244 protein-coding genes, 2 tRNA genes and 2 pseudogenes (2 of these 248 only partly in view) are annotated in these 230,686 nt (G+C 30.9%); 187 read left to right on the top strand and 61 right to left on the bottom strand.

The window, feature by feature from the left end:
* The 4 genes from rph to HW275_RS01785 all read left to right on the top strand — a co-directional run.
* Nucleotides 1-67 carry the final stretch of a ribonuclease PH gene (gene rph / locus HW275_RS01800; RefSeq protein ID WP_178934633.1) on the top strand. Its footprint begins 629 nt before the window's first position, so only the last 67 of its 696 coding nucleotides appear in the window; its start codon lies beyond the left edge, outside the window; its stop codon occupies nt 65-67.
* 41 nt (nt 68-108) lie between these two features.
* On the top strand, nt 109-708 hold the full coding sequence (locus HW275_RS01795; protein WP_178934631.1) for a tetratricopeptide repeat protein: 600 nt from the start codon (nt 109-111) through the stop codon (nt 706-708).
* A gap of 198 nt (nt 709-906) precedes the next feature.
* Nucleotides 907-1,821, top strand: a complete 915-nt coding sequence (locus HW275_RS01790) for an S-adenosyl-l-methionine hydroxide adenosyltransferase family protein (RefSeq protein ID WP_178934629.1) — start codon at nt 907-909, stop codon at nt 1,819-1,821.
* A 179-nt stretch (nt 1,822-2,000) separates the two neighbouring features.
* A complete protein-coding gene (locus tag HW275_RS01785; protein ID WP_178934627.1) occupies nt 2,001-2,519 on the top strand; it encodes a glucose PTS transporter subunit IIA in 519 nt (172 codons plus the stop codon).
* A gap of 141 nt (nt 2,520-2,660) precedes the next feature.
* On the opposite strand, the gene HW275_RS01780 is transcribed toward HW275_RS01785, so the two are convergent.
* The 3 genes from HW275_RS01780 to HW275_RS01770 form a co-directional block, all read right to left on the bottom strand.
* Nucleotides 2,661-4,022, bottom strand: a complete 1,362-nt coding sequence (locus HW275_RS01780; RefSeq protein ID WP_218975073.1) for an MATE family efflux transporter — start codon at nt 4,020-4,022, stop codon at nt 2,661-2,663.
* A 314-nt stretch (nt 4,023-4,336) separates the two neighbouring features.
* Complete coding sequence (locus HW275_RS01775; RefSeq protein ID WP_178934625.1) at nt 4,337-4,657, bottom strand: hypothetical protein; 321 nt, start codon at nt 4,655-4,657, stop codon at nt 4,337-4,339.
* Nucleotides 4,658-4,722: 65 nt separating this feature from the next.
* Nucleotides 4,723-5,100 carry a hypothetical protein gene (locus tag HW275_RS01770; RefSeq protein WP_178934623.1) on the bottom strand — a complete coding sequence of 126 codons (378 nt, stop codon included), beginning with the start codon at nt 5,098-5,100 and terminating at the stop codon, nt 4,723-4,725.
* A gap of 381 nt (nt 5,101-5,481) precedes the next feature.
* Here HW275_RS01770 and HW275_RS01765 point away from each other — a divergent pair, with 381 nt between their 5' ends.
* The 5 genes from HW275_RS01765 to HW275_RS01745 all read left to right on the top strand — a co-directional run bounded on the left by HW275_RS01765 (nt 5,482) and on the right by HW275_RS01745 (nt 11,104).
* A complete protein-coding gene (locus HW275_RS01765; protein WP_304177621.1) occupies nt 5,482-6,570 on the top strand; it encodes an NAD(P)-dependent alcohol dehydrogenase in 1,089 nt (362 codons plus the stop codon).
* 38 nt (nt 6,571-6,608) lie between these two features.
* Complete coding sequence (locus HW275_RS01760) at nt 6,609-7,562, top strand: GTP-binding protein (RefSeq protein WP_178934621.1); 954 nt, start codon at nt 6,609-6,611, stop codon at nt 7,560-7,562.
* Nucleotides 7,563-7,823: 261 nt separating this feature from the next.
* On the top strand, nt 7,824-8,795 hold the full coding sequence (locus HW275_RS01755; protein ID WP_178934619.1) for a lipopolysaccharide assembly protein LapB: 972 nt from the start codon (nt 7,824-7,826) through the stop codon (nt 8,793-8,795).
* 424 nt (nt 8,796-9,219) lie between these two features.
* Nucleotides 9,220-10,593, top strand: a complete 1,374-nt coding sequence (locus tag HW275_RS01750) for an FAD-dependent oxidoreductase (protein WP_178934617.1) — start codon at nt 9,220-9,222, stop codon at nt 10,591-10,593.
* Nucleotide 10,594: 1 nt separating this feature from the next.
* Nucleotides 10,595-11,104: a hypothetical protein gene (locus HW275_RS01745; RefSeq protein WP_178934615.1), complete on the top strand. Its 510-nt coding sequence runs from the start codon at nt 10,595-10,597 to the stop codon at nt 11,102-11,104.
* Nucleotides 11,105-12,167: 1,063 nt separating this feature from the next.
* Here the strand turns inward: HW275_RS01745 and HW275_RS01740 are convergent.
* The gene (locus HW275_RS01740) at nt 12,168-13,004 is read right to left on the bottom strand and encodes a hypothetical protein (RefSeq protein ID WP_178934613.1); all 837 of its coding nucleotides are present in this window, start codon (nt 13,002-13,004) and stop codon (nt 12,168-12,170) included.
* Nucleotides 13,005-13,028: 24 nt separating this feature from the next.
* A complete protein-coding gene (locus HW275_RS01735) occupies nt 13,029-13,841 on the bottom strand; it encodes a hypothetical protein (protein WP_178934611.1) in 813 nt (270 codons plus the stop codon).
* Nucleotides 13,842-14,309: 468 nt separating this feature from the next.
* Between HW275_RS01735 and HW275_RS01730 the strand changes: the two genes are divergently transcribed.
* The 19 genes from HW275_RS01730 (at nt 14,310) to HW275_RS01640 (ending at nt 30,260) form a co-directional block, all read left to right on the top strand.
* Nucleotides 14,310-14,531 carry a DUF896 domain-containing protein gene (locus HW275_RS01730; RefSeq protein ID WP_026749191.1) on the top strand — a complete coding sequence of 74 codons (222 nt, stop codon included), beginning with the start codon at nt 14,310-14,312 and terminating at the stop codon, nt 14,529-14,531.
* A 215-nt stretch (nt 14,532-14,746) separates the two neighbouring features.
* Nucleotides 14,747-15,409 (top strand): HAD family hydrolase, encoded by a 663-nt coding sequence (locus HW275_RS01725; protein ID WP_178934609.1) that lies wholly within the window; start codon nt 14,747-14,749, stop codon nt 15,407-15,409.
* A 225-nt stretch (nt 15,410-15,634) separates the two neighbouring features.
* Nucleotides 15,635-16,657 (top strand): pseudouridylate synthase, encoded by a 1,023-nt coding sequence (locus tag HW275_RS01720; RefSeq protein WP_255459981.1) that lies wholly within the window; start codon nt 15,635-15,637, stop codon nt 16,655-16,657.
* Nucleotides 16,658-16,681: 24 nt separating this feature from the next.
* A complete protein-coding gene (locus tag HW275_RS01715) occupies nt 16,682-17,098 on the top strand; it encodes an HD domain-containing protein (RefSeq protein WP_178934607.1) in 417 nt (138 codons plus the stop codon).
* 33 nt (nt 17,099-17,131) lie between these two features.
* Nucleotides 17,132-18,073: an RluA family pseudouridine synthase gene (locus HW275_RS01710; RefSeq protein WP_255459980.1), complete on the top strand. Its 942-nt coding sequence runs from the start codon at nt 17,132-17,134 to the stop codon at nt 18,071-18,073.
* Between the two features lie 23 nt (nt 18,074-18,096).
* On the top strand, nt 18,097-18,741 hold the full coding sequence (locus HW275_RS01705; protein ID WP_178934606.1) for a ribonuclease HII: 645 nt from the start codon (nt 18,097-18,099) through the stop codon (nt 18,739-18,741).
* Between the two features lie 34 nt (nt 18,742-18,775).
* Nucleotides 18,776-19,018, top strand: coding sequence for a hypothetical protein (locus tag HW275_RS01700; protein WP_178934605.1), 243 nt, complete (start codon nt 18,776-18,778; stop codon nt 19,016-19,018).
* A gap of 70 nt (nt 19,019-19,088) precedes the next feature.
* Nucleotides 19,089-19,493: a hypothetical protein gene (locus HW275_RS01695; protein ID WP_178934604.1), complete on the top strand. Its 405-nt coding sequence runs from the start codon at nt 19,089-19,091 to the stop codon at nt 19,491-19,493.
* Between the two features lie 38 nt (nt 19,494-19,531).
* A complete protein-coding gene (locus HW275_RS01690; protein WP_178934603.1) occupies nt 19,532-20,119 on the top strand; it encodes a hypothetical protein in 588 nt (195 codons plus the stop codon).
* A gap of 81 nt (nt 20,120-20,200) precedes the next feature.
* Nucleotides 20,201-20,560: a YraN family protein gene (locus tag HW275_RS01685; RefSeq protein WP_255459979.1), complete on the top strand. Its 360-nt coding sequence runs from the start codon at nt 20,201-20,203 to the stop codon at nt 20,558-20,560.
* A gap of 9 nt (nt 20,561-20,569) precedes the next feature.
* Nucleotides 20,570-20,770: a zinc ribbon domain-containing protein gene (locus tag HW275_RS01680; RefSeq protein WP_178934602.1), complete on the top strand. Its 201-nt coding sequence runs from the start codon at nt 20,570-20,572 to the stop codon at nt 20,768-20,770.
* A complete protein-coding gene (locus HW275_RS01675; RefSeq protein ID WP_255459978.1) occupies nt 20,757-21,473 on the top strand; it encodes a ComF family protein in 717 nt (238 codons plus the stop codon). The genes HW275_RS01680 and HW275_RS01675 overlap by 14 nt, the downstream gene beginning before the upstream one ends.
* Nucleotides 21,470-24,049 carry an alpha-amylase family glycosyl hydrolase gene (locus tag HW275_RS01670; RefSeq protein WP_178934601.1) on the top strand — a complete coding sequence of 860 codons (2,580 nt, stop codon included), beginning with the start codon at nt 21,470-21,472 and terminating at the stop codon, nt 24,047-24,049. Before HW275_RS01675 ends, HW275_RS01670 begins: the two co-directional genes overlap by 4 nt.
* Before the next feature lie 66 nt (nt 24,050-24,115).
* Complete coding sequence (locus HW275_RS01665; RefSeq protein ID WP_178934600.1) at nt 24,116-25,195, top strand: thymidine kinase; 1,080 nt, start codon at nt 24,116-24,118, stop codon at nt 25,193-25,195.
* Between the two features lie 66 nt (nt 25,196-25,261).
* On the top strand, nt 25,262-25,990 hold the full coding sequence (locus HW275_RS01660; RefSeq protein WP_178934599.1) for a hypothetical protein: 729 nt from the start codon (nt 25,262-25,264) through the stop codon (nt 25,988-25,990).
* A 144-nt stretch (nt 25,991-26,134) separates the two neighbouring features.
* Entirely contained in the window at nt 26,135-26,656 is a 522-nt protein-coding gene (locus HW275_RS01655) for a hypothetical protein (RefSeq protein ID WP_178934597.1), read from the top strand.
* A gap of 22 nt (nt 26,657-26,678) precedes the next feature.
* Nucleotides 26,679-27,311: a hypothetical protein gene (locus HW275_RS01650; RefSeq protein ID WP_178934595.1), complete on the top strand. Its 633-nt coding sequence runs from the start codon at nt 26,679-26,681 to the stop codon at nt 27,309-27,311.
* A 23-nt stretch (nt 27,312-27,334) separates the two neighbouring features.
* On the top strand, nt 27,335-27,964 hold the full coding sequence (locus tag HW275_RS01645; RefSeq protein ID WP_178934593.1) for a hypothetical protein: 630 nt from the start codon (nt 27,335-27,337) through the stop codon (nt 27,962-27,964).
* Between the two features lie 85 nt (nt 27,965-28,049).
* Entirely contained in the window at nt 28,050-30,260 is a 2,211-nt protein-coding gene (locus tag HW275_RS01640; RefSeq protein ID WP_178934591.1) for an ATP-dependent helicase, read from the top strand.
* Between the two features lie 148 nt (nt 30,261-30,408).
* Here HW275_RS01640 and HW275_RS01635 read toward each other — a convergent pair whose 3' ends face one another.
* The 4 genes from HW275_RS01635 to HW275_RS01620 all read right to left on the bottom strand — a co-directional run bounded on the left by HW275_RS01635 (nt 30,409) and on the right by HW275_RS01620 (nt 33,466).
* The gene (locus HW275_RS01635; RefSeq protein WP_178934589.1) at nt 30,409-32,043 is read right to left on the bottom strand and encodes a hypothetical protein; all 1,635 of its coding nucleotides are present in this window, start codon (nt 32,041-32,043) and stop codon (nt 30,409-30,411) included.
* Nucleotides 32,044-32,078: 35 nt separating this feature from the next.
* A complete protein-coding gene (locus tag HW275_RS01630) occupies nt 32,079-32,534 on the bottom strand; it encodes a hypothetical protein (RefSeq protein WP_178934587.1) in 456 nt (151 codons plus the stop codon).
* 26 nt (nt 32,535-32,560) lie between these two features.
* Nucleotides 32,561-33,010, bottom strand: coding sequence for a lysozyme inhibitor LprI family protein (locus HW275_RS01625; protein ID WP_178934585.1), 450 nt, complete (start codon nt 33,008-33,010; stop codon nt 32,561-32,563).
* Nucleotides 33,011-33,193: 183 nt separating this feature from the next.
* Nucleotides 33,194-33,466, bottom strand: coding sequence for a hypothetical protein (locus HW275_RS01620; protein WP_178934583.1), 273 nt, complete (start codon nt 33,464-33,466; stop codon nt 33,194-33,196).
* Nucleotides 33,467-34,129: 663 nt separating this feature from the next.
* Between HW275_RS01620 and carA the strand changes: the two genes are divergently transcribed.
* The 19 genes from carA to purD all read left to right on the top strand — a co-directional run bounded on the left by carA (nt 34,130) and on the right by purD (nt 53,868).
* Nucleotides 34,130-35,227: a glutamine-hydrolyzing carbamoyl-phosphate synthase small subunit gene (gene carA / locus HW275_RS01615; RefSeq protein ID WP_178934581.1), complete on the top strand. Its 1,098-nt coding sequence runs from the start codon at nt 34,130-34,132 to the stop codon at nt 35,225-35,227.
* Between the two features lie 80 nt (nt 35,228-35,307).
* Nucleotides 35,308-38,493: a carbamoyl-phosphate synthase large subunit gene (gene carB / locus HW275_RS01610; RefSeq protein WP_178934579.1), complete on the top strand. Its 3,186-nt coding sequence runs from the start codon at nt 35,308-35,310 to the stop codon at nt 38,491-38,493.
* Nucleotides 38,494-38,634: 141 nt separating this feature from the next.
* Complete coding sequence (locus HW275_RS01605) at nt 38,635-39,624, top strand: YiiG family protein (protein WP_178934577.1); 990 nt, start codon at nt 38,635-38,637, stop codon at nt 39,622-39,624.
* Between the two features lie 12 nt (nt 39,625-39,636).
* Complete coding sequence (locus tag HW275_RS01600; protein WP_178934575.1) at nt 39,637-40,197, top strand: RNA 2'-phosphotransferase; 561 nt, start codon at nt 39,637-39,639, stop codon at nt 40,195-40,197.
* A gap of 95 nt (nt 40,198-40,292) precedes the next feature.
* Entirely contained in the window at nt 40,293-41,273 is a 981-nt protein-coding gene (locus HW275_RS01595) for a Gfo/Idh/MocA family protein (protein WP_178934573.1), read from the top strand.
* Nucleotides 41,274-41,449: 176 nt separating this feature from the next.
* Nucleotides 41,450-42,082: a hypothetical protein gene (locus HW275_RS01590; protein ID WP_178934571.1), complete on the top strand. Its 633-nt coding sequence runs from the start codon at nt 41,450-41,452 to the stop codon at nt 42,080-42,082.
* Nucleotides 42,083-42,094: 12 nt separating this feature from the next.
* Nucleotides 42,095-42,619 (top strand): hypothetical protein, encoded by a 525-nt coding sequence (locus HW275_RS01585; RefSeq protein ID WP_178934569.1) that lies wholly within the window; start codon nt 42,095-42,097, stop codon nt 42,617-42,619.
* Nucleotides 42,620-42,773: 154 nt separating this feature from the next.
* Nucleotides 42,774-43,523, top strand: coding sequence for a glycosyltransferase family 2 protein (locus HW275_RS01580; protein ID WP_178934567.1), 750 nt, complete (start codon nt 42,774-42,776; stop codon nt 43,521-43,523).
* A 203-nt stretch (nt 43,524-43,726) separates the two neighbouring features.
* Nucleotides 43,727-43,803: transfer RNA gene (locus HW275_RS01575), tRNA-Lys, on the top strand.
* A gap of 108 nt (nt 43,804-43,911) precedes the next feature.
* Nucleotides 43,912-44,919: a DKNYY domain-containing protein gene (locus HW275_RS01570; protein ID WP_178934566.1), complete on the top strand. Its 1,008-nt coding sequence runs from the start codon at nt 43,912-43,914 to the stop codon at nt 44,917-44,919.
* Between the two features lie 124 nt (nt 44,920-45,043).
* Nucleotides 45,044-46,219, top strand: a complete 1,176-nt coding sequence (locus HW275_RS01565; protein ID WP_178934564.1) for a YARHG domain-containing protein — start codon at nt 45,044-45,046, stop codon at nt 46,217-46,219.
* 72 nt (nt 46,220-46,291) lie between these two features.
* Complete coding sequence (locus HW275_RS01560; RefSeq protein ID WP_178934562.1) at nt 46,292-46,531, top strand: type II toxin-antitoxin system Phd/YefM family antitoxin; 240 nt, start codon at nt 46,292-46,294, stop codon at nt 46,529-46,531.
* A complete protein-coding gene (locus tag HW275_RS01555) occupies nt 46,525-46,800 on the top strand; it encodes a Txe/YoeB family addiction module toxin (RefSeq protein WP_006803701.1) in 276 nt (91 codons plus the stop codon). Before HW275_RS01560 ends, HW275_RS01555 begins: the two co-directional genes overlap by 7 nt.
* A 105-nt stretch (nt 46,801-46,905) precedes the next feature.
* The gene (locus tag HW275_RS01550; RefSeq protein WP_255459977.1) at nt 46,906-48,066 is read left to right on the top strand and encodes a lipopolysaccharide assembly protein LapB; all 1,161 of its coding nucleotides are present in this window, start codon (nt 46,906-46,908) and stop codon (nt 48,064-48,066) included.
* 23 nt (nt 48,067-48,089) lie between these two features.
* Entirely contained in the window at nt 48,090-49,226 is a 1,137-nt protein-coding gene (locus tag HW275_RS01545) for a M48 family metallopeptidase (protein WP_178934558.1), read from the top strand.
* Nucleotides 49,227-49,234: 8 nt separating this feature from the next.
* On the top strand, nt 49,235-50,353 hold the full coding sequence (locus HW275_RS01540) for a hypothetical protein (protein WP_178934555.1): 1,119 nt from the start codon (nt 49,235-49,237) through the stop codon (nt 50,351-50,353).
* 8 nt (nt 50,354-50,361) lie between these two features.
* Complete coding sequence (locus tag HW275_RS01535; protein WP_178934554.1) at nt 50,362-50,877, top strand: AAA family ATPase; 516 nt, start codon at nt 50,362-50,364, stop codon at nt 50,875-50,877.
* A 205-nt stretch (nt 50,878-51,082) separates the two neighbouring features.
* The gene (locus HW275_RS01530) at nt 51,083-52,411 is read left to right on the top strand and encodes a glycerate kinase (RefSeq protein ID WP_370464333.1); all 1,329 of its coding nucleotides are present in this window, start codon (nt 51,083-51,085) and stop codon (nt 52,409-52,411) included.
* Nucleotides 52,412-52,602: 191 nt separating this feature from the next.
* The gene (purD, locus tag HW275_RS01525; RefSeq protein WP_178934552.1) at nt 52,603-53,868 is read left to right on the top strand and encodes a phosphoribosylamine--glycine ligase; all 1,266 of its coding nucleotides are present in this window, start codon (nt 52,603-52,605) and stop codon (nt 53,866-53,868) included.
* A gap of 230 nt (nt 53,869-54,098) precedes the next feature.
* Here purD and HW275_RS01520 read toward each other — a convergent pair whose 3' ends face one another.
* The gene (locus tag HW275_RS01520; RefSeq protein ID WP_178934549.1) at nt 54,099-56,297 is read right to left on the bottom strand and encodes a heavy metal translocating P-type ATPase; all 2,199 of its coding nucleotides are present in this window, start codon (nt 56,295-56,297) and stop codon (nt 54,099-54,101) included.
* 474 nt (nt 56,298-56,771) lie between these two features.
* On the opposite strand from HW275_RS01520, the gene HW275_RS01515 reads away from it, so the two are divergent.
* From HW275_RS01515 to HW275_RS01470, 10 genes and pseudogenes are all read left to right on the top strand, one after another.
* A complete protein-coding gene (locus HW275_RS01515) occupies nt 56,772-57,944 on the top strand; it encodes a toxin-antitoxin system YwqK family antitoxin (protein ID WP_178934547.1) in 1,173 nt (390 codons plus the stop codon).
* A gap of 107 nt (nt 57,945-58,051) precedes the next feature.
* Nucleotides 58,052-59,203, top strand: coding sequence for a YARHG domain-containing protein (locus HW275_RS01510; protein WP_178934545.1), 1,152 nt, complete (start codon nt 58,052-58,054; stop codon nt 59,201-59,203).
* 42 nt (nt 59,204-59,245) lie between these two features.
* Nucleotides 59,246-61,408, top strand: a complete 2,163-nt coding sequence (locus HW275_RS01505) for a hypothetical protein (RefSeq protein WP_178934544.1) — start codon at nt 59,246-59,248, stop codon at nt 61,406-61,408.
* Between the two features lie 43 nt (nt 61,409-61,451).
* On the top strand, nt 61,452-61,868 hold the full coding sequence (locus HW275_RS01500; RefSeq protein WP_178934543.1) for a hypothetical protein: 417 nt from the start codon (nt 61,452-61,454) through the stop codon (nt 61,866-61,868).
* A 21-nt stretch (nt 61,869-61,889) separates the two neighbouring features.
* Nucleotides 61,890-62,612 carry a hypothetical protein gene (locus HW275_RS01495; RefSeq protein WP_178934542.1) on the top strand — a complete coding sequence of 241 codons (723 nt, stop codon included), beginning with the start codon at nt 61,890-61,892 and terminating at the stop codon, nt 62,610-62,612.
* 64 nt (nt 62,613-62,676) lie between these two features.
* Nucleotides 62,677-63,324, top strand: coding sequence for a hypothetical protein (locus tag HW275_RS01490; protein ID WP_178934541.1), 648 nt, complete (start codon nt 62,677-62,679; stop codon nt 63,322-63,324).
* Nucleotides 63,325-63,561: 237 nt separating this feature from the next.
* On the top strand, nt 63,562-63,921 hold the full coding sequence (locus tag HW275_RS01485; protein ID WP_178934540.1) for a type II toxin-antitoxin system RelE/ParE family toxin: 360 nt from the start codon (nt 63,562-63,564) through the stop codon (nt 63,919-63,921).
* Complete coding sequence (locus HW275_RS01480) at nt 63,914-64,189, top strand: helix-turn-helix domain-containing protein (protein WP_178934539.1); 276 nt, start codon at nt 63,914-63,916, stop codon at nt 64,187-64,189. The genes HW275_RS01485 and HW275_RS01480 overlap by 8 nt, the downstream gene beginning before the upstream one ends.
* Nucleotides 64,190-64,327: 138 nt before the next feature.
* The gene (locus HW275_RS01475) at nt 64,328-64,573 is read left to right on the top strand and encodes a hypothetical protein (protein WP_178934538.1); all 246 of its coding nucleotides are present in this window, start codon (nt 64,328-64,330) and stop codon (nt 64,571-64,573) included.
* Nucleotides 64,574-64,618: 45 nt separating this feature from the next.
* Nucleotides 64,619-66,368, top strand: a pseudogene (locus HW275_RS01470) (1-deoxy-D-xylulose-5-phosphate synthase).
* Nucleotides 66,369-66,442: 74 nt separating this feature from the next.
* Here HW275_RS01470 and HW275_RS01465 read toward each other — a convergent pair.
* Genes HW275_RS01465 through HW275_RS01455 form a run of 3 tightly spaced genes read right to left on the bottom strand, consistent with a single transcriptional unit; the run spans nt 66,443 to nt 69,312 of the window.
* The gene (locus HW275_RS01465; protein WP_146997005.1) at nt 66,443-66,769 is read right to left on the bottom strand and encodes a hypothetical protein; all 327 of its coding nucleotides are present in this window, start codon (nt 66,767-66,769) and stop codon (nt 66,443-66,445) included.
* A 22-nt stretch (nt 66,770-66,791) separates the two neighbouring features.
* A complete protein-coding gene (locus HW275_RS01460) occupies nt 66,792-67,991 on the bottom strand; it encodes a homoserine dehydrogenase (RefSeq protein WP_146997004.1) in 1,200 nt (399 codons plus the stop codon).
* A gap of 58 nt (nt 67,992-68,049) precedes the next feature.
* Nucleotides 68,050-69,312: an aspartate kinase gene (locus HW275_RS01455; protein ID WP_178934537.1), complete on the bottom strand. Its 1,263-nt coding sequence runs from the start codon at nt 69,310-69,312 to the stop codon at nt 68,050-68,052.
* A 319-nt stretch (nt 69,313-69,631) separates the two neighbouring features.
* Between HW275_RS01455 and HW275_RS01450 the strand changes: the two genes are divergently transcribed.
* From HW275_RS01450 to groL, 3 genes are all read left to right on the top strand, one after another.
* The gene (locus HW275_RS01450) at nt 69,632-70,255 is read left to right on the top strand and encodes a hypothetical protein (RefSeq protein WP_146997002.1); all 624 of its coding nucleotides are present in this window, start codon (nt 69,632-69,634) and stop codon (nt 70,253-70,255) included.
* A gap of 195 nt (nt 70,256-70,450) precedes the next feature.
* The gene (locus HW275_RS01445) at nt 70,451-70,714 is read left to right on the top strand and encodes a co-chaperone GroES (RefSeq protein WP_146997001.1); all 264 of its coding nucleotides are present in this window, start codon (nt 70,451-70,453) and stop codon (nt 70,712-70,714) included.
* 187 nt (nt 70,715-70,901) lie between these two features.
* Nucleotides 70,902-72,524, top strand: a complete 1,623-nt coding sequence (groL, locus tag HW275_RS01440; RefSeq protein WP_146997000.1) for a chaperonin GroEL — start codon at nt 70,902-70,904, stop codon at nt 72,522-72,524.
* Between the two features lie 121 nt (nt 72,525-72,645).
* On the opposite strand, the gene HW275_RS01435 is transcribed toward groL, so the two are convergent.
* The 4 genes from HW275_RS01435 to HW275_RS12505 form a co-directional block, all read right to left on the bottom strand.
* On the bottom strand, nt 72,646-73,938 hold the full coding sequence (locus HW275_RS01435; RefSeq protein WP_178934536.1) for a hydroxymethylglutaryl-CoA reductase, degradative: 1,293 nt from the start codon (nt 73,936-73,938) through the stop codon (nt 72,646-72,648).
* A 94-nt stretch (nt 73,939-74,032) separates the two neighbouring features.
* Nucleotides 74,033-74,623, bottom strand: a complete 591-nt coding sequence (locus HW275_RS01430) for a sugar O-acetyltransferase (protein WP_178934534.1) — start codon at nt 74,621-74,623, stop codon at nt 74,033-74,035.
* 25 nt (nt 74,624-74,648) lie between these two features.
* Complete coding sequence (locus HW275_RS12510) at nt 74,649-75,080, bottom strand: hydroxymethylglutaryl-CoA synthase (RefSeq protein WP_370464332.1); 432 nt, start codon at nt 75,078-75,080, stop codon at nt 74,649-74,651.
* Between the two features lie 29 nt (nt 75,081-75,109).
* Entirely contained in the window at nt 75,110-75,850 is a 741-nt protein-coding gene (locus HW275_RS12505; protein ID WP_304599208.1) for a hydroxymethylglutaryl-CoA synthase family protein, read from the bottom strand.
* A gap of 289 nt (nt 75,851-76,139) precedes the next feature.
* Between HW275_RS12505 and HW275_RS01420 the strand changes: the two genes are divergently transcribed.
* The 14 genes from HW275_RS01420 (at nt 76,140) to HW275_RS01355 (ending at nt 86,557) form a co-directional block, all read left to right on the top strand.
* Nucleotides 76,140-76,475: a hypothetical protein gene (locus tag HW275_RS01420; protein WP_178934532.1), complete on the top strand. Its 336-nt coding sequence runs from the start codon at nt 76,140-76,142 to the stop codon at nt 76,473-76,475.
* Between the two features lie 229 nt (nt 76,476-76,704).
* Nucleotides 76,705-77,619: a rod shape-determining protein MreC gene (mreC, locus tag HW275_RS01415; protein ID WP_178934530.1), complete on the top strand. Its 915-nt coding sequence runs from the start codon at nt 76,705-76,707 to the stop codon at nt 77,617-77,619.
* 79 nt (nt 77,620-77,698) lie between these two features.
* Nucleotides 77,699-78,238: a hypothetical protein gene (locus HW275_RS01410; RefSeq protein WP_178934529.1), complete on the top strand. Its 540-nt coding sequence runs from the start codon at nt 77,699-77,701 to the stop codon at nt 78,236-78,238.
* A gap of 59 nt (nt 78,239-78,297) precedes the next feature.
* Complete coding sequence (gene recO / locus HW275_RS01405) at nt 78,298-78,993, top strand: DNA repair protein RecO (protein ID WP_178934527.1); 696 nt, start codon at nt 78,298-78,300, stop codon at nt 78,991-78,993.
* A complete protein-coding gene (locus HW275_RS01400) occupies nt 78,983-79,453 on the top strand; it encodes a PTS sugar transporter subunit IIA (RefSeq protein WP_178934525.1) in 471 nt (156 codons plus the stop codon). Before recO ends, HW275_RS01400 begins: the two co-directional genes overlap by 11 nt.
* Before the next feature lie 177 nt (nt 79,454-79,630).
* A complete protein-coding gene (gene nrdR, locus HW275_RS01395) occupies nt 79,631-80,092 on the top strand; it encodes a transcriptional regulator NrdR (protein WP_178934523.1) in 462 nt (153 codons plus the stop codon).
* Between the two features lie 26 nt (nt 80,093-80,118).
* The gene (locus tag HW275_RS01390; protein WP_178934520.1) at nt 80,119-80,388 is read left to right on the top strand and encodes a septum formation initiator family protein; all 270 of its coding nucleotides are present in this window, start codon (nt 80,119-80,121) and stop codon (nt 80,386-80,388) included.
* A 30-nt stretch (nt 80,389-80,418) separates the two neighbouring features.
* The gene (locus tag HW275_RS01385) at nt 80,419-80,913 is read left to right on the top strand and encodes a hypothetical protein (RefSeq protein WP_178934518.1); all 495 of its coding nucleotides are present in this window, start codon (nt 80,419-80,421) and stop codon (nt 80,911-80,913) included.
* Nucleotides 80,914-81,013: 100 nt separating this feature from the next.
* Nucleotides 81,014-82,459, top strand: a complete 1,446-nt coding sequence (locus HW275_RS01380) for a serine protease (protein WP_178934517.1) — start codon at nt 81,014-81,016, stop codon at nt 82,457-82,459.
* A gap of 37 nt (nt 82,460-82,496) precedes the next feature.
* Nucleotides 82,497-83,660 carry an ABC transporter permease gene (locus HW275_RS01375; RefSeq protein WP_178934515.1) on the top strand — a complete coding sequence of 388 codons (1,164 nt, stop codon included), beginning with the start codon at nt 82,497-82,499 and terminating at the stop codon, nt 83,658-83,660.
* Nucleotides 83,653-84,351, top strand: coding sequence for an ABC transporter ATP-binding protein (locus HW275_RS01370; protein WP_178934513.1), 699 nt, complete (start codon nt 83,653-83,655; stop codon nt 84,349-84,351). Before HW275_RS01375 ends, HW275_RS01370 begins: the two co-directional genes overlap by 8 nt.
* Before the next feature lie 12 nt (nt 84,352-84,363).
* The gene (gene dinB, locus HW275_RS01365; protein ID WP_178934511.1) at nt 84,364-85,455 is read left to right on the top strand and encodes a DNA polymerase IV; all 1,092 of its coding nucleotides are present in this window, start codon (nt 84,364-84,366) and stop codon (nt 85,453-85,455) included.
* 51 nt (nt 85,456-85,506) lie between these two features.
* Nucleotides 85,507-85,914, top strand: a complete 408-nt coding sequence (gene cdd, locus HW275_RS01360; RefSeq protein WP_178934509.1) for a cytidine deaminase — start codon at nt 85,507-85,509, stop codon at nt 85,912-85,914.
* A 175-nt stretch (nt 85,915-86,089) separates the two neighbouring features.
* A complete protein-coding gene (locus HW275_RS01355; protein WP_178934507.1) occupies nt 86,090-86,557 on the top strand; it encodes an SH3 domain-containing protein in 468 nt (155 codons plus the stop codon).
* Between the two features lie 641 nt (nt 86,558-87,198).
* On the opposite strand, the gene HW275_RS01350 is transcribed toward HW275_RS01355, so the two are convergent.
* The gene (locus tag HW275_RS01350) at nt 87,199-88,818 is read right to left on the bottom strand and encodes an ABC-F family ATP-binding cassette domain-containing protein (RefSeq protein ID WP_178934505.1); all 1,620 of its coding nucleotides are present in this window, start codon (nt 88,816-88,818) and stop codon (nt 87,199-87,201) included.
* A 158-nt stretch (nt 88,819-88,976) separates the two neighbouring features.
* Here HW275_RS01350 and HW275_RS01345 point away from each other — a divergent pair, with 158 nt between their 5' ends.
* The 10 genes from HW275_RS01345 to HW275_RS01300 all read left to right on the top strand — a co-directional run bounded on the left by HW275_RS01345 (nt 88,977) and on the right by HW275_RS01300 (nt 96,861).
* The gene (locus HW275_RS01345; RefSeq protein WP_178934503.1) at nt 88,977-89,753 is read left to right on the top strand and encodes a histidinol-phosphatase; all 777 of its coding nucleotides are present in this window, start codon (nt 88,977-88,979) and stop codon (nt 89,751-89,753) included.
* A gap of 31 nt (nt 89,754-89,784) precedes the next feature.
* Nucleotides 89,785-90,273: a hypothetical protein gene (locus HW275_RS01340; protein ID WP_178934501.1), complete on the top strand. Its 489-nt coding sequence runs from the start codon at nt 89,785-89,787 to the stop codon at nt 90,271-90,273.
* A 49-nt stretch (nt 90,274-90,322) separates the two neighbouring features.
* On the top strand, nt 90,323-90,769 hold the full coding sequence (locus HW275_RS01335; protein ID WP_178934499.1) for a hypothetical protein: 447 nt from the start codon (nt 90,323-90,325) through the stop codon (nt 90,767-90,769).
* Between the two features lie 57 nt (nt 90,770-90,826).
* The gene (locus HW275_RS01330; protein WP_178934497.1) at nt 90,827-91,321 is read left to right on the top strand and encodes an NUDIX hydrolase; all 495 of its coding nucleotides are present in this window, start codon (nt 90,827-90,829) and stop codon (nt 91,319-91,321) included.
* A gap of 82 nt (nt 91,322-91,403) precedes the next feature.
* Nucleotides 91,404-91,832: a hypothetical protein gene (locus tag HW275_RS01325; protein ID WP_178934494.1), complete on the top strand. Its 429-nt coding sequence runs from the start codon at nt 91,404-91,406 to the stop codon at nt 91,830-91,832.
* 27 nt (nt 91,833-91,859) lie between these two features.
* Nucleotides 91,860-93,089 (top strand): DUF4272 domain-containing protein, encoded by a 1,230-nt coding sequence (locus HW275_RS01320; protein ID WP_178934492.1) that lies wholly within the window; start codon nt 91,860-91,862, stop codon nt 93,087-93,089.
* A 173-nt stretch (nt 93,090-93,262) separates the two neighbouring features.
* Nucleotides 93,263-94,225: a 6-phosphofructokinase gene (pfkA, locus tag HW275_RS01315; RefSeq protein ID WP_178934490.1), complete on the top strand. Its 963-nt coding sequence runs from the start codon at nt 93,263-93,265 to the stop codon at nt 94,223-94,225.
* A 126-nt stretch (nt 94,226-94,351) separates the two neighbouring features.
* Complete coding sequence (pykF, locus tag HW275_RS01310) at nt 94,352-95,779, top strand: pyruvate kinase PykF (protein WP_218975071.1); 1,428 nt, start codon at nt 94,352-94,354, stop codon at nt 95,777-95,779.
* A gap of 116 nt (nt 95,780-95,895) precedes the next feature.
* Nucleotides 95,896-96,492, top strand: coding sequence for a recombination mediator RecR (gene recR / locus HW275_RS01305; protein ID WP_178934489.1), 597 nt, complete (start codon nt 95,896-95,898; stop codon nt 96,490-96,492).
* Between the two features lie 159 nt (nt 96,493-96,651).
* On the top strand, nt 96,652-96,861 hold the full coding sequence (locus tag HW275_RS01300; protein ID WP_255459976.1) for a PD-(D/E)XK nuclease domain-containing protein: 210 nt from the start codon (nt 96,652-96,654) through the stop codon (nt 96,859-96,861).
* 111 nt (nt 96,862-96,972) lie between these two features.
* Here the strand turns inward: HW275_RS01300 and thrC are convergent, their stop codons facing one another.
* Nucleotides 96,973-98,466 (bottom strand): threonine synthase, encoded by a 1,494-nt coding sequence (gene thrC, locus HW275_RS01295; RefSeq protein WP_178934485.1) that lies wholly within the window; start codon nt 98,464-98,466, stop codon nt 96,973-96,975.
* 183 nt (nt 98,467-98,649) lie between these two features.
* Between thrC and HW275_RS01290 the strand changes: the two genes are divergently transcribed.
* The 4 genes from HW275_RS01290 (at nt 98,650) to HW275_RS01275 (ending at nt 103,073) form a co-directional block, all read left to right on the top strand.
* Nucleotides 98,650-100,026, top strand: a complete 1,377-nt coding sequence (locus tag HW275_RS01290; protein ID WP_178934483.1) for a hypothetical protein — start codon at nt 98,650-98,652, stop codon at nt 100,024-100,026.
* A 1,080-nt stretch (nt 100,027-101,106) separates the two neighbouring features.
* Complete coding sequence (locus HW275_RS01285; protein ID WP_178934481.1) at nt 101,107-101,793, top strand: DUF1003 domain-containing protein; 687 nt, start codon at nt 101,107-101,109, stop codon at nt 101,791-101,793.
* Nucleotides 101,794-101,842: 49 nt separating this feature from the next.
* Nucleotides 101,843-102,199 (top strand): hypothetical protein, encoded by a 357-nt coding sequence (locus HW275_RS01280; protein WP_178934479.1) that lies wholly within the window; start codon nt 101,843-101,845, stop codon nt 102,197-102,199.
* A gap of 34 nt (nt 102,200-102,233) precedes the next feature.
* Entirely contained in the window at nt 102,234-103,073 is an 840-nt protein-coding gene (locus HW275_RS01275) for a hypothetical protein (RefSeq protein WP_178934477.1), read from the top strand.
* A gap of 162 nt (nt 103,074-103,235) precedes the next feature.
* Here the strand turns inward: HW275_RS01275 and metH are convergent, their stop codons facing one another.
* The gene (metH, locus tag HW275_RS01270; RefSeq protein WP_178934475.1) at nt 103,236-106,745 is read right to left on the bottom strand and encodes a methionine synthase; all 3,510 of its coding nucleotides are present in this window, start codon (nt 106,743-106,745) and stop codon (nt 103,236-103,238) included.
* Nucleotides 106,746-107,129: 384 nt separating this feature from the next.
* Between metH and HW275_RS01265 the strand changes: the two genes are divergently transcribed.
* From HW275_RS01265 to lon, 24 genes are all read left to right on the top strand, one after another.
* On the top strand, nt 107,130-107,369 hold the full coding sequence (locus HW275_RS01265) for a thioredoxin domain-containing protein (RefSeq protein ID WP_146996976.1): 240 nt from the start codon (nt 107,130-107,132) through the stop codon (nt 107,367-107,369).
* A gap of 175 nt (nt 107,370-107,544) precedes the next feature.
* Nucleotides 107,545-107,916, top strand: coding sequence for a class Ib ribonucleoside-diphosphate reductase assembly flavoprotein NrdI (gene nrdI / locus HW275_RS01260; protein WP_178934473.1), 372 nt, complete (start codon nt 107,545-107,547; stop codon nt 107,914-107,916).
* A gap of 556 nt (nt 107,917-108,472) precedes the next feature.
* Nucleotides 108,473-110,572, top strand: a complete 2,100-nt coding sequence (gene nrdE, locus HW275_RS01255; RefSeq protein WP_178934471.1) for a class 1b ribonucleoside-diphosphate reductase subunit alpha — start codon at nt 108,473-108,475, stop codon at nt 110,570-110,572.
* Between the two features lie 34 nt (nt 110,573-110,606).
* The gene (locus HW275_RS01250; RefSeq protein ID WP_178934469.1) at nt 110,607-111,038 is read left to right on the top strand and encodes a PIN domain-containing protein; all 432 of its coding nucleotides are present in this window, start codon (nt 110,607-110,609) and stop codon (nt 111,036-111,038) included.
* Nucleotides 111,039-111,187: 149 nt separating this feature from the next.
* A complete protein-coding gene (locus tag HW275_RS01245; RefSeq protein ID WP_178934467.1) occupies nt 111,188-111,514 on the top strand; it encodes a hypothetical protein in 327 nt (108 codons plus the stop codon).
* Between the two features lie 67 nt (nt 111,515-111,581).
* The gene (locus HW275_RS01240; RefSeq protein ID WP_178934465.1) at nt 111,582-112,847 is read left to right on the top strand and encodes a hypothetical protein; all 1,266 of its coding nucleotides are present in this window, start codon (nt 111,582-111,584) and stop codon (nt 112,845-112,847) included.
* On the top strand, nt 112,847-113,263 hold the full coding sequence (locus HW275_RS01235; RefSeq protein WP_178934463.1) for a hypothetical protein: 417 nt from the start codon (nt 112,847-112,849) through the stop codon (nt 113,261-113,263). The genes HW275_RS01240 and HW275_RS01235 overlap by 1 nt, the downstream gene beginning before the upstream one ends.
* Nucleotides 113,264-113,288: 25 nt before the next feature.
* Entirely contained in the window at nt 113,289-114,146 is an 858-nt protein-coding gene (locus HW275_RS01230) for a Fic family protein (RefSeq protein WP_178934461.1), read from the top strand.
* Nucleotides 114,147-114,221: 75 nt separating this feature from the next.
* Entirely contained in the window at nt 114,222-114,647 is a 426-nt protein-coding gene (locus tag HW275_RS01225; RefSeq protein ID WP_178934459.1) for a type II toxin-antitoxin system RelB/DinJ family antitoxin, read from the top strand.
* 78 nt (nt 114,648-114,725) lie between these two features.
* Complete coding sequence (gene nrdF / locus HW275_RS01220; RefSeq protein WP_178934457.1) at nt 114,726-115,733, top strand: class 1b ribonucleoside-diphosphate reductase subunit beta; 1,008 nt, start codon at nt 114,726-114,728, stop codon at nt 115,731-115,733.
* A 212-nt stretch (nt 115,734-115,945) separates the two neighbouring features.
* Nucleotides 115,946-116,116, top strand: a complete 171-nt coding sequence (locus tag HW275_RS01215) for a hypothetical protein (RefSeq protein ID WP_178934455.1) — start codon at nt 115,946-115,948, stop codon at nt 116,114-116,116.
* A 120-nt stretch (nt 116,117-116,236) separates the two neighbouring features.
* Nucleotides 116,237-117,829 (top strand): phosphoglycerate dehydrogenase, encoded by a 1,593-nt coding sequence (gene serA / locus HW275_RS01210; protein ID WP_178934453.1) that lies wholly within the window; start codon nt 116,237-116,239, stop codon nt 117,827-117,829.
* 18 nt (nt 117,830-117,847) lie between these two features.
* Complete coding sequence (gene thrB / locus HW275_RS01205; protein WP_178934451.1) at nt 117,848-118,741, top strand: homoserine kinase; 894 nt, start codon at nt 117,848-117,850, stop codon at nt 118,739-118,741.
* A gap of 77 nt (nt 118,742-118,818) precedes the next feature.
* Nucleotides 118,819-120,819: a spherulation-specific family 4 protein gene (locus tag HW275_RS01200; RefSeq protein ID WP_178934449.1), complete on the top strand. Its 2,001-nt coding sequence runs from the start codon at nt 118,819-118,821 to the stop codon at nt 120,817-120,819.
* A gap of 279 nt (nt 120,820-121,098) precedes the next feature.
* Entirely contained in the window at nt 121,099-121,587 is a 489-nt protein-coding gene (gene rimP, locus HW275_RS01195; RefSeq protein ID WP_178934447.1) for a ribosome maturation factor RimP, read from the top strand.
* Entirely contained in the window at nt 121,587-122,780 is a 1,194-nt protein-coding gene (gene nusA, locus HW275_RS01190; RefSeq protein ID WP_178934445.1) for a transcription termination factor NusA, read from the top strand. The genes rimP and nusA overlap by 1 nt, the downstream gene beginning before the upstream one ends.
* 72 nt (nt 122,781-122,852) lie before the next feature.
* On the top strand, nt 122,853-123,422 hold the full coding sequence (locus HW275_RS01185) for a DUF448 domain-containing protein (RefSeq protein ID WP_178934443.1): 570 nt from the start codon (nt 122,853-122,855) through the stop codon (nt 123,420-123,422).
* A complete protein-coding gene (gene infB, locus HW275_RS01180) occupies nt 123,419-126,463 on the top strand; it encodes a translation initiation factor IF-2 (protein WP_178934440.1) in 3,045 nt (1,014 codons plus the stop codon). The genes HW275_RS01185 and infB overlap by 4 nt, the downstream gene beginning before the upstream one ends.
* 22 nt (nt 126,464-126,485) lie before the next feature.
* Nucleotides 126,486-126,875 carry a 30S ribosome-binding factor RbfA gene (gene rbfA / locus HW275_RS01175; RefSeq protein ID WP_178934438.1) on the top strand — a complete coding sequence of 130 codons (390 nt, stop codon included), beginning with the start codon at nt 126,486-126,488 and terminating at the stop codon, nt 126,873-126,875.
* Between the two features lie 71 nt (nt 126,876-126,946).
* Nucleotides 126,947-128,644, top strand: a complete 1,698-nt coding sequence (gene recJ, locus HW275_RS01170) for a single-stranded-DNA-specific exonuclease RecJ (RefSeq protein ID WP_178934436.1) — start codon at nt 126,947-126,949, stop codon at nt 128,642-128,644.
* Between the two features lie 57 nt (nt 128,645-128,701).
* The gene (gene tig, locus HW275_RS01165; protein WP_178934434.1) at nt 128,702-129,988 is read left to right on the top strand and encodes a trigger factor; all 1,287 of its coding nucleotides are present in this window, start codon (nt 128,702-128,704) and stop codon (nt 129,986-129,988) included.
* Nucleotides 129,989-130,297: 309 nt separating this feature from the next.
* A complete protein-coding gene (gene clpP / locus HW275_RS01160) occupies nt 130,298-130,873 on the top strand; it encodes an ATP-dependent Clp endopeptidase proteolytic subunit ClpP (RefSeq protein ID WP_178934431.1) in 576 nt (191 codons plus the stop codon).
* A gap of 390 nt (nt 130,874-131,263) precedes the next feature.
* Nucleotides 131,264-132,493 (top strand): ATP-dependent Clp protease ATP-binding subunit ClpX, encoded by a 1,230-nt coding sequence (clpX, locus tag HW275_RS01155; RefSeq protein WP_178934429.1) that lies wholly within the window; start codon nt 131,264-131,266, stop codon nt 132,491-132,493.
* A gap of 39 nt (nt 132,494-132,532) precedes the next feature.
* The gene (gene lon, locus HW275_RS01150; RefSeq protein ID WP_178934427.1) at nt 132,533-134,902 is read left to right on the top strand and encodes an endopeptidase La; all 2,370 of its coding nucleotides are present in this window, start codon (nt 132,533-132,535) and stop codon (nt 134,900-134,902) included.
* Nucleotides 134,903-135,133: 231 nt separating this feature from the next.
* On the opposite strand, the gene ligA is transcribed toward lon, so the two are convergent.
* On the bottom strand, nt 135,134-137,242 hold the full coding sequence (gene ligA / locus HW275_RS01145; protein ID WP_178934425.1) for an NAD-dependent DNA ligase LigA: 2,109 nt from the start codon (nt 137,240-137,242) through the stop codon (nt 135,134-135,136).
* A gap of 390 nt (nt 137,243-137,632) precedes the next feature.
* Between ligA and HW275_RS01140 the strand changes: the two genes are divergently transcribed.
* From HW275_RS01140 to HW275_RS01115, 6 genes and pseudogenes are all read left to right on the top strand, one after another.
* On the top strand, nt 137,633-138,052 hold the full coding sequence (locus HW275_RS01140; RefSeq protein WP_178936380.1) for a hypothetical protein: 420 nt from the start codon (nt 137,633-137,635) through the stop codon (nt 138,050-138,052).
* Nucleotides 138,053-138,210: 158 nt separating this feature from the next.
* Nucleotides 138,211-138,531 carry a hypothetical protein gene (locus HW275_RS01135; protein WP_178934422.1) on the top strand — a complete coding sequence of 107 codons (321 nt, stop codon included), beginning with the start codon at nt 138,211-138,213 and terminating at the stop codon, nt 138,529-138,531.
* A 236-nt stretch (nt 138,532-138,767) separates the two neighbouring features.
* Complete coding sequence (locus HW275_RS01130) at nt 138,768-139,304, top strand: hypothetical protein (protein WP_178934421.1); 537 nt, start codon at nt 138,768-138,770, stop codon at nt 139,302-139,304.
* Between the two features lie 22 nt (nt 139,305-139,326).
* Nucleotides 139,327-139,467 carry a hypothetical protein gene (locus tag HW275_RS01125; protein WP_172618338.1) on the top strand — a complete coding sequence of 47 codons (141 nt, stop codon included), beginning with the start codon at nt 139,327-139,329 and terminating at the stop codon, nt 139,465-139,467.
* Nucleotides 139,467-140,030 carry a HEAT repeat domain-containing protein gene (locus HW275_RS01120; RefSeq protein WP_178934419.1) on the top strand — a complete coding sequence of 188 codons (564 nt, stop codon included), beginning with the start codon at nt 139,467-139,469 and terminating at the stop codon, nt 140,028-140,030. Before HW275_RS01125 ends, HW275_RS01120 begins: the two co-directional genes overlap by 1 nt.
* Nucleotides 140,027-140,218, top strand: a pseudogene (locus HW275_RS01115) (DUF4291 family protein); the annotation flags it as partial. The gene HW275_RS01120 and the pseudogene HW275_RS01115, both read left to right, overlap by 4 nt.
* Before the next feature lie 123 nt (nt 140,219-140,341).
* On the opposite strand, the gene HW275_RS01110 reads toward HW275_RS01115, so the two are convergent.
* The 12 genes from HW275_RS01110 to HW275_RS01055 form a co-directional block, all read right to left on the bottom strand.
* Entirely contained in the window at nt 140,342-141,391 is a 1,050-nt protein-coding gene (locus tag HW275_RS01110) for a site-specific integrase (RefSeq protein WP_178934417.1), read from the bottom strand.
* A 5-nt stretch (nt 141,392-141,396) separates the two neighbouring features.
* Nucleotides 141,397-141,573, bottom strand: a complete 177-nt coding sequence (locus HW275_RS01105) for a transcriptional regulator (RefSeq protein ID WP_146964860.1) — start codon at nt 141,571-141,573, stop codon at nt 141,397-141,399.
* A complete protein-coding gene (locus HW275_RS01100; protein ID WP_178934415.1) occupies nt 141,573-141,764 on the bottom strand; it encodes a hypothetical protein in 192 nt (63 codons plus the stop codon). Before HW275_RS01100 ends, HW275_RS01105 begins: the two co-directional genes overlap by 1 nt.
* Nucleotides 141,761-142,162: a YopX family protein gene (locus tag HW275_RS01095; protein WP_178934413.1), complete on the bottom strand. Its 402-nt coding sequence runs from the start codon at nt 142,160-142,162 to the stop codon at nt 141,761-141,763. Before HW275_RS01095 ends, HW275_RS01100 begins: the two co-directional genes overlap by 4 nt.
* On the bottom strand, nt 142,155-142,649 hold the full coding sequence (locus tag HW275_RS01090; protein ID WP_178934411.1) for a hypothetical protein: 495 nt from the start codon (nt 142,647-142,649) through the stop codon (nt 142,155-142,157). Before HW275_RS01090 ends, HW275_RS01095 begins: the two co-directional genes overlap by 8 nt.
* A 50-nt stretch (nt 142,650-142,699) precedes the next feature.
* Nucleotides 142,700-143,581, bottom strand: a complete 882-nt coding sequence (locus HW275_RS01085) for a recombinase RecT (protein WP_218975070.1) — start codon at nt 143,579-143,581, stop codon at nt 142,700-142,702.
* A 1-nt stretch (nt 143,582) separates the two neighbouring features.
* The gene (locus tag HW275_RS01080) at nt 143,583-144,536 is read right to left on the bottom strand and encodes a hypothetical protein (RefSeq protein WP_178934409.1); all 954 of its coding nucleotides are present in this window, start codon (nt 144,534-144,536) and stop codon (nt 143,583-143,585) included.
* Nucleotides 144,537-144,776: 240 nt separating this feature from the next.
* Nucleotides 144,777-145,445 carry a YqaJ viral recombinase family protein gene (locus HW275_RS01075; RefSeq protein WP_178934407.1) on the bottom strand — a complete coding sequence of 223 codons (669 nt, stop codon included), beginning with the start codon at nt 145,443-145,445 and terminating at the stop codon, nt 144,777-144,779.
* Nucleotides 145,427-145,624 carry a hypothetical protein gene (locus HW275_RS01070; protein WP_178934405.1) on the bottom strand — a complete coding sequence of 66 codons (198 nt, stop codon included), beginning with the start codon at nt 145,622-145,624 and terminating at the stop codon, nt 145,427-145,429. The genes HW275_RS01075 and HW275_RS01070 overlap by 19 nt, the downstream gene beginning before the upstream one ends.
* The gene (locus HW275_RS01065; protein ID WP_006803854.1) at nt 145,560-145,697 is read right to left on the bottom strand and encodes a hypothetical protein; all 138 of its coding nucleotides are present in this window, start codon (nt 145,695-145,697) and stop codon (nt 145,560-145,562) included. The genes HW275_RS01070 and HW275_RS01065 overlap by 65 nt, the downstream gene beginning before the upstream one ends.
* A 243-nt stretch (nt 145,698-145,940) precedes the next feature.
* Entirely contained in the window at nt 145,941-146,189 is a 249-nt protein-coding gene (locus tag HW275_RS01060) for a hypothetical protein (protein WP_178934403.1), read from the bottom strand.
* A 293-nt stretch (nt 146,190-146,482) separates the two neighbouring features.
* Nucleotides 146,483-146,767: a hypothetical protein gene (locus HW275_RS01055; RefSeq protein WP_178934401.1), complete on the bottom strand. Its 285-nt coding sequence runs from the start codon at nt 146,765-146,767 to the stop codon at nt 146,483-146,485.
* A gap of 181 nt (nt 146,768-146,948) precedes the next feature.
* Here HW275_RS01055 and HW275_RS01050 point away from each other — a divergent pair, with 181 nt between their 5' ends.
* The 7 genes from HW275_RS01050 to HW275_RS01020 all read left to right on the top strand — a co-directional run bounded on the left by HW275_RS01050 (nt 146,949) and on the right by HW275_RS01020 (nt 151,518).
* Nucleotides 146,949-147,398 (top strand): RodZ family helix-turn-helix domain-containing protein, encoded by a 450-nt coding sequence (locus HW275_RS01050; protein WP_172617423.1) that lies wholly within the window; start codon nt 146,949-146,951, stop codon nt 147,396-147,398.
* 237 nt (nt 147,399-147,635) lie between these two features.
* A complete protein-coding gene (locus tag HW275_RS01045; RefSeq protein ID WP_147002885.1) occupies nt 147,636-148,394 on the top strand; it encodes a VRR-NUC domain-containing protein in 759 nt (252 codons plus the stop codon).
* A gap of 109 nt (nt 148,395-148,503) precedes the next feature.
* Nucleotides 148,504-148,701, top strand: coding sequence for a helix-turn-helix transcriptional regulator (locus tag HW275_RS01040; protein WP_178934399.1), 198 nt, complete (start codon nt 148,504-148,506; stop codon nt 148,699-148,701).
* 181 nt (nt 148,702-148,882) lie between these two features.
* Nucleotides 148,883-149,140: a hypothetical protein gene (locus HW275_RS01035; RefSeq protein ID WP_178934397.1), complete on the top strand. Its 258-nt coding sequence runs from the start codon at nt 148,883-148,885 to the stop codon at nt 149,138-149,140.
* A gap of 565 nt (nt 149,141-149,705) precedes the next feature.
* Complete coding sequence (locus tag HW275_RS01030) at nt 149,706-149,939, top strand: hypothetical protein (RefSeq protein WP_178934395.1); 234 nt, start codon at nt 149,706-149,708, stop codon at nt 149,937-149,939.
* Between the two features lie 129 nt (nt 149,940-150,068).
* Nucleotides 150,069-150,848, top strand: a complete 780-nt coding sequence (locus tag HW275_RS01025) for a helix-turn-helix domain-containing protein (protein WP_178934393.1) — start codon at nt 150,069-150,071, stop codon at nt 150,846-150,848.
* Nucleotides 150,784-151,518, top strand: coding sequence for an ATP-binding protein (locus HW275_RS01020; protein ID WP_178934391.1), 735 nt, complete (start codon nt 150,784-150,786; stop codon nt 151,516-151,518). The genes HW275_RS01025 and HW275_RS01020 overlap by 65 nt, the downstream gene beginning before the upstream one ends.
* A 61-nt stretch (nt 151,519-151,579) precedes the next feature.
* On the opposite strand, the gene HW275_RS01015 is transcribed toward HW275_RS01020, so the two are convergent.
* Nucleotides 151,580-151,894 (bottom strand): YjcQ family protein, encoded by a 315-nt coding sequence (locus HW275_RS01015; protein ID WP_178934389.1) that lies wholly within the window; start codon nt 151,892-151,894, stop codon nt 151,580-151,582.
* A gap of 85 nt (nt 151,895-151,979) precedes the next feature.
* Here HW275_RS01015 and HW275_RS01010 point away from each other — a divergent pair, with 85 nt between their 5' ends.
* The 33 genes from HW275_RS01010 to HW275_RS00850 all read left to right on the top strand — a co-directional run bounded on the left by HW275_RS01010 (nt 151,980) and on the right by HW275_RS00850 (nt 177,062).
* Nucleotides 151,980-153,044, top strand: a complete 1,065-nt coding sequence (locus tag HW275_RS01010; RefSeq protein WP_178934388.1) for a hypothetical protein — start codon at nt 151,980-151,982, stop codon at nt 153,042-153,044.
* Nucleotides 153,044-153,535: a Holliday junction resolvase RecU gene (locus HW275_RS01005; RefSeq protein WP_178934387.1), complete on the top strand. Its 492-nt coding sequence runs from the start codon at nt 153,044-153,046 to the stop codon at nt 153,533-153,535. The genes HW275_RS01010 and HW275_RS01005 overlap by 1 nt, the downstream gene beginning before the upstream one ends.
* Before the next feature lie 9 nt (nt 153,536-153,544).
* Entirely contained in the window at nt 153,545-153,847 is a 303-nt protein-coding gene (locus HW275_RS01000; protein WP_178934385.1) for a hypothetical protein, read from the top strand.
* Nucleotides 153,840-154,628, top strand: a complete 789-nt coding sequence (locus HW275_RS00995) for a putative HNHc nuclease (RefSeq protein WP_178934383.1) — start codon at nt 153,840-153,842, stop codon at nt 154,626-154,628. Before HW275_RS01000 ends, HW275_RS00995 begins: the two co-directional genes overlap by 8 nt.
* Nucleotides 154,625-154,855: a hypothetical protein gene (locus tag HW275_RS00990; RefSeq protein WP_178934381.1), complete on the top strand. Its 231-nt coding sequence runs from the start codon at nt 154,625-154,627 to the stop codon at nt 154,853-154,855. The genes HW275_RS00995 and HW275_RS00990 overlap by 4 nt, the downstream gene beginning before the upstream one ends.
* A gap of 49 nt (nt 154,856-154,904) precedes the next feature.
* Nucleotides 154,905-155,072, top strand: a complete 168-nt coding sequence (locus HW275_RS00985) for a hypothetical protein (protein ID WP_178934379.1) — start codon at nt 154,905-154,907, stop codon at nt 155,070-155,072.
* 127 nt (nt 155,073-155,199) lie between these two features.
* Nucleotides 155,200-155,430 (top strand): hypothetical protein, encoded by a 231-nt coding sequence (locus HW275_RS00980; protein ID WP_178934376.1) that lies wholly within the window; start codon nt 155,200-155,202, stop codon nt 155,428-155,430.
* A gap of 83 nt (nt 155,431-155,513) precedes the next feature.
* Nucleotides 155,514-156,455: a hypothetical protein gene (locus HW275_RS00975; protein WP_178934374.1), complete on the top strand. Its 942-nt coding sequence runs from the start codon at nt 155,514-155,516 to the stop codon at nt 156,453-156,455.
* 56 nt (nt 156,456-156,511) lie between these two features.
* Nucleotides 156,512-157,039: a DUF1492 domain-containing protein gene (locus HW275_RS00970; protein ID WP_178934373.1), complete on the top strand. Its 528-nt coding sequence runs from the start codon at nt 156,512-156,514 to the stop codon at nt 157,037-157,039.
* A 160-nt stretch (nt 157,040-157,199) separates the two neighbouring features.
* Nucleotides 157,200-157,601 (top strand): terminase small subunit, encoded by a 402-nt coding sequence (locus tag HW275_RS00965; RefSeq protein ID WP_178934372.1) that lies wholly within the window; start codon nt 157,200-157,202, stop codon nt 157,599-157,601.
* On the top strand, nt 157,594-159,045 hold the full coding sequence (gene terL, locus HW275_RS00960; protein WP_178934371.1) for a phage terminase large subunit: 1,452 nt from the start codon (nt 157,594-157,596) through the stop codon (nt 159,043-159,045). The genes HW275_RS00965 and terL overlap by 8 nt, the downstream gene beginning before the upstream one ends.
* A gap of 12 nt (nt 159,046-159,057) precedes the next feature.
* Entirely contained in the window at nt 159,058-162,021 is a 2,964-nt protein-coding gene (locus HW275_RS00955; RefSeq protein WP_178934370.1) for a DUF935 family protein, read from the top strand.
* Nucleotides 162,000-162,215: a hypothetical protein gene (locus HW275_RS00950; protein WP_178934369.1), complete on the top strand. Its 216-nt coding sequence runs from the start codon at nt 162,000-162,002 to the stop codon at nt 162,213-162,215. The genes HW275_RS00955 and HW275_RS00950 overlap by 22 nt, the downstream gene beginning before the upstream one ends.
* 58 nt (nt 162,216-162,273) lie before the next feature.
* Complete coding sequence (locus HW275_RS00945) at nt 162,274-162,753, top strand: phage virion morphogenesis protein (RefSeq protein ID WP_178934368.1); 480 nt, start codon at nt 162,274-162,276, stop codon at nt 162,751-162,753.
* A gap of 78 nt (nt 162,754-162,831) precedes the next feature.
* A complete protein-coding gene (locus tag HW275_RS00940; RefSeq protein ID WP_178934367.1) occupies nt 162,832-163,782 on the top strand; it encodes a hypothetical protein in 951 nt (316 codons plus the stop codon).
* Nucleotides 163,783-163,805: 23 nt separating this feature from the next.
* Nucleotides 163,806-164,180 (top strand): hypothetical protein, encoded by a 375-nt coding sequence (locus tag HW275_RS00935; RefSeq protein ID WP_178934366.1) that lies wholly within the window; start codon nt 163,806-163,808, stop codon nt 164,178-164,180.
* Nucleotides 164,181-164,193: 13 nt separating this feature from the next.
* On the top strand, nt 164,194-165,198 hold the full coding sequence (locus HW275_RS00930; RefSeq protein ID WP_178934364.1) for a major capsid protein: 1,005 nt from the start codon (nt 164,194-164,196) through the stop codon (nt 165,196-165,198).
* Nucleotides 165,199-165,210: 12 nt separating this feature from the next.
* On the top strand, nt 165,211-165,636 hold the full coding sequence (locus tag HW275_RS00925; RefSeq protein ID WP_178934362.1) for a hypothetical protein: 426 nt from the start codon (nt 165,211-165,213) through the stop codon (nt 165,634-165,636).
* Nucleotides 165,637-165,647: 11 nt separating this feature from the next.
* On the top strand, nt 165,648-166,106 hold the full coding sequence (locus HW275_RS00920; RefSeq protein WP_178934360.1) for a hypothetical protein: 459 nt from the start codon (nt 165,648-165,650) through the stop codon (nt 166,104-166,106).
* Nucleotides 166,107-166,157: 51 nt separating this feature from the next.
* Nucleotides 166,158-167,291, top strand: a complete 1,134-nt coding sequence (locus HW275_RS00915; protein WP_147002914.1) for a phage tail sheath C-terminal domain-containing protein — start codon at nt 166,158-166,160, stop codon at nt 167,289-167,291.
* A 17-nt stretch (nt 167,292-167,308) separates the two neighbouring features.
* Nucleotides 167,309-167,737, top strand: coding sequence for a phage tail tube protein (locus tag HW275_RS00910; RefSeq protein WP_147002915.1), 429 nt, complete (start codon nt 167,309-167,311; stop codon nt 167,735-167,737).
* A gap of 17 nt (nt 167,738-167,754) precedes the next feature.
* Complete coding sequence (locus tag HW275_RS00905; RefSeq protein WP_147002916.1) at nt 167,755-168,204, top strand: hypothetical protein; 450 nt, start codon at nt 167,755-167,757, stop codon at nt 168,202-168,204.
* Between the two features lie 44 nt (nt 168,205-168,248).
* The gene (locus HW275_RS00900; RefSeq protein WP_178934358.1) at nt 168,249-168,401 is read left to right on the top strand and encodes a hypothetical protein; all 153 of its coding nucleotides are present in this window, start codon (nt 168,249-168,251) and stop codon (nt 168,399-168,401) included.
* On the top strand, nt 168,391-171,120 hold the full coding sequence (locus HW275_RS00895) for a phage tail tape measure protein (RefSeq protein ID WP_178934356.1): 2,730 nt from the start codon (nt 168,391-168,393) through the stop codon (nt 171,118-171,120). Before HW275_RS00900 ends, HW275_RS00895 begins: the two co-directional genes overlap by 11 nt.
* Nucleotides 171,121-171,123: 3 nt before the next feature.
* Entirely contained in the window at nt 171,124-171,810 is a 687-nt protein-coding gene (locus tag HW275_RS00890) for a hypothetical protein (RefSeq protein WP_178934354.1), read from the top strand.
* 3 nt (nt 171,811-171,813) lie between these two features.
* Nucleotides 171,814-172,749 carry a hypothetical protein gene (locus HW275_RS00885; RefSeq protein WP_178934352.1) on the top strand — a complete coding sequence of 312 codons (936 nt, stop codon included), beginning with the start codon at nt 171,814-171,816 and terminating at the stop codon, nt 172,747-172,749.
* Nucleotides 172,749-173,129: a hypothetical protein gene (locus tag HW275_RS00880; RefSeq protein ID WP_178934351.1), complete on the top strand. Its 381-nt coding sequence runs from the start codon at nt 172,749-172,751 to the stop codon at nt 173,127-173,129. Before HW275_RS00885 ends, HW275_RS00880 begins: the two co-directional genes overlap by 1 nt.
* A gap of 2 nt (nt 173,130-173,131) precedes the next feature.
* Nucleotides 173,132-173,596 (top strand): DUF2577 family protein, encoded by a 465-nt coding sequence (locus tag HW275_RS00875; protein WP_178934350.1) that lies wholly within the window; start codon nt 173,132-173,134, stop codon nt 173,594-173,596.
* Between the two features lie 2 nt (nt 173,597-173,598).
* Nucleotides 173,599-174,078: a DUF2634 domain-containing protein gene (locus tag HW275_RS00870; RefSeq protein ID WP_178934349.1), complete on the top strand. Its 480-nt coding sequence runs from the start codon at nt 173,599-173,601 to the stop codon at nt 174,076-174,078.
* Between the two features lie 15 nt (nt 174,079-174,093).
* Complete coding sequence (locus tag HW275_RS00865) at nt 174,094-175,191, top strand: baseplate J/gp47 family protein (RefSeq protein WP_178934348.1); 1,098 nt, start codon at nt 174,094-174,096, stop codon at nt 175,189-175,191.
* A 9-nt stretch (nt 175,192-175,200) separates the two neighbouring features.
* Nucleotides 175,201-175,587 (top strand): hypothetical protein, encoded by a 387-nt coding sequence (locus HW275_RS00860; RefSeq protein WP_178934347.1) that lies wholly within the window; start codon nt 175,201-175,203, stop codon nt 175,585-175,587.
* Nucleotides 175,587-176,396 carry a hypothetical protein gene (locus HW275_RS00855; RefSeq protein WP_178934346.1) on the top strand — a complete coding sequence of 270 codons (810 nt, stop codon included), beginning with the start codon at nt 175,587-175,589 and terminating at the stop codon, nt 176,394-176,396. The genes HW275_RS00860 and HW275_RS00855 overlap by 1 nt, the downstream gene beginning before the upstream one ends.
* A gap of 15 nt (nt 176,397-176,411) precedes the next feature.
* Nucleotides 176,412-177,062 carry a hypothetical protein gene (locus HW275_RS00850; RefSeq protein ID WP_178934345.1) on the top strand — a complete coding sequence of 217 codons (651 nt, stop codon included), beginning with the start codon at nt 176,412-176,414 and terminating at the stop codon, nt 177,060-177,062.
* A 117-nt stretch (nt 177,063-177,179) separates the two neighbouring features.
* Here the strand turns inward: HW275_RS00850 and HW275_RS00845 are convergent, their stop codons facing one another.
* A complete protein-coding gene (locus HW275_RS00845) occupies nt 177,180-177,482 on the bottom strand; it encodes a hypothetical protein (protein WP_178934344.1) in 303 nt (100 codons plus the stop codon).
* A gap of 66 nt (nt 177,483-177,548) precedes the next feature.
* On the opposite strand from HW275_RS00845, the gene HW275_RS00840 reads away from it, so the two are divergent.
* The 13 genes from HW275_RS00840 to HW275_RS00780 all read left to right on the top strand — a co-directional run bounded on the left by HW275_RS00840 (nt 177,549) and on the right by HW275_RS00780 (nt 185,347).
* Nucleotides 177,549-178,484: a tyrosine-type recombinase/integrase gene (locus HW275_RS00840; RefSeq protein WP_178934343.1), complete on the top strand. Its 936-nt coding sequence runs from the start codon at nt 177,549-177,551 to the stop codon at nt 178,482-178,484.
* A gap of 44 nt (nt 178,485-178,528) precedes the next feature.
* Nucleotides 178,529-179,095 carry a hypothetical protein gene (locus HW275_RS00835; RefSeq protein ID WP_178934342.1) on the top strand — a complete coding sequence of 189 codons (567 nt, stop codon included), beginning with the start codon at nt 178,529-178,531 and terminating at the stop codon, nt 179,093-179,095.
* A complete protein-coding gene (locus tag HW275_RS12300) occupies nt 179,096-179,305 on the top strand; it encodes an MW1434 family type I TA system toxin (protein WP_178934341.1) in 210 nt (69 codons plus the stop codon).
* On the top strand, nt 179,306-179,842 hold the full coding sequence (locus HW275_RS00825; RefSeq protein ID WP_178934340.1) for a glycoside hydrolase family 108 protein: 537 nt from the start codon (nt 179,306-179,308) through the stop codon (nt 179,840-179,842).
* A 1-nt stretch (nt 179,843) separates the two neighbouring features.
* Nucleotides 179,844-180,425 (top strand): N-acetylmuramoyl-L-alanine amidase, encoded by a 582-nt coding sequence (locus tag HW275_RS00820; RefSeq protein WP_178934338.1) that lies wholly within the window; start codon nt 179,844-179,846, stop codon nt 180,423-180,425.
* A gap of 1 nt (nt 180,426) precedes the next feature.
* Complete coding sequence (locus HW275_RS00815; RefSeq protein ID WP_178934337.1) at nt 180,427-180,819, top strand: hypothetical protein; 393 nt, start codon at nt 180,427-180,429, stop codon at nt 180,817-180,819.
* Nucleotides 180,820-180,866: 47 nt separating this feature from the next.
* A complete protein-coding gene (locus HW275_RS00810; RefSeq protein WP_178934336.1) occupies nt 180,867-181,043 on the top strand; it encodes a hypothetical protein in 177 nt (58 codons plus the stop codon).
* An 18-nt stretch (nt 181,044-181,061) separates the two neighbouring features.
* Nucleotides 181,062-181,433: a hypothetical protein gene (locus HW275_RS00805; protein ID WP_178934335.1), complete on the top strand. Its 372-nt coding sequence runs from the start codon at nt 181,062-181,064 to the stop codon at nt 181,431-181,433.
* A complete protein-coding gene (locus HW275_RS00800) occupies nt 181,411-181,734 on the top strand; it encodes a hypothetical protein (RefSeq protein WP_178934334.1) in 324 nt (107 codons plus the stop codon). The genes HW275_RS00805 and HW275_RS00800 overlap by 23 nt, the downstream gene beginning before the upstream one ends.
* Nucleotides 181,735-181,902: 168 nt before the next feature.
* On the top strand, nt 181,903-182,352 hold the full coding sequence (locus HW275_RS00795) for a Panacea domain-containing protein (RefSeq protein ID WP_178934333.1): 450 nt from the start codon (nt 181,903-181,905) through the stop codon (nt 182,350-182,352).
* Nucleotides 182,352-182,936, top strand: coding sequence for a hypothetical protein (locus HW275_RS00790; protein ID WP_178934332.1), 585 nt, complete (start codon nt 182,352-182,354; stop codon nt 182,934-182,936). Before HW275_RS00795 ends, HW275_RS00790 begins: the two co-directional genes overlap by 1 nt.
* A 227-nt stretch (nt 182,937-183,163) precedes the next feature.
* The gene (locus HW275_RS00785; RefSeq protein ID WP_255459975.1) at nt 183,164-183,556 is read left to right on the top strand and encodes a DUF4291 family protein; all 393 of its coding nucleotides are present in this window, start codon (nt 183,164-183,166) and stop codon (nt 183,554-183,556) included.
* A 255-nt stretch (nt 183,557-183,811) separates the two neighbouring features.
* Nucleotides 183,812-185,347, top strand: coding sequence for a hypothetical protein (locus tag HW275_RS00780; protein WP_178934331.1), 1,536 nt, complete (start codon nt 183,812-183,814; stop codon nt 185,345-185,347).
* A gap of 87 nt (nt 185,348-185,434) precedes the next feature.
* On the opposite strand, the gene HW275_RS00775 is transcribed toward HW275_RS00780, so the two are convergent.
* The 3 genes from HW275_RS00775 to udk are packed head-to-tail and all read right to left on the bottom strand — an operon-like array spanning nt 185,435 to nt 188,263.
* Nucleotides 185,435-186,217, bottom strand: coding sequence for a potassium channel family protein (locus HW275_RS00775; protein WP_178934330.1), 783 nt, complete (start codon nt 186,215-186,217; stop codon nt 185,435-185,437).
* 11 nt (nt 186,218-186,228) lie between these two features.
* Complete coding sequence (locus HW275_RS00770; RefSeq protein ID WP_178936378.1) at nt 186,229-187,566, bottom strand: FAD-dependent oxidoreductase; 1,338 nt, start codon at nt 187,564-187,566, stop codon at nt 186,229-186,231.
* Nucleotides 187,567-187,621: 55 nt separating this feature from the next.
* Nucleotides 187,622-188,263, bottom strand: a complete 642-nt coding sequence (gene udk, locus HW275_RS00765; RefSeq protein ID WP_146998613.1) for a uridine kinase — start codon at nt 188,261-188,263, stop codon at nt 187,622-187,624.
* Nucleotides 188,264-188,485: 222 nt separating this feature from the next.
* On the opposite strand from udk, the gene HW275_RS00760 reads away from it, so the two are divergent.
* The 11 genes from HW275_RS00760 to HW275_RS00710 all read left to right on the top strand — a co-directional run bounded on the left by HW275_RS00760 (nt 188,486) and on the right by HW275_RS00710 (nt 200,623).
* Nucleotides 188,486-189,763: a hypothetical protein gene (locus HW275_RS00760; RefSeq protein WP_178934329.1), complete on the top strand. Its 1,278-nt coding sequence runs from the start codon at nt 188,486-188,488 to the stop codon at nt 189,761-189,763.
* Nucleotides 189,753-190,583: a hypothetical protein gene (locus tag HW275_RS00755; protein WP_178934328.1), complete on the top strand. Its 831-nt coding sequence runs from the start codon at nt 189,753-189,755 to the stop codon at nt 190,581-190,583. The genes HW275_RS00760 and HW275_RS00755 overlap by 11 nt, the downstream gene beginning before the upstream one ends.
* A gap of 22 nt (nt 190,584-190,605) precedes the next feature.
* The gene (locus tag HW275_RS00750) at nt 190,606-191,070 is read left to right on the top strand and encodes a hypothetical protein (protein ID WP_026746149.1); all 465 of its coding nucleotides are present in this window, start codon (nt 190,606-190,608) and stop codon (nt 191,068-191,070) included.
* Between the two features lie 116 nt (nt 191,071-191,186).
* Nucleotides 191,187-191,414, top strand: a complete 228-nt coding sequence (locus tag HW275_RS00745; RefSeq protein ID WP_026747429.1) for a hypothetical protein — start codon at nt 191,187-191,189, stop codon at nt 191,412-191,414.
* A complete protein-coding gene (locus tag HW275_RS00740) occupies nt 191,415-191,714 on the top strand; it encodes a type II toxin-antitoxin system RelE/ParE family toxin (RefSeq protein ID WP_036094846.1) in 300 nt (99 codons plus the stop codon).
* A 36-nt stretch (nt 191,715-191,750) separates the two neighbouring features.
* Nucleotides 191,751-192,521: an SDR family NAD(P)-dependent oxidoreductase gene (locus tag HW275_RS00735; RefSeq protein WP_178934326.1), complete on the top strand. Its 771-nt coding sequence runs from the start codon at nt 191,751-191,753 to the stop codon at nt 192,519-192,521.
* Nucleotides 192,522-192,657: 136 nt separating this feature from the next.
* Nucleotides 192,658-192,744 (top strand) — tRNA-Ser (locus tag HW275_RS00730).
* A 114-nt stretch (nt 192,745-192,858) separates the two neighbouring features.
* On the top strand, nt 192,859-193,167 hold the full coding sequence (rplU, locus tag HW275_RS00725) for a 50S ribosomal protein L21 (RefSeq protein WP_015769371.1): 309 nt from the start codon (nt 192,859-192,861) through the stop codon (nt 193,165-193,167).
* Nucleotides 193,168-193,219: 52 nt separating this feature from the next.
* On the top strand, nt 193,220-193,576 hold the full coding sequence (locus HW275_RS00720) for a ribosomal-processing cysteine protease Prp (protein ID WP_178934325.1): 357 nt from the start codon (nt 193,220-193,222) through the stop codon (nt 193,574-193,576).
* 56 nt (nt 193,577-193,632) lie between these two features.
* Nucleotides 193,633-193,926 carry a 50S ribosomal protein L27 gene (gene rpmA, locus HW275_RS00715; RefSeq protein WP_178934324.1) on the top strand — a complete coding sequence of 98 codons (294 nt, stop codon included), beginning with the start codon at nt 193,633-193,635 and terminating at the stop codon, nt 193,924-193,926.
* Nucleotides 193,927-194,263: 337 nt separating this feature from the next.
* A complete protein-coding gene (locus HW275_RS00710) occupies nt 194,264-200,623 on the top strand; it encodes an autotransporter-associated N-terminal domain-containing protein (RefSeq protein WP_178934323.1) in 6,360 nt (2,119 codons plus the stop codon).
* 300 nt (nt 200,624-200,923) lie between these two features.
* On the opposite strand, the gene HW275_RS00700 is transcribed toward HW275_RS00710, so the two are convergent.
* Complete coding sequence (locus tag HW275_RS00700; RefSeq protein ID WP_178936377.1) at nt 200,924-202,567, bottom strand: malolactic enzyme; 1,644 nt, start codon at nt 202,565-202,567, stop codon at nt 200,924-200,926.
* 211 nt (nt 202,568-202,778) lie between these two features.
* Here HW275_RS00700 and mnmA point away from each other — a divergent pair, with 211 nt between their 5' ends.
* The 4 genes from mnmA to HW275_RS00680 all read left to right on the top strand — a co-directional run bounded on the left by mnmA (nt 202,779) and on the right by HW275_RS00680 (nt 206,462).
* The gene (mnmA, locus tag HW275_RS00695; protein WP_178934322.1) at nt 202,779-203,870 is read left to right on the top strand and encodes a tRNA 2-thiouridine(34) synthase MnmA; all 1,092 of its coding nucleotides are present in this window, start codon (nt 202,779-202,781) and stop codon (nt 203,868-203,870) included.
* 113 nt (nt 203,871-203,983) lie between these two features.
* Nucleotides 203,984-204,430 (top strand): hypothetical protein, encoded by a 447-nt coding sequence (locus HW275_RS00690; RefSeq protein ID WP_178934321.1) that lies wholly within the window; start codon nt 203,984-203,986, stop codon nt 204,428-204,430.
* An 8-nt stretch (nt 204,431-204,438) separates the two neighbouring features.
* Nucleotides 204,439-205,383 carry an AEC family transporter gene (locus HW275_RS00685; protein ID WP_178934320.1) on the top strand — a complete coding sequence of 315 codons (945 nt, stop codon included), beginning with the start codon at nt 204,439-204,441 and terminating at the stop codon, nt 205,381-205,383.
* A gap of 89 nt (nt 205,384-205,472) precedes the next feature.
* Nucleotides 205,473-206,462, top strand: coding sequence for a DUF3829 domain-containing protein (locus tag HW275_RS00680; RefSeq protein WP_178934319.1), 990 nt, complete (start codon nt 205,473-205,475; stop codon nt 206,460-206,462).
* Between the two features lie 158 nt (nt 206,463-206,620).
* Here the strand turns inward: HW275_RS00680 and HW275_RS00675 are convergent, their stop codons facing one another.
* The 4 genes from HW275_RS00675 to HW275_RS00660 are packed head-to-tail and all read right to left on the bottom strand — an operon-like array spanning nt 206,621 to nt 209,592.
* Nucleotides 206,621-207,463, bottom strand: a complete 843-nt coding sequence (locus HW275_RS00675) for a metal ABC transporter permease (protein ID WP_178934318.1) — start codon at nt 207,461-207,463, stop codon at nt 206,621-206,623.
* Nucleotides 207,464-207,504: 41 nt separating this feature from the next.
* Nucleotides 207,505-208,203, bottom strand: a complete 699-nt coding sequence (locus HW275_RS00670; protein ID WP_178934317.1) for a metal ABC transporter ATP-binding protein — start codon at nt 208,201-208,203, stop codon at nt 207,505-207,507.
* A 54-nt stretch (nt 208,204-208,257) separates the two neighbouring features.
* Nucleotides 208,258-209,196: a metal ABC transporter substrate-binding protein gene (locus HW275_RS00665; protein ID WP_178934316.1), complete on the bottom strand. Its 939-nt coding sequence runs from the start codon at nt 209,194-209,196 to the stop codon at nt 208,258-208,260.
* 39 nt (nt 209,197-209,235) lie between these two features.
* Entirely contained in the window at nt 209,236-209,592 is a 357-nt protein-coding gene (locus HW275_RS00660; protein ID WP_178934315.1) for a Fur family transcriptional regulator, read from the bottom strand.
* 430 nt (nt 209,593-210,022) lie between these two features.
* Here HW275_RS00660 and HW275_RS00655 point away from each other — a divergent pair, with 430 nt between their 5' ends.
* Nucleotides 210,023-210,754, top strand: a complete 732-nt coding sequence (locus HW275_RS00655; RefSeq protein WP_178934314.1) for a YaaA family protein — start codon at nt 210,023-210,025, stop codon at nt 210,752-210,754.
* 54 nt (nt 210,755-210,808) lie between these two features.
* On the opposite strand, the gene HW275_RS00650 is transcribed toward HW275_RS00655, so the two are convergent.
* The 18 genes from HW275_RS00650 to HW275_RS00565 all read right to left on the bottom strand — a co-directional run.
* Nucleotides 210,809-211,465 (bottom strand): GyrI-like domain-containing protein, encoded by a 657-nt coding sequence (locus HW275_RS00650; protein WP_178934313.1) that lies wholly within the window; start codon nt 211,463-211,465, stop codon nt 210,809-210,811.
* A 19-nt stretch (nt 211,466-211,484) separates the two neighbouring features.
* On the bottom strand, nt 211,485-211,958 hold the full coding sequence (locus tag HW275_RS00645; RefSeq protein WP_178934311.1) for a GyrI-like domain-containing protein: 474 nt from the start codon (nt 211,956-211,958) through the stop codon (nt 211,485-211,487).
* A gap of 917 nt (nt 211,959-212,875) precedes the next feature.
* A complete protein-coding gene (locus tag HW275_RS00640; protein ID WP_178934310.1) occupies nt 212,876-213,547 on the bottom strand; it encodes a hypothetical protein in 672 nt (223 codons plus the stop codon).
* 80 nt (nt 213,548-213,627) lie between these two features.
* Nucleotides 213,628-214,521, bottom strand: a complete 894-nt coding sequence (locus HW275_RS00635; RefSeq protein ID WP_178934309.1) for a YafY family protein — start codon at nt 214,519-214,521, stop codon at nt 213,628-213,630.
* Between the two features lie 72 nt (nt 214,522-214,593).
* On the bottom strand, nt 214,594-216,012 hold the full coding sequence (locus tag HW275_RS00630; protein WP_178934308.1) for a PTS transporter subunit EIIC: 1,419 nt from the start codon (nt 216,010-216,012) through the stop codon (nt 214,594-214,596).
* 82 nt (nt 216,013-216,094) lie between these two features.
* Nucleotides 216,095-217,186, bottom strand: coding sequence for a DUF871 domain-containing protein (locus HW275_RS00625; protein WP_178934307.1), 1,092 nt, complete (start codon nt 217,184-217,186; stop codon nt 216,095-216,097).
* A gap of 22 nt (nt 217,187-217,208) precedes the next feature.
* Nucleotides 217,209-218,552 (bottom strand): PTS sugar transporter subunit IIC, encoded by a 1,344-nt coding sequence (locus HW275_RS00620; RefSeq protein ID WP_178934305.1) that lies wholly within the window; start codon nt 218,550-218,552, stop codon nt 217,209-217,211.
* 184 nt (nt 218,553-218,736) lie between these two features.
* Complete coding sequence (locus tag HW275_RS00615) at nt 218,737-219,045, bottom strand: PTS sugar transporter subunit IIB (protein WP_026749026.1); 309 nt, start codon at nt 219,043-219,045, stop codon at nt 218,737-218,739.
* A gap of 99 nt (nt 219,046-219,144) precedes the next feature.
* Nucleotides 219,145-219,474, bottom strand: coding sequence for a PTS lactose/cellobiose transporter subunit IIA (locus HW275_RS00610; RefSeq protein WP_178934304.1), 330 nt, complete (start codon nt 219,472-219,474; stop codon nt 219,145-219,147).
* A 6-nt stretch (nt 219,475-219,480) separates the two neighbouring features.
* On the bottom strand, nt 219,481-220,842 hold the full coding sequence (locus HW275_RS00605) for a 6-phospho-beta-glucosidase (protein WP_178934303.1): 1,362 nt from the start codon (nt 220,840-220,842) through the stop codon (nt 219,481-219,483).
* A 21-nt stretch (nt 220,843-220,863) separates the two neighbouring features.
* A complete protein-coding gene (gene murQ, locus HW275_RS00600) occupies nt 220,864-221,778 on the bottom strand; it encodes an N-acetylmuramic acid 6-phosphate etherase (RefSeq protein ID WP_178934302.1) in 915 nt (304 codons plus the stop codon).
* Nucleotides 221,779-222,140: 362 nt separating this feature from the next.
* Nucleotides 222,141-223,166 carry a UbiA family prenyltransferase gene (locus tag HW275_RS00595; protein WP_178934301.1) on the bottom strand — a complete coding sequence of 342 codons (1,026 nt, stop codon included), beginning with the start codon at nt 223,164-223,166 and terminating at the stop codon, nt 222,141-222,143.
* Nucleotides 223,167-223,195: 29 nt separating this feature from the next.
* Nucleotides 223,196-223,564, bottom strand: coding sequence for a hypothetical protein (locus tag HW275_RS00590; RefSeq protein ID WP_146996535.1), 369 nt, complete (start codon nt 223,562-223,564; stop codon nt 223,196-223,198).
* Nucleotides 223,565-223,582: 18 nt separating this feature from the next.
* Nucleotides 223,583-225,148: an AMP-binding protein gene (locus HW275_RS00585; RefSeq protein WP_178934299.1), complete on the bottom strand. Its 1,566-nt coding sequence runs from the start codon at nt 225,146-225,148 to the stop codon at nt 223,583-223,585.
* Between the two features lie 17 nt (nt 225,149-225,165).
* On the bottom strand, nt 225,166-226,194 hold the full coding sequence (locus HW275_RS00580; RefSeq protein WP_178934298.1) for a GNAT family N-acetyltransferase: 1,029 nt from the start codon (nt 226,192-226,194) through the stop codon (nt 225,166-225,168).
* Nucleotides 226,195-226,261: 67 nt separating this feature from the next.
* Nucleotides 226,262-227,593, bottom strand: coding sequence for a diacylglycerol/polyprenol kinase family protein (locus HW275_RS00575; RefSeq protein WP_178934297.1), 1,332 nt, complete (start codon nt 227,591-227,593; stop codon nt 226,262-226,264).
* On the bottom strand, nt 227,580-228,719 hold the full coding sequence (locus tag HW275_RS00570; protein WP_178934296.1) for a DUF3419 family protein: 1,140 nt from the start codon (nt 228,717-228,719) through the stop codon (nt 227,580-227,582). The genes HW275_RS00575 and HW275_RS00570 overlap by 14 nt, the downstream gene beginning before the upstream one ends.
* A 47-nt stretch (nt 228,720-228,766) precedes the next feature.
* Nucleotides 228,767-230,686, bottom strand: partial view of a PEP/pyruvate-binding domain-containing protein gene (locus HW275_RS00565; RefSeq protein ID WP_178934295.1) — the 3' portion only. It continues 798 nt past the right edge of the window; only the last 1,920 of its 2,718 coding nucleotides appear in the window; its start codon lies off the right edge, out of view; its stop codon occupies nt 228,767-228,769.

Genomic DNA, 230,686 nt, shown 5'->3' with positions numbered 1-230,686 from the left:
TCATGCGGAACTGTTAAAATTTATAGAGTTGTCAAAGAAAGCCTTTGATAAACTGTTTAGCTTATAAAAATATAAAAAATGTTTTAGGAAAGGATGGTGAAAAAATAGATGAAGAAAAACGGAATGGAAAAATTATTTGATGAGTATATGAAAAGGATACAGTCTGGGGATACGAAGGCCATGAATGAGATTGGACTTATTTTTCAGAATAATTATGAAAATGAAAATGCAAAAAAGTGGTTTTTGAAGGCTATTGAGGCAGGAGATTATGAGTTTGCAAATAATCTGGGCTATCTTTATGCCAGCCAGCATGATTTTGAGAATGCTGAAAAATATTATTTGATTGCAGTTGAAAATAAAGATTACGACGCTTTAAATAATCTGGCAATTTTGTATGAGCAGAACGGGAAAAATGAGGAAGCTGAGAAATATTACGTAAAGGCAATTGAAAAGAACTGTGAAGGTGCGAAGGAAAATCTCTTGACATTCTACAATTCAACTAACCAGACAGGAAAGGAAAGAGATATATATTTGCAAATGGCCTGGAAAGACGACATCAATGCAATGAACCATCTAGGAATGATTTTTGGAAATGAAGGGAATTTTAAGGAAGCTGAAAAATGGTTTTTGAAGGCTGCAGCGCTTGGAGATGAGCATGCAAAGAATAATTTAAAAGTGTTAAGAAATAACTTGAGAAAAACAAACTAAATTATTTTTTGTTAATGGACAAAAATTTTTAATTTTTGAATTTAGCTTTAAGGCAGTGTTGCTATGAAGCAGTCCTAGCTTAAAACGAGAGCAGAAGGCTAGGCTGTATTTAGTCAATCCGCTGTTTTTATATATTTTTACTCCAATTTTTAAATGGATTGACTATAATTATAAATTTATGGAAGGGAAGTTGATTTTATGAAAAAATTGAATAAATTATTGTTATTGGTATTGTTTTTATTTTCATTAAATATTGTGACTGCAGCGAATGTTAAAACTAATGGCGCAATAGTTCTTCAAACCGATTTTGGAGAAAAGGACGGGGCTGTATCGGCTATGCGTGGAGTGGCATTCGGCGTGGATAATAATATTAAAGTATTTGATTTGACACATGAAATTCCTGCTTACAGCATCTGGGATGCAGCTTACAGACTTTACCAGACAGCGGAATACTGGCCAAGCGGAACGGTTTTTGTATCAGTTGTGGATCCAGGAGTTGGAACAGATAGAAAATCAGTTGTTTTAAAAACTAAATCTGGACATTATTTTGTAACACCTGACAATGGGACATTGACATTGATTGCGGAAAGACTTGGCATTGATGAAATCAGGGAAATTGATGAAGCTGTGAATAGAAGAAAAAATTCAGAAAAAAGCTATACTTTTCATGGAAGAGATGTATATGTTTACACAGCGGCCAGACTTGCGACAGGAAAAATTACATTTGAGCAGGTAGGTAAGAAATTACCAAATAAAGTTGTGGAAATACCGTATCAAAAAGCAACAATAAACGGCAAAACAGTTTCTGGAAATATTCCAATGCTTGATGTGCAATATGGGAATGTGTGGACTAACATTAACAGGGATACAGTAAAATCACTTAATTTGAAAAAAGGTGACATTTTAACTGTTGAAATTTTTAACAATAATAAATCTGTTTATAAAAAAGATATCCCGTTTGTAAATAGCTTTGGAGATGTTGCGGATGGGAAACCGCTTGTATATTTTAACAGCCTTGATAATATTTCTTTTGCATTAAATATGGATAATTTTGCTGAAAAAAATAAAATTAGCTATGGCGGGGAATGGACTGTAAAAATTATAAAAAAATAAAATATTTTTAGTCAAGCAAGATAAAAAAGTTATGTTTAAATTAGAATATAATTTCAAATATTTTGTCAAAAGGCGAATTGAAGATTTTTTTCAAATTAAGGTTTGACTAATTTCATTATATGTGGTAACATAAAAATGAGATAATTAAATATAAAAATAAATAAATTGGAGGAATTAGAATGGGATTATTTGATTTATTCAAAAAAGGTAAAAAAGATGACGATGCTAAACAGGAATTTGATGGGAAAGTGATAGCACCTATTTCAGGAAACTTATTGCCTCTATCAGAAGTGCCTGATGAAGTTTTCGCTCAAAAAATGGTAGGAGATGGAGTTGCTATTGAACCAACTGCATCAGGTGTAATGTTGGCGCCAGCTTCTGGAAGAGTGGAAAAAATCTTTGATACTAACCATGCTTTCAGTATTGTAACACCTGCTGGAATCGAAATTTTTGTTCACTTCGGAATGGATACAGTTCAATTGGAAGGAAAAGGATTTGAAAGAATTGCTGAAGAAGGCGCAATAGTAAAAGTTGGAGATCCATTAATCAAATACGATTATGATTTCTTGAAGGCAAATGCAAAATCAATTATCACGCCAGTAATCATTTCAAACTATGAAGACTATGCTTCATTAAATCCAGTTGAATCAGGAACTGCAACAGCTGGAGAAACAGTTGTATTAAATGTTCAAAAATAATTTAATAGAATAAAATTTATTAAAAAAAATCTCTATTTAAGTAATAAAGTTTTTACTTTTTTAGAGATTTTTTATTTTTAAAATTTAATAAAAGTGCTTAAAAAAAATTTAGGCATTATAGATATTTTGTTTAAACATTTCTTATTTTCCCACTTTTATTCCCTTCTTCCAGTCAATGGATTTTACTAAAATAAAGAATATTATTCCTGCCAATGTATTTGAAAATAAATTTCCCCAGAATATCGAATAAAGTCCAAGGTATTTTTGTGTCAGTAAAATAAAGATGTATCTTAACAGCCAGATTCTTAAAATTGACATGACTAATGGTACTTTTGTTCTTCCAAGTGCTATAAAGACTCCTTGTGCTATCATAAAGACGCTAAACCCGATTACTGAGTATGTGTAAATATGAAGAGCCTTGTCAGCGATTTCTATTACTTTTGGAACTTTTGTGAAACTTAGTACAAGCGGCAATGAAATAGGTAAAATTAAGGCGATAGTTAAAATTGAAATAGTAACTCCAGTTATCCAGCCCACTTTAAACACATCCTTAGATTTCTTTATATTTCCAATTCCCATATTTATGCTAATCATCGAGGAAACAGTGGTTCCTATTGACGACGGCAGGATAAAACAGATTGCATTGATATTGGAGGCAATTCCCTGAGCATTTAAGGCAATGGCTCCGAATTTTTCCATTTCCTTGTTTATAAGAAAAAAACCAAGATACAAAAAGGCGTAATTTAACATTGATGGAAACCCGATTTTTAATAATCGTTTTATAATTGGCAGTTTTATTGTGTAACTTCGTAAATTAAGTTTTATATCTCCGCTTTTTAAAAATAAATCGTGAAACATCCAGACTGTAACAACTATGTAGGAAAAAAGTGATGCCATTACTGCACCAGTAATTCCCATTTTTAAAACATACAAGAAAATTGAATTAAAAATTATTTTTAAAATTAATAAAAGAAAAATTCTGATAAATGTAACTTCGGGACGTCCAATTGCATTTTTTGAAGAATTATAAATGGCTGCCAAAAATACAAAGGGCATTATGAGCGAATAAAGCGAAATATAAGTATAGACATTGTTACGGATTTCAGAAGTTGTATTATTTGAAATTAAAAAAGCTGTAAACATGCACACAGGAATTAATAAAAGTCCAATGAAAAAACTGAATACAAAAATTTGCAGCATTGTTTCCTTAACAGCCAACATACGCCCTTTCCCATACAACCGTCCAAGCATAACCAGCGTGGCCACTCCCAGCCCTTGTGACAATGCAATCATAATATTCAGTACAGGCTGGCTAAATGTAACAGAACTGGCAACTTCCACACTTGTCAGCCTGTTTAGGAATAAACTGTCTGAAAGCGGTATAAGAGCCTGTATAATCCCAACTAGCAGTGTCGGCACAGACAAAAAAAGTAAAGTGTTGATAACTTTCCCATGTAAAATCATCTGACGGCGTTCTTCATTTGATTGAGCTTTAAATAACATCTTAATTTTCCTCCCTTTAAAAAATATTGCATTTTTTCATTATAGCACTTTTTTGTGAAATTTAAAACACTTTTATAACTTTTATTTTTTCTGGTTTAGAAAAGCAAGGATTAAGAAGCATGAGAAATTAGTTAAAATTGAAAAAAATAAAATATTAAAAAGAAAAGTATTCAATAAAGAAAATGAAGAAAATTTCAAGGAAAAGGACGGAAGGCAGGCTGGAAAGATTGGAAAAGCAGTAGAAATCTGAGTAAAAAAATATAAGTTTTAATTTTGGACTTATAATTATTTTTTACACTGTCGTTATATAAAAACTATTTTTGGTATAGATTTTCACATTTCTCAAGGAGTTTTAAAAAATCCCTCACATCTTTCATTCTAATTTTATTAAAAATTTTTGAATTTAAAAATTTTAGCCATCTTCTAAAATGAAAGAATTTTTTTATTTCTTTTGCTGTAGATGTATTTTTTGAAAGTTTTTCATAATAATTTAGCAATATTTTCAAATCATAGTCAACTTTATATTTTTCCAAGGAGAGCAAAAATACAATTACATCCCTTATTTGCAGTTCTTTTATATATTTTTCCTCTATTTCCTCTTCAAAATCAATCATATAGACTTTGTTATCTTTCATAGTAAAATTTCTTAATTGAGAACCTCCTTTTGCAAATCCCTTAAGGTGCAGCTCAACCAGTGATTTTAGAGCTTTTTTACTAATGCATCTTCCTTCATTTTATCATTAGCTCTTTCTATAATTTCGACAAAAGTTTTTCCAGTGTTTTCCATTATATAGTAATTTTCTGTTTTGTAGACAACTTTTGGTACATTTATGCCTTCTTTTGCCATTTTTTCCAAAATTTCTGATTCAAACAAAACTAAATTTGTTTTTCTTGATGGAACTGTCGGATAAATTATTGGATTTTTTGTAATCATATAAAGCAATTTTTGCAGCCTATGTCCAGTGTGTAATTTTCTTTCGTTATCTTGTTTTAAATAATATTTATCATTTATTTTAAAAACTCTAGGTTTGTTTTTTAATTCTTCTTTTGTATAAATAAATTGTATATTTTCATACATTCCATATTTCGCCTTCTCTCATTTTTTATTTTTTTAAGAATCCTGGATTAAATCAATTTTACTATGTCAGTCTGCACAATTCAATTCTATTATTAATTTAATGAAAATTTTCACCATCCTTTTACAATGTTTTTTTATATTTTATATTATAACAGATTTAAAAAAAAAATACAAATTTATTTAATTAAGTGCGATTATACTACAGCTGTTTTTTTGCCAGTTAAAAATTTGCTTAAAATTATCTGCTCCTAGACTTCTTATTTTCCTATTTCTGTATTGTCTACAAAAATTTCAAGTAATGAAAATTTGCATTTTGAAAATTTATGAGTTATACTTATATTAATAAAAACTTATAGTATTGTTAATTTAGGAGGTTTTAAAATGGCAGAACAAATGAAAGCGTTTGTAATGAAAAGAATCGGAGAAGTTGGGTGGATTACAAAAGACAGACCTAAATGCGGGCCGACAGATGCAATTATAAAACCACTTGCGCTTGCACCTTGCACTTCAGACATACATACTGTTTATGAAGGTGGAGTTGGAGAAAGATTTGATATGGTATTGGGACACGAAGCTTGTGGAGAGATAGTTGAAGTTGGGGAATTAGTTAAGGATTTTAAAGTTGGAGATAGAATTTTGGTTGCGGCTATAACTCCAGACTGGAATTCGGTGGAAGCTCAGTCAGGGTATCCGATGCACTGTGGCGGAATGCTTGCTGGCTGGAAATTTTCAAATGTTAAGGATGGTGTTTTTGGAGAATATTTCCATGTTAATGATGCGGATGGGAATTTGGCTTTGATTCCTAAAGGAATGGATTATGGGACAGCATGCATGTTAAGCGATATGGTACCTACTGGATTTCATAGCGCTGAACTTGCAGATATTCAGTTCGGAGATGTTGTTGCAGTGTTTGGATTAGGGCCTGTGGGGCTTATGGGAGTTGCTGCTGCGGCATTGAAAGGAGCTGGAAGAATAATTGCCATTGACTCAAGAGAACAGGTTATACCAATTGCAAAAGCGTATGGAGCGACAGATATTGTTGACTTTAATGAAGCGCCTGTGGATGAGCAGGTTATGGCACTTACTGATGGAAAGGGTGTCGACAGGGTATTGATTGCAGGAGGAGATCAGAGAGTATTTGCTACTGCTATAAAGATTTTAAAACCAGGCGGACGGATTGGAAATGTAAATTATCTGGGAAGCGGAGAATTTATACAGATACCTAGAGTTGAATGGGGAACTGGAATGGCACACAAGCAAATTTTTGGAGGGCTTATGCCAGGTGGAAGATTAAGACTTGAAAAACTGGCAAGATTGATTGAATTTGGAAAATTAGATCCGAGCCTTTTAATTACTCACAGATTTGAAGGCTTTGAAAATGTAGAAAAAGCCTTGGAACTTATGAGAACAAAAGCTGATGGAGTAATAAAACCTGTAGTTTATATGACTTCCCAAAGAATAAACGAGTAAAAAAGGTAAACGAAGTAAAGGGAAAAAGGTGAAAAGAATTGAAAATACTTGTTATTTCAGGCTTTCTTGGAGCAGGGAAAACTACATTTATTAAAGAGATGGTTAAAAGCACAAAAAGGGAATATGTCATTTTTGAAAATGAATTTGGAGATGTGAACATTGATGGCGAAATATTGAGAAATAATAGCAAAGAAATGAACAAAAATATGGAAAATGGAATAAAAAGGGAAGATGTGGAATTGAATGTTTGGGAGCTCACAAGCGGATGTGCCTGCTGTAGCACCAAGGCAGATTTCATATCCTCGCTTCTTGTCATAGACAACACCTTAAATCCTGATTTTTTAATAGTAGAACCATCAGGAATCGCTATTTTGAGCAATATTTTGAATAATGTTTCAAATGCCAGTTATGAAAGGATAAAAATATTCCCGCCAATAACAATAGTAGATGCCAGAACATATTTCAAGTACAAGAACAAGTATGCTGAAATATTTATAGATCAAGTGAAAATGGCGCCACATATACAACTTTCAAAAGCCGAAAATATGACAGATGACGAGATAAATCTAATCTATGAGGATATAAAAGCAGTTAATCAAAATGCACATATTCACACGGCTGATTATCATAATCAAAGTACGGATTATTGGAACAGCCTTTTTAGCGGAGAGCTTTTGAAAACAGGAAATTCAGATTTAATAAATGTCAAAAATAAAATGCAGAATGTTACTTATAAAAATTCATACGCTGATAACCCTGCGATTCTTGTATCTTTTCTGGATAAGCTGATTTTAGGCTATTATGGAGATATAAATAGAGCAAAAGGCGTATTTAAAGCATTTAACTGCAATATGCACTTTGATGTGGCAGATACGAATTACAATATTGTGATTTTGGAAGATAATGCTGAGAATAATGCAGTTTTTATAGGGAATCAGATTGACAAGGAACTGTTAATAAAAGAGCTTGATGAAATGAGAAATTTAAAATAAAATTTTTCAATAATTTCTGTTAAGGAAATTAAGAAATGTAAGAAATAATAAATAAAGACTGGATTTTTTCAGTCTTTTTTGTATGGCGAAAGGCATAACCCTATAAAAAAATGACTTTGATTTTATAAATTTTTTGATTTCTGCTCTTTAAATGGGAAATAGTATAAAATGGAATATAAACAAAAATGAGGTATAATATTATTGTGTAAAATTAAAAATATAAATTTTGTTAATATTGGAAAAATATAGAAAGGGAAAGTTATGAAAAAAATAGTTTTAATTTTGATAAGTATATTATTTTTAGTGAGCTGTGCCAGAAATATTCCGTTGTCAGAGGAGGAAAAAGGAGCTTTAAAAAAGGCAAAAATAGAAATTGCTGAAATGAAGAAAAATCCCACAATGGCAGAAAAGGAAAGAATTTTGCAAAAGGGTAGAGAAGTTCAGAGAAAATATTTACGGATTGGGGTAGTGTATTTTAAAAGTGTGGAAAAGGATATTCCGATGGCAGATTATTATCTGGCAAGAAATTATAGTGCGAGAGGGGAAAATGAAGAGGCACTGAAATGGGCAAGAAAAGGCTCGGACAGAGGAGTGAAGGAAGCAAGTGCATTTGCAGGGCAGATATATGCTAATCGCATAGATGAGTTAAATGCGAGAAAGTATTATATAAGGGCAATGGATCAAGGAGATTATAGGGAAGACACCTTGTTTAGAGTGTGGGTATATGGAGAAAGGAAGGAAATTGATAGCGAAGTGGTGGAAGCGTTTAAAAGAAATTTAAATAAAAATATTGAGGTAAAAAATACTTTGGCTTTTTACTATCAAAGGTACAATTACTTTGATGAAGCTGAAAAATTGTATAAGGAGCTTGTTAATGAAAAATATCCGAATGCAGAAAGGCTTTTAGGGGAGCTTTATATGTCGAAAAAAGATTATGATAAGGCGGAAGAATGGCTGTTAAAGGAATCAGAAAAATTGTTTTCATATTCAGAAGACAATGTGAAATATATTGAAGAAAAAAGAGCAAGATTATTGCGTCTGTTATCAGAAGTTTACGAAATGAAAGGAGATTATGGCAAGGCTGAAAATAGCCTTTTAAAAGCAAAAAAACTTGCACATAAGGAACTTACATTAACGAGTTTAGCCAAATTGTATGAAAAGCAGGGGAAGTATAGTCAAGCTTTGAAAATAAATGAAGAATTAGAAGAATTGAAGAAAAATAAGAAAAAATAAATAAATTTTGATATAAAAATGGAAAAATGACAAACAGCAGCATTACATGAATTTTCACAATGATTTATAACAGATATAGATATAGTAGTAACTGGATATTTACAGATATGACATTAGGTACATTTATGTAGTCGCTCAAAGATACAAAAGAATACTGGATGTTTTTTGTGGAAATGATTTATAAACTTTAATAAGTGTGATATGATTGAATTTCCAGATGATTATACGGTAGAGTTTATGGAAAATGAGGAAACTTTGAATATTTTGGTTATAAGGGGGAGGATATTGAAAAAATTAATATAAATTTGTAAACACAAATATTGTTTTTTTGTAAAAAATGTGGTATTCTTACAATATAAAAATTAATTTTATAATGAATACAATTATGTAACTAAAATTGTAGGAAATAGAAAGGACGAAGAAAATGAAAAAATATGATGCAATAATAATTGGATTTGGAAAAGGTGGAAAAACTTTGGCAGGATTTTTAGCTGGGAAAGGTCAAAATGTGGCTTTGATTGAGAAATCGGACAAGATGTATGGAGGGACTTGTATAAATATTGGGTGTATTCCTACAAAAAAACTTGTTGACAGTACAAAAGTTCTTAAAAATAAAGGATTAAACGGTATTGAGGAAAAGGAGAAATTTTATACAGAAAGTATAAATAATAAAAATACATTAATTGGTGCGTTACGTGGAAAAAATTATGAAATGCTGGCTACAAAGGAAAATATTGATATTTACGATGGATTTGGAAGTTTTGCTTCAAAAAATGTAGTTAATATTGAAAGTAATGGAGAAAATGTTCAGATTGAAGGAGAAAAGATATTTATAAATACAGGTTCGACTACGATAATTCCTGGTATAAAAGGGCTTAAAGAAAGTAATTACGTTTATACAAGTACTTCAATTATGGAACTAAAGGAACTTCCTAAAAAATTGACTATTCTGGGGGCAGGGTACATTGGGCTGGAATTTGCTTCTATGTATGCTGATTTTGGGTCAGAAGTTACAGTAATTGATTTGGCACAAAGACTTATGCCTAGAGAAGATGAAGAAATTGCTGATAGAGCAAAAGCTATATTTGAGGCAAAAGGGGTTAAATTTTTACTAGAATCAAAAATTGAGGAAATTGTTGATAAAAATGGAAAAGGGTATGTGCAAATTTCACAAGGGGCAAGCAAGAGCGAAATTGAATCAGACGCAATTCTTGTTGCAATTGGAAGAAAACCTAATACAGAAGGTCTTAATCTAGAAGCGGCAGGAGTAAAAACTGACGAAAAAGGTGCGGTTGTAGTTGACGAAACATTGAAAACAACAGCTGATAACATTTGGGCAATGGGAGATGTGAAAGGCGGACTTCAATTCACATATATTTCTCTTGATGACTTTAGAATAATAAGAGATAACCTTTACAATGGAGGAAATAGGACAGTAAACGACAGAAATGTAATTCCATATAGCGTATTCATAAATCCACCTTTGTCAAGAGTTGGAATGACTGAAAGCGAAGCAATTACCAAAGGATATGAAGTAAAAACAGGAAGACTTGAAGCAATAGCAATTCCAAAGGCAAAAATAGAAGGTGTAACAGATGGACTGCTTAAAGCAGTTATAGATGCAAAAACAGATAAAATACTGGGATGTACTTTATTATGCAACACTTCCCACGAAATGATAAACATTGTTGCAGCGACTATGAAAGCTGAACAAAAATATACATTCCTAAAAGATATGATATTTACTCATCCGACAATGAGCGAGGCTTTGAATGATTTATTTGGGAGCGTGAAATAAATTGGAAGAATTGACTGTGCTTATATTTTTAGATTTATTGATGCTTTATAGCTTATTTAGATTTATTTTTTGTTTTATAAAAGTTTTTCAGAAAAAAGAAATTAAGAAGTTTTTATGGGGTGATTTAGTTTTTGGAATAGTGTATTTGCTTTTATGTATAAAAATTTTGGGCAAGGATTTTTTTTCACAAAACCAAGGTTTGCACGTAATAGTATGTATTTTGGTTGTTTTATTGTTTATGATAATGAAAAGAAAAAATAACAAGTTCTTGTCTTATGTTGCTTTTTCTTTAGTTTTTACTGATTTGTTAGGATTGATTTATCATGGAAATATGCAATTTTATGGAATTATAGTTTTACAAATACCGATTTTTATAATTGCAAATTTTGTAAAAGATGATAATAGATTAAATAGATATACATATTCAACATTAATAATGGCTAATTTACTCAATATATCTGCAATTTCACTTAAAACTTTTATGTTGTTGGAAAAGACAGGAAAAATTTGAATCAAGGAGAAGGTAAAATGGTATTAATTTTAATGACAGTTGTAATACTTTTTTACGAATTATTCAAAATTCTCTTTAATATTATAAGGGTTTTCTTTTTCAAAAAAAGGATAAAAAAGTTTATAATTATTTGTTATTTGCAATAATGGTGATTGACATAATAATCTTTTTAATTGCATTATTCAGTATATTTGGTTTGTATCCTGTTATGTTTTTTCTACCTGTTATATTGATTTGTATAGTGTTAATTCTAAGAAAAAAGAATAATAAATTGGATTATGGATATTTAATGTTGTCTTTAATTAATACTAAACCCCGTTTAGAAATAAGAATAAATTTTTATAATAAGGTTATTTGATAGCTAATTCATAATCATTTCAACTAAATTGTTTTTTATTATTTTTTAGATATTTTGATTAATAAATATTTTTTCATATTACTATGATTTTTCTTTTTTATTTTCGTAGGATTGCTCATTGCCGCAAATCCTACAACCTATGGCTAGTCTACGACATTTTTCTGCACTGACAAAAAACTCGCTATGCTCAAACAGTTTTGCCAGCACAGAAAAATGCTCCGACGGATTAGTTTATACTAGACTCTGTTTAAAAAGTGAAAATGATGTTTTAATTATTTGAAAATATTAGGTTTTTATTCTTTGCTAGAAAAGTTTGTAATAAATCCATTATTTAAATGGGGTTTAGTATAATATTGTAAATATTTTTATATCGTATGTTGTTTTGATTGCTTATATAGCTTCAGAATTTTAAAAAATAATAAGATAGAATAATAAATAAAAATAAAATTTTTTTGCAAATGAAAATCACGGTTATTAAGATTAACTGTGATTTTTTGTTATTAACTTTAGTCAGTTGAGTATGCAAGATGTACGAAATATAAAATTGCTCGCTATGTGAGTGTGGAAATGTTCCATTATAATAGAGTTATTCAATCTGCCATTAATGAAAGAAAGGTGTTTATATGACTATAGGAAAATGTGAAAATCTTTTATAAAAAAATAATCATTATTTTTAACAACAATGATTATTTCAATTATTTGTTTTTAATTAAAATACCCCATAAAATCATTTTTTAATTCTAAAATTTTTTTAGTTAGTTCAGGATAGAAATTTGTTCCATAAATTTCATCTTCCATAAATTTATTATATTTTTCAATTGGAATTTTACCATTCTTATCCTTGTTTTCTGCTATAAACTGCTTTAAGTTTTGATATAATTCATCCAAACTTTTACCTGTATATTCCGCACGCCAAACACTGTCATCAGCATTGTCATAATCTAATACATACATATGTGGAAAAGACAGTTCAGGAATTTTTATAATAATATATGTTGAAAAAATTTTTTTTGTGCTTTTATCTTTTTTGAATGTTATATCTTCTTCCAAAAATTTATCATCCAGTTTCATTTTTTGTATTGTATCATAAATTAATAACATTTTTTGTATTTTTGTTACAAGTTCTTTTCTAGAATCATTCAACACAATGTTTTTTTTACTTTCAAAAACAGGAATATTATTTTTAAAAGCAATATCTCTATATTCTGTCATATTAAAATTTGAAGTATTAATTTCAAATTTAACTAAAGTTGTCATATTTCTTTCAGAATAATTAAGATATTTTGGATCTAGAATGTATAAATTTCCATTACAACGTTCATTATAATCAAGTACACAGTATCCATGTCCATTATTTATTTTATAAATTTCCATTCCAGATTTTATTTTTTCACTAAGAAGGGGAAAATACTCATAATAAACTATCTTGTCTGCTTCAAATGAATTAGTAAAACCTGAACTTTGAAATATTATCATAAGACTAAGAAATAAACACCAACTTGATATTTTAAATTTTTTTTCCAAAATAATTTGACAATTCATAGTTGATCTCCTTTATTGTTTTCTTTATTCTAAAAAGAAATTATATCCCAGTTCATCATTTAATTTTAAAATTTCCCTATTTAACTCTGGATAAAAATTTGCATTATAAATTTCTTTTTCCATAAACTTATCATATTTTTCAATTGGAATTTTACCATTCTTATCCTTGTTTTCTGCTATAAACTGCTTTAAGTTTTGATATAATTCATCAAAATTTTTACCTTTGTATTCTAAATTCCAAATTGCTTTATTAACATTTTCATAATCAATAATATACATAGGTGTATAGTATGACAATTCAGGAGTTTTTATAATAATATAAGTCGAAAAATCTTTTTTTATGTGTATTGTTCCTGTCATTGAACTGGGTCCATCATCTACTTCGATTATTTCTTCATCCGTAGTTATATTTTTAATCATATCATGTATCATCAGCATTTTTCTTATTTTTTTTATACTTTCTTTTTGAGAATTTCCTAAAACAATATCTGATTCACTGTTAAAATGCAAATAATCATTATCAAAAGTAATGTTTCCATATTTTTTTGCCTTAAAATTTGATAAATCAATATCCAGTTTAATTGCACTTTGCATATTTTTTTCTGTGCCGTTAGCATACTTGGGATCTAAAACTTGTAGTAGACCGCTGCATTCTTTCATAAAATCTGAAGTTCCACAATATCCTTTTACTTTATGTATCTCCATTCCAAATTTTAATTTGTCCGTAAAACCTCGATAGTTATAATTGTAATACACTACTTTATTTAATTGCTTCGGTTCAGAAAATATCATTACTTGTAATATAAAAAAACATAAAATAATTTTTGTTGCTTTCATTTTGTTTTTCTCCCCTGCGATATATCATTTTTTATTAATAACATTAATATTTCTTATTATTTTAACATAATCTATATGTGAATGTAAATACTTATATTTTTATTAAATAAATAAATAAATAAATGTTGTAATCATAGTAAAGCGATAAAATTTAGTAAAATTTTATAATTAATATTGTAATCTGTGTATAAAACCAAAATTTTTTTCAAATAAAAATTTGTGAAATATATAAATTCTTTAGAAAAATATTTTCTTAAAAAATATTGATAAATTATAAGCGATACAGTATAATAATATTGTTATATACTTTTTGGATTATAAAATTTATAAATTGGAAAAAAAGATAAAAAATAATCTCAACACTAAGAGTTTAATATCAATAAATTTTATTTTATATCATATTTTAGATAAAAATTGAGATGGAAATTAGAAATGAAAGTAATATTTTTTAGAAAGGAAATTAGAAAAATGGAAGATATTATTAAAAAGATAAATGAATTTTCAAAGTTGGCACGTGAGAGGGAATTGACAGAGGAAGAAAAGAAAGAGCGTGAAAAATATAGAAAAATGTATATTGAAAAATTTAAGGAAAGTGTGAGGGGGCATTTGGACAGTATTAAAGTGGTTAGAGTGGATGATGAAGGAAATCCAATTGATGATGACGGAAATGTTATTGAGCCTGAAGCGTAAAAAAATTAAGAAATTAGGTGGATTAGAGAAAATTGCAAAAGTAGGAAGTTTCAGAAATTGAATAATAACAGAATTTATACAGTAAGAAATTAAAGTTTTGTCAAAATTTTAGAAGAAATAAGAAAAATTGAAAATAAAAATGCTATATTAATAGGATTTTGTAAACTTTTGTAAATAATTAACGGAAATAATGGGAAAGGAGTGAGTGGAAATTTATGAAATATGATTTAGTTATATTTGATTTGGATGGAACGCTTATGGATACGTCGAAATCTATTACAAAGACTGTAAATTCAGCGATGGAGGAACTTGGAAAAAAACAGTATTCTATTGGTGAATGTGTAAAATTTGTCGGTGGTGGAGTTTCAGGGCTTGCACGGAATATTTTGGGAAAAGAGAAATATGAGGATGTAACGAAAGAGGAAATGGAAAAAGTTATAAGAAAATATTATGATATTTACTTTGACTATGGTGTTGAACCTTATGAAGGAATACCTGAATTGCTTGATTTTTTGGAAAAGAATGGTGTGAAAAAAGGTATTGTAACAAACAAGGATCACAAAACAGCTTTGTCTGCTGTTGATAAAAAGTTATCCAAATGGAAATTTGATGGAATATTTGGTTCAAATGAAAAGGAATATCCAAATAAGCCAAATCCGTACAATGTTGATAAAATGGCACAAAACTTAAATATTTCAAAAGAAAAAATATTATTTGTTGGAGATATGCTGGTGGATGTAAATACTGCCAAAAATGCTGGAATTGATATTGTTTACTGCAAATGGGGATTTGGCGAAGTAAAAGGTGAGGATGGAATTGATGAAGATGTGAAGGTGTCTAGCGTTCGGGAAATTATTGAAAAAATAGAAGGTGAATAGAAAGTTTTTGAGAAAGTCGTTTTAGTATTTTTATATTAAAGCGATTTTTTTTAATATGTAAAATGCTATACATTTGTTAGAGAAAATGATAAAATGTAATCAAATCTTTTTTTAATCTGAACTAGTAAAAACTTAATAAATTTGGGGTTTGAGTAGGTTTTTGATTTGGATTTTAAAGTATTTTTACTGTACGTATAAAATAAAAAAATTGACGAAGGATGAAAAATGAAGAAAATTGATACGGAGAAGACAGAAATGGATAAATTGATAAGAGATTTTGAGAATACAAAATATTTCGGATATATGTTTTTTGTGAAATATGATGGGCAGAAATTTGAATCTTTTGATGAAAACCCAAATAAAAAAAGTGTGAAGGCGGAATTTAGAAAAATTCTGGAAAATAACAAAATTAGGATTTTTAAAGGTATTCAGCAGGCTGGAAGAACTGACGCAAATGTGAGTGCAAAGGAAAATATTCTTTATATAAATTCCAAAGAGATAATTGATTTTTCAAAATTAAAATTTTTGGAAACAGAAGGGCTAAAAATAAATAAAATAGTAAGAACATTGCCGTTTCTTGAATTTCCACAAATGATTGAAAAAAGATATTATATTTATGAATACCCGAAAAATCTTGTAAAAAACGACGAGAAGAGAATAACTCAAATTTGTGAAAAAGTGTCTGGGAAAAAGAATTTTTACGAATTTACTTCAGAAAAGGGGAAAAAATTAAAAAATCACACAAGAGAAATTTTTGTAAAATATGAAAATGATAAACTGTATTTTGTGGGAGATGGATTTTTACCACAGCAGGTGCGGATTATGAGCAATTTTATTTTAAATAATACAAAGTTTGATATTGAAAAGTTAAATGATGAGAATTTTGAAAACAGGAAATTGGGGATAAAAGATAAATCACTGGATGGGAAATATTTGACACTTGTGAAAGTTGACTTTTCAGAGGAATTGGAGAAAATCAGTTTTTTTGATGTAAAAAATATTGAAGAATTGATAAATTTGAAAAAGAATAATAATGAAAATTTGGAAATAGAAAATTCTGAAATCAAAATAGACGATTTGAATGAACAATTAAAAAGCCTTAGTAAAGTTAGAAAAATTGAAAAAAATAGTTATTTTACGGTATTTTTCGTTGAAAAGAAAGATAAAGGGGAATTTATCGGGAAAAGAGGAAAGAATATTAAAAAGTTAAAGAGGATTTTTGGGGATATAGTTGTGAAAGAAATGTAAAAAATTAAGGAAAAGGTTGGAAAAATGTATATTATTAGAAAAGCGATGGAGTATTTTAAACCAAAAATTAACAGGGCTTATATGAATGAGGCTTTGAAAAAATTGACAGAAAAAGAAAGGAAAATATTTTTGGAAATGTCTGATTATGATAAGTTTCATTCGCTTGAAGTTTATAAAAAAGTGAAAAAAACGGAACTAAAAAATAATGAGAAATATTTGAAATTGGCACTTCTACACGACTGCGGGAAGGGAAATGTGTCGATTGTAACAAGAGTTTTGCATAAATTGGGATTTAAAACACAGTTACGAAATCATGCACAGAAAAGTTTTGAAAAATTAGAAAAGATTGATAAGGAAGTAGCAATTTTGGCTAAGAATCATCATAATCGAGGGTATTCAGAGGAGATGAGTATTTTTCAGAAATGTGATGATGAGAGTTAAGAAAATATTTGAGATTAGGGAAAGAGTGATTTTATGGAAGATAAGTATAAAATGACATTGGAGGAAAATATTGTTGTTTTGAGTGAAGAGGCTGGGAGCAGGATTGATAAATTTTTGTCGGAAAGGCTGGAGTTGACACGGACACGTATTCAGCAGCTTATAAAAGATGAAAATATTTTGGTAAATGAAAAAAAGACAAAGCCTGCCTATAAAATTGAAGAAAATGATATAATAAAAGTTGTAATTCCAGAATTGGAAACTGTTGAAATCAAACCTGAAAACATTGATATTGAAATAATTTATGAAGATAATGATTTGGCAGTTATCAATAAAAAAGCTGGAATTGTCGTACATCCTGCAAACGGATATTATTCAGGAACGCTTGTAAATGCAATTTTGTATCACATCAAAGATTTGTCAGGAATAAACGGAGAAATTCGTCCTGGCATTGTGCATAGGCTAGATAAGGACACAAGCGGACTTTTAATAATCGCCAAAAATGACAAGGCACATCTAAAATTGTCACAAATGTTTCATGATAAAACTGTAAAAAAAACTTATCTTGCAATTTTAAAAGGAAAACTAAACCAGAAAAGCGGAAGAATTGTAACACAAATTGGGCGTGATAAAAACGATAGGAAGAAAATGACAGTAATAAATGACTTGAATTCAGGAAAAACTGCAATTACCAATTACGAAGTAATTTCACAGACGGAAAAATTTACGCTTGTTAAAGTTCATATTGAGACTGGAAGGACTCACCAAATTAGAGTTCACATGAAACATTTAGGTTATCCAATTCTAGGCGACAGTGTCTATGGTAGAACAGATACTGAAAAACGCCAAATGCTTCACGCTTATAAGCTTGAATTCCAACATCCGATTACAGAAGAAAATATGGAATTTATTGCAGAATTGCCAGAAGATTTTAAAAAGGCATTAAAAAAATGTGGTCTTGAATTTGAAATTTTATAAAATAACAAAAAGAGGAAAAATTTATGGATAAAGATAAATTAGAAAACAAAAAAAATGAATTAATGGAATTTGATGAAAAATATAATAAGATTGTTGTTGGGGTTGATGAAGCTGGAAGAGGGCCTTTGGCAGGGCCAGTTGTGGCTGGAGCTGTAATTGTGGTTCAGGATTTTCCAGAGTTGCAGGAAATTAATGACTCAAAGAAGTTGACTGAGAAAAAAAGGGAAAGATTGTTTGGGGCAATAGAAAAGAATTGTATCGTGGGAATTGGGATTGCTTCGGAAAAGGAAATTGATGAGATAAATATTTTGAATGCAACATTTCTTGCAATGAGACGTGCAATTAGCCAAGTGGCAAAAAAATCGGCTTTTGATATAGTTCTGGTTGATGGTAATCGTTTGATTAGAAAATATGAGGGTGAGCAGGAGTGTGTCGTGAAAGGGGACAGCAAGTCGTTATCCATTGCAGCAGCTTCGATTGTGGCGAAGGTTACAAGAGATAGAATACTTTGTGAGATTGCAAAGGAATTTCCCGAGTATGAGTTTGAGAAACATAAAGGGTATGGGACTAAGAAACATAGGGAGATTTTGGTTGAAAAAGGGGCTTGTAGGTATCATAGGAAGACGTTTTTGAAGAAAATATGGGGTGGAAGTGAGAAGAAAAAGTAGATTTTTATTTATCTAGTAAAATGAAGGGGGTAAAATGTTGGAAATTATGGAAGATGAAGGAGAAAGCTGGATTGAGGTAGTAGACGATAAATTATTAGGTTTTCTATATAATATTAGTAATGATGTTTTGAAATTTGTTTGGAAAGAAAAAGATATTGAAATATTGGAGAAATACTTTGATGAAAATCAGTCAAATTATCTTGATGAAATAAGAAATTTAGATGATGAAATTCTTTGGAAAAATCCAGAAAATTTTGAATTATATACTATAATTTAGTAAAGAATTAAAATTTCTTATCCTTAGCAAAGTTTCGATTTAGTATAAATAAGAAGGTGGAGAGTTTCATATGAAAAAATATTTAATAGAGAAGTTATGGATATTTGAATATGACTATGATATGGCAGTAGTAAAAGAACTAAAAAATAATGACAAAAAATTGAATGTTTCATTTGTAGAATTTGATGTAAAAAATTTTATTAAAGAAGGAGATATTGTCAAAGGAAAATTATTTATGCAATATGTATGCGAAAGTTTGAAAGTGGATAGTGAATTGAGAGCTGTACAGCCTTTTCCAAAATCGCCACATATAGAAGCTGTAGTAAGAGTGGTAAAACATATAAATTCAGATTCTTTACTGGTAGAATCAGCTATTTCAGATTCAGAAATTTTAGTTGAATTTGAAAATGATGTAGCTTATGAAAAAGATGATGTTATTTTTTTTGAAGGTGAACTTTCGTTTGAATTTTTATAAGAAAATATTTTGAATGAGAATTAAAAAGGAATTTAGGTATGAAAAAATGGGAAGCAATAGCATTTCAAGAATTTTCACAATGGTTTATATTAGATATTGATAATAAAGGAAACTGGATGTTTACTGATTTAACGATTGGGACATTTATGCAGCCATTGAAAGATACAAAGGAATATTGGATATTTTTTGTAGAAATGATTTATAAATTGCATAAATGTAATATGATAAGATTTGTGGATGGCGAGAATCCAATAAGATTATTGGTTGGGAATGATTTAGATAATCTAGAAGATTTTTGGTGTGATACAATAGAAGATTTTTGTAATTTGTTAGCCAGTAGATATAAATATAGAAAAAGTGATGTGGGGTATCAGCCTTGGATTTATCCTGTTGGAAAATATCAAGAAATTATTAGAAAATATGAAAGAGAAATGGATTATATTTCATTTGATATAGACGAGAGCGAAGCAGATAAGGAAATTAAAAATTTTAAAATAAATGAAAATTTTATAAATGAAATTGAAAAAATATTTGAAGCAAGTGAAGTAGAGTGGAAAGATAAGGAAAAATTTTTGGAAAAAAGTGAAACGGAAAAAGAAGAGAAATTTTCCAGTCTTGAAAAATAAGTAAAAAATTGGTATCATATAATATAAAATAAAAGAATAAATATAGATATTTATGATACAATATTAAAAAAGGGGGATGGGATGAGAAATAGGATGAATAAAAGGGAGATTGGGTTTAAGTATGAGAATGTGGCGAAGGAATATTTGATTTTGCAGGGGCTTACGTTTATTGAGAGTAATTTTTATACCAGGTTTGGGGAGATTGATTTGATTTTTTTTGAAAAGAAGAGCCAGACGCTGGTGTTTGTGGAGGTTAAGTATCGGAAGAATAATTTTTTTGGATCAGCGATTGAGATGGTGACTGAGGAGAAGCAGAATAGGATTCTTGCGAGTTCGCAGGTTTATCTTTTGAAAAAGAATTGGGATAAAAATGTGAGGTATGATATTATTGGGGTGAATAGGGGCTTTGGTAATATTGAGTGGTTAAAAAATGCGTTTTGAGGTGGTTGTATGAGAAATGATGAAAAGTGCTGTAAATGTGGGGCAGAAATATTTGAAATGAAGAAAGTGGCGATTCCAACTAAAGAGGTGGCTGGAACAAAGATTGCAATTGATACATTTTATTTAAAAATATGTGAAAATTGTGGATATACGGAAATGTACTCAACTAAAATAGTTCAAAAGGTTGAGGATCCGGTTGAAGGCTATTAAATTTTTTAAGGAAATAATATTTAACTTTAAAGGAATTTTATTTAGAAATCGGGATATAATTTCAGGGGTGGAATTAGTTGAGTACGGTATTGTATCGAAGGATACGAAAAATATTCTGAAAAGTCTGAAAAAATTGCGAAAATTAAATAATATTTATTACGTTTGGGACTATAATAAGGAATTTAAGAAGCTAATTTATTCTTATAAATATAATCATAGAAAAATTATGGCAAAATTGATTGCTGAATTGGTAAAGGATGAATTTTATTATGTTCTGAAAAGGGAAAAAATTGATGTTGTCGTGAGTGTGCCTGTCAGCAGGAAAAGGAAAAATGAAAGAGGATATAATCAGGTTGATGAAATTCTGAATTGCCTGAAAGTGAATTATGTTCAAATTGAGCGGGTGAAAAATACGAAAAAGATGGCTGAAATTTTGGACGAAGAGGAAAGGAACAGGAATATTGAGGGAGCTTTTAGGATTTCCCGGAATGTTGATTTAAGAAATAAAAAAATTTTGATACTTGATGATATTGTAACAACAGGGGCTACGCTTCGGGAAATAAAAAATAGTATTTTGGAGCAGTTTGAGGATAAGAATGGGAATAAAGATTTTGGAATAAATAAAAAAAGCAACAATATAAAAATAACTGTTTTTTGTCTGGCTGCGGCTAGGGAAATTAAGGTAAATAGAGGAGAAATATGAGTTTTAAATTAAAAATGAAAGTTTTACTGTTTTTGATAAGTTCGGTTGTTTCATTTTCTGCACAAAATGAGAATTTTCAAGCGGATATTAAAAATAATGATGTGAATAATCGTGAGAATTATTTGATTAGTGCAGCAAAGAAAAAAAACAAGAATAGACAGGAAAGCAATAAAAATTCTAGGAATGATGAAACAGAAGAAAATACACAAAGTGCAACGGAATCGTTGAAATATAGTCAAAGAAATGATGGAATTATTGACTTGAATTCTTTAGTTCATAAGGAGGATTCAGAATTCAGGGTACTTAATGGGACTAATGTAAAAATTATGCTGCGAACGAAAAATAATGATGTTTATTCTGCAGAAGTCGTTTATAACGGCGGGAAAAAAATGATGCGTGGAATCGGAAATTATGGTGGTAATGAAATTTTTATGGCTGAAATTCCGAGCAATGTGTCAAGTTATTATTTTGTGCTGACTGATGACAAGACGAAATATTATATGGGAAGAAATATTTCAAAAAACCTGAAGGATATAGAAAAATTTGAATATTCACGTTCTGCAAAGCTGACAACGATTCCAGAGTGGGCTAGAGGCTCTGTTGGATACCAAATTTACATTGATTCATTTAGAAATGGCGACGTGGATAATGATGCGATTTTTAATGAATTTGGGACAGATGACTTTTCAGAGCCTACTGGAGAAATCCGTTCAGGAACGTCAAAAAAAGACTTGGTACTGGCATATTGGGGTGGAAATGAAAAGCCGCAATTTTCATTAAATGAATGGAACAGCAACTATGAGGAAAAAAACGAATGGGAAGAAAATACATTAAATGACGTGCAGAACTATACACGTTACTATGGTGGAGATTTACAGGGAATAATTGATAAACTTGACTACATTAAAAACCTTGGTGTGGAATACATAATTTTATCATCGCCATTTTATTCGCTTTCAAACCATAAATACGATACGATTTACTTTAATCACGTGGATCCGTATTTTGGCTACATAGAGCAGACTGGAACATCAAAAGGGCTTGATATAAAGGCAAAAGTCCACAATAACAATGGGGACAAGGAATTAAACTTACTTATTTTTAATCCTGAAACAGACAGAAATTTGCTTGACGAGGATTTGTTAAATACAAAGACATGGATATGGACAGACTCTGATTTGCAACTTGCAAGTCTTGTAAAGCAGGCTCATCAAAAAGGGTTGAAAGTTGTGCTGGAAGTGGCACCTGATACTACATCCAACAGATTTTTCGCTATAAATAACAAAGAATTTTCTGACTGGTATCTAAAGGATACTGTGCTTGACTTAAAAAATCCGCAAGTTAGAAATTATATTGAAAATGCAATGAAAAAATGGATTTTAGGGCCTGATGAAACTTTTAAGAAAGATGTGTATGATGACGGAATTGACGGGATAAGATATGTTTATTACGACAACGAGAATAAGGAATATCTTGCACAGATTACGGAAAACTTGAAAAAATATAAACCTGACTTGCTGATTACAGGGGAAGTTTCAAACAGTATCACAAAAGATATTGAAGATGGGATTTATGACAGCGGGGCAGATTACAACATTGTCAATAATATTATAAAATATACTGTGAACACTAATCCAAATTACAGAATTGACGGTGTGGAATTTGCAACAAAACTGAATGAAATTTACAATAGATATTCAAGCAACCGTTTTAATATGACACAAGTGTTTATCGGTTCTCTTGATACGGATAGAATTTTTAGTGGAATGATAAATCCAAACAGGGTTTACGATAGAAATAACCAGTCGGATCAGGGATACTTGAATATTCGTCCTGATTTATACGATGGAACAGCTGTAAGCAAACTGAAAAGAGTTGTTGCAATGCAAATGATGCTGCCTGCAACACCAGTTATATATTATGGTGATGAAAAGGGAATGTGGGGAGCAGATTCTCCACGAAATAGAAAGCCTATGTTGTGGGAAGATTATGAACCATATGATCCTGAAACAGATAGCATAAGTAAATATAAAGACAGACTTAGAAGTTTTCCTAATGTTGTGGAAGTGAATGAGGTTCAAAAATGGATTTCATATCCTGTAAACAGCAACGCTGATATTGAAAATCACTACAAGGCGCTGCTAAAAATAAGAAAAGATCATAAAAACCTGTTTAGAAATGGAAAGTTAAGAATTTTAGAAGTTTACAGCGATTCTAAGACAAAGGGGCGTATAGATTCAGAAATATCAGCCTATTTAGCAGATCAGAACAGACGGGCAAAACTGTATCAAGGGCGTGATTTTACACCAGCAAGGCCAAATACAGACTTTATTTCCTATGAAATTTCAGACGGAAATGAATCAATGATAATTGTGGTAAATAATGGAGCAGATGAATATCCATTGTCATTGCAAGTACCAAAATTATTTGGATTTTACAGAAATCAGCTGAATTTAAAGGAAAATTATGCAATTTCTGATAAAAAAATTCAGATTAATGTAAAGCCTTATGAAGTCAAGGTTTTATATAGTAATGCAAAAAATATGTTTGATTCATTTAGACAAAATAAAAATTAAAAATAAATGGGGGCAAGTCCCCCTTTTAAAACGTAAATTATAAAATGATAGAAAAAGGAAGATAAAATGATACAAAATTCTAAAATAGGAACATTGGAAGTTGTTACTGGAAGCATGTTTTCAGGAAAAAGCGAGGAACTTATAAGAAGGCTTAGAAGGGCTGAGTATGCAAAGCAGAAGATAGTGGCATTTAAGCATGCCATTGATAACAGATATGGGGAAGAGGGAGTATTTTCGCATGGAAATGACAGTTTTAGAGCTTATCCCGTGAGTGATGTTTCTCAAATGGAAGAAATTATGGAAAAAAATGTTGATGCGGAAGTAATTGGCATTGATGAGGTGCAGTTTTTTGGGGAAAAAGTTGTTGAATTTTGCAAAAAATATGTGGAATATGGAAAAAGAGTTATTGTCGCAGGACTTGATATGAGCTTTAGGGCAGAGCCTTATGAGCCAGTGCCGGAACTGATGAGCATTGCCGATCAGGTGGATAAACTTCATGCGATTTGCATGGTTTGCGGAAAGCCTGCTTATGCGAGCCAGCGTCTTATCAATGGGGAGCCTGCGTATTATGACGATCCGCTAGTTATGGTTGGTGCAAATGAGAATTATGAGGCAAGATGCCGAAGGCATCACATTGTAAGGCATAGAACTGATAAAAAAGGAAAAATATATTTTATAGTCGGAACTGAAATTAACGTTGGCAAGAAATTTGCCCAAAAAATGTATGAAGAGCAGCTAGTTGACAAGAAAAAAATAGAAAGTATTGTTATAAAAGGGCAGATGAATGAAAATGAAAAAACTGATTTGAAAAAATTACGTGAAAAAATAAATACGGCATTAATCGAAAATGACTATATCTTTGTCAGAATTACTGGCGGGCTTTTGCTAAAACTGGAAGGAAGTTACAGCATTCTGGACTTTATGTGTGAATTTAGAAAAAATTCAGAAGTTATCATTGTTTCAAAAAATAAAAAAGGTGTACTTAATCAAATTTTATTAACAGTGGATTTACTAAAAAAATCAGACTTGAACTTAAAGGAAATTGTCTATAAGAATGGGAGTAGTCACGCTGGGGAAGAAAAGGAAGAAAATGGTGTTATTGAGAAAATATCGAAAATAACGGAAGTTAAATATCGGGAGTTGTAAGATTTGAATAATACTTAAAATTATGAATGTAAATTAATAGTAAAATTTGAAGGAAGGAATTTAAGAATGAAAAAATTATTGATTGTTGTTTTGCTTAGCTTTTGTGTAATTGCTTGCGGAAAGAAAAATCAGGAAATTAAAAATGGCAATAAAGAAAATTCTGTTCAAAATACTGAATTAAGAACTAAAACAATGGAAGATGAAATTAAAGAAATGGTAAATATTTGGAATGAAGCTTCAAGTAATGCAGATTTTGATACATTGGAAAAAATATTAGCAGATAGAATTGAATACTATCAGACAACAGTATCGAGAGATTATTATATTAAAGACCAAAAGAAATTTTTTGAAAAAAATCCAGTTTATGGGCAAGTATTAAAAGGTAATATTAAAGTAGAAAAAATCTCAAATAAACAAGTGAAAGCAGAATTTGTGAAAGAAGTTACAACAAAAAAAGGAATAAAAGATTACCCATCATATTTAGTATTTGAAAAAATTAACGGTGAATGGAAAATTATTTTAGAAAGTGATTTAGTTTCTGATGCAAATATAAGAAAACAAAAAATTGCTAAGACTAAAACAATAAGCAGTTCAGAAGAAGCATATCAGTTGGTGCGAAAATCTATCATTAAACATGATTTAGTTGATGTTAATTGTATAATGACCTTAGATAGCGGACGAGATGAGAATTACTATTATTTTGATATTCGCAGTGATAATGAAAAGTGTGGAGGAGATCCAGGTGTAGCACCACGATTATTCAGTTATCAAGTGAATAAAAAAACAAGTGAATAAAAAAACAGGTGAATTAAAAACAGATTCAATGGATTGGGCTGAAAAAATTGGGAAAGATCCTGGACTGATGGAATTTCATGCGATAGATTAAAATTTGAGAGAGAAATTAAGAATAATTTTAAAAATTTGAAGGAGAGATTTGGAATGAAAAAAATTATTTTGTTAGGAATTCTTATATTAACTTTTGTGGCACAGGCTAATAGTTCGTTTAATATTATTGATGATGATTATAATATGAAAGGTTATTGTTTAGGAATAGGGAAAGCGAAAGTGGATAAAGTTGATAAATATACTGGAACCACAACTTTTAGAGCTGCTTTATGTAGAGTGGATGATAAAGTTGTAAGGAATGTTACAGTTTTATTTGACTATATAGATGTGAATACTAATTATGATATTAGAAAAAAATTATTTTTCATTCCTGTTGTAAATCTTGCTCAAGCAAAATATAATTCAGATAACAATATATTAAGAATGCACATGCAAATGCGTGGAACAGCTTACAAAAATTTACCAGATGGATTTATTTTACCTATAACTTCAAAAAATATAAAAGATCATTTGCCTTATGCTAAAATTGTAGATGAAGATTTGGTAGAAGTTTATGGAAGCACTTTGGGAGTGCCAACAGTTTCTGAAGAGGAATTTTTAGATGAAGATTATTAAAATGAAGAATAGGGAGAATTTTATGAGAAAAATTATATTATTTTTAAATTTATTTTTAGTTTTTAATTTAGGTTTTTCTGATTTACAAAATACAATCAAGAATCATTATAGTAATAAAACTATAGAGTTAAGCGTAATTGAAAAAAGAAATAACGTTCCAGTAAAAGGAGGTTATATTGATGGAAAATGGTATGCTTGGTATGATGGAACTTTTTTAGGAAAAGAAGAAGTAATGAAAGAAAAATATCATAGGTTTAAAACTTTGGAGATAGATGTTATTGGAGTAGAAATGGAATATGGAAAAGATGAAATGTTAAAATCTGATAGAGTACTTAAAGATATTTATTTAAAAGTAACTGATTTTAAAGTAATTGATTTTAATGGAGCTATTTATACAAAAAATAATTATCCTAATGAAAAAAATGAAACTTTTATTCCTGCAATTATAACAGATGAATCAATTAATAGATTTTTAGTTGATAATCATAAAAATGTAAAATTTATTGGTACAGAGAGAAAAAATCCAAAAACTGGAAGAACAGAATTAGATACAATGCCAACAAAATTAGTTTTAAACAATAGTAATGGATTTAAAATTTGTGCAACTTCTAATGGAAAGAAATTATATTATTCTCTTTGGAAATGTGAAAATTAAAATAAATGTGCGAAAGGAAGGAAATGAAGAATTTAATTATATTTATATGTGTTCTACTTAGTTTTAATATTTTTGCAGAAAGATATGAAGGTGGATATGTTGATGGTAAATGGTTTCCATTTTATAGGAATAATTTAAGTGAAAGAATTTGTCTAGAACCAGATGATGGTGGCGATGAAAGAATAGGTTGCAGTGGTGGACTTCATGGATATATTTCTTTTGAGGGTGGTAATATAACAATAACTGGAATTGCTGAAATAAATGATACAATATTATTTAAAGTGTCAGATTTTAATATTATTGATGATGAAGGATATTCTTATAATCCTAGTAATTATCCTGCTGAGAAGAAGGATAAAGATGGAAAGTACTTTCCCATTTTTAAATCTGATAAAAAAACAATAACAGAAATTTTAAAAAAGAAAAATTTAAATTTTAAATATAATGGAAAAGATTGGGAAGAAGAATATTTTATTAATAATTATAGTGTAATACCAGTATCTGAATTTAAAAAAAATGAATACGATAATGAATCTTTTACTAAAAAGAAAATAAAATTTTTAGGTGTAGAAAAAACAAAATTAGACACAGGAAATATAGTAAATAGTTTTTATTCAACGGATAATAATTTTGATTTAGAAACTGATTATTAATATGAAAATTTTAAAATCAAAATATCATTTTTATTATTAAGTATTTATGAAAACTATAGAAATTATATAAGAAAAAAGGAGAAATATGAGCAGTATTTTAGATGAATTAAATGAAGAGCAGAGAAAAGCTGCAGAAAAAATAGAAGGGCCTGTATTGATACTGGCTGGAGCGGGAAGCGGTAAAACACGTACAGTTACTTATAGAATTGCACACATGGTAAAAGAGATAGGAATTTCGCCACTTAATATTCTGGCACTTACTTTTACGAATAAGGCGGCAAGAGAGATGAAGGAAAGGGCTGCGGCACTTATTGGACATGAGGCAAATAATCTTGTAGTTTCTACATTTCACTCGTTTTCGGTAAGATTGCTTAAAACTTATTCTGAAAGAATTGGATATGGGCGAAATTTTAATATTTATGATGTGGATGATCAGAAGTCAATTATTACAAAGATAAAAAAGGATATGGGAATTAAGGATAATGACAATGTTCAGCCAGGAAAACTTGCAAACAGAATCAGTAAATTGAAGGAACAGGGGATAGGAATAAAGGAGCTTGAACGTGAAATTGATATGAGGGTTCCTGCGAACAGGCTTTTCGGTGAGATTTATCAGAAGTATGATGAAGTCTTGAAGGCAAATAATGCGATGGATTTCTCGGATTTGCTTTTGAATGCGAGAAAATTGCTGGATGATGCTTTTGTGCTGGAAAGAATACAGGAAAGGTATAAGTATATTGTAGTGGACGAGTATCAGGATACCAATGATATTCAGTATGAAATGATTAATATGATTGCAGCAAAGTATCGAAACATCTGTGTCGTAGGAGATGAGGATCAGAGTATTTATGCATTTCGTGGGGCAAATATCAATAATATCTTGAACTTTGAGAGAGATTATAAGGAAGCATTTACGGTAAAATTGGAAAGAAATTACCGTTCTACAAAAAAAATACTGGATACAGCCAACGAGCTTATTAAAAATAATAAAAGTTCAAAAGGAAAAACACTTTGGACAGATGGCTCAGATGGGGAAAAAATCAAAATTTATAATGCAATGACAGTTTATGATGAAGCAGATTTTATTGTGACAGAGATGAAGAAAAAGAAAAGAGATGGTGCCGATTACAAGGATATGACGATTCTGTACAGGACAAATGCACAGTCAAGAGTTCTGGAAGAAAAACTGCTGTCTGCAAACATTCCATACAAGATTTACGGTGGGATGCAGTTCTTTCAACGTAAGGAAATAAAGGATATTTTGGCATATTTAAGTCTTTTAAACAATAAAAATGATAATCATAATTTTTATCGTATAATTAATGTTCCAAAACGTTCGGTGGGGGAAAAAACGCTGGAAAAAATACAGGAAGTTGCAAATGAAAAAAATATTTCGATGCTTGAGGCACTTCACTACATTGATGAAATTCCAGTAAGAGCAGCCACAAAATTGGCATTAAAGGAATTCTACAATTTAATGCAAAGCATTTATTCGAGCCTTGAGGAAATGTCAATTAAGGAAATATTTGATGAAATTCTTATAAGAACACGTTATATTGACTCGATTGAAGACAATAAGGAAGACAGAGTTAGAAATATTGAGGAATTGCTAAATAGTATTACCGAAATTGAAAAGCAGAATCCGAATATGTCGTTAAACGAATATCTTGATATGATTTCATTAAGTTCGGCGACTGACGAAATGGAAGATGATGAAAATTATGTAAAACTTATGACAATTCATAGCTCGAAAGGACTGGAATTTGATTATGTATTTCTTGCGGGAATGGAAGATGGGTTGTTTCCGTCGATTTCTTTTGACGCTCCTGAAGAAGAGCTGGAAGAAGAGCGTAGACTTTGCTATGTGGCGATAACCCGTGCTAAAAAAGAACTGTTTATTTCCTATTCTTCATCAAGAAAAATTTGGGGAAAAGATGACAATTTACGTCGTCCATCAAGATTTATCTACGAAATGAAGCAGGACAATCTAGAATATGTTGGTGGGAAGTATGGCAGTTTAAAAGGGAAATCTTCAACTTCAAGAAGTTTTGCACCGAAAATAGAAAATTTTAATCCATTTTCTAAAGATAAGTTGGGAACATTTGGTAAAAAATCAGGTAATTCCAAAGCTGCTTTAAATGTGAATTCCAAATATAAAGTTGGAGATGTGGTTAATCACAAGAAATTTGGACGTGGAAAAATAAAAAAAGTGGATACGAAAAGCATGATTGTGGAATTTATGGTTGGAGAAAAGAAAATAGCGTTAGTGCTGGCAGATAAAATTTTGAAAAAATAAAAAAATCTTATTACAGTAGTTTACTCAAACCCCATTAATATTTAATTTAACGGTTTAATATTAAAGGAGTTTGAGTTTGCTTTATAATAATCATTTTTTCATTATTTTTATTTTATAAAAGACCGCCTTGTATTTTTCTTTAATTCAGTTAACCTCCAAAAGCTGTAAAGTATATCGTCATAATAAGCATTATGAGAGCAAACCATGTTAAGAAACAGATTGGAGGTGAAAACAGAGCTGATAGCATAAATTTTAGAATCTCTTCTGGTTTAATTTTTATTTTTTCCCGGTAACGTTTCTTTTTCCCGTTTTCAGATATTGTATAAATCCATGGATAGTCATATAGCCATTGAAGTCCAAATCTTATAAAAATAATAGGTACAGTGGGTACAGTAATACAAAACCATATCACAGAGGAACTAATATCAAGCCGTGAAAAGTTAAAGCCGTTTATGAATAAAGCTATTATTACTGGAAAGAAAAGTGTAGCAATTGCCATTATTAGCATACTCGCTGTTCTTTTAGCTGAACGGAAAGTATAGGTTACAATCTGTTCTTTTCCATCCAATTTTTCTCTGAATACTGGTTTTTCTATCTTACGCTCAATAATATCTTCTCTAAGGATCAATTTTCCCCGTTCCCGTCTGTAAGTCTGATCACCAGTTGAAAATATATTTCTGTACTTTGTAATGCTAAAGCCGTTACTTGACCCGTCGTTAAGCATGGTAACAAATATAATCAGAAAAACTAATGCAACAGCAGATGTTAGAGTGAGGGCTTCTTTCTGAGTTATATTTCGTATGGACAAAAATGCAAAATAAATTGCAATACAGACTATGATGAGTACCGAAATACCTTTTATCCACCATGGAATAGAAATATACTTTGAATCTTTTTCAGCATAAACACTTATCTTGCCAGTTTGTCCGTTCACAGCGACATTAACATTTCCCTCTTTTATATAATATACTGGAAGAAGGACTGGAATTTTTACAACTGGATCTACTTGAGCGTGAATGTCAATAGCTTTTGTTCCCCAGATTTTCTCCATGCCTTTCCGGTAATTTTCTGCCGTTTCATTGTCAAGCCTCTTTTGAGCATATTCATCTTTAATATCAGAAATTTTTATGCGCTGTCCTGCAACGTAGGAAAAGTCGAATTCCTTAAGATTCTCCATATCAAAAGGTTCCATGCAGTCTAAAAGCAGGTTGTTTAATTGTGAGGAACAGTTGACAAATTCATCGTTTAAATAGCCGTCCGCTTTGTAGGATTCACCGCCCCCTGTTTTTTTTACTATGCAACGAACAGGCCCACGTACCATTTCATAAGGAAGGTAATAACCCTTCAATTTTGGTATTTTTTTTATGAGATGCTTTGCCTCAGGCTTGTGGCTGTTTTGCTTACACCATTTTTTCAGAAGTTCTATAGCCTCATTCTTTGTTACAGCAAAGGGTATGACATTTTGCGGCATCTTGCTGTCATATACATAGTCTTTTCTGACAAGGCTTCGTCCACAAAATGCACAATTGGACAGAGCTTCATTTTTCTCAAATACAAGTGTTGCTCCGCATCCGCTGCAAGACGCTGTTGACATTTTAAAATTTTTGGCAGATTTTTTTATCCTCTGACTTTGATTTTTCTGGAATTCAATCTTTTCTTTACGTGCATCCTCAATTTTTACTTTTTCACCACAATAGCCACACCGATAAATTTGATGAACAATGTCAAACTTTGCAGGCGCTCCGCAAGCTGGACAAAATATACTTAATATTTCCTTTCCCATAAATTAATCACTTCTTTCATAATTTGCTCCATTTCTTAAAAATATACATCATAATGATCTATTCCTTCACCATTATTCCCAGTTTCCAATCCCCAGTCTACTTCTACTATTTTCTGTTTTCCCTTATAAGTAATTACTAGCCTTGCCTGAGGCATTCCTTCTGGAACTGTTCCCATAAAGCTGTAAACTTTATTTTTTTCAGGTTTAATTGTAAAACCTGTCCTTGTTTTTATAGGATTCATGGAACTGATAAAATCTGAATATTCCACATATTCATGTTTTACAGCAACTCCGTTAACTTTTGCAACAAATTTTATTCTAGTAGGAGCATTATTGCCTGAAAGAAGGAGCGTTCCGTTTTCTAAAGATTTATAGCCTCTTGTCATTGGATTTGCATAAATGCTGAGTACCTTTGTTTTTCCAAAGCTGACGGCTGAGCATATTGTTAATAAAATTAATATAAGAATTTTTAAAAATAGATTTTTCTTCATTATAGTTCATCTCCTTATTTAATTTTTTAATTATTCAAGGCATCGTACATTTCTGCCAATTGAAGAGTTCTTTCTTCGGTAAGTTGTACGGCAGTGTTAATTGAAAACAGAACTCCCATGCTTCCGCCAGTAGGATTATTTGTATAGTAGCTTTTTTCTGTTTCTGCATCTCTGAATTTAATCCATGCACGTTGTGCATTTCTAAGTTTATTTTTAGTTTTGGAATCAGCAATTTTCATTATTTTTTGATAAACAATATTCAGTTCCCTATCCCATTCTTCTTCCATTTTCCTTAAGGCTTCTTTTTCTTGATAGTCATTTCCTTCATCTACATTCTCAAATACTTTATTCCGTATATTGTTCATACGATTTATAAGTGCAGTTTTATATTGTCCTGAAAAGGAAAAACTTGAAATTAAAAGGAAAATGGCTATTTTCCAAAGTTTAGTTGTTAAAAAGCCTTTTAATTTTTTCATTGCAGTCACCTCGTTTTTTATTTTATATGTTTATATATCAGTATTTCTCAAAAATTGGCAATTCTAAAATTTGAGAAAAACAATTATGTTTTTTAAATAAAAAGCAGGTTTTGAATCCCCGCTTTTTTGATAAAGTAATGTGAATATTTTGACATCTTAATATTTTTTTATTAAAAATTTTGATTAATACAAGTATTCATATCCTGTTAAATATAAACGGTTGTATCCAGTTCCATTGAAATAAACTCTGTACACATTACCGACATAAAGTCTGTTTCTTGTGTAGTTGCTTACACCAGTAAAGTTAAAATGTCTTCCAGATTCCAAACTTACACAGTTTACATATCCAACTCCGTTTCTCCAAACCCCTTTAGAAGTAATTTCGCATCTTTCAACGAATCTTGAAAATCCTAGCATACTGAATACCAAGAACATAGAAATAATAATTTTTTTCATAATAAATCAGCTCCTATATAATATTTTAAGATGTCAGTAATAATGAATTATAAAAAATAAACTAAAAATTTGATAATTTATAATAAAAATTTTTTATAAACAAATTTAATGTTAAGAATAAATATAGTAAATATAGTCTTAAAGTTAAATATAAAATTATAGTTTTCTGTTTGAGTATGATTTGTTAAGTTTTATTAGTTAAATTTGAATAGTTTTGAGTATCTTTTGAAATATTGCCAGTAAATTATAAGTGTAAGTATTACTTTTTAGTTTCTTTCCTTTTCAATATAATAGTACCATATAAACATTAAAGAAAAATGAGAGATTATAAATTTTTAATTTAATCTAATTTTTATTATAAATTATACCCTATGTTTTTTAAAAAATCAAATTTTTCTTTATAAAAAAATTAAAAATATTTAAAATTAATTATTTTCCCAAAAATTAAAAAAATAATCATCTGCTATTATTGATAAAACTTGGAAAATATAGTATAATTATGAGATTAGAGATGTTAGTAAATACATTCAGACTTTTATTAATAAATACATATCTAGGATTTGAATTAAAATAGTTTACTATATCGCAAATCAGACACGTTAATGACAATTGAACAAATTTTAAAACAAATAGTATCATTTAAAATTTAGGGAGGTAGTATTTATGTACGCATTGGATAAGCAGCTTGTTTTGGAAGATGGTAGTGTGTATAAAGGGTATGGATTTGGCGCAGATGTGGAAATGGCTGGGGAAGTCGTTTTTAATACTGCGATGACTGGGTATCAGGAAACTATTTCAGATCCGTCATATAATGGGCAGATTATTACATTTACTTATCCGTTAATTGGAAATTATGGGATAAATAGGGATGATTATGAAACTATCAATCCTAGCATCAAGGGAATTGTAACTCGTGAAATATGTAGAAAGCCTTCTAATTTTAGAAATGAATTTACATTGGATGAAGTTTTGAAGGACTTGAATATTCCAGGAATTTCTGGAATTGACACACGCAGCCTGACAAAGAAAATAAGAGAGCATGGAACGATTAAGGGAATTATCGTAAGTGCAGACAAAGATCCGCAAGAAATTGCAAAAAATTTAAAAATCAATTCGTTACCAACCAATCAAATCGAACAGGTATCGACAAAAAAAGCATTTCTTTCGTCTGGAAGAGGGATGAGAGTTGTTCTTCTTGATTTAGGAATGAAATCAGGAATTATGAGGGAACTTAACTCAAGGGACTGTGATATTGTCGTAATGCCGCATAATGCAACTGCTAAAGAAATTTTAAGACAAAAACCAGATGGAATAATGTTAAGCAATGGACCGGGAGATCCGACAGATGTTCCAGAAACAATTGCAACAATTAGGGAATTAATAGATAAAGTGCCAATTTTTGGAATTTGTATGGGACATCAGTTAATTTCACTTGCCTGCGGAGCAAAAACATATAAATTGCTATTCGGACATCGTGGGGCAAATCAGCCAGTAATGAACTTGCAGACTGGAAAAGTTGATATTACAGCACAAAATCACGGATATGCGGTGGATATTGACTCATTGAAGGATACAGAGCTGGAATTGACACATATTGCGGTAAATGACAGGACTTGTGAAGGTGTAAGACATAAAAAATATCCAGTATTTTCGGTACAGTATCATCCAGAGGCTTCTCCAGGGCCGCATGACCCAAATTATTTATTTGATATATTTATTGAAAATATGAAAAAGAATCGGAATTTTGAATACGTCAAATAAGAAGTATATAAAACTTAAATTATAAAATATTGAAATAAAAGTGTTGGCAAAATAAATTAATAACAAGGAGATGTAGGGAAATGCCTAAACGAAAAGATATAGAAACGGTTTTAGTGATTGGATCGGGGCCGATTATTATAGGACAGGCTGCTGAATTTGACTATGCGGGGACACAGGCGTGTTTATCATTGCGTGAAGAAGGGTACAAGGTTATCCTTGTAAATTCCAATCCTGCAACTATTATGACAGATAAGGAAATTGCGGATAAAGTATATATTGAGCCATTAACTGTTGAATTTGTGTCAAAAATTATAAGAAAAGAGCGTCCTGATGCCTTGCTTCCTACCCTTGGAGGACAAGTTGGGCTGAATCTGGCTGTGGAACTGCACAATGCGGGAGTGCTGGAAGAATGTGGAGTGGAACTGCTTGGAACTAAACTTGAATCTATTAAACAGGCAGAAGACAGGGAATTATTCAGAGATCTGATGAATGAACTTGGAGAGCCTGTTCCTGAATCGGATATTATTCATAATTTGGAAGAGGCACGTAGATTTGTGGAAAAAATTGGGTATCCTGTGATTGTGCGTCCTGCTTTTACAATGGGAGGAACTGGTGGAGGAATCTGCCATAATGATGAAGAACTGGAAGATATTGTTACAAATGGACTTAGATATTCACCAGTAACCCAATGTTTATTAGAAAAATCAATTTCAGGATATAAGGAAATTGAGTATGAAGTAATGCGTGACAGCAATGATACAGCGATTGTTGTCTGCAATATGGAAAATATTGATCCAGTTGGGATTCACACGGGAGATTCGATTGTAGTTGCACCTTCGCAAACATTGACAGACAGGGAATACCACATGTTGAGAGATGTTTCGCTAAAAATAATAAGGGCATTGAAAATAGAAGGTGGATGTAATGTTCAGCTGGCATTGGATCCGTATTCGTTCAATTATTATATTATTGAGGTAAATCCGAGGGTATCACGTTCATCGGCACTTGCTTCAAAGGCGACAGGTTATCCAATTGCAAAAATTGCTGCAAAAATTGCGGTTGGATTGACACTTGATGAAATTATAAATCCTGTTACAAAAAATTCGTATGCCTGCTTTGAGCCTGCACTAGACTATGTTGTCAGTAAAATACCGAGATTCCCATTTGATAAATTTGAAAAGGCGGATAGGCATTTGGGAACGCAAATGAAGGCGACTGGGGAAGTAATGGCTATTGGTAGAACTTACGAGGAAAGTTTGTTAAAGGCTATTCGTTCGCTTGAATATGGAGTTCATCACTTGGGACTTCCAAATGGGGATGAATTTACCTTGGAATATATTTTGAGAAGAATCCAGAAAGCTGGAGATGAAAGATTGTTCTTCATTGGAGAAGCGTTAAGACGTGGGGTTACTCCGCAGAAAATACATGATATTACAAAGATTGATATGTTTTTCCTTGACAAAATGAAAAATATTATTGATATTGAAGTGGAACTGAAGGCAAATGTAAATAATCCAGATGTGCTACTGTTTGCTAAAAGATACGGATTTTCAGATAAAGTTATTGCACACCGTTGGAATACGACAGAAGATGAAGTTTACAAACTTCGTGAAAAATGCAATATTAAGCCTGTGTTTAAGATGGTTGATACCTGTGCAGCTGAATTTAAGTCAGAAACGCCTTATTTTTACTCGACTTATGAGCAGGAAAATGAAAGTGTCATAGGAAATAAGAAAAAAATTGTTGTACTTGGTTCAGGGCCTATTAGAATTGGGCAAGGTGTTGAATTTGACTATGCTACAGTTCACGCTGTAAAGGCGATAAAAGAGTCTGGATATGAGGCAATTATCGTAAATAACAATCCAGAAACTGTTTCAACGGACTTTTCAATTTCGGATAAACTTTATTTTGAGCCGCTTACGGAAGAGGATGTTATGGCGATAATCGAGCTTGAACAGCCAGAAGGCGTTGTTGTTCAGTTTGGTGGACAGACGGCAATTAACTTGGCTGAAAAATTGGCAAGGCATGGTGTTAAAATATTGGGAACAGCACTTGAAGAAATTGATAATGCGGAAAACCGTGATAAGTTCGAGGCATTGCTGCATAAATTGAATATTCCTCAGCCACTTGGAAAAACTGCATTTGATACGGAAACTGCTGTAAAAAATGCGGCTGAAATCGGGTACCCTGTTCTAGTGCGTCCATCTTACGTATTAGGTGGAAGAGCAATGGAAATCGTATATCGTGAAGAGGAATTGCGTCAATATATGGAAAATGCGGTAAAAGTGTCGCCTGATCATCCTGTGCTTACTGACAGATATTTAGTTGGAAAGGAAATCGAGGTGGATGCAATTTGCGATGGGGAAACAGTTGTAATTCCAGGAATTATGGAACATATTGAAAGAGCAGGAGTCCACTCTGGAGATTCTATCGCAGTCTACCCTCCACAAAGTATTACAGATTCGCAAAAACGTACATTAATTGATTATACAGCAAGACTTGCAAAGGGGTTAAATATCATAGGGCTTTTGAATATTCAGTATGTAATTAGTGATGGGAAGGTTTATGTGCTGGAAGTAAATCCTAGAAGTTCAAGGACAGTTCCATTTTTAAGCAAAATTACAGGTGTTCCTATGGCAAATCTCGCTATGAAGGGAATTCTTGGAGAAACATTGAAAAGTAAGGGATACGAAACTGGATTAATTGAAGAAAGCAAACACGTGTATACAAAAGTTCCTGTATTCAGTTTCCAGAAATTAAAAGATGTGGATACAACATTAGGGCCTGAAATGAAGTCAACAGGTGAAGTTATGGGAAGTGACGAAAACCTTGAAAAATCACTTTACAAGGGACTAATTTCATCTGGAATTAAAGTCAAGGATCAGGGAAGTGTGCTGTTTACAATCAGTGGAGCCGCAAAAGAGGAAGCATATGGACTGGCTAAGAGATTCTCTGACTTGGGCTATCATATAATGGCTACGAAAGGCACAGCCAGATATTTTGAGGAAAAAGGGCTGCGTGTAGAAACAGTTGGAAAAATTGAAGAAGAAGGAAAATACGAGCATGATGTTCTAGGACTGATTTATAAAGGGCTTGTTGATATGGTAATAAATACAGCCGGTAAGAAAAAAACTGCAAGAAACGACGGATTTAAAATCAGACGTGCTGCAAGTGAGCAGGAAATAGCCTGTTTGACTTCACTTGATACAACGGACGCTTTACTGAAAGTTTTGGAATCCATTTCCTTTAATGTAAGTTCGATATAATTAATTATTGATTTTATTAAATAAAATAGAAAATAAATTTTAAAAATTACCAATTTCGTTAGTTTTATCTTGAGTGACAGAATTAGGGGAATTGGTAAAATTTTTAAGCAAAGTGAATAAGAAAAAAATTTTGGAGTAAAAATGAATTATAAAAAAATAATACTAATAGGATTTCTTTCGATTTTTTTGTTTTCCTGTAACGACACATTTAAGGAAATTGGAAGAAAACTTAGGATAAAAAAAGTAAAAAATGAAGAGATGGAAAAATACAACAGCTATATTGAAATTCATAATAATTTGACAAATATTGAAAATGAAATTTCAAAATATATTGATGTGGCTGGAGAAGGCAAGGAAATAAATGTTCAGGAAATGGGGACTTTGGAAAGCATTCCTGTTATTAAAATTGACAATGCTGTTATCCAAAAACTTGAAAAAAATATAAAATCAAAATTTAAGATGGAAAAACTGGATAATTCTTCCAAAAGATTATTGCCAATCTTAAAAGAATTAAAAGCGGTAACGGATTCTATGACAAATTACTATGGAAAAAAAGAACATTTGGCAGATGGCTTTGCAAAAGGGCAGCAATTACATACGAATTTTTTAAAAATTTACAAAAGATATAAAGAAAGTTCAGACGCTTTCAAAATGGAAGTGGCAAATAAATCGAAGGAAAGAATGCAGAAAATACTGGAAACATATAAAAATGAAGGCAGTCTAATAAAATATAACTTGACAATTCTGATAAACAGCTGTGAAGATTTTGTGGATAAAATGGACAATCAGAAAATTAGTATGACAACCTTTATAAAAGGTGATTTAGGAAAATTAAAAAAAGCGCAGCAAAATATTTTAACCGCCTCAGCTAACTTCCAAAAAGCAATTGCAAATGAGAAACAGCTAAAAAAAGAAAATTATACAAAAGAAAAACTGGAAATATTTAACAAACAGCTTGCAGAATTTGAAAAATCGGTTACAATATTTATTAGGGAAATTGAGAAAAGCAAGTTGATGAGCAAGAGCGAGATTGAGAAGAAGGTTTATACGGAGGATATGGCGGGAACTCCGAACGATGTGATTAAGAAGTATAATAAACTGGTAAATGACTATAATAATCTGATGAATTAAAAAAGAGGGAAAATGGCAAAAAATTTAACAAAATTAGGAAAATTTATAAGTCTGATTTTAAGACATAAACCTGAGATGATTGGAATTGAACTGGATAGGAATGGATGGGCTAATGTAGATGAGCTTATTAATGGAATAAATCTTTCTGGAGATGTTGAAGACGAAAAAAAGGAACGGATAAATTTTAAAATTCTGGAGGAGATTGTAAGGAATAACAGTAAAAAGAGATATGAATTTAATGAAGATTTGACGAAAATTAGGGCTTGTCAAGGGCATAGCATAGATGTTGATTTAGAATTAAAAGCTGTCAAACCTCCTAGAATTTTGTATCATGGGACAGCGGGTAGATTTTTGGAGCAGATAAAAAAAGAGGGGTTAAAAAAGAAAAGCAGGCAATTTGTACATTTGTCAGAGACGGAAGAAACGGCGTATGCTGTTGGTCAAAGACACGGGAAACCGTTTATAATAAAGGTTTTGGCTGAGAAGATGTATGAGGATGGGAAAGAATTTTTTATTTCAAAAAATGGCGTTTGGCTGACTGATGATATTGAAGTGAAGTATTTGGAGTTTTAAAATATTTATAGTATGTGTTATATGAATATTTAGAGGTAAATTTTTAAAATAAGTTATTATTATAAAACGTAAAAATAGGAAAGAAGGGATTGTTTATGAAATTGGGAATTATAGGTTCAGGAATGATCGTTCATGAATTTTTGCCTAGCCTTGTGAAACTGGAAGGACTGGAAATCGTGGGGATACAAGGGACAAAAAAGAGTATTGGAAAAGTTGAGGAAATTTGTGAAAAATATAGTATTCCAAAATTTACTGATGATTTTAACAAACTTTGTGAATTTGGAATTGACACTGTTTATATTGCTGTTCCGAATTTTTTACATTTTGAATATTGTAAAAAAGCATTGGAAAAAGGTCTGAATGTTATTGTTGAAAAGCCAATGACAACTAATTATAGACAAGCTAAAGAATTGTCGGATTTAGCAAAGGAAAAAAAACTGTTTTTATTTGAAGCGATAACGACACTTTATTTTGAAAATTATAAAAAAATAAAAGACTGGATTGGAAAAATTGGAGATGTGAAACTTGTTCAAAGCCAGTATAGTCAGTATTCCAGCAGATACGACGCTTTTAAGAGAGGGGAAATTCTGCCTGTATTTGATTCTGAAAAAGCTGGAGGAGCATTGATGGACTTGGGGCTGTATAATTTACATTATGTTTTAGGACTTTTTGGAAAGCCTGAAAATGTGAAGTATTATGCAAATATTGAAAGAAATATTGACACGAGCGGAGTTCTTATGATAGAATACAAAAATTTTAATGCTATGTGTGTATGTGCAAAAGATAGCGAAGGAGAAAGAATAGGCGTAATTCAAGGAAGTGAAGGAAAAATCGTAAGCGAAGAGGCTCCGGGACTTGTTGGAAAAGTCACATTAAAAATGTATGATGGAACAACAGAAAGTTTTGATGATGGATTTTCAAAAGACAGAGTTGTGCCTGAATTTAAAGCATTCATTGATGCAGTAAATGAAAATGATTTGGAATTTTGCTATAAACAGCTCGAAAAAAGCCTGCTGGTAAGTGAAGTGCAGACAAAAGCTAGACTTGGGGCGGGGATTAGGTTTCCGCAGGATTAATAAAAAGAGGGGGTCTTTAATGAGGAAATTCAAAAAATTACTGCTTCAAATCTAAAAAAATAATGGAGTAAACATGGATAGAAAAAAACATTTAGAAGAGATAATAGAATATGGGTTGATAGAAAAAGAAAAAAGAAAGGCAGTAATTGGTAAAAGTCAATTATAACGGTGAAAAAATGGAAAAATATAAAAAATTTTGGGAAGCTGTGGATATAGAATATACTGAAAAAGAAGGAAAGAGAAAAGAGAAAAGCAAATATTATACAAAAGAGTTACTGGAGAAATACGGAGTAAAAAAATATATTAATTTAGTATTAGACTATGAATTGATAGCATTTAATCCACTGCTTCATTGTAAAAATATTGACCCAGAAACGAATGAAGAAGGCGAGTCTTTATTTTCTGACTTAGATTTTTCAGATAATGTATATGAATATGGAAGAAAAAAATTAATATGGTACTCTGAAAAAATTCATAAGCAAAAATATGGAAAAAATGCCAAAAAGAAGGAAGTAAATTACGAAGTATTAGATTCGTATATTCCATTTATAGAGGCTAGTTCTTATGGCTCTTTTGTTTATATATCAAAAGAAACAAATAGAATAGTACAATTTTATTCGTATTCAGATTTATCAGATGAAAGTAAGGGAGTTTATTGGAAATGGGTAAAATTAGCAGAAAATTTTGATGAATTTATTGAGAAACTATATGTAGATCCAAAAGATAATGAAGAGATGTCTAAGGAAGAAAAAGAGAAGTTGACAAAATTTGTTGATGGATTGCTGGAACAATTGGATGAAGAAAGATAGGAGATGATAGAAATGGATAGACAAAAGTATTTGGAAGAAATACTTGAGATAGAAGATTGTGAAGTGAGAGAAGAGGAAAGTTACTATTATGACGATGAATTTATAGAAAGTTTGGGAATTGAAAAAGAAGAATATAGAGATATGGTTAAAAAATATTCTGAAATTTATTTTAAGGAAACTGTATATATACCCATTGATGATGAAAATATAAATGATAAATTTATTTCGTATTTATATTTTGATGATGAAACAATAGAGAGAGGAAAAAATATGCTTACAGAATTTGATGAAAAAGAATATGAAAAAAATCCTGATTTAAAAAGAACATATTTTTGGAGAAACAACTATGTGGCAATAGGTGCGGATGAAGATGAGTACATATTTATTTCTAAAGAAACAAAGGAGATTTTTATGTATTATTTTGCTGATGATATACATAAAATTTTTACTGAAGGAGGAAATAGGGAAAAATGGAAATGGATAAAATTAGGAGATAACTTTGATGAATTTTTTGATAAATTGTATTTAAAAAAATAATGGATATACTTTAAAAGTATGCTCGAACGTCTCTAATGCCTAATTAATCGGAATAAATTTTTTATTTTAATAGAATAGTTGCCTTTTAATTGGTTATTAAAGCGGTTTGAGGATAAAATTTCTTAAAATTTTAAAAATAAAATAAGGAGAGAAAATGGAAAAAGAAAAAGTTTCAATAATTGTACCAATGTATAATGCAGAAAAATTTATTGGAAAAACGATAGAATCAGTTCTTTCACAGACTTATGAAAATTGGGAAATGCTGATTATGAATGATGTTTCAACGGATAACAGTCTTGCAGTTGTAAGTGAATTTGCGAAAAAGGATGACAGAATAAAGGTTGTGAATACTAAAAAAAATATGGGCGTTGTAAAAGGGAGAAATTATTTGATTGATTTAGCAAGTGGAAAATACATTGCATTTTTGGATGCTGATGACTATTGGCACAGTGAAAAATTGGAAAAGCAAGTTCAATTTATGGAAGAAAAAAATGCGGGCATTAGCTGTACGGAATATACACGAGTTAGGGAAAATGGCGAAAAAATCAATGAAGTTGTGATAAAGTCAGAAATTTCTTATACAGATATGCTGAAAAATAACTATTTAGGCTGCCTTACAGTTATGTACGATGTGGAAAAAGTTGGGAAACGTTATTTTAAGGAGCTGGAGAAAAATGAGGATTATGTGCTTTGGCTGGAAATTGTGAAGGATGTGAAAACAATTTATGGACTCAAAGAAAATCTAGCATACTATCGTGTGCTTGATAATTCCCGTTCGAGCAATAAGGCTAAGACAGCAAAAGTTCGTTGGGAAATTTATCGAAAAGTTGAGAAATTATCGCTATTAAAATCAGTTTATTATTTTTTGCATTATGCAGTTAGGGCTGTGCTAAAAAGCAAGTAGAGGAAAATATTTGAAAAAAGTCTTTAAAAATAAGCAAAAACCTGATATTCTAATCATAGGGGAAACTGTGTTTAAATAGGATTGTGTGATTGTATTGAAATTGGTTTCCTCTTTTTTATTCTATTTTGTGAAATTAAATCCTTGACAAATAAATAAAATTATGATATTCTAATTATGTTGTTTGAAAAATTAACATATAATTTGGGACTGTAGCTCAACTGGTCAGAGCAACCGACTCTTAATCGGTAGGTTGTGGGTTCGATCCCCACCAGTCCCACCATCATCTTCTATAAAATATAATATTAATGAATAATAAGAGTGTATTTAGGCTCTTATTTTTTTTAGAAAAATTTTGAGAAAAAAGTTTTTTAGAAAAGGAGCTATATTTATGAAAAAATTTATTTTAAAAATGATAATGTTGTCAATGATGGTAATTATGGTGGCTTGCGGAAAGAATGGAGATAAAGATACAAAAATGGAAAATAAAAAGCAAAATGAAAGTGAAAGTATTGCTGAAAAGCCTAAAAATCAATATGTGGCAGATAAAAGGAAAGTGTATTATGATGGAAAAGTTGTAAAAGGAGCTAAGGCTGGTACGTTTGAATGGATTGAGGGGACTTGGTATGGGAAAGATGAGAATAATGTTTATTTTGAAGGTGAGAAAGTTGGAAAATTAGAAGGCAAACCGATTGAGAGAATAAATAATTATTTGGTAAAATCAGGGAATGCCCTTTATTATTTTTATTGGAAAATTGATAATTTGAAAAACAGTAAGATGGAAATAATTGCGAATAAGGAAGACGGAGTTGAATATTATATTAAAGATGGAAAAAATGTTTACTTTTTAGAAAGAAATATTAATTTTCCTGAATTTGACGGGAAATTAATTTTACTAAGGAATATTGATTATAGTACATTTGAAGTGGTTAATAAAAAATATTTTAGATATGTAAAAGACAAAACAGGAATTTATTATGTTGCAAATGGGAAGGCGGATGAATTGAAAGGACTGGATAAAAATAGTTTTAAAATTATTGATTTTGTCTTTTCTGCGGATAAGAATAGTGTGTATTATGGGGGAATTAAACTGGAAAACGTTTTATCTAATGGATTTGAAGTTGTGGGAAATGTTTATGATGTGAGTTATTACCTGAAAGACAGGAACAAAGTATATTTTTTGAATGAAGTGTCTGAATTAAGTGTTGTAGAAAAGGCAGATTCAAAGACTTTTGCATTGATAAACGATTTATATTCAAAGGATAAAAATAATATTTTTTGCAATGGAAAGATTTTGGAAGGTGCCGATGTCAAGAGTTTTAAAGTATTTTATGATTCAGATGCGGAAACAGCGAAGGATAGCAGACACGGGTATTATAACTGTTATTCTGTGAGATAGTCAAAAGAATGATGGATTTGAAAAAATATAATTTTTTCATAGAAAAATATTGGAAAAATATTAATATATAAGGTATAATTATAATGAAAAGTAAAAAATCCTTAAGGAAAAGCAGGTGAAAGCCATGAAAAAAACGGGAATATTTTTATTATTTTGTTTAATGTTTATTTTTGGCACAAATTTACTAGCAAATGATTATGAATTTGGATCAAAAGGTGGACATATTGTGCCGATGAACATGTCTAATATTGCAATAAAAAGTGAAAAACTTCACTTTAAGCTGGAAAAAGTAAAGAGAAAGTACGGAACAATGAATGAAATGATTGTAACTGTAAGATTTGTATTTGACAGCCCTGACGCAGGGGAAAAGTATATTGGGTTTATTACTCCTGAAGGCGGGAATGAGGAATGGGACAATGAGAATCATTTCAAAAATTTTAGAACGGTTGTAAATGGAAAAAATGTAAGCACAATTGCGTACAGATTAACTGATTTGATTCCAAAAGATGTAAAGCAGCTTGAAGAAGTTAAAAAATATTTTAAGGAATACAACGAGGAAAAGGCGAAACAGGAAGCTGAATATTATAAAAGAAGCTTTGTTTATTATTTTAAGGTAAATTTTAAAAAAGGTGAAAATGTAGTTGAACATAGTTATCAGTATGATGGAAGCGGCGGTGTTGGATATAGCGACTTTAATTACGTATGGACAACTATTTCAAAATGGAAAAATCAGAAAGTGGATGATTTTGAAGTAATTATTGAGCCTGGAAATGCCTTTATTGCAATACCTGAGACAAAAATGAAGAATGGAAAAGAGATAAACTGGAAATTAGTTGGAGAAGGGAATATCGATTACGGATACAAAAATTATTATAACAAGGATGGGCAGTACAAAGTTCTTTATGCAAAATTAAAAAATGGCTATTTATATTTCAAGACAAAGAATTTTAAACCTGAAAATGAATTTAACTTAGTAGAAATATCACATTTAAATGGAAATCATATCTTTCCTGAGAAAACGAAAAAAGGCTTTAAATTTAGAGATGACTTGACACAGGCGGCATACAATGCAGTATCCTTGACAGCAGCTGAATTAAAGCAACTTTCTAATGATGATTTGAAAATAATGAGAAACTATCCTTATGCAGTAGCAGGATATGATTTTTCTGATAAAAAATTAAAAGATTATTTCTCAAAATTCTTGTGGTATATTCCAATTGGAAAAAATGTGGAATTAGGAGAATATGACTATGAAGTTGTTAATAATGCGGATAAGATTATAAAAAGCAGGGGAAAATAGAAATTATAAAAAGTTGCTTGACTTTTATAATGATGTACTGTATTATGTACATAGATGGAAGGAGTGATTTTTATGACAAATACAAATGCAACTAATTTGAGAAAAAATTTATTTTCTTATTTAGAATCGGCAATTGACTATAATGATGTTATCAATGTGAACACTAAAAAAGGAAATGCTATTATCATTAGCGAAGCTGAATATAATGGTTTATTAGAAACTCTATACCTGTTATCAGATCCAACAATGAAAGAAAAAATTGAAGTGGCAAAAAAGGCTTCTGATGAAGATTACGAGGTTTTTGAATGGTAGAAGAATACAAAATTTATATTTTGAAAAAAGCTAATAAGGATAAAGAGAAAATAAAGCAATTTCCAGCATTAAAAAATAATGTGGAAAAATTAATAAATCTTATAAAGAAAAATCCTTTTCAAACACCACCGTCCTATGAGATTTTAACTAAAGATTTGAAAGGTTATTATTCAAGAAGAATTAATAAACAGCACAGGCTAGTGTATGAAGTTATAGAAGAAGAGAAAAGAATAAATATCATTAGTATGTGGACACATTATGAAATTTAAAAGTAGAAGAAATAAATTGTGAAAGAAGATAGGTTACAAGTAAAATTGTAACCTTTTTTGTTTTTTAAAAAAGTGTTATAATAAGTTTAAAATAAAAATTGGGAGATGAAATTGGATATTAAAGTTAAATTGAATGAAGGTATGAAAAAATATATTTATGAAATATGGGAAAAAATGGGAAATGAAGATAGAACAGAATATGATGCTGCACTTGAAAATTATAGGAAATACTTGTTAAAAGAAACTGTAAAAAATCCTGAAGATGTTTCGGTCGTTTGTCAGTTGGCGGGAGTTTGCTATTTGAGTAGAAAATGCGACGGTATAGCAATTTTAGAAACATTTTTGACAAGGAATTTTAATATTTTGACAGAAGATGAAAAGTTTAGAATATATGCTGATTTGGCTTATTTGTGTGAAGATATGGGATGTATGGAAGAAGAGGCTATTGATTATCTTGAAAAAGCAATAAAAATTAATTCAAATAATGCAGACATTTATTACAGACTTGTAGGTATTTGTTTTTATGCTAAAATATATCAAAAATCTCTTGAAAATATAGAAATTGCCTGCAAAATGAGTGATGAAGCGAAATATAGTTATGGATATGCACTGATTTTGATTAAAAGTAAAGAATATAAAAAAGCTGAAAAAATTTTAGATAATTTGTTAATAGGGGATTCAGACAACATTAAATATCATTTTTACATAGTTCTTTGTAAAATTTATTTAGGAAATAAAGATACTGAAAATATAGAAAAACTTTTGGAAAAAATAAAAGAGTTTGAAATGCTGGAGAAAACAGATTATGAAAAATATTTGAATTGGTTGACGTATGAAGGTTTTAACACCATTGATAATAGTAATATAAAAGATTTATATTATTTATGTGGTAATTATGAAAAATATTGTAAATATGCAGAGAATGTTAATTTTAATTTAGAAGCAAATTATATGGCACCGTATCTTTATTCTTTGAAACAATTGAATAAATTTGAGAAAATAGACAAAATATTAAAAGAAGCTGAAAAAGAGATTTTTCAAAACATTGAAGAAATAAAGACTGACGAAGAATATCAGAAAGATACAACGGAAGAAGAACTTTTGGAAATGATAGAAGATGAAAAACAAAAATTGAAAAACATTAATTTAGTGCTGAAAAAAATATTGAATACGGATTTTAAGCCTAAGTTGGAAATATTTATGTTTTTTGAAAATGAATGTTGGTTACTGGATTGTCCACAACATTTGATAATTGATGAGGATTGAAGAAATATAAAAGGAATAAAATTATGAAACAAACACAAAAAGAATGGGCAAGATATATTCAGGATGAAATCCAAAAAAATGATAGTTACGATAATTATAAGCATGCATTTATTGAATATAAGGATTATTTGGAGAAATGTCTTTTGAAAAATCCACGAGATGTAGAAAAGGTATGTCAGTTAGCGATAGCCTATTTTACGGTATATCAAGATGGAAAAAAGAGTGTGAATGTATTAGAGGAGTTTTTGAAAAAATATTCAAAAGATTTAAATGATGATGAGAAGGCTGTTATTTATCAGGATTTGGCTGATTTATATGAAAAAGATGCTTATGATGATAAAAAGTGTAAGTATTATTTGACAAAATTAATTGAAATGGGGAAACAATCGGCGGTTGTATGGGAAGTATTGGGAGAATATTATTTAAAAAGAAAAAAATACAAAAAGGCACTTGAATGTTTTCAGGAAATGGAAAAATTTTCAGATGAGAAAGAAATAGAAGATGATTATAATTATGGGATAACGTTGTTTTATTGTGGTTATTTTGAAAAATCGAAAGAAATGTTATTGAGATGTTATGAAAAGGAACCTGAAAGTGCGGGAATTTTATATGCATTGGCACTGTGTTTACATTATACAGATGATAAAAAATTGGCTGAGCCAATTCTGGATAAAATGTTAGAGAAAGTGTCGTTAGAGAAATATTATTATGATGAGCAAATTTTATTTGAAGAACTTATAGACTTATATTATTTATGTGAAGAATACGATAGGTGTGTCTTGGTTTTTGAAAAAGAGATAGATGAACTTGACTGGGAAGAACATTTTTATTATAATATGCGTTTTTCATTTTATTTTTACAGTTTAAAAAAATTAGGAAGCTTTAAGAAAGCAGAAAACAAATTATCAGAATTGATTCAAAAACATAATAAGTATATTGAAAAGATTGAAGTTGGAGAAATTTATGACAAAAAATACTGGAGTGAAGAAGAGATTGATGAATTTATTGAAGAAGAAAAGAATGAAATAAAAAAGGTTTTGGGGATATATAAAAAGATAATGAATAGTAATTATAAGCCTGAAAATACAAGAATAAATTTAGAAAAAATGTATAAAACTTGCTATTTAGTTGATTGTCCAATGCATCAGAAATTAGATTAGGAGGAAAATTGGAAAAACAAAAAAATTTAGAAAGAAAAACGGTAAAAGAATGGATAAAATATATTCAAGAAAAAATTAGAAATAATAGTGATTACGATTCTGTTTATGAAGAGTATAAAATATTTTTGGAAAATAAATTGAAAGAAAATCCCAAAAATGTGGAAGTTATTTGTCAATTAGCAGCAGTTTACAATGAATTAACTTATCAATGGAAGGATATTTATAAATTATTGAATGAATTTATAAAAAAATATGAAAATGAATTGACTGATGAGGAAAAATCACGGATTTATACTAATTTAGGGTATTATTATGATGATCAGAGAGTTGGAAGTAAAAGAGCGATTAGAACTTTGAGAAAGGCTGTGGCGTTTAATCCAAATAATTCTAAGGCTTATTATGGGCTTGGAGCGGATTATTATGGTGCTGGGAAATATGATAAGTCGGAAGAAATGTATAAAAGGGCTTGTGAGCTGGAAAATAATCCGATTTATAAGTTTGAATATGCGAATTTGCTGATGGTTAATGGAAAAAACGAAGAGGCGAAAATAATTTTGGAAGAATTAGTAAAAAAAGATTTTGAGTTTGGAAAAGAGGATTTTGCTAAGATAAAATATAGTTATATTGTGAATAAAATTCAATTAAGGGAATTTGAAAATATTGAGGATGAAATTAATGAATTAATGTTGGAAACTGTTAATAACGATGATTTTTTTGAGGAAGAGTTTGCAGAGCTATATTATTTGGCAGGAAGTTATGAGAAAAGCCGAAAAATTTATTCAAAGTTTAAAATACAAGATTATCAATTTCCAGCTTGGTGGCTGAGATTCTATTTTTATTCTCTAAAGCAGTTAAATGAAATAGAAAAATTACAAGAAAATTTTAAAATAGTTTTGAAGATTAAAGATGAAGAAATAGAGAGCATAAAAAATGGAGAATTTTTAACAGAATGTACGAAATCGTATAAAAAAGAAGAAATTAGGGAGATAAAAAGACAAATAAAGAATTTGAAGGCAGAATATGAAAAAGTATTGAAAACAGATTATAAACCAGAAGTGAAAATTTATCCTAAATTTTTGTATGACTGTTTTTTGATAGATTGTCCACGGCATCAGAAGTTAGATTAGGAGGGAAAATGATAATTTTAATAATGGGAGCTTCTCATACCGGAAAAACAAAACTGGCACAAAAATTACTTGAAAAATATAAGTATCCGTATTTGTCTATTGATCATTTAAAAATGGGACTTATCCGAAGTGGGCATACTGAATTGACGGCTATGAGCAGTGATGAGGAATTAACAGATTTGTTATGGCCAATTATTTCGGAAATGATAAAAACGGCTATTGAAAATAAGCAGAATCTTATTGTCGAGGGATGTTATATTTCGTTTGACTGGAAAAAAGATTTTGAAAAAGAATATTTAGAAAATATAAGATGTATTTGTTTGGTTATGAGTGAAAATTACATTAATAAGCATTTTAATGATATAAAAAAATATGCAAATGTTGTTGAAAGTAGAATAGATGATAGTTATTGCACATTGGAAAGTGTTTTGAGAGATAATGAAAGAGTGTTAAAATTATGTAAAATTCATAATATTGATTATACGCTTATTGATGAAGAGTATCAATTTGATATTGAATTGTAAAAATAAAAGTTGTAAAAGTTGAATAACGCCAGTATTTATAATAGAGTCAAAAAGCGGAGAAAAGTAAAAAAATCAAAATTAGAGGATACTATATTAATAGGATTTTATAGAAATTGGAAATTGGGAAAAAGACGTTTAGGGAAATGTTTGAAGAGAAAAATACACAATTAAAAAATTGATTTTTTATATTTTTAGGTTATACTAAGTGTATAGAATATCTGAAGTATTAGATCATTTGCCACATGGAAGCTTTTTTCATGCAACTGGTGGAGCTGTTAATATGGAAATAAAGGACAGACTTTTGCTGATACCGTTTGAAAGTCTGATAGGGCTTGTGTTGACTATAGTTTCAACAATATATTTGGAATTTTTGGAGTATAGATTAGGAGGGAAAAAAATGAAAGTGGTAATATCGCCAGACTCATTTAAGGAAAGTATGTCAGCAAAGGAAGTATGTGACTGTGTAGAAAGAGGGATTTTGTCAATATTTCCAGAATGGGAAATTAAAAAAGTTCCTATGGCTGATGGAGGAGAAGGAACATTAGAATCATTAATAGATGCAACAAATGGTAAAATATACAACGAAGAAACTTTAAACCCGCTTGGAGAAAAAATTATTTCGAAATATGGAATACTGGGGGATAAAAATATCGCTATTATAGAAATGGCTTCAACAAGTGGAATTGAACTGATACCTAGTGAAAAAAGGAACCCTTATATAACAACAACATATGGGACAGGACAATTGATGCTAAAAGCTCTGGATCATGATGTGGAAAGAATTATTTTAGGAATAGGTGGAAGTGCGACGACTGATGGTGGAGCTGGAATGCTTCAGGCATTAGGTGCAAAATTAACAGATGAAAATGGCAGGGAAATCGGCTTTGGAGGATTTGAACTAGGTAAACTGGCAAAAATAGATTTTTCAAACTTGGATGAAAGATTAAGAAAGGTGGAAATTTTGGTAGCATGTGATGTTTCAAATCCATTGACTGGTAAAAATGGAGCTGCACATGTATTTGGGCCTCAAAAAGGTGCAACTCCGCAAATGGTGGAAGTTTTAGATAATAATTTGTCACATTATGCAAAAATTGTAAAAAGAGACTTAAATATGGAAATAAATGATGTTCCAGGTGCAGGAGCGGCTGGAGGGCTTGGCGCAGGACTGCTGACTTTAGGCGGAATTTTAAAGAAGGGGATAGAGATAGTAATTGATGCGGCTGATCTTGAGGAAAAATTAAAGGATGCAGATTTAGTAATAACAGGAGAAGGTGGAATGGACAAACAGACAATTTATGGAAAAACACCTTTTGGAGTTGCAGAACTTGCTAAAAAATATAATATCCCAGTAATAGGAATAGCAGGAAATCTAGGAAATGGTTATGAAATTTTGTATGATAATGGATTTGATGCAATATTTTCAATTATGCCTGGAGTTAGGACATTGGAAACGGCTTTGGCTTCAGGGAGTGTAAACGTCGAAAATACAGTAAGAAATATTTTTGCAGCTTTAAAATCTATAAAATTAAAATAATATAAATTTTATTTTATTTCCTTCAAAATAAATCTAAAAGACTAAAAGACTGCGAAAATTAAGAAAAATATTTGTCATAAAGAATTTTCAAGTTTTTGCATTTAATATTACAGGAAAATGTGATAAAATATATTCAGGAGATATAAGGAAACAGGTTAGTTAGAAATGTAGAAGTTCTGAAGGAGGAAATGATGAAAATATTAATTGTGGGTGCTGGTGGAAGAGAGCATGCAATTGCTTGGAAACTTTCTCAAAATGAAAAGGTGGAGAAGATTTTTATAGCTCCAGGAAATGCCTGTGTGGAAATGCTGCCAAATGCAGAAAGTGTGAACTTGGGCTCAATTGATGAGTATATTTCATTTGCGAAAGATAATAATGTGGAATTGACAGTTGTGGGAAGTGAGGAATTGCTTGTTCAAGGAATTGTGGATGAATTTCATAAAAATGGACTGAAAATATTTGGGCCTGATAAAAAGGCTGCGATTCTTGAGGGAAGTAAGGCTTATTCTAAGGATTTTATGAAAAAATACGGGATAAAGACAGCAGTTTATGAAATTTTTGATGATTCAGAAAAAGCCAAGGAATTTTTGAATAGCTGGAAAGATTTTCCTGTGGTTATAAAGGCTAGCGGGCTTGCAGCAGGAAAGGGAGTTATTATTGCTCAAAATCTAAATGAAGCTATTAAGGCTGTGGAAGATATAATGGTTGATGAGAAATTTGGAAATGCTGGAAATCAGGTTGTAATCGAAGAATTTCTGGATGGAGTAGAGGCTTCGATTTTATCGTTTACAGACAGTAAAGTAATTGTACCGCTATTGTCAGCAAAGGATCATAAAAAGATTGGAGAAGATGAAACTGGGTTAAATACAGGAGGAATGGGAGTTATCAGTCCGAATCCTTTTGTTACGGATGAAATTTTTGATAAATTCAAATCAGATATAATGGATCCGACTTTGAAGGGAATACAGGCTGAAGGGATGGATTTTGCAGGAGTAATTTTCTTTGGACTTATGATTACTAAAAAAGGTGTTTATCTACTTGAATACAATATGAGAATGGGAGATCCAGAAACTCAGGCGGTATTACCACTTCTAGAAAATGACTTGCTTGAATTAATAGAAAAATCTTTTGATAAAAAATTATCGGATGTTAAAGTTAGCTGGAAACCATTACATTCATGCTGTGTAGTAGCCGCTGCTGGAGGCTATCCAGAAAGTTACAAGAAAGGCGATGAAATTACAGGAGTTCTTGACTTTAAAGAAACTGCTGACAACAAAGTGTTTATCTGCGGAGCAAAAGTTGAAGACGGAAAACTGTTGACAAATGGCGGAAGAGTGCTAAATGCCGTAGCTTTGGGAAATACATTGGAAGAAGCGCAGAAAAAGGCGTATAAACTTTTGAATAGTATAAATTTTAAGGGAATGTATTTTAGAAAAGATATTGGTGGAAGACTTTAATAAAAATTGAAAAAATATTAAATAATAATATGATAGAAAAGGCTGTTGTTTGGACAGTCTTTTTTTGAAAAAATTCATAGTCAATGCTAAATCACATTAGAAATTAGAAATGTTTGCTATGTAAATGGGGAATAGTATGAAATAAATAAAAAGTACACTTAAAGATATTTATTTATCCTCAAAGTGCACTTTTTTGTTTAAAAATTATTTATTTCCAAAAATATTTTCAATTAATAATTTTCATTTACTTTATATTTCAAAACTCTAGTTGCATTTAATACAGCAAGTAGGGCAACACCGACATCGGCAAATACAGCTTCCCACATTGTTGCCTCCCCAAAAAGTCCTAGAATTAGAACGATTAATTTTACAGCGAATGCTAAAGTGATGTTTTGCCATACGATTGTTTTAGTTTTTTTGGCTATTTTCATAGCAGTTACTATTTTTGAAGGTTCATCGTTCATTATTACAACATCGGCAGCTTCGATGGCGGCATCACTTCCGACACCTCCCATTGCGATTCCAATATCGGCTCTGGCAAGTACAGGAGCGTCATTTATTCCATCTCCGACAAATACAACTTTTCCTTTTTCCCTTTTAGTCTTGTAAATTTCTTCCAGTTTTTCAACTTTCTCATTTGGAAGCAGTTCAGCAAAAACTTTATCAATCCCAAGTTTTTGGGCGATATTTTTACCAATTGCATTGTTATCGCCAGTAAGCATTACAATTTCCTTGATTCCGTTTACTTTCATTCCCTTGATTGCCTTTGGAGAGTCTGCTTTTATTTCATCAGAAATTAGGATATTTCCAATGTATTGTCCATCAAATGCAATGTAGATTACAGTTCCTAAATTTTCTTTTTCAGTAAATTTAATATTTTCTAAGTTCATCAATTTAGAATTTCCAGCTAAGATCTGATGGTTATTTATGTTAGCTTTTATTCCAAATCCTGAAATTTCTTCAAAATCTTTTACGATGCTTTCATCAGTTTTCGTAGCAGAATTTTCGTATTCAGAAACTATTGACTGTGCAATAGGGTGATTTGAAAATTTTTCAATGTGTGCTGCATATTTTAACAGTAAGGGTTGTATCAAATCAGTTTTATTATTTTCAAAATCATTTATTTTTACATTATTTTCAACATTAATTTCAGTAACTTTGAACACACCTTTTGTCAAAGTTCCAGTTTTATCCATAACGACACTTTCCACATCGTTCAACGCTTCCAGATAATTTGCCCCTTTTATCAGAATACCATGTTTTGAAGCACCACCAATTCCACCAAAAAATCCTAATGGAATAGAGATAATCAAGGCACATGGGCAAGATACAACAAGGAAAATCAAAGCACGGTAAATCCAATCTGTAAATACTGCGTCTGGAATTAACAGTGGAGGGAAAATCGCTATAATTAAGGCCGTGATTACAACTGCCGGAGTGTAATATTTTGCAAATTTTGTAATAAAGTTTTCTGTTTTTGATTTTTTGCTGCTCGCATTTTCCACTAAGTTAAGTATTTTGGAAACAGTTGATTCTGAAAATACTTTTGCAACTTCGATTTCCACAAGCCCTGTTTTATTTATAAATCCGCTTAGGACGTTATCTCCAGTTTTAGCTTCACGTGGCAATGATTCTCCTGTTAGTGCAGAAGTGTCAAAAGTTGAATTTCCATTTATAATTTTTCCATCTAAAGGCACTTTTTCTCCTGGTTTTACCACAATAATATCGGCAACTTTGATTTTTTCAGGATTTACTTTTTTTATTCCAGTATCAGTTTTAAGATTTGCATAATCAGGACGAATATCCATTAACGCTATAATAGATTTTCTTGAATTATTAACTGCGATGCCTTGAAACAGTTCTCCAAGCTGATAAAACAGCATAACAGCCACACCTTCGGGATATTCACCAATAGCAAATGCTCCAATTGTCGCAATCGCCATAAGAAAATTCTCATCAAAAACTTGTCCTTTTAAAATATTTTTTAACGCAGAAAGCAGAACATCACCACCGATTATAAAATAGCTTGCTAGAAAGATAGCCAATTTAGGAATAAACAAAGGTTTTGGAATAAAAATTCCTAAAACAAATAAAATTCCGCCAATTAACAATTTTTTCTTAATCTTATCAGTATCTTCTTCTCCATGAGCATGGGAGTGGGCATGGGCATGTGAATGGCTATGGCTGTGAGCATGAAGTTTTTTGGTAGAAATCTTTACTCCGTTCTCAATTTTATTCACTTCAGCCTGAATAAATTCTGCCAGTTCATCCCGTGAAAAATTCTCAGACTCCACAATAACCCTTTTCCCAAGAAAATCAACAGTAGCCGCCTTAATCCTTTGCAATGTATTTAATTTGCGTTCAATCTTAGCAGCGCAGTTAGGGCAGTCTATCCCTTCAATAAACAGCGTACATTCATTAGTTTTCATGAGCCTAACCTCCAAAAGTTTTTTTATTTGTCATTTATATTATTTAAACGTATGAACATCTATTCATATATAGTTTACTATATTTAATATTTATTGTCAACATATTTTTGTTTAATTTTATAGTTATTTTTATTGGATTTATTGCAATAAGTTATTACTATTTTTAATAAAAATTAAATGTTCTAAACAAAAAAAAACGAAAGGATAATATTAGAATGACATGATATAATGCATTAAATTTTGTTATGAAAATTATATTATGGTTTGATTTGATAAATATTTGATTTATCATGATAAACTGTAAATATTAAAGGAAAAATGAGTGTTTTTTAACTAAAAAAATAATTTGATGTTTGAAGATATTAAGCGAAAAAACTAAAAATCAAATTTGGAAACGGCTTTTGTTTTACTAAACTTTAATATAATTTAAAATTTTGTAATAAAATAATTTTAACAAAAATAGGAGGTATTGAAATGAGATATTATTTTTTTGAAAAAAATTCAAAAGTACAAAATTATCTAGGAAAAGTAATGATGTTAGTAGCAGCTCTTATGATAAGCACGATTTCATTTGGAGTAAAATTGGGAACGGTAAAGGGACTTTCAAGATTGAGTAATTATAATAAACTTAAAGATGTTGATGTAAATGCTATAACAAATCTTCAGATAAGCAAAAATGGAGAAGTAATTAATCCTAGTACAAATTTTGCTGGAGTTGGAATTGCTAATCACAAAGGAAAGATAATAGGAGTTTACTTTTATAAAAATGGTAAATGGAATGGAAAAAGTTATATTTATTATGATAATGGACAAGTTTATTTAGAAAATGAAAATAAAAATGGGAAAAGTGAAGGAGAAGGAAAAGCATACTATGATGATGGGCAACTACAATCAGCAAGAATTTATAAAGATGACATAATACTACTTTTAAAGAAATATAAACATGACGGAAGTTTAGATTTTACATATACTCAAACTTCTGGATATAATGGAATAATGACATATCATAAGCGAGAAGGAAATACTGAAACTGTAGAAAAAGTTGAGGCTTCGTATAAAATACAAAATAATGAACGGACTTTGATTGTATCAATTATATTTACTAAAAATGGGGCATTTCAAGTTTATAACAATAAAGGAAGATTGATTCGAGATGGAGTTTATAGAAATGATGAGATTGTAACTTCAAATAAAGTGGACAAATTTTCAGGATTTATTTTGCAGGATGGAACTTATAAAGTGAATGTTGAGGATAGAGACTACTTTTTCCAGACATTGAAGGATTTCAAAATGAAAGGATTAACTGAAGAATTTTATAAGGGAACTGTTGAACTTTTCGGGAGCAAGCCTTACTGTTCTTCAATAGGAATGTTATTTGTTCACTATCGTATATTTAAAGATGATCCTGTTACAGATATTATAGGCTCATATTTATTAAAAATATCCAGAGATGCCAAGAAAACTGCAAAGAAATATACTGAATTAAATGACAACGATTTTCTTGTGAAATACTACAAGACTAATTGCAAGGTTCCTTCTGAAAGCAAGTTAAGTTTTGTTGAAAACTTGGAAGTTTCTAAAGAATTTGAATCTAACAGGAATCCAAAAGAAATAAGGGAATTTTTTAAAAATCCTGTAATTAAGTAAGATAAATTATTTTTAAATTATGGTTTTTATAAATTAGAGACATATCATAAATAGTTAGGAACAATATTATTAAAATACAAATATTCAGAAAGGAAGTGTAAAACTTTATGAAAAAATTAGGAGTAGCAATTCTTATGCTCGCTTTCATAGTATCTTGCGGCAATAAGAAAGATGAAACTGGAAATGGTAAAAATTCTGCAACTGCCAGCACAGTTAAACAGGAAAAAATACAAAATCCGCAAGGACCGACGGTTGCGTTAAATCAGGCGGACTTTAAAATAGAGAATGATTTTATTTATTATCAGGGGAATATTTTTAATGGTAAAGTTATATTTGATAATAACGTTAAAAGTGGGTATATTTACGTAAGTAATGGGAAAATTGAAGGGGAAGCAGAAATAAACTATAAGTTAAGTGGAATAAAGAGAACTGAAGTTTATAAGCAAGGAAATCTGGTTAGTTTTTCTGTAACAGAAAATGGCATAACTACTGAAATTGGTTTGACTGCTGATTCTAATTCAAATTCATATATGTCAAAAAAGGCTCCTGCCACAGTTAGTACAAAGTATGGAAAAAATTCATATTTTATAAATCTTGAAAATGCGACAGGAAAAATGGAAATAAATGGGAAGATTTTTGATAATCTGAATGCGGATGTGGAAGAGGAAAATATGCAGTCAATAAGTTCAATAATTTCCGAAAATGGCGGAAATTATAAAGTTACGTATATTTATGATATAGCGCAAGGAAAAATTGTTGAGAAAAAATATAGAATGGATTCTAAAAATGATAAAAGTGAAGTACTGTCTGAAATAAGGGAACTTGCTGATATTAATATGGAATTTAGCAGTGGAATGAGAATGTTTGGAGAGCTGCTTGATGCTTCGGCTGGAACATCTCAAACCTCACAAAATCCCGCTACAGCCACACAGGAAGGACAAGTTGCCGCAACACCTGAAAATACAGCGGCACAGCCTCAACCTGCTCCAACTGGACAAGACGACGACTTGGCACTTTTGGACAGAGTATACGATGAAGTAATGCACAAAAATAATACAGCGATATTGAATACTTTTTCCAAAGAAAAGTTGGGATATATAAGAAATACAATGTTTGCTAAAAAAGGGTATAAATTTAAAAATCCGAAATATGCAAGTTATTTTTCACAAAAAAGCTGGTATAGGGGCATATATGACAGTGATGAAATATTAAGCCCAGAAGAAAAAAGATTTGTTCTTATAATAAAAGAGAAAGAATAATAAATAAATTTTGAGAAAATTTTACTATATTTAGGAGGAAAAATGGAAAACAATAAAAATATAAATGATGCTACAGAAAACAATAAAAATAATTCTGCAGATAATAACGTGAATAATAATCTAAATAGCGGCATAAATAACCGAAATACAAATAATTTGATACAAGCTGGAGAAATAAAACTGCTGTTCTGGCTAAGTGCGGTAATTTTTGGAGTGCTGGCATTTGTGCTTGTAAAGCTGTTTGGTATTCTTGGACATATTAGTGGCGGAAATTTTGGAGGGTTGTTAGGTGAAGCACAAGGAACGTACAATTCGCTGGGATTGATAATGGTTGTACTTATTGTTTTTGGAGTTGCAAATATAATAAATATTGTTGCCGTATTTAAAATAAGAAGTGATGCGTTGCAATCAAATATTATAGGAAAAATGAAACTTCCGAATTATGCAAATCCGTTTAGGCTGGCAATCTGTCAATCTGGAATAATTATTTTGGTTATACTTGGAAAATTGGGAATTGCGGATATATTTGGAAATCTGATTATAGTTTTATATCTGATTGGAATTTTAGGATGTCTTGTTTTTTCTTTTATGACATTGTTAAAAAATTATCCCATTGTATTTGATAAGACTGGTAATGCGGCTAGTGCGGCTAACAATGTGCCTATTAGAAACAACACCGATAATTTTGCCAATACACTTAATAATAAAAATGTTGAAAATAATATAAATAATGTTCAAAATGATATTCAAGGAAATGAAAATATTTCGGTTGCAAATAATCCTGCAAGTAATTTTAATAATAATTCACAAAAGGGATTTTTGGATAATCTTATGGCAAAAGATAATGCTGAAAATAAACTTTTCTTGAAAATAATATTCTGGTTAAGCGTTGTCGTGTCGGCTATGCTGCTTTACGGCGGAATAAAAGCAAACGGATTAAATTCCAATGCAAAGGATTTTGCGAATAATGCCAGTTCAGGAAGTTTGGAAGGTATGTTTAATTCGGGAGTAAAAACTCTTGGAGAGGGAATGGGATTTTTGTCGCAGGCAAAAACGATGCAGGGGATAATGAACTTAATTATGATTGCCATAATTGCTGTTTCTGTACTGATTTACCTAAAAGCAAAAAAGGAAAATAATATTCAGAAATTAAAAAATCTAAATTATTACTTTATTGGCGGACTAACAATTTTTGGACTGCTGGAAATGTATTCAGTAAATGGCGTTATAAAGGCTCTTACTTCAATTTCAGGTGCATTTGGAGCATTGACAGGCTCAGCACCAAATTTTGGGCTGGTAAAAATTTCGATAGTTGGAACATTTATAGCGGCTCTAGGTTCAGCGGTAACCAATTATCTCTTTGTTTTTAAAGGGAAAAATATAGAAACTAACGATATAAAATCTGAGATTAATACAGGAATAGAAAAAATAAACGCATTGGATCCTGAAAAAAAGAAAAAATATAAAGCCATCGGATTGGGAGCTATCGGATTAATTGCAATATATTATATATGTGCAAACTTTATATTCTTAAATACTTTTGATGTAAGCAAATACTATACAGTCCAAATTGACGGAGTTTCAGGAAAAGCTGTGGCGACAACTGTTGTAAATCCTAATTCTCCACTGGAAAAAATTGCAGGAACTGGTAAAAAGCCAAGCAAAACTGATGAATTTGCAGAATCTGGACAAGTCAATTTTGTATTTTCTCAGGCAGAAGGGCTAAAAAATGGGGATGTAGTAGACGTTACAGTAGAATACGACAAGGAAACAGCAAAACGTATGAAAATCCGTACAAAAAACACAAAATTCAAAGTAAAAGTTGAAGGGCTTCCAGAATACGCCACAGAAGTAAATCAAGTAAAAGACTTGAAAAATTATGTAACAAAAGTGGCACAAAAAGAACTTGAAAAGAAAGTGGAAGTAGACAAATACAATAACTTTAATTTATCAAATATATATTATAAGAAAAACGAAGATGGAAACTTGGAAATCAAATATTTCATTCAAAAAACTACAACTGGCTTTTTTGCAGGCGAAAGTTTTGAAGCAATCGGAATAGGTAACATTGTTCTTGACAAAAATAAAAACATCGTTTCTTATGAAAATTTAAAGCCTAAAAACAGTTATAGCGGAGATCAGTACAATAATTTGGCGGAAGTGGAAGCAACAATGGCTTCGGAAGGGTTTACGATATTAAATTAATTTTATAAAAATAAAAATATATAAGAGAGGAAAGTGATTTTTTATGAAAAAAATGATTTTATTGTTAGGAGTTATACTAAGTTGTGTGACATTTGCAGGATATGAGCAGGATGTATTAAAAAAGATGACTCCGATAGAAAGAAAATTAAGAGCGGAAGCAGATAGCGAGCCATTGGGAATAGCAGTTGATATACTGGATAAATTGGATAAGTCCTGGAAAGCAGAAATGAATAAAATTTATAACTTATATTCAAAAAAAGTTTCTGAGTCGGAAAGAAAAAAACTTGCACTAGAACAAAAAAATGTAGAAAAAAAGGTTGTTAATCTTGATAACGAAAGAATAGAATCAAAAGGTTTTGGAAATGGTGCAATTATAGAGTTTCTTAATGACACAACAGAAATTTATAAAAATAGAACTCTTGAGTTAGCAAAAAGATATGATAAATTAAATAAAAAATAATATTGCAGAAAGGAGAATGTTGTGCCTGAAAACTTTATTTTAAATATTTTTAACAAATATTTGAACTTTTTGATTTCAAATTATTTTTCAATAATGGAATTTTCTATAATAACAAAAATTATTGTATTGGCTATTATTGCGTTATATTTTTATGGGATAGTTGAATCAATTAAATTTAAACCTATTGAAGGCGTTACAAAGGGGAAAGTCTGGATAACTTATGCTATGCTTTATGGACTTTTTGGTATAGCGGTTGGGATATTTTTATTTTTTGTTGCAGGAGCTGTATATATAGTTGCATATATTATTCTTGGAGAATTTGCCAGATTAAATTGGCCATTTAGAGATATAGGGTGCGTAGTAATATTATCTTCATCTCTATTTGGAAGTTATAGTATTTTTATGGTACAAACTGAAGAGTATTTAACTGATAAAAAAAATATTGGAAGAGAAGAAGCTACAACTACAAAAAAATATATACTTTTACTTTTAAAAATGATTGGAACAGCAATTTTAATAGTGGTTGCATTACCATTAGCATTGATGGGGGTAGCACTTTATTTCTTATTTAAATTTTTAGGAATTACAAGTTTTTATATACGAGATAAACAAGATAGTGAAACTCTAAGTACGTATGAACTACAAAGAAATAGAGGTGTGCATCCTGATAGAAGAATAATTACTGAAAAAGAAGCAAAAGAAATTAAAGAAAGGCAAGAAGCTAAAAGAAAAAATTTTGAGTAAAAATAAATTTTTAGAGTAGAATAAAAAAATATAATTATAAAGCAAAGAACGAAAGGGATTTTTTATGAAAAAAAGACTAATTTTAACAACATTAATAATGTTGTTTACAGTAACAATTCCAGCAAAGGCAGACTTCTGGAAAAAACTGAAAAATGCAATAACTGGAACTGGATCAAGCAATTCATCATCTTCGTCAAATAGTTCTGGGAAAAGTGGTGGAACTAGGGGGTATTTAATAACAGATGAATATGGAACTAAAATCATTGTAAATCCTTTTGATAAAAATGATTATCAATATGAAAAGGATATATATTCGAGAGAAAGAAATGCTATATATAAACATAGAGATTTGCAAGGAACAGGAACTAAAGTAAATTATATAGAGTGCAGAATAATACCAGGAGGATTTTTATATGAAATAGGACGTAGGTCATTTTATGGATATGTCGAATTTCCAGTATATGAAATTATAGATTTTATCGATAAGCGATATGTACTTGGATGTTTTTCAAGAGATAAATCAGGTAAAGAAAAGGAAATTAGTGGTGACGTATATTTGGATCACAAGTTAGCTATGTATATTTGGGATAATCAACTGACAGTAACTACGTTGGCAATGAAAAACGGAAAGGCAGAAAATGGAAACTTTGCATGGTTTGATTCAACAAATCCTGAAGCTGAGATTTATATTAATGGGAAAAAATTTAATTAATTTTAAACTTTCGTATTATAAAAAATAATATTTTTAGGGCAAATCTTTTAACATTGGAGGATTATTGGGGAATCTAGCGTTAAAAGGGGAGTCCTTTTTGTTTTTATGAAAATTGATATTGACTTTTTATAATTTAACGGATATATTATAAAATTTATTAAAAAATTAAAAAACAAAGAGTAAAAAATTCTTGACAATATATGTTATATCATATAAAATACAAAAAGGGGGGAAAATATGAGTAAATTTATTATAGAATTTTTTGAAAAAGAAAATGGAACTTGTCCAGTAAAGGAATTTATTGTTTCACAAGATTTAAAAATGAAAACACGGATAGTTCGTATGATAAAACTATTAGAATTAGAAGGGAACAATATTAGAGAACCTTATTCTAAATCTTTGGGAGATGGCATTTATGAAGTGCGAGTGCAGCAAGGAAATAATATAGCAAGAGTTTTATATTTTTTTGTAGTAAACAGAAAGATTATTTTGACGAATGGGTTTATAAAGAAATCTCAAAAGACACCAAAATTAGAGATATACAAAGCCAAAAAGTTTCGTTTTGAATATTTGAAAAGGAGTGAAAAATATGAGTAGATATTTTAAAGATTTTTTAAATGAACAGTTAAAAGATGAAGAATTTAGAAAAGAATATGAGAGCCTTGAGGCTGAATTTCAGATTATAAGAGAAATTATTGCAGCAAGGAAAGATAAAAATATTACGCAGAAGGAATTGTCGGATTTGACGGGGATAACTCAGGGAGATATAAGTAAAATTGAAAATGGAAATGCCAATCCTTCATTAAAAACATTGAAAAAGCTGGCAGCTGCATTTGGTAAAAAGTTAGTAATTTCATTTGAATAATTTATAAAGGGACATTTTACAAATATCAGGTATTACTAAAAGGCATAGTCACTAATAAGAAAAAAGCATTTGAAATTATAAGGGATATTTGTTAAAATTTGGGTGCAAATGTAGTGAAAATTATTGAGAGGCAGTTTGATGGATTGTTTAGATAATTTAAAATATAAAATAAACAAAGACATTGATTTAATCGAAGATAAAATTTTAAAAAGATTATTTAAAAAATTAATGATGAAAATATTGAATTTAAAAGAAAGAGAATTAAAAAAAAGGACAATTCGTAGATTCATTGCTAACAGTGTGGATTTTAATAGTTTAGATATTAAAATAAGTGATGAAATTCTCAAAAATATTAATTTATATTTTAAAGCTGGACAACAGTAATTTACTAAAAATATTTTAATTAATAATAATTTTAGGAGGGAAAAGATGGCATTAGAAAAGGTAAATTCGCCAGAGGACTTGAAAAAATTGGATAAAGAAGAGTTAGCTGTACTGGCTCAGGATATTAGGGATGCAATGCTTCACAGAGTTAGTAATAAAGGTGGACATGTGGGACCTGACTTTGGGGCAGTTGAGTTAATAATTGCGTTGCACAAGGTATTTAATTCGCCTGTTGATAAATTTGTGTTTTATGTTTCGCATCAATGTTATCCACATAAAATTATTACTGGAAGAAAATTTGGATTTTTGAATTTAGATAGATATTCGGAAGTTTCGGGGTATACCAATCAAGATGAAAGTGAGCATGATTTCTTTAAAGTAGGGCATACTTCGACATCTGTGAGCTTGGCTACTGGACTTGCTAAAGCGAGAGATTTACGTGGTGTAAAAGAAAATATAATTGCGATTATTGGGGATGGTTCTCTTAGTGGCGGTGAAGCCTTTGAAGGTTTAAATAATGCGGCAGAACTTGATACAAATATGATTATTGTTGCAAATGATAATGATATGTCGATTGCTGAAAATCACGGAGGACTTTATAAAAATTTAAGAGAATTAAGGGAAAGCAACGGACAGGCTCAAAATAATTATTTTAAATCGTTGGGGCTTGACTATGTTTATGTGGATAAAGGAAATGATTTGGACGCTCTGATAGAAGTTTTTGAAAGGGTAAAAGACATTAACCATCCGATAGTCGTTCACGTGCATACTCAAAAAGGAAAAGGGCTGTCTTACGCTGAAAAGGATAAGGAAACTTGGCACTATGGAATGCCTTTTGATCCAAAAACGGGAGAAAGCAAAGTAAATTATTCTGGCGGGTTAAGTAACGATACTGCTGAATTTTTGATGGATAAAATGAAAAAAGATCCGGAAGTAGCCGTAGTAACTTCTGGAACACCAACTGTTTTAGGATTTACAAAGGATAGAAGAGAAAAATTTGAAAAACAGTTTATTGATGTTGGAATTGCAGAGGAACAGGCTGTAGCAATGATTTCTGGAATGGCTAAAAATGGCGGAAAACCAATATACGGAGTTTTCAGTACATTTATTCAAAGAACTTATGATCAGCTTTCACAAGATTTGGCAATAAATAATAATCCAGCTACCATTCTTATTTTCGGCGGAGGACTAGGCGGAATGAGCGATGTAACTCATTTATTGCTGGTTTGACATCTCATTAGTGTCAAATATTCCAAACATCGTATTTTTAGCTCCAACAAGCAAAGAAGAATATTTCGCAATGCTAGACTGGTCAATCGAATACAAAGGACACCCAGTTGCAATAAGAGTGCCGTCTCAATTATCAGAAGATACAGGGAACGTACAAAAAGATTTTAGCGACCTAAATAAATATCTTGTTACTGAAAAAGGAAAAGACGTGGCAATTTTAGGGTTAGGTACCTTTTACAAATTAGGAAAAGAAGTAAAAGAGCTTTTAAAAGAAAATGGAATCAATGCAACATTAATTAACCCAAGATATGCCTCAGGGCTTGATGAAACATTGTTAAACGAATTAAAAGCAGAACACAAATTAGTTATTACATTGGAAGATGGTGTAATTGACGGTGGATTTGGAGAAAAAATTGCGAGATTCTACGGGACTTCTGATATGAAAGTGTTAAATTATGGTATTAAGAAAGAATTTACCGATAGAGTGGCTCCAGATGTGGCGTTTAAGAGTAATAGATTAACGAAAGAGCAAATTGTGGAAGATATTTTAAAAATTGTAAAATAATTAATTGAAAATTTATATAAAATAAAATCAGGAATGAACTTAAAAATTAAATTGCGTTCCTGATTTTTTGATTATTAATAAGTATAACTCTCTTCACTAACTGGATGAAGATCAGTTTCCCATTGTTCCAGTTTAGGAGTCATAATGAAGTTCGGATTATGATATCTTTTAATATATTCTGCAGCACGATTTTCACAATACTTATAGTTTAATACTTTTCCTTCTGAATCTACCTCTAAATTGTTCATAAAGATAGCAAAAGCGAGTTCTCCACAGCTAGGTTCTTCTCTCACGGTTGATAAATAATCAATTCCCTCAAGAATATCATAACCTAAAGTTCCATTAAAAAACCAATATGAAAATTGTCTTACTGCTCCTTTTACATAATTACTAACTCTCATAAAAGTTCCTTTCTTAAATATTCTATTTCATAATTCTTAATACAAGCTTTTCCTCTGCATCCTTCAAAATCTCATTAATTTCATTTTTTGAAATATTGTTCGCTAAAACAATATAATAATTTTCGATTTCGTTTATCAGTTTAAATGGTGATCTTTCTATGTCAAAATCGTCTGAAACCCTTATATAGTAAGAATCTTTCACTGTGTTTGAATCCACAATTTCAAATACTTTTGTAGAATTAAAGAAGTAGTCTGATTCGATGTGGTTTCTTGTTACAATTTTTACAATGTCTGCCACCACAGCTGATGCAGTCGGATCCATTCCGGCACCTTTTCCATAAAATAAAGTCTTATCTGTATAAGAACCTGTTGTTTCTATTGCATTGTAAACGCCATCAACCTTTGCTAAAATTTCACTATTTGGAATTAATGTTGGCTCTACTGAAATTTGTGCTGATGTTTCAGACAATAATTTTGAGCTTGCTATTAATTTTATTGTTGAGTTTAACTGGTTTGCTGAGAAGATGTCAACAGTGCTGATTTCTCTTATTCCTGATAATTGCATATCTTTAAACTTGATTGAACCTCCGTAGGCAAGTGAGGCAAGGATGTTGATTTTATGTCCTGCATCAATTCCATCCACGTCAAATGTAGGATTAGCTTCTGCATAACCTTTCTCAGAGGCAATTTTTAATGCTTCATCAAATGACAAGTTGTCCTCTTTCATTTTTGTCAAAATGTAGTTTGAAGTTCCGTTCATAATTCCACGGATTTCAGTAACTGTGTTTGCAACCAGGCTTTCCATTAAAGGTGTAACAATAGGGATTCCTCCGCCAACAGCAGCTTCAAACAGGAATGACACGCCATTTTGTTTTGCACGCTGGAACAGTTCTACTCCGTATTTTGCAATTAGAGCCTTGTTTGCTGTAACAACGCTTTTTTTAGCTTCAAAAGCTTCGACAATAATTTGTTTTGCGATAGTTTCCCCGCCGATTAGTTCCACAACAATCTTGATTTCAGGATCGTTTAATATCTTTTTATAGTCAGTTATAAGGATTGATTTGTCAAAATCAAAAGAAAAATCACGGTTAATGTTTAAATCACAGGCATATTTTACTTCAATAACGGCTCTTGATTTTTCAAAAATACTTTCCTTTTCATTTGTTAATACTTTAAGAACTCCCTCTCCGACAGTTCCTAATCCAATAATTCCTATTTTCATGCTTTTTAAAGTCCTCCCTTTAGCTTATTTTTTTCTTTTTTCACTTTTGTATTCTTTTTTAATTATCAATTTCAATGAATCTTTTATGAAGTGCAGTTACAGCCTTATTTACATCTTCTTCTTGAATAATGCACGAAACATTAATTTCAGAGCAAGAAATCATGTCAATGTTTATATTATTTTCCGCAAGGGTGTCAAAAATTTCAGATGTTGTTTCATAATGGGTTTTTAACCCAATTCCAATGACAGAAACTTTTGCAATTTTTTCCTCGTAGGAAACACCTTCTGCCCCTATTTTCTCCTTTATTTGCTCCGAAATAGCAACAGCTTCCTTTAAATCTTCACTTTTTACAGTAAATGAAATATTATTTAATTCCTTATTTCTGCTTGAACTTTGTAAAATTATGTCAGTATTGATTTTTTCCTTTGCCAGTCTGGAAAATACTTTTGCAGCGATTCCTGGTTTATCAGGTACTCCAAAAAGTGTGATTTTTCCTTCATTTTTAGAAGATGTGATACCTGCGATTTTTACTTTTTCCATAGCTTCTCCTTTTGTGTCGATGTTTTGATTTCCTATTCCGTCAGCATTTTTGTCATATTGGACAATAGTTCCGTCAGAATCGTCAAATGACGAACGTAAATGTATTTTTATACCGTATTTTGCAGCAATTTCAACTGATCTCGGATGCAAGACTTTTGCTCCTGAGGCAGCCAGTTCCAGCATTTCCTGATACGAGATAGTTTTCAGTTTTCTTGCATTTTTTACAATTCTGGGATCTGCTGTATAAACTCCGTCAACATCAGTGTAAATTTCCACCTCGTCAGCATTAAGAGCCGCTCCCAGTGCGACAGCAGTTGTATCAGAGCCGCCACGTCCAAGCGTAGTAATCTCATTATTTTCAGTAATTCCCTGAAATCCGGCAAACACCACTACATTCCCCTCATCCAGCTTTTCCCGTATGATTTGTGTATCAATGTCAATAATTTTCGCTTTTGTATGCACAGATGTAGTTTTAAAATTAACTTGAAAAGCATTCAATGAAACCGCCTTTTCACCTAATTCAGCAACAGCAATCGCAAGGGAAGCAATGGAAATTTGCTCTCCTGATGTCAAAAGCATGTCAAACTCACGCTTATTTGGCGAATCAGACAGTTCATATGCCCTTTTTATCAGTTCATCAGTTCTGCCGGCTGGTGCAGAAACAACAACAATTACATCGTTTCCAGCCTTTTTATACTTTACAACCCGTTTTGCAACTTCCTTTACTCTCTCGGCGTTTGCAACAGAAGTCCCGCCATATTTTTGTATAATTAAAGCCATTTTACCTCCTATTTTGTTTAAACATATTTCTCAATATTTTTATAAGCAAAGAATAACATATTCTAAATAAAAAAGCAAGACAATTTCACATATTTATTATGGTTCCAAAGGTTTTTAAAAAATTTTACAAGATATTTTGGAATTTATTAAAAATAATATAAGTAAAAATAAATTGAAAAAATAAAAGAATTATGGTATTATTAATAGGTAAGATATAGGTGATGTTTTTTTTTAGTAATTATATTAAATAACGCTTTAAAAGAAATTCAATTGTATTTTAATTTACTTTATTTTTTAAAGTAAAATTAGGAGGAATATTATGAAGAATAAAAAGAAATTGATAATTATAACTTCAATTCTGGCAGTAGGGATCCCGCTGCTAGCTATTGGAACACAAACAATCTTAAGGAAAGTAAGGGATGATTACTACAAAAATCAAAGGGAGCAGATTGAAGCGGAAAAAGCTAGGGAAAAGGAAGAAAAAGCAAGAAAGATAGCCGAAGAAAAAGCTGAACGTGAAAAATTATTACAGCAGGAACGAGCTGAGAGAGAAAGGCAGCTAAGTGAGGAAAGAGCGGAAAAACAGCAGCAGGCTATTGAAAGAAAAGTACAGAAAGCAAAGGATAAAAAGGAAAAAGTTAGAATAACCGATGTTTCTTCGACATATGAGCCAGCACCAGTTCCAACTGTAAAGCGGGAATTAACACCAGAAGAAATGAAAAGAGCTAAAAAAGCATTAAAAGCCGCAAGAGCAAGCTATTTTAGCGGAAATAAAATTGCCAAGCCGGCAAAAGTTCCCAAAAGTACAGATAAAATAACAATAAAATCTGACAGCAAAGGAAATGTCGAAGCTGTAAGGCATACAAAAGAGCAAAATGACAAGGCTCAAAAAATCTTAAAGGAAATACGTGAAAGTTACTATAAAGATAAAAATAAAAAATAATAAAAAAACAAAAATAAATGGCTCAGAAATGAGTCATTTTCTAATTCCTGTAATTAAAACATAAAAAAATTTGAAAAAAAATGAAAAAAGACTTGCAAAATTTAAAAAAATGTATTATTATATTGTTAGCACTTAAAGTTAAAGAGTGCTAAAAATAAAATTGAATTAAAGATTAAAATATTTTAGGAGGAAAAAATGATAATTAAACCATTGGGAAAAAGAATTTTAATAAAACAGACTGAACAGGAAGAAGTTACTAAAAGCGGAATTGTATTGCCTGGGACAGCTTCAAAGGAAAAACCGATAATTGGAGAAGTTTTGGCGATTGGTTCAAAAATTGAGGAAGTTAAAGTAGGAGACAAAGTAATTTTTGAGAAATATTCCGGAACAGAAGTTAAGGACGGGGAAGAAAGTTACTTAATTTTGGAAAAAGACAATGTTTTAGCAATTGTTGAATAATAAAAAATAATTTTTATAAAATAAATTTGTTTGGAAATTATATATATATTTAAAAATAAAACAACATTATGAAACAATAAGCTTTAATTTCTTATCAAAAAAAGATTCAGATTGCTGAATATATCTAAATATATAAAAAAGAATTTCGCAATAAAAAATTTACAAAATTTAGAAGGAGATAATTAAAATGGGAAAAATAATAAAATTTAATGAAGATGCAAGAAAAGCACTCGAAGTGGGAGTAGATACACTAGCTGACGCTGTAAAAATTACACTTGGACCAAAAGGAAGAAATGTAGTATTAGATAGAGGATTTGGAGCACCAATGATTACAAACGATGGTGTTACAATCGCAAAGGAAATTGAACTTAAAGATCCAATTGAAAATCTTGGAGCGCAAATTGTAAAGGAAGTTGCTACAAAGTCAAATGATGTGGCAGGGGATGGAACAACTACCGCAACTGTACTGGCACAGGCTTTAATTAAAGAAGGGCTGAAAATGGTAGCGTCTGGAGCAAATCCTGTGTTTATAAGACGTGGAATGGAAATAGCTTCTAAAAAAGTTATTGAAGAGCTTACAAAAAGAGCTAAAAAAGTGGAATCAAACGAAGAAATCGCACAAGTTGGGGCAATTTCGGCAGGAGATATGGAAATTGGGCAGTTAATTGCTCAGGCTATGGAAAAAGTCGGAGAATCTGGAGTTATTACAGTTGAGGAAGCACGTTCTTTGGATACAACTCTGGAAGTTGTGGAAGGAATGCAGTTTGACAATGGATATTTGTCGCCTTACATGGTTTCTGACTCTGAAAGAATGGTTGTGGAAATGGATAATCCATTTATTTTAATCACAGATAAAAAAATTGCAAATATGAAGGAATTGTTGCCAATCTTGGAAAAAACAGTAGAACTAGGGCGTCCAATGCTTATAATTGCTGAGGATGTGGAAGGAGAAGCGCTTGCTACTCTTGTTGTAAACAAACTTCGTGGAACATTGAATATTGCCGCTGTAAAAGCTCCTGCGTTTGGTGACAGAAGAAAGGCTATGTTGCAGGATATTGCGATTTTAACAGGTGGAGAAGTTATTTCCGAAGAAAAAGGAATCAAGCTGGAAACTGCTGACATCAATTTCCTGGGGCAAGCTAAAAAAGTAAGAATTACTAAAGATAACACAGTTATCGTTGACGGGCTTGGAGAAAAAGATGCAATTCAAGCAAGAATTGGACAAATAAAAAATTCTATTGCTGAAACAACTTCTGACTATGATAGGGAAAAATTGCAGGAAAGACTAGCAAAACTCGCAGGTGGAGTTGCAGTAATAAAAGTGGGTGCTGCAACAGAAACTGAAATGAAAGAGAAAAAATTGAGAATAGAAGATGCGCTAAATGCGACAAAAGCAGCAGTTGAAGAAGGAATTGTAGCCGGTGGAGGAACTGTTTTAGTTGAAATTGCAAATGCGATTGAAGACTTTAAATTAGCCGGTGAAGAAGGATTAGGAGTGGAAATTGTTAAAAAAGCTTTGTTTGCACCACTTAGACAAATTGTTGTAAACGCTGGAATTGATGCAGGCGTTGTAATTGAAAAAGTAAGAAATTCTGAAAATGGAACAGGATTTGACGCCGCAAAAGAAGAATATGTAGATATGGTAAAAGCTGGAATCATCGATCCTGCCAAAGTAACACGTTCTGCAATCCAAAACGCAGTATCAGTATCATCAGTATTGTTGACAACTGAAGTTGCTGTTGGAAATGAAAAGGAAGAAGCTCCAGCTGGTGGAATGCCAGGTGGAATGGGAATGCCAGGAATGATGTAATAATTTAGGTATTTTCTAAAATAAAAATAATAAAAAATATTTTTGGAAACAGGAAAAAGAATAAATATAAATTAAATAGAGGTAGCGACTAAACTACCTCTTTTCTATTTTTCTTATACTTTTATTTTGTATTTTTTATTTCTCCCAAAATTTCCTTCACATTTTCCAAATTAATACTTTTCCCATTTTCCAAGAGCCTTTCCACAGCAATATCAATTTCCTTTCCTTTTGCACCAGCAAAAAGTGCCAACGAACGAGCCTGTAATTTCATGTGTCCATGCTGTATTCCAGTTGTAACAAGTGCTTTTATTGCGGCAAAATTCTGAGCGAGTCCTACTGATGTAACAATGCTTGCCAGAGTTCTTGCGTCAGGATTTCCTAAAATATTAAATGCAGCTTTTACGCTTGGATTTAGCCCTATTGAGCCGCCTACACTTGCGATTGGCATTGGAAGGGTAAGTTCTCCCTTTAATTTATTTGTGCTTTCATCAAAAGTCCAAGTTGTAAGCCCTTCATATTTGCCATTTTTCACAGCAAAGGCATTCCCGCCAGCTTCAATTGCGCGCCAGTCGTTTCCGGTAGCGATTACCACAGCGTCAATTCCGTTAAAAATCCCTTTATTATGAGTTGTGGCACGGTAAATGTCAAGTTTTGCAAATTTACTTGCAAGCTCAATTTTTTTGGCAGTTTCAATAGTGGTTTCCATTGAGCTGCTAAGAAGTCTTACATTTACTTCGCATTCGGCTTTTACAAGGGATTCAGTTGCATAATTTGATAAAATTGCCATAAGGCTTTTTCCGTTTGTAATATTTTCAAGCGGTATTTTTATGGCTTCAAGCATTGTATTTAAAATATTTGCACCCATAGCCTCCTTCACATCGGCAATCAGATAAACAATCAAAAATTCATCAATATTTTTTACTTCAATGTTAATCGCCCCTCCACCACGTGCCACAATGGAAGGATGAGCATCATTTGCAATTCTTAGAATCTCATTTTTATTTTCCAAAATCATCGAAGTCGCATTATCAAAGTCCAAAATATCATACAATGCAACTTGTCCAATCATTTTCCTGTCTAAAATTTTTGTTGTAAAACCGCCAGATTTTCCAATAATTTTAGCTGCATAGCTGCACCCCGCCACAACAGACGGCTCTTCGGTAACCATTGGCACAGCATAATCCTTTCCATCAATAACAAAGTTTGGAGCAATGTTAAATGGCAAGGCAAAGGTTCCAATCCCGTTTTCAGCCATCTGATTTGCAGTTTCCAGTGGCAAGTTCTCATTTTTTTTCAGAATTTTCTCAAATTCATCAGTTAAAAAGCCGTTATCTTTTAACATTTGGATTCTTTCAAGCCGATCCTTTTTTTGAAATCCGAGCCAGTTTAATTTTTTCTGATTTTCTTTTTTCATATTTAAAATTAGTTCCTTTCATTTTGAGTTTATAATAAAACTCAAGCACTTGAAAAATTATTAATAATGCTTGAGTGAAAATACATCTTAAATTTTAAGGTTTGTAGCCAGTTTTGTCTTTTTCCGTTATTTTTCTGATAACTTTGCAAGGGACACCTGCTGCAATTACATTATCTGGAATATTCTTTGTGACAACGCTTCCAGAGCCGATAATAGTATTGTTTCCGATTGTAACTCCTTGATTAATGTGGACTCCTGCACCAATCCAGACATTATTACCGATTTTTACAGGTTTGGCGTAACAGCCTCCATTTATTCGCTCTTCGGCATCAATACTATGGTTGGAAGTGTAAATTCCTACTCTTGGACCAAAAAGTACATTGTTTCCAATCTCAATTCCGCCACCATCAAGCATTATACAGTCAAAATTTGCATAAAAGTTATTTCCTATTGAAATATTAAATCCAAATTCACATCGGAATGTTGGCTCAAAATGCACATTTTTCCCAATTGATTTCAAAAGTTCCTTTAGGATTGCTTCACGCTCCTCTGATGGCTTTCCAAAACTTTCATTATATTTGTTTGTCAAAAAAACAGTATTTTCTCTAGCTTTTACAAGTTCCGGAGTTAAATCATTGTAAACTTTTCCAGATAAAATAAACTGCCGTTGTTCTTCTAAATTCATATTAATTAACTCCTTTCAGATAAATTTATTTTATTTTTTTGTAAATCCTTTTATGGTTTTCAACCTTTTCCAGCACAAACGCATTATCACTTTCCTGAATAAATTTACTATTTGAAAAATCACAATTTCCTTCTTCATCTAAAATTATTTTTTCAAAAAACATAGCTTCGTATTCTTCTATCGATAATTGCTTTCTGTTGTCAAAATCGTTTAGCCTGTCATTTCTTAAATGATTTTTGAAGCCATCTGCAAGACTTAGATTAAAAAATTCACAAACAGCTCCACTTCCATAACTGTACATTCCAATCTTGTCGCCAGCTTTCAGATTATCACAGTTTTCAAGCAGTGATAACAGACTCAGATAAAGAGAACCTGTATAAATATTTCCGACACGTTTTCCATAAACTATTGAAGTATGAAATTTTTCCAGAAAAATATTTTTAACTTCCTTTTCCACATTTTTTTCAAAAAGAGAGTTAATTGCCTTTAATCCAAGTTTTGGGAATGGAAGATGGAAGCAGAAGGCGTTAAAATCGGATAAATTTTGACTGTATCTTTTTTATATTCATCGAATGTCGTTGTAAGGCAGTCAAGGTACTGTCTTGTTGAAAAATGCCCATCTACCATTGGGAAATCTGAGTAGTTTGGACGCCAGAAGTCCATAATATTACGTGTTTGACATAGGTTTTCATCGTTTATTACAGCGATTTTCGGATCTTTTTTTATTAGCATTGCAATGCTTCCTGCCCCTTGTGTAGATTCTCCAGGAGTGTTAATCCCATATTTTGCAATGTCTGAAGCAATTATGAGAACGGAGGCGTTTTCGTTTTTTTCAATATAGTTTTTTGCAAAGCTAAGGGCAGCAGTAGCGCCGTAGCAGGCTTCCTTTATTTCAACAGAACGTGCAAAAGGCTGAATATCCAATAAATGATGAATAAAAACAGCAGACGCCTTGCTTTGATCAATTCCTGATTCTGTCCCGGCGATTACCATTTCAATATTTTTTTTGTCTTCTTCATCTAAAATCTGTTCAGCGGCACTGGCTCCAAGTGATACAATATCCTCTGTAACAGGTGCAATACTCATTTCACTTTGCATAAGCCCTTTCACAAATTTATTTTCATTCTCATTTCTTCCGATCGCCAAATCCCGTATATCTAAAAAATATTTTGGCATTGCGAATCCAATTTTATCTATTCCAATTTTAATTTTTTCTTTTATTTTCATATAAATTTCGCCCTTTCCAGTTAATTATTTTTTGAAAGAATCTTTAAAATATGCTATTTTTGTGTTGAATTAAATTTTCTTTAATCATTCATATTGTACTATAAAAAAATTTAAATATCAAATAATTATGCAGTTATTTTGTAAAATTTTTTTAATTAAAATATAATTGCGAATTGAAATTTTTATTTTTTTCTTGAAGTTTTTTGCAGATATTGGTATAATAAAGTTGAAATTGTTTAACTATTCAAAGTTAATATTTTAATATTCACATTATGAAAGGATGATAAACATGAAAAAACTTATTTTAGTTGCATTGACAGCTGTTTCAGCAGTATCTTTTGCTGACAGCACAAAAAGAATTCTTGAACAATATAGAAAGGAAGCTCTTATGGAGCAATCAAAAACTGTAAAGGAAGTAAAAGTAAAACCTGAAAAACCTAAAAAAATTACTTTTGAACCAGTTAATGAAGTTGTTGAAGAAGTAACAGTAGAGGAAGTTGTGGATGATGGAAGAACACATACTACTGAAGATGTAATTGATAAAGTAAACTTCTATTTGCAAAATAATCCTGAAAAAAATGCAAAACTTCAAAGACAGTACAGAGCAGTTGTAGGACAAGAATAATATTTAAATTAAAAGAAAGGCACAAATAAAAGTGTCTTTTTTTGTTCGTCTTTGGCTGGAATTTAATTTTAAAGGTGTTCAGCATGTTTTAAAACTTCAAAATTGCATAAAAAAATTAATTATAAAAAAACTTGATATAATGTAGGTTATGTGCTATTATATCAATGTTAAAAAGTTTTGAAGAGGTTCGAATATAATTTTAAAATAATAGACGAGAGGATTATAAATAATGAGTTTGGATAATTTTTCTGAGAAAAAAAGCACAGGTAGAACACTTTTAATAATAGTAATCATAATAATAGTCTTATTTGCCTTTAAAAATAGGATTACAAGTTCATTTACATTTCTTGACGGAATAACACGGGCAGTGAATTTTAGACTAGTAAAAGTAAAAAGTATGCTGTATACACAAGTTTTAAAATTGAAATCAAGAGTTAACGACATAAGCTACATTGAAGACTATGTTGAGAACAATAAAACTAGGGATTTTGAACTGCAAAAGAATAAAGTTCAGAATATGGAGCTTGCATATTTAAAGCAGGAAAATGAAAAATTGCGTCAAATGCTGGAAATGCGGCAAAAAAATCCCGCTGAATTTATAGCCGCAGATGTGGCGCTTGTGGAAAATGGAAATTCCTCGGAAAAGATGTACATAAATAAAGGTGCTTCACAAGGCATAAAAGTAAATTTGCCAGTAATGTTTGATGGCTATCTTATCGGTAAAATTTCAAAAGTCAGTGATGAATATTCAGAAGTTACATTGCTGACAAGTAAAACTTCTAAATTAAGTGTTGTGTTAAATGGGACCGATCAGCAGATATTGCGTGGAAATGGTAACGGAACTTTTTCTGTGCAAAATTACAATGAAGGCAAAGTGGACAAGAACACAGTATTTAATATAGAAACATCAGGTGTGAGCGATGTATTGCCAAAAGGAATAAGAGTAGGTACATTTAAAGTGACAGAAATCAACGCTTTTAATAAAATGAAGGAAATTAGGTTCAAACCAAGCTTCAATATATTTGATATTCAAAGCGTACTAGTCTATAAATGGAGTGTCAATGATGTTATCAATACACAGATACAAAATCAGGTAAAAGCAGAAGCAGAACAGGAAAACCAAGGAAATTCACAAACAAATTAAAGAAATCTATATTAATATATAACAAAGTAGCAATATTAAAAAGGAGCTATAAAAAATAAAAAAAGAGGTGAGTCTAGTTATGTTAAAACAATTAACATTAACAAAAAAAGTTATATTATTATTTTTATTGGTATCAGTATTTTCTTTTTCTAAAGATTTTTGGGAAAAGAGAAGTTTTACGGTAAATGTTGTCGAGGATGCTAACATCAATGGAACAAGAAGAAGTAAGAGCTATGTTATGGCATATAATTCGGGAACAATGAAGCTGACAATCACGGCGCCAAAAACAAATAAAGGAGAAGTTTATACTTTTAGCGGAAGTAAAAAAACAATTTATTATCCAAGCCTAAAACAGACTGTAACACAGAAAACTAACAAAAATGAAGCAAATATACTGGCAGTATTTAATAAATTGCGTGGCATAACATCTAAGAAAACACAAACTAGAAATGGAAATACTTTCACATTTTCAAATAACTGGCTAACAGCGATAAAAAGCAGCGGAAATACAGTAAACTTTAGTGATTATAAGACTTCAAACGGATATAGCTATCCAACAAAAATTTCTGTATCAGACGGAAGTTCTCAAATAATTTACAGATTATCAAATTTCAGATAATTTAAAAATATAAGTTCTGCAACATAAATTTAAGTAAACGAGTAAATGTGAAATAAAATATGAAAATAATAAAGACAAATTGTATTGTTCTAAAAAAAAAGGAAATGAAAGAGGCGGATTTATTAGTAACACTCTTTAGCAAGGAATACGGAAAAATTATGGCAACAGCCTACGGAATCCGTAAATCTAAAAAAAGAAATATTGTTTCTTTAAATCCGCTAAATGAAGTTGAAATAACACTTTTACAAAAAAATAATTTTTATGTGGTAAAAGATGTTGAAATTATAAAAAACTTTAAAAATATTTTGAAAAGTATTGAAAAATTGGAAATTTCGCTGTATGTGTTAGACAGCATAGATAAAATTTATTATATTACAGACGAAAATGGAGATTTTTTTGATAAGCTGCTGAAGATATTGAGCTTTATTGATATTCTTCCATATATGAAAAGGGGATATAAATATTATGTTGTGTTATCATTTTTACGGAGAATAATGATAGAACAAGGTATTTATGATATTGAGGAAATTAGTTTGATGATGAAAAAGGAAAAGAAAGAAAATTTACAAAAATATAAAGAAATTTTGAAAATTGTAAAAAACAGTTCGGATATTCTTGAAATTCAGCAAAAATTAGAGAATTACACTGGTTTTTTAAAAGGAATGGCTATAATTTTTGAAAATTTTATAAATAGAAATTTACAAGTTGAGATAAAAATAAAGAAGTTTATTATGGAGGAATTTTATGGAAGCTAAAAATATTGCAGACTATATCAAGGTTGATACTATAAATTTAAACTTGGAATCAAAAAATAAAAACGCAGTAATCAGGGAATTGTATAATAATTTAAAAAAAACAAACTTGATAAAAGATGAAGAACAAGGATTAAATGATATTTTTGCAAGGGAAGAAATGGGTTCAACTGGAATCGGGAAAAGAATAGCTTTGCCACATGCAAAAACAAAAGCTGTGGACGAGTTAATGATAACATTTGGAATTTCGAGAAATGGGATTGTGTACAATTCAATAGACGATGAAAATGTGAATATATTTTTTATGTTCCTATGTCCAGAAGACAAAACGCAGGAATACTTAAAAGTTTTGGCAAGAATTTCAAGATTAATAAGAGAGGATAAATTTGTTGACAGTTTATTAAAAGCAGCTGCAAATGAAGAAATTCTAGAAATTATTAGAAGCGAAGAAATAAGAAGATAACTAATAAGTCAAAATAAATAAATATTTTAGACTTCATTTTTCAGAAAACTTTCTTTAACTAGACGAAATAATCAAACTTAAAATTTCTAAATATTACTATACTATTTTTAATTTTTAGAATAATTTTGCTGTACTAGCCTAAATTATTTTAATATTTGGAAAAGGTAGGGAGAATTTATGAGATGTCCATTTTGTGGTTATGAAAATACAAAAGTTGTTGACAGTCGTATTTATTTTGAAGGAAATTCAATAAAACGGCGACGTGAATGTGAAAAATGTGGAAAGAGATTTACAACTCATGAAAAAGTGGTAGATTTATCGCTTTTTGTAATAAAGAAAAATGGAGGAAAACAGCCGTATTTACGTGAAAAAGTTTATAATGGAATTATCAGGGCGTTTGAAAAGCGGCACATTGATAAGGAAAAAATTGAAGAAATGCTGGATAAGATTGAACGTGAAATTTTGACTGAATATTCTGGCGAGATAAAATCCAGTGAGCTGGGAGATAAAGTGCTTTCATATTTAATTGACCTGGATGAAATTGCCTATGTCAGATTTGCTTCAGTTTATAAAAAATTTGAGAGTTTAGACAGTTTTGTAAAGGAAATTGAAAAAATAAGAAATGATAAAAAAAAGTAAATCAGAAATTTTAAAAAGGAGAAGCGATGAAAAAACTTATTGTTATTGGGAATATTATATTTGCCTGTCTAGTTATACATTTTGTTGGACAAAGCGTAAAAGTGTTTTCAGGGAAAAGAAACATGCAAGCTAAGCTGGAAAAAACCGATAAAGAAATAAAGGAGCTTACTGACAAAAAAAATAAATTATTAGAACAGGCTAAAAGTTTTAATGATGATGATAATACTGATAAATTTGCAAGAAATAATTTAAATTTGAAGAAAAAAGGAGAAGATACTTATAAAATTGTTGACTAGAAATTAGTTAGCCTTATAAGTTGTAGAACAATGAACAATTTTAATAATACAGAACAATTAAAAGATAAATTAAAAAAATATAAAATAGAAGATGACCGAAATAAATATATTTTTAGGGCAAATTGGAAATATATGCTTTCATCATCTATTTTTTTTATAGTAATTGCATTTATTGCAGGATATTCACTATATAAAGGAATTGCAGGTATAGAAAAACTTACGCCATTAAAAATAGCTTTTATAGTAATTTTATTTGGATATGTTGTTATCGCTTCTTTTCTTTTGTTTAAATTTAAAATTACAATTGAAAACAATGAAATAGTTTTAAAAAATATGCGAATTAAAATGGAAGATATTGAAAGTGCAACTGTGAAAATTATTAAAGTCAGTGCAAGCAAAGTTGATAAGTTTTTGGAAATAATAACAAAAGATAAAAAGAGAATACAAATTAGACTAAATATAAGCAATGAATTATTATTTTTTAAATTAATACAAAATCAGATTGGAGAGAAACTGGATATTTAAATATAATTTATAAATTAGGATAATGTTACTTAAATTATAAGTATGTTTAATTTTAAGGAGTTATAAGTATAATTTGAAATTTTAGAAGGGAATGATTAAAATGAAAAAAATAATTTTAATAGTTAATATATTTTTGTGCAGTTTTATTTTTGCAGATGACGGCTCAGTAAAAAAAGCGCTTGTAAAAGTTTATGCGGCTCACCAGATGTATAATTACGCATCACCTTGGCAAAATGGGCAGGACTACAATTCCACAGCGACAGGATTTATAATTGACGGAAACAGAATTATTACAAATGCTCACGCTGTATTGAATGAGAAATTTTTGCAAGTGAGAAAAGAAGGGGATTCACGAAAGTACAAGGCAAATGTGAAATTTGTATCGGAAGAATATGATCTGGCTATGATTGATGTGGAGGATAAATCCTTTTTTAACGGGACAACTTCGCTAAAATTAGGAAGATTGCCACAAATTCAGGATAATTTGACAGTGTATGGATATCCGCTTGGAGGGGATAAGTTAAGCACGACTAGAGGTATTGTATCGAGAATGGAGCATAATACGTATACATTGACAAATCAGAAATTTTTAATTGGGCAAACTGATGCTGCAATTAACAGCGGAAACAGCGGAGGACCGGTTTTAAGCAATAACAAAGTTGTAGGTGTGGCATTTGCTGGACTTACACAAGCTGATAACATCGGATATTTTATTCCTGTCAATATACTTGAAAACTTTCTTGATGACATAAAAGATGGAAATTATGACGGGCCGCCAAAATTAGGAATACAATGGGCAAAACTGGAAAGTACATCGCAACGTCAAATGTTAGGGTTAAAAAACGATTCAAAAGGTATTATTATAAAGAAAGTTTTCACAAATTCACCATTTTATGGAATTTTACAAAGAAATGATGTATTATTAAAATTAGATGGGCAAAATATCGAGTCGGATGGAACAATTGAGTTTCGTAAAAATGAAAAAACAGACTTTAATTTTATAAATCAGGAAAAGAAATATGGACAAAGTTTGAGTTATGAAATTATAAGGGATAAAAAAGTTCAGAAAGGGCAAGTTACGTTAAAGAAAACAGATATAAAATATAGCGTTGTAAAAAGTACAAAATTACAGGATGCCCCGTCATATTATGTGTATGGAGGGCTGATATTCGAGCCTCTTACAACAAATTATATTACGGCGCTTTCACAAGCCCGTCCAACAAATACACTAGCTGCAATTTATGACAGGGAGGAACTGTTTAAGGATTATGATGGACTGGTAATTTTGGTAAGAGTTCTTCCATTTGACGTGAATCTTGGATATTCTGATCTTGAAAACAAGATAATTACAAAGGTTAATGGGCAAAAATATAAGGATTTTAATGATTTTGTGCAGAAAGTTAGAAGCACAAACAGTGAATTTATTGTTTTCGAGGATGAAGACAGCAATGAAATAGTGCTGGATGTGGCAAAAGTTAAGGCTCAGAAATCAGAATTGATGGAAAATTATAATATTTCACGTGAAATGTCAAGTGATATAAAATAAAACAAATTATTCATACGAAAGGAGAAAAAAATAAAATATGATTGAATTTTTTATTGCGTTCAGACATGTCGTTGAAAGAAAATTTCAAAGCATATTTTCTGTGCTTGGAGTAGCTATTGCGGTAACAGTTTTTATTGTTTCACTTACTGTTTCCAATGGACTGGAAAAAAATATGATTAATTCACTGCTTACTATGAGTCCGCATATTTTGATAAAAAATAAGCATAAGACATTTTTTGAAAATTATAATCAAATTGCAGATAATGTAAAAAAAATAAAAGGTGTAAAAGCTGTTATTCCACAGATGAACAGCCAGTCTATATTAAAATTTGAAGGCTTTGCAAAAGGAGTTCTTGCTGATGGCATTAGTCCTGAGAATGTAAAGCATGGTTTGAATTTAAAAATTGTAGAAGGGAATGACAATATTGCCGCACTTGATTCAATCCTTGTTGGGGAACAGCTGGCTTATGAAATGCGGTTAAAAGTGGGGCAGGAAATAAGTCTTGTATCAGCTGAAAATAAGGAAGTAAAACTTATTGTAAAGGGAATTTTTAAAACAGGATTTTTAGATTATGATTCAAATCTTGTAATTGTTCCATTGCGAACTATGCAAATTTTACCTGAGCAGGGTGAAGTTGCAACAGAAATTGGAATCAAAGTTGACAGCCCGCAAAAAGTGGAAACAGTGCTGAATCAAGTAAGAAGTGCAGTTGATCAGAAGGAATACGGAATTATAAGCTGGAAAACAATTAACCAGAATCTGTTAAAGGCGGTACAGTTTGAAAAATTTGTATTAATTGCTATTTTAAGTCTGCTTCTAATTATTGCAAGTTTTGCCGTGTCAGTAATTTTAAATATGATTGTGCGGGAAAAAATAAAGGATATTGGAATTTTAAAGTCCATTGGCTATACAAATAAAAATATTCGTAGAATTTTTACAATAGAAGGATTAATAATCGGTGTTTTTGGAATGATTATGGCAAGTATGCTGTCTCCACTTGTACTGATTGGACTAAAAATTCTGTTTAAGGAATATATGAAAGGCGGAACTTATTATTTGGAAGAGTTGCCATTATATATTTCACAAATAGAACTTTTTGTTATTTATGTGGTAACATTTATAGTGGTATTTGTGTCAACAATTTTTCCAGCAGCCAGAGCAGCTAGATTAAAACCTGTGGAGGCATTGAAATATGAATAAAATAATAGAATTGAAAAACGTTAATAAAATCTATAAAACAAAAGTTGAAAATATTCATGTACTGAAAAATGTAAATTTAGCATTCAACAAGGGAGATTTTATTTCGATTCAAGGTAAATCAGGAAGCGGAAAAACATCACTTTTAAATATACTAGGACTTTTGGATGAGCCGACTGATGGAGAGATTTATATTGGCGGGGAAAAAATTCATTATAAAAATGAAAAAGCCAAAACTGCAATAAGAAATCAAAAAATAGGATTCGTTTTCCAGTTTCATTATCTGTTAAATGAATTTACGGCGCTTGAAAACGTTATGATGCCTGCACTTGTGAATAAAAATATGAATAAAAGTGAGGCACAGAGAAAAGCAAAGGAATTATTGGCACTGGTAGGATTGGCAAAGCGTTTGAAACATAAGCCTATGGAGCTTTCAGGAGGGGAAAAGCAGCGTGTGGCAATAGCAAGGGCAATGATTAACGATCCTGACATAATACTGGCTGATGAGCCGACTGGAAATCTGGATACAGAAACAAGCAACCTTATAAACGAACTGTTTATGAAAATAAATCAGGAAAGAAATCAGTCAATAATAATAGTTACTCACAGTCTGGAGCTGGCAAATCTGGCTTCTTACAAATATAAAATTGAGAATGGCGAATTTAACATGATTTTACCGACAATACAATTTTAGGAAATTTTGACAATGGAAAAAGAAAAAATTTATCTGCATTATGATATGGACGCTTTTTTTGCGGCAATTGAGCAAAGGGATAACAGGGAACTTCGAGGAAAGCCTATCGCAATAGGGCATGGAGTTGTTACAACGGCAAGCTATGAAGCCAGAAAATACGGTATAAAATCTGCTATGCCAACGGTTCAGGCTAAACGGCTATGTCCTAACCTTATTGTTGTAAGCCTTAGAAAAGGTGTTTATTTTGAGGAAGGCAGAAGAATACAGGGATTAATAAAAAAAGTCTTGAAAAAATGCGAATTTACTTCTGTTGATGAAGGTTACATTGATATTACAGGATTTATTCGGAATAAAAATGCAAAACTTGATAAAAGGGATGAAATTTTAGAAATTGAAAGATTTATAAAAAAATTTAAAAAGTACATTTATGATAATTCTGGGCTTACTTGTTCAGTTGGGATAGGTTTTAGCAAGATAAGCGCTAAGATTGCAAGCGATATTGATAAGCCTAATGGTTATTTCATATTTAGGAACCGTGAACATTTCTTGGATTATATTTATAGCAAGGAGCTGGGGATAATTCCAGGAATTGGGAGAAAGACAAGGGAAGTATTAAAACTATTTAATGTAACGAATGTCTTTCAGCTTTATGAAATTGAGAAAAATGAACTGATTAGAAGATTTGGGGAAAGCAAAGGGGAGTATCTGTATAATGCTGTCCGAGGCTTACATTCTTCTGAAATAAATACAGACAGGAAAAGACAGTCTTATGGGCATGAAGTTACTTTTCACCAGGCGGAAAATGATATTTTGGCATTACATGCTGAATTAAAAAAACAGTCTGAAAAATTGAGCAGCAAACTTATTGAAAAAAATGAATTTGCCAAAACTGTTACAATAAAAATCCGATATTCCAACTTTGTAACGCATACTCGCTCAAAGACGTTAAAAAGTGCGACAAATGATGTAAATGGAATATACGAAGCAGCCCTTGAAAATCTGGAGTTTTTTGAAAAAAAAGATGAGGTTCGGCTTATCGGAGTACAGTTAAGCTCGATTTTGAAAAGTAATGTAGTTCAGTTGTCATTTGATGATTTAAAATAAATTATTAGAATATTTTAATAAAAAATTATTTAAGATGGGAAGTGAAAGAGAATGATTTTAAGTGAAAAAGAAATATTGGATTATATTGATGAAATTAATCTTTTATTGGAAAGAGCATATGTTCCTTATTCAAAATTTCCTGTTGCAGCACTGTTAATTGATGATAATGGAAACAAGCATAAGGGAGTTAATGTCGAAAATGCTTCTTTTGGACTTACACTTTGTGCAGAACGCAATGCGATTACAACGGCGGTTACACAGGGCATGAAAAAAATGAAGCTGCTTGTTGTAACAGGAAATACGCCTGAGCCGATTAGCCCTTGTGGAGCGTGCAGGCAGGTAATAAGAGAATTTTCAGATAAAGACACGGTTATAATTTTAACAAACAGGAATAGAAAGTATAGAATTACTTCATTGGAGGAATTGCTGCCGTATTCATTTGGGCCAGAGGATTTGTAAAAAAGAATGCAAAGCCAGTTATTTTTAGAGATTATATGATTTTTAGAAATTTAGTTGAAAAATATTAAATTTTTTACAATTTTAACTTGCAAAATTTGAAAAACAGGTTATAATATTACTAGAATAACAAGTGTTATATATAAATAAAAATTTTGAATTCCAAGGAGTGATTTTTATGAAAAAAGTATTTCTAATTTCAATTTTATCTCTAATTCTTAGTGCAATTTCAATGGGAGCCACATTTATGACTTCCTCAAAGGATAATGCGATTAATATAAGACAATCTGCGACTACTGATTCCAAAGTTATTGAAACTATTAAAAATGGACATATACTGGAAAGTAATGAAAAATCTGGAGATTGGCACAAAGTAACTTATTATGACAGTGATATTAAAAAATCATTTACTGGGTATATTCATAACAGCCAATTAAAAGAAATTGTTGGAAAACTTGTTATAACTTCAAGTGAAGGATATAGCAACATAAGAGAAAAACCAACAACAAAATCTACAATAAAAACTAGATTAAAAAAAGGACAAACAGTTTATGCGATAAGCAAGACAGATGATGACTGGTATTACATAAGATACAATGGGAACGAATATGGTTATATTTATGGTAATCAAGTGGCTAAAAAATAAAAGAGTTAAATATCTTTCTTTGAATAAATTATAAAAAATGGCAGGAAATATTAATAAATATAATCCTGCTATTTTTATATCCAAGAATTTATTTAAAAAATAGAAGTAAAATTCGATCAAAATTAATTTGATAACTTTGTTAAAAAAAATCAAATTTAATTCTTAAGTATCCATATAAGGGACTTTCATTTAAAAAAACTGCTTATAATAAATATTTTTCCTATAGTTTTTATGTTTTTTCTTTTTATAAAGATTATTATATTTAAATTTCAAGCTTTTACATTTGGAAAATATTAAATAAGCAAAATTTCGTTAAAGGAAAAATAACTGTCTGAGCGTAGTTTTTACGGAGCGAGTTTTATTTTTTCTTTATAAGAAAGTTTTGCGTTAAGCGGGGTTGTAAGGGCATGGCGTCTGATGCCCTTACGTTAAAAAAAATTGAATAAAAAAATAGAAAAAATCATTATTAATCATAATATTTATAAATAAAATTATAAAAGTCTTTAAGATGGATACTTAATGATAAATTTAATTAAAGGGTATTTTAATAGTTATATAGGTTGTATAATAGCATAATCTTGTAAAAAAAATAACTTTAATTTCATAATTTTTTATTTCTACTCTTTAAACGGAAAATAGTATTAACTATACATTTCATTCAATCTTGCTTCAACAGTTTCGTCATTTAAATAATCATCATATTCCATTTCTTTTTCCAAAATTCCTTTTGGAGTAATTTCAATGATTTTATTTGCAATTGTCTGAATAAATTCGTGATCGTGTGTTGTGAATAAAATTGTTCCGTCAAATCTTTCCAGCGACTTATTTAACGATGTAATTGCTTCGAGATCCAAGTGATCTGTCGGGTTGTCTAATAATAGGACATTTGCGCTGGATAGCATCATTTTTGAAAGCATGCAACGGACTTTTTCCCCTCCAGAAAGCACTTTAGCTTTTTTCTTTGCCTCTTCTCCTGAAAATAACATTCTTCCTAAAAATCCACGTACATATTCTTCGTGCTGATCAGTTGAAAATTGTCTTAACCAGTCAATTAGTGATAAATCTACATCTTCAAAAAATGCTGAGTTGTCTTTTGGGAAATAGCTTTGTGAAGTTGTAACTCCCCATTCAACAGATCCTGAATCAGGCTCCAGTTCTCCAGCAAGAATTTGGAAAAGAGTAGTCTTGGCTATATCATTTTTGGATAAGATAACAACTTTATCCCCAGTATTTACTGTAAATGAGATATTGTCAAGAATTTTTTCTCCGTCAATGGTTTTTGTTAAATTCTCAACTTTTAACATATTGTTTCCAGCTTCCCTTTCAGGCTTAAATTCAATATACGGATATTTTCTGTTGGAAACTTGCATATCTTCAAATTGTAATTTTTCCAGCTGTTTTTTACGGCTTGTAGCCTGTTTTGATTTTGAGGCGTTGGCAGAGAAACGGGCAATGAAGTCTTGCAGCTCTTTTTTCTTTTGCTCCATCTTCTTATTCTGGTTTCTGATTAATTCCTGCATTAATTGATTTGACTCATACCAGAAATCATAGTTTCCAACGAACATTTTAATTTTTCCATAATCAATGTCGGCAATATGGGTGCAAACTTTGTTTAAAAAGTGTCTGTCGTGCGAAACGACAAGGACAGTTGTGTTTTCCAGCTCCATCAGAAAATCTTCAAGCCATTTTACAGCATGTAAGTCAAGTCCATTTGTAGGCTCGTCTAACAATAAAATATCAGGATTTCCAAAAATAGCCTGTGCAAGCAATACTTTTACCTTTTCAGGCTCTGTTAATTCCTTCATCAGCTTGTGATGCAGTTCAGCAGGAATTCCTAGTCCAATTAGAAATTTTTCGGCATTTGTTTCAGCTTCCCAGCCATCTAGCTCTGCAAATTCCCCCTCAAGTTCAGCCGCTAAATTTCCATCTTCTTCAGTAAATTCAGTTTTTGCGTACAAAGCATTTTTTTGCAGCATAATATCATATAATTTTGCGTGTCCCATCATTACTACATTTAGCACTTCCTCATCTTCATAGGCAAAGTGATCCTGTTTTAGAAATGATAGCCTTTTATTTTTTTCTATAATAACTTCTCCAGAAGTAGAATCAAGTTCCCCAGTCAAAACTTTTAAAAAAGTTGACTTGCCAGCTCCATTCGGTCCAATAATACCGTAACAGTTCCCTTCTGTAAACTTAATATTTACTTCATCAAAAAGTTTTCGTCCACCAAACTGAACAGATAAATTACTTGTTGAAATCAAAAAATTTCCTCCTTAAATATTTAAAATTTACTTATATTATATCAAAAATTTTCACTAAAAACAAAATAAATTTATTTAAAACCTTTATTTTTTTCAAAATAATTGGTAAAATATACGAAAGGAAAAATTTTGAAAAAAAAACAGAATGGGGTAAACTTATGAACAAGACAAATTTTCATACTCACAATTACCGATGTGAGCATGCCGTTGGAAACGTGGAAGATTATGTAAAAGTGGCAATTAGGGAAGGCTATGCCGAGCTTGGAATATCAGATCATGCTCCAATGCCTGAATATTACAAAAACAACAGAATGAAAGAAGAAGATTTTAATGGGTATTTAAAGGAAATTAAAGAAGCGCAGGAAAAATACGGAAATAAAATTAAGATTTATAAATCGCTAGAAATTGAATATTTTCCAGAATTTCTTGAAAAATATGATAGATACAGGGAAAAACTGGATTATCTTGTTTTGGGGCTGCACGCTTTTAGAAAAGATGGAGATGACACAAACTATAATGCCTGGAAAATAGAAACAGGAGAAGATGTGCTGGCCTATGCCCAATTTATGGTGGAAGCCATAGAAAGTGGGAAATTCGACTACATCGCACATCCAGATTTGTATGTAATAAATTATCGGACTTGGGATGAAAGCTGCGAAAAAGCCGCACATATGATTGCAAAAGCGGCAGAAAAAATGGATGTACCGCTTGAAGTGAATGCAAACGGAATAAGAAAAACATTTGAAAGACATCCAGACTGGGACAGGTACATGTATCCGTACAAGGAATTCTGGGAAATTGTGAAACAGTACAATGTAAGGGCGATAATTGGTTCGGATGCACATGATTTTAACAGGATGGAAGATAGGGAAATGGAAATTGCGAGGGAATTTGCGAAGGAAATTGGGCTGACTGTGATTGAGAGTATTTTTTGAAATTATAAAATTTAATAGGAGGAACTATAATATGAAAAAAATAATTTTACTTATTTGTATTTTGATAGGAGTGAGTTCATGTTCTGTTATTCGTGGATTTGCTGATATATCAAATCGAAATGCCAGAGGATATAAAACTGAATATAAACAAGAACAGTTAGCATTAGAACATCATAAACTAACATATAAATTTCCAAAAACAAAGGATAGTAGAAATAACGAGGAATATGAAACAGTATGGAATGGTATGAAGCTAATAATTCCTAAAAATACAACAATAGATAAGGAAGGTAAATTAGTTTATAAAGGTTATCAATTAAGAGTGGGATTTACTCAAACTGCTAATAGAGAAGAGCTTTGTAGAAATAATGTGAATGACAGTAAACAATGGTATAAGAAATATGATGGAAGTTATCGTATTTTAGAGTTTTATGAGTTTAAGTATTACAAAGGTCATCCAAATTTTAATTTAGATTTAGCTAAAGACATAGCTGCACTAAATGATTTTATCGAATGTTAAAAAATTTAGGGAAGGAGGATGTATAATATTATTATACGAGAAAATTAATATGAAAAAAATAATTTTACTTATTTGTATTTTATTAGGAATAAGTTCGTGTGAAGTCATTGATGAAGCTGTTCAAGATGCACGAGCATATGGAGATGCAACTAGATATGAAAAAAAGCAAGAGAGAATAGGAAACGAACTCTTTGATGAAGATACCCAAAAAATAATGTGGAATGGTATGGAATTAATAGTTCCCAAAAATACAAAAATAAACGAAAGAGGAAAACTAGTTTACGGTGATTATGAATTAAATATATATCTCTATCGTGTTACAAGAGAGAATATTTGTACAGCCAAAAAATCATTTAAAAAAGAATGGTATAAAAAATATAATAATAATTATTATGTTTTAGAAGGCTCTACATATAATAATTTAATTGTTCATTGGAATAGTAATATAAATTTAGCCAGAAAAATAGCTAGAGAAAATAATTTTACTGAATGTTAAAAAATTTTAAAGAAAGGAGTGTATGGTAAGTATTTTTTATTATCATACAAAAAATAAATGGATAATAGTTTTAAATTTTTAAAAGGTGCAAAAATGATACATCCTACGACAGGGATAACTTTGGAGTATTTGGACAAATCCAATGCGGTTTGCTTTGTGCTGTTTAATGAAACGAAGGAAAAAGTAATTTTGGTAAAACAGTTTAGGCCTGGACCAAAAGATTATTCAATTGAAGCTTGTGCGGGATTAATTGATGGAGATGAAAAGCCTAGAGTAGCGGCTTTTAGGGAATTGAAGGAGGAAACTGGATATTTGGAAAAAGATGTGACAGATATTGAACAGTTGCCGCAAGGGTTGTATGTGTCGCCAGGATATACTACCGAAAAATTGTATTTTTTCAGCGCAAGACTAAAATCCGATGAGATAAAGCCAATAGAACAGTCGCTTGATCATGGAGAAGAAGTGGAAGTAATATGGGTTGATGTGAAGGATATTACAAAGGTGTCAAGCGATATGAAGACAATACTGGCGGTAACGTATTTTTCAAGATAAAGAATAATCTGTAATTTTATATTTTAAGAGCATATTTGAAAGGAAATTCTTTAATATAAAAGACAGCTGAAGGGAGGAGAGCATGAATAAGATTTATTTGCCGTTGCCTGTTATAATATTGATTTTTTATATATTTTACATAACTTTTGCTATAATTATGAGAAAAATCAGATTTAATGCAGAAAATTTGGAAGAACTGGATGGGGAATTTATATTTACTTTTATAAGAAGAGTAAGAAAGGAAGAAGTTTACTTTAATATTGATGAGGTAAAAATGTGCCTTTTAACGAGAATACTTATTCGGGAAGGGACTTTCAGGACAATAAATTTCAATATTTATTTAAATGACGGATATAGCCTGAGATTGAGGAAAAAAAGGGAATGCCTGCTATTTTTACAAGTTTGCAGGGAAAAAAGAAAAGAGCTGTATCAGAAAATTTTAAGCATGATACCTGCAGAAACTACTGTTGTTTCAATTATTGAGAAGGAACTGGATAACTTTAAGCGGTAAAAAATAAACTTGGGAAAGGGAGAAAAAATGAGTCTATGGAATTTTTTTAAACGGAAGAGGAAAACAAAATCAGGAATATGCTTTTCAAAGGAAAAATCAATAGAAGAGCTTTTAAAAAACTTTTTGGAAATTAATGCTGATAAAATTAAAATAGTTACGACAGAAAATGGTGAAAAATTAACTGAAAATACAAAGAAATTTTTTCTTGAACTGAAGGATGGGAGAAAAGTGACTGTAGTGGTAAATCCAAGCCGGGATTTTCTTCTTAAGCAACAAATAGCAGTGGAAGTATTTTTGGAAAAATTAAATTCAGAAACTTTTAAGAATGTAGATGAAAAGGAGTTTTTAGAATACAATAGCCTGTTTATAGTTTTAGAGGCAGTAAATAAGGAAGAAGAGAAGGATGGAGCAAAATTAGCAGAACAGCTTGCGAATTTTTTAGGAGAATTCCATAGATTCATTATACAAAAAACCTTGAACCACTATCACTATAATGGAAAAAGGATGGTTCAAGATGAGAAAAAATGGCAAATTTCAGATTTTATCCCGCCTCTTTCTAAAAGAATGTTTTCTGAATATGAAATTGAAATGACAAGTGATGATACCGATAGAATAAGAAGAAATATTGAAATATTAAAAGAAAATGGACTTCCGTATGATGAAAAAATGGAAGTGAATATATCTGAAAAAGATGTGAAAATATATAAAAAATGGGATATTATAAGAAGAATTGTAGCAATAGTAATAACACGGCTTGCTGCAGAAACACACCTTGAAAAAAAGGAAAAAGGACAGGAAGAGCTGGCTATTATAGTAGATATTTTTGAAAAAAGATACCAGTTTAAGCAAGTTTTATCAGAAAGGGAAAAAAACTTTATTGAAAATCCAACTGATGATAGGGAACTGAATGCAGAGTTTTATTTTAGGCTTGAGTCAGCAAAAATGCTGCTTTGGGTTTTGTCAATTATAGACATTGAATTGCAGGATTTTAACACGTTTTGCGATATTTCAGTTTTGATAAGCGGAATAAAAAATGAGAATTTAAAGTCATTTGCGAGAAAATGCGAAATCCGTTCCAAAAATAAAATTATGGATATGCTTGACTACATATATAGGTTAAACTGGGCAAATGTTGAAATAAAGCTGGATGGATATGAAAGAATTGTAAATGAGAGCATTTTGTATTTTAGCAGACTGGCACTGGAATGGGTAGTTCAGGATGGAAAAAGCATGGATGATATTGTGATTCATACATAAGAAGGCACTGTTAAATGATTTTAAAACTATTTAAAAACGGGCTTAAATAAAATAATTTTAAAAATTATTTGACAATAGAAATTAAAAATGCTAATATAAAAATGTAAGGTTTATAAGGAATTTTAAAAGTTAATAAATTTGTAATTATAATGTATAGAAGGAGAAAAAATACGATGAAAAAGATCGCAATTTTAACAAGTGGAGGAGATTCACAAGGAATGAATACAGCAATAAGAGCTGTCACTAAAGCCGCTATAAACAAAGGAATGGAAGTTTATGGCATAAGAAGAGGATACAAAGGTATGCTTGAAGATCAAATTTTTCCATTGACATTACTAGATGTAAGTGGAATTGCTGATAAAGGAGGGACAATTTTATTATCAGCCAGATTGCCGGAATTTAAAGATCCTGAAGTTAGAGCAAAAGCTGCGGCTAATTTGAAAAAATACGGAATTGACGGACTAGTTGTAATTGGTGGGGATGGTTCATTCCATGGGGCGCATTACTTGCATAAAGAACATGGTATTAAAACAATTGGAATACCAGGAACTATTGATAATGACGTAGCTGGAACTGACTATACAGTTGGTTATGATACAGCGTTAAATATTATATTAGATGCCATTTCAAAATTAAAAGATACTGCTACTTCTCACGAAAGAACATATTTAGTGGAAGTAATGGGAAGAAACTGTGGAGATTTGGCTCTTTATTCTGCAATAGCAGGTGGAGCAAGCGGAGTTATGATTCCAGAAACTGAAAGTTCAATTGACGACTTGGCAGAAGTAATTAAAAAAAGACGTTCAGAGGGTAAATTATACGATATAATCGTTGTTGCTGAAGGTGTAGGTAATGTTGTGCAAATTAAAGACGAATTGGCTAAAAAAGTTGATACAAGCATAAGAGTTACTATTTTGGGACATATTCAAAGAGGTGGAGCGCCTACTGCATTTGATAGAATTTTAGCAACAAGGTTGGGTGTTAAAGCAGTTGAATTAATTGAAGAAGGAAAAGGCGGATTAATGGTTGGAATTCAAAGTGAAGAAGTAACAACTCATAAATTAGCTTACGCTTGGGAAAATTATTCAAAAACCTCTGCAGCTGATTATGCAATAGCAAATATGCTATCATTATAATTGTTAAATGATAAATTTTATAAATTTGGCAATTTTTAAAAAACAAATGAACTCTCTTACATAAAAGTAAGAATTCATTGATAATTTAAGACAATGAAAATTTTAAATTAAATTTTAGGAGGAAAAATGAAAATCAAAATGACTAAAGTTGTTTGTACCATTGGTCCAAAAACTGAAAGCGTTGAAATGTTGACAAAATTAGTGGAAAGTGGAATGAACGTAATGAGATTGAACTTTTCACATGGAGATTTTGAAGAACATGGAGCAAGAATTAAAAATATTAGAGAAGTAATGAAAAAAACAGGTAAAGAAGTAGGGATTTTATTAGATACAAAAGGACCTGAAATCAGAACTGGAAAATTAGAAGGTGGAAAAGACGTATTATTGGAAACTGGTAAAAAAGTAACTATCACTACTGATTATTCTTTCGTTGGAAATGCTCAAAAATTTGCAGTTTCTTATCCTGGAATTGTTGATGACTTATATGAAGGAACAACAGTTTTATTAGACGACGGTCTAGTTGGATTAAAAGTTGAAAGCGTAGACAAAGCAGCTGGAGAAGTTCACTGTGTTGTTACGAATACTGGAGAATTAGGAGAAACTAAAGGTGTAAACTTGCCGGATGTTTCAGTTGGATTGCCAGCATTAGCTGAAAAAGATATTGCTGATTTGAAATTTGGTTGTGAACAAGGTGTTGACTTTGTAGCGGCTTCGTTTATAAGAAAAGCTTCTGACGTTGCTGAAGTGAGAAAAGTATTGGATGACAACGGTGGAAAAAATATTCAAATTATTCCTAAAATTGAAAGCCAAGAAGGTGTTGATAACTTTGATGAAATCTTGGAATTAAGTGATGGAATCATGGTTGCAAGAGGAGATTTAGGGGTAGAAGTGCCTGCTGAAGAAGTTCCATTCATGCAAAAAATGATGATTAGAAAATGTAACAGAGCTGGAAAACCAGTTATTACAGCAACACAAATGTTAGATTCAATGATTAGAAACCCACGTCCTACAAGAGCAGAAGCAGGAGATGTTGCTAATGCTATCTTGGATGGTACAGATGCAGTTATGTTGTCAGGAGAATCTGCAAAAGGTAAATATCCAGTAGAAGCTGTTAAAATGATGGCTACTATTTCAAAAAGAACAGATGAATTTAAAAAATTCAAGATAATCGAAACTCCAGAAGGTTCAGATATTACTGTTACAGAAGCAATTTCAAGTGGTGCAGTAAGCACTTCTCATGCATTGGATGCTAAATTAATCGTATGTTGGACAAAAACTGGAAGATCACCAAGAATGATTAGAAAATACGGGCCAACTGTACCAATTATCGCTTTGACAGACAATGAACAGACTGCTAGACAATTGGCATTAGTAAGAGGAGTTAGAGCTTACGTAGAAAAAGGATTGGATAAAACAGATGACTTTTTTGCAAGAGCAAGAGAAATTGCAGCTGACCATGAAGAAGCTAACAAAGGTGATTTAGTAGTAATGGTAACTGGAATTTCTAAAGAAGGAACAACTAATACATTCAGAGTAGAAAGAGTTGGAGAATAATTAAAAATCTGATTATTTGACACATAGTTAATTATAAATATTTTGATGAGGGAAATGGTTTTATGCCTTTTCCCTTTGTTTATATACATTGGAAAAGAAAAAGAAAGGAATAAAAAGTGAAAAAACTTGATGATTTGATAGATGTTTTTGCAAAATTACCAGGAATTGGGAGAAAAAGTGCAGCAAGAATTGCGTTTGATGTTTTAGATAAAAGTGAAGCTGATATTGATAGAATGCTTGAAATAATAAAAGATTCACATACTAATATTAAACATTGTGAAATTTGTGGAAATTTATCTGAAAATGACATTTGTGAAATTTGTGCCAACGAGAAAAGAGACAAGGAAGTAATCTGTGTTGTTGAAGGCGTAAGAGATGTAATTGCATTTGAAAAGTCTGAAACGTACAATGGGCTTTATCATGTTCTTGGCGGGAAAATTGATCCATTAAATGGAGTTACTATTGAAGATTTGAATTTGAGAAAACTAATGGATCGTCTAAATGGAGATGTTAAGGAAGTGATATTGGCTTTAAATCCTGATTTGGAAGGGGAAACAACAAGCCTTTATCTAACAAAATTTTTAAAAGATAAAAATGTAAAAATTTCAAAAATTGCCAGTGGAATTCCAATGGGAGGAAATATTGAATACACGGATATGGCGACGCTGGGGAGATCGCTGGAAGGCAGGGTTAATGTGGATGATGTAGATTAACTTGGATTTTAGAAAATAAGAATTTAAACTACTTGCATTTTATTTATCATTTCAGTATAATTTAAATATAGAGGTTAAAGAATAAAAATGGGAAAACATTGAATATGTCAATGATAAAATATTTTTTTGATGTTAAAAATAAAAAGGATAAATGAGAATATGACTTTTTCAAATTTGGAATCAAATTATGGGAAAAATATAAGTCAAAATAAGGTTCAGGAAAAATTGCAAGAGGAATGTACACTTGCATTGAAGCAAATTACTGAGAAAGAATATATTTCAGCACTTAAAAATGCAGGAGTTGAGAATATTTTAAAAATTGGAGTGGCATTTTTAGGAAAAGAAATGGAAGTTAAATTTGAAAGATAAAGAAAAATACAAAAGATAAAAAATAAATACTCAAGCAGCCTTCTGATAAAATAACTATTGCCTGAGTATTTTTTATTACAGTTAGTTTAATTCTTAAAACTCCAATAATTTTTATTTCAAATTTTTTATATATTTTTTCACGAAGTCCTGAATTTCAGCCTTATCAATTACATTTGAAAATCTTATTTCTGAATTTCTCACTTCTGTCAATTTTTCCGGGAATTTTACGCCAGTAATTTTTGATACTTCATCCAAAATTGCGTAAGGCTCTTTCGTTTCATCGATTCCCAATGCTTTTGCAATTGGAGCTGGGAATTTGAAAGGATGTGCTGTTGACATTATTACTGTGTGAAAATTTTTATCCAACTTTTTTTCACTCAGCTTTTCATAAACAGAATAAGCTACTGCTGTGTGCGGATCCATTAAATAATGATAATTTTCATAGACACTCTTAATTGCATTTACAGTTTCATCATCATTTGCAAATTCTCCGTAAAATTCATTTTGAATATTTTTCAATTCTTCTTTAGTTACTGACAATTCTCCGCCTGAAAGCAAGTTTGTGATTAATTCGTTTACTCTTTCAGAGTTTTCATTTAATGCGTAATACAGGTATCTTTCAAAATTTGAAGAAAGAAGAATATCCATTGATGGTGAGTTTGTTGCGTAAAAATCTCTATTTTTATTGTATATTCCAGTTTGGAAGAAGTCAGCCAGAACTTTATTTTTATTTGAAGCTGAAATAAATTTTCTGATCGGTATTCCAAGTTTTTTGGTAATAAATCCAGCTAAAATATTTCCAAAATTCCCAGTTGGAACTACCACATTAAATTCTTCGTTAGGCTTAATTGTTCCAGCCTTTATCAAGTTTACGTAAGTTGACACGTAATATATGATTTGTGGAAATAATCTTCCGATATTAATTGAGTTTGCACTTGAAAACATTACATTGTAGTTATTTGCGTACTTTTTAAATTCTTCGCTTGAAAAAATGACTTTTATGGCGCTTTGGGCATCGTCAAAGTTTCCGTTTATTGCAACTATTTCTACATTGTTTCCAAGCTGTTTTCGCATTTGTTCTTCCTGCATTGGGCTAACTCCATTTTTAGGATAAAATACGACAATGTTAATTCCGTCAACATCTTTAAATCCTTCAAGTGCAGCCTTTCCAGTATCTCCAGAAGTCGCAGCCAGAATCAATATTTTTTTGTTTTCTTTTTGTTTTTCCTTGCTCAAAAGCAGTAAATATGGAAATAATGAAAGTGCCAAATCTTTAAATGCCAATGTTCTTCCGTGGAACAGTTCTCCAAAACTCACTTTTTCATTTAATTTATGTACAGGGACAATATTTTCGTCATTGAAAGTGGAGCTGTTATAGGCACTATTCACAGCCTTTTTTATTTCTTCGTCTGAAAATTCTGTAAAAAATAATTTTATAATTTTTTCTGAAAGTTCCTGGTAAGATAAGCCTTTCAATTCATCGTAAGTCAATTTCACATCTGGCAATTTTTCAGGAATATAAAGTCCTCCGCCATTTGCAAGTCCATGTAATGTGGCAAAAGTTGAGCTTTGTAACTCGCCGCCTCTTGTGCTTTTATAATTCATAACTACACCTCTTCTTTAATTATTTTATTTATATTTATAAAGTATTATAACATAAAAAAATAACCCAATCAATTGAAATGAAGCATTTTTCTCATTTTTCTTTAACAATCATTTTGTATAATATAATTGAAAGAAAGGAAGCGTTGTTAAAAATAATAATTTGTAGAAAGGCTGGTAGAAACTATGAAAAAAATATTTTTAATGTTGCTGTTGATATTTTGTGTCGTTTCCTGTGAGTTGAAAAAGGCTCAGGAGGCCTATGATAAAAAGGAATATTTGAAAAGCATGAGGATTGTTTTAAAATATTTTGAAAAAAATCCTAATAAATTGGCAAAAATAAAGCCGGAAGTAAAAAATGATATTATGGGGAAATTTTCGAATATTGTAAATATTTACGAAGGAAAGGCTTATAATGGGAATTTTGATGAGAAGATAGAAGGATATTCAAATTTAGGACAAATTTATATGTTAATGGATAAATATCCAATTTCACAACAGTTTACCGATTTTACTAAAAAACATGATTTAAGTTCAATTTATGGAAATTATGAAAATATGATTTCAGAAAGAATAAGAAGAAACATTGATAGAATGAGCTATGAAAATACGTATAAAATGATAAAAGAAGACTATAATAAGCATATAGAATTTATGGAAGAATTAATGAACGGAAATACATCAAGCGGAAAAATGGCAATTTATAGGGAAATAGATAAAAAAATGACAAAATCAAAAGCTGATAAATTAATAGAACTTGCACAGAAATATGAATATTCAAGAAAGTACAGGGAAGCTGAAAAATTATATTTAGAAGCGAGCAAAACTTATTCACATTATGATGAAAATTATAGACAGGCAAAAAATAAATATTTTGAAATAAAACATAAGGCTGATCTGATTGATGCGGAAAAAAGCTATGATTTAGGGATTTCAAAGGCAAGGGAAGGCACTAAATCAAGTTATAGAAAAGCTGCAGAGCATTTTGAAAAAGCGGCAAAATTTATTTCTAATTACAAGGACAGTAAAGAATTGGCAAGAAAATACGAAGAAATGGGGAATATAGACTACTATATTTCAGATTGTCCACATTCAGTTGAAAATTCAATAAGCAGCAGCTTATCAAAAGTCGGAAGAAGAAGAATGTCAAGAAGTTATGCTGATGTAGTTATTTCCTGCAATATTGACACCAATTATAAAGTTTACACTGAATCCCCGAGAACGCAAAGACGTAATGAACTAGGGAAAGTACGGGATGCAAATGGCGTGTATGCTCCAAAACAGTATATATTTGAAGAAACTAAGAAAGTTTCAATTGAAACAGTTGACGTAAGATACAGAATAAATTTAAATGGAATGGCAAATAGAAGTTTTAGTGGAAATTTTTCATTAAAAAATGAATATAGTGAAATAATCTATGTAGGAGATGTTCCTGAAAATTACAAGTCAGTAAGGGAATCCCCGCTAGGAAGAAATGAAATGAGAAACAGGGCTTACAATGCAATGGATCAAAAAGCGCATACGGAGTTAGAAGAACTTGCAAGAGTTATAAAAGGTTTATAGATCAAATTAGCAGGGAGATTTTATATTCTCCTTGTTTTTTATTGTATAATAGTCATTTGTAAAAGTATAAAAATTCCAATAAACACAGCATTTTTAAATTTTTAGTTCTATTATTTTTCTCCACTCTTTGACAAAGGAACTTGACCCCTTGCGGTTATAAATACTGTCCTTAGTTCATTTACTTTTGCAATCGCCTATTTTATTGTATAAAAAAACAGGCATATAACGGTAAATTATTTAATTTATACTAAATCTCATTTAAAAAATAGAAATAAAATTCTATAATAATTAATTTGATAGCCTTGTTAAAAAAATCAAATCTAATCTTTAAGTATCCATATAAGTAACTTTTATTAAAAAAAAACTGCTTATAATAAATATTTTTCCTATAATTTTTATGTTTTTTCTTTTTATAAAGCAAGGGAAATCAGTCGCCATTTCCCTTGCAACCCTGGCTTGTCTAAGCATTTTTTTGAAACAAAAACGAAACTCGCTGACGCTCAAACAGTCGTTTTCATTCCAAAAAAATCACGACATTCTATATTAAATTACAAAGATTATTATGTTTAAATTTTAAGTTTTTAAATTTGGAAAATATTAAATAAGCAAAATTTCGTTAAAGGAAAAATAACTAAATACGAATGTATTTCTTTCGCCATAATTTTTATAATAATAAAACTTATTTATGTAAAAATAACTCTTATTTGCGAAAGTGAGCGTAGTTTTTACGAAGCGAGTTTTATTTTTTCTTTATAAGAAAGTTTTGCGTAAAGCGGGGTTGTAAGGGCATGGCGCCTGATGCCCTTACGTTACAAAAAAATTGAATAAAAAAATAGAAAAAATCATTATTAATCATAATATTTATAAATAAAATTATAAAAGTCTTTAAGATGGATACTTAAGAATTAAATTTGATTTTTTTAACAAAGTTATCAGATTAATTATAGAATTACTTCTATTTTTTAAATGGGATTTAGTATAAAATAGAGTTATAATAATAAAAAGAATTTATTTACTTGTATTTTTTTTCTGAAAATGGTATCATACTGGTGGAAAATATGCGAGGAGGGAAATACGAAATTGAAAAGCAGGGTTGAAGAAAAAAATGGTAGATTAAGGCTGGAGAATATAAGTTCAGGTAATTTAAAAAAAGAGAATATTGAATTAAATAAAAACGATGTGAAAATACAAAATATAAATGGACAAAAAGAGGAAATATTGAAGAAAATGTTAAAAGATGCGGATGATGAGGCAAAAAGGGAAGAAATTATCCATATGCTGTTGGAACAGAAAGTTTCAAAAGTTATAAAGGAAGAGAAAATTGATAAAAAAAAGTTATCATATAAATTTTCAAATTTTGTTGGAAGCAGGGAATTTGTTGTTTTAATGATAATGTTTGTGGCATTGTGGGTTGGGATAAATATTTTATTTCTTGTGATTAAACAGTTTAATCCGTACTCATTTGTCATATTAAATGTTGTTTTATCTTGTTTTATGCTTATTTTTTGTTCACTTATAGTTTTTAATCAAAATAAGAAGAAAAAAATTGATGAAAAAAAGTCTGAAAATGATTATAAAGTGAATTTAAAAAATGAAATTATAATTGAAGATTTACATTATAAACTGGACGATCTGATTGAGAAGCAAAATGAGATTGCAAAGCGGGTATCAGAACTGGAAACTAAGAAAAAAGTGCCGCCAGCTAAAGAAAAGAGGGCGTATAAGTTTATTGATATTTCGGAGTATGATACAAAAAAAAATAAATAAAAATGATTTTGTGAAAATAAATTTATTATTTTAGAAAGAAAAGGCAAGAATGAATATTTTTGATTTGAAGGATTTGTCTGAAAGAGAGGAAATTGTTAAAATCTTGGCACAGAATGAGAATGTCAAGATTGAGAAGATTATTTCGACTGGACAAACTACAGATTGGCAGGAATCTGGGCAAAATGAATTTGTTATTTTGGTTCAAGGTGAGGCTGAAATTGAGTATTTTGAAAATACAAACCTTGAAAAAAATGAAAATATAATAAGGGACAAAAAAAATACTAATAATAAGAAACTACAATTGTCAAAGGGAGATACAGTGTTAATTAACAAGGGAGAAAGGCATAGAGTTAGTTATACGAGTAAAAATCCTTGCTGTATATGGATTTGTATCTTTTTTGATTAAAAAGTTGAGAATAAATAAAAAGAGGGTGAATATAATGTTATTTGTAATATTTGCATTAGTTGTCGTCATTGCGACAGGGATACCATTTGTGAAAAAAGGGATTGAAAATAGAAATTTAATGAAGGAATACGTTGAACAGGGGCTTGGAAAGCACGAGGCGATTGGAAAAATAAAAGATGCCAAGACTACGAATGACAAAGTTATTGAAGGGCTGTTTTATTTGTCTTTTGTAGCTTTGCTTGGTGGTGGGTTTTATAACTTTTATTTGTATGAAAATGAAAATTCTGACAATATGGGTGCTCAGCAGCAGTCAGAAAAAACAATGGCACAAATCACAACGGATCAGAGTCAAAATCCCCAAAGTCCCCAAAATCAGCAGAATCAGCAAAATCAAGGAATACCGGCTATTCAAAATAACATAATTACTGATTCCAATGATGCACAGATTCAGGAAAATGTTAGAAAAGAACAGGCTAGAATTGATAAAATGTTTGCTGACAGCCAAAAAAATACAGAAAGTCTATTTGAATCATTGAAAAAAAGTTTAGATAAAAAGGATACAGCATCCGGAATTAAAAATGGAGAAAAAGCATTGGAAAACGTAAAAAAATCTAATAATTTATTTAAAAATGCGAAATGTAATCCGACTGGAGATGCCACTTTTGATAAAGAATGTCCAAAACTGCTTGAAAAAGGAAAGGAACTTTATTCATCAAAACAAATTGATGTTGAAAAGATGTTAGGTGTGTTAAAGGAAATTGAAAAAGGCATAAATAATGTTAAAAATAGCGAAATAGGACAGCAGGCTATGGAAGAAGGCGGTAAATTGTGGGACAGCCTTATGAAGAAAGTGGATGAAGTTCAGAAAAAATAGGAATTTTTAGAATTTAGAGAATAAAGAATTAGAGTATGCACTAAAAAATTGGAAGTTATCTATATATATTTAATATTTAGATTTTCTTCCAATTTTTTTGTTAATTATCAATTGCTTCCAATTTTTCTTTTTATTACAAACCTTACATAAAAATAAAAATTGTTACATATTAAAATACTTACAAAATGGTTGTGAAAACACAATTGCACTTACTGTGGCTTCTGGATACATCATAAACTCTTCGGTTAGTGAAATTCCGTATCTTTCAGGCTTTAATAAATTAAATAATTTTCTTTGATCGCTCAAGTCTGGGCAGGCTGGGTAGCCGAAAGAGTAACGATTCCCTTGGTATTGGGCGTTTAGAATTTCATTCAGGGTAATGTCTTTATCGATAATTCCTACATCCTGACGCATCATCTTGTGAATATATTCTGATGTTGCTTCAGCAAGTTCAAGTCCTACGGAGTTTACAATATGTCCTCTGTAAAATTCACCTTTTTCTTTAAGTTCATTTGAAACAAGTCTTGATTTTTCTCCTGCGGTTGCGACAAAGAATCCGATGTAGTCGATTCCATCTGGACTTACGTAATCATTTAATGATAAATACTGTCCATATTTTTGTCTTGGGAAATCAAATGTTTCTAAAACAGTTGACAAGTCATCTGATAAAACTTCGATTTTGAAATCTTCCTTTCTTTCTCCAGCTTTTCGACGTACAGGGAAAAACTTGTAGATAGCTTTTATATCAAAGTATTCATCACCATTTTCAATAATATCCAAAATTTCATTGTACAATTTTATTGTTCTAGGATCCTGCTTTTCAATTAGATTATTTACAATCCATTTCATTCCCAGATGTTTTCCGATAAGCATTTGTAAGTTTACAAATGGAAATACATCCTTTGCTTTTATATTTGTTATAATTTGTTTATTTAGTGTTTCAGGCTTATAAATTTTTTCAAAATTATATTTTGGCAGCTCAACTTTTGAAAAGTCAAATGTTCCATCAGCATCCTTAATATCGCTTACTGTTGGTTTAACCTTCAACTGTTCAAGTTTTTTCGCATCTTTAATTGTCACTAATTCTCTACGTTTTTGTAAATGTTCCTTAAATTCTTCAAATTTTTTCTCATCAATCATTTTATTCAAGTCAGCAAGAGCTGTCATTGCGTCTCTTGAGTAAATTACGATATTATTTTTGTAGGCAGGCTCAATTTTATTTACAGTAAATTTCTCTGTAAGTGCCGCACCTCCTACAAATATTGGGATATCAATGCCGGCTTCATGCAGAACTTCCATAGTATTTACCATTTCTGTGGCAGATTTTACAAGAAGTCCAGAAAGTCCTAAAAAGTCAGCTTTATGCTCAATAATTGCTTCACGGATTTTTTCGGCAGGCGTATTTATTCCCAAGTCAATTACTTCGTAACCATTATTTCCAATGATTATCCCAACCAGATTTTTTCCAATGTCATGAACGTCCCCTTTTACTGTTGCCATAATTACTTTTCCTTTTACAGACGATTCGTCTTTTTCCATAAACTGTTCCAGATAGGAAACTGAGGCTTTCATAACTTCCGCACTTTGCAAAACTTCGGCAACAATTAAGTCATTGTTGTTAAACAGTCTTCCAACTTCATCCATTCCAGCCATTAGAGGACCATTTATTATATCAATTGGAGAATATTTTTTTAGTAGTTCATCAAGATGCATTGTCAAATCTTTTTTACTTCCTTCTACGACAAGATTTGAAACCTTTTCTTCGGTAGTTAGATTGCTTGTGTCAACAACTTTTTGAACGGCTTTTTTCTCACGGTAGAAGTTTGCGAATTTTGATACATTTTCGTCATCTGTGTGAAATAAAATATTTTCTGATAATTTCTTTTCCTCATCTGAAATTTCACTCATTGGAATAACTTTTTCAGTATTTATGATCGCATAGTCAAGCCCAGCTTCGTAAGCCTTTTGCATATAGTAAGTGTTTAAAACTTCCCTTCCAGCAATCGGCAGTCCAAATGAAATGTTACTCACACCTAAAATTGTCTTTACATTTGGCATTTCAGCTTTAATTTGTCTAATTGCTTCAATTGTGGCGGTGGCAGAGCCAATGTACTTCTGATCTCCTGTAGCAACTGGGAAAACTAATGTGTCAAAAATTATGTCTCTTTCATCAATTTCGTATTTTTTCGTAAGAAGTTCGTAACTTCTTCTGGCAACTTTCAATTTTTTCTCAACTGAAACAGCCATTCCTTCCTCATCAATCAGTCCCACAACGACAGAAGCCCCAAAGTTCTTGATAACTTTTGCCATATCAGCAAATTTCTTTTCCCCATCTTCAAGGTTAATCGAATTTATAATTCCTTTTCCTTGCAAGTAAGTAAGCCCTTCCTTAACGACATTTATATCAGTCGAATCAATCATAAGCGGAACTTTTGCAAATTTTGCAACTTTATCTAAAAATGCTTTCATATCTGCAATCTCATCTCTATCAGGATTCGCAAGACAAATATCAATTACATCCGCTCGCCCCTTAATCTGCAATCTTGCAACTTCTGTCGCCTCGTCAAATTTCTCGCTGGCAATTAAGTTCTTAAAAATACGTGAACCGATTACGTTTGTACGTTCCCCCACGTAAATTGGTCGATCTTTTGGCATTTCTAGAGCAATTAGCCCCGATACATCATTGAAATTTTTATTTTTATCAATAACTCTTGGAGAATAGTTTACACTTTTTTCCTTAATTTTCTGAATATGTTCAGGCGTAGTTCCGCAGCACCCTCCAACAATATTTAAATAATTATTTTGGAAAAACGGCTCAATCTTTGCCGATAATGTGTTTGGAGTTTCTTCATATTCCCCATCTTCGTTAGGCAGTCCCGCATTCGGGTAAACCGAAATATACGTATTTGAAATATTGTTCAATGTCTTTAAAAATTGAGTCATAAATTCAGGCCCAGTTGCACAGTTCAGTCCCACGGAAAATGGATTCATGTGGTTTACAGCGTAATAAAAGGCATCCGCAGTCTGTCCTGCAAGTGTAGTTCCTGTACTTTCAATTGTAAACGACAGCATTAGCGGCACAGTATAATTTTCTTCCATCGCCTTTTTAAGCCCCAGATAAGCCGCCTTCAAGTTTCTCGTGTCCTGAATTGTTTCAAACAGAATTAGGTCAACTCCACCAGACAGAAGCCCTGAAACAGCTGTATAATACGTGTGAATAAGCTCTTCAAAAGTCACTCCTCCAGTAACGCTGATGGATTTGTTGGAAGGTCCCAAAGCCCCTGCAACATAAAGATTTCGAGTAACTTCTGGATGTTCGTTTTTGTATTCTGCAATCGCTTCATTTGTAAGTTCTGCCGCCGCCTTATTCATCTCAAAAACCTTATCTTCCAAATCATAATCTTTCAGCACAATATCCAAAGCCCCAAAACTGTTAGTTTCAATAATATCACTCCCAGCCTCTAGATATCTTTTATGAATATTTTTAATAACGTCAGGTCTTTGCAGTGCAAGATAGTCATTGCACCCTTCATATTTTTCCCCACCAAAATCATCGGCAGTCAGCTTTTCTTGCTGAATCATAGTCCCCATCGCTCCATCCAGCAGTAATATTCTATTTTTCAAATCATTTTGTAATAAATTGTAAGAATTTTTGTATTGGTTTGTAGGCATTTAATCAACTCCTATTTTTAGTAAATTTTATCCTATTATTTTATCATAAAAAACTTTATGTGTATATAAAAATATGAAATTAATTGAAAAATATGTTCAAAAGTACATATTATCAAGTTAAATTTTATAAAATAAAATTGTTATACAAACTGTCATTTTTTCGGAATCCTTTTAACATATAATAAATAACTGGATTTTAATATATAAAATATATAATTTATAAAATCCCTTTATCCATCCGCTTAGAAAACACTTTAATGAAAAATTAAATATAATCTTATTGAAAAAATTCTGAAAATAAGATACACTACATATACGATAAAAAATTCAGATGAAACACAACATATTGTGTTTTATGCGTAAAAAAAGGAGGAGAAAAAAATAATGAAAAAAATAATAAAATTTGAAAAAAATGACTGCAATCCATGTGCAATGGTGTCAGACTTATTAGATAAAAAAGGTGTGGAATACGAAAGAATAAATCCATTTGATAATCCAGAAATGGCTGTAAAATATAGAGTAAGAAGTGTTCCAACAGTAATTTTATTTGAAGAAAATGAAGAAATAAAAAGAACAATCGGATTTAAGCCAGAAGAAATCAATGAAATCATCTCAATGATGTAATAAAGAACAATTTAAAATACAATTTCAAAATAATAAATAATACTACTCAAAACGGTTTTTATTAAAATATCTAGTTTTGAGTATATTTTATGTCTAAAATTTGGAAAACAAAACAAAATTTCAGTCATTTATTCAGCAAAAAATAGAATAAATGACAAAAAGCAAGGTGAAATAAATGTATATATATTACGATTCAAAAACAGGAAATGTAGAAAGATTTATAAAAAAAATGCAAGCACAACGCCCAGACTGGCATTTTATTAAAATAGAACCGACAATGACAATCGAAAACGAAGGACATTTCCTAACTTTCACAACAAAAATCGGAGAAATTCCAGCAACAACAGACGAATTTCTACAAAACGAAAACAACAGCAAACTATTAAAATCAGTAAGTTCCAGCGGAAACAGAAACTGGGGACAATTTTTCGCACTAGCAGCTGATAAAATTCAGCAAAAATATGGAATTCCAGTATTGATGAAATTTGAGCTGTCGGGAACAAGTACGGAAGTAGAAAATTATATTGAGTATTTGGAAAATAATTAACTTTATTTTAAAGTAAGAAATCACAACAATTTTAGTTTAATTATAATACTAAACCTCATTTAAAAATAAGAATAAATTTTTATAGTAGGATTGTTTGACAATTAATTCATAATTGTTTAACTAATTACTATGTTTTTTCTTTTTTATTTTCGTAGGATTGCTCATTGCCGCAAATCCTACAACCTATGGCTAGTCTACGACATTTTTCTGCACTGACAAAAAACTCGCTATGCTCAGACAGTTTTGCCAGCACAAAAAAATGCTCCGACGGATTAGTTTATACTAGACTATGTTTGAAAAATAAAAATTATATCTTAAATTATTTGAAAATATTAGGTTTATATCTTTTATTAGAAAAGTTTGTAATAAATTCGTTATTTAAATGGGATTTTAGTATAAAAACTGTTTTGGTGAAAAATTAATAAGCAAAATTTCGTTAAAGGAAAAAGAACTGTTTGAGCTTTTGGAAAAAGTTTTAAAATTGAAAGAAAAATTATTAATTTTATGTAAGCATTGAGTTTAGTTAAATTATAAAATAAAAAAATAGGAGAAGATTATGGTAGATAAAAGAGCAAAAAAATGGATATACTTAAATAACGAGATAATGGTAAAAAAAGGGGAAGATTTTCAGCTTGAAAAGGATAAGGAAGCTGTTTATTCGTATTTTGTGGATTATGTGAACAAAAATACGGTGTTTTTTCATAACCTTGAGGAAAAGATGAGATATTTGATAAAAAATGATTATTATATTGATTTTTATGAGATGTATAGCCATGATGAGATAAAGGAAGTGTTTAAGCTGGTTTATGATAAAAAGTTCAGGTTTGCTTCGTTTATGAGTGCATCGAAATTTTATCAAAGTTATGCTTTGATGGATGATTCTGGGGAGAAATTTTTGGAAAGATATGAAGACAGGATTGCAACGGTTTCGCTGTACTTGGCACAGGGGAATGCTGAGAAGGCGAAAGAATATGCCTTGATGTTGATAAATCAAGAATATCAGCCAGCTACTCCTACTTTTTTGAATTCTGGGAAAAAACGTTCTGGGGAACTTGTTTCCTGCTTTCTTGATGAAATGGGGGATAATTTGAGCGGAATCGGGTATATTTTTGATTCATCTATGAAACTTTCTTCGATTGGTGGAGGAGTTTCGATAAACCTCTCTAAAATCAGGGCAAGAGGGGAAGCTATAAAAGGAGTGGAAGGCAGAGCTTCTGGAGTTTTGCCGATTATGAAGATTTTAGAGGATATTTTTTCGTATGCAAATCAGCTGGGGCAAAGAGCTGGAGCTGGAGCGGTTTATTTGAATGTTTTCCATTCTGATATTAATGAATTTTTGGATAGTAAAAAAATAAATGTAGATGAAAAAATCAGGATAAAATCATTGTCAATCGGAGTTATTGTTCCAGATAAATTTATGCAATTGGCAATGGAAGATGAAGTTTGCTACACGTTTAATCCACACACAGTATTCCTAGAATATGGACAATATCTGGATGAAATGGATATGAACGAAATGTATGAAAAACTGGTTGATAATCCAAATGTTAAAAAGAAAAAAATAAACGCAAGGGAACTACTTGTAAAAATTTCTCAAACTCAAAAAGAAAGTGGATACCCGTATTTATTCTTTAAAGACAATGCAAATAAGGAACACGCATTAAAAGAAATTGGAACAGTTAAGTTCTCAAATCTATGTACTGAAATTATGCAATTATCAGAAGTTTCAGACATTAACGCATATTATGAGGAAGACACGATAAGACGTGGAATTTCATGTAATTTAGGTTCATTAAATATTGCTACAGTAATGGAAAACAAAAGAATAAAAGAAGCCACAAAAGCAGCAATTGATTCACTTACAATGGTATCAGACTTGACAAACATTGATATTGTTCCGTCAATAAAAAAAGCGAACGAAGAACTGCACTCAGTAGGGCTGGGAGCAATGAACCTGCACGGATACTTGGCTAAAAACTTTATTATGTACGAAAGCAAGGAAGCACTTGACTTCTGTAACGTATTCTTTATGATGGTAAACTTCTATTCATTAGAACGTTCAATGGAAATTGCAAAAGAAAAAGGCGAAACTTTCAAGGACTTTGAAAAATCTGAATACGCCAACGGAAACTATTTTGACAAATACATTACAAAAGAATACATGCCACAAACAGAAAAAATAAAACAGCTATTTGAAGGAATCCACATCCCAACAAAAGAAGACTGGGCAAACCTAAAAGAGCAAGTAATGAAACACGGAGTCTACAACGCCTACCGAATGGCAATCGCCCCAAACCAGTCAACATCCTACATAATGAACTCGACAGCCTCAGTAATGCCAGTAGTTGACACAATCGAAGTAAGAGAATATGGAGACAGCACAACTTTCTACCCAATGCCGTACCTAACAAACGACAACTACTTCTTCTATAAGTCAGCATACGATATGGATCAAAAAAATATCTTGAAACTAATTTCTGTAATTCAAAGACACGTAGATCAAGGAATTTCGACTATTTTGTATACAAAGAGTACAGACAGCACTAGAGATTTGGCTAGACTTTATATTTATGCACATAGGCTGGGGTTGAAGTCGCTTTATTATACTCGAACTAGGAAGGCGACTATTGAGGAGTGTATATCATGTTCGGTGTAGTTGGGAGAATGATAATAGAGGAGGTTTATTTAAAGTGGTAAGAAAAATAAAATCGATGAAAAGAAAAAAATTTAAAGGAAAAACATATTTATTTTTGGATACTAATTTTTTACGTAACTATAAATCAAATGAAGAAAATTTTAAAAAAAGCTTATCTAGATTGAGTAGTAATTATGAAATTTATGTATCTAGCTTAACAGCAATTGAATTAAAAAACAATAAAACTAGAGATGGGATAGAAACATTAAAACTTTTAAAACATGTAAAAGTATTGCCAACTGAAATGGAAATGATAAGTCGTCAAGATAGTATAAACTATTTTTCAGTTAATGAGCTCTTAAAAACAGATAATTCTGAAAAATATATAAAATTAAAAAAATATATAGAATTAAAAAATATTTTATATATTTTTTCAGTGATTCAATCAATAATAGAGAAAAAAATAATAAAAAAATTGATCTTATAGAAAAAGAATTTAAAAATTTTGAAACAAAATACTATAATTTAAAAAACAGAAAAGACGAAATAGAATTAATAAAAGAATTTTATGAGAAATTAAAAATATATGGAATTGAAGATATTGAAAATGTAAAAAAAGAAATATTTTTTCAAAAGATGGAACAATTTTTTGTCGCAAAAGAACATGAATTTCTTTCAAAAAAAGAAAAAATATTATATTCTGTGGGATATTTAAGAATTATAGCAAAAATTTTAGAAAATCAAAATATAGGAGATAGAAAAAATGATTTTTTTGATTTAGGATTTTTATCTACTAATTATTTAGACGCTCATATTTTAACACAAGACAAACGTATGATAGAAGAATTTTTGAAATTAGGATATACAAAGGTAAAGAAACATGATAACTACACTATCCTAAAATTTAATGATATACAAGAATTAACCTATGAAGAGATTTATAACTTAGTCGTATCAATTTAAAAGTTTAATAAAAACCTCAATATTTATTTTTGTTTAATAACGATAGATGATACAAAGGAGACAAAAAGTGTCGCTTGAAGATTTAAGAGTCAAACGAAAAAAATTAAAGGAAAATATAGAAAAAGTAAATAGAGATATGAATATAATTATAAAAGAAAATCATAGAGTTGCGAAAGTAGCACACAATGCTGAATATCTAATAAATGATTTGGAAAATGAATTTAGTAAACAAACAGGATTAAATGGAGTAGATGTTTCATTTCTTTTTCTTGCAACTGCTCTACAACTTTCTAGAATAATAATAATAAATATGTTAACAAAAATAGAAAAAGCTGGAGTTGAAAATAAAAAAGAGCATAAACTTCATGAAATGCAAAATAAAATACTTAATAAAGATTTGATTCAAAATAATAATACAGAAAAGCCGTATTATTCTTCTTTAAAACATATAATTACAACATTGGGAGTTCCATATGATGCAACAAGATATTTAAATGATAAAACAATAGAATTGTATCTTAATAAAGGACATACATGGAATTTTGATCCAAATGATTTAAAAACAGAAAATTTAAAAATTTTTAAAGGTGCTAATCATAGATTTGCAACATTAGGGCATGATCCTATATTGGGATTAATTTTTGGTACGGCTAACATAATGACAAATACAATAACAAGTGTGAAAAAAGAAGGGGTGTTACCAATTATAAAAACAAATCATGTTGTTTATACTAGTTTATACAAAAATCCAAGTATAGGTAAAAATGCTTCTACTTTAGAGATGTTTAATCAGTCTGTTAAAAGAACAATTGACGATCCTAAAGTTTTTGTTGCTTCATTAATAAAACAAATTATTCATATAGGCACAGATTTATATACTCCTTGTGGTATTCAAATTCCAGGAGCAAATTTAGTTTTATCTAATAAAGAAACAGAAAAATTTACTAGATATATTAGCACAGGTGATTTTATTAAAATAGAATTTTCAGCGAAAATATCCGAATTAATAAATAATATTATAACAGTTTTTCATAATTTATTATATGATGAACAAAAATATTCATCAAGAGAACTGTATAATGTAAAAACAAAGAAAATAATTTTATATTCTAATTTAATTGCTTCTTCAAGTAATGTAATATGGGTAGGGGCTAATATGTACTCTGGAAATGAAAAAGCCATAAAAGATTTAGATATAGGAGGATTATTAGTAACATTATATCATTTGATTTATGATACAAGATATATTCAAAAAATAAAAGAAGAATTTGTTCTAAATGGGTTTAAGGATATGATAAAAGGAGATAAATTAAATTTGGAGGAAATAGAATAATGGGAATAGGTAGATTTTTACGAAGAACTAACTCGATTGTTAGGATAATTGACACTACAAAAAATATAATTGAAGAAGGAAGTATAAAAAATGGATTGAAAAGAACTGTAAGAGAAGATCTTGAAGATACTCCAATTGTATCAAATATTTATAATATGGGTAAATACGAAGGTAAAAAACAGGGTTACGTAGATGCTTCAAAAGAATATGAAGAAAAATTATTATCACAGGCAGAACATTTTATAAACCAAAAAGAATTATTGATAAATGAAGTATCTAATTATGAAAAATTATTAGATGAATATGAGGTAGAAATAGAAAGACTTGAAGGAAAATTAAATAAAACTGAAAGTGAAAATCAATATTTAAGTAAATTATTGAATAATGAAAGAAAATTAAAACAAATGATTAGATAGTTGAAAAGAAGGAAGAAATAAAAAAATGTTTAAAATATCTAAAATTGAAATTTTCAAAAACTTTTTAGAAAAAGAAAGCCCCTTAAACAAGGGGATTTTGACAAAATTGGAAAACAATCTTAAAACAAATTTTATTTATAATTCAAATGCGATTGAAGGTAGCACTCTTACTTTGAAAGAAACGGATATTATTCTTCAATATGGGGTTACTGTGAAAGGGAAAAGTTTGAAAGAACATGAGGAAGTGAAGGGGCAGGAATATGCTCTTAATTTTCTCAAGGAAGTTATAAAAACAAATGAATCTTTATCGCTGAGGTTGATAAGAGAGTTTCATGCTCTTGTATTGAATGATGATATTGAGAATAGAGGAAAGTTTAAGAAAAGTAATAATGAAATTTTGGGTGCTGGATTTGAAACGACGCCTTACTATCTTGTTGAAGAGAAGCTGACAGAATTAATTGAAAAATTTAATAGTAGTGAAAATAATGATTTGATAATGAGGGTTGCTCATTTTCATGCTGATTTTGAAAAGATTCATCCATTTATTGATGGTAATGGACGGACTGGGAGATTACTCCTGAATTTGGAGCTTATGAAAAATGGTTATCCGATTATAGTTATACGAAATGAAGACAGAGATGAATACTATACTGCTTTGGAAACAGCACAAGTTGAATCAAATTACGAGTTGCTTGCTGATTTTATAGAAAAGAGTGTTGAAAATACTTTTTGGATGTATTATAAATATTTTGATGAAGATACAAAAATGAAGTTTGAAGAATATTTAAAAAAGAATGGAATTAATCCGAAAGAAGTTTATCAAAAGAGATTTCAGGATTATCCAGAAACAGAGAGGGACTTTCCAAGAGATTGGGATAAATAGACATTATGATAAACTAATTGATTGACAAAAGATATACTTTGTATGTATAATAAATATAAAAGGAAGTGATATTTTATGGCAACAGTTAATACAAGTATAAAAATAGATGAAGAAACTAAAAAAGAAGCACAGAAATTATTTAAAGATTTAGGATTAAGCCTTAGTGCAGCAATTAATATATTTTTAAAACAAGCTATAAGAGAAAAAGGCATACCATTTTATATAAATTCTTTACCTGAAAATTCAGAATTGGCTCAAGCATTTGAAGAAGCTAAAAAATTAAGAAAAATCCTTCAAATTATAAATCGTACAGTAGTCCAGAAGAAATGTTTAAAGATGTCTTGGGAGAAGATTAAAAACAAGGATCATAAATTAGTCAATAATTATGACGGGGCAAGAGAATGTCATATAACTCCAGATTGGTTATTAATCTACGAGATAGTTGAAGATAAATTAATGTTGATTTTATTAGCATCAGGTAGTCATAGTGAACTATTCTAAATTTTATATAAAATGTGGGAGTTGATTGAGATAATATAAATTGATAAAACAATTTTATCAAGAAAGGAAAACAAAAAAATGGAGAAAAAAATATATGAAGCAGTAAACTGGAATACACCGGAAAATAATTATGTGGAGATGTTTTGGGAGCAGAATTTGAAGCAGTTTTGGATTGATACGGAGTATATTCCGTCGAAGGATATAGATAGTTGGAATTCGCTTGAGCCTGCGATGAAATTGGCGTATTTGCACGTGTTGGGAGGGCTTACGCTTTTGGATACGTTGCAGAGCCATACGGGGATGCCCAAGATTATTGATCATATTGAGTCGTTGCAAAATCGTTCGGTTCTTTCATATATGTGTATGATGGAAACGATTCATGCGAAGTCTTATTCAACAATATTTACAACGGTTGCGTCTACAAGGGAGATTAACGAAACATTCAGATGGGTTCAGGAAAATCCGCACTTGCAGTATAAAGCTAATAAAATTGACGGATATTATCAGAAAATGAACAATCCTGAGGCTTCAAAAAGAGAAATAGCGATGGCTCTGGCGGCTTCGGTTTATTTGGAAACATATTTGTTTTACAGCGGATTCTTTTTACCGCTTTGGCTTGCAGGACAGGGAGAAATGGTTGCAAGTTGCGATATAATCAAGAAAATCATTGCGGATGAGTCGATTCACGGAGTTTTTGTTGGATTATTGTTCCAGGAATTATATAATTCTTTCAGTGAAGAGGAAAAAGTTGATATGAGGGCTGAACTGAAAAAATTGATGTACGACTTGTACGAAAATGAAGCAAGATATACTGATGAAATTTATGGGGATATTGGGCTTACAGGCGATGTGAAGGAATACATCCGTTACAATGCGAACAAAGCCTTGATGAATCTAGGATTTGAAGAAGAATTTGAAGTGAAGAATGTAAATCCAATTGTGTTAAATGGTTTAAATGTGGAAACAACACAGCACGATTTCTTCTCGAAAAAATCTACGAATTATGAGAAAGCACTGGAAGTGGTACATTTGCATGATGATGACTTTAAGTTTGATGAAGAAGTGAATGCGGATGAATTGATTTAAGTTTGGAAACGTACGAAAATGAGAGCTTTAATTACTGGTTCTCATTTTTTTTGAAAAAACTTCTGTAACACTTATAAATAAAGGATTTTCACAAAAGTACGAGTAAAAGTAGTATATCCAGTAAAATAAGGATTGAAACATTTTCCATAATATAGTAGATACCATATGAAACTGTAATATGTTGTTTAAATTTATGTGCTAAAAATAATGAAGTGATTAAAATAAATGATTATTCAAGACAAGTTATTGCTGATAAAGTTGAAGAAAGTTTTGAAAAATTACCAAATTTTGATAACGATAAAAATTTAAGAGTATTTGTGAGCGAAATTGAAGATAATTTAGATAATCGTTGTAAAAGGCAGCGGTTATTTTTATTTGTGTAAAAAATGTTTTAAAATTAATTTATTTTGATGTAAAGAAGTGATGTTATTGAATTGTACCACAAATTATGGTAATATATTAATTAAATAAATGTGTTGATTAGAATTGAGGAGGAAAAATAAATGTATAGAGTATTAGTTGGTGAGTATATTGATGATGATGCGATTGCGGGGCTGCAGAAAGCCAGAGATGTAAAAGTTGATGTGAAGGTTGGGATTTCACGTGAGGAAATTTTGGATATAATTGATGAATACGACGCTTTGATTGTAAGAAGTGTTATAAAGGTGGATAAGGAGCTGCTGGATAAGGCTAAAAAGCTGAAAATAGTGGGGCGTGCTGGAAATGGTACAGACAATATCAATATTCCTGAGGCGACTGCACATGGAGTGATTGTGGCAAATACTCCTGACAGCAATACGGTTTCAGCTTGTGAAATTGCAATTGGGCTGATGATTGCGTCTGCGAGAAATATTGTTGCGGCGAATAATTTTATAAAAAGTGGAAAATGGGAAAGAGAAATTTTTGTAGGAAATGAATTGTTTGAAAAAACATTAGGAATTATCGGACTTGGAAGAATTGGTGGACTGGTTGCTACAAGAATGAGAGCATTTGGAATGAAACTCGTTGCTTATGATCCATATATTTCAGATGAGCGCTTTAAAAGATATAATTGTGAAAAGGCTAAAACATTGGATGAATTGATGGAAAAATCAGATGTGATAACGATTCATACGCCTAAGACTAAAGAAACCGTGGATATGATAAATGCTGAAAATCTTCATAAGTTAAAAGATGGTGTAAGGCTTGTAAATGCTGCACGTGGAGGGCTATTTAACGAAGAGGCTGTAGCTGAAGGGCTAAAAAGCGGGAAAATTGCAAGTTTCGGATACGATGTTCATACTGTTGAGCCATGTTCTGAATGTATTCTGTATGAATTTGAAAATGCAATTACAACGCCACATATTGGAGCGACAACTTACGAAGCACAGAGAAATGTGGGGACTCAGGTTGTAAAGCAGGTATTAAATGGACTTCGTGGGGAAATAGTTGAAACGGCTGTGAATTTGCCTGCGATTGGAAGAGAAGAGTTTTTAATTGTAAAACCATTTATAAATCTGGCTGAAAAATTAGGAAAAATTTATTTCCAAATTGAAAAAACTCCAATTACAAATGTTGTGCTTAATTATTATGGAGAAATTGCCGAGCAGGAAACAGCACTTGTGGATTCGACAGCGATAAAAGGGATTCTGGAGCCAGTTTTAAAAGAGGAAGTTAATTACATTAATTCAAAGCCGCTTGCTGAAAAAAGAGGAATTAATATCTCAATAAATAAAAAAGAACACAAATACAAAAATTATTCTTCAGCAATAGAATTTATAATAACAAATGAAGAAGGCAAGAAAATATATGTTGTTGGAACAATTGGAATGAACAACGAGGAAAGAATTATCAGCATAAAGAATCATGATGTGGATATGGCAATTTCTGACAATATGATTTATTTAGGAAATGAAGATGTGCCGGGAGTTATCGGAGCTGTGGGGGCAACTCTTGGAAAAGAGAATATAAATATTGCCACAATGAACGTAGGTAGACGTGAAAACAGCGCAATTATGCTGCTTACAGTTGACAGTGAAGTTGGCAGAAGATCATTGAAGAAACTTAGAGGACTGAGTCAGATAAAATGGGCTTATTATTTGGATTTGACAATATAGGAATGAAAGGATGAAAAAATGGGTTTGAAATTTAGAGTAAAAGTGCCGGGAACATCGGCTAATATTGGTGTAGGTTATGATTGTCTGGGAGTTGCGCTGGATTACTTTCTGGAACTGGAAGTGGAGGAAAGCGATAAAATTGAATTTTTGGAAAATGGAGAGCCGTTTTCGATTCCGATTGAGGAAAATTTGATTTTTGAAGCGATAAAATATACGGAAAAACATTTGGTAAAAAATATTCCGAGTTATAAAGTAAACATTGTGAAAAATGATATTCCAATTGCACGTGGGCTGGGGAGCAGCTCATCTGCTATCGTTGCTGGAATTTTGATTGCGAATAAATTTGCTGGAGATGTGCTGGATATTAACGAAGTGGCAAAATTGGCTGTGGAAATGGAAGGGCATCCTGACAATGTAGTGCCTGCAATCTTCGGAGGAATGGTGCTTACTGCACATGATAAGGAAAACCTTGTATACAGTTCATTAATAAACTCTGATGATTTATGTTTCTACGTAATGATTCCAGATTTTAAATTGTCGACAGAAAAAGCAAGAAGCGTCCTGCCAAAAACGTATCTGGTTTCTGATGCAATAAACAACATCTCAAAGCTAGGATTACTTGTAAATGCTTTTAACAAAGGAGAATACGACAATTTACGCTTCCTTTTAGGCGATAAGATTCACCAGCCTTACAGATTCGCATTAATAAATGATTCAGAAAAAATCTTTGAAGCGTCTAAAAAACACGGCGCTTTGGGAGAATACATAAGCGGTGCAGGTCCGACTTTAATTTCTTTGAATTACGATAATGAGGAGTTTTTGGAAAATATGAAAAAAGAACTTGCAGAATTATCGGATAACTGGATTATCGAGAAGAAGAAGATTAATTTGAGGGGCGCAGAAGTTTGTTAATTTATGTTTAAACTTCTTAACGTTAATAAAGTATGCAATTAACAAGGCAAGACTTTGGATTATTAGGGAGCATAGAGATGAAAAAACAATTAAAAAAAATATTACCTTGCATAATGGCAGGAATTACTGGAATAAGTTATGGAAATACAAATTCTAAAGACGATACAGATAATTTGATAAAAATATCAGAAAATGAAAATAAGATTGCGGAAAATTTGGAAGCAAAAAACAGTTCAGAAAAATTAATTTCAGATAATTCTATTTCAGAAAAACGTAATTTTAAGCAGAATAGCAATTTTAACACTAAAAAAGAAAATTATGATGATCCTGATAGAATACAGATTAATTTGGAATATATGGGAGGATTTTCAAAAAAACATAAAGATTCTGATAATGAAATTATAAAAAGCCAGCAAGTTGTTATGCCTGCATTTCGATGGACTGGAAAGAGTGGTGACAACGTTTCTTTTTGGAAAGGAATCACAGATGTTGGAGGCGGATTAATCCCTTATGTAGCTTTTGGTTCATATAAAGCTGCACCGTCTGGAGATCCTCATCAGCAATATTTGGTTAAAAGAGATGAAGATATGGAACAGATAGCGAGAAATAAAGCGGCAGGAATAAAAAATATAGGATATACATATACACATGGTTCTACTAGAAATCTTGATTTAGTTTATGCTGATATTGATAATTTTGTCAATTTTTATGGAAGAGAAAATATAGCGGGATATTTTATCGATGAAATTGAAGGAGGAGCGACTCAGGCACAAATTGATTATATGGCTAAAATTTATAATTATATAAAGTCTAAATATCCAGAAATGACCGTTATTGCAAATAATGGATGGGGAATCAGAGATGGAATCGCACCTTATGCTGATATTTGGATGACTCAGGAAGTTAGCGCAACGGAATATTTGAATAATTATCGTACCAGAACATCCGAATTTGAAAAGGATCCTGCAAATTCCAATCATATTTTACATGTAATTTATAATGCGACGCCAGAACAATATGAAGAAATTATAAAATTATCTCGTGAACGTAATGCAGGAAATTTGTTTATTACTTCAGATACGAATGCTTATCCCAACGGGTATGATGACTTGCCTACATATTTTGAAGATCTGATGATGACAATTAATAACTTTACTCCAAAAACAGGAAGTTTGTTTTCACCTGAGAATCGGGCGGCGGAAAAAGTTACTGTTGAAATGCCTCGTTCAAAAGTTGATTTAGATTTAACAAAAGCTGCAAGAAGCGCAATTTATAAAAATCTTGAAAATTCAAAAGACGGGCAGTATAAGATTGACATTGCCTATATGGGAAATTATGGCGGAAAATATAAAGATAAGGAAAGCAATGTACGATATGATTCAGATACTGACGGCGTTTTAGCGGATGTGTCTAAAGATTTTGGAAAATTCTCTTTAGGAACTGTTTTCGGCTCTCAAAAATCAAAAGTTAATTACAGGGGGAAATTTAGTAATGTAAAAGAAAAAATAACATCATCTCAGTTTGGATTAAATGGTAAATATGACTTTAATGATAATATAGATTTAACAGGGAATCTGATATATTCTTCAAATAAGCATGCATTTGATACAAATACCGGGTTAGGAGCTATTGCCAATGCCGAATATAAATCAAAAATCTTAGACTTTAGCGTAAAAGTTGGATATAAATTTTTATTTGACAATGGGTATGTAAAACCTTATGCCGGGCTAGGAATAACAAAAGTAAAGGAAGGAAGCATTGATAAATTACATATTTCAAATACATCCAAAACTATCTCAGAAGGAATTGTCGGAGTGTATGGAGAAAAATCATTTGGCAAACTTGATTTATTTGGTAATTTAAAATACGAACAGAGATTTAATAAAAAATCCTATCATTCTGAAAGAGAATACTCTAGAAGGTATACTATTGCACCATTAAATTATGCAAGTGGCACTATTAATGTGGAAGCTGGTTTGAAATATAATATTTCAGATAATTTTAAAATTAAGACTTCATATGAATTAAGAGATAGCAAAAATAGCCTTGTGAAGTTAGGTTTTGGAGCAGAATTTTAAAATTTGGCAAAAAATTAATATATAGATGGAAACAGGTAAAAATTATTGAAAATGTTTGATTTTATTGACTTAAAATAAAAAAAATTGCATATATTAGAAGAAATACAAAGGCGTATTGTCAAGTCAAGTGCAACAAAAAGTAAAAATAATATAATAAAGTAAATTTTTAGATAGAGGGTTGAAAAAAAAGAGAAAATGTGTTATTATAGTTACAGAAAATAATTTCAGGTAGAGAGTGGGTCAGCCCACTCTTTAGTTTTAGATATGAGGTGTAATTTTATGGAACAGATTTTAAATGAGTTTGAGAAGAAAATCGAATCGCATTTAAAAGAGATGAATCTGGAATTGGCAGATTTGGAATATGTAAGGGATGGGGGATATAATTATTTGAGGGTTTATGTGGAGAAATTGGATGGAACTACGACGCTTGATGACTGTATTGATTTTAGCCGTGAGATTGACGGGATTGCAGATGACTTGATAGAAGAGAAGTTTTTTCTGGAGGTTTCGACACCTGGGGTTGAGCGTAGATTGAGAAAGCCTAAGGATTTTATGAGATTTTTGGGAGAGAGAATTAATGTTCAGGCTAAGAGCAATATTGAAGGGGTAAAAAAATTTTTAGGAAAATTGGAAAAATTTGAGAATGATACAATTTTTCTTTTGGATGATAAATTGGAAAAAATAGTGGAAATACCACTTTCTAAATTAAAGAAAGCAAATTTAATATATGAATTACCAAATGGCATATTAAATAGTGAGGAGGAATGATGAAAGGGCGAGATCAAAAAATATTTTTGGAAGCACTTGATGAACTTGAAAAGGAAAAGGGAATTTTAAAGGAAGAATTGCTGGAAACTATAGAAATTGCGCTGCTTGCGGCGTATAAAAAAAATTATGGTGAAAAGGATAACGTGAAGGTAACGATTAATAGAAACAGCGGAGATGTAAAAGTTTATTCACAAAGGCTGGTTGTGGAAAATGTGGAAAATCCAGATGAGGAAATTAGCCTGGAAGATGCAATTTCTGTAAAAAAACGTGCTAAGCTGGGAGATATTCTGGATTTGGAAATTAATGCTGAAAGTTTTAAGAGAAATGCGATTCAGAATGCAAAGCAGATCGTTGTGCAAAAGGTTAGGGAATGTGAAAAAAGAAATATCTTTAACAAATTTAAGGAAATTGAAAATTCAATTGTTTCTGCAAATGTTAGAAAAACTGATGAAAAAGGGAATCTGTATGTGGATATAAACGGACTTGAAGCAATTGTGCCAGCAAAGGAATTATCGCCAGTTGACATATTTAGACAGGGAGATAGAATTAAAATTTATATCGACGCTGTGGAAGAGTCTACGAAATTTACAAAAACTTTTGTTTCAAGAAAATCTGAGGAATTGCTTCGAGGACTGCTTGAATTAGAAGTTCCTGAAATTTATGAGGAAATTATTGAAATCAAAAATATTGCAAGGGAAGCAGGAAGCCGTTCTAAAGTCGCTGTTTACTCAAATGATGAAAATCTAGATGTAAAAGGTGCATGTATTGGACGTAATGGAATGAGAATTCAAAATATCATTGATGAACTTTGCGGAGAAAAAATAGACATTGTTCTTTGGAATGAGGATATAACGGAATTTGTAAAAAATGCCTTGAATCCTGCTGAAGTTCTGTCAGTGGAAATTGTTGAGGAAGGCGAGGAAAATATGAAAGTTGCAAGAGTGCTTGTAGCAGAAAATCAGTTATCGCTTGCAATCGGTAAGAAAGGGCAAAATTCAAGACTTGCGGCAAGACTGTGCGGCGTGAAAATTGACATTCATACAGAACCTGCTGAAATTGATGAATTTGAAGAAGAAACAGCCTTTAATGATTCATTTGAAGATGAAGCTGAAAATATTGAAGGAACACATAATTCAAATGATGATTATGAAGTTGAGGAAAGCGCATTTGCTGAACTTCACGGAGAAGAATAAAACTTAAATTTACAAAAAAATTATAAAAGATAAGCATTGAAAAAGTATCAAACAAGGAGATGATTAGAGAGTTTGGATACATTAAGAAAAGAAAAAAAAGAAATTAATAAACCTGAGAGAATGTGCATTTGCTGTAGGAAAAAAGGTGAAAAGGAAAGTTTTTTTAGAATTGCCGAGCAGGACGGGAAATATGTTTATGATAAGGAAATGAAAGTGCAGGCAAGAGGATTTTATGTCTGTAAAACGAACGAATGTATTGAAAGACTGTCAAAACATAAGAAGTATAATATTGAAATGGAGCAGCTCGTGCAGATGCTGGAAGAAGTAAAAAAACAAAAGAAAAATATAATTGATATTTTAAAGCCAATGAAAAATTCTGAATATTTTGTCTTTGGAGTAGAGGAAACAATTAACGGGATAAAGCGTGAAAAAGTAAAGCTTGTTATTGTTCCAAAAGACATAAAGGCAAAATACATTGAGGAATTTAAGAAATTAAGTGAGAAGTTTAATTTTAAAATCGTATTTATTGAAAAAAAAATCGAATTAATAAAGCTTTTTTCAAGAGATGTGAATGTTGTTGGTATTTTTGATAAAAAAGTAATAAAAGGAATATTAAGCAAAGTGGAGGTGATGAATGGATGAAAGTGCATGAATTAGCAAAGGAAAATGGTTTTACTGCAACTAAATTTATGGAAGAAATCAGAAAATTTGGGATAGATAAAAAACATCATATGAATGTACTAAGTGATGAAGAAGTAAGCCTGATAAGGAAAAAACTTCAAAAAGACGTCCAAAATCAGAATACAAGTAAAACTGAAAATCTGAATACAAAAGAAAATGTTGCAAAAGCGGCAAATAGCCATTCAGACAGTCAAAAAAACAGTAATGCTGAACATAGTAAAATTAATGAGGATAAAAATATTAGTAAAAATTATGAGAAGCCAAAACAACCGCTGCAAAAAGATATTAAACTAAATACAGAAAAGAAATCAGATAACATTAGCAAAGGTAATCTGAATAAGAAAAATTTAGATAATAATAAAAATCAAAAATTTGAAAAATCAAATAGATTTGATAAAAAAGAAAATAATAGGAAAATGGAGATGAAAATTAATTTGAGTAGCCAAAATAATAAAGCGAATGAATTAAATAAGGAAAAGCAAAGTTTTCAAAATAGAGATAGCCGAGACAGTAAAGATAATAGAGAAAATGGCGGAAGAAATTTCCAGACAAGAGATAATCGGAACAGGGAAGACAGAAACAGGGACGGATTCAGAAAAGAAGGAAGAGACGGCTTCAGAAGGGATAACCGGAACTTTAACAGGGATGGAAATAACCAGGCAAGAGATAACCGTGAGAACAGAAGCTTCCAAAATAGAGATAGAGATAACCAGGGAGGCGGAAGAAATTTCCAGACAAGAGATAACCGGAACAGGGAAGACAGAAACAAGGACGGATTCAGGAAAGAGGGAAGAGACAGCTTCAGAAGGGATAACCGGAACTTTAACAGGGATGGAAATAGTCAGACAAGAGATAACCGTGAGAACAGAAGCTTCCAAAATAGAGATAGAGATAACCAGGGAGGCGGAAGAAACTTTAGGGATAGACAGGACAATAGAAGTTTTTCCGAAAGAGGCGGATTTAATAAGGACAGAGATGACTTTAGAAAAGACAGCCGAAATTTTTCTAATGCCAAAAAGGAAACATCATCTGAAATCCCAGCAGCGGCAGTGGCTGAAAAGGGAAAAGCAGGTGGAAAAGGAAAAGGCAAATTTGACAAGAAAAAATATGAGAAAAATAGAAGGGACAGGGAACATCAGGAAAAGGAACTTCGTTCTGACTTTAGAAAAGATGACAAAAAGAAAAAGAAAAATAAGAAACAGGAAAAAGCTGTCAAGGATGAAATTATCAGAATTGAAGGAGAGAGCATAGGAATGATAACGATTGGAGAAGAAATTGTTATTAAAGATTTAGCTGAAAAATTGGGAATCAATGTTTCTGATATAATCAAAAAATTCTTTATGGAAGGAAAACTGCTTACTGCGAACGCCATTTTATCATTTGAGGAAGCTGAAGAAGTGGCACTTGACTATGAAGTAATCGTAGAAAAGGAAGTAGTAGAGGAAGTCAGTTACGGTGAAAAATATCATCTTGAACAGGAAGACAAGCCTGAGGAGCTTGTAACGAGAGCGCCAGTTATTACGATAATGGGACACGTCGATCACGGTAAAACTTCTTTGCTGGATGCGCTTAGACATACAAACGTAATGAGTGACGAAGCTGGAGGAATTACACAAAAGATCGGGGCTTACCAAGTAAACTGGAAAGGACAGAGAATTACATTTATTGATACTCCGGGGCATGAGGCGTTTACTGAAATGCGGGCAAGAGGTGCGAATATTACAGATATTTCTATTCTAATTGTAGCCGCTGATGACGGGGTAAAGCCTCAAACTGTGGAAGCCATTTCTCACGCTAAGGAAGCTGGAGTTCCTATAATTGTTGCAATTAATAAAATTGACAAGCCAGGTGCGGATCCTATGAAAGTTAGAACTGAATTGACTGAATATGGGCTAATGTCACCTGAATGGGGAGGAACTACTGAATTTGTTGAAATTTCTGCAAAACAGAAAATTAATTTGGAAGAGCTTCTTGAAACAATATTAATTACAGCGGAACTTCAAGAATTGAAGGCTAATCCAAACAAACGTCCAAAAGCGGTTGTTGTGGAATCAAGACTGGATCCGAAAATGGGAGCAGTTGCCGATGTGCTTGTGCAGGAAGGAACGCTTAAAATAGGAGATGTGTTTGTAGCAGGGGAATCTCATGGGAGAGTCCGTTCAATGCTTGATGACAGAGGTAAGAAAATAAGCAAGGCTATCATTTCACAGCCAGTTGAAATTATAGGATTTAATGTCGTGCCGAATGCAGGGGATATTTTGTACGGCGTAGAAAGCGATAAACAGGCTAAGAAAATTGTTGAGGACTTTATCAGGGAAAGAAAAGTAAATGAGCAAAACAAGAAAAAACATATTTCACTGGAAAGTTTATCTCAAGAGCTGGAAGAGCAGGAATTAAAAGAATTGAAATGTATCATAAGGGCCGATTCAAGAGGTTCTGTTGAGGCGCTTAAGGAATCGCTTGAAAAACTTAATACTGAAAAAGTTGTGATTAATGTAATTCAGGGAAGTGCAGGAGCTGTAACGGAAGGGGACGTAAAACTTGCAGAAGCATCGAATGCAATTATAATCGCATTTAACGTACGTCCAACGACACCAGCCAGAATCATTGCTGAAAAAACGGGAGTGGAAATTAGAAACTATAACGTGATCTACCACGCAACTGAGGAAATTGAAAAAGCGATGAAAGGAATGCTTGATCCAGAATTTAAGGAAGTTTACTATGGAAGAATTGAAGTTAAGCAAGTATTCAAAGTATCAAATGTTGGAAATATTGCTGGAGCTGTCGTTGTTGATGGAAAAGTTACAAAAGATTCAAAAATCCGTGTAATTCGTGATGGAATTATTATTTTTGACGGTGAATTAGGTTCATTGAAACGGTTTAAAGATGATGTTAAGGAAGTTGTAACGGGACAGGAATGTGGAATTGGCATCCAAGACTTTAATGATATTAAAGCCGGGGATATCATCGAATCGTACATTATGGAAGAAATCCCAAGATAACGGATAGATAGGTGATAATTGTATGAATGACAGAAGAAAAAGAGGACTGGAAAAAGAAATATCAAGAATTGTCGGAATGACGCTTTTGACAGAGATAAAAAATGAGAAAATAAAAAATCTTGTGTCAATTCACAAGGTTGAGCTGACAAAAGATGGGCGATACCTTGATTTAACCTTTTCAATACTGGATTTAAAAGACAATATAAACAAGGAAAGAATCGCTGAGGATTTGAATAAATTAAAAGGTTTTTTTAGAAAAAAAATTGGTTCGCAGCTGTCGATAAGATTTGTTCCAGAAGTAAGGATTCATATGGATGACAGCGTTGAATACGGTGTAAAAATTGCTTCGATATTAAATGAAATAAAAAAGAAAATAACGATATCGAATAACAGAAATACTGGGCTGTTTTGAAAATTATAAAAATAAATTGAATTTTGAGGCAGTCCTGCAACTATACAAAAAAGGAAGCGATTAATCTTGTAATGAAATGGGAATTAAAAAGCTATAATGAAGATTATTTGACATCAAAAAGTTCTGAATTTGGTGAAAGCAAGTTAATTTCAAGGCTGCTTTTAAATCGGGGAATTGATACAGAGGAAAAAGTTTCTAAATTTTTAAATTCAGATAAGAAGGACATACATGATCCATTTTTGTTTGAAAATATGGAAAAAGTTGTGGAAAGAATAAAAAAAGCTGGAAGAAATAAGGAAAAAATTGTAATTTATGGAGATTATGACGTTGACGGCATCTCTGGTGTAGCGTATCTGGTGATAATGCTGCGAAAATTGGGGCTTAATGTGGATTATTATATTCCAAATCGTGCTCATGAAGGAATAGGAATAAATAAAAATCTCTTGAATTTTTTGAAAAAACGGGACGCAAAATTGTTTATAACAGTTGATATTTCAATAAATAACCGTGAAGAAATATTGATGTTAAAAACTAGTGGCATTGACATAATTATAACAGATCATCATAGACAAATTGGGATTTTGGAGGATAGAGAGCAGGAAAAAGAATTGGATATTCTTACAATAAATCCAAAGACTAGTGAGACTTATCCTAATAAATCCCTATCAGGCTCAGGAGTTGCCTTCAAACTTGCGGATGCTGTCTATGAGAGATACGGTGTAAATAAAAAAATACTGTATGACTATATGGACATTATAATGATTGGAACGGTTGCAGATGTTGTGCCAATGACGGATGAAAACAGGTTTATCATCAAAAAAGGGTTAAATAACTTAAAAAAAACTAAAATAAAAGGTTTGAAGTATATTATTAACTATTTGAAGATAAATCCTAGAAATATAACGACTAGCGATATTGGATTTTTTATTGCGCCAATTTTCAATGCGCTTGGAAGAATTGATAATTCAAAAATTGTTGTAAATTTCTTTATTCAAGAAGATGATTTCAAACTTTTTGCAATAATCGAGGAAATGAAGCGTGCAAACAAAATCAGGCGTTATCTGGAAAATGAGATTTATAATGAGCTGGAAGAAAAGATACAGCGCCTGGAACGTCCAAAGTATATTTTTATGAAAAGCAGAAAATGGCATTCTGGCGTAATTGGAGTAGTCTGTTCAAGAATTTCCATAAAATACAATATTCCAGTAATTCTTATTTCAATAAAAAATGGATACGGAAAAGCATCATGCAGAAGTATCGAAGGGATTAATATTTTTGATATTTTAAAAAGTGTATCGGATAAGCTGGAGAGGTTTGGAGGGCATGACTTGGCGGCAGGATTTCTTGTTTCAGAAAAATATTTAGGTGAAATTGAAAAGCATCTGCGGCAGAAACTTGCTAGAAAAAATAGGGAAAATGTTCAAAAAACTTTATATGTGGATGCTTGGTTGAACATTGAGCATTTAAACAAAAGAAAATTGCACGAAATAAACAGGCTTTCGCCTTTTGGGCTGGATAATCAGGAGCCAAACTTTATGGATTCAGACGTGAGTTTTCTGAATTTAACGAAATTTGGAATAAATAATCGGCATTTTAAGGGATTTGTCAGAAAAAATAACCGTATTATCTCGGTAATTGGGTACAATTTAGGACATAAATTGAAGACAAATAATTTTTATAAGAAAAAAGTTAAAATGGTTTATACTCCGATATTTAAGTCAGTTCATTCAGATTTATTTATCGAACTTAAGATAAAGGATTTTAAATAAAAATAAATTAATTAAAAAAATATATATAATAAAAAAATTTTAGGAGGAATTAAAGAAATGGCAGTAAAAAAATTAAATGGAACTACTTATGAAGTATCAGCAGTTAGGGAAGGAGAAGAATTAAAACACTTAAAGGAACATGTTTTAGCACATTTTAAAGATGCAAAAGTCGACGGATTCCGTCCAGGGCATGTGCCTGCAAAAGTTATTGAAAATAAATTCAAAAAAGAAATTGAAGGGGAAATCTTAAACCATATTATTTCTGACGAATACAGAAAAGCGGTTGCAGAAAACGAATTAAAACCAATTGCTGATATTAAACTTGAAAAATATGAACATAACGATGATAAAGTTGAAGTAGTATTTACAATACCTGTATTGCCTTCATTTGAATTGGGACAATATAAAGGTGTGGAAGTAGAAAAGGGAAAAGTGGAAATTACTGACGAAAAAGTAAATGAAGAAATCGAAAGATTAAGAGAAAATGCTGCAAAACTAAAAGAAGTTGAAGAAAATGAAGAAGCTAAAAATGATGATGTTGTAAATATTAACTTTGAAGGATTTATAGATGGTAAGCCATTTGACGGTGGAAAAGCTGAAGGATATGACTTGACATTGGGTTCTCACAGTTTTATTGATACTTTCGAAGATCAAATCGCAGGGCATAAAAAAGGCGATGAATTTGACGTAAATGTTACATTCCCTGAAGAATATCACGCTGAAAGCCTAAAAGGAAAACCAGCTTTATTCAAAGTAAAAGTAAATTCAATCAAGAGAAAAGAAGAAGCTGAATTAAATGACGATTTGGCAAAAGAATTAGGATTTGACTCTGTTGAAGATATGACAGCTAAAACTAGAGAAAATATTACAAAAAGAGAAGAAGCAAGAGCTGAAAACGAATTTAAGAACAAAGTTGTGGACGCTGTGGTAAGCGCAATAGAAGTTGAAGTTCCAGAAGCATTAGTTCAAAGAGAAATTGACTATCAAATCAACAGATTTGCACAACAACTGCAAATGCAAGGAATTAATCTTAACCAATACTTCCAAATGACTGGGCAAACAATGGAAACAATGAGAGAAAACTCAAAAGAAAACGCTGAAAAATCAGTAAAAACAGAATTAGTGCTAGCTGAAATCGCAAAAGCTGAAGCAATCAAGGCAACTGACGAAGAAGTATCAAAAGAAATCGAAACATTGGCTGCAATGTACGGACTTGAAAAAGAAGCATTAATCGCTGATGTAAGAAAAAATGGAAACTATGAAAGATTCATTGATGAAACAAACTATAGATTAGTAAATCAAAAAACAATTGATTTATTAGTAAATGAAGCAAAAGTTAAATAGTAATTTTAGAAAAATTGATAAATAAAAAGAATATTTTGATTTTAGAAGAATTTTGTGATAAAATAGTTTATTGCGGAATTCTTTTTCTCTATATTTAAACTGCAAAATTTTAAAATGATTTTATACTATTTCCCATTTGAATAGCAGATTAGTTATGAATTTTTTAGCAAGGGATCAAGGGATCTTGTTATCAAATAACATAAAATATAATTTCTGTTTTTTTAAATAGGGTTTAGTATTACGTAATTTTACAATAATGAGAAAAAATAAAAAATGAAAGAAAAATTGACAGAAAGAGGAGGAAATAATATGTCAGTATATAGTCCAGTAGTTATTGAAAATGATGGACGTGGGGAGAGAAGCTATGATATTTATTCAAGACTTTTAAAGGATAGAATAATTTTTGTAAGCGGAGAAGTTGAAGATGGGATGGCAAATGCGATTGTTGCACAGCTGCTGTTTCTAGATGCACAGGATAATGAAAAAGATATTGTTATGTATATAAACAGTCCGGGAGGAGTAATTACCGCAGGACTTGCGATTTATGACACAATGCGTCACATTAAAAGCGATGTTTCTACAGTATGTGTAGGACAGGCAGCAAGTATGGGGGCAGTATTACTGTCAGCTGGAGCAAAAGGCAAAAGATACTCATTGCCAAATTCAAGAATCATGATTCACCAGCCACTAGGCGGAGCAAGAGGTCAAGCAACAGACATTCAGATTCAGGCAAAAGAAATTGAAAGAATGAAGGAAATTATAAGCAAAATTTTATCAGAAGCAACTGGAAAATCAGTAGAAGAAATCTATGCAGATACTGAAAGAGACAACTTTATGTCCCCAGACGAAGCTGTAAATTATGGATTGATTGATAAGATATTGTAAAATTTATTTGGTAACTTTAAAAACAGTTCTTAAATTAAAAATTTATCGTTAAGTATTTCTTGTAAAGGCTTTTATAATTGGATTAAAAATGTCGTGATTTTTTGGAAATAAAAATTTCTGTCTGAACGAAGTGAGTTTAATTTTTATTTTCAAAAAATGCTTAGACAAGCGGGGATTGTAAAGGGGATGGCGATTGATCCCCTTTACGTAGAAAAAAGAAAAAATATCTATATAATATAATTCACTTTATAAAATCTAAAGAAAAATCATTTACATAAATATTTAAAGATTGTATTTAATTTTTTGAAAGTATAACATCTTGATGAAGTTGCTAAATAAATTTATTGTTAATAGTAAATTATATATAAAGAAAAAACGAGGTGAAAAATATTGGCAAATAAGAAAAAAAATTACTGTTCATTTTGTGGCAGGGAAGAGCATGAAGTGGAACGGTTAATACAGAGTCCTGAAGAGGATGATGTGTTTATCTGTAATGAATGTATAGAAGACAGTGCGGAATTGCTGGACAGTTTTAGGGAATATGACGAAAATGAACCTAACAGGGAAATCACGCTGTTAAAGCCAAAAGAAATAAAGGCAAAACTTGATGAATATATTATCGGACAGGAACAGCCTAAAAAGGTGTTGTCTGTGGCGGTTTATAATCATTTTAAGAGAATAATGCATAAACAGAAAAATGTAGATAATGATGTGGAGCTTCAAAAATCAAATGTGCTGCTGGTGGGGCCTACTGGAAGCGGGAAAACTTTGCTTGCACAGACATTGGCGAAAACATTGAATGTGCCTTTGGCGATTGCAGATGCAACGACATTGACGGAAGCTGGATATGTTGGGGATGATGTCGAGAATGTACTTTTAAAATTAATAAAAGCTGCTGATTATGACATTGAAGCGGCAGAACATGGAATAATTTATATTGATGAAATTGACAAAATTGCGAGAAAATCGGAAAATATGTCAATTACAAGGGATGTTTCTGGAGAAGGAGTCCAGCAGGCATTACTTAAAATCATTGAAGGGACTGTTGCGAGCGTGCCGCCACAAGGTGGAAGAAAGCATCCAAACCAGGAAATGATTGAAATTAACACAAAGGATATTTTATTTATCGTTGGAGGGGCGTTTGAAGGACTGGAAGCCAAAGTTAAGGACAGAGTTAATGAAAAGAGAGTAGGATTTGGGCTGGAAACGAATAAGACTAAGCTGGATGATTTGACTCTGTTTGAAAATGTTTTGCCGGAAGATTTGATAAAATTTGGATTAATTCCTGAATTAATAGGACGTTTGCCGGTAATTACGGCACTTCATGGGCTTGATGAGGAAGCTATGATAAAAATATTGACAGAGCCTAAAAACTCGCTTGTTAAGCAATATAAAAAATATTTTGAAATGGAAAATGTAGATCTGGAATTTGAGAAGGATGCAATTGTTGAGATTGCACAGTTGGCACTGAAAAGAAAAATTGGGGCAAGGGGGCTTCGTTCGATTATTGAGAGTGTCATGACTGACTTGATGTATGAAATTCCATCAAAAGATAATGTTAAAAAAGTAATAATTACTAAAGAAGCAGTTACAGATAAGAAGAAAGTAATTGTTGAGTAACGTTTAATAATTAAATATGAAAGTATGAAAGGGGAAATTATGCAAAACAAACCATTTATAGCTACAAGAGAATTAGTTGTATTTCCAGGTGTTGTAACTCCGATTTTTATCGGTAGGCAGTCAAGCCTGAAAAGCCTTGAAGAATCAATTTCAAGATTTGACAGCAAGCTAATTCTTTCAGCACAAAAAGATGCGAATGTGGAAGAGCCAAAATTTCCGGAAGATGTGTACGAAACAGGGGTGCTGGTTCATGTAATACAGACGGTAAAAATGCCGAATGGAAATGTGAAAGTTCTGGTTGAGGCAAAACATAGGGTTTTAATCAATCAATTTCCAAAAGATGATAAAGGCGTTATTTATGCTGAATACGAAGAAATTTTTTCAAAACCGATTGATGAAAGCAAGGCTGAGGCTTTAAAACGCAGAGTTATTGACGAGTTTTCAAATTATGCGCAAAAGACTAACAAGGTGCTGCCTGACATTATTTACAACATAAAAGAGATTAACAATATTGACAAGGTCTTTGATTTAATTTGCACGAACTTGATGATTGCAGTGGAAACGAAACAAGACTTGCTTGAAACGCTTGATGTGGAAGCGAGGGCGTATAAAATTTTGGGTATTCTTGAAAGAGAAATTGAAATTTTTCTGCTTGAGCGTGAAATTGAAAATCGTGTAAAAGAGCAAATGGCAGAAGTTCAGAAAAACTATTATTTACGTGAAAAAATAAAAGTAATGCGTGAAGAAATGGGAGAAGGAACTGATTCCGAAGAAGAATTGGAAGAGCTGGATCAGAGAGTTCAAGATGCTAAGATTCCTCAAGATTTGAAGGATAAATTGGTAAAGGAGCTTTCAAGAATGAAAAAAATGCCAGATTTTTCTGCAGAATCTTCAGTAATCAGAACATACCTTGAAACTGTGCTTGAATTGCCGTGGGAAGTTTCTTCAAATGATGAGATTGATATTGAAAAAGCTGAAACAATCCTGAATGAGGATCATTATGGGTTGGAAGAAGTTAAGGAAAGAATTTTGGAATTTTTGGCAATTAAGAAATTAAATAAAACATTAAAAGGTTCGATTATTTGTCTTGTGGGACCTCCAGGTGTGGGTAAAACATCGCTTGCACATTCGGTGGCACGTTCAATGAACAGAAAGTTCACAAGAATCTCGCTTGGCGGAGTAAGAGATGAGGCTGAAATTCGTGGGCATAGAAGAACTTACGTGGGAGCAATGCCAGGAAGAATTATAAATTCATTGAAACAAGTCGGAGTAAATAATCCAGTAATGCTGTTTGACGAAATTGACAAAATGGCTTCTGATTTTAGAGGAGATCCCGCTTCGGCAATGCTGGAAGTTTTAGATCCTGCACAGAATAACTCATTTGAAGATCACTACATTGACCATACTTTTGACTTGTCAAACGTATTCTTTATTTGTACTGCAAATGATTTAGGCGGAATTCCAGGACCTCTTCGTGACAGAATGGAAATTATTTCAATTGAATCATATACAGAGTTTGAAAAATTGAATATTGCAAAAAGATTTTTAATTCCACAAACACAAGAAGAAAACGGATTAAAAGAATTTAAAATTTCATTTTCTGATAAAGCAGTTATGAAAATCATAAACGAGTATACAAGAGAAGCTGGAGTCAGAAATTTACGAAGAGAAATTGGTAAATTATTCAGAAAAATAGCAAAAGAAATACTTGTATCAAAATCTGACAGCAAAAAAATCTCTGTTTCTGAAGCAAAAGTCAAGAAGTATCTAGGAAATGCAAAATTCAGAATAGATAAAGTCAAGGAAAAAGAAGGTAAAATCGGAGTTGTAAATGGACTTGCATGGACGGTTGTCGGAGGTACAACTCTAGAAGTGCAGGCAGTAAAAATGGAAGGAAAAGGTGTGCTGCAGCTTACAGGAAAACTGGGAGATGTAATGCAGGAATCAGCCAGAGTGGCTTATTCTTACGTGCGACATATAAAAAATGAACTTGGAATAAAGGAAAAATTCAACGAAACAACCGATGTTCATTTGCACTTTCCTGAAGGAGCAGTGCCAAAAGACGGACCATCAGCAGGTATTACAATTACGACAGCAATAATTTCAGTATTGACTGACAAGGAAGTTAGGCAGGATGTGGCAATGACTGGAGAAATTACAATTACTGGAGAGGTTCTAGCAGTTGGCGGAATCAAGGAAAAGGTAATTGGAGCCCATAGAGTTGGAATAAGAGATGTTGTGCTTCCTTATGACAACAAAGTTGATACGGAGGAGCTGCCAAAGGAAATTGCAGATCAGATGAAATTCTATTTTGCAAAAACTTACGATGATGTGAAAAAGATTGTTTTTACTGATGAAAAGCCAGTTTCAAGAGATAGAAAAACTGTAAAAAAAGTGACTAAAAAATAAGAAAAAGGAATTGAGAAGTAATTTAAAAAGCAAAAAAATAAAAAGACTGAAAATTATAAATCACAGTCTTTTTTATTTATATATTTTTCAACACAAGGGCATCAGACGTCATGCCCTTTTTCGCAATAACAGTTATTTTAACATGATCAGTTGAAACGAGGTAATATTAGCACAAGAATAAAACAGCGTATTTCAGTATAATTATATTATATTAGTGTTATTTTAAAAAAATTAAATTTCCAAAAATTCCTTTTCAAATTCCTCTTCCGTAAGTATCCGAATTCCTAATTTCTCAGCTTTTTCCAGCTTGCTTCCAGCCTTTTCCCCAGCAATTAAGAAATTCAGATTTTTTGAAACTGCTGATAGATAATTTCCGCCTTTGGATAGGATAATATCTTTTATGTCGTTTCGTTTGTACTTTTGCAGTTTTCCAGTTGCAAGGAAGTTTTTGTCTTTTATTGGATTATCAGGTATTTCTTCTGAATTAGTTTCATCAATGGCAAATTGTAATCCGATATTTTGTAGATTCGTGATAATTTTCCAGTTATTTTCATCATTTAAGAAAGTATTTACAGCAATTGCTACTTTATCGCCAATTCCTTTTACAGCCAATAAATTTTCAATTGACTGATTTTTCAGATTTTCAATATTTTTAAAAGTTTTTGCCAAAAGATTCGCATTGAATTTTCCAACAAAAGGAATTCCAAGTGCATAGAGGACTTTTGAAAAATCACGAGTTTTACTGGATTCAATATTATTTATCAAGTTATCTACGCTTTTTTGTCCCATTTTTTCAAGATTTTCCAGTTCTTCACGATATTTTTCCAACGAGTAAATATCAACTATTGTTTTTATTTTTCCTAATTCAATAAATTTTTCGACAATTTTGTCACCAAGTCCAGAAATATTCATTGCATCACGAGAAACGAAATAAGCAATTTGACGTTTAACTTTTTCGGGGCAAAGCGGATTGTGGCATTTTAAGGCGACAAGTCCTTCTTCGTGTGCAAGTTCGCTATTGCAGACAGGACAATTTGTTGGCTCATGAATTTCAATTTCTTTTCCAGTTCTATCGTCAAACACAACATTTACAACTTGCGGAATAATTTCAGCTGCCTTTTCTACAATGACATTATCTCCAATTTTTATATCTTTTCTGCGAATTTCATCAAAGTTATGTAAACTTGCTCTTTTCACAACAGAACCTGATAAATTCACGGCTTCAAGTTCAGCAACAGGAGTAATTACACCAGTTCTTCCAACTTGAAAAGTTACGTCCATTAATTTAGTTTTTACTTGTTCAGCAGGAAATTTGTAGGCAATTGCCCATCGTGGGCTTTTAGTTGTGTAGCCAAGTGTTTCGTAAAGTGCAAAATTATTTACTTTTATAACAAGCCCGTCTGTTTCATAGTCAAGTTTTTTCCTGTCGTTATGCCATTTGTCGATGGATTTTTCCAATTCTTTAAAATCAGTATATTTTTCAAATATTTTTGTTGTTTTAAACCCAAGTTTTTCAATATATTCAATGCTTTCCAAATGAGTATTTATCCCGTAATTCTCAGCATTTACAAGATAATAGAGATAACAGTCAAGTCCACGTTCTGCAACAATTGTCTTATCAAGCTGTCTTATTGTCCCTGAAGCTGCGTTTCTAGGATTTGCGAAAACATCTTCTCCATCATCTTCACGTTCTTGATTTATTCGATTAAAGCTCGAGATTGGTAAAATAATTTCTCCACGAACTTCCAACGAAATATTCGCCTTCAATTTTTTAGGAATAGTTGTAATTTCCATAATATTTTCAGTCACATCTTCCCCAACTTGCCCATCTCCCCGTGTTACAGCCTGAACAAGCTCCCCGTTTTCATAAATTAGACTTATACTAAGCCCATCCAGTTTCAGTTCCAGAATATACTCCAATTCCTTTGAATGATTCTTAGTATTTTCAGATAAAATAATTTTTTTAACTCTTTTGTCAAAATCCTCAATTTCGGAAATATTATAAGTATTTGACAGACTAAGCATAGGCACCCGATGTCGTACCTTTGAAAATTTTTCACTCGCAGTACCCCCAATCTTTTCAGTAGGCGAACTTTCTCTATTTTCCTCATTTTTCAGCAATTCTGGATATTCCAGCTCAAGCTGTTTTAATTCACGCATTAAAGCATCGTATTCCATATCCGAAATAAGAGGCTTGTCCTCATTATAATAAAGATTATTATGATATTCGATTTCATTTCTTAATTTTGTATATTTTTCTTGAACATCAGAAAAACTGGTATTTTTTTCATTATCTATATTTTTATTTTCGTTATTTTTTTCTTGATTAAATAAATTCACGGTTGCTCCTTTTATAAAATTTGTTTTGTAAATTATATCATTTTTTTTATGATATGAAAAGTTTTTGGAGCAATTAAATCAGAGTTTGGATTCTAAATATTGACAAATTGTGAATGGTACAATATAATAATTTTATTAAGAATGACATAGTGATTTTTTACTTTTTTTCAAAAGAAGTGAAAAAATAGTAATTTTAATTTGTATTTTTGGGTTATAAATTTGTAAATTGAAAAAATATAAAAATATTGAAAAAAGATTGCAAAATTGTATTAAAATGAACTAGAGAAAAAGAATATGATTTGGTATTGGAAAATACTGGAATTAATGATATTAGAAAGTTGAAATGGCGTTTTTGGAGGAATATGAAGAAATTAAAAGTGAGTGAAAGGGATGGTAAATGTGAAAGATGAAAATAATATGGAAATATTTGAGATTAACATTATTAATAATGGAAAAATAGAAAAAAATAAACTATTTTTATCAGAAATTGAAGATGAAATTAATTTAAAAATAGAAATTGAAAGAACAATATATTTTTCAAAAAGTGATAATATTTTTGATTCTGTTGTAGAATTACGAAAAAAATTAGAATTAAATAACATTTATTTACTTTGTAATGCTTCAGCTATTAATGTTTATCCTTCTGGAATGCAAAAAGAATTTGGAGGGACAAAAGCGTACAAATTACAAATGGGAAAACAAGCAACTTTAACTGATGTAGTAGATATCTTTGATTATGATAACGGATTAAAAATTGGTAGTGTTAAAGAGCAAGAGGAATTTTATGAAAGTTGGATAGAAAGTTTTTAGTGAGAAATTGTTGCTTTGCGTTAGGATATATTACCAAATATGAACAAAAATAACAATACAACGAAACTATAGGGAAAGTTTAAAATGAAATTTACCAAAATAATAAAGAAATATACTTAATCCAAATAAAATATTTCAAACTAAGGAAGGGATGTAAAATGAGAATAATAAAAAGAGATAGAAATGGAGATGAAATTGCAGAAATTTTTGGTATTTATTGGGATGAAGAAAGAAATCAAACACTTTTTTTGGGTATGACAGATAAATATAGTGGATTATATGTTTATTCAGAAAGTGAAGTTGAGATTATCGATCCAAATATAAACTTTAGAACAATTTATCTTTCTGGGCATCTTCCAGGGATATTTCATTGGGCATTAATAGAAAAAGATTTATTAGATGAGGTTATTGATGGTAATTTAGAATTAAGAAAAAAATTTTTGGACATATTACGTTCAGAGAATGTAATAGATTGGTAATTTTTATATAAAAATACTATGCATTTTTTTATATATGGAGTGTGTCCACTCAAATAAAAAAATGGGCAGGAATAATTTTTTTATAAACTTTAATCTTATATTTTTAAAATCACAACTAAAAATAAAATTAAGATGATATGGTAATTAAATAACTATAAATTTAGGTAAAGGTAGTGGTTTAGAGATATTTAATCAACGGATTAAACAGATAAATGTTAAACGAGGAGATATTCATCATGGAAAAAATAAATGATTTCAATGAAGCTAAAAATTTGCTAGAAAAATATTTAGATAAAAAAATATCAGTAAACAAATTGAAAAAAAATTATTTTATTGATGATATAAAATTTATAAAAGAAGAATTAGAAAAAGCCTATTTATTTAAAAATAAAACAAAATTAGATATTTTATTTTGGTTAATATTTACATTTGATTTGTATTCTGAGGAGTTCATAAATATCTTATGTAAGATTTCAAAAGAAGAATGGCATGAAAGACATGAGGATATTGCTATTTATTTCATGGAAATGGAGTTACCGTCTACGGTAGAATGTCTTTATGAATTAGCAACTTCGAATTTTGAAAAATACCGTTGGGATGATAATTTTGCACTAGTCAGAAAATGCTGTTTTGCTTTGGGAGACATAAACACTCCTAAGGCGAAAGAAAAATTAGAACTTTTGGCTAATAATTTAAATGAGACACAAGACTTAAGGGAATCAGCAAAAAGAGAGTTGAATAGACGTGATTTCACAAATAAGGATTTTGAGTGAGAAGACTGAAGATGTTAAAAAAATGATTTCTTTTAAAGAAGAGGCGAATAAAGTAACTAGAGAAAATGCAATACATATACAACTAGGACAAGAAGGAGGGAAAGGATTAGAAATATTTAATCAGAATTTGAAAAAGTATGAATTTATAAAGGAGAATGAATAATGAAAATATCAGCAAAATACCAAAATGAACTAAAGAAATTGTTTGAATTAAGTAAAAAAACTCATGTTGTAAATTTTCAACTGAGAAATGAGGAATTAATTTCAAATTTCTCTGATGTTACAGATGAAGAAAAAATAAATATAATAAAAGAGGGAATAAAAATAGCATGTCAAAAGAAAAATTCATCTGAAATATATAATTTGATGCTTTCAATTAGTTTTTTTAAATTATATGATAGATCTGAATTTATTGAAGATTATATTAAATTAGGAAAAGAAGAATTTCATGAAGAACATGAAACTATAGCATCATATTTTCAAGGTTTTCACTTACCACAAACAATAGATAGTATATATGAACTAGCAACTTCGAATTTTGAAAAATACCGTTGGGATGATAATTTTGCATTAGTGAGAAAATGCTGTTTTGCTTTAGGAGATATAAATACTCCTAAGGCGAAAGAAAAACTGGAACTATTGTTGCAAAGTGAGGAAGAAATGATAAGAAAACATGCGATGGAACAATTAAACAGATGTGACTTTACAAATAAGGATTTTGAATGAAAGGAATAATTATGAAAAAAGAAGAGGAAAGAAATATTTATGCTGTATTTGATGACAAGACAATAAGAGTTTATCAGGCGTATAACAATGAAATAGCAGATGAGGCTTTAAAGTTAGGAAAATTTGGAAGCAAGTTCAGTTTAAACAGAATGACTTGGATAAAACCGTCGTTTCTCTGGATGATGTATGGTTTAAAATTTATTTATGGTTTAAATACTTGTTTTGGCTTGTTTTCATTTTTCCAAAAAAAGTCAAAAACTTTAAATTTTAAATATTTTCACAAAAAAACAGTACCTTTTTAGTACTGTTTTCTATAAATTGTTTAGTATATCTTTAATTAAATCATCGTCTTCTTTTAGAACGTGTGAATATATATCTAAAGTAGTTGATACTCTTTCGTGCCCTAATCTTCTTGAAAGTGATACTATATTAACACCTTTCGATAATAAAAAAGTTGCGTGGGAATGTCTTAAATCGTGAACTCTGATTTTTTTCAAGTTGGCTTTCCGAGAATAGACGTTCACATCGTTTTGAAATTTAGACTTTGTAAACCCCTCAAATAGTCTAGTTTTTGACGTAGGCTTATACAATACTTTGATGTAGTCTTGTATAATGTCTATAACAAATTTAGGACAATCAATAGTTCTTTTGGACTTAGGAGTTTTTGGTGTTGATATAACATCAGTTCTTTTTATTCTCTGAAAAGTTTTATTTATCCTTATTTTACATTTCTCAAAATCTATATCTGAAATCGTTAGTGCTAACATTTCGCCTACTCTCATACCTGTATAAAACAATATATTGAATCCAACCACGGCTTCTTTTTTATGATTAATTGCCTTTATAAATTGTTTAAATTCTTCTAATGTCCATATATTCATTTCGCCAGCATTCTTTTTTCCAATTCTTCCAGCTGCTGAACAAGGATTTTTGTTTAAATTGTAAAATTTAACCGCATAATTTAATATAGCAACAAGTTGTTCATGGATGGCTCTTAAATATGTTTGAGCAAAGTTTTCTTTTATTAGTTCATTTTGCCATTTCCTAATCAATAAAGGTGTTATTTCTTTAATTTTATATTTTTGAAAAAATGGTAATATCTTTTTATTGAAAATATATGTTTTACTTTCTAATGTACTTGGTTTTAATCTATTTTTTTGATCGTCCATATAAGATTTATATAGATTTTCAAATGTTATTTCAGTATCAGACACAAAAGAGTTTATATAATTTCTTTCATACTCCATTGCTTCTTGCTTTTTATTAAATCCCATTTTTTTAACTTTTTTAGAAATTCCATTTTCTTTTACATAAAAAGAAACATACCATTTTTTGCTTTTTTCATCCTTATATGCTGGCATAAAAATCACTGTCCTATATTGTAACGTTCATTGAAGTATTTAGCATTTACTTTACCTTGCTGCGTTAAAAATCCTTTTTCTCTCAATTCTTCGTTCAATTTTCTTATAATCTTATATGCCTTGCCCTCTTTAACACCAATTATTTTCATAATATCATCACATTCATAAAACCACTTTTTCATCATTCCTCCATTTCCGTCATATCAAAGTAATTCGATATAACACAATCTTTCAAAATGTGCTTAGCAGTTTCTTCAAAAGTTGGACTGCTAAAATTTTCGTCTTCTATTTCTTCTCTTTCAATATACACTTTTGCTATAAATCTTATTTCATTTTCGATTTTGATTTTGTGTATCTCAGCGTGTTTAATCAATTGTTTTCCTCCAGTAAGTTTTTGTTTTCATAAATATTTCCTGAAATTTTGCACTTATATTTTTCTAAAAATGTATCTAATGTACATATTGTATTAGTTGTATCGCTTTTTGGATATTTGATTTTGAAACATCCGTTTTCAAAAAATACAACTATATTTTTATATTTATTACAAGAAATTAAGTCATTTTCATAAATTTCTTTACCATTTTTATCATTTACTCCTGTAAATTGCATTAATTCAACATCATCAAAGCTCACTCTTCTTAAAAAATGTGCATTAATAATTTCGCTCTTTTCCAGATATTGCATTGATTTATCTGTAAAATCCATTGTTTCAACATTTACCATTCTCTTGTCTTCTTTAAGCCAAGCTCTGAATTTTATTTCTCTACTCATTATTATCCCTCTTCTCGTGCCATTCAAGGCTACATTTTTTCATGTACTTTGCATATTTTAATGCTTCTTCTTCTGTTTCAAAGTAATTACCATTTTCATATCTTTTATCTTCGAGACATGTATAATTTTCTTCACTATTCATTATATTAAATATATTATTTAAAAAATAATAAATATTTCCTTCTTCTGCTCTCCATCTCTTCGGAATCCCGTATTTTTCATTGATAGCTTTTACTTTTTCTTCTATTAATTCTTTTTCTTCTGATGTACAAAACTGAATATCCTCATCTCCTTTTTTAGAAGAACCTCTTATAAATAATTTATCCTGAATTGTATAAAATTCTGGAGAACGAAAAGATTCAACATTCAATTCTTTATCTATGAATTCATTTCTTCTCAATATTTCTTCGTTCTGTTTTGTAATTTTCCAAGCCCATTTATCCCAAATAGGCTTAAATTCTATTTCTAACACACTTTCTCTTTCCATTTTAATCCTCCTGTTTTGTTTAAAAGTACTCTCAATTAACCCTCGTTTTTTTAAAATAAATCTTCTGAATTAAAATTCTCAACGATTTCATTATCGCTTTGAACATCGTTATTTGCTGTTTCTTCTTCAATAATATCGCTTGCATTGCCAGGACTGTCTACGTATTCGACTTCTACATTTCCGTTTGGCTCAACTTCTTTTATAACAGCCTGATCTACTTTTTGTGCTGTCTGCATTTCAATGCTTAGTATTCCAAATTTGCTTAATAGTAGTTTTAATACCGTTTTCTTCGCCATACTGTCGAAGTTAGTTTGCCAGCTTGAAAATCTACTTAAAAACGTCTTGCTGAACTTTTTAGCGTGTTCCCTTATTTCTTCCTTGCTCATTACATTATATTTCTCAAATCCATTCATAGTTTGGAAATACGCGATATAGTGAGTTACTTCATCACTTATTTTTCCGCCAAGATTGTATTTTAGTTCATCAGTAATTGGATCATAGCTTTCAAACTGCCCCTCATAAAGTTCTGTAACATTAATTTTTTTATACTGTCCAGTTCTGATTGCTAGTTGTATAAATCCTTTGTAGCCTAATTGAAATTGTGCCTCATTTTTTTCTTGCCAGTTACCATAACTGTCTTTATATTTGTTCTTGTAAGGCACTACATAGGCAAATCCTAAATTTGGATCGATTGGTAAATCTAATGTTGCAGCTATTGCTCCAGCCTTCAAAATGCTTTGTGGTTCTGCTTCTTGTAGCTGTGCATTTCCATTTGTAGTATTTAGTAGTGAAGTTAAGAATCCAGCAGCCTTATTTCCTAGTAATTCTTTAAATTTATTTTTTGTTCTTTCGTCGTTTATCATTGATTTTAGTGTAGTTGTACCCACTGTTCCTTTTGTTTGTTTTTTTGGATTCATTAAAGTTCCTGCCATTTTATTTCATCTCCTTTATATATTTCAAGTTGTGTTTTTTAATTACTTCCAGCAAATCGTTAGTTGCTTCTTTTGTAAGTCCATTTACTTTTATACAGATATATGTGTCTGTTTTTTCGGAATTATCATTTGAATTTTCTTGAATTTCTTTTTCTTTAACAGCCTTAGCAACTGCTTCTTGCTTTTCTTGCTCCTGTTGTTGCTTTAAGGCTTCAATTTCCTGTTGTTTCTCTTTTTCTGCTTTTTCTTCCGCTTGTTTTCTTAAATTTTCTTCTGTTTGTTTTATTTCGTTCATCTTATTTGTGATAGCTTCCGAAATAGTTGTATACTCCTCCTTGATTAAAAATTTTACATTTTCAAATAATATTTTAAATTGAATTTCTTTATTTGCTTTTTCGATTTCTTGTTTTATAAAGTTTTCTTTTTTAATCAGTTCATCATATTGTTGCTGTATTTCAGCTTCGATATTTGTTTCCTTAAAAGTTTTCTTTTCCCATTTTTCGTTATCTATCAAGTAAATCAGATAATCAGGTCTATCTTTAAAAATTAATTCTTTAATAGATTTTATTTTCTCTCTTTTAACATTATCTAGCTCTTTCTCTTTTTCATGCAAAAATTTTCTTACTGCTTCCACCCTTTTAATCAGATTGATAAGTTTTTGATTAACTTCTTTAGAGTCTGCCGTCAAATAATCCATCAAATCCTTTTTGAATTTTTCAGCATTTGATTTTTTGCTTGCAACTTCCTCTCTGTATCGTTTCACATCTTCCAAATCTGTGAATACCACGTTATAAAGTTTTTCTATTTCTTTAACATCTCTTTCTGCTTTTTCAAAATCAATCATACCTTTATCAATTTTAGCTGGAGTTATTTTTGCACTGTCAAAAACAAACTCCATTTTAGGCAATGTAACTAATGATGTTTCTGTTTCAATTTCTACATTTTTATTTTTCATTTCAAAGATTCTCCTTTTCTAAATTGTCAATTATATCTTTAACTAGATTTTCTATATCATAGTCTTCATTCCCTGTTTCTTTTCTTTCGTCCTCGCAATAGTCATACAAACTATCTCCATACCAATCCTAGTTATCTACTCCCCCGTATTCTAAAGCATTGTTTTTATGGTATCCCTCAAGATATACTTTTAATTCATCTCTTGTTAATTCATAATTTCCATTTGCTAATTTTTTCATTCCTAACCTCCATAAGTTTTTATCATTCTTGGCTCTGTATCGTTTTTGACACATTCCCAAAATTCAATTTCTTTATTTAAAAGTTCCTGTATTTCATCTTCCCAATCGGTTCTATTGATTACAATTGTCTGCAATCTTTTATCTAGATCGAACGGTGTTGTATTTTCGCTTTTAAAACATTCAAATTTTATTTCAGCAACCAATACGGCATATTCATAGCCAGTTACTAAAAAGTAATGTAAAATTTGATATAAATAGCTTTCAGGAATGTTATTTTGCCATTCTTCGATATATTTGTTCCATTTGTTAATTGTAGTTGTTTTTATTTCCAGTATTCCTTTTTTATCCTGATAAACAATTTCTCCGTCCAAATTAGCCCGTATGAAGTCGTATTTTGGATGAACATACATTTTATTGACTTCTAATATTTTTTTATCAGGATGGTCCTCTTTGTAGGAATTAAATATATTTTTTTCAAGGTTCTTACCTCTTTGAGCTGCAGGGCTTATGAAATTATTTTGTACTCTTCCAGTTTTGTCTTTCCAAACGTCAATAATATTTTTATATTTATTTTTTCCCATTATTGCTCCTGCATCGCTTCCGCCGATACCTTTTTTGCGTATATCAAGCCACTCTTCTTCATTTTTATAACTTATTTCTTTGTATTCCATATTTCTCCTTTAAAATCCTTAATCACTCTAGGACACCACCAAAGTAGTATAGCCATTAAAAATGGAAACGCCACATTGCCACCAAATATCCAATGCCCTTTGATTTGGATAACTTCAATCTGAATCCAAATTGATGTCAGTATCAAAATCATCCATTTCATCATATCCTTTGTTGTCATCAATGCTGTTTTCCTCCAGTTCCTTAATTTCTTCTTGATCCATTTCTTTTTCCAGCTGTTCTCTTATTGTCATTATTCCTCCTTAATTTCGTAATTCACTATTTTAAATTTATTTTTATTTCTTACCTTTTTAAATTTAACTTTGATTATATTTCTATCTTTTGTTTCCAGCTCTAATATTCTTTTATTCCTGTCAAGTGTATAAGCCTCAACAGAATAATATTTTCTGAAAATGGATTTTACTTTTTTGCAATCTGTATTAATTCAGTTGCTTGTAAGCTGTTCAATTCTTTTGTTAATTTTTCATTCGTTTTAATCACTCTCCTAATTTTTTTATTTTTAGTTTAAATTCCTTAATTTTTTGTAATACATCTTCTTTTCCATAAAGACAAGAAACTTCACAGTCTGAATATCGAACAGGTTTAAAGTATTCCTGTTTTTTCTTAAATCCTCTTAGCCAGAATCCATAATTTGCAAGTTCGATTGTAACTGATACTTGAGGATTATTTCCTCTAAGTTTTCTAAATTCCTCTATTGCTTGTTTTTCTTCTTTTTTATATTCCATTTAGCCTCCTAATTTTAGATTTTTAACAGCATTACAGATAAGTTTAATTTGATATATTGATATGCCTTTTTTTTACTGGACTTGCTTTTAAAGGCTGTAAAAATCTTGTTTATTAATATCTTATCCAAACCTACAACAGTAATTGTTATAGGCTTGGTAAAACATCAATTACTTTTTAAATAATTTTTTAATTCTGTTTACTAATTTCTTAGCTTCCTTTTCTTTTAAAACCTTTTTGTTGTTTTTGTTTACAATCTCTAACGCTTCAAAATTCATTGTTATTCCTCCTTAAATTAATTATCAATTTCTACAATAAATGCTTCTATAACTTCCTGCAACTCCGTATCTGGAGCTAAAGTATAATCTCTTAAATAATCCTCAAGCATTTTATACTCAGCTTCTGTGAAATCCTCTTCTGTGAGTTCTGCTTTTCTTGATTTCAACTCTTTGCAAAGTTGGTTGTATCTGTAATCACGTTGCTCTTCGTACTCTGCGTTTTCCATATCCAAGTTGTATAATCTTCTGTCCCAGCCTCTTTCGACTTCTGAGGCGTATTTTAATGCTTCGCTGTAGCTCATGTTTATCAACTCCTATTATTTCTCGTTTACATTTGACAACGAAATAAGTAAAAATTTTTTGTAAAATTTCATTTACATAGATATTATATATCATTTGTTGTTAAATGTCAACACTTTTTTGAAAAAATTATCAAATGACAACAAAAATATTGTATAATTATAGAAAAAAGGGATGATACTTATGTCAGATTTTAGAATAAAAGATGAACAATTAAAAGAATTAGGAGATTATTTAAAAAAAGTTAGAGAGAGTAAAGATTATTCGTATGGACAAGTAGCAGCATATACAAATTTGAATAAGAAGGAAATATTTATGCTTGAAAATGGACAAAAGAAAAAGCCTAATCCTTTTTATTTGAAGGCATTATCAGCCTTTTATAAAATAGATTTGAGTAAGTTATATAAAATAATTGGATATATGGATAACGAAGGCGAAATGTCCGATGAAATAGAAGATTATAAAATTGATGACGAGATGTTAAATTTGTTAAAATTATTAGATGTTAAAAGTCAAAAGAATATTTTAAATGAAATGGTAGAAAAAATTGAATATATAAAATTAAAAAATGGCGACTACAAGGAAGCGGAAGCATTGATACAAAAAACAAAAGAAAAAATAGATGAATTATAAAGAAAGAGGTGGCTTAAAATAACAGGAGATATAAATTTAAGAATAGAAAATATTGATTTAGAATTAGAAAAATCTAATAGATTATATACATTTAATAATAAAGAATATAAGTTTATCGAAGAGATAGCATTAGAACATTATAGGGAAAAAGGATATAACGGGATATTTACTCAGAATTTTTATTGGGCTCACATTTTTTCTTTTTTATTTTGGCAGGAAATATGGGATATTATTGATTTGAAATATCAATCTGATAAATTTCCAAAATATATAAAAAAATCATTTGAATTAGAAAAAATACGGATAAAACAAGATATGCCATTTGATTTATTTACAGATGTTTTCTTAAAAAATAGAGAAGAAATAATAGCTTACAAAATGCAACAAATTTTAGAAAATGATGCTGAAAAAATTCTAGAAGAAAATTATAATTTAGCAAAAAAACAAAGTTTCAAAAATAATAATAGAATTTTCAGAATGTTGGAGCGAGATATAGACAGATTTAAAATAGAAGATTTAAAACTTATATTTAAGTATTACAATATCGAAGATATAGTAAGAGTGCTTTTATTTTATATGAATAATATTGCTCAAAATCGTTCTGGGTTTCCTGATTTGATGATTTTTAATGAAAACGAATTGAAATTTATTGAAGTAAAAGGACCAAATGATACAATAAAAGAACATCAAATTGAGAAGATTATGTTATTGAATCAAAATAATATAAAATCAGAAATTTTAACTATAAATCATACTGAACGAAAATTGAATAATCTTACTAAAAAAATAAAAGAAAATTCAGAAAGTATTATTATAAAATATCCTGAATCATTACCGACTTTTTTGGAAAAATCAGAAAAACATAATTTAAATAGCTATTTGGAATATGGAGAAAATAACGGAATTAATATTTTTGCTTTTATAATTATAATTACTTTTATAATTGCATTTTTTCCATTTTATATATTATATTTAATATTCAAAAAAAAGAGATAGTAAATTTTTTAAGAGTTTTTAAAAAAGGCTCTTTTTTTTGTTAAAATAAATTTTTTATATTCGTTGACATTTAACAACAGATGTGATATAGTTTTAACGAGGTGATAATATGGCTAGAAAATATAAAAAATCAAATGAACACCCTGAATTTGCTAGATTTAAATATTTGATAGAAAAGAATAAATTGACAATAGATGAATTTTCTAAAAAAATTGGGTGTTCAAGAAATGCAATTTATAATTTTTTTAAATGGGATAGGAAAAAACAAATCCAGCAAATTTTTAGAAAATTAAATTTTTTTGGTTAATTCGTTGTTAAAAGTAAACGATTTAATTACTTGATTTTTTTAAAATAATAATCAAGTTAATCAATTCAGCGATTTCTTTTAATTTTTTATCATTATTTTCCATAATAATTACTCCTTTCGTTTAAAGATGTAATTATTTTAATAATGATTAAATTACAATTCAAAAGAAAGGAGGTGTGAGATGAAAGATTTTATAATATTATTTATTATTTCATATGTTTTAGCAGAGTTTGGAGTTTCGCAAAACAGAGTAGAGAAAAAAATAGAAAAAATTTCAAAAGATTTGTATGAACTGGATTATCTGGAAACTCAAAGATTGATAGAGAGCCAAAGAGCATTAGATATGCTCTTTGATATAGGTAAAAGTTTGCCAAAGAAGGTAAGAAGCAGTAAGTATAGAAATTATCCTTTTAATAGCCGAAGGAAGTTTAAAAAATAATTCTTTACTAAAATATCCAACAAATAGTTCTAAGTCATTTTCAAACCATTTGACAGGATTGAATAGTTGAGAGAAATAAATTCTTTTTCTTTCTTCGCAATACGAGAAATTAAAATTAAAGGTTTTGATTATGCCATCTATGATTTTTTGCAAGAGTTTTCTATCGTATTCTGTAACAAAATCTTCGTTATGATTTAGAACAAAGTAATTGAACGGATCTATTTGTTGAGAAAACAAAATTATTTTAATACTTTTAGACATTTTTTGATTATAAAAATGTAGGTAATTAGATAAAGTTATTCTAAGTGAATTTAATTTTTCGGTATCCTCAATTCCGTTGGTATTAAGGAAATTAACAAATAAATTGTTTAATTCAACTAATTTTAAATAAGTTTCGTTAATAGAATTATAATTTCTAACTGATATTCCAAAACCTAAAATTATTAGAATAGATAATATTATAATGTGAAGCATAGCAACACCTCCTTTCTTGTGTATTTAATTTTATTTGGCGATATTATTATAACTCAAAAGGGGGTAAGAATGAAATAAGGGAGGTAAAACAATGGATGAAAAAAAAGAAAGAATATCTTTTGAAACTGAATTATATGTTTCAGAAGAACTTAAAAGAATTAAAGAGATTGAAAGCAAAATGGGAGCAATTTTTTCAATAGAAAATTTATCTATGAATGAAATAAAAGCATATATAAAGCATTTGCAAGAAATCAGAAGAGAGTATGTGGATTTGTTAACCAAAATAGAAAAGCACCTTATTGCAGGTGCTGATAATATTTCATAATTCGGGATCAGAAGAGATTGAAATTGAAAAAATTTAAGTAACAAAAAAAGCACTTCAAATAAAGTGCATACAAATATTTTCATAATTTGATTATATCAAATTTAATTAGTTAAGTAAAGAGGTGTAGAAATGAAAACTGTAATAAAAAAGACAGAAAACTTTACAATGGTACATAATAATCTGATATTTGATGAGAGTATCAGTTGGAAGGCGAAAGGAATACTACTTTACATGCTTTCAAGACCGAGCAACTGGAGATACAATGCAAAAGAAATTGCCAAAAATTCTAAAGATGGACTGGATTCAGTTTATTCAGGGCTGAAAGAATTGGTAAAAGAAAGATATGTAAGCAGAAAGAAAAATGCTGACGGAACAATAAATTACTATATCTTTGAGGACAAGTCAGAAAATAATATAAGAGATTATCAGGATAAGGAAGAAGTTGAGGAAAAAGAGAACGAAGAAAAGGAGCCTGATACCGAAAACCTAAACTTGGATAACCCAAATCTGGAAAAGCCTGATATGGAAAACCCAAATCAGGAAAACCCAAACTTGGATTTTCCCCACCATAATAATATAGATAATACTAATATAGAATATAATAATATAGATTCTATATATTTATATAGGGGCAAGGAATTTGAAAAAGCGTTTTCAGATTTTAAAATTATGAGAATTGGTAAAAAAGAGCCATTATCGAAACCAGCAGAGGATTTAATTCTTATGAAGTTACACAGATTAGCAGGGAATAATGAGCAATTAGCAATAGAAATATTAAACAAATCGACTATAAACAGCTGGAAAGATATTTTTCCGCTAGATAAAAAACAAGGAGGAAATAACAATGCAAGCAATAGCAGAAATGGTAAAGCAAAGAACAGGAAACCAAATTATGACCTCGAATTCTAACACGTTTACAGGTGTTGAAACCGTTAATATTCGAGAAATTAAGAAAATCAAGGAAATAAATTATTTTAGAAATATTTCAAATTTACCTAAAAAAATTGATGATTGCACTTTTGAAAAAGCAGTTGTAAAAAATTCAGAGGAAAAGAAAATCAAAAATCTTATTGAAAGATACTGTAAAAATTTTTACAAGGCTTTAGAGAATGGCATTGGATTGTATTTTTATGGTGTGAGAGGTACAGGAAAAACGTTTTATAGTTTGTGCATATTCAATGAGTTGTCAAAAAATTACAAGGTTTACAGAACAAGTTTAATGGGAATTTACAAAAGAATTAAAAAAACTTGGAAAAGTAAAGATATGGATGAAGACCAAGTACTAGGAGATTTACTAAAAGCAGATTTGATAATACTTGATGATTTAGGAAAGGAATATTTAAGCGAGGAATGGGGAAAAGAAAAATTGTTTGAAATATTCAATATGCTTTACGAACAGGAAAAATGTCTAATAATTTCCACAACAATGGATCCTAGCCAAATGTCAGAATATTTGAGCATAAACGGAAGTGATGATGTCCTTGATAGATTCAGGGAAAATTGCAAAGGGCTGGCTTTTAACTGGGAAAGCAGAAGAAAAGAGGTTAAGAAAGAGATTTTTAAGGAAATATTTGGATAAGGAATTAGAAAAAAAATAAAAGAAAGTGTTAAAAGAAAAAACACTTTCCAAATCAAAATAGTTAAATCCAGGATCTAGCTTCTTTTGCAAAATTATAAATTTTTTTTAAAGCGGAATTATCTTCTAAGAATAATTTCCCTTTAATTGTTAGATGTGGATTTGATGCATTGAATACAACATTGTCATTAGTACCAAAAACAACAGAGAGACCATCAATGTATTCGTCATTGATTAATTGAGACAGTAAATGATTTAATTCTTTTTCAGAAACTCCTAGTTTTGGATGAATGAATGTTTTATTGACATCAAAATCATTATTTTTATAAGATTTGTCGATTAAATTTAAAATAATATACATCATATCTTTTGTAGACATAGCAACACCCCCTTTCATAATCTCATTAACAAAGATATTATAACATAAAGGGTCAAAAAAATATATAAAATCAGGAGGAAATAAAATGTTAGGAAATAACGTAGTAGACTATATGATAAACAGCTGTAAAGGAGCATACAATTTAGAAAATGCGAAACTAATTAAAAAGAATGTTGAAGACAAGAAAGTTCAGTTTGTATTCAAGAGAAGTGATTTAAAATTAAACATCGAGTTTGCGAATGATAAGATTTCAGGAATTATATATAATAATTTCTTAACTGATTCGCAAAGGGAAAATGTAACAGAATCTGAATATTGTACAAGATTAAATGAAATGCTTGAAATTACGGATATTGATGATATGAATAAACTTGACGAAATCTCAAGAAATATTATCAAAAAAATAAATTCAGAAAAATTATTTGGAGAAAATCCAAAGGAATTGCTTTTGAATAGAGAAGACAGAGAAAAACTTGTAAAAATAAAAAGATTTTTCGGGGGAGAGCCGCAGTTGCTGAAACTTTATGAAGAAATCGAAGAGTTGCAAGAAGCTCACAAAAACTGGCGTAAATCATTTTATAAAGATAATAGCAATATGATTGAAGAAATAGCCGACTGTTTTGTTATAGCTTTACAAATCAATAAAGTGAAAATGATTAAAAACGTTATTAAAGGCTTAGTTGACAACACTAAAATTTTTAAAACTGAAATGATTGAAAAAATCATAAGAATGGTTAAATTTAAAATCAATCGTACAGTTGAAAGAATTGAGAGTGAACAATACGGAACATACAAGATTGAATATAAAGACACTAGAACTTCACAGGAAGCTATCAGCGAAGAAAAGGAACAACAGCCAACAAATTCTCCGGCGAAATCATTTAGCGTTGCAGAGAACAAGAAACAGAGCCGTGAGGAAAAAGAGAAAGCCAGAAAGGAAAACAAAGTTTTTGAATTTGTAAAAAAGAATGAACCGTACTATTACCAAGCACGTGATATTCAACTAAACACTAAGATACAGGCTAAGGAATGCACAAGGATTGTCGAAAAATTTATTAGCGAGAGGAAAATAACGGTTACAAGAAAAGGAAAAGATGGCATATATGGAGCAACACTTGTAACTGTTCAGGAAGCAGAGGTAATTGATTGATGGCAATGAATGCAGGGAAAAAATTTGAGAACGATTTTAAGAATAGTATTGATACAAACGAAATCTTTTTACATAGATTCAAGGACGGAACAACGGGAACTGTGAACGGGCAAATGGTTAGATTTAAAAACAAGAACTTATGTGATTTTTTACTTTTCAAGGATGGCTTGCTTGTCCTTGTTGAGTTAAAATCTTTTTTAGGCAAGTCAATGCCGTTTTCTAACATTAAAGATACAGTTGATGAACAGCAGACGTTTTTATATAACTTGAGATTGGAAGCAAAGAAAAATAATGTAAAAGCGTATATGATACTTAATTTTAGAGATTTATCAGAAACTTATGCAATAGATATTCATAATTTTGATGAGTTTTACAAAATGACTAACAAGAAAAGTATCAATATAGACGAAGTGAGGCAATTAGGAAAACAATTATCTCAGCAAAAGAAGAGGACAAGCTACAGATATGAAATTGACGGCTTGTTTAGTTAGGAGGCAATAATGGGAAAAAGATTAGCAAAAGAAAGGGTTAGGAATATTTTAGAAGAATATCCTGAAACACGGAATGCTGAAAATCCTGACACATATGTTATGTGCTTAATATTGGTTGAGGACGGAATAATAACGCAGGATCAGGCGGCAAAGATATATGACAGATATTCAATTAACAACATAGTTAAAAGTCGCCAAAAAATCCAAAATTCAGACAAGGAATATGAGCCAAACGAGGAAACTAAAAAGAAAAGGTTTGTAGGATATATGAATTTCAGGCACGCCTGGCGGAAAGGAAACTTAGATGTCTAAGAAAATGAGCAGAAAAAACCAAAAATTAATATACTGGTTTATAGATTGTTACGCCTATAAATTAAAAGGCGTAGATATTAACTGGAAAAGTAGCAAGGAAAAACCAAATATTTCTGATTATTTTCTTTACAAGGCAAAGGAAGACTTGAAAAAACTTTATATTAAGCATAGCGGAATTAATTTGAAAGGTTACAAGCCTTTTAAAAATATAGAAGAAAAGTTAAGAATCAGACTGAACGAAGTTTTAGATAAGAATTATACTAAGGAAACCAAGATAAATATTGTAACAAATGATTTGATAGATTTTGTCCGGGAAGAAATGCAAAGATTTTTATTAACTCTTACAGGCACATTCAGTCTAAAACTTGATATGATGAGCAATAATGGAGCAATAGCCTTTACTAATTATTTATTTGATTATTTTCTCCAAAATGATATAGCAATGTGGGAAGAAATGCAAATGCTATATAAACAGCAGAATGAAGAAAAATATATTTATGCAAAGTTGAAATATAAACGTTGTGCGGTATGCAATAGAACTCCAGTTGACTTTGAACATTGGCAGTCGGCTGGAAGTTTGGGAGGTTATGCGAATGATAAAGGACAAGGAAGATATATTTCACTTTGTAGGGAACATCATACCGAAAAGCACGATATTGGAGTGGAAGCATTTGAAAGAAAGTATGATGTGAGGGGTATTTATTTAGATGATGAACAGATAAAGGAATTGAAAAAGATTTACAAAAATCATTTTAAGGCATTTAAGGAGGATAAAGAATGACACAAAAAGAAAGACGTAACTATGAAAATATATTTTTAGAAATTTGGGATAACAATTTATTGGAAAAAATTTTATTGATGGATATGTGTCAATTGTTAAAATTGCAGGAAACAAAGAAATTAAAAGGTGGATTCACATTATTTTATTACAAAACTGCAAATGGCAGGACATTTGTAATTGAAAGCGATGAATTTCGTGGAACTTTAGAAATTTACGAAGAAAAATAAAGTTCAGTCGCAGAAAGTCGATTGAGTTAGAAAAGAATTAGGAGGAGAAATGTTTTTAAAAGTAATAACAACGATAGTGATGGTAATTGTTGTTATCGTTAAAATTGACGCTGCAAGTGAAACAAAGAATTGGAATAATTATTTCCGTGTACTTTATTCGACGTTTTTGTATTTACTGATGTTTTTAATAATTTATATTTTTATAAAGTATCTTTAGAAAATAATAGATCCAGGGTAAAACCATTTTGTTGAAGTCAACAAAAGGCATATTGTTGATGTCGGCAAAATGGTGTTGAGAACGTTTGGATGGTGCAGGGAAAATGGCAAATCGGGAGAGTGAAAAAATGAAAAAATTATTGTTAATAGGATTTTTAGGAGTAATTATAAGTTGTAGTACATATTATGAGAAATTTCAGCAAGAGTGTAGGCAATATAAAGTTATCAAAAAGTTAAAATCTAAAACAAGTAAAAAGATATATCTGAAATTTGAAAACGGAAGCATACACGAGGTATCGCCAATATTAAAATATGAGGATATAGAAGAAAATCGTAAATTGAAGAAATGTGATTTTTAGAAAAAGTTTTGGAAATTAGGACAATGACAGTTGAATATTTTTGGTCTTGAGGTATAATATATTATTATATTTTAGGAGGATTTATGAAAGAATTTATATTTATGCAAAATATATCCAATATGTTTGAAAGATATTATAGTAATGAAAAGAATGTTGAAAATGAACCTTTGGAAGAAGATGAAAAAATAGAATTTCAAGAAATATCAAAAAAATTCAAAAAAGGTATAACTGAAGAATGTTACAAAAAATACAAATATATAAAATCAGATATGCTTGAAATAAGCTCGAAATTCGAAAATGCTATATATATTTCAAGAAAGATAAAAAATAACACTTATGAACCAACAAAAATTTTAAAATCAGAAATCAAAAAATGGGATTATTTTGATTTTAAAGAAAAATATAGCGAAAGTATCGAAAAAGTCGAGTATTTTCTTCCAATATACAGATTGGGAATACTGTATTTTGATCTAGAAACTGAAAATCCATTTTTAAATGAATTGGAAGGAATTTTAATAGATATGACATCAATAAGAAATAACTTACTACAAAAAAAAGTATTTTATGGTTTGGAAAATTTAGAAAAAATAGACGATTTGATAAAAGAACAAAAAGCTTATGATAAAAAAATATTGGATATAATGGGAATGTTTTTAGCTATATTTTCAGTTATCGGTATAAGTGCTTCTAGTGTTTTGAATTTACATAATAATCATATTTCTGTATTATTAATGATGAATGGTTTTATTTTAATTACAATGACAGCATTATTCTATTTGATTAAATTTGAAAACCAAAAGTTTATAATATCTAAAAACTGGGGTTTTTTAATTCCGTTAATAATAGGAATGGTTATGATGATATTTGGTGGGGTTATGAATGTTCCTGCAAAAAATAATGAAGAAATTGAAAAAGAAATAAAAATTTTAGAAAAGAAAATAGAAGAATTAGATAATAAAATAGAATTAGAAAAAAGATTAAATCTTGAAAGTAAAATAATAAATTTAGAAAATAAGACCAAATAAAATTGGTCTTTTTTTTGTGGGAAAATAAATAAAAATGGAAAGGAAAATAAAATTAAATGAACGAAAAAGACATAGACAGAATAGCGGACAAAATAATAGAAAGAATGAAAAATGATAAAGAAATAAAAACAGAGAAACAATTAACACCATTTCAAAAGACAGAAAAATTATTATCTGAATTAGCATTACTGAAAGGTGCTATTGATTCTAAAAATATGCTTATAGAGGACTTAAAGAAAGAGGGTATATCAATTCAGAAAAAGGAAACAGGCGTTAATGTGCAGGCTAGTAAGGTATATTTATCCGAACTAGAAAAGGTTGAAAATAAAATAGAAAAATTAGAGGAAGAAATTGCAAGAATAAAAAATGTGGTTAATATGGTCGAAAGGGCTTTAGATACAATTAGAAATAACAAGTATTACGATATAATAGAGATGAAGTATTTTGATGAATTAACATTTGAGCATATATCCGAAAAATTAAATATAAGTGTTATAACTGCAAAGAGATACAAAAATAAAATGATTAGGCAGTTACAGCTAGTTATATTTTCGGATGATGTGATAAAAAATATATTAAATTGAAAATGATACTTTTTTGATATTGTATATAATTTTCAATATGTTATAATATGTCAAGATGTAAGAGTATGAGTTGAGTACTTATTATTGAATCCTTGATTTTATATAAGCATAAGACAGTTTAAAGGCTGTCTTTTTTTGTTACAAAAAGGAGGTGGTAGCATTGAAATTAAATGCAAGGCAGAAGTCTTTTTGTGAGTTTTATGTAGCTAGTGGAAATGCTACTGAATCCGCAATAAAGGCAGGGTATAAAGAAAAGTATGCAAGACAAAATGCACCAAAATTACTACAAAATACTACGTTATCAAAATACATAAAAGAATTACAGGAAAAAACAAAGACAAGCAGAATAATGACGGCTGTTGAAAGACGAGAGTTTTTAACAGAAGTTATTAAAAATGGAAATGAAAAGGTACAGGACAGATTAAAGGCATTAGATATTTTAAATAAAATGGATGGTGAATATATCGAGAAAATGCAATTGTCTGGACAAGTGAATACCAATCCACTTTCAGGACTTACTACTGAGGAGTTAAGAGCATTAGCTGGTGGTAAGAATGGATAAAATGGAAATGATAAGATTAGAAGCTGTTAAGGAGCTATCACGTAGAAATTTATTGGATTTTCTTATTTTTGACGGAAACGGAAGATATAATAATGCAAGGCACATACAATTTTTGACGGATAAAGCACAGCAATTTGTAGAAGATGTCAAGGATGGCAAAAGTCCACGATTATTTGTTAGTATGCCGCCACGACATTCAAAATCTGAAACTATGACTAAAAAATATCCAGCTTGGGTAATTGGGAATAATCCTGATTTTGAAATTATAATCGCAAGTTACTCAATGGATTTAGCAAGGGACTTTGGGAAAATAGCTAGGGATACTTATAGAGAACACAGTAAAAGTGGGACAGGGATTTTTAACACTGTTATAGATAGAGATAAAAGTGCTGGTGATAACTGGGGGATTTTAGAACACAGAGGGGCTGTTGTCAGTACAGGAGTAGGTGGAAGTGCAACAGGTAAAGGGGCACATATTGCAATTATAGATGATCCGTTTAAAAATAGGGAAGACGCAAACAGCAGATTACAGCGTGATAAGGTTTGGGCTTGGTATCAATCAACTATTCGTACAAGGTTAGCACCTGGAGGTGGAATAATAATAATTCAGACTAGATGGCATGAAGATGATTTAGTTGGTAGAATAGTCAAGGAAATGGAAAATGGGACTGGAGAAACTTTTGAAAGTATCGTTTTGCCAGCTATTGCAGAAGAAAATGATATTCTTGGAAGAAAAGTAGGCGAGCCATTGTGGGAAGAACGATATGGAATTGATGAACTGGAAAATATAAAAAAGGCAATAGGAAGTCGTGAATTTTCAGCATTGTATCAGCAAAAGCCGCAAGTTGAGGATGGTGGATTATTTAAGCGTCAATACTTTAAATATTTTGATATAAAAAATGATTTTATTATAGCTGATAATAAAAATGTTAATATCAAAGACTGTTTTTATTTTCAAACGATAGATACAGCAATGAGTACACATAAAAACAATGATTTTACGGCAATAGCAACCTTTGTTTGTGATAGGGAATGGAATTTATATTTAGTTGATTTAATGCTTGAAAGATTAGAAGTACCAGATCAATGGAATGTAATTAAGCAGTATAGGCATAAATATAATTTACGATTCCAAGCGATAGAGAGTAAGAGTAGCGGTATTGGAATAATGCAGCAGGCAAAACGTGAAGGTATGCCATTAAAAGAATTAAAGGCAGATACAGACAAGATGACTAGAGCATTAAATATTTCAGTCATGTTTGAAAATGGAAAAGTATTTTTCAATAAGAATTTAGAGAATTTATTGGAGCTGGAAGAGCAGTTGTTAAAATTTCCGAATGCTGTACACGATGACGCTGTTGATGTATGCAGTTATGCTGGAATTGTTATAAATGATTTAATACAAAATTCAAAAAGGTATATTAGAAAATTTATAAGCGTGTAGAAAGGAGGAAATGTGAGTATCAGGGAAAATGTAGTAAGTGCATTAGTAAAAGAGATAATATCATTAGGTTCGATTTCGAGCGGAGAACAGAACATTGATGATAAATTATTGGAACAGATGTTAAAGGATATGGATATTGCTCAGGCATTACAGCTTATGACACAAACGGTTACATCTAAAGAGTGGAAAATTGAAACAGATGTACCAGAATATGTGGAAGTTGCCGAGAACATTCAACGACGTTTGAACAATCTTAATATATCAAAGTTACTGGAAAATATTTTGAGAGCTGAAATATATAAGAAATCAATATTTGAAATAATATATGATAAAGATAATACAGGAAATACAGTAATTAAAGATTTAATATTGTTGCCAAACAAATATATAAAGTATGATAAAGATAGCGGTTGGGTTGTTAAAACTCGTGATAGCGAAATTACGATTGCGGGTGAACCTAGCCGTTTTTTAGTTTGCGTTAATGAAGAGCGGTTAGATAATTTGCAAGGAAGCACGGATTTGTTGCCACTTGTTCCTGTATTTACAGCTAAGGAAAGGCTGGAATCGAAATTAAATGCAATTATTGATAAATACGGAGATATAATTACAGTATTTGCTTATGAGCCATCCGCCGAAACAGATCCACCAGAAGTTGTTAAGGCAAGACAGAAAGATGTGGAGGCGCAGGCTAAGGATTTAAAGGCTGCAAAAGGTAAGGATGTGCTGGCTGTTCCAAGTGCTGGGGAAAAATCATTGGACGATTTTATAAAATTCATAAAGCTGGATGATTTGAAGCCTGAAATTTACCAGGAACTGTTAAACGAAAAAGCAAAATCGGTGCAAAGATATTTACTTGGAAGTACGCTTGTTGTTGGAGTGGACGGAAATAGTGGAAACAGAGCATTGGGTGAAGTTCATAAGGAGCAACAGAACTATAAGATAGAATCTAAAGTTAAAAAGATTAGGGACTGGATTCAAAAATTAATAGAAATAGATGCACAGCTTTATGGATATGATTCAGGAAATTTCTATTTTAAGTTTGTGGAAGAAATAGATGAAACTGAAACGCTTGAGCTGGAAGACAAAAGGACAAAAACTATATCAGAAAAAGTAAATTATATAGTGAAAATATCTGAAAGCGGTTATGCCTTTACAAAAACCAAAATAGCTGAGATATTAGGTGTCAAGGAAGCTGATTTAATAGAAGTTGAAAAGGAAAGTAGCAATTTAGAATTTTCCAAACCTAAAAAAAAACTAAATATCAATAAAATAAATAAAAAGCGTGAACTGATAGAAAAGAATCAAGCACGATTTGATAAATTTATTGATAACAATTTCAAGAAATGGCAAAAAAATGTATTAAAAGCTATTCGTGAAAAGATAGAAAAGGCAAATGATATTTCTGATTTATATGATTTAGAGTTTGATTATGATAATACACTAGAAGATATGTTGTTAATGTCAATGCTGCAAGGATTTGATAACGCTGTTATGATTGATAATGAAATTGTGGAATTTTCAAATACTAGGACGGCTACAAGAAATGCAGCGCTTGATAATTTCCTGAAAAAATACCCTGCTTTGTATAATGATATCGAGAACGAAATGGAGTATGCACGACAAAAATACTTTTGGATAAAAAAAGTCACAGATGTAAATGTTACTGAAAAGATTTTTAAACAAATGTCAAATACTCTTGAAAATGGTGGAACGTTTAAAGAGTGGAAAAAAGACGTGGATAACATTTTATCTCAGAGTGGTTTAACATTAAATGAGGGATATTTGAAAACAGTATTCAGAACTAACATGAATCACGCTTACAATGCGGGAATATATATGAAAATGGATAAATACAAGGAACGTTATCCATATTATCAATATTGTGGAACGTTGGACGGCAGGGAACAGGAACATACAAGAGAATTGAATGGGAAAATATTTAAGATAGGAACACTTGAAGCTGATAAATATTTTCCGCCAAACGGATTTAATTGTAGATGTTACACAGTATCTTTGACAGCAGATGAGGTAAATCCTGATGAAGTTGTAGGTAACGGAGATATAAACCAAGATGTAGGAAGTTTTGCTGGTAATATTGGAAATGATGAGTACATAGCAACGCTTGAAAAGAATTATAAACAAAAAGTAGATACATTTGCCGATAAATATGATATTCCTGATTTTGTACTTACTAAACCATTGAAAAAAGACGGCAACAGTAGTATAATTGATACAATAAAAACAGTAAAAGAAGCAAATAATTATGCTGAAAAAGTATTAGGAGTTAAAGCTGATTATACAAGTATTGATGTACGTTGTGCTAATGAGTGGAATCGTGGGCTTGCAGCTATGAAAAATAAATATCCAGAAGTTGCAGAGCAAATTAAGTTCGTTGGAAGTATGCAAAAGAGAAATGAATTATTGAAAGCAGAATTAAAAAATTATGCTAAGAATAATAAATTGGCAAAAGGAACTAAAGAATTGCTTGATTATGTTTTAGGTAAATTGAATATAAAAAACAATCGAACAGCGGAATCTTTTCATGTTACTAGATTAGGAAACAATCCAGATGAGAACGAAATTATAAAAATAGTAAACAAGTATGCTGGAATATCATTGAACTCAAACTATTATAATAATTATGATAATGTTATTGCTGAAAGAAAAAGACAAGTAACTAACGGATGGAAACCTGTTGGCTGTGATACGATGAAATCTATTTTTGATCATGAGTTTGGACATCAAATTGATAAATTACTGGGCATTTCTAAATCCAAAGATGTAAAAGAATATTTTGAAACCAATAAAACAGTAATATCAAAAAATCTTTCCAAATATGCAACTGTAAAAGTTGAGGAGTTTATAGCTGAAGCATGGAGTGAATATAAAAATAATCCAAAACCACGAGAAATTTCAAGAAAAGTAGGTAAATTTATAGAAAGGTCGTGGAAAGAGTGGCAAAAGAAAAATTTATAAAGGATTTGGAAGAGGCTTTAAAGAGGGCGGAAGAGCGAGGTTTTGAGCCAGAAGAAACTCAAGAAGAAAGAAATGCGAGATTTGATAAAATGACACCAAAAGAGAAAGCGGAAGCAATAATTGCTGAAATATTTGAGTTTAGTGGTGAGGGATTTCTAACGGAGGAAGAAGAGAAAGAATGCACATATGAATAACGATAAAATTAATCACAGGAGATAAAATTTCTGTGATTTTTTTATGAAAGGAATTATTATGAGAATTAGTATAACAACCAATCTTGATAGTGTAAGTACAAGTTTTAAGGAAAAATTGAGGAGCATTAATAAAGAAGAAATGCTTGATGAAGTGGCATTCTATATGGAAAACGAAATGCGGAAAAGATTTGATACTGAAACTGATTACGAAGGGAACGCTTGGGAAAAATTAAAGTTGAGAAAAGGAAAAATCCTAAGTGATACAGGAGCACTTAAAGGTTCTTTGGGAATAGCTAAAATAGAGGGAAATAGTGTTTCTGTATTTAGTAATTTGGTTTATGCAAAGATTCACGATGAAGGTGGAGTTATCAAAGCTAAAAATGTCAAGGCTCTACATTGGAAAATAGGAAAAGATGAATATTTTGCCAAGTCTGTCACTATTCCTAAGCGTCAGTTTAGTGGTGTAAGTGATAAAAATAGAGAGGATTTAGTAAAAATTCTTAATGATTATTTCGTTAATAAGAAATTATTTTTGTAATTATGTATATAAATTTAAAGTTCGGTTAATAGCTGAATTTTTTATTATATAGAAATTTTAAAAGAGAGGAGGAATAAAATGCCATTTGTATTATTTAAAGCTGGGGATTATGGAACAAAAGGGAAATGGAGTAATGAGCAATTATCTAATCTTATAAATAATAAAAAGGAATTGGATGTGATTCCGTTTCATACAAGCGAATTTACAAAATTAGGAATGCTCAGGAATGAAATACCTGTTATCGGGAAGTTTAAAAATATTTCTGTAAAAGATGATGAAATAATCGCTAATGATGTCGAGATATTTGACAGAGGGGAATTTAAAAATCGTAAAGTTGACAGGCTTTCTGTGGAAATAGAAAATGGAGAAATAACACGTGTAGGAGCATTGCCTGTAGGAGTAGAACCTGCTGTAAGTAATAGCGGAAGTTTTGCAAACGGTGAGTTTTCACAGGGCTTTGAAATGGATTGGATTAACCAAAAAAATATAATTGAATTTAGTAATAATAAAAATAATGATGGAGGAAATGGTGAAATGAATTTTGATGAAATATTGAAAAAATTATTGGAATCAGACAGCGAAGATAAGATAAAGGCAGTCAACGAAGTGTTAAAAACACTTTCAAAGGAGGAATTACAAAAAATTGAAATTCCTAAAGATAAAGAGTCTGAAAAAACAGAAGATGAAATTAGAGAGGAAGTTAAAAAAGAATTTGCAAGAGAACAGGAAATAAAAGAATTTATGTTAAAAAATTCTAATAAAATAACGCCTGCTTTAAAGAAATTAGGGATTGAAGAGTTTGTTAAACAGTCTTTGGCTAGTAATAACGGAGTTATTGAATTTTCTGAAAATGGTAATAGCCAAACAGTAAAATCAAGTGATATTTTATCTAAGTTATTTGAAAATTTACCAAGTTATGGCGGACATAAACCATTAGAATTTGGCAGCGATGATGATAATATCTCAAGACAGCAGCAAATGATAGCTGATGAAATAGCAGGATATAAAGCTAGAAATGGCTTAAAATAATTTAAAGTAAAGGAGTAATAATAATGAGAAATAGAGTTAAATTTTTAGGTAAAGATGAAAAGAAAGACATTGTGCTGAATGAATTTATACCAAGAAAAACAGTGACATTGGCACAAGGTGAAGTTATAAAGTATGGGCAGGCGTTAATTTATGATACAGCTACTGGAAAATATAAGAAATATGAATCTGGTACGCCTGGAGGTAAATTGCCAAAAACTTTTTATGTTGGTGTGGATGAAGATGTGGATGCAACAAGTGAAGATTTGAAAATACAAGTTGTAAGGGCTAGTGATATTGACGGAACTCTTGTAATTGGAGTAACTGAAACAGACTATGCAGCACTTGATAATTTAGATAAATATGGTGTTAATGTTAGATTTGATAATATAAAAAAATAGGAGATGATAAAAAATGTTAAGTGATATTCAATTAAAATTAATGGCATTATTTGCTGTAGTAGAACCGAAAGTACAAACACATTATTTGACAAGGTTTGAAAATACGAATCCAGAGTATTTAAGTGATAATGAAACAATATTATTGAAAGATTTGAATGACTATTTAGTAGAAGCAAGTATTATTGAGCGAGGGAGCGAAATACCGTTTATAAAAGTAAATAATATGAACAGTTTGGCAATAACACCAGATATTGTTGCAGCTTCTTATGAATTAAAACCAATAATGAATGGAGGAACTGCCACATTTATTAATGGACAAATGATAGATCCTCAAAAATATCAGGAAGACAGATTATTGCTGAAATTGAAAAATGCGATACTGAAAACAAAAGAAAAAATGGCTGCAAATGCTTTCTTACAAGGTAAATACATACAAGCTAATTCAGGTACGGAAATCAACTTTGAATTTAACACGCCAACTAAAAAGGATGCTAAAAAGATTGATAACTGGGTTACGTTTTTCTTTGACATAATTGACGATTACGAGAAAGTGAACGGAGTAATGCCTGACAGAATAGAATTAGGGAGAACATTATTTGATAAATTAATTAAGAACAATGAATTTATTGAAATAGCCAAGGCTTATTCTAATTCAATTGGGCTATCTGCTGATGAAAAACAAGTGTATTTGGACTTGCTGGGGCAAAGAATATCTAAGTTAAGAACAGCACAGGACTTTAATGGTAACAACATACCGACAGATAATATGATTTACCTTTCAAATGACAATGCTTTGGTTCCTGTATTTGCAGCACTTGAGGCAGTGGATACATCTGGAAAACCATTTGTGTTTGTTGGAAAAGAAATATTAGATGAAACGCCTGCTAACAAAGAAACAGCAAGAGCAAAAATGTTTTGTAAATCAGCATTTGCTCCAGTAGTTGCACTTAAAGATTTAATTGTTAGATATGAGATTCAAAATACTGATAGTATATCGATTGTGCCTAATTCAAAATAGTAGGTGGTAGAAATGTTGGAAAAAGTGGGAGTAACTTCTGAAAATGGAGTTGCTTCTGAAACAAAACTGGATGAAAAACTATTTGAAAAAGTTTCGTATATTCCAAAGGTGGTAGCAATTGAAGTTTGCAGATATTCCAAAAGAACGGCACAAGAATTTGTTGATTATATTGATAATCAACTTATACCAGATTGTAAAACTTTTGTAACGGTATTTATAGGTGGAGAAAAGTATAATTTTTTAGATTCTGATACAAAAAGAATATTGCAAGAGCTTTATGTGGCTTGGAAAATATATGAAAGTTTGGAAAAAGAGAAAATATCAGAAGATAAAAGAGATACGCTTTATAAATTGCTGGAAAGTTTAAAAGGAAGTTCTGAAAACAGTGGCTCGGGTCTTTTGAATGATAATAGATACGGTAGAATTTATAGGTTTTAGGAGTTGATAGAATGTTTGACACAATATTTCAAAAATTTAAGGAAGAACTAAAAAAAGATTATCCTGACTATGAATTTTACATAACGGATGACTTGGAAGCGGAAGATTTTGTAATAATTTCTGTAATATGTGAAATATCCAATATCACAATTAGCAATACAAAACATTATAACGCTATGTTGAATTTTTATATCACAAAACCAAAAGTTCAAGATGACTTAGGAAGTTTTATTTTACAGGCATTGGATATTCAAAGAAAAATACAGGATTTAGATGAGAATAAAAAAATATTTTTTGCACCTAAAATGGAAATGCAGTTTGGGGAACTGAGAGCGAAAGAAAAAAAGGAGACATTAAGGGTATGCCTAATAACGGGGGTATTTGATACATCTTTTCCAATAAAGTATGTAATTGACAATAAAGAGAAATACAAACCTATTGAGCATATATATCTGAATAACGGGAAATAATAACATAAGACTGGATAATTTCAGTCTTTTTGACAAAGGAGAGGATTGGAAATGAATGGAAGTCCAAAATTTGTTTTGGAAATTGAAGAAAGAGCAGGAACAGCAATAGCAAGAAGTGAACAGGGCGTTGTTGGTGTAGTACTGTTCGATAGCACGAAAGACACAGAAAAACACGTCTATGCCAGCAGAGGAGACGTATTGCAGACAGACTGGGATAATGACAATTACAATCTTTTGAAAGATTTGGCATTTGTAGGAAGTCCATATAAGGTTATAGTTCGTAGAGTGAAAGAAGACGCTAGAGATAGCGTAAAAATAACTGACATATTAAGTGATTTAGAAAATGATGTTGACAGCATTGTTATACCAAAAGCTACCGAAAGTGAGACAGATGATTTAATTAGCTATGCAAAAAGTCGGCATAATACAGAACTTGGTAAATTGGCTTTAGACTTTAATCAGGCACATTTTTTTACGTTTGTAGCAAGCGATAAAGTGCCAGATCATCACGCTATTATAAATAATGGAATAACAGGAGCAGTTGTAAATGGACATGAATACAGTGATAAGGAATTTGCGTTGGCTATAGCAAGTCTAGAGGCAGGATGTCCTATTTCAAGAAGTATTACAAATATGAAAATGGGATTCTTGGATAAATGTGATATTCCAGCAGAACCAGGTAAAATTACAAAAAAAGGTAAAATTGCGGTTAGCGTTCAACGTGACGACAGCGGTATTAGCTACTATGTAATTAATCGTGGAGTTACTTCATTTATAACACCTGACACAAAAAAACAGCGTAGATTTAGTAAAGTTAAAGTTGTAAGAAGTTTATTTATAATTACTGAAGACTTGAAAAAATCTTGGAATGATTATAAAGGTGCGAGATTAAATGGTTATTTAAATAAAATGGCTTTTTTGAATGCGGTTAATGCTTATACTCAAAGCCTTATGAACCAGGGAATACTTGATCCAGATTATTCAAATACTTTTGATATTGATATAGAGCAGCACAAACTTTATTTAATGACAGAAAAAGGTATATCAAGAGACGAAGTGGATAAAATGAGTGAGGCAAGATTGCGTAGAATTAATACGGTTGATGTTGTTTATGCAAGATGTGATGAATTAATGCCGCTTGATTGTATGGAAGACTTTTATGGAAAAGCGATAATTCAAAGTTAGGAAAGGAATGATAAAGAATGGATATATTTAAGGCAAATCAGGTAATTTCTGGCTCGCACGGTACTCTTATGATTGATGGACAGGTATTTGCAGAAGTATCTGAGGTGAAAATAGAAACAAAAATAGAAAGAAAAGAAGTGTGGCTTCCTGGGGGACAAAAAGGAGAAAAAATTGTTGGTGCTAGTGGGGAAGGCACTATTAAAAGATACAAGTTGAACTCAAACTGGTTTAAAAAGTTTACGAAATTAGCTAAAGGAAATGAGGTATATTTTGAATTGTATTTCCAAATAGATGATCCTGATGTAGCAGGAGCAGAAGCTATAAGAATTACTGATTGCTGGAATAAGGATGGATTTTCTTTGGAAGCTAAGCGTGGAGAAGAAATGAATGAAGAGCTAAAAATTGGATATCTTCCAATAAATCTTAAAGCTGTTGAGTTAATTTAGAAAGAAAGGAGTAAGTTATGGATTTAAAAGAATTGTTGAAAAAACGTGAAGAAGCAAGTAAATACAGAGAAAAAAAATCAATAATAGAATTTACTTTAAAAAGTTATAAAGATACTAAATTTAAGTTAAAAGTTCCTGATTTTCAGGGATTTGTAAGTTTTTGCTCTAAAATAGGCATTGATTTTAATGCCAGTAAAAAAGAAATGCAACAGATATTTATTGAAAAAGTTACTAAGTCAAACTCTGCTATATGCGAATATCTTTTTGATACTTTTATTGAGCCAAACTTTACAGAGTTTGCAGGAGAACTAATGGCGGAATTAAATGCTCAAAGTCGAATAGCTGTATTTAAAGATTTCTTTGATAATGAAGAAATTTTAGAAATATTCACGTTAGTTGTAAACAAGCAAACTGCAATGTTTAATGATAATAAAAATCCTAATATTGTTGAGCTAAAAAAAAAATAGATGAAAATAAGACGGATGTTGAACTTAATGCAATAATTTATTATATGCAAAAAGGCTGGACACCAAAGGATTTTTCAGATATAGAGAATGAAAATATGTGGCATTATTATGTAGTCGCTTATGAAATTGCGCAGGAACAGAAACGTGAGGAATTTAACGAACATGCAAGGTTGGGAGTGACGGGATATGGCGGATAATGTTATAGCAATACAGGTAAATGTAGACGGAATAGAAAGTGCTATATCTCATTTTAATTCGTTATCTGAAAGTTTTGGAAAACTAGCACAGGGAGCACAACAAGGTACAAGTGGTAACGAAACTTTGCAAAATAGCTTGGAAAGTGTAGCGAATGCTGTTAAAGAAGCAACCGGCGGAAATGATGAGCTAGAAAATAGCTTAAGTGAAGTTGCGAACGCTGCAAATGAAGCTGGAGACGATGTAGAAAAATTAGCCGACAGTAACACCAAGGCTTCTGAAAGCGCTGATAAATTATCTGAAAGTTCTAAAAAGGCGGCAGATGGTGCTGAGGATTTAGGTATGAGTAGTGATAAAACAGCAGAAGCCTTTGAGAAATTGAACACGCTTGGAAGAGATGTGGGAGAAACACTATCAAAATCTTTAGGTAATAAAATACCAGATACTATAAGTAAAATCGGGAGTAAATTTAGCGGATTGATTAGTCCGTTGAAAAAAGTAGGAGAGGCTGGTAAAAAGGCTTTTTCGTTTTTGGGAAATAGTATAGGCGGAAAAATTAGTGATTCGGGTTCTAAATTGAAAAATCTTTTTAATATCGTATCTTCGGCTAGTGTTACTGGTGGCGGACTTGGTGCTATCAGTAGTGCGATTAGCGGACTCGTAGGGCTTGCAACTGGTCCTATTGGGGCAACTATTCTTGCTATTGGTGCACTTACTGCGGCTACAGCAGGATTTGGTGTAAAAGCATTAAAGGCTTCAGGGGAATTCCAAAAAGGAATGAATATGGTTTATACAATGTTGCCTAACGCTTCGCAACAAACCAAAGACAAATTAGGTAAAGATGTGCTAGATTTATCTGAAAAGTATGGGAAAGCAGCTGAAAATATATCAGAGTCAATGTACCAGGCTCTTTCTGCTGGGGTTTCCACTAATGATATAAGAGGATTTTTGGATGTTGCACAACAAGCAACAATAGCGTCTGGATTGAATGATACAGCAATTGCAGTAGATGGAATAAGCTCAGTTGTAAATGCTTTTGGAAAAGAAAATATAAGTGCGAAGAAAGCTAGTGATTTAATGTTTACAGCTGTACGAAAAGGTAAAACTACTTTTGGTGAAATGGCTGGAAGTATTGCCCAAGTATCACCAATTGCGAGCAGCTTAGGTGTTCAATTTAGTGATTTGACAGCAGTAGTGGCAACTATGACAGCAAAAGGGACGCCAACAAGCGAAACAATGACACAGATGAAAGCGGCGTTCAGTGAATTTTCTAAAGGCTCATCTAAGGCTTCGCAGGAATTTAAAAAAGCAACAGGAAAATCATTTAAAGATTTTATAGCACAAGGTGGAAATTTACAGACTGCAATGCAAGCGTTAGATCAGCATGCACAAAAAAGTGGTAAAAATATTAACGAATTTTTTGGAAGCGTAGAAGCTGGGTCTTTTGCATTATCTGTTACTGGGAAAAACGCAGGAGCTTTTGCAGAAAATATGAAAGAAATGCAAAATTCCGATGGTGCTACTGAACAAGCATTTAAACAAATGAATCAAGGCATAGGTCCGTCGATGGAAAGAATGAAGGCTTCAATGGCTAGAGGTATGATAGAAGCAGGACAAGCGATAACTCCAATGGCTTCTCAAGTGATTCAAGGGATTGAAGGAGCTTTTCCAGCAATAGGTTCAGCTTTTGCAAGCATGGGGCAATCTTTTTTGCCTCTTATAAGTGGCTGGGCTAGTAGTATCAGCGGATTTTTTCAAACTATACAGTCAAACGGAAGTCAGTTTAGTGCAACGTTTCAAGGAATTGGCAACGTATTGACAGCTGTATTTTCTTTTATTGGTGCTTCAATATCAATTATAGGAGCGATATTTAATGCTGTTTTTGGGATTATCATTAACTTGTTGGGTAGTTTTATGAGCGCTGCTGGACTTGCTGGTTCACAGGGGCAAAATTTTGCAAGTACAATTTCAGGAGCTTTTAGCACAATAGCAAGTGTTGTAGGTGGTGCGTTGCAATTTATAATGCCACTTTTAACAGGTTTAGCACAAATAATTGGAGGTGTACTTGGATTTGCAGTGAGAGCAATCACAGAATCATTCTTATTCTTTGGAAAAATTATTTCAAAAGTTGGTGGATTCTTTAAAAAATTATTTGGAAAAGATGACGCAAAACAGGCTACTGAAGCAATAAATGAAGTTAAAAAAGGAATGGAAGAATTAAACAATGAAGCTGCGAAACCAACTGAAAAACAAGTTGACATAAATGCTCAAATTAACACCCAAATGGCTCAAATGGGAGCGAACGGACAACTTGCAGGTATGAGTATGCAACAAGTACCGCAAGTGGCAACACCTGCACAGCCCCAAACTATAAAATTAGATCCAACGGCAAAAGTTCCTATTGATCCAGCTAGTCTGTCAAATACCCAAATGAAAATTGATCCATCGGCATTTAGCAATGTTCAACAAGCAGTTCAACAAGTTAGCAGTGACATTAAAGGTAATCCACAAGATGTTACTAGAAACAGTTTGCTTGGTGAATTGAAAGCAGAAATGAGTGCGCTGAAAGCAGAAATGGCGGCAACTAAAAGTGCTATTGTTGGAAAATTAGGAGAAGTTGTGGGAGCAATCCATGCTATAAAAATTAATGTGAATGTGCCTGCTGCTCCAAGTGGAGATGCAATAGCGAATAAAATTGCAGCAAGTTTGCAGAAAGGATAGGTTATGGGGTTACTAGATTATAAAGTGTATATAAAATTTGATGAAAGTGTAAATTATAAGGACTTGAATTTTTTGGGCAGTAATTCTTTTAATACAATTGATTTTTTAAATCAAAAATTAGGAGATAATAATTTCATTGAAAAAGCCAAAAAGATGCTATCAGATAAGATGAGCAGCGTAAGCGGACAAAATCCTATTTTTTCTCAAATAAATGATAAAATGGCGGAACTAAAAGAGTTTTATTTATTCCCAGTACCTCCAAGTGAACTGAAGTTTAAAAGCATTGGTGGCTGGGAAAGCATTGATACGGTAAACGGTATATTAAAGCTCAAAAATAAAAATAAATTGCAGTCTCTGGCTTTTTCTTCTATTATTCCGGAACAGAAATATAATTTCGCAACACATCATTTGTTAGATCCCTTTACTACTTTTTTACTGTTTAAATCACTAGAGATGTCAGATAAGCCTATACGACTAATTTTAGTTGGAAAATTGGGTAAAGGAACATTAACATCAATCTTAAATCCTGTGGACTTGAATTTTTTAGCAACCGTGAATAAATTTGAAGCCAATTTTGACATTACAGGAACATTGAACTTTGAAATTGAATTTGAGGAATATCCAGAGTTTAGCGACATCACAGAAGCTGATAATCCGGAAGAAAAATTATTTTACAAGGTGAGTGGATAGAGTATGAAAATAATTGTAACAGATCCTGATGAGAAAAGATATGATTTAACAAGTATTGTAAAAGATAATATACAACTTTCAAGCAGTATTGAAAATATAACGGCTCAAATGGAATTTGAACTGGCTTACAATTACAGAGAAAATATGCCATATCATACGATTGACTTGGATAAGGGGGCTTATTTTGTAGAACTCTATGATAACGCTGATACATTAATATTTCAAGGTATTATCCCTAAAATTAGTGTTAATAATAAAGGTCCTAAGTTTACAGCATACGATCCAAGTTTTTATATATCACGTATTTCTGAAATATTTCAATTTGATAAACTTCCAGCAGGAGAATGTGTAACAAAAATGCTCAAAGAGTTTGATATGCCTGTTGGAACTATAGAAAACTGTGATGTGAAAATAGATGAGTATTATTATAAGGAAACTATTGCGGATATAATAAAAAAAATTATAGAAACAATAAAAGAGGATAAAGGTGAAAACTGGCATTTTTATTTTAAAGACAATGCTTTTCATTTTTTCAAAAGAAATAGTGATAAATACTTGGATGGAGAAACACAGCCCAAAGAATACCAAGTATATGTTGGAAATGGATATGTAAATATTTTTAACTTTATTAAAGACGCAAGCTATACATCAAGTTTTGAAAATATGAAAAATAGCATAATTGTAGTTGATGGTGATGATGAAAAAATGAATAAGGTTGATACAGCGAAAGACAACGAAAATATTAAAAAATATGGATTATTGCAGTATGTTGTTAAACAGGAGAAAAATAATCAAGATAAATCAGCTAAAAAAGGTAGAAGCAAGGATAAGAATAATAAAAAAGATGGAAAAGGTAAGAAAGAAGATAAAAATAATAAAGGTAAAAAAACAAAAAATTCAAAACGTAACAAAAATACAGCTAAGAAAGGCAAAAAATAATGGCTGGAAAAACTAGAAATTCAAAACGTAACAGAAAAAGTAAAAAAGATGGCAATAACAAAGGTAAAAAGACTGAAAATTCTAAAACATCTAAAAAAAGTAAAAAAAAGCAAAAAGAGAAAAAACCAATAAAAGCGGCAAATGTCTTAAAAGAGAAAAATAAACTTGAGAAGACTTTTACTTTAACCGTTCCAGGAATACCTATTTTACGTGCCGGGGATTTAGTAAGTATTCCTAAAAACAGTACAGGAATTGCTGGAATATTTGAAGTTAAAAGCGTTAATCATAATTTTAGCCAAAAGTACAGCTTTTATGGGGTAAATATTTATTTTATGAGTTTAACTTTGGAACTGGTAAAAGAGTTAGAAAGTGAGGAATAAGCATGAAAGACAAAGTATTACAACCTGATGAGGCAAAATATTCTGAGCCTAGCAAGGCATTTGATAATTTAGCTAAAATTTTAAGGGAGAACTTTGATAATCCTGACTGGAATGGTCCTTTCTTAGGAAAAATTGTAAAAGCACCTCCAAACTTGGAAGTTCAAATTGATGAAAGAATAATATTAAAAACAGATAGAATTGTTGTAGCTTGGGAGAAAGTGGCTGGATATACTAGAGAATTTGAAGTTAAGGGAGATATTGAAATAGATGTAACTGATAGTGAAAATCAAGATTCTGGCGGAAATATTCATAACAAAATAAAGGCGAAAGGGACATATAAAGCCAGCGGAACGAATAAATGGACTGACGAATTAAAGGTTGGCGATGAAGTCATATTAAACGAATTTAAGAATCAGAAAAAGTTTTATTTGGTAGACAAGGCTTATTATTATAAGGCAGGTGAGTAGAAATGTTACCTAATTCAGCAATTACAGCACTTGATACATATTCTAGCAATAAAAATATTGAGTATGATAATTCTGACATTTATTTTGATTTGAAATGGGATTTTAAAAAAGGTGATTTTGTTTATGAAAAAGGTACCCCTGTTCTTTTAACAACAAAGAAAGAAATTGTAAAGCAGTGGATTATAAAGTGCTTAATTGTTACTAAAAATGCTTGGAGAGTTTACTATAAGGATGTTTTTCCTTTTGGTATTGGAATAAATAAGTATCGTGGAATAAATCCGCTTTATCAGGATTATGCACAAAGTGAAATAAAACGTGAAATACTAACTGCACTTAAAGAACATGAGTATATAAAATCTATTAATAATTATTATTCAGATTTTAAAGAGGATAGACTGACATTTGAGTTTAATGTAATTCTAAAAGATGAAGAAGGAACTCTAAATATCAGTGAAACTTTTGAATTTGACAAACTTTTATAGTGAAAGGGGGTATTTATGGTTACAAGGGAAGATATAGATGTTTACGAGGAAGATACAAACGAACTTGTCAATAATATTTTTAACGGAAGTTTTATGAGTAAGTATAGTGATGTTGTTGGAAGTTTTACAGCGGATATTGTGAGAGCATTTTCAACGGAATTAATTGTACAGCAGAAACTATATGAGGAAATGTCAAAAAAATACAATGTTGCAACTGCTGAAGGTATATATCTTGATAGTATTTGTAGCGAAGATTATATTTTTAGAAAAAAAGCAACTGCTGCAACTGGAATGGTTAGGATTTACGGGACAAGTGGAACGTTAATTGAAAACGGAATGACTGTTGCAAGCAATAATTGTACATATACTATAACTGAAACAAAAATAGTTGCGTATAAATCAACTGGAACAGTTGGTTATAGTGATGTTAATATAGTTGCAAATACTGCTGGAGAAATTGGTAATTGCGGAATTGGAGAGATAAATAAATTTTCCAAAAATTATGCAGGACTTGAAAGGGTGGAAAATCTTAGTAATATTTCAAACGGAGCAGATGAGGAAAGTGACGCAGACTTGCGGGAACGTAGAAGAAAGATATTATCTAGTCCGACCGTGAATTATAATGCAAATATGATAAGAGAAATGATATTAGCCAATTTTGAAAATATCAAAAAATTAAGAATAATTCCGAGATGGAATGGCAAGGGCACAGCTAAGATTATTGGAATCGGCAAATCAGATATAAAACTAAAAGATGAAGAGCTGAATGCGATAAAAGCGTATCTGGATAATGAAATTATAACGGATGCCGAATTTACTATAAAGACAATTAAGGGAAAAAGTATAAATCTTACGTTTGAAGCTGTGTTAAATAAGGAATATAACGAAGAAAGTGCAATTGAACTTACAAAAAACACTTTAAATCAAGTATTTTTGGATAAATTATTTGAGGAAAATAGAATTTATTATGCAGAAATAATTGATAAATTGCTGGAAATAAAAGCATTTAAGAAAATATCAAATATAGACATCAATAATACAAAAGAGGATGTTGTATTGGATGACGAGGATTTAGCAAGTGTCTTGAATATAACATTAAAAACTTTGGATTAGGAGGATAAAATGAGCGGATTTACAATGGCTGCAAAAGCAAAAATATTAAACAATTTATTTGAAGGCAAAACATATTATGCGGGGCTTTTGACGGCTATAACAACGGGAACAAATGGAAAAGAGAATGCAACAGAACTTGTATCAGCTTCATATGCCAGAAGAGCTATAAACTTTGCTTCAACTTCATCAAACGAAACAAGCAACGTGGCTTCTGTGAAATTTCCTGAAGCAAGGGAAGATTGGGGGCGTATTATAGGAATTGGAATATATGATTCATTGACTGATGGAAATTTAATAAATTTTGCTACTTTTGACGCAAGAGATGAGGTAATAATTTACGCTTTAATGCAGTATGAAATAGCAAAAAACTTTTATGTGATAGGATTTAGAAATTAATGGTAAAAAATGTACACCAGAAGTCAGTTGAATATATAAAAGATAATTTTAATATAAGCGAATTATCAAATTTCTATGTAAAAGATTTCGTAAATGATGGTAGAAATAATGATTTTGCTTTAATCAAAAGCAATCCTAAAGTAGCAAATTTTGTGAAACATACGAATAAATTATCTGAAATGACAGTATCAGAATTATTAAATTATAAAGTGAGTGATTTTTCATTTTTCATTGGATTGGATGATTATGTAAACTTTACACAAAAAATTACTGAAAAAAAGTTCCCGTTAATTTTTTCATACGACAATGATTATGCTGATGTTATATACAATCTTGCTAAAAATGATTACTACAACAGTATGATAAATTCCCTTCCGGGAATATTCAGAAATTCAAATCTTATACAAGATGTATTTCATTTTGCGGATCTTGAATTAAAATCACTGGAATTTATAATTGGAACATTAGTAAAAAACAGAAGATTTATAACGGCAAGAAATGAAGTCTTAGAAGAGTTTGAAGAACATTATAAATTAATATCAAGTAAAAATTTATCGACAATTTTTAAAATAAACAGAATTATTTCCAAACGTATTTTAAGGCGTGCAACCACTTTACAGAATTTCAAAGACACAATGAAACTATATTTTATCTATAACGGCAACGTAACAATAACGAATGATAAAAATAATTTTCAGTATATTGTAGATTTTCATTCTAGCACTGTAGATAAAGAGTATTTAGATTACTGGTTAGAATTGATTTATGAAGTTATACCAATTTGGTACGGCATAAAAATTGTATATTAAATGAAGGGAGAAAAAATGAAACAAACAACACTAGATTTAATAAAAAATATAAATGAAAATACTTTTATACCTGCGGCTACTCAAAATGAATTATTCGAGTTGTTCCAATTAGACACAGTTGCTGATCTAAGAAAAGTTTCAAGAAATTTCATGAAATTATATGAACTATTGGAGCATTTGGATAATCAGACTTCAAACGCCACAATAGAAAAAGCAGGAATTGTAAAATTCGGTACAGAAGCAGGAAATGCAATAGATGCGGAAACTTGGAAACAAGCAATAGGACAAACATTAGGTGGATATGTAAGTAAAGTTGAAAATAAAGAAGCTGGGAAATGGTATATAAATGATTTGACTGATGGAAAAATATACAAGTGCATACAGAGTCACACAAGTACAAGTTTCGATATTACTAAATTTGCGGATATTACGAATGTTGGACTTTCGGATAAATTGGAAAATTTATTCAAAATTACAGAATATAAGAACTTAGCTTTAACTAACGTGAATCACGGAAATGCAAATGGGTATACTATAGGAAATAATCGCTATGTTCCATTTTCACGACGTTTCCCCCGTGAGTTCAAACGGAAATACTACAATTTGCAAACTTCCTGTTTCTCCAATTTCAGCATTCGAAGGTACGGCAGCAATCATTCAGAATAATCTTCGTGCTGAAAGATTTTCAGTCAATAAAAACGGAGAAGTCAAAGTCGTCGGAGATGGAACTATAACAGCAAATATTAAATATAGTTTCAGCTTTAGCTTTCCTTTTGCTATTAGTTAATACCCGATAGCAGTCCAGAAAAATCCAGCTTTTTCGCCACCGCCGCCACGTTGTCGCATTACTTGCAGTAAGAATTTTTCTTTAGTGATATTTGACGAGACAAAAGTAACTTCCAAACTTTCATCTGAATAGTTGTAAATCCCTGAAATTTGGACATTAACACATTTCTGTTTAAAAGTTTTTGGGAAATTAATATTTTTAGTAATAGATGCCCCAGGTGTACTTGAAAGTCCTTCAAAATAGTTTTCTCCCCACTGGATTATTAGACCATCTGGAAATTCAATATAATTATTTCCCATTGTGTGTAAATTTTCCAATTTACTCAAAAAAGCTATACTTAAAATAAAAGTATAGGAGTGATTCAAATGAATAAAAACTGGGAAATCTACAAGGAATATCTGAACAGTTGTATAGTGAGAAATGAAAGTGTAAAAAACACAACATATAGGACTTACACAAACAGTATGAAACAATTTATTGAGTATTTACGACGATATGAAAATAATTGTTATTTATTGAACAGAAAAAATTCCAAAAACATGGTGGTTATTTTAGAACGATACATAAGATACTGCAGGGAAGTAAAAAGAAACAATGCAAGGACTATCAACAACAAAATAACAGCAATAAGTAGTTTCTATATATGGGCTGTTAAAAGAGATTTAGTGGAGGTGCATCCGTTCCGGGATAAACTAGATAGATTAAAAGTTACAGATGTGGAAAAGAGGAGAGAAAGCTATTATTTAAACAGTAAGGAAATAGTGGAAATACAAGTGAAAATGAAATTGTCTGAAAAATATGATTTGCAAGATCAGATAATATTCAATCTTATTATTGATACTGGATGTCGAATATCGGCATTACATTCAATTAAAATGAGTAATTTAGATTTAGAAAATGGGATAATAAATGGAATTGTAGAAAAAGAACAAAAAATTGTAGAATTTGTGATATTTGAAAACACGTTAAATTTGATAAAGGAGTGGTTGAAATGTAGGAAAGGCAACATAGAATACTTATTTGTTACTAAATACAACGGAGTATTTAAGCAAATGAGCAAATCAACTATACGTGATCGAGTTAGAAAAATAGGAAAACTTGTAGGAATAGATAATTTATATCCTCACACGTTAAGGAAAACTAGTATTAATTTATTGGCGGAAGTCGGTGGGATTGAATTAGCAAGTGAATTTGCTAATCACAATGGAGTAGATGTTACTAAAAAGCACTACATCAAAAAAACAACTGCAAAAGACAGGAAAAGCAAATTATTAGAGATTCGCAAAAAAGCTGGATTTTAGCAGAAAAATTAGATAAAGAAAAATGAGAAAAGGAGAAATAAAAAATGGAAGGATTTAAAATATATTTATATGATAAAAATGGGAAATTGATTGGAATATATTTAGCACCATCACAAAAAGAGTTTGAAGCTGACAAATTAAAATATTGTAGCGAATATATTGAGGGAGAAAATTATATTTCTTATATTGAAATAAAGAATCCTATTGTTGAAGATGGACAAGTAAGAGAGATGACTATATCAGAGCAAGTTCAAGCTGGAATTGTGATTTTGACAGATGGACAATATTTGGAATACGGAGAAGTAAAAACTATTGAAAAACCAAATCCATATAGCACTTGGGACAACAAGAATAATACTTGGGTAGAGGATAAGGCAGAAAAACTGAAATATTTAAAGGAGTTGAGGTATCAAAAACAACAAGAGTTTGTTAAATATAAGAAAGAGCTAGAAGAAAAAGAAGAAGAAAAAACAGAATTTGAAAATCTAGGCTTTGACATAACCGAAACAGAGGAAAGGATAACAGAGATAAAGTCCGAAATGGATTTATTGAAAACTGAAATAGCAAAATTAACAAAAGAAATTAAAAAAGTAGAAAAGGAAGTGGCATAGATGAATTTTGGGAAAGCATTTGAAGAAGTAAAAAAAGGAAAAGCAATGAGATTGCCGCAATGGAGCAAGGATGTAGTGATAAAAGCACAATTTCCTGACGAAAATAGTAAAATGACAGCTCCATATCTATATGTGGAATCTAGATACGGTAGAGTGCCTTGGAAAGAAACTATGATTGAATTATTTAGTGAAGAATGGGAAGTGGTATAAATGAATAGATTTGACAAAATTTTCAGCTTTATGTTGGCTGTCGAGGGTGGCTATACCAACGACAAGAATGATAAGGGTGGAGAAACAACTTGGGGAGTTACTAAAGATGAAGCAAGAAGAAACGGATACAATGGCTCTATGAAAAATTTAACACAAGATTTTGCAAAAAGAATACTTGAAAAAGACTATTACCTGAAAAATCGTTTGAATGAAGTAAAAAATGACAAGGTTGCATTATCAATATGTGACTGGAGTTTTAACTCAGGAAAATGGGCAACTAAAAAGGCACAGGTAACATTAAACAGATATTTTGGCTATAATCTAGTTGTAGATGGTATTTTTGGAAGCAAGACCATAAAAGCCTTGAATGAAGTGGAAGAACAAGGAAAATCAGAAGAATTTTTGAGAGATTATCACAGTATACAGAGAAAATTTTATCATTCTATAGTTGAATATAATCCAACACAGAAAGTTTTTTTGACTGGGTGGTTGAATCGTGTTGATAGAAAAGAAAAATATTTGAAGGAGATGGTGTAAGATGAAAAAAATTTGTGTAATAATTGGGCACGGCGGAAACGATTGTGGAGCAATTAACCCTCATACAAAAGAGACTGAGCTTGCTTACAATACCGAACTTGCTGATATGCTTATGGAAGCATTAAAAAATGAGTATGAAGTCGTAAAATATAACAGGGGATATAACAAAGTTGAAAATATTGGGATAGTCAATGGTTATAAATCAGACTTGATTTTATCGCTGCACTGTAATTCGTTTAACGGAATTGCTTCAGGAACAGAAGCGCTTTACTGGTATTCAAGTGAGAAATCTAAAAAATTGGCAGAGATATTAAGTAAAAATATTTCTGAAACTTTTGGAATCCACAACAGAGGAGCGAAACCAAGAGTTACAAATGAAATTAAGAAACGGAATCCTATTAAATTCAAAGATATGGAAACAAGGGGAAGTTACTTGCTTTATAGGACAAATGCCCCTTGTAACATTATTGAACCGTTTTTCATCGATAACGATAGCGATTTGAAGCTCGGAAAAGAGAAAAAACGGGAATATGTGGAAGCGATAAAAAAATCTATAAAAGAATATTTTGAAGGAGTGATGTAAAATGAACGTGATAACAACAGTATTAAATCAATTTGGAGGAAATATAATAAATCTAGTGGCGGTAGCATTGGCTGGATTTGTAGTAAAGGGAATTTCAGCATATCTTGTAAAAGGATACAGATATTTGATTAAAAAGAAAATGGCAAGATACATAGCACAGTTTATACCAAACGGGATTGCATTCGGAGAACTGTTGAAGGGAGTCAAGCCCAATGAGGAAAGACTGGTGCAGGCTGTATTGACAGTGCAAAACTTGGTTTTAAAAATGTTTCCTGAAAGACTAAGACCAACGGTGGATAAACTGTTTGATGAAAAAGCAATTGCAAGAGAGATAGAAAGACAGCTTAACAAAGAAAAGCAAGAGGGTTTAGCAAAGCCGACAATGGAAAAATAACTTCCGCTGTCGGGAATAAAATAGTTGATAAAGTTGTAGAAAAGGTAGTGGAGAACAAAAAGTTCTCTGTTGTCAATAACAGAATGGACTTTAATATAATTGATTACAGGCGTGATTATAGCAGAAGCAATGTGTATGCCGATATTAATTATAGGGACAACTTTAGAGGGGATAGGGAAGTAATGGCAAGGGCGGGGTTTATCTATTACTTTGACGGGAAATAATTTTTGGAGGCATAATTAATGATAGAGGATTTAAAGGTAATAATAGACAATCACGGACTTTTCCTTATACTGTTCTTTTCAGGAGTGCTGTTTGGAGTAGTGGCACAGAAGATGATAGACAATCAGCCAGTAAAGCCGTACATCAAGCGTATAGCCGTTGCTGGAATGACAATGGCTATTGCCCTATCCCTTAATAAGGTTGTAGGACATTTTAATGCTGGATTTTTATATCCTTGGAGTCCTGTCTTGGGATTTTTTGGAGAGGCTTTGCTGGAAACAGTAAACCAGAAAAGATATGGTATCAGTACAGGATTTTTGGAACTTCTGCTGGAAAAGCTCGGATTTGTCAAGAAGAGAGATGGTAAAAATGAAAATGTATCACAGAAGTAGAAAATTTGTAATTGTTATGTTAGCATTGATATTTTTAAATTCAGTAATGACATTAAAATTAAGAGGCTATCAAAGAAGACAGAATTTAAATTTATTACGAAGTAAATTAAAGAACGAAAGTAACAAAGGAATATTTGATTCTGTGGAGGAAAATTCAAAGAGAGAGGATATGTGGCTTTTGATAGGAACGAATTTAATAGCATTAATAACTATTGCTGGATTTGATAGATTTGGAGTATTCGAGGAAAGTGACGAAACTATAAAGGAGAATAAGAAAAAACTTGTAAAATTATTTTTGTAAAATTTTGGGTAGTCAGAGATGGCTACCCTCTTTTTTTGATAACAAAAGAGAAGGTATTACAAATCAAAGGAATAGAACATTGATAAAAATCTTTTTGAAATTCTAAGGGAATTTTTCAAAAAATATGTTATACTTAATTAAGCATAAGAAAGAAAAGAGGAGATTTTTATGGATATAACTATATTTGATGTTGCAGAATGGTTTTTGTTTCAGGAATCGATGACTCATAAAAAATTACAGAAATTGTGTTACTATGCTTATAGTTGGTTTATTTACCTAAATAATGATGACTATAATAACATACAAAATAGATTATTTAATTATATTTTCGAAGCTTGGGTTCACGGTCCTGTCAATAGAGAATTGTATAATAAATATTCACACTACGGTTGGCAAGAAATACCTAAAAAGGATGAGTTTCCCAACAATTTGAATAATTTAAATGAGTATTTACAAAGCATTTGGCAAGTTTATGGAGGATATAATGGTGATCAATTAGAATCTATTTCTCATCAAGAAAAACCGTGGCAAAATGCAAGAATAGGTTTAGAGCCGTACGAATCAAGTAATAAAAAAATAAGCGAAATAGATATGTTTATGGAGTATGCGACGAGATAATGAAAAAAAAGGTTAAAGAAAATAGAAAACTAAACAAATCAATAATTACAAACACTAAAAGTTCAAATAATATAAAAACAGCTGAACCTTATAACGGAAGTGTACATTTCAGATTAGACAATATTAGTTTTGAGAGTATAAAAACAAATAGTGGATTTACCAATTATTTAAAAGATATCTTTGAAGTACATAATTATTTTGTGTTATTATTTGATAAATTTCTTAAACATATGAAAAATAAAAAAGTTGGAGAAATACAACATAAAGGGAATCATTACCATAGAATAGAAGGAAAAAATGAAAAAATATGTAGAGAAATTGTGAGAAAAATACGAAACCAAAAAGAAGTTTCAGAAGATGCCGAATTTTACCAATTCGGAATAGAAGGATTAAGAATAATTACTCAAAAAATAGACAATGTCTATGACATTTTATTTTTAGATCCTCATCATTTGATATATCCTAGTGATAAATACAATCAGAAAGATCGAGATAATTATAATTGTTGTATGATTAATTTAAATGATAGAACAAATAATATAAAAAACGAGTTAGAAGACCTAAAAATAAAATTCAAAAATTAGAAAAAGAAAAAACTGACACGGATGCTTTGTTGAAATCGTTGGGATACAAAAATAAAGATTGACAGATAAGAGATTTATGTTATACTTTTATAGGGAACAAAGAATAAAGTAAAAGAGGCTAAAATATGCCTCTTTTTAAATTTTAGTACCTTTTTAGTACTTTTGTATTTTACAAGCACGCTCAAAAGCAATAAACAAAATATTTAGATTAAATCAAACTATTATAGATGATGTACCGAAGTGGCTGGGCTACTAAGCAAGGGCAGGAAAGAATACTGGCAATTGACCTGAAAAGGGAAGGATTTGATGAAATAGTGAGAAATTCTGTATTTTCATCTTTTAGGAAAGTTTCTGACTTGTCTAAGGAAGAATGGAAAGAAAAATTGGAAAATTCAGAAGTAAGATGTCAATGGGATCCAGATAGGGATATTTATGGTAATCCAATAGGAAGAAGAGCGATACAGCTAGGTATAAAAGGCGAAACTGTGAAAAAATATATAAATGACTGGACTGTAAATATAACTGACATAACTGATAAAGTTATTGAGATGAGAAATAGTATTCAAAATGGAACTTTTTCAGAATTTATGCTTCCTAAAGAAAAAAAATATATTGTTTAATTATACTTTCAAATAATTGTTGTTGTAAAAGGCAGCAGTTATTTTTTAAATAATTATTGAAATTTAATTAAAAATATAGTATAATAAAATATATATTAATAATTAGTTAATAATTTATTTTGAAATATGTTCTTAAATAACTAGATTAACGATTGTTTGTAAATTTTATAAATTAAGATAGTTAATAATGTTTGAGGATTAAATTTTCAAAATGGATTATTGAATAAATTTAAAAGGAATAATTGAGGTGGTAAAATGAGCAGTGAAAGTGTAAGTGCTGAAAATATGTACGAGGGGAAAAATATTGGAATTGTATTGGATGAGAAAAATCTGGATAATTTCGTGATTCGGGAATTTGTGCTGAATGAGAATATTAATGAACATCAGAAACTGGAAATGCAGCTGGAGATGGATGATGAGCAAAGGAAGAATTTGGAAAGAACTATTGAAAAGGAAGGTGTTGAAATTGTAATTGAACTTGCAGAGGCAAGCGAGAATGTCAAAAGGAAAGTTTTTAGTGGAATTGTTGATTATTTTGAGATACTGGATTATGGGAGTTATGGGTGCAGGATTTTGATGAAGACGTTTTCTAAAAGTGTGCTTTTTGACAGGAAAAATGAGAAAAAGTATCGGGTTTTTCAGGATAGGAATTTAATGTTTTCAGATATAATTGATGAGATTAATAAGGATTATGCTGAGAAAAAGCTGGAAATAAAGTATTCTGATATTGCGAAAAAGCAGATTGGTACTCTTATTGTCCAGTTCGATGAAACGGATTGGGAATTTTTGGTGAGGCTTGCAAGTCAACTGAAAACTGGAATGTTTGTGGTTGAGCAGGGGATAATATTGTTTGGAATGGTGGAAATGGGGGAAGTTAAGAAGGAAAATAAATATTTTTCAGATTATTCGCTTGTGAGAGATTATAAAAATCTGTATTATAAAGTGCAGTCGAATAAGGTAATAAATTTGGGAGATACTGTTTCCATTTCTAAAAATGCTGGAGAAAATGAAGGAAATAATGAAGATTCTAGTGTGAATAAAGGCAATTTTTCTGTATTAAAAACTAGGATATTTTTGAAGGATTTTATTTTGAAAAGTGAATTTTTGGCAACGGATATGAGCAATTATCATATATTTAAGAAGTATAATGAAAAAATTAAAGGGTGTAGGATTGAAGCTGATGTTGAGCGGGTGTTTGAAGATGGTGGAATTGCGAAAATGGAAGTCAAATTTGGAGAGGGGCTGAAAAAAATTGTTCAGGAAAGAAGCAATGATGAAAGTAACGATAAAGCTTATGATGATTATGGGATAAAAAGATTTCCGCTTAGTTATCAGACTTTTTATTCGCAGACAAATACTGGATTTTTCTGCACTCCCGAAGTAAATGATACTGTGGAAGTATATTTTCCAAATGAAGACGAGCGGTTTGCAAAAGTGTCGTGGGCAATAAACAATAGAGGAAATGGAAGATTTAGCGATTATACAAAAAGGAATTTTCAGGTTAATCAGAGCGATTTTAATTTTAGCTTGAATTTGAACACTTTTGAAGTGAAAACGGCTGAAAAATATAGTGTGGAATCGCCAAATATAGTTGAAAATGCAGATAATTTTGTAAATAAGGCTGATCAGAATATGATAGTGGCTTCGAATAATTATTTGGGGATAGAGTCGATTGGAGATGTGGATTTTTATGGCTCTAAGATAAATATTATTGGGAAAGAGAAGGAAATAACAATGGAATCGCTGAGTTCAGATGTGAGAATTAAAGGGAAAAAAGTTCACAGTAATTAATAGTAGTTAATAATAAAAAATACAGGAGAATAATAAGGTTAGTTAAAACTTACTATTCTTCCTGTATTGAAAAGATTTTAGTATAATTTATTTTTTTCTTTTGTTTCTTATAAATTGTATAAAAGTTATAATTTCCTGTTTTTCTGTATCTGTGTAGTTTTGGGAATTTAAAACATATTCGTCTAAATCATCATCTGGAATTAAATCAGTTTGCCGATTTAAGAAATAACTTGTGATTGCTCCTGTGATCATTCCAAAAGTCCCCATTCCAATGAGTATCAGAAAAATAGCGATTATTCTTCCGATAAATGTGTGTGGGTAGACATCTCCATAGCCAACGGTAGTTGCGGTTACAAATGCCCACCATAAGCCATTAAAATAAGACAGTTTTTCGACATAGGAAACAATTATTGCTGATACAACTATTCCTAGCGCTGCGAAAATTAGTAAATAAATTAATCCATTTAATTTTAAAAAATCTTTTATTTTTTTACGAAATCTTTTGATAACCAAATAAGTCTTGGTTAATTTTAAATGTTTAAAAACTTTGGCAAAATGCCTTATTTTAAAAATTCTGAATAATCTGAAGATGGAATAATATGGAATAATCGAAATCAAATCAGGAATATTATTTTCAATAAAATCCAATTTATCTTTTGAAAGTGTAAACCGAACAAAATAGTCAATTGCAAAAATTAGATAAATTGACATGTCAATAAATTCAAGAAATCGATTTCCAAAAATATGGATATCGCCATGTAAATCTAAAATTGTCGTAGTAAAACTATAAACTGCCAAAAAAATAAAAATGATTTGATAACTTATCCTGAATTTTTTATTTTTATGCAAATTTTCAATTTTATTTTTCATAAAAACTCCCGTTATTTAATAACTTTTCGATATGTTACTAATAATGGATTCCAAACACTTGCATTCGTTGGGGAATATGCAAAGTCAATTTCTATAAATTTTTCAATAGGCGTTTCAAGAGTGATAACAATTGCCATCTGATCGACAAATTGTGCAACAGCTTCTTTTCCAACCATTGCTCCGCCGAGAACAATTTTTTTATCTTTATCGTAAATAATTTCGGCACTTGCAGGAACAGAGTCTTCAAAGCCAGAATTTTTGTACATTGCTTTCATTGAAACTACATCGGCATTGTATCCTAATTGCAGGGCCTCTTTTAGGGAAAGTCCAGTTTGTGCTAATTTTACATCATAAAATGAAGTTGCAAAAGAACGGATTAGCCCTTTCCAGCTCACATTTTTTCCAGACAGGTGTTTTGCAAGGAACATCCCATGCTTGTTTGCCACATCGCCAAATGGAGCGTATAAATTTCTGTTTGTTTTGTAATATTTATTAAAAATACAATCTCCAATTGCATAGACATCTTTAATATTTGTTTCAAATTTATCATTTACAGCAATTTTTCCAGAATCGGTTTTTAATTCTTTCGGCAAGAAATCAATGTTTGGAGTAATTCCGATACTAAATAATGCAATATCAAAATCTACAGTTTCGCCGTTATCCAATTTTACCGATTTTGCAACATTATTTTCAGAAATTATTTCTGAAACACCTGAATTTAGTTTTAACGTAACATCATTTTTTTCTATTTCCTTATAAATTCTTTTTTTCAAATTTTCAGACACATTTGGAAAAATTTGATCAGCTTTTTCAATCAATGTAACATTTAATCCATTTTTTCTAAATGATTCAGCCATTTCCAGTCCAATAAATCCAGCTCCTACGACAACTGCTTTTTTCAATCTTGATTTATTTTCATTAAGAAAATCTTTTATTTTAAAGGCGTGTTCTGCGTGTGATAAAGTGAACACATTTTCTAAATCTTTTGAATATCCAGCAATATTTGGTACAAATGATTTTGCTCCGACGGCAATAACCAGTTTATCATAAAAAATTATTCCATTAATTTCGTCGCCTTTTACTGTTACAGTTTTATTTTGAAAATTTATTTCTGTAACTTCGTGATGAATTTTTACGTTAACTCCACGCTTTATAAAATCTTCAGGTGTTCCGTGCAGAACATCGCTTTTTTTCAGTTCGTCAGCAATGAAATAAGGTGTTGGACATCCTGCCCAAGCTACATAAGATGATTTTTCAAATAAAATAATTTCATCTTCGGGATTTGCTTTTTTATATTGAGTCGAAAACATCATTCCAGCTGCTCCGCCTCCAATTACAACTATTTTCATAATATTTTTTGTATGATAATTTATAAAATCATACACTCCTTTCATTTTTTTATTCTTATTTTTGATTCATTTTGTTAAATAGATATCTAAGTCTGCTTGCTACCATATTTATACCTACTTTGTTATCTTTTCCACGTGGAATTATAACATCGGCGTATCTTTTGGAAGGTTCAACAAACTCCAAGTGCATCGGCTTTACGGTATTTATATACTGATTTTTTATACTTTCAAAACTTCTTGCCCGCTCGTTCAGATCTCGCTCAATTCTTCTAAGCAGCCTTTCATCATCGTCAGTGTCAACAAAAATTTTTGTATCAAAAAGACTTCTAATTTTTGCTATTGCAAGCACTAAAATTCCTTCGACAATAATTATATTTGCAGGCTCAATATGCTGAGTTTCGTTAACCCTGTTATGAACCTGAAAATCATAAATAGGTTTTTCGATAGATCTTCCGTCCTTCAATGCCAATATATGCTTTTCCAGCAAATCGAAGTCAATCGAATCTGGATGATCATAATTTAAGGCAGTACGTTCCTCATAAGTCAAGTGATCATTCCTTTTGTAATAAGAATCCTGCTCCAGTAAAATTGCATGAATCCCTGTTCTTTCCAAATTTTTGATTATAGCCTGAGTTACGCTAGTTTTACCAGAACCAGTCCCTCCAGCAATTCCGACAATTATAGTTTGATAGCTCATAAAAATATTTCCTCCTGAATAGATTTTAGTAATTTTTGAATTTTTTAGAAGAATTGTATCTTGTTATATTTTTTAAATAATTTTAGCATTTTTTTTACAGTTTTACAACAATGTAAAAGTTTAAAATTATATATTTTCAAAAAATTAAAAATTCAATAAAAATATTTGAAAAAATTTTAATTATATGGTAAAATTAAAATATAGTTAAATATTGGAGGGGTTATGAATAGAGAGAATGAAATTTTTGAGAAGGAAATGCTTGGGAAAAGTCTGAGAGAGATGTTTTTTGAGATGAATGCGGAGATGCAGGAGAGGTTTCAGGAAATTAAAAATAAGTTTCTGGAAGCAAAAATTAATGAAAGTTCAGGAGATGAAGATATTTTTGTTGAAACGGTGCTGGTGAAAAAAGAAGATGTGTTTAAAATGGATGGGGCATTTTTTCCTGTGATTGACAGAAGGGATATTCCTGATGAAAATTATGAGGATATTTATTTGGAAAATGTTTATTTGAATTTGAGCTTGCGTAAGATTGATGAGGTTTTGGAAAGGGAGTTTTTGGGATGGATTGATGTTGACGGGGATAATTATGAGATCAAGGTGAGGCTTGTAAAAGATGAGAGGTATTTTGATGAAATAAAGAAACTGCATAGTTCTTTTGAGCTTAACGGGAAAAGCTGGAAAACTGTTAATATGGCACATTTTATGAGGTGTTACAAAATTAAATTGACTGAGCATGATTTTGACATTTCTCAGAATATTTTGGAAAAAATTCAAAATGGAGAATATGAGTTTACTTATGATTTTGAAGAAATTCAGGATAAAGTTCTAAGAGGAAGGAAATTACTTTGGAATATTGAAAAGAAGAAGATTATAAGCACTATCTTTGTACGTCCGACAAAAATTGACTTATCCTTTGAATATACAATAAATTTTGAAGACAATGAGCAGGTTTTGGTATCAAATCATAAGAATGAGGATATTTTATGCTGCTATTACAGCGGGAAAAATAAATTACACATTGTTTCAAAGAAAAATACAGGCGATGTTTGGGATGTATTTTCAATAAAATCAATCGAAAAATGTAGAAAAATGCTTGAAATTTATGAGAAAAATGGTGAAAATCAAGAAAATTATTTTCATTTTACAAATTTTAGAAATAATAGCTTTATTGATAAAATTCGAAAGAAAAATAAAAATACTAGAAGCCGTGCATTTTTAGAAAAATATTTTTTGGAATATGAATTTACAAAAGATAAAATTTTGTTAAAAGATATTAATTTTAAAGAAAATATTGAAAAAAATCTGGATACTTATGACTGCAACGAAAGCTTGAAAAATGAATTTCAAAAGGGATATTCTAATAAAAAGCCAAAACTGAATTTTCTTCTGGAAATAAAGGATTTTGATGATTATTCGGAAGATAAAGTAAGTTTTTTAATTTCAGAAATTCAGAATGATTATAACGAATTTGAATGCAGGGGGTACCTGTATGGCGAATAAAAATAAAAAAGGCTACAAATATATATGGGCAGTTCCTCTGAATATGCAATTTGAACTGGAAAATAGTGTTTCAGCATATATTGAGGTAAATGCAGATTTTTTGAATAATGAAATTGTGAAAAAGAAGGCTATAAAAGTAAATCCGTATGTGAGATTTAATAAAATTTTTACCAGTTTTGTAAATTATTATGATAGTTTTTTCGAGTTTGAAAATAAACTGGAGAAAGATAGTAAAATTAAAAATCTGACAATGGAGAATGTACCTAAAAAAGAGTCTAAAATAAATGGTTTTAGACGTAGGAACAACATAGTTAAAGAAGAAAAGGGAAATATATCTATTTTAAGAAATTTTAAGAAAAATATTGAAAATAATGTGATAAATTATTTACGGGAACTTGATTTTGTGAGTGGGACGACAGTGATTGACGTTATTTGTGAAAAAATTTCGGAGGATATAAAAAATGGAGTTTTAGGAATAGATTTAAAAAAGTATTTTTTATTTTTGAGCAGGGAAGAGCAGGAATATGTAGCGCTTTTAATTTATAATGAAAAAATAAATAATGTAAATTGCATGAAAAATTTTAAATTGGGAATAAAGTATTTTTTTATTGATTCACTTATTTATAGACAAAAATCAGAAAAAAATAAAATAATAGTTTATATAAATAAATCAAAAAATAAAGTAAATGTTGCAAAAATAAAGACTTTGGAATTACTATTTTTAGAGTTTGAAATGAAATTAAAGGTATTTTGGGAAAATCATTTTGGAGTTGTAAATGTTGGTGAAACAGTAAAAATCGATGAAATAGCAGTTTTTTAGAAAAAATGAAGGGGTGAAATAAATGAAATATAGATTGAAAATTACAGATGAGGAAAATAAAAAGGAAATAAATGTAAGTGAAGACGAGATTATGGAAGTGAAATATAAAATTGGGCTTGCAGAAGATACAAATTTGGCAAATAGCAGAAGCACAGTGGAAATGGAAATAATCGGAAAAATTATTTCAAACTTGGAAAATACAGGAAATAATTTGGAAAATGAGAGCATAAATGATGATTTGTATGAAAAAAATAAAAAGAATATAATAGATTTAGTGGAATGGGCTGAATCCTATCTCGAAAAAAGTGATTACAGAAATTTGGAAATGTTTGTTGATTTGGGTTCAAATAAAAAAATGGATTTGAAATTTACAAATATGTTTGTGTATAATTTTTCGCAGGAAATGAGCATTGAGAAAGGGATAGGGATTTTTAAACTGAAGTTGAGACAAAAATTTCATCAGAAAAATAAATTGGACATAAAATAACACTTAAATTAAAATTTTGTGGTATAATAAAAATGTGGATATTTTAAATAAACTTAAAAATTATTTGAATTTGAATTCTAAAAAAATTACAAAATCTATTTTAGGAGGAAAGTACGATGATTATAGATGTTGAATTAAATGAAAGAAAACAAAAACAGTTAAAGGAAGTTTTAGAATACGATAACAACTTTATCAATGACTTAATATCAAAAGAATTAGATAAAATGGAAGAAAATGAACAAATTTCCAAATCAGAAGTAAAAAGAATACTGAAATTATCAGAAAAGGCAAAAAAATTCCCGATGACGTCTCTTGAAGATTTTGGAAAAGAGATGGGATTTTAAGTGAAATATAAAGTATTGTTATCCAAATATGCAGCAAAAAAATTACAAAAGATGGATAAAAATACAAGTAGAAAAATTTATGATTTTTTGAAAAAAATAAATAATTCTGAAAATCCAAGAATCAAAGGGGAGGCTTTGAGCCATAATTTAAAAGGATATTGGAAGTATAAACCATTAAAAAATTACAGGATAATAGTTGAAATACAAGATGATAAATTAATAGTTTTAGCTGTTGAAATAGAGCATAGAAGTAAAGTATATTTGATTTTAAATAAATTAAAAAAATCATTTTTAAAATAAATAATGATAAATTCAAATATTAGGGAGTGAATTTTTATGAATAGAAATATTTTTATTACTGGAGCTACAAGTGGAATTGGGAAGGAAACAGCTTATGCTTTTGCGAAAAATGGGGATAATGTGATTTTGTGTGCTAGAAATGCGGATAAATTGAAGGAGATAAAAGCGGATATTGATAGAAAATATGGGACTAATGCGTATATTTTTGTGCTTGATGTTACAAAGTATAATGATGTTGTGAAATTTAGCAAGAAAATACTGGATGATGTGAAAAAGGTGGATATTCTTGTAAATAATGCAGGGCTTGCCTTGGGGTTGGATAAATTTCAGGATTATGATATTATGGATATTGAACGAATGATAGACACTAATATAAAGGGGCTTTTGTATGTTACAAGACAGATTTTGCCAAGCATGGTTGCAAATGATGAGGGGCACATTATAAATATTGGCTCAACTGCTGGAATTTATGCTTATGCAGGGGCTGCCGTGTACTGTGCGACTAAATCGGCTGTAAAGGTTTTGAGTGATGGAATCAGAATTGATACAATTGATAAAAATATTAAAGTAACCACTGTTCAGCCTGGAATTGTAGAAACAAATTTTAGCAACGTAAGATTTCATGGGAATATGGAGCAGGCTAAAAAAGTTTACGAAGGAATTGAGGCATTAAAGCCGGAAGATATTGCAAATACAATAGTTTATATTGCAAACCAGCCAAAACACGTACAAATTTCGGATATTACAATAATGGCGACAAATCAGGCGACTGGATTTAATATTTATAGAAAAAAACAAAATAAATAATGCTGTGTGATAATGAATTTATTAGCAAATATTGGCATCTATACGCCTATACAAAAATGTAAAAAATACGCTAAACAAATTCATTGACTTTTATAAATAAGTTTAGTATAATAGTTTGTAATTATTTTTTGGAAGTGGAAGTATCGCCTAATGGTATGGCAGCAGCTTGGAAAGCTGTGGGCGGTTAAACGTCTTGTGGGTTCGAGTCCCTCTACTTCCGCCATTTATAAAAATAATTTGACAAATTAGTGAAAATATAGTAAACTAATTAAGATATACGCATAAAATTGGTGGCTAATACCAATGATAGCGATAAATTATTTGGAGGTGAACATAAATGTTTGCAGTAATTAAAACAGGTGGAAAACAGTACAAAGTAGAAGTTGGAACTGTATTAAAAGTTGAAAAATTAGCAGCTGATGTTGATTCAGACATCGAAATTAACGAAGTTCTATTAGTTGGAGAGGGAGAAAACGTAACAGTTGGAACTCCAGTTGTAGAAGGAGCCAAAGTTGTGGCTACAGTCAAATCACATGGAAAAGGTGACAAAAAAATCAACTTTAAATATAACAAAAAAACTTACTACAGAAAAAAAGGGCACAGACAATCTTTTACAGCAATTGAAATTAAATCAATTAATGCTTAGTTGTATTTTGTTAAGATATGATTTTTAGATTGTGAAAGATGTTGTGATTTGAATGATAAATATAAAAATTCAAAGACAAAAAGATAAAATAATCTATTTTGAAATAGAAGGGCATGCAGATTTTTCAGAATATGGAGAAGATGTAATTTGTGCAGCCGTTTCATCAGCAGGGCAAATCACGGTAAACGGACTTATTGAAACTTTGGAACTTAAGAAAAAATTGAAGTTTACTGAGGAAGATGGCTATATTGTCTGTGATTTGAAAAATTCTGGATTGACTGATGATGAACTGGAAAAGGCGGATATTTTGGTTGAATCAATGTATTCATATTTGAAGGAAGTTGCAAAAAGTTATAGTGATTTTGTAAAACTTAAAGAAATAAAAAATAAATTTAAGTTTACAAACTAAGATTTGAAAAAAATCCAAGAAATAAAATATGAAAAAGAAATCGAGGAGGTTGGAAAATGTTATTAAAATTAAACTTACAGTTATTTGCCTCAAAAAAAGGGCAAGGATCAACTAGAAATGGTAGAGATTCTAACCCTAAATATTTAGGAATAAAAAAATATGATGGGGAAGCTGTAAAAGCTGGAAACATCATTGTAAGACAAAGAGGAAGTAAATTTCACGCAGGAACTAATGCTAAATTAGGAAAAGATTATACTTTATTCGCATTAACTGATGGATATGTAAAATTTGAAAAATTTGGAAATGGTAAAAAAAGAGTAAGTATTTATCCTGAAAGAGTGGAAGCTTAATAACAAACTTATATAATATATTTTTGAAATACTGTCTTAGAAATAGGATGGTATTTTTTTTTGATAACATAAGTTTATTAAATATAAATTTAAAAAAGATTATTTTTCTAAAAACTACTTGATGTTTTTTTTTTAAGTGATATAATTAGAGTTAGAATAGTTTTTTAAAAAAATAATATTTAATTTTAATATGTAAAAAAGTCTATATCACTAAAATCACTATTAAATCAGCTTTTTATATGTATTATAAATTATTTGTTATTTAAAAAATTTCAATTGATAATTTATAAACTTAAATTTTAAATTATCAAAATTAAAAATGAAAAGGAGAGTATCAATGTCAAAAACTTTATTACAGTTAAAAAAAGACTTAAAAGCCTTTGCCAAAAGATGTAAAGACTTTAAGTACACAGATTCTGCATTGCTTGTTTTTTTATTGAGTGGATTATTAATTTCTTTTGGCAGTTTATCTGCAGCAGAAACAAGAAAAGATTCTACAATTAACAATCAGATGCACCAAATTAGCACCTCAATAAATCAGATACGAACAGATTTTAAACGTGCAAGAGCAGAAAACAATAAATTAGTCAAAGGAACAAACCTCGAACTGATTCAATTAATGGAGCAGGGAGATCACGTAGTTAAATCGCCTTGGAGCAGCTGGCAATACGGGATAAACTATTTTTATAATGACTGGCATGGACATTATAGAGGCAGAGGGGACAAGATAGACAGCTTTGTTTACAAAAGGGATGACTCAATCGTAAACAGAAGCGTTTACCCAGGAAGAATTGAAACAAAATACGGAGCAACAACATTAGGACTGATAAGAGAGCCAAATGCCGCAATGGATGTATCAGCAGCACTGACACCAAAGAGCGTAGATAAAGTGGCACCAGCATTTACAGTACAGGGAGCAGGAGGAGGCTTTCCAAATTTTGCAACAAGAGTAGTAAAGGCGCCAGAAGCACCAAGTGCTCCAACAAGTCCAACGATAAGTGTAAGTCCGGCACCGAGTATAGTTTTTATAGGAGAAGGATTTGGACAAGGTACAAGTATAGGTCAAAACTCATTCCAAGGAGTTTATGCACAAAATTTTACAAGTTATACTGGAAATAATGCCATTGTTGAACTTTCAAATACAAAAGGATCAATTAGTTCAGGAAGTATGAGTTTAACAGGTGGAACAGACACTGTTTACAATAATAGCAATGATGTAGTTCAATCAGGAGGATTCAATGCTTTTATAAGTCATGTACAAGATAATGATGTAAATGTAAATGGAAATTATGATGTAACTTCAACAGCAAGTCATAATTTGCTTTTTATAAGTCTAAATCCATATGAATATGGAAGAAATACCAACACGGATCATAAATTTTCATTTAATGGACATGCAGTTTTGCATAATAATGGTTCAAGTACATTAGTAGGATTTGAGCATCAGTTACTTGCTAATGGTCCAGGAGGAAGAGAAAATTTTACAAATGTATTGAATGGTAGTGTAACATCAATAGCTGAAAATAAAGGAGTTATTGAGTTAAACAGTGGTAAAAAAATGATTGGTATGATGATTGATACAGAATACAGTAAAGGAGATGAAGCAAGAGATGGATTTATAAAGACTCCTCAAACAAATAATGAAAATATAATTAAAATTTCTGCAGGAGCTAGTGAAAGTGTCGGAATAGATTATGGTTTTTATTATTCAGCTTCTCCAAATAGTTCTGTAAAAATTGGGAATATTATAATTGATGGTAAAAAAAGTTATGGTTATAGACAAAGTGATTATACTAATTACAGTAATTCGCATGGTTCAAACAATGCATATTATGATAATATGAATACAGTTAGTGGTTCAAATGGGAGTATTACTATAAATGGTGAAGAGAATGTTGGAATGGCTATTTTTCAAGGAAAGTCTACAGGAGATCCTATCAGTAATTTTCAAAATATAAATATTACAGTAAATGGAACTAAAAATGTAGGATTTTTACGAGATATTCCTGCTACTGCGAATGATGCTAATAAAATTGTCTTAGATTCTACAAAACTTGGAAATATTATGTTTGGAAATAGTGCAACTTATGACAATGCTTTAATTAGAAGTGCAGCTGGTAAAGTAGAACTGGCTAAGGCAATTTCAGTATCAACACCAACTGGTGCACTTAGAAACTCCGTGTTACAGGCTGTAAAAGATGGTAAAGTTTCAACAACCACAAGTGGTAAAATAACAGTTACTTCTGGAGATACTGTTTATGGTGTAACAGCAGGATTTGATGGTGTTACTGGAACTGCTGAATTGGAAACAGCAGGAGATATTGATATGACTGCTAAAAATAGTATTGGAATAGCAGTAGATAATAATAGAAAAGGAACTAATACTGCAAGCAAGGTTACTATGACAGGGAAAAACAACACTGCTATTTACAATTCAGGAACATTTAGCCAAGAAGGAAATATCACTGTCGACGGAGAAAAATCTAACGGAATTTTTAACAAAGGAACATTTACATTGACTAATAATACTGTAATAACTGCTAAAAATGGTGCAAATGGAATTTATAACACAGCTGGAGGAACTTTTGTAAATCCAGACAAATTGACAGTTAATGTGGTTGATAGCACGAAAAAAGGAGTTGGAGTTTATTCAGATGCGACGAATGTTAACCTTGATGGAATTAAAGTTGATGTAAATGGAGGAGCTTCGGCAATTGTAGCAAAAACTGGAACAATAAGTGTAAAAAATAACTCAAAGGTTTCATATAATGGTGAAGGGTATGCACTTTATACGCTAAATAATGGTAAAATTGATATGACAGGATCAGAATTAACACTTGATGGACAGGCGGTTGGATTCGTCGTTGACGGAGGAAGTGGAAGTTATTCATCAGGAGTAACGTTTGGTACAGGTTCAACAGTAAAAATTCTTTCAAATGATGTAATTCTTATGGGTGTAACTCATCCGACTACATTAAATTTAAGCACTTTTGACAGTACGTTGTTATCTGCTGCAGGAGGATTGACAAATACTATGATTAATGCAACTGCTGCGCCAAATTATAAATTAGCGGTAATTGAAGGGTTGAACGGTGGAAAATCATTTATTCTGGATAATGATCCTTTAAGTTCAGATGGAAGTTTTAATAAGAGTCTAGCTGTAAGCACGCCAACATCACAAAGCTATAAATTTTCAAGAAACTTGCTAATTCAAAGAAGTATATTGGATGTAAATGCTGATGTTAAAGCAGTGTTAAGTTCAGCAGATGCCAATACAATTAAAAATGTTGCTTCGGGCGCACCGGTTATCGGACTTGACATTAGTTCAAGCACTGGGGCTGCAAGTAATGCGGAAACAGGAATTAATGTAAACGGTAAAACTGTAACGGTTGACAGAACGGATGCAGGCGACGGCGCAATTGGATTGTATGCAAATTTTGGTAAGATTAATATAAACAGCGGAACTTTGAATGTTGAAACAGACACTGCTAACACTGTGAATGATCAGGCTGTGGGAGTTTATGCTGTAAATGGTTCAGAAGTTAATAATAACAGCGGAAATATAAATGTAGGCGGAAATAACTCAATTGGTATTTTGGGACTTGCATACAGGGAAGACGCTGCTGGAAATCCAGTATTAAATGAATTTGGAGGAGTGGCTGGCCAAGGAAAAGCAACTATAAATAATGATGGAAATATAACATTGGACGGTACTGGCGCTAAAGGTGTATTTGTAAAAAATAATAACAGTGCTTCAAGCGTTGCAGACAGTGTTGCTACAAATAAAGCTAACGGCGTAATTACAATGTCTGGAGCTGGAGCGGTTGGAATGTATGCTGATAAAGCCACATTAAATAACTATGGAACTATCGATCTAAAAACAGGAAGCAATGCAAAAATTGGAATGTATGGAATCAATAATTCAGACATGACAAACTGGGCAACTGGAAATATTATTGTAGGGGATTCTGTACTTTCATCTGCTTCGGATGTTCCAAATATCGGTATGTATACGGCTGACAGCGTAACGTTGAATAACTATGGTACATTGGATATAAAGGATAGTTCTTATGGAATGTACGGAGAAAATATACATGCTTATGGAACTTCTAAGATTAAAGTTGCTCAAAATGGAGTTGGAATATTCTCGAAAGGGACAGCGGGGACAGGAACTGTAACATTGGATTCGGGTTCTGAAATTACAACAAGTGCCAGCGTGAAAGGTAAGGAAGCGGTTGGAGTATTTACAGCGGGAACTAATTCTGTAAATATAAACGATAACGGTTCAAAAATGGATCTTAAGGACTGGACATTTGGATACGTAATAAAAGCTCCTGGAACATTGACTACAAATGCAAGTTCAAATGTAACTATGGATAATGAAACTGTTTATGCTTATTCTGATAATAATTCTTCAGTTATTAAAAACTATACTCCAATAAAAGCGACAGGTAACAGAAACTACGGAATCTACTCTTCCGGAACAGTCGATAACTATGGAAATATGGACTTGAAATCTGGAAATGGAAACGGTAATATAGGTATATATTCTACAGCTGGAACAGCAACAAACTGGGCAACAATTGATGTAGGTAAAACTGATAAGAGTACAAAATCATACGGAATAGGAATGGCAACAGGTTATTATGATGGAACTTCATCAAGAAATCAAGGAACTATTATAAATAAAGGCACAATTAATGTAACAGAAGAAAATAGTATAGGAATGTATGCAGTTGGAAGAGGTTCTAAAGCAATTAATGCCGCTGGAGGAATAATTAACCTTAGCGGTAAAAATACAATTGGTATGTACATCGATCAGGAAGCGGAAGGTGAAAACTATGGTACTATTACAGGTAACGGAGATAATTTGAAAGGTGTTGTAGTGGCAAATCAAGGTAAATTCAAAAACTACGGTACAATTCAAATTACTGGAAATAAAGGTATAGGAATTTATACTGATAAAGGTGTAGTGTCTGCTGACGGTATAGATGGGCCTGGAGCCGTAAATACAGGATCTTTTAAAAATGTATATGAATCACAGCCAACTGACGAAAAAGTCGAAGGAAGCGTAACAATAAAAGTTCCGCCAAAGGCAACTCCAGTAACAGTTACAATAAATGGAGTGCAAGTTCCAATAACAGGCGTTGACACAAATGTTGCCTCGCCTTCAGCAACCGAAGTAACAGTTACATCTCCTTCAGGAGTTACAGTATTAGATCTTGCAAAATCAGGTCTTATGAATTTCTCTTCAGGATCTAAAGCAACAAGTGTGGGAATGTATGTTGATACATCTGGAATAAAATATACAAATCCTATTCAAGGATTAAGTAATTTAGCAGGACTTACAGATATTAACCTGTATTTTGGAACGGAAGCTGCAAGATATACAAATGCTAGAGCGATAGAACTGGGAGATAATATAATAAAACCATATAACGATGCACTTGCAAGCTTAGTTACAACTGGAACAGTGTTAAATACTAATTCAAGCAGCCTTACATGGTTAGCGATACCAACAAAATCAGCGGCTACAGGATTGTATGACAAAGTATATTTGGTTAAAATTCCATATACAGACTTTGTAAGTGAAAAAGATCCTAATACTTACAATTTCTTAAATGGACTGGAACAAAGATACGGCGTTGAAGGACTTGGTACGAGAGAAAAGGAACTGTTTAATAAATTAAATGATCTTGGAAAAGGTGAACAGCATATCTTTACACAGGCTGTAGATGAAATGAAAGGACATCAATATGCAAATGTTCAACAAAGAATCAACGCCACTGGAAATACTTTGGATAATGAATTTGGATATTTAAGAAATGAATGGAGAAATCCGACTAAGCAAAACAACAAAATTAAAGTATTTGGAGCAAGAGATGAATATAATACCGATACAGCGGGAATTATCGATTATAAGAGTAATGCGTATGGTGTAGCCTATGTTCATGAAGATGAAAAAATTAAGATGGGTAACTCAAGCGGATGGTACGCAGGAGCTGTAACAAATAGATTCAGATTTAAAGACTTAGGAAAATCAAGAGAAGATCAGACAATGATTAAACTCGGAATATTCAAGACAATGTCACCAAAAGCTGATCACAACGGAGCATTGCAATGGACAATTGCTGGAGATGTCTTTACTGGAGTTAATAGCATGAAGCGTAAATTCTGGATAGTGGATGATGTGTTTGAAGCGAAATCTACTTACCATTCTTATGGTGCCGCTCTTAAAAATGAGTTAGGGTATGACGTAAGACTGAGTGAAAGAACACATTTACGTCCATTTGGAGCATTGAAGATGGAATACGGAAGATTTAGCAGCGTAAAAGAAGACAGCGGACAGATGAGGCTGGAAGTAAAAGGAAACGACTACTTCTCAGTTAAGCCGGAAGTCGGAATGGAATTTAAGTATGTTCAGCCATTAGCAGTACGAACAAATTTGACAGTAGGATTATCAGCAGCTTACGAAAACGAAATTGGAAAACTTCAAAAAGGAAACAGAGCAAAAGTAAGATATACAACAGCCGACTGGTATAACTTGGAAAAAGAAAAGGAAGACAGACGAGGAAACGGCAAGTTTGACTTGAACATTGGAGTTGACAACACAAGATTCGGAGTGACAGTAAATGCTGGGTACGACACTAAGGGTAACAATGTTAGAGGTGGAATAGGATTCAGAGCTATTTACTAACATTTAGAAATACTTAAATCTGAGAAGTTAATCAGATATGCCTAATACTATTTTCCATTAAAATAATGGATTTAGTATAACCTAGATAACAATTATTGGTTTTAATTTATTTGAAAAAAGATTAAAAAAAAGCGGAAGAAAATCTATTTTGGATTAACTTCCGTTTTTTGTTAAATAAATCTTTAATTAAACATCTTTTTTAATATGCTTTTCAGCAATCGCTATAACCTTGTGACTCCAGCAATTCCTTAATTTCTTTTTTTAAATTAAATCCGGCGTGATCTCCAGCCATTGCTATTTTCATAAAATCATCTCCTTGTATTCAGGAATCCATTTTGCATTTTTTATTGCTTCTTTTAAATCGCTTATGGGTTCTGTATTTAATTTTTGATCTAGTACGCTTTGTCCAACTGACAGTGCCACAGTTTCAGAAAATTCTGTCAGTTTTGATACTGGAGGAAGTACAGCAGCTCCAGGTTTTGTTGTATCGATGATTCCACCTAGTGAATGTGCGGCTGCTGAGATTATTTTGTCGTTTACAATCTTTGATTTTGTTGCGATAATTCCAAGTCCTAACCCAGGATAGATTAGAGCATTATTTGCTTGTCCAATTTCATAGGTGATTCCGTTAAGCTCTATTGGATCTGATGGTATTCCTGTTGCAACGAGAGCTTTTCCGTTTGTCCATTCAATAAGATCTTTTGCACTGGCTTCTGCTAATTTTGTGGGATTGCTCAGTGGGAAAATTATTGGTCTTGCAGTGTGTTTTGCCATTTCCTGAACGATTTCCTTTGTGAAAGTCTTTGGCACTGTGGAAGTTCCGACAAGTATAGTTGGTTTTACAGCTTTTACAGCGGCTTCCAAAGTAGTTAATTCATTTGCATTTGTAAATTCGCTTCGTTTTCTTGCAAAAGGAGTTTGTTCTGGAGTTAGTCCTTCTGTGTCTTCAAATAATAAGCCTTGTCTGTCAACTAGATAAAACCGCTTTTTTGCTTCTTCTTCAGAAAGACCCTGTGCAACCATTTCATTAAAAATACGTCTAGCAATTCCAGCTCCAGCAGTTCCTGCACCAAAACACATATAAACTTGCTCAGTAAGCTTTTCGCCTGAAATTTTTAATGCGCCTAAGATTCCAGCTAAAGTGATAATTCCAGTTCCCTGTATATCGTCGTTAAAAGTTGCGATTTCATTTTCATATTTATTTAAAATATTTGCCGCATTTAATCTTCCAAAGTCTTCCCAGTGAAGATATAAATTTGGGAAAAGTTTTTCAGCTGTTTTTACAAATTTGTCTATAAAGTTATAATATTCATCTCCTCGAACTCTCTCAAATCTATTTCCTAGATACAAGTCGTTTTCTAGCAGTTCTTTTCTATTTGTTCCAGCGTCAATCACAACTGGTAGGACAGTGGCGGGATCAATTCCAGCGGCGGCAGTATAAACCATAAGTTTTCCAACCGAAATATCTACTCCATTAGTTCCCCAGTCTCCAATTCCAAGTATTCCCTCTGCGTCAGTAACAACAACTAGACGAATATCTCTGCCATCAGCTGCATTTTTTAAAACAGCTTCTATATTTTCTGGCTCTTTTACTGACAAGTAAGCCGCATTTTGAGGATTTACAAACAGTTCGCTGTAATTTTCTATACTTTCTGCAATTACAGGATCGTAAACAATTGGCATAAATTCAACTACGTGCTTGCTAAATAAAAAATAAAATAATGTTCTGTTTGTATTAAAAATTTCCATTAAAAAATGTCTTTTTTCAATTAATGTATCTTTTTTTTGAAATTGTTCATAAACTTGCTTTGCTTGTTCATCTATCGTCTGAATATGTGGTGGCAGAAGTCCTAATAGTCCGTATTTTTCACGCTCTTCTTTGGTAAAAGCTGTTCCTTTGTTGAGAAATGGATTGTTCAAAATCTCATAGCCTGATTTCATAATTAATCACCTCTAAATAATATTTTAAATTTATTTTTTACAATAATCTGATAACATAAGTATAACACTGAAATATTGGGAAATCAATTTGTTTATCCTGTTACTCAAATTATTTTCCTTGTCTGTTGCAATATATTGTGATATACTTATTTTTATAGAAAGAAAGGTTTTGAAAGAAGTTTAAATTTTTGGAAATATAAGGAAAGGAAATATTATGGGAAGAAAAAAAGTTGTGTTAGGAATGTCGGGCGGGGTAGATTCTTCAGTTGCAGCGATTTTGCTTAAAGAACAGAGATACGATGTAATTGGGGTTTTTATGAAGAACTGGGAAGAGAAGGACGAAAATGGGGTTTGTATGGCGGAAGAGGACTATAAGGATGTGATTGCTGTGGCAGAGCAGTTGGAGATACCTTATTATTCGGTGAATTTTGTGAAGGAATATTGGGATAAGGTTTTTACGTATTTTTTAGATGAATATAAAAAGGGAAGAACTCCTAATCCTGATGTGATGTGTAACAAGGAAATCAAATTCCGTGCATTTCTGGACTATGCAATGAAACTTGGGGCTGATTATGTGGCAACAGGGCATTATGCGAGAATTGTTCACGAGGAAAAAGATGGAAAAATCAAATCGACTATGTTAAGAGGAATTGATGATAACAAGGATCAGACGTATTTTCTTTGCCAATTAAATCAGGAACAGCTGGAAAAAGTGCTGTTTCCATTGGGAGAATTTACAAAGCCGCAAATTCGTGAAATAGCTGTAAAATATAATTTGGCAACGGCGAAGAAAAAAGACAGCACAGGAATTTGCTTTATTGGAGAACGTGACTTTAATAAGTTTTTATCGCAATACTTGCCTGCAAAAGGTGGAAATATTGTAAATACACAAGGAAAAGTGCTGGGGCATCATAATGGGCTTATGTATTACACAATTGGACAAAGAAAGGGAATTGGAATTGGAAATACAAAGGAAGGTACTGGAGAGCCTTGGTTTGTTGTGGACAAGAATTTGGGAAAAAATGAACTGATTATAACACAGGGTGATAATTCAGCGCTTTATTCAAAAGGCTTAATTGCAACTGATTTTAATTTTATTAATGAAGTGCAGTTTCCGCTGGAGTGCACCGTAAAATTTAGATACAGACAAAAAGATACAAAAGCTGTAATTAATAAGCTGAATGAAAATGAATATGAAGTGATTTTTGATGAGCCGCAAAAGGCTGTAACGCTAGGGCAGATTGTGGTTGCTTATGATGGTGAAGTTTGTCTTGGCGGAGGAGTTATTGATAAAATTATAAAATAGTTTTGTTTAGTAGAGTTTATTCAAAATTTAAAATTTATGATTCAGAAATTAAAAATATTTAGTTGTTAAAAATAATTAATGTAAAATATAAAAATTTGAAAGGTGGAGAAAATATGGCACTTGATGATGTTATGTGGACGTTTAGTAAGAAAATTTATGAAAATTCAGAAGAATTTAATAAGGATATTAAGGCATATTATGACAGAATGCGTGAATATGTTGATAGAGAATGGAATCCTGATGAAATAGCTGTTAACCAGTCAGAAATTTATGTTGATTATGAGGCATGGATAAAGGGAAAAGAAGACTTGCTGGAAAATGAAACGACTGATGAAGAAGGATTGTCGGAAGAATATGCAGATGATGGTTATTTTCAAGTTGATGTAAGAGCATTGTTAAAGGCTGATAATGGAAAATATTTTACAAGTCTTGAATTAATGACAAAAGTTCATAATCAGCAGGCGAATAAAGAATTAGGAGATCATGTATTTTTTGAAGGTATGGATTCAGGTAATGAAAAAGACGGAATTCCAGTATTTTATGTAGTGTGTGGAAGTTAAGGAGGAAAATGAAAGAATTAATATTTTGCTTGAATGCAACAATGCCTGTATTTTTACTGATGATACTTGGATACGTCTTTAGAAAAATAGGGATTATAGACTTGGAATTTGCAGATAAGATGAATAGATTTGTATTTCTGGCACTTTTGCCTGTGCTATTATTTAAGGAATTGTCGCTGTCTGATTTTTCGGCAATCTGGGATTTGAAATATTTGCTTTTTTGTTTTTCTGCAACATTTTTTTCGATAACGATAATGTGCATTGTTTCAATTTTTTTAAGAGATAAGTCAATCCGTGGGGAATTTATTCAGGCGGGATTTAGAAGCAGCGCTGCTCTGCTTGCTTATGCCTTTGTGCAGAATGTGTATGGAGAGGCTAAAATTGTAGCACTTATGGTAATCGGAGCTGTCCCTTTGTACAATGTCGCTTCGGTTGTAATTTTGATGCTGCTGCGTCCAAAGCAGGGGAAATTGAATAGAACAGTTTTGAAAAATACGTTAAAGGGAGTTATGAAAAATCCACTGATACTTGGAATTCTGGCTGGAATGGTTTGGGCATTATTAAAAATCCCGCAGCCAGTGATTATGAAGAAATCAATTTCAACGTTTTCTGCTGCGGCAACTCCCCTTGGGCTGCTTGCACTTGGAGCGAGTTTTGATGTAAAGGAAGTTTTTTCAAAACTGAAGATTGTATTAGTTTCGTCTTCATTCAAGCTCCTAATTCTTACGGCGATATTTTTGCCAATAGCCATAAAATTTGGATTTAAGGACGAAAAGCTGGTTGCTGTGCTTGGAATGCTGGGAAGCCCAACAACTCCGACTTCATTTACGATGGCAAGAGGAATGGGTCATAATGGGGCTGTAACTTCGGGAACTGTCATGGTTACGACAATTATGAGTATTTTTACGTTGACGGGATGGCTTTACATTTTGAAGCTTGCAGGATTAGTATAAAATTTGTTAAATAAATAAAAATTTGGTATAATAACAGGTATTGTGAAAATAATAAGTTTATAAAAATAAAATATTCTGGAGGGAAGACAATGAAATTGAAAAAATATGTTTTGATTGGAATAATGGCATTGCTGGTTCTTGCTGGTTGTGATAACAAGGGCAATGGCAAGAATGACAAGGATAAAGTGGAAGTAACGGATGTGAAAAGGGACATTTCGGCTGAGGAAATTGCGAAATATAATGAATATTCAAAATTAAGCGATGTGCCAAATTCTGAAGAGTGGAACACATTTTTTACAGAAATAAAAAAAGATGAATTTACTAATGAAGCTGGAAATATAAAAAATATTTCAGAAGTACCTGCATTTATGGGAAATCTGAATAATTCAATTAACCTGACTGGCGAATATATAAAAGAAATTACAGATGTAATGCAAAAAAATCCAAAAATGGAAGCAATTGACAAAAATGCTGAAAATCTGATAAATTCATTGGTAGAGGAACAAAAGGTATTGACAGAAATTAATGATTATTTTGAAAAAGGTGATTATAAAACTGATAAACTGGCAAAAGCAGGAGAACTGAATGATAAATACAAAGTTGTATTGCAAAACAGACAGGAAAATTACAAAATTTTTGCTAATTCATTACATGAAATTGCTCAGATAATCAATCAAAAAATGGAAAACCAATTACAGAAAGATGGAAAAACAGTAAAATTAAATATTTTGAAATTTGTAAATTCAGTAGATAAATTTGGAAAAACAGCCTTCGGAAAAAACAATTTAAACTTTGATGAAAATGAAGTAAAAATGCTGGAAGAGGCAAATAACGACGTACAAAGTGCATACAAGGCAGTATCTGAAATGACGCTAGAAAATGCTAAAAAAGAAAACATAAGCGAGGCAGATTTCAAAAAAATAAAGGAAAGTTCAAAAACGTTATCAGAAAATATGCAAAAAATGCTAACAGGTGTAAAAAATCAGAATATTCAGGATGTAGTAATGAGCGCCAGCAATATTTTAAGTGCAAAAACAGATTTAGAAAATGTGTTTAATGTCTTAATGTTACAAAAATAAAGTCTAGTAATTGTAAGGAGGTGAGTAATAGTCGCTCACCTCATGTTTTTAATTATTGACTTTAGTCAGTCAGTTGAGTACGCAAAGTATGAAGCCCCTTTTAGAGGTAGTCTTGACTTTTTTAAAAGTTCTGATTCTAATTTGATTTATAATAAAAATTAATTCAAAAATTTTCCTTTCACAAATCCTCCCATCTTAACTAACGCCAACAAAACTGTAAGTAACACAATAATCGAAGGGCCTGACGGAATATTCAGCGTGTAGGAAAAATACAGTCCTGATAGTATTCCTATAAATGAGAAAATTATGGATAGAATTATGATTGTTGAGTATTTCCTTGCGAGTGAGGCTGCGATTGCCTGTGGGATTGTCAGGATTGAGATTATTAGGATGATTCCTATTGTTTTTATGTTTATTATTATGACGGAGGATATTAGGATTATCATAAAGTAGTTTATGAAAGTTACTGGGACGCTGTGGATTTTGTAGAAGTTTTCATCAAAGCTGGTGTAGACGATACTTTTGTAGAAGATGATGAAAAATGTGATTGTGATTATGTCCAGTATTAGCAGTAAAATTATGTTTAGGGTATTGGATAAAAGAATATTTCCAAATAGGTAAGTTGACATATCGGACTGATAGCCTGGTGTCAAGAAGGAAAAAATAATTCCGATAGCCATTCCCATTGACATAACGATACCTATTCCCAAATCACCGTCAACGTGCAGGGCATCTTTTAAAATCAAAATTAGTACACCTGACAATATTGAAAAAATTAGTCCAAAAAACAGCGGATCTTTTATTGGCAAGTTAAAGAAATAAATTAGATAAATTCCTATTCCGATACCGCCGTAAGATGCGTGGCTGATACTTGATGAAATAAAGACCATTTTTTTATTTACAATATAAGTTCCTATTATTCCGCAGCATATACTTGAAAGAAGTCCTACAATAAGGGCGTTTCTCATAAAGGCGTATTCAAAAATTTTTATAAATTCCATATTTCCCCAATCTTAATAATTTTTCTTTAATTTTTTAAATTTTATTTATGTGAATGTAAATAAGGATTGCTGCACACGTAATCTTCCTTTTTCTCATAAACTCGAATATTGCCTTCCACAACAAAAATTGAATCAATGTAGTCGTAAATTTTTTCCAGTTCATGAGAAATTACAACTATTGTAGACTCTGACAGCTCCTTTATTTTTTCAAAAAGTTTAAATTCAAATTCCTTATCCAGAAATGATTCCGGCTCATCAAGAAAAATAAGTTCTGGTGAAGAAATTAAGGCACGTGCAATTAATGCCCTTTGAAGTTGTCCACCAGACACTTCATTTATTAATTTATTTTTTAAATGAAAAATACCAAATTCCTTCAAGAGTATTTCAGCACGTTTTTTTTCTTCATTGTTAAATCTTCTGAAAAGATTATTTTTATTAGTCAATCCCGATATTACCAAGTCAAAAATATTAATGGGAAAGGAAGTGTCAAACTCCCTTATTTGTGGCAAATACCCAATTTTGTTTTCACTTGTAAAAAATTCAATACTGCCAGAATTTTTTCTTAAAAATCCAAGCATAACTTTTACCAAAGTTGATTTTCCGCCACCATTTCTTCCCAGAATTGCGACATTTTTTCCTTTAAAAATATCTAAGTTTATATCGTTCAAAATATAATCATTGTTGTATTTAAAATTAAGATTCTGTACGCTCACAAGTTTTTTATTCTGTCCGTTAGCCATCAAATTTTTATCCTTTCGTTTTTCTTATCGTTCTTTTTTATTGAATAAAAATTTTTAATTTAAATAATCTACAAACTGTTTTAGATTTTCAAAGACATTTTCCTTGTCAACGTTAAATTCAGCAACTTTTGAGTTAGGAATTTCTCTAGAAATAGCTTCGGCACTTTGTTTTGGAAATTGAGGCTGAACTAAGATTGTAGTTACGTTATGTTCTTTCGCTTCGTCGATGATTTCCTTTATTTGCTGTGCTGATGGTTCTTTTCCTTCCTGCTCGATTGAAATTTCTTCAATGGCATAATTTTTTAGGAAATAGTTTAATGCAGGGTGATAAATCATAAATGATTTTTTAGTTTTTGAAGCCATTTTTTGTGAAAGTTCTGCTTTTACTTGATTAAGTTCTGTAATGAAAGCATTGTAATTTTTTTCAAAAGTTTCTTTTTTGTCTGGATAAAGTTTTGACAATTCATTTTTTATATTTTCAGCAACTTTAGGCATCATATCAAGCGAGAACCATACGTGCGGATCAATTCCACCATGTCCTTCATGCTCGTGATGATGTTCGTGTTCTTCGTTTTTACTATGTTCATGTCCATGCTCATGTTCGTGGTCATGATCATGATCCCCTTTGATAAATAAATTTTTATCAACACCATCCAAAACATTAACAATTTTATTTTTATCGCTTAGACTATCAGAAATTGTTTCTTCAAATCCTAACATATTATAAGTGAAAAATACTTTTGAATTTTCTAAAATTTTCAAATCTGAAGGTTTTGGCTCAAATAGTTCGTGATTCATATTTGGCTGCACAATTGAAATAACTTCAAAATCATCTCCTGCAATTTTTTGAGCAAGCCATCTTAAAGGCGGTACACTTGTTACAATTTTTTCCTTTGCTCCTGCAGCTCCTTGCTCTTTTTTAGTTTCTGAATTATTTCCGCAAGAAAAAATAAACAGAGCTGATAATAAAAGTAATGATAATAATTTTTTCATTTTAATTCCTCCTATATGTATTTTTTGTAAATCATAAATTTAATCACAATCGTTGCATTTTCCTTTAAAAATCGAAAGATGTGACAATAGTGAAAAGCCTCGTTTTTTTAATTCACTTTTTTCCTTTTCTGTTTCTTCATTTGAAAATTCAGGCATAGTTTCAATATGCTTGCAAGAATCACAAATAAAAAAATTGGCATTTTCTTCCTTAAAGTAATATTTTTCATTTTCAAAGTCAAACGAAAAAATATAATTATTTTTCTCTAAAAATTCCAAAGCCCGGTAAACTGTCGATAAGTCAAAATCTACCTTTGATTTCAAAAATTTTGCATTTACAGGGTTATTTGAAGCCTGTACAAGTTCAAAAATTTTTTGCCTTTTCTTAGTTAATTTCATAATAACATCTCCTAATAATAAAAAACGTTTTTTATTTTAGCAAATTTGCAAATCATTCGCAAAATATAACTTATTATATATAAAAAAATGTATTTTGTCAAATGAATTTATAACAATAATTTTTTTGCTTGTAAAAAATAAGTTAAATATCCTTCAAAACAGGTTATAAACATAATGTAATAGGATTATACAAGAAGGGGGAAAAGGATTAATGTGGATGATATAATCAAAATGCAAGGATTATTCAATTAGAGTAATAAAAATTTTTTTTAAATAATATTTGTAAAAGTTTGTTATTTCATAAAAAATGTGGTATAAACTATTTGGATGAGAAAACCTTTAAATTCAATATTTGAAACAATTTCTTTAAAAAATGATTTAAATGAAAATAAAATGAAATATACTGATAAAATTTATGGAGATTTAGTTTATGAAAATTATAATATCACCAAGTAAAACTAAAAAAATTAATAATTTACCAATAAAAGATGATAGTTACTTGATTGAAAAAGAGCCTTTTTATTTGGAAATAACGAAGGAAATTATTGAAAAAATAAAAATCTTTTCTGTAGAGGAAATTGAGAAAAAGTTTAAATTGAAAAATGAAAAGGCAAAAAAGTTATTGGAATTTTATAAAAACTATGAGAATGAGAAAAGTGGAAATGCTTTGACAAGCTATACTGGTGTTGCGTATAAGGCTATAAAAATCGAAACGTTTGATAAAAGTGATTTTGAATATTTGGAATCGCATTTGGTTATTTTGTCTGCTTTGTATGAGATTTTGACACCTTATACAAATGTGAAGGAGTATCGTCTTGATATGACAAATTCAATTTTTAAGAATAAGTCGCTTTATGAGGTTTGGAAAACTAGCGTGAATGAATATTTTGAAAATGAAGATGTTATTTTAAATCTTGCCTCAAAGGAATATTCTAAACTTATAAATTCTAATAAATTGATTGACTTTGAATTTTGGGAAGATTCCAATGGCAAATTGAAACAAGTAAGCACAAACTCAAAGAAAATACGAGGTTTTACTTTGAATTATATTGTGAAAAATAAGATTAGTGATGTGAAAAAATTGAAAAACATTACTTTGAATGGGTATGTTTTTAGTGAAAAAATGTCGGATGAAAGAAAATATGTTTATGTGAAGAAGTGATAAAAGAGGTAGAATCAATTAAACTACCTCTCTTTAGTGAACAGATATTAAGCTCTATTTTTCTGAATGATTTTCTCCCTGTTTTCTGACAGGCTGTCTTATCACTGTCTTCATTTTATTTATATCTGTTTTTCTTGGATCGCTTAAATAAATTTCATGGTGATACCTTTCACCTGTTAAATCAATGCTATATCCACATTTTTGTGCAAATTCATTCATTCTTTGGATAGTTTCAGGTTCTTCATTGTAGCTTCCTATATGCATGCATTGTACACAAACCCCTTCATTATAGCTGAAAAATTCAACTTTTGAAAAATCTTTTTTCTTTTTTTCAGTTGCACACTTTATAGCCCATTTTACATCTTCCTTTTTAATAAAATCAGGCACTCTAATTAAAGAAATCCAGTTAAATAATTCCTTGTTTAACAGATAATTCTCATGCTTTACATTTTCCTGCCACCAGAGCCCTTCCAAAGGAGGAACAACATATTCAAAAAATCCTTCAATTTTATATTGCGTCTTGTAACTCATTTTAAGGGTATAGGCAACTCCATATAACATTTCAACAGCTTTCTGATATTCCCCTCCTTTCTCATTTGGATTTCCTTTTCCCCGTACTGCTATAAAATTCATTTTAGGAATTTCTATAATTTCAGGATTTTCCGACGGTTTATAAAATTTTTTAAATTCCTTTTTAAAATCAAATGCCATAATTATCATCTCCTAGTTATTATTTTATGCTGATATAAATGTGAATTTCCATATTTTCATAATCATTACCTACTATATATTCTTCAAAATCATAAGTATAATTTCTTATATCAGATTTTTCCTTCCCAAATTCTTCCCAAAATTTATACCAAAATTCTCCAACAGCCTTTACAGGATCACCAAAAATCACAAATTTTGCATATCTTCCTTTGGGAATTTTTATTTTTATCATATCTTCAGGAATTGCATCAATTTTATTTTTCACTTCACAGCCTGTAAGACAATCATATTCAAAGCCATTTTCATTACTGTAGTTATAATAGACACCAATAGCATTGTCATTTATTCTGTTTTTTATATTTTGGACACCTTTTTCAGAATATAGTTTTTTCCATAAATCTGAAATTTTTTCAGACATTGTTTCATCATCTTTCACTCTTGTTTTAAATCCAACAAGAGTTTTTTCTTTAATTTCTACTATTTCATATTTCATAGCTATACCACCTTTTCTATTAATTTTAATTAAATTAATTATAGCAGGTATAATATGACGAAAGTATGTCATATTAAAAAGTAAAATTTTGTTTTTTAATACTAAATTCCATTTAAATAGTAAAAAGCAAAAAATTTATGAAATTAAAGTCATTTTTTATAGGGTTATGCTATCATACAACATATGTAACTATTAAAATATTCTTTAATTAAATTTTATCATTAAGTATCCATATAAGGGACTTTTATTAAAAAAAATTGCTTATAATAAATATTTTTCCTATAGTTTTTATGTTTTTAAATTTGGAAAATTATTGAATAAGCAAAATTTCGTTAAAGGAAAAATAACTAAATACGAATGTATTTCTTTCGCCACAACTTTTATAATAATAAAACTTATTTATGTAAAAATAACTTTTATTTGCGAAAGTGAGCGTAGTTTTTACGAAGCGAGTTTTATTTTTTCTTTATAAGAAAGTTTTGCGTAAGCGGGGTAGTTCGTAGAACGTTTCGCCATTATCTCTAAACAGTAACCAGTTATACATGTTAAAGTAACTGTTATTGCGAAAAAGGGCATGGCGTCTGATGCCCTTACGTTACAAAAAAATTGAATAAAAAAATATAAAAAACTATTATTAGTCATAATATTTATAAATAAAATTATAAAAGTCTTTAAGATGGATACTTAAGAATTAAATTTGATTTTTTTAACAAATCTATCAAATTAATTATTATAGAATTTTACTTTTATTTTTTAAATGGGATTTAGTATAAGAACTGGTACTTCTAAATAATTAAAATATAATTTTCGCTTTTTAAACGAAGTATATTATAATAAGAAGTATTTTTATTTAAGTAAATTTTTCAAAATAAAAAATACGACAATAACACATTGCCATATTTATTAATTTTTATAATTTATCTTATTAGTTCTGGACCATAGCCAAAGCCTAGATACTTGTAAATAGCATTATTTAGAGTGTAATCCTGAATTACTCCCCATGTATTAGGGTATTTTTTTACATATACTTTGATATCACTTTCCATGTATTTCAAATCGCTTCTTTTAACTAGCTGTGAATAAAATTCGGAAATTTTTTCTAGCAGAAAGCTTTGGTATTGTTGGTTATTCATTTTTGATATTTTTTTCTTGTCTTCGTTGATAACTTTTTTTATGTAATTTTCTAGTTCAGAGCCGTGAGCTGTAAAGTTAGGACCTTTGATATGAACAGTTAATACAGCGGATTCGTTTTTGATTTCGGCATTCAATACTTTGTATGAAATTTTTGAGTTTGCAATTACTAAATAATCAGCAGCATTTTTTAATGATTTATTTGTTTGGCTTGCTGCAATGTCTTCTAAATTTTTTTTATGTTGATTGCCTACGTTTTTTCCCAAAATTTCATTTGTACTTTCCACAGAATTTGTAAAAACATTTTTTTTGACATTTTCAGGACTTGTATGAAATTTCATAAATTCATAGAAACTGTTAATGACAGACTGCTTTTCGTCATTCGAAGTTTTGGTTTTAGCATTAGAAAATCCAAAAATACTTAAAAATAATAATATTATAGTTAAATTTTTTTTCATTTGCAACTCTTCCTTTCACTTTTAATATTTTAATAAATTATAACATTTTATTCTTGAAAAAATCTGTGAATAATATTTTCCTATTTATAATTTTCCTTCATTTTCTCAATTTTCTCAAATAAAATTTTCTTTATTCTCTCAGGTTCCTTCACTTTCAAATATTCTCCAAACGAAAGTAAATAACCATAAACCCATTCATTTTCAGGATATTCCATTATAACTTCAAAATTGCCATTTTCCATTTTGCTTATATTCTCTTCAGGAAATTCATCATAGACACGATATGCCTGTGATTTATCTATTTCGACTATAACTTTTACAATTTTTACCTTGTCTTTTTTATCATTAATTTTAAAATTTTCTGCTGATTTTTCAAAATATTTTTCTGTAAGAATCAAGTCTTTTATTCTACTTACTTTAAACTGTCTGATGTCTTTTTTATCATGACAATAGGCAAATAAATACCACGCTTTTTCCTTGAACCATAAAGTTAGAGGATCTGCTGTTCTTTCAGAATGTTCGCCTTTTGTGTTGAAATAGTCAAATTTTACGGTTTGTTTAGTTAATATTGCCTCTTTAATTTTTTCAAATAAAGTGCTGTTATCACAGCTATATCTTGAGAAATCTATTTTTATCCAGCTGTCTGCCTTTTGCTTGAAGATGGCGCTTAATTTTGAAAGAGTTTTATTGTTGTTGGGATAGTTTGTGGCATTTAGGCTTTGGAGGGCATAAAGTATTTCGTTTTGCTCTTTTTGGGAAAGTAGGGATTTATTCATTATGTAGTTATCCATTAATTTTATTCCGCCATGTTTTCCTCTTTGAAAATAGACTGGAATACCAGCAGAAGAGAGGATGTCAATATCTCTGTAAATTGTTCTGGCTGATACTTCAAAATGTGCAGCAAGCTCTTTTGCAGTAATAGTCCTTTTTTCAAGTAATAGATAAACAATTTCAAATAATCTGCTGATTTTCATATTGTTTTTGCTCCTTAAAAATTTTGATATTTTTTTATTTTATCAGAAGTCGGCATAAAATTAAATAAAAATTTATTGTTCACCGTACATTTCTTCTATCTTTTCGTTATCAATTCCGAAGAAGTAAGTTAGGATAAATCCTCCTGCATACGCTCCAAGCATTGCGATCATAAAGTAAATCCAAGTTCCTGGGACTACAATAAGCAGCCCAAATAAGCCCGAAACACCTTGAGAAATTGTTCCTAAATGGAATAGAACTGCAAGAATTCCGCCAATCCCGGAACCTAGACAGGCTGTAACAAATGGTTTTCCTAATGGCAAAGTTACAGCGTACATTAATGGCTCGCCAATTCCAAGTATTCCAACTGGAATGGAATCTCTTGCCATATTTTTAAGCCTTTGGTTCTTAGTTTTTATATAAATTGCAATTCCTGCACCAACTTGTCCTCCTCCTGCCATCATAAGAATTGGGAGTAAATAATTAATACCTTTTGTGGGGCCTTCAGGATTGTTAAGCATTACATGGATAGGAGTTAATGCCTGGTGTAATCCTACAGAAACTAGAGGTAAAAATCCTGCTGCCAAGATGTAGCCACCCAAAATTCCTAATTTATTGTACGTAAAATCAAGAATAGCGTATATAAATTCTGTTATAACGCTTCCTAAAGGCTGAATTACGAGTAAGGCAATAAATATCCCGATTATTAATGTTAAAAGGGGGGTAAAGAAAGTGTCGAGCATTGATGGGATTATTTTTCTTATCTGCTTTTCCAGAAATGCGGTAATCATTCCCATAAAAAGAGCTGCAAGTAATCCGCCCATTCCTGGTGTAAAGGGGTGGTTAATAAAAGGCAGCATAATTGCGTTTTTTTCTTCAACTTTTAAAAGTAGCGGCAAAGCAGGATTTGCTATGAATATAGAGCCGATAATTCCACCGAGGACGGCTGTTCCACCAAACTCTTTTGATGCATTCATTCCTGCATATATTGCAAGGTAAGCAAACATTACAAATCCGATACTTCTTATGGCAGCGAACCACCATACTGTACTATAAGCATTTTTAGTTGCAACATTTGTCACATTTGTAAGTCCCATTATTAATCCTGCTGCAATTATTCCAGGTAGTAAAGGCACAAATACATTTGCAATTTTTTGAAGAAATTGTTGAACAGGTCCGTTATGTTTTTGTCTATTGGCTTTCTTATTTTCATTTGCCACATCTTTTACATTACTGTCTGAAAATCCTAGAGCAATACCGCTAAGTTTTGAAAATTCATCTCCCACAGTGTTTACTTTTCCAGGACCTAATACAATCTGTAAAGTATCAGAATTTACAACATTCAGAATACCATCAACTTTTTTTAATTTTTCTAGATTTATATCTTTCCGAATTTTTACTCTAAGTCTTGTCATGCAGACTGCATTTGAAACAATATTTTCCTTGCCTCCTAAAATATCATAAATTTCCCGTGCTGTTTTTTTAGTATCCATAATGCCCATCTCCTTTGTAAGTTGAAGTTTCAAAATCTTTTAATTGAATAGTTAAAGATAAATCTATTAGATAGAGGCATTTTTATTTTTTTAAAAAAGAAAATTTTTGCCAAGGCTTGATGTAGTCAAGTAAAAATATTTCTTCATCAGCTATTTTCCCGACAACATTTGACTTTCCAGTATTTTTCATCTCTGTCTTTGCAATTAAAAGTTCGCCTGCATAATGTCCAAATTCGCTACTTTCAATAATTACATCTCCCTTTCTTATTATTTCAGGAGCATTAAAAATTTTGAAATTATGTCCTTTGTACTTAACACGGCTACTTGTGGAACGGATTAGATTTTCGGAAATATCGCCTCTGTTAAAGTGAAATTCATCAAAAATTATTTTTTGTTCTATTTCAGGAACATCTTTTTCCAGCTCGATTGAAAAACTTACCATATCTTTACGCACTTTTTTAAATTCTTCTAATTCTTCATCAGTTGGATAGCAGTTTGAAATAATTATATCGTCAATTGTTTCTAGTGCCATAAAATGCTTGAACTGAACTATTAGCGGCAAGTTACGGTGCATTTCCAAAGTTGGCAGCCCTTGTGTTACTGGCCAAGGCCCAAAAGTGTTTTTGGCTTGTGAGGTTATAAATGCCGCTGTTTTTAAGCCATGTTTTGTAAAGTTTTCTGTGCATTTTTTGAAAAATTCCAATCCAAGTCCTGTGTGAATATGAGGGTAAAAATTGTGGCATCCTATTAGATTGCTTTTATTTGGGCAGTAATCCATAATCGTGTCGATATAATGGGTATCGTTGCTCATATTTACCTCAATTTTTAAATTTTGCTTATTAAATGTCATAATGCTTTCCTGCAAGCCGGTAAACCCAATATCAAGCCTAATCCCGTCAGCTCCCATTTCATTAAAAAATGCTAAATTATCATAACTTATTCCGAGGTCATTAAAAACTTTTGGATTTACATCCAGAATAATTTCAAATCCTTTTTCTTTAGCATAATAATTTATTTTTTTAAATTTTTTTAAAATTATTTCCTTATTCTTCGTAGAAGAGAGCAGACAACTGAATATTCGGCGAAAACCAGCCTCAAAAGCTTTGTCAATATAATTTAGCAGTTCTTCTTCAGTTGTCTTTCCAGGATAAATTGAAATTCCTAATCTTCTCATTTTGTACTATTTCCCTTCTTTTTTATTCTTGTGTTTCAGCGTGTTCTTCTGCCAACAATTTTTTCTCGTAGGCTGTAAAGAAAGGATAGTAAATTGCAACGGAAATTATAATTAGAAGTATGTTTAAAATCACAGCTCTGTAATCTCCATTTGTTGCTAAAAATGCTCCTATTGGTCCTGGAAGAGTCCAAGGTGGTGTTGAAGTTACACGGTTTACCAGTCCTGCTACCATTGCAAAATAGGCGATTGAGGCATTAACGATTGGAACAATTATAAAAGGTGGCAACAATGTAGGATTCAATACGATTGGAGCTCCAAAAATAATTGGTTCGTTTATGTTGAATATTGAAGGAAGGATTGCTGCTTTTCCTAGAGTCTTACCGTAAGTTGATTTTGATTTAAGCAGTAGCAATAGTGCAAATCCTATTGTCGTTCCTGAACCGCCAATCCAGATAAACCATTGGTATAAAGGTTCTGCCGCAATATGAGGAATATTTTGTCCGTTTGCTAGAGCTGTGGCATTTTGTTCAAGAAGCATAAGCCATAATGGACGTACAACTGAGCCCACGATTGAATCGCCGTGAATTCCAAAGCTCCAGAAAAACGTAATCATAAATACGATAAGTATTACAGAAAACCATGAATCACTAAATTTCAGAATGGGTTTTATAATTGAGCCGATTATGTCGTGTAAATCGATATTTAGCCAGTAAGTTAAGATTGTCAATGTGAAAATGATTATTGCTGCTGGAGTCAAGGCTTCAAATGAACGTGCAACTGATTCTGGCACAGCTTCAGGCATTTTTATTCTAAATCCAGTTGTTGTAGTCATTCTATATACTTCAACTGCAAATATTGCTGCTATTATTCCTACAAATAAACCTGCAGAGCCTAATCTTGACATTTGCAGGGCATACCCAATATCTTCCTGAATAAGTTGAGAGCCTTTTGTTCCTTCCTCAACAATAACCTGCACCGCTTTTCCACCAATAGTTTGATTTATCACTTCAATCGGATTAATCATTTTAGGCATAATTGTAAGCAAAAATGCGCAGACTGAGAGGATTGCCCCTGTGATTCCGTCTAACTTATACGATTTTGCAAGACTGTAACCGATTCCCATAACTGCGTAAAGTCCCATTATGAACATTGTCATACGATAGGGGAGCAGCATTTGCACTGCGTGTTTTTTCGCTAAAATTGAAATTGCCCATTCTTTTGGAAAAGGCGGGAACGCTAAAATTAAAAATATTGATCCGACAATGATTAGTGGCAATGTGGAAACTATACCGTCCCGTATCGCCCTTAAATGTCTTTGTTCTGATATTTTTGCCATTTTTATTGAAAGTTGTTCTAAAACTGCCATAATTCTACTTCCTTTCCTGTTGTAATATTGTTTTTTTTTTTTTTTTGAATTTTATACTATGTCCATTTAAATAGCAGATCAGTTCTAAATCTTTTTAGCAAGGTGCAAATACCCCTGTTATCAAATGACTAAAACATAATTTCTGTTTTTTAAATGGGATTTAGTATTGGTATTTTAAAATTTGTTACTTTGATAACAGCTCTTGAATTTGTTTTAACAGTTTTGGACCTCCAAGCGGGCTGTATCCTTGCGGCGTAATCATTGCACACGGCACACCTGCATCTTTTGCCTGAGCGTTTAATGTGTCAAATCTGTGTCTTATTTGAGGAGCAACCATTGCCACGTCATATCCATTTTTTACTTCTTCTTCAAATTGCTGCGTACTTACAGCCTTCACTTCAATTTCCACACCTTTTGCATTTGCTTCTTTTTCGAGAGCCTTTACCGCTACTGCACTAGACATTCCTAGTGAACATACAAATAATACTTTCATAAAATCCTCCTAATTTTGTTTTTATTTTTCAATTTTTATAGTTTTTGTATCAATTCTATTCAAAATAGTGTTAGTTTTCCAATTATCTGTTTTATAAACCTATTGCTTTTCAAGTTTATCAATTCTTTTATACATTTTTATCATACCCTCAATTAACGTTTTTGCCTCAATTGCTGTCATTAAATGATCTTGTGAGTGAACGAATAAAACCGAAGGCGTGATACCTTTCCCATTTACTTCTGCCTGAATTATTTCCGTCTGAATATTGTGAGCGGATAACAGTGCCTCATCAGCCTCCTTCAATAAATTTTCTGCTTTTTCAAAATTTCCTTTTTCTGCTTCGCTTAACGCTTCGTAAGCCAGTCCTTTTGCCATTCCAGCACTATTTACAATTTCAAAGACGACTAATTCCATTTGTTCCTTGTCCATAATTTCTTATTTTCCTCCATTTTGATATTTTTCTCTGTTTTCATAATAGTCCTTAAACTGTGGCAAATATTTTTCGTGTGCATCCAGCAGCTCATTCAAAACTTTTCTTCCGATTGTAGTTCCTGGAACTAGTGGATTTGTAGTGAAAGCCTGCAACGCAGTGTAGTAATTTCCTGTAACAGCCGCTTCTACAGTCAGTTCTTCCATTGCCTTCATTAGCTGAATATATCCTCTCTGCCCAGCATTTGGAAATTTACCAAATGTTATTGGTTTTGGCCCAGTTGCAGTAATGTATGAGGAAATTTCAACTGCCGAATTATACGGTAAATCTGCAATAGCCCCTTTGTTTCTAGTATTTACAGCCATTATTATGCCTTTATCGTTATAAATCGCACTAATCAATTCACAGGCTGCGTCAGAATAATAGGCTCCACCTCTCTGTTCAAGCTGTTTAGGTTTTTCCTTCAAATTTACATCCTTGTAAAGTTCAAAAAGTTCAGCTTCAACTCTTTTAACAATTTCCCCTCTTGTTCCTTTCTCCTTATATGACTTCAATCCTTCCGCCAACATTTCATCCTGCAAATAATAATATCTATGATAATCACAAGGCAGCATTCCTAGATTTTTTATCTGATCATAATCATAATTTATGCTGACAATATTTTTTACACCGAGATTTTCCTTATCCTGCCTTTTATCCCATAAATCCGCCGTAAGTTCATTTCCTTTCTTATCCCAAACTTTGTACCAGACAAAGTGATTTAGCCCTGCAAATTGGAATTTAAACTCGCTAATATCTTTTTCGTAAAGGCTTGCACAATCCATCTGAGTATGTACTGGGATATTGCAAAGCCCAACAACTTTTTCAAAATTTCCATAATTTAGGACAGCTTCTGTCACAATTCCCGCAGGATTTGTAAAGTTAATAAGCCAGGCATTTGGAGCAAGTTCCTTTATATCCTTCACAATATCAAGTATCACAGGAATTGTACGAAATGCCTTGAACATTCCCCCAGCTCCATTTGTTTCCTGCCCCAGAAGTCCATTTTCAAATGGTATTCTTTCATCTTTAATTCTCGCATCAAGCAGTCCCACACGAAACTGAGTAGTCACAAAATCCGCATCTTTTATAGCTTCTCTTCTATCCAGCGTCAAATAAACCTTGCAGTCAATACCAGCCTTTTCCACCATTCTTTTAGCCAAATTTCCAACTATTTCTAATTTTTCTTTTCTTTCTTCAATATCAACCAGCCATATTTCCCTAACTGGTAATTCCTTTATTCTCTTGATAAATCCTTCTATCAGTTCAGGAGTATAGCTAGAGCCTCCACCAATCGTTACAATTTTAATTCCATCCCTTTTTTCCATTTTACTATCCTTTCTAAATTGCTAAATATTTTTTTCAGAATATTCATGTACCAATTTTGCCACATTGTTATCATATTGTTTTAATTTTTCCATTGCCATCTCCCTATCAATATTCAAAAGTATCATAACAATGGCAGTTTTCACATCATTTCCAGCTTTCATCAAAACAGAACTTGCCTTTTCATAATCAGTCCCAGTAGTTTTCATTATTATTCTTTTCGCCCGCTCAACCAGTTTCTGATTGGAAGTTTTTACATCCACCATGTAGCCTGAAAATACTTTTCCCAGTTTTATCATAATTGTTGTGGAAATCATATTAAGTATCATTTTCTGTGCCGTTCCAGACTTCATTCTGGTAGAGCCTGTAACAATTTCCGCTCCAACGGGAACTTCTATTGGATACTGGCTAACTTTAGATAAATTAGAATTTTTCGAGCAAGTTATACTTCCCGTAATTGCACCAATGCTGTTTGCATATTCTATTGCCCCTAAAACATAGGGAGTTCTGCCAGAAGCGGCAAGCCCAATAACTGCATCTTTTTCTGTGAGATTAATATTTAGCAAATCCTGTTTTCCCAGTTCTGGCTTATCTTCAGCATTTTCCTTAGCCTTAAATATCGCCTCGTTTCCACCGGCAATCAGCCCTTGAACTTTCTCAAAGGAAACACCATAAGTAGGAGGGCATTCTGAAGCGTCAAGAATTCCAAGCCTTCCCGATGTTCCTGCACCAATATATATAATTCTTGTTTCTTTTTTATATTTTGACAATATGGCATTTATCAGCCGTGAAATGTTCTCTAATTCTTTTTCTACGCAAAACGCCACTTTCTTGTCTTCCTCATTTATCCTTCTCACAATCTCAAGGCTATCCTGCAGTTCAATATCCTTGCTATTCGGATTATTCTCTTCGGTAGACAATTTTTCCAGTTCAATCATTATTTATCACACCCTTTAAGTTTAGTCCAAAATTAGTTTTATATATCATAATTATAACTCGATTTTTATTAAATGGAAGTCTATTTTTAAATTTTTCTAAAAAAATTGTTTAAAAGAGAGAAAAAGAGCATGGCGTCTGATGTTCTTACGTTATAAAAAAATAAAAAAAGAGAATAATTATTTTTTATTCCCTTATTTGTTTATAGATGATTAAAATTGTGATTGTTAAATTTATTTATTAAAAACCACAGATATAACTGATAAAAAAGTTATTTTTAAAATTTTATTCGATATAACTGACAAAATTCTAAAATTTATACTTTTTATTCGATGTAACTGATAAAAAACAGATAAATCATTTTTTATTTTGTTAAACTAAAAAATAAATACGGAAGAAGCCCCATACTCATACTTGAAAAAATAATCCAAAGTCCTGACACAGCCTCAACAATTTTTCCTGATAAATCCTGTTTCAAAAATTTTACCATAAAATATATTGAAACTATCAATATTACAAGCAATGTTAATCCGCTGAATAAAAAATATTTTTCATAAGTATGGGCAAGCCCAAGAATGACAAGAAAATATTCAATAACAAAAAGTAGACTTAAAATAACCACAGCCTTTTTTCTCCCCCAAAGTTTACTATATGTTTGCACTCCATGTTCCTCTTCATCATTCTTTCTCGTTTTTCTTCCTATTTCCAGTACGATTCCATTTAAATAATTTAATGCGAAAAGAGGAATTAACGCAAAATCAATATTATGTTTATACCATTGTAATATAAAAACGTCAAAAATATTTTTTGGTACAATGTATTGTGTAGCTTCTACAATAACAAGAGTAATGAATACCATTATTACAACGTGGGAGAGAGCATAAATCAAAATTCTTTTTGTAAGCCATTTTTTTATAAAAAATTCCTTTGCCATTAAGAACATATAAATCCATACAAATATCATAAAATAGATAATTTCAGGATCTATAACGTGTGCAAGCATTATTTGTATTATAACAGTTGCAATTCCTATTTTTCCTAATGTTTTTAAGGAAATTATACCTCTTTGAACAGGACGGTAAGCCCTATATTTTAAGTCTTCTTCATAATCCTTAAATTCATCTGTAATTCTTAATTGAAAGAAAAACATAAAAATTATGATAAATAGAGCGATTATTTTATATTGAAATATCCCTATTTTAACTCCGTTTGTAAAAAGATACATAATTTTTGAATTGTATAACAAACTTGTATAAATGTATCCTGACAGAGTAAAAATCAATACGAAAAAAGAGTTTTTTCCTAATGGGAATCGCTCATTCAAATATATTTTGAAGTTTTTTATATATTGGATTATTGATTTTTTTGAATTTATATTACTTTCGTTCATTTTTATTTTCTCCTCTTACAATATTTATTTTACTGGCAATAAAACTCAACCATTGAAAGTAAATATCCAGTATTATCATCTACATTTGTTTCTTCAAGAAAATCTTTAATTTTGTATCTTAATATTAGTTTTTTTTCATTATATCGTTCAGATTTTGTGTTATCTATTACCATTACAGGACTTCCTGCACTTGCGACAGCATCAAGAAATCCTAATGCGAAGTCAAAAAACATTCCTTTTGCCTTAGCACGTGTATAAGTTTGATATTTCTTATCAAGATGTGATAGATCCGCTTCGTTTTCTTTTGCCGAACGATAAAACATTTTTAAAGTATCTCTATTGTATGATGAAAATAATTTTAATCCTTCCTGAATTAATTCTTTTGCTTCTTTATTCATAAAATTTCCTTTTCCTTTCTAAATTTTTTTAACTATCTCTTCCAGCCTTTTATAATCCGTCTTGCTATTATGCCTTTTATCCATAGGAATTTCAGTTTCGATTATTTTAAATATTCCAAATTTTTCTTTTAGCCCTTTAATTTCATTATCCTCAGATAAATTTCCTTTAAATTCAGGATTTCTTTCGGCAAAGAGATATAATTTATTATTTTTGGAAGTAAGGACTGACTTTTTCAAGTTTTTGCAAAATGAAAAAGCAGTTTCTACAGTAAAAGGATAATAAATGTTTTCTTCAATCTGTATTCGCCCTTTAACCCTTCCAAGCAGTATAAGTTGCCCTTTTTTGTTAATATATCCCATATCTCCTGTTTTATGCCAGTTTTCATTGGAATTTTTCTCAACATTTAAGTAACCGTTAACTACATTTTCTCCTTTTACAAGTATTTCACCTTTTAATGCTGAAAAATCTTCAACATTGTTATTATTTAGGATTTTATTTTTTTCAGGCGTTTTTTCTAATTCTTCTATTTTAAGTTCTATTTCATTAACAATTTTTCCAGCCAGAAGCCCTTCGCCATTTTTCATATTTTCAATATCTTCTTCTGTTATGTCTTCAAAATTTAATACTGATATGGGTTCAGCCTCTGACGCTCCATACAAGGCTATAATTTTAGCATTTGTAAAAACTTCTTTAACCTTTTTCATAAGGCTGTAAAAGACAGGTGCTCCACCTGTGTATACCTTTTGGACATTTTCAAGCATTATTTTTTCATCTTTGCAAAATTTCACGATGTTCTCAAATATTGCAGGAGGCAAGATGATGTTTTGTATATTATTTTGTGTTATTTGCTTAATAATATTCCCAAAATCTGACTCGACAGGTTTTCGCCAGTTCAAATCAGGAATAAAGGTAGTTGTTCCTGTTGCCATATGTGAAAGAAGAAATATCGGGAATGAAGAATAAACAGCTGTTTCTTTTTCAAATTTTAGATTTTTTTCAAGCACATTGTGCTGTCCAAGTAAAAATTCGTGAGTTCTCATAATAATTTTTGGAAAGCCTGTACTCCCGCTTGTAAAACTGATAAGAGCGGGTGTATTTCCGTCAATTTTTTCAAATTTTGTAGTTTTTTCATTTCCCTTTTGACTTCCGTTTTTTTGATACTTTGAAAATTTTTCAGAATCTTCCATCATTTTAATATAATTAATTTTTTTACCAATTTTTCTGATTCCCTTCAAAAAGAACCCCTTTAAAAGCGTCTTCCCGCTTCCAATTATTCCATCGGGAGAAATCATTTCGCAGCATTTATTTATATGCTCAATACCAGCATAAGGATCAATAAACACAGCCTGCAGTCCCATTTTAAATATAGCCGTCAGAATAAGATAAAATTCTATGCCAATGGGAACAAAAACGACGATTTTATTTCCTTTTTCAAATCCTTTTTGTATCAAATAGCTGCAAATTTCATCTGATTTTGTATCAATTTGGGTAAAAGTAATCTTATTTCCTGTCTTTAAATCAAATAATGCTGTATTGTCTGGATATTGTTTTCTCAAATCTTTAATTTTGTCAATTATTGTCATTCTACACCGCCTTTTATTTAAAGTTCCTTTATAAACAGGGCATATCTTCTTAACTCATCTCCTAAAAGTGAGCCGATATTTTTTGATATATTTTTTTCGTGCATCAAGGCATAAATCACATTTTTATAGCCTGAACGTTCCGCTTCCTTCACAAGTTCATCTATCAGAATATACCCCATCCCTTTTCCATTATATTTGGGAGAAATTGCAATCGTTTTAAGAATCATAGTTTTTATTTTCTCCTTGTATTGAAGTTCGGCATAATCAGGTATTCCAAATACATAGCCTATTAATTCGTCTTTTAAATAAAGCATTTTAAAGAATTTTTTTACAATTTTATCTTCATAACTCATATACATTTTCAAAAATATTTCTCTATCCAATTTAGAATATAGAAAATTATTTTTAAATGCCTCAATCGTCAAGTCGTAAACTTTATTCAGCACAACGAGTAAATCCTCATTTTCCGCAGATTTTACCGTGATGTCCTTATAAAAGTCAAATTTTCTCAACTTTTCAATTTTTTTAGACAAATTTCCCCTTTGAACAGGATTCATATTTTCCATTATTGTAGAAATATAGTAGGCAAGTGGTTCAAATCCAATTTTTTCAAACAATTCCACATAATATTCTTCATTAAAAGGCTCCAGCAAAAACGGGGGATGATTTCCCATGTCCGTAACATACCGATATGTATTCCAAGTAGTCCCATTTAAAGGGCCTATTATTGTTTCTATACAATCTTTTTTAAGATTTTCAAAAATTTCATTAAATATTTCTGTTTCGTTTTTCCGATATTTTTCCAAAATATTTACATTGCCAATATATGATGTTGCCTTTCCGTTGTAATTAGGGCGATTGTGCCATAAATTAAGACTTCCAGCCATTTCTTCATTTTCATTATAAAAAACAATAATTTCAGATGGATGTTCTATTTGTATTTTTGGAATTTCATTTTGTGAAATGTTATTTTCCGTAATGTATTTTTCTAAATTGATTTTATTTATTTGATTATTTTCTGTTATTACATATCGCTTGATTTTCATTTGTAAATTTTCTCCTTTTTGATAATTTACCATATTTAAATGCTAAAATTTTATACCTTTGACAATTTTAGAGCATTCCAATTCCTAATAGCAGCATAGAACAGATAAAAACTGTTCCAGAAGCTATAAATACTTTTGTTTCTCCGCTAAGCTCCTTTTCCTTTTCAATAATATAAAAAATCTTCATGCTTGTTTCATAAGTAAATATGCCGCCAAATATAAGAATTATTATTCCAATTAGCATTTTAAAATCTAAAATTCTTGACAAAGCAAGATAATTTATTATAAAGAAAGCTAACGATTTTCCTATGCTTCCCATCAGAAAGTTCATCCTAAATGTTTCCCGTTTTACATTTCCCGCATTATCTCTTATTAAATTTATAATTCCAAAGTGCAGTGAAAAGGTAAAGATATAAATAAGGTACATTTTATTTTTATCAAGTATAATACTCATAGCAAGCCATATTGCTGTGGTAAATGCTATTGTCAGAAGTCCTCTGAGTGAATCTTTTACTTGCCCCCTTACCTTTGGCGTGAAATGATAATAGCCAAGATACATTATTAGTGGCGGAATAAGCCATTTTATCCCTCCAATTATCATTACGATATAAAGAAAAAATAAACTTGCAGTTTGTGCAACCCTTGTAAGCGTAGTCTTTTTTCTATTCAAAATTATAATTATGAAAAGTATCATTATTACCCAAAATTTGTACATCAGTTCCTGTGCTGTCAAATACAAATTTAACCTCAGAAACAGATACACAAAGAACGGTACAAAAAGATTATCCAGTCCATTCCACGAAATAACTTCAAGAATCATTGTAAGAATGCTTAAAAGCAGGGAAACAAGCACGATGTTTATGCTGCCAATATCACTAAAGAATAAAAAGAAATTTATACATATAAAATATGTTGTAAGAAAGAATGTTATTGAGCCTTCTATTGATTTCGTGCCAAATCCTGTATTAAACCTGTATTTGCTGTAAAATTCACCTATAAGAGCGGCAAAGGCATCGGAAAACATAAGAATTATAAGAGGGAGGGAATACATTACTTTGTCTTCGCTTGATACAATCCATAATCCAAGAATACTCACAATAAAATATATATCTCCAAAAGTTTTCCTGTTTTTTGTTTCCAGCACCTTTTTCAATCCTGTTATTTTATGTTTCACTATCCTAATGGAAATAAGTAACATAAGAAAAACTGCTCCAAGTATTATAACTGAACTTTTTTCCTCAAATATAAAAGGAAGTGCCAGCCCTCCGATTCCTGAGCCTATATGCAGGATTTTCCGTATAAGTTCTGAATTTAGTTTTTCACTTTTTTCAAGTTGGTTCAGTAAAAGGAAAAACAGGATAAAAGCTGCCAGAACAGCTGTCATTTTAACTATTTCCATATTTTATCACCTTTTCAACTACAAAATCAGTATAAAAAAACGTCTTGTCCTTTTTATGAAGCCTTTTATCGAGCTCTTCCAGCCTGTGAAAATTGTTTTTTATATTTTCTTTTCTCTTTAGAGATTCTAATTTTGATGAATTTCTTTCCACAATCAAGTTCCAGTATGCCAGTATTGCATTATTATCAGCATTATCATAAATTTTTTTCATTAATTTTCTATAATTTTCCAAAGACATATATTCAAAAATATCACTTAAATTAAATTTATTTATTTTAAAATCTATCCCATCAAGATATTCCTCAACAGAATTCTGAACAATTTCCAATTTATGAAGATTTTTCTTAATATTTTCAAAATTTTCTTCTCGCAAAAAGTAAGGCAGGTGTTCCAAACGGTAATTTCCTGTCAGAATATAGCAAATGTAAGGATTCTCATATGGAGGCAGTTCACAGAGGGCATATCTGCTTCTTTCCTTCATTTCCTCAGAAATATTTTTTTCTGCATATCTGAAAAATGCCTTATCCCTTCCCAGTTTCCCAACTATGTATTTTGAAAAGAACAGCTTAAACATCAGTTTCCATCTAAAATTATTCCAATGTCTGTCATAATAATCAATTCTTTCCTGCCTTGATTTTTTTTCAAGAAGTTTTTCTATCCGTTTTTTACTATGCACAAAAGGAAGTATTTTTTCCCTGAAAATTTTAAAAAACTTTTCAAATTTTCCAATATGGATTATTCCATTTTCAATCGCTTCCCTATTAAAATCCCAGTAGTTCCTCACATCTTCCTCAAGATTTACCTTTATTTTTTCATACATTTCAATTCTTTCAGATGAAATTTTTATCCCTATAAATTTCAGCATTTCCTCATATGAGAAACTTTTAAATATTTCTCTTTTAAGTTTGGCAAGAGCTATCTGGGGAAAACTTATGTCAAGAGCCACCACTTTTTCAGGATTTTTAGCAAGCATCGAAAATACATTGTCCCCTGCTGACAAAATTCCAAAGCACACATCTTTTTCATTTATATCAAGGCTTTCAAGCAATATTTCAGTATCTTCCCAGCATTGGGAGTATCTTATCAAAGAAAAATCAACCTTATTTTCTTTTACTTCCGTTTTCAATTATGTTCCCTCCTAATTTGTTTGTAGTTTTAAATTTTTAATAAAAATCAGTCATCTAATTTTTTAATAATTCCTGTACTTCCGTCAAATTGAACTATATCTCCTGTCTCTAGAATGCTTGTTGCACCCTGTACTCCAACTATGGCAGGGATATTCATCTCTCGCGAAATAATTGCACTATGAGACAAGAGACTCCCCTTTTCCACTATAAGTCCTTTTAATAAAGGAAAAACCATAACCCAGCTTGGATCTGTGGATTTTGTTACAACTATATCTCTATCTTCAACCTGGGTATTCATGGGATTTAGGACAATTTTTACTTTTCCTTTTACAATTCCTTTGCTACATCCAGTTCCCTTTAAAGTATTTTCGTCCAGTTGTGAATTTCCTGTCAGATCTTCATAATAAAAGTTTTCTCCTAGGAATCCTCTTGTTAAAAATCTGTCAGGAAGAATTGCTGCCGATTCGTATTTCTTATATTCCTCTTTTCGCAGTTCTATAAGTTTTTTTAAGTCAACATCAATTATTGAGCCGTCAACAAGTCCAAAAATTTCATCAACAGTAAGGTAGAATACATCTTTTTCATTGTTTATAAGGTTGTCATTTTTCAAGTGTATTCCCATTTTTTTCATAATTTTTCTTACTGTTCCAAAAACCTTTGTCCGTTCATATCTTAGATTTTCCCTCAGTCTTATAAATTTTTTCGCATAAAATACAGTTTTTTTCAATAAATATTTCTTTACAGGACTTATTTTCAGATTGTCATATATTTTTTTCTGTTCTTCCGATATGTTTCTTTTAGAATGTTCCTGAATATTTTCTGTCATTGAAAGAGAAAATATCATTTTTATCAGAAATATTGGCTCTTCCTTTAATGTAGGTGCTTCCAGTTTCAGTTCGTGGACTGTCCTGTCGCCAAATTTTTCCATATATTCATTCAGAAGAGAATTAAATTTTGCATTTTTAGTTAATTTTAACACATCAGGCATTAATTTGCCATCATTTTTTATTATATCCTTTATTTCATTCTGTAAAGATTTATCCTGCCTTAGCATATCACTCATTTTTTTTATGTATCTTGAAGGCTCGACGCTTATCATGTCGTTTCCTTCTTGAGCGATAAGAATATTATGTTTTTCTTCAAAATTTTCTTTTATATATTTTTCTGCCATCTTTTTTGAAAGCCCAAACCATACCATCACAAGAAAGTCATTTATAATGGGGATTTCCCAATTTTTTAGAAACTTATTTTCAAGAAACTTGTAATATTTTTTCAGTTCTTTTATATTTTTATTATCAAGATTACTATTTTTCCCATTAAGATTTTCATCAATAATTTTATAAAATTTCTCAGCTTTTTTTTCTATGAGAAACATATTCATAAATAGTGTAAATCCTTCCTTATATTTTTCCAGTCTATTCCTAAATTTTTCCAAGCCTGTCATTTTTTCTTCTGCTTCCAGAAGATTTTCATTAAGATTTTCCTCTGACAGCTCCTTTTTTACCCCCATCATCTGTTCCATAAACTTGCTGTTGCCTTTGGAATTTGGAAACAGCATTAGAAGTTTGTACCAGTTTATGAGGTTATAGTAAACTCTTCCCTTTAGAAGCCCCAGCATATTGTCATACACAACTTGATAGCTTTCAACAACCTTCGGAGGCACTCCTGTAATTTCTGAGAATCTTTTATATACATCAGAATACGCCTTTCTTATAAAGCTGAATGTAAGTGGCAATGTAATTTCAGGATAACTTTCTACGATGTTGCTGTTATCCCATATTATTGTATTGGACGTTTTTTCATTTATTTTTTCCAATGTAGTTATGGGCCTTGACTGCAATATATACAGTTTCCCTTTTTCAAATGCCCATTCCATATCCTGAGGCTTTCCATAATATTTTTCAATATTTATGATATTTTCACCTAGTTCACGTATTTCGTCACTACTTAAAACTTCCTCTTCAAT

It is taken from the genome of Leptotrichia sp. oral taxon 223 (assembly GCF_013394795.1).
In the GTDB taxonomy this organism is placed as follows: Bacteria; Fusobacteriota; Fusobacteriia; order Fusobacteriales; family Leptotrichiaceae; genus Leptotrichia.
Note: the sequence above shows the minus strand (reverse complement) of the source record. Positions and strands in the feature narration are given on the sequence as shown.

Coding starts and splice junctions, on each gene's coding strand:
- HW275_RS01795 (WP_178934631.1), top strand. CDS start 109: ATGAAGAAAAACGGAATGGAAAAATTATTTGATGAGTATATGAAAAGG.
- HW275_RS01790 (WP_178934629.1), top strand. CDS start 907: ATGAAAAAATTGAATAAATTATTGTTATTGGTATTGTTTTTATTTTCA.
- HW275_RS01785 (WP_178934627.1), top strand. CDS start 2,001: ATGGGATTATTTGATTTATTCAAAAAAGGTAAAAAAGATGACGATGCT.
- HW275_RS01780 (WP_218975073.1), bottom strand. CDS start 4,022: ATGTTATTTAAAGCTCAATCAAATGAAGAACGCCGTCAGATGATTTTA.
- HW275_RS01775 (WP_178934625.1), bottom strand. CDS start 4,657: ATGAAAGATAACAAAGTCTATATGATTGATTTTGAAGAGGAAATAGAG.
- HW275_RS01770 (WP_178934623.1), bottom strand. CDS start 5,100: ATGTATGAAAATATACAATTTATTTATACAAAAGAAGAATTAAAAAAC.
- HW275_RS01765 (WP_304177621.1), top strand. CDS start 5,482: ATGGCAGAACAAATGAAAGCGTTTGTAATGAAAAGAATCGGAGAAGTT.
- HW275_RS01755 (WP_178934619.1), top strand. CDS start 7,824: ATGAAAAAAATAGTTTTAATTTTGATAAGTATATTATTTTTAGTGAGC.
- HW275_RS01750 (WP_178934617.1), top strand. CDS start 9,220: ATGAAAAAATATGATGCAATAATAATTGGATTTGGAAAAGGTGGAAAA.
- HW275_RS01740 (WP_178934613.1), bottom strand. CDS start 13,004: ATGAATTGTCAAATTATTTTGGAAAAAAAATTTAAAATATCAAGTTGG.
- HW275_RS01735 (WP_178934611.1), bottom strand. CDS start 13,841: ATGAAAGCAACAAAAATTATTTTATGTTTTTTTATATTACAAGTAATG.
- HW275_RS01730 (WP_026749191.1), top strand. CDS start 14,310: ATGGAAGATATTATTAAAAAGATAAATGAATTTTCAAAGTTGGCACGT.
- HW275_RS01725 (WP_178934609.1), top strand. CDS start 14,747: ATGAAATATGATTTAGTTATATTTGATTTGGATGGAACGCTTATGGAT.
- HW275_RS01720 (WP_255459981.1), top strand. CDS start 15,635: ATGAAGAAAATTGATACGGAGAAGACAGAAATGGATAAATTGATAAGA.
- HW275_RS01715 (WP_178934607.1), top strand. CDS start 16,682: ATGTATATTATTAGAAAAGCGATGGAGTATTTTAAACCAAAAATTAAC.
- HW275_RS01710 (WP_255459980.1), top strand. CDS start 17,132: ATGGAAGATAAGTATAAAATGACATTGGAGGAAAATATTGTTGTTTTG.
- HW275_RS01705 (WP_178934606.1), top strand. CDS start 18,097: ATGGATAAAGATAAATTAGAAAACAAAAAAAATGAATTAATGGAATTT.
- HW275_RS01700 (WP_178934605.1), top strand. CDS start 18,776: ATGTTGGAAATTATGGAAGATGAAGGAGAAAGCTGGATTGAGGTAGTA.
- HW275_RS01695 (WP_178934604.1), top strand. CDS start 19,089: ATGAAAAAATATTTAATAGAGAAGTTATGGATATTTGAATATGACTAT.
- HW275_RS01690 (WP_178934603.1), top strand. CDS start 19,532: ATGAAAAAATGGGAAGCAATAGCATTTCAAGAATTTTCACAATGGTTT.
- HW275_RS01685 (WP_255459979.1), top strand. CDS start 20,201: ATGAGAAATAGGATGAATAAAAGGGAGATTGGGTTTAAGTATGAGAAT.
- HW275_RS01680 (WP_178934602.1), top strand. CDS start 20,570: ATGAGAAATGATGAAAAGTGCTGTAAATGTGGGGCAGAAATATTTGAA.
- HW275_RS01670 (WP_178934601.1), top strand. CDS start 21,470: ATGAGTTTTAAATTAAAAATGAAAGTTTTACTGTTTTTGATAAGTTCG.
- HW275_RS01665 (WP_178934600.1), top strand. CDS start 24,116: ATGATACAAAATTCTAAAATAGGAACATTGGAAGTTGTTACTGGAAGC.
- HW275_RS01660 (WP_178934599.1), top strand. CDS start 25,262: ATGAAAAAATTATTGATTGTTGTTTTGCTTAGCTTTTGTGTAATTGCT.
- HW275_RS01655 (WP_178934597.1), top strand. CDS start 26,135: ATGAAAAAAATTATTTTGTTAGGAATTCTTATATTAACTTTTGTGGCA.
- HW275_RS01650 (WP_178934595.1), top strand. CDS start 26,679: ATGAGAAAAATTATATTATTTTTAAATTTATTTTTAGTTTTTAATTTA.
- HW275_RS01645 (WP_178934593.1), top strand. CDS start 27,335: ATGAAGAATTTAATTATATTTATATGTGTTCTACTTAGTTTTAATATT.
- HW275_RS01640 (WP_178934591.1), top strand. CDS start 28,050: ATGAGCAGTATTTTAGATGAATTAAATGAAGAGCAGAGAAAAGCTGCA.
- HW275_RS01635 (WP_178934589.1), bottom strand. CDS start 32,043: ATGGGAAAGGAAATATTAAGTATATTTTGTCCAGCTTGCGGAGCGCCT.
- HW275_RS01630 (WP_178934587.1), bottom strand. CDS start 32,534: ATGAAGAAAAATCTATTTTTAAAAATTCTTATATTAATTTTATTAACA.
- HW275_RS01625 (WP_178934585.1), bottom strand. CDS start 33,010: ATGAAAAAATTAAAAGGCTTTTTAACAACTAAACTTTGGAAAATAGCC.
- HW275_RS01620 (WP_178934583.1), bottom strand. CDS start 33,466: ATGAAAAAAATTATTATTTCTATGTTCTTGGTATTCAGTATGCTAGGA.
- carA (WP_178934581.1), top strand. CDS start 34,130: ATGTACGCATTGGATAAGCAGCTTGTTTTGGAAGATGGTAGTGTGTAT.
- carB (WP_178934579.1), top strand. CDS start 35,308: ATGCCTAAACGAAAAGATATAGAAACGGTTTTAGTGATTGGATCGGGG.
- HW275_RS01605 (WP_178934577.1), top strand. CDS start 38,635: ATGAATTATAAAAAAATAATACTAATAGGATTTCTTTCGATTTTTTTG.
- HW275_RS01600 (WP_178934575.1), top strand. CDS start 39,637: ATGGCAAAAAATTTAACAAAATTAGGAAAATTTATAAGTCTGATTTTA.
- HW275_RS01595 (WP_178934573.1), top strand. CDS start 40,293: ATGAAATTGGGAATTATAGGTTCAGGAATGATCGTTCATGAATTTTTG.
- HW275_RS01590 (WP_178934571.1), top strand. CDS start 41,450: ATGGAAAAATATAAAAAATTTTGGGAAGCTGTGGATATAGAATATACT.
- HW275_RS01585 (WP_178934569.1), top strand. CDS start 42,095: ATGGATAGACAAAAGTATTTGGAAGAAATACTTGAGATAGAAGATTGT.
- HW275_RS01580 (WP_178934567.1), top strand. CDS start 42,774: ATGGAAAAAGAAAAAGTTTCAATAATTGTACCAATGTATAATGCAGAA.
- HW275_RS01570 (WP_178934566.1), top strand. CDS start 43,912: ATGAAAAAATTTATTTTAAAAATGATAATGTTGTCAATGATGGTAATT.
- HW275_RS01565 (WP_178934564.1), top strand. CDS start 45,044: ATGAAAAAAACGGGAATATTTTTATTATTTTGTTTAATGTTTATTTTT.
- HW275_RS01560 (WP_178934562.1), top strand. CDS start 46,292: ATGACAAATACAAATGCAACTAATTTGAGAAAAAATTTATTTTCTTAT.
- HW275_RS01555 (WP_006803701.1), top strand. CDS start 46,525: ATGGTAGAAGAATACAAAATTTATATTTTGAAAAAAGCTAATAAGGAT.
- HW275_RS01550 (WP_255459977.1), top strand. CDS start 46,906: ATGAAATTGGATATTAAAGTTAAATTGAATGAAGGTATGAAAAAATAT.
- HW275_RS01545 (WP_178934558.1), top strand. CDS start 48,090: ATGAAACAAACACAAAAAGAATGGGCAAGATATATTCAGGATGAAATC.
- HW275_RS01535 (WP_178934554.1), top strand. CDS start 50,362: ATGATAATTTTAATAATGGGAGCTTCTCATACCGGAAAAACAAAACTG.
- purD (WP_178934552.1), top strand. CDS start 52,603: ATGAAAATATTAATTGTGGGTGCTGGTGGAAGAGAGCATGCAATTGCT.
- HW275_RS01520 (WP_178934549.1), bottom strand. CDS start 56,297: ATGAAAACTAATGAATGTACGCTGTTTATTGAAGGGATAGACTGCCCT.
- HW275_RS01515 (WP_178934547.1), top strand. CDS start 56,772: ATGAGATATTATTTTTTTGAAAAAAATTCAAAAGTACAAAATTATCTA.
- HW275_RS01510 (WP_178934545.1), top strand. CDS start 58,052: ATGAAAAAATTAGGAGTAGCAATTCTTATGCTCGCTTTCATAGTATCT.
- HW275_RS01505 (WP_178934544.1), top strand. CDS start 59,246: ATGGAAAACAATAAAAATATAAATGATGCTACAGAAAACAATAAAAAT.
- HW275_RS01500 (WP_178934543.1), top strand. CDS start 61,452: ATGAAAAAAATGATTTTATTGTTAGGAGTTATACTAAGTTGTGTGACA.
- HW275_RS01490 (WP_178934541.1), top strand. CDS start 62,677: ATGAAAAAAAGACTAATTTTAACAACATTAATAATGTTGTTTACAGTA.
- HW275_RS01485 (WP_178934540.1), top strand. CDS start 63,562: ATGAGTAAATTTATTATAGAATTTTTTGAAAAAGAAAATGGAACTTGT.
- HW275_RS01480 (WP_178934539.1), top strand. CDS start 63,914: ATGAGTAGATATTTTAAAGATTTTTTAAATGAACAGTTAAAAGATGAA.
- HW275_RS01475 (WP_178934538.1), top strand. CDS start 64,328: ATGGATTGTTTAGATAATTTAAAATATAAAATAAACAAAGACATTGAT.
- HW275_RS01465 (WP_146997005.1), bottom strand. CDS start 66,769: ATGAGAGTTAGTAATTATGTAAAAGGAGCAGTAAGACAATTTTCATAT.
- HW275_RS01460 (WP_146997004.1), bottom strand. CDS start 67,991: ATGAAAATAGGAATTATTGGATTAGGAACTGTCGGAGAGGGAGTTCTT.
- HW275_RS01455 (WP_178934537.1), bottom strand. CDS start 69,312: ATGGCTTTAATTATACAAAAATATGGCGGGACTTCTGTTGCAAACGCC.
- HW275_RS01450 (WP_146997002.1), top strand. CDS start 69,632: ATGAAGAATAAAAAGAAATTGATAATTATAACTTCAATTCTGGCAGTA.
- HW275_RS01445 (WP_146997001.1), top strand. CDS start 70,451: ATGATAATTAAACCATTGGGAAAAAGAATTTTAATAAAACAGACTGAA.
- groL (WP_146997000.1), top strand. CDS start 70,902: ATGGGAAAAATAATAAAATTTAATGAAGATGCAAGAAAAGCACTCGAA.
- HW275_RS01435 (WP_178934536.1), bottom strand. CDS start 73,938: ATGAAAAAAGAAAATCAGAAAAAATTAAACTGGCTCGGATTTCAAAAA.
- HW275_RS01430 (WP_178934534.1), bottom strand. CDS start 74,623: ATGAATTTAGAAGAACAACGGCAGTTTATTTTATCTGGAAAAGTTTAC.
- HW275_RS12505 (WP_304599208.1), bottom strand. CDS start 75,850: ATGAAAATAAAAGAAAAAATTAAAATTGGAATAGATAAAATTGGATTC.
- HW275_RS01420 (WP_178934532.1), top strand. CDS start 76,140: ATGAAAAAACTTATTTTAGTTGCATTGACAGCTGTTTCAGCAGTATCT.
- mreC (WP_178934530.1), top strand. CDS start 76,705: ATGAGTTTGGATAATTTTTCTGAGAAAAAAAGCACAGGTAGAACACTT.
- HW275_RS01410 (WP_178934529.1), top strand. CDS start 77,699: ATGTTAAAACAATTAACATTAACAAAAAAAGTTATATTATTATTTTTA.
- recO (WP_178934527.1), top strand. CDS start 78,298: ATGAAAATAATAAAGACAAATTGTATTGTTCTAAAAAAAAAGGAAATG.
- HW275_RS01400 (WP_178934525.1), top strand. CDS start 78,983: ATGGAAGCTAAAAATATTGCAGACTATATCAAGGTTGATACTATAAAT.
- nrdR (WP_178934523.1), top strand. CDS start 79,631: ATGAGATGTCCATTTTGTGGTTATGAAAATACAAAAGTTGTTGACAGT.
- HW275_RS01390 (WP_178934520.1), top strand. CDS start 80,119: ATGAAAAAACTTATTGTTATTGGGAATATTATATTTGCCTGTCTAGTT.
- HW275_RS01385 (WP_178934518.1), top strand. CDS start 80,419: ATGAACAATTTTAATAATACAGAACAATTAAAAGATAAATTAAAAAAA.
- HW275_RS01380 (WP_178934517.1), top strand. CDS start 81,014: ATGAAAAAAATAATTTTAATAGTTAATATATTTTTGTGCAGTTTTATT.
- HW275_RS01375 (WP_178934515.1), top strand. CDS start 82,497: ATGATTGAATTTTTTATTGCGTTCAGACATGTCGTTGAAAGAAAATTT.
- HW275_RS01370 (WP_178934513.1), top strand. CDS start 83,653: ATGAATAAAATAATAGAATTGAAAAACGTTAATAAAATCTATAAAACA.
- dinB (WP_178934511.1), top strand. CDS start 84,364: ATGGAAAAAGAAAAAATTTATCTGCATTATGATATGGACGCTTTTTTT.
- cdd (WP_178934509.1), top strand. CDS start 85,507: ATGATTTTAAGTGAAAAAGAAATATTGGATTATATTGATGAAATTAAT.
- HW275_RS01355 (WP_178934507.1), top strand. CDS start 86,090: ATGAAAAAAGTATTTCTAATTTCAATTTTATCTCTAATTCTTAGTGCA.
- HW275_RS01345 (WP_178934503.1), top strand. CDS start 88,977: ATGAACAAGACAAATTTTCATACTCACAATTACCGATGTGAGCATGCC.
- HW275_RS01340 (WP_178934501.1), top strand. CDS start 89,785: ATGAAAAAAATAATTTTACTTATTTGTATTTTGATAGGAGTGAGTTCA.
- HW275_RS01335 (WP_178934499.1), top strand. CDS start 90,323: ATGAAAAAAATAATTTTACTTATTTGTATTTTATTAGGAATAAGTTCG.
- HW275_RS01330 (WP_178934497.1), top strand. CDS start 90,827: ATGGATAATAGTTTTAAATTTTTAAAAGGTGCAAAAATGATACATCCT.
- HW275_RS01325 (WP_178934494.1), top strand. CDS start 91,404: ATGAATAAGATTTATTTGCCGTTGCCTGTTATAATATTGATTTTTTAT.
- HW275_RS01320 (WP_178934492.1), top strand. CDS start 91,860: ATGAGTCTATGGAATTTTTTTAAACGGAAGAGGAAAACAAAATCAGGA.
- pfkA (WP_178934490.1), top strand. CDS start 93,263: ATGAAAAAGATCGCAATTTTAACAAGTGGAGGAGATTCACAAGGAATG.
- pykF (WP_218975071.1), top strand. CDS start 94,352: ATGAAAATCAAAATGACTAAAGTTGTTTGTACCATTGGTCCAAAAACT.
- HW275_RS01300 (WP_255459976.1), top strand. CDS start 96,652: ATGACTTTTTCAAATTTGGAATCAAATTATGGGAAAAATATAAGTCAA.
- thrC (WP_178934485.1), bottom strand. CDS start 98,466: ATGAATTATAAAAGCACAAGAGGCGGCGAGTTACAAAGCTCAACTTTT.
- HW275_RS01290 (WP_178934483.1), top strand. CDS start 98,650: ATGAAAAAAATATTTTTAATGTTGCTGTTGATATTTTGTGTCGTTTCC.
- HW275_RS01280 (WP_178934479.1), top strand. CDS start 101,843: ATGAATATTTTTGATTTGAAGGATTTGTCTGAAAGAGAGGAAATTGTT.
- HW275_RS01275 (WP_178934477.1), top strand. CDS start 102,234: ATGTTATTTGTAATATTTGCATTAGTTGTCGTCATTGCGACAGGGATA.
- metH (WP_178934475.1), bottom strand. CDS start 106,745: ATGCCTACAAACCAATACAAAAATTCTTACAATTTATTACAAAATGAT.
- HW275_RS01265 (WP_146996976.1), top strand. CDS start 107,130: ATGAAAAAAATAATAAAATTTGAAAAAAATGACTGCAATCCATGTGCA.
- nrdI (WP_178934473.1), top strand. CDS start 107,545: ATGTATATATATTACGATTCAAAAACAGGAAATGTAGAAAGATTTATA.
- nrdE (WP_178934471.1), top strand. CDS start 108,473: ATGGTAGATAAAAGAGCAAAAAAATGGATATACTTAAATAACGAGATA.
- HW275_RS01245 (WP_178934467.1), top strand. CDS start 111,188: ATGGAACAATTTTTTGTCGCAAAAGAACATGAATTTCTTTCAAAAAAA.
- HW275_RS01235 (WP_178934463.1), top strand. CDS start 112,847: ATGGGAATAGGTAGATTTTTACGAAGAACTAACTCGATTGTTAGGATA.
- HW275_RS01230 (WP_178934461.1), top strand. CDS start 113,289: ATGTTTAAAATATCTAAAATTGAAATTTTCAAAAACTTTTTAGAAAAA.
- HW275_RS01225 (WP_178934459.1), top strand. CDS start 114,222: ATGGCAACAGTTAATACAAGTATAAAAATAGATGAAGAAACTAAAAAA.
- nrdF (WP_178934457.1), top strand. CDS start 114,726: ATGGAGAAAAAAATATATGAAGCAGTAAACTGGAATACACCGGAAAAT.
- serA (WP_178934453.1), top strand. CDS start 116,237: ATGTATAGAGTATTAGTTGGTGAGTATATTGATGATGATGCGATTGCG.
- thrB (WP_178934451.1), top strand. CDS start 117,848: ATGGGTTTGAAATTTAGAGTAAAAGTGCCGGGAACATCGGCTAATATT.
- HW275_RS01200 (WP_178934449.1), top strand. CDS start 118,819: ATGAAAAAACAATTAAAAAAAATATTACCTTGCATAATGGCAGGAATT.
- rimP (WP_178934447.1), top strand. CDS start 121,099: ATGGAACAGATTTTAAATGAGTTTGAGAAGAAAATCGAATCGCATTTA.
- nusA (WP_178934445.1), top strand. CDS start 121,587: ATGAAAGGGCGAGATCAAAAAATATTTTTGGAAGCACTTGATGAACTT.
- infB (WP_178934440.1), top strand. CDS start 123,419: ATGAAAGTGCATGAATTAGCAAAGGAAAATGGTTTTACTGCAACTAAA.
- rbfA (WP_178934438.1), top strand. CDS start 126,486: ATGAATGACAGAAGAAAAAGAGGACTGGAAAAAGAAATATCAAGAATT.
- recJ (WP_178934436.1), top strand. CDS start 126,947: ATGAAATGGGAATTAAAAAGCTATAATGAAGATTATTTGACATCAAAA.
- tig (WP_178934434.1), top strand. CDS start 128,702: ATGGCAGTAAAAAAATTAAATGGAACTACTTATGAAGTATCAGCAGTT.
- clpP (WP_178934431.1), top strand. CDS start 130,298: ATGTCAGTATATAGTCCAGTAGTTATTGAAAATGATGGACGTGGGGAG.
- lon (WP_178934427.1), top strand. CDS start 132,533: ATGCAAAACAAACCATTTATAGCTACAAGAGAATTAGTTGTATTTCCA.
- HW275_RS01140 (WP_178936380.1), top strand. CDS start 137,633: ATGGTAAATGTGAAAGATGAAAATAATATGGAAATATTTGAGATTAAC.
- HW275_RS01135 (WP_178934422.1), top strand. CDS start 138,211: ATGAGAATAATAAAAAGAGATAGAAATGGAGATGAAATTGCAGAAATT.
- HW275_RS01130 (WP_178934421.1), top strand. CDS start 138,768: ATGGAAAAAATAAATGATTTCAATGAAGCTAAAAATTTGCTAGAAAAA.
- HW275_RS01125 (WP_172618338.1), top strand. CDS start 139,327: ATGATTTCTTTTAAAGAAGAGGCGAATAAAGTAACTAGAGAAAATGCA.
- HW275_RS01120 (WP_178934419.1), top strand. CDS start 139,467: ATGAAAATATCAGCAAAATACCAAAATGAACTAAAGAAATTGTTTGAA.
- HW275_RS01110 (WP_178934417.1), bottom strand. CDS start 141,391: ATGCCAGCATATAAGGATGAAAAAAGCAAAAAATGGTATGTTTCTTTT.
- HW275_RS01105 (WP_146964860.1), bottom strand. CDS start 141,573: ATGAAAAAGTGGTTTTATGAATGTGATGATATTATGAAAATAATTGGT.
- HW275_RS01095 (WP_178934413.1), bottom strand. CDS start 142,162: ATGAGTAGAGAAATAAAATTCAGAGCTTGGCTTAAAGAAGACAAGAGA.
- HW275_RS01090 (WP_178934411.1), bottom strand. CDS start 142,649: ATGGAAAGAGAAAGTGTGTTAGAAATAGAATTTAAGCCTATTTGGGAT.
- HW275_RS01085 (WP_218975070.1), bottom strand. CDS start 143,581: ATGGCAGGAACTTTAATGAATCCAAAAAAACAAACAAAAGGAACAGTG.
- HW275_RS01080 (WP_178934409.1), bottom strand. CDS start 144,536: ATGAAAAATAAAAATGTAGAAATTGAAACAGAAACATCATTAGTTACA.
- HW275_RS01075 (WP_178934407.1), bottom strand. CDS start 145,445: ATGGAATACAAAGAAATAAGTTATAAAAATGAAGAAGAGTGGCTTGAT.
- HW275_RS01070 (WP_178934405.1), bottom strand. CDS start 145,624: ATGACAACAAAGGATATGATGAAATGGATGATTTTGATACTGACATCA.
- HW275_RS01065 (WP_006803854.1), bottom strand. CDS start 145,697: ATGACAATAAGAGAACAGCTGGAAAAAGAAATGGATCAAGAAGAAATT.
- HW275_RS01060 (WP_178934403.1), bottom strand. CDS start 146,189: ATGGAATATAAAAAAGAAGAAAAACAAGCAATAGAGGAATTTAGAAAA.
- HW275_RS01055 (WP_178934401.1), bottom strand. CDS start 146,767: ATGAGCTACAGCGAAGCATTAAAATACGCCTCAGAAGTCGAAAGAGGC.
- HW275_RS01050 (WP_172617423.1), top strand. CDS start 146,949: ATGTCAGATTTTAGAATAAAAGATGAACAATTAAAAGAATTAGGAGAT.
- HW275_RS01040 (WP_178934399.1), top strand. CDS start 148,504: ATGGCTAGAAAATATAAAAAATCAAATGAACACCCTGAATTTGCTAGA.
- HW275_RS01035 (WP_178934397.1), top strand. CDS start 148,883: ATGAAAGATTTTATAATATTATTTATTATTTCATATGTTTTAGCAGAG.
- HW275_RS01030 (WP_178934395.1), top strand. CDS start 149,706: ATGGATGAAAAAAAAGAAAGAATATCTTTTGAAACTGAATTATATGTT.
- HW275_RS01025 (WP_178934393.1), top strand. CDS start 150,069: ATGAAAACTGTAATAAAAAAGACAGAAAACTTTACAATGGTACATAAT.
- HW275_RS01020 (WP_178934391.1), top strand. CDS start 150,784: ATGCAAGCAATAGCAGAAATGGTAAAGCAAAGAACAGGAAACCAAATT.
- HW275_RS01015 (WP_178934389.1), bottom strand. CDS start 151,894: ATGTCTACAAAAGATATGATGTATATTATTTTAAATTTAATCGACAAA.
- HW275_RS01010 (WP_178934388.1), top strand. CDS start 151,980: ATGTTAGGAAATAACGTAGTAGACTATATGATAAACAGCTGTAAAGGA.
- HW275_RS01005 (WP_178934387.1), top strand. CDS start 153,044: ATGGCAATGAATGCAGGGAAAAAATTTGAGAACGATTTTAAGAATAGT.
- HW275_RS01000 (WP_178934385.1), top strand. CDS start 153,545: ATGGGAAAAAGATTAGCAAAAGAAAGGGTTAGGAATATTTTAGAAGAA.
- HW275_RS00995 (WP_178934383.1), top strand. CDS start 153,840: ATGTCTAAGAAAATGAGCAGAAAAAACCAAAAATTAATATACTGGTTT.
- HW275_RS00990 (WP_178934381.1), top strand. CDS start 154,625: ATGACACAAAAAGAAAGACGTAACTATGAAAATATATTTTTAGAAATT.
- HW275_RS00985 (WP_178934379.1), top strand. CDS start 154,905: ATGTTTTTAAAAGTAATAACAACGATAGTGATGGTAATTGTTGTTATC.
- HW275_RS00980 (WP_178934376.1), top strand. CDS start 155,200: ATGAAAAAATTATTGTTAATAGGATTTTTAGGAGTAATTATAAGTTGT.
- HW275_RS00975 (WP_178934374.1), top strand. CDS start 155,514: ATGAAAGAATTTATATTTATGCAAAATATATCCAATATGTTTGAAAGA.
- HW275_RS00970 (WP_178934373.1), top strand. CDS start 156,512: ATGAACGAAAAAGACATAGACAGAATAGCGGACAAAATAATAGAAAGA.
- terL (WP_178934371.1), top strand. CDS start 157,594: ATGGATAAAATGGAAATGATAAGATTAGAAGCTGTTAAGGAGCTATCA.
- HW275_RS00945 (WP_178934368.1), top strand. CDS start 162,274: ATGAGAATTAGTATAACAACCAATCTTGATAGTGTAAGTACAAGTTTT.
- HW275_RS00940 (WP_178934367.1), top strand. CDS start 162,832: ATGCCATTTGTATTATTTAAAGCTGGGGATTATGGAACAAAAGGGAAA.
- HW275_RS00935 (WP_178934366.1), top strand. CDS start 163,806: ATGAGAAATAGAGTTAAATTTTTAGGTAAAGATGAAAAGAAAGACATT.
- HW275_RS00930 (WP_178934364.1), top strand. CDS start 164,194: ATGTTAAGTGATATTCAATTAAAATTAATGGCATTATTTGCTGTAGTA.
- HW275_RS00925 (WP_178934362.1), top strand. CDS start 165,211: ATGTTGGAAAAAGTGGGAGTAACTTCTGAAAATGGAGTTGCTTCTGAA.
- HW275_RS00920 (WP_178934360.1), top strand. CDS start 165,648: ATGTTTGACACAATATTTCAAAAATTTAAGGAAGAACTAAAAAAAGAT.
- HW275_RS00915 (WP_147002914.1), top strand. CDS start 166,158: ATGAATGGAAGTCCAAAATTTGTTTTGGAAATTGAAGAAAGAGCAGGA.
- HW275_RS00910 (WP_147002915.1), top strand. CDS start 167,309: ATGGATATATTTAAGGCAAATCAGGTAATTTCTGGCTCGCACGGTACT.
- HW275_RS00905 (WP_147002916.1), top strand. CDS start 167,755: ATGGATTTAAAAGAATTGTTGAAAAAACGTGAAGAAGCAAGTAAATAC.
- HW275_RS00900 (WP_178934358.1), top strand. CDS start 168,249: ATGCAAAAAGGCTGGACACCAAAGGATTTTTCAGATATAGAGAATGAA.
- HW275_RS00895 (WP_178934356.1), top strand. CDS start 168,391: ATGGCGGATAATGTTATAGCAATACAGGTAAATGTAGACGGAATAGAA.
- HW275_RS00890 (WP_178934354.1), top strand. CDS start 171,124: ATGGGGTTACTAGATTATAAAGTGTATATAAAATTTGATGAAAGTGTA.
- HW275_RS00885 (WP_178934352.1), top strand. CDS start 171,814: ATGAAAATAATTGTAACAGATCCTGATGAGAAAAGATATGATTTAACA.
- HW275_RS00880 (WP_178934351.1), top strand. CDS start 172,749: ATGGCTGGAAAAACTAGAAATTCAAAACGTAACAGAAAAAGTAAAAAA.
- HW275_RS00875 (WP_178934350.1), top strand. CDS start 173,132: ATGAAAGACAAAGTATTACAACCTGATGAGGCAAAATATTCTGAGCCT.
- HW275_RS00870 (WP_178934349.1), top strand. CDS start 173,599: ATGTTACCTAATTCAGCAATTACAGCACTTGATACATATTCTAGCAAT.
- HW275_RS00865 (WP_178934348.1), top strand. CDS start 174,094: ATGGTTACAAGGGAAGATATAGATGTTTACGAGGAAGATACAAACGAA.
- HW275_RS00860 (WP_178934347.1), top strand. CDS start 175,201: ATGAGCGGATTTACAATGGCTGCAAAAGCAAAAATATTAAACAATTTA.
- HW275_RS00855 (WP_178934346.1), top strand. CDS start 175,587: ATGGTAAAAAATGTACACCAGAAGTCAGTTGAATATATAAAAGATAAT.
- HW275_RS00850 (WP_178934345.1), top strand. CDS start 176,412: ATGAAACAAACAACACTAGATTTAATAAAAAATATAAATGAAAATACT.
- HW275_RS00845 (WP_178934344.1), bottom strand. CDS start 177,482: ATGGGAAATAATTATATTGAATTTCCAGATGGTCTAATAATCCAGTGG.
- HW275_RS00840 (WP_178934343.1), top strand. CDS start 177,549: ATGAATAAAAACTGGGAAATCTACAAGGAATATCTGAACAGTTGTATA.
- HW275_RS00835 (WP_178934342.1), top strand. CDS start 178,529: ATGGAAGGATTTAAAATATATTTATATGATAAAAATGGGAAATTGATT.
- HW275_RS12300 (WP_178934341.1), top strand. CDS start 179,096: ATGAATTTTGGGAAAGCATTTGAAGAAGTAAAAAAAGGAAAAGCAATG.
- HW275_RS00825 (WP_178934340.1), top strand. CDS start 179,306: ATGAATAGATTTGACAAAATTTTCAGCTTTATGTTGGCTGTCGAGGGT.
- HW275_RS00820 (WP_178934338.1), top strand. CDS start 179,844: ATGAAAAAAATTTGTGTAATAATTGGGCACGGCGGAAACGATTGTGGA.
- HW275_RS00815 (WP_178934337.1), top strand. CDS start 180,427: ATGAACGTGATAACAACAGTATTAAATCAATTTGGAGGAAATATAATA.
- HW275_RS00805 (WP_178934335.1), top strand. CDS start 181,062: ATGATAGAGGATTTAAAGGTAATAATAGACAATCACGGACTTTTCCTT.
- HW275_RS00800 (WP_178934334.1), top strand. CDS start 181,411: ATGAAAATGTATCACAGAAGTAGAAAATTTGTAATTGTTATGTTAGCA.
- HW275_RS00795 (WP_178934333.1), top strand. CDS start 181,903: ATGGATATAACTATATTTGATGTTGCAGAATGGTTTTTGTTTCAGGAA.
- HW275_RS00790 (WP_178934332.1), top strand. CDS start 182,352: ATGAAAAAAAAGGTTAAAGAAAATAGAAAACTAAACAAATCAATAATT.
- HW275_RS00785 (WP_255459975.1), top strand. CDS start 183,164: ATGATGTACCGAAGTGGCTGGGCTACTAAGCAAGGGCAGGAAAGAATA.
- HW275_RS00780 (WP_178934331.1), top strand. CDS start 183,812: ATGAGCAGTGAAAGTGTAAGTGCTGAAAATATGTACGAGGGGAAAAAT.
- HW275_RS00775 (WP_178934330.1), bottom strand. CDS start 186,217: ATGAAAAATAAAATTGAAAATTTGCATAAAAATAAAAAATTCAGGATA.
- HW275_RS00770 (WP_178936378.1), bottom strand. CDS start 187,566: ATGAAAATAGTTGTAATTGGAGGCGGAGCAGCTGGAATGATGTTTTCG.
- udk (WP_146998613.1), bottom strand. CDS start 188,263: ATGAGCTATCAAACTATAATTGTCGGAATTGCTGGAGGGACTGGTTCT.
- HW275_RS00760 (WP_178934329.1), top strand. CDS start 188,486: ATGAATAGAGAGAATGAAATTTTTGAGAAGGAAATGCTTGGGAAAAGT.
- HW275_RS00755 (WP_178934328.1), top strand. CDS start 189,753: ATGGCGAATAAAAATAAAAAAGGCTACAAATATATATGGGCAGTTCCT.
- HW275_RS00750 (WP_026746149.1), top strand. CDS start 190,606: ATGAAATATAGATTGAAAATTACAGATGAGGAAAATAAAAAGGAAATA.
- HW275_RS00745 (WP_026747429.1), top strand. CDS start 191,187: ATGATTATAGATGTTGAATTAAATGAAAGAAAACAAAAACAGTTAAAG.
- HW275_RS00735 (WP_178934326.1), top strand. CDS start 191,751: ATGAATAGAAATATTTTTATTACTGGAGCTACAAGTGGAATTGGGAAG.
- rplU (WP_015769371.1), top strand. CDS start 192,859: ATGTTTGCAGTAATTAAAACAGGTGGAAAACAGTACAAAGTAGAAGTT.
- HW275_RS00720 (WP_178934325.1), top strand. CDS start 193,220: ATGATAAATATAAAAATTCAAAGACAAAAAGATAAAATAATCTATTTT.
- rpmA (WP_178934324.1), top strand. CDS start 193,633: ATGTTATTAAAATTAAACTTACAGTTATTTGCCTCAAAAAAAGGGCAA.
- HW275_RS00710 (WP_178934323.1), top strand. CDS start 194,264: ATGTCAAAAACTTTATTACAGTTAAAAAAAGACTTAAAAGCCTTTGCC.
- mnmA (WP_178934322.1), top strand. CDS start 202,779: ATGGGAAGAAAAAAAGTTGTGTTAGGAATGTCGGGCGGGGTAGATTCT.
- HW275_RS00690 (WP_178934321.1), top strand. CDS start 203,984: ATGGCACTTGATGATGTTATGTGGACGTTTAGTAAGAAAATTTATGAA.
- HW275_RS00685 (WP_178934320.1), top strand. CDS start 204,439: ATGAAAGAATTAATATTTTGCTTGAATGCAACAATGCCTGTATTTTTA.
- HW275_RS00680 (WP_178934319.1), top strand. CDS start 205,473: ATGAAATTGAAAAAATATGTTTTGATTGGAATAATGGCATTGCTGGTT.
- HW275_RS00675 (WP_178934318.1), bottom strand. CDS start 207,463: ATGGAATTTATAAAAATTTTTGAATACGCCTTTATGAGAAACGCCCTT.
- HW275_RS00670 (WP_178934317.1), bottom strand. CDS start 208,203: ATGGCTAACGGACAGAATAAAAAACTTGTGAGCGTACAGAATCTTAAT.
- HW275_RS00665 (WP_178934316.1), bottom strand. CDS start 209,196: ATGAAAAAATTATTATCATTACTTTTATTATCAGCTCTGTTTATTTTT.
- HW275_RS00660 (WP_178934315.1), bottom strand. CDS start 209,592: ATGAAATTAACTAAGAAAAGGCAAAAAATTTTTGAACTTGTACAGGCT.
- HW275_RS00655 (WP_178934314.1), top strand. CDS start 210,023: ATGAAAATTATAATATCACCAAGTAAAACTAAAAAAATTAATAATTTA.
- HW275_RS00650 (WP_178934313.1), bottom strand. CDS start 211,465: ATGGCATTTGATTTTAAAAAGGAATTTAAAAAATTTTATAAACCGTCG.
- HW275_RS00645 (WP_178934311.1), bottom strand. CDS start 211,958: ATGAAATATGAAATAGTAGAAATTAAAGAAAAAACTCTTGTTGGATTT.
- HW275_RS00640 (WP_178934310.1), bottom strand. CDS start 213,547: ATGAAAAAAAATTTAACTATAATATTATTATTTTTAAGTATTTTTGGA.
- HW275_RS00635 (WP_178934309.1), bottom strand. CDS start 214,521: ATGAAAATCAGCAGATTATTTGAAATTGTTTATCTATTACTTGAAAAA.
- HW275_RS00630 (WP_178934308.1), bottom strand. CDS start 216,012: ATGGATACTAAAAAAACAGCACGGGAAATTTATGATATTTTAGGAGGC.
- HW275_RS00625 (WP_178934307.1), bottom strand. CDS start 217,186: ATGAGAAGATTAGGAATTTCAATTTATCCTGGAAAGACAACTGAAGAA.
- HW275_RS00620 (WP_178934305.1), bottom strand. CDS start 218,552: ATGGCAGTTTTAGAACAACTTTCAATAAAAATGGCAAAAATATCAGAA.
- HW275_RS00615 (WP_026749026.1), bottom strand. CDS start 219,045: ATGAAAGTATTATTTGTATGTTCACTAGGAATGTCTAGTGCAGTAGCG.
- HW275_RS00610 (WP_178934304.1), bottom strand. CDS start 219,474: ATGGACAAGGAACAAATGGAATTAGTCGTCTTTGAAATTGTAAATAGT.
- HW275_RS00605 (WP_178934303.1), bottom strand. CDS start 220,842: ATGGAAAAAAGGGATGGAATTAAAATTGTAACGATTGGTGGAGGCTCT.
- murQ (WP_178934302.1), bottom strand. CDS start 221,778: ATGATTGAACTGGAAAAATTGTCTACCGAAGAGAATAATCCGAATAGC.
- HW275_RS00595 (WP_178934301.1), bottom strand. CDS start 223,166: ATGAACGAAAGTAATATAAATTCAAAAAAATCAATAATCCAATATATA.
- HW275_RS00590 (WP_146996535.1), bottom strand. CDS start 223,564: ATGAATAAAGAAGCAAAAGAATTAATTCAGGAAGGATTAAAATTATTT.
- HW275_RS00585 (WP_178934299.1), bottom strand. CDS start 225,148: ATGACAATAATTGACAAAATTAAAGATTTGAGAAAACAATATCCAGAC.
- HW275_RS00580 (WP_178934298.1), bottom strand. CDS start 226,194: ATGAAAATCAAGCGATATGTAATAACAGAAAATAATCAAATAAATAAA.
- HW275_RS00575 (WP_178934297.1), bottom strand. CDS start 227,593: ATGGAAATAGTTAAAATGACAGCTGTTCTGGCAGCTTTTATCCTGTTT.